The 225,373-nt window shown below is 67.2% G+C and carries 204 protein-coding genes, 2 tRNA genes, 1 other RNA gene and 1 pseudogene (2 of these 208 running past the window's edge); 79 read left to right on the plus strand and 129 right to left on the minus strand.

Going from position 1 to position 225,373, the window contains the following annotated elements; genetic code table 11:
- Positions 1-300, minus strand: partial view of an ATP-dependent RNA helicase HrpA gene (hrpA, locus tag AC3IPM_RS14720; RefSeq protein WP_489300729.1) — the 5' end (the start) only. 3,801 nt of this gene lie to the left of the window's left edge; only the first 300 of its 4,101 coding nucleotides appear in the window; it begins with the start codon at positions 298-300; its stop codon lies beyond the left edge, outside the window.
- An 89-nt stretch (positions 301-389) separates the two neighbouring features.
- On the opposite strand from hrpA, the gene AC3IPM_RS14725 reads away from it, so the two are divergent.
- The 6 genes from AC3IPM_RS14725 (at position 390) to AC3IPM_RS14750 (ending at position 7,441) form a co-directional block, all read left to right on the plus strand.
- Positions 390-938: a Dps family protein gene (locus AC3IPM_RS14725; protein ID WP_489300730.1), complete on the plus strand. Its 549-nt coding sequence runs from the start codon at positions 390-392 to the stop codon at positions 936-938.
- 484 nt (positions 939-1,422) lie between these two features.
- Positions 1,423-3,225 carry a DNA helicase RecQ gene (gene recQ / locus AC3IPM_RS14730; RefSeq protein ID WP_489300731.1) on the plus strand — a complete coding sequence of 601 codons (1,803 nt, stop codon included), beginning with the start codon at positions 1,423-1,425 and terminating at the stop codon, positions 3,223-3,225.
- A 94-nt stretch (positions 3,226-3,319) separates the two neighbouring features.
- Positions 3,320-3,718 (plus strand): CopL family metal-binding regulatory protein, encoded by a 399-nt coding sequence (locus tag AC3IPM_RS14735; protein ID WP_489300732.1) that lies wholly within the window; start codon positions 3,320-3,322, stop codon positions 3,716-3,718.
- A 105-nt stretch (positions 3,719-3,823) separates the two neighbouring features.
- Positions 3,824-5,611, plus strand: coding sequence for a copper resistance system multicopper oxidase (locus AC3IPM_RS14740; RefSeq protein WP_489300733.1), 1,788 nt, complete (start codon positions 3,824-3,826; stop codon positions 5,609-5,611).
- The gene (locus AC3IPM_RS14745; protein WP_489300734.1) at positions 5,608-6,651 is read left to right on the plus strand and encodes a copper resistance protein B; all 1,044 of its coding nucleotides are present in this window, start codon (positions 5,608-5,610) and stop codon (positions 6,649-6,651) included. The genes AC3IPM_RS14740 and AC3IPM_RS14745 overlap by 4 nt, the downstream gene beginning before the upstream one ends.
- A gap of 277 nt (positions 6,652-6,928) precedes the next feature.
- Complete coding sequence (locus AC3IPM_RS14750) at positions 6,929-7,441, plus strand: GNAT family N-acetyltransferase (RefSeq protein WP_489300735.1); 513 nt, start codon at positions 6,929-6,931, stop codon at positions 7,439-7,441.
- Positions 7,442-7,487: 46 nt separating this feature from the next.
- Here the strand turns inward: AC3IPM_RS14750 and AC3IPM_RS14755 are convergent, their stop codons facing one another.
- The gene (locus tag AC3IPM_RS14755) at positions 7,488-7,781 is read right to left on the minus strand and encodes a TFIIB-type zinc ribbon-containing protein (protein WP_489300737.1); all 294 of its coding nucleotides are present in this window, start codon (positions 7,779-7,781) and stop codon (positions 7,488-7,490) included.
- A gap of 185 nt (positions 7,782-7,966) precedes the next feature.
- Between AC3IPM_RS14755 and AC3IPM_RS14760 the strand changes: the two genes are divergently transcribed.
- Both AC3IPM_RS14760 and AC3IPM_RS14765 read left to right on the plus strand, forming a co-directional pair.
- On the plus strand, positions 7,967-8,368 hold the full coding sequence (locus AC3IPM_RS14760; RefSeq protein WP_489300739.1) for a response regulator: 402 nt from the start codon (positions 7,967-7,969) through the stop codon (positions 8,366-8,368).
- A gap of 109 nt (positions 8,369-8,477) precedes the next feature.
- Positions 8,478-9,146 carry a DUF3011 domain-containing protein gene (locus tag AC3IPM_RS14765; protein ID WP_489300740.1) on the plus strand — a complete coding sequence of 223 codons (669 nt, stop codon included), beginning with the start codon at positions 8,478-8,480 and terminating at the stop codon, positions 9,144-9,146.
- A gap of 12 nt (positions 9,147-9,158) precedes the next feature.
- Here the strand turns inward: AC3IPM_RS14765 and AC3IPM_RS14770 are convergent, their stop codons facing one another.
- From AC3IPM_RS14770 to AC3IPM_RS14780, 3 genes are all read right to left on the minus strand, one after another.
- On the minus strand, positions 9,159-9,824 hold the full coding sequence (locus AC3IPM_RS14770; protein WP_489300741.1) for an MliC family protein: 666 nt from the start codon (positions 9,822-9,824) through the stop codon (positions 9,159-9,161).
- Positions 9,825-9,904: 80 nt separating this feature from the next.
- Complete coding sequence (locus AC3IPM_RS14775) at positions 9,905-10,705, minus strand: alpha/beta hydrolase (protein WP_489304164.1); 801 nt, start codon at positions 10,703-10,705, stop codon at positions 9,905-9,907.
- A 229-nt stretch (positions 10,706-10,934) separates the two neighbouring features.
- Positions 10,935-11,825, minus strand: a complete 891-nt coding sequence (locus tag AC3IPM_RS14780) for an NAD-dependent epimerase/dehydratase family protein (protein ID WP_489300743.1) — start codon at positions 11,823-11,825, stop codon at positions 10,935-10,937.
- A gap of 160 nt (positions 11,826-11,985) precedes the next feature.
- Between AC3IPM_RS14780 and AC3IPM_RS14785 the strand changes: the two genes are divergently transcribed.
- Complete coding sequence (locus AC3IPM_RS14785; RefSeq protein ID WP_489300744.1) at positions 11,986-12,849, plus strand: hypothetical protein; 864 nt, start codon at positions 11,986-11,988, stop codon at positions 12,847-12,849.
- A 59-nt stretch (positions 12,850-12,908) separates the two neighbouring features.
- Complete coding sequence (locus tag AC3IPM_RS14790) at positions 12,909-13,736, plus strand: DUF8616 domain-containing protein (protein ID WP_489300745.1); 828 nt, start codon at positions 12,909-12,911, stop codon at positions 13,734-13,736.
- 13 nt (positions 13,737-13,749) lie between these two features.
- Here AC3IPM_RS14790 and AC3IPM_RS14795 read toward each other — a convergent pair whose 3' ends face one another.
- The 20 genes from AC3IPM_RS14795 to aspS all read right to left on the minus strand — a co-directional run bounded on the left by AC3IPM_RS14795 (position 13,750) and on the right by aspS (position 30,379).
- The gene (locus AC3IPM_RS14795) at positions 13,750-14,235 is read right to left on the minus strand and encodes a GFA family protein (protein ID WP_489300747.1); all 486 of its coding nucleotides are present in this window, start codon (positions 14,233-14,235) and stop codon (positions 13,750-13,752) included.
- 84 nt (positions 14,236-14,319) lie between these two features.
- Positions 14,320-14,395: transfer RNA gene (locus tag AC3IPM_RS14800), tRNA-Lys, on the minus strand.
- A gap of 82 nt (positions 14,396-14,477) precedes the next feature.
- Positions 14,478-15,143 carry a 7-cyano-7-deazaguanine synthase QueC gene (queC, locus tag AC3IPM_RS14805; RefSeq protein ID WP_489300748.1) on the minus strand — a complete coding sequence of 222 codons (666 nt, stop codon included), beginning with the start codon at positions 15,141-15,143 and terminating at the stop codon, positions 14,478-14,480.
- A 101-nt stretch (positions 15,144-15,244) separates the two neighbouring features.
- Positions 15,245-15,943 (minus strand): 7-carboxy-7-deazaguanine synthase QueE, encoded by a 699-nt coding sequence (gene queE / locus AC3IPM_RS14810; protein WP_489300749.1) that lies wholly within the window; start codon positions 15,941-15,943, stop codon positions 15,245-15,247.
- A 134-nt stretch (positions 15,944-16,077) separates the two neighbouring features.
- Positions 16,078-16,884, minus strand: coding sequence for a tol-pal system protein YbgF (gene ybgF / locus AC3IPM_RS14815; RefSeq protein WP_489300750.1), 807 nt, complete (start codon positions 16,882-16,884; stop codon positions 16,078-16,080).
- Positions 16,885-16,887: 3 nt separating this feature from the next.
- Positions 16,888-17,406 carry a peptidoglycan-associated lipoprotein Pal gene (gene pal / locus AC3IPM_RS14820; RefSeq protein WP_489300751.1) on the minus strand — a complete coding sequence of 173 codons (519 nt, stop codon included), beginning with the start codon at positions 17,404-17,406 and terminating at the stop codon, positions 16,888-16,890.
- 65 nt (positions 17,407-17,471) lie between these two features.
- A complete protein-coding gene (tolB, locus tag AC3IPM_RS14825; protein ID WP_489300753.1) occupies positions 17,472-18,791 on the minus strand; it encodes a Tol-Pal system beta propeller repeat protein TolB in 1,320 nt (439 codons plus the stop codon).
- Positions 18,792-18,954: 163 nt separating this feature from the next.
- A complete protein-coding gene (gene tolA / locus AC3IPM_RS14830; protein WP_489300754.1) occupies positions 18,955-20,019 on the minus strand; it encodes a cell envelope integrity protein TolA in 1,065 nt (354 codons plus the stop codon).
- Positions 20,009-20,437 carry a protein TolR gene (tolR, locus tag AC3IPM_RS14835; protein WP_489300755.1) on the minus strand — a complete coding sequence of 143 codons (429 nt, stop codon included), beginning with the start codon at positions 20,435-20,437 and terminating at the stop codon, positions 20,009-20,011. The genes tolA and tolR overlap by 11 nt, the downstream gene beginning before the upstream one ends.
- Positions 20,438-20,461: 24 nt before the next feature.
- Entirely contained in the window at positions 20,462-21,244 is a 783-nt protein-coding gene (gene tolQ / locus AC3IPM_RS14840; RefSeq protein WP_489300756.1) for a protein TolQ, read from the minus strand.
- A gap of 10 nt (positions 21,245-21,254) precedes the next feature.
- Positions 21,255-21,686, minus strand: coding sequence for a tol-pal system-associated acyl-CoA thioesterase (gene ybgC / locus AC3IPM_RS14845; protein WP_489300757.1), 432 nt, complete (start codon positions 21,684-21,686; stop codon positions 21,255-21,257).
- Complete coding sequence (ruvB, locus tag AC3IPM_RS14850) at positions 21,676-22,716, minus strand: Holliday junction branch migration DNA helicase RuvB (RefSeq protein ID WP_489300758.1); 1,041 nt, start codon at positions 22,714-22,716, stop codon at positions 21,676-21,678. Before ruvB ends, ybgC begins: the two co-directional genes overlap by 11 nt.
- 259 nt (positions 22,717-22,975) lie before the next feature.
- Positions 22,976-24,895 (minus strand): potassium transporter Kup, encoded by a 1,920-nt coding sequence (locus AC3IPM_RS14855; protein ID WP_489300759.1) that lies wholly within the window; start codon positions 24,893-24,895, stop codon positions 22,976-22,978.
- 50 nt (positions 24,896-24,945) lie between these two features.
- Entirely contained in the window at positions 24,946-25,536 is a 591-nt protein-coding gene (gene ruvA, locus AC3IPM_RS14860) for a Holliday junction branch migration protein RuvA (RefSeq protein ID WP_489300760.1), read from the minus strand.
- Between the two features lie 10 nt (positions 25,537-25,546).
- Positions 25,547-26,068 (minus strand): crossover junction endodeoxyribonuclease RuvC, encoded by a 522-nt coding sequence (gene ruvC, locus AC3IPM_RS14865; RefSeq protein ID WP_489300761.1) that lies wholly within the window; start codon positions 26,066-26,068, stop codon positions 25,547-25,549.
- 88 nt (positions 26,069-26,156) lie between these two features.
- Positions 26,157-26,888, minus strand: a complete 732-nt coding sequence (locus AC3IPM_RS14870; RefSeq protein WP_489300762.1) for a YebC/PmpR family DNA-binding transcriptional regulator — start codon at positions 26,886-26,888, stop codon at positions 26,157-26,159.
- Between the two features lie 95 nt (positions 26,889-26,983).
- Entirely contained in the window at positions 26,984-27,616 is a 633-nt protein-coding gene (locus AC3IPM_RS14875) for an esterase/lipase family protein (protein WP_489300763.1), read from the minus strand.
- An 88-nt stretch (positions 27,617-27,704) separates the two neighbouring features.
- On the minus strand, positions 27,705-28,229 hold the full coding sequence (locus AC3IPM_RS14880) for a GNAT family N-acetyltransferase (RefSeq protein ID WP_489300764.1): 525 nt from the start codon (positions 28,227-28,229) through the stop codon (positions 27,705-27,707).
- Between the two features lie 20 nt (positions 28,230-28,249).
- Complete coding sequence (locus AC3IPM_RS14885; protein ID WP_489300766.1) at positions 28,250-28,597, minus strand: DNA primase; 348 nt, start codon at positions 28,595-28,597, stop codon at positions 28,250-28,252.
- Between the two features lie 30 nt (positions 28,598-28,627).
- Positions 28,628-30,379 carry an aspartate--tRNA ligase gene (gene aspS / locus AC3IPM_RS14890; protein WP_489300767.1) on the minus strand — a complete coding sequence of 584 codons (1,752 nt, stop codon included), beginning with the start codon at positions 30,377-30,379 and terminating at the stop codon, positions 28,628-28,630.
- 202 nt (positions 30,380-30,581) lie between these two features.
- Here aspS and AC3IPM_RS14895 point away from each other — a divergent pair, with 202 nt between their 5' ends.
- Complete coding sequence (locus tag AC3IPM_RS14895) at positions 30,582-31,508, plus strand: DUF3011 domain-containing protein (RefSeq protein WP_489300768.1); 927 nt, start codon at positions 30,582-30,584, stop codon at positions 31,506-31,508.
- A 23-nt stretch (positions 31,509-31,531) separates the two neighbouring features.
- Here the strand turns inward: AC3IPM_RS14895 and AC3IPM_RS14900 are convergent, their stop codons facing one another.
- Together AC3IPM_RS14900 and AC3IPM_RS14905 are read right to left on the minus strand one after the other, a co-directional pair.
- A complete protein-coding gene (locus tag AC3IPM_RS14900; RefSeq protein ID WP_489300770.1) occupies positions 31,532-32,176 on the minus strand; it encodes a hypothetical protein in 645 nt (214 codons plus the stop codon).
- A gap of 49 nt (positions 32,177-32,225) precedes the next feature.
- Complete coding sequence (locus tag AC3IPM_RS14905) at positions 32,226-33,455, minus strand: cation:proton antiporter (RefSeq protein ID WP_489300771.1); 1,230 nt, start codon at positions 33,453-33,455, stop codon at positions 32,226-32,228.
- Between the two features lie 156 nt (positions 33,456-33,611).
- Between AC3IPM_RS14905 and AC3IPM_RS14910 the strand changes: the two genes are divergently transcribed.
- Together AC3IPM_RS14910 and ggpS are read left to right on the plus strand one after the other, a co-directional pair.
- Positions 33,612-34,895 carry an MFS transporter gene (locus AC3IPM_RS14910; RefSeq protein WP_489300772.1) on the plus strand — a complete coding sequence of 428 codons (1,284 nt, stop codon included), beginning with the start codon at positions 33,612-33,614 and terminating at the stop codon, positions 34,893-34,895.
- 62 nt (positions 34,896-34,957) lie between these two features.
- Positions 34,958-37,201 (plus strand): glucosylglycerol-phosphate synthase, encoded by a 2,244-nt coding sequence (ggpS, locus tag AC3IPM_RS14915; protein WP_489304166.1) that lies wholly within the window; start codon positions 34,958-34,960, stop codon positions 37,199-37,201.
- Between the two features lie 111 nt (positions 37,202-37,312).
- Here the strand turns inward: ggpS and blaL2 are convergent, their stop codons facing one another.
- A complete protein-coding gene (gene blaL2 / locus AC3IPM_RS14920) occupies positions 37,313-38,203 on the minus strand; it encodes a L2 family extended-spectrum class A beta-lactamase (RefSeq protein WP_489300773.1) in 891 nt (296 codons plus the stop codon).
- 187 nt (positions 38,204-38,390) lie between these two features.
- Here blaL2 and AC3IPM_RS14925 point away from each other — a divergent pair, with 187 nt between their 5' ends.
- Positions 38,391-39,269: a LysR family transcriptional regulator gene (locus tag AC3IPM_RS14925; protein ID WP_489300774.1), complete on the plus strand. Its 879-nt coding sequence runs from the start codon at positions 38,391-38,393 to the stop codon at positions 39,267-39,269.
- A gap of 167 nt (positions 39,270-39,436) precedes the next feature.
- Here the strand turns inward: AC3IPM_RS14925 and AC3IPM_RS14930 are convergent, their stop codons facing one another.
- The gene (locus AC3IPM_RS14930) at positions 39,437-41,293 is read right to left on the minus strand and encodes an ABC-F family ATP-binding cassette domain-containing protein (protein ID WP_489300775.1); all 1,857 of its coding nucleotides are present in this window, start codon (positions 41,291-41,293) and stop codon (positions 39,437-39,439) included.
- 345 nt (positions 41,294-41,638) lie between these two features.
- On the opposite strand from AC3IPM_RS14930, the gene AC3IPM_RS14935 reads away from it, so the two are divergent.
- Both AC3IPM_RS14935 and ybaL read left to right on the plus strand, forming a co-directional pair.
- Positions 41,639-44,038, plus strand: a complete 2,400-nt coding sequence (locus tag AC3IPM_RS14935; RefSeq protein WP_489300777.1) for a TonB-dependent receptor plug domain-containing protein — start codon at positions 41,639-41,641, stop codon at positions 44,036-44,038.
- Positions 44,039-44,323: 285 nt separating this feature from the next.
- Positions 44,324-46,024: a YbaL family putative K(+) efflux transporter gene (gene ybaL / locus AC3IPM_RS14940; protein WP_489300778.1), complete on the plus strand. Its 1,701-nt coding sequence runs from the start codon at positions 44,324-44,326 to the stop codon at positions 46,022-46,024.
- A gap of 85 nt (positions 46,025-46,109) precedes the next feature.
- Here ybaL and AC3IPM_RS14945 read toward each other — a convergent pair whose 3' ends face one another.
- Together AC3IPM_RS14945 and AC3IPM_RS14950 are read right to left on the minus strand one after the other, a co-directional pair.
- A complete protein-coding gene (locus tag AC3IPM_RS14945; RefSeq protein WP_489300780.1) occupies positions 46,110-46,991 on the minus strand; it encodes an AraC family transcriptional regulator in 882 nt (293 codons plus the stop codon).
- Positions 46,992-47,177: 186 nt separating this feature from the next.
- Positions 47,178-48,479 (minus strand): O-acetylhomoserine aminocarboxypropyltransferase/cysteine synthase family protein, encoded by a 1,302-nt coding sequence (locus AC3IPM_RS14950; RefSeq protein ID WP_489300782.1) that lies wholly within the window; start codon positions 48,477-48,479, stop codon positions 47,178-47,180.
- A gap of 220 nt (positions 48,480-48,699) precedes the next feature.
- Between AC3IPM_RS14950 and AC3IPM_RS14955 the strand changes: the two genes are divergently transcribed.
- From AC3IPM_RS14955 to AC3IPM_RS14965, 3 genes are all read left to right on the plus strand, one after another.
- Positions 48,700-49,428, plus strand: coding sequence for a response regulator (locus tag AC3IPM_RS14955; protein ID WP_489300783.1), 729 nt, complete (start codon positions 48,700-48,702; stop codon positions 49,426-49,428).
- Positions 49,429-49,430: 2 nt separating this feature from the next.
- Positions 49,431-50,720, plus strand: a complete 1,290-nt coding sequence (locus AC3IPM_RS14960; protein WP_489300785.1) for an ATP-binding protein — start codon at positions 49,431-49,433, stop codon at positions 50,718-50,720.
- Positions 50,721-50,885: 165 nt separating this feature from the next.
- Entirely contained in the window at positions 50,886-51,686 is an 801-nt protein-coding gene (locus AC3IPM_RS14965) for a MipA/OmpV family protein (protein WP_489300786.1), read from the plus strand.
- A 284-nt stretch (positions 51,687-51,970) separates the two neighbouring features.
- Here the strand turns inward: AC3IPM_RS14965 and clpB are convergent, their stop codons facing one another.
- Both clpB and AC3IPM_RS14975 read right to left on the minus strand, forming a co-directional pair.
- The gene (gene clpB, locus AC3IPM_RS14970) at positions 51,971-54,556 is read right to left on the minus strand and encodes an ATP-dependent chaperone ClpB (protein ID WP_489300787.1); all 2,586 of its coding nucleotides are present in this window, start codon (positions 54,554-54,556) and stop codon (positions 51,971-51,973) included.
- A 228-nt stretch (positions 54,557-54,784) separates the two neighbouring features.
- Complete coding sequence (locus AC3IPM_RS14975; protein WP_489300788.1) at positions 54,785-55,609, minus strand: DUF3014 domain-containing protein; 825 nt, start codon at positions 55,607-55,609, stop codon at positions 54,785-54,787.
- A 228-nt stretch (positions 55,610-55,837) separates the two neighbouring features.
- Between AC3IPM_RS14975 and AC3IPM_RS14980 the strand changes: the two genes are divergently transcribed.
- Positions 55,838-56,548: a glutathione S-transferase gene (locus tag AC3IPM_RS14980; RefSeq protein ID WP_489300789.1), complete on the plus strand. Its 711-nt coding sequence runs from the start codon at positions 55,838-55,840 to the stop codon at positions 56,546-56,548.
- Between the two features lie 155 nt (positions 56,549-56,703).
- Here AC3IPM_RS14980 and AC3IPM_RS14985 read toward each other — a convergent pair whose 3' ends face one another.
- The 3 genes from AC3IPM_RS14985 to AC3IPM_RS14995 all read right to left on the minus strand — a co-directional run bounded on the left by AC3IPM_RS14985 (position 56,704) and on the right by AC3IPM_RS14995 (position 60,741).
- Positions 56,704-58,314: a SulP family inorganic anion transporter gene (locus AC3IPM_RS14985; RefSeq protein ID WP_489300790.1), complete on the minus strand. Its 1,611-nt coding sequence runs from the start codon at positions 58,312-58,314 to the stop codon at positions 56,704-56,706.
- 123 nt (positions 58,315-58,437) lie between these two features.
- The gene (locus AC3IPM_RS14990; protein ID WP_489300791.1) at positions 58,438-60,159 is read right to left on the minus strand and encodes a thiamine pyrophosphate-dependent enzyme; all 1,722 of its coding nucleotides are present in this window, start codon (positions 60,157-60,159) and stop codon (positions 58,438-58,440) included.
- A gap of 99 nt (positions 60,160-60,258) precedes the next feature.
- Positions 60,259-60,741 (minus strand): DUF3574 domain-containing protein, encoded by a 483-nt coding sequence (locus AC3IPM_RS14995; protein WP_489300793.1) that lies wholly within the window; start codon positions 60,739-60,741, stop codon positions 60,259-60,261.
- 230 nt (positions 60,742-60,971) lie between these two features.
- Between AC3IPM_RS14995 and AC3IPM_RS15000 the strand changes: the two genes are divergently transcribed.
- Positions 60,972-63,422 (plus strand): TonB-dependent receptor plug domain-containing protein, encoded by a 2,451-nt coding sequence (locus tag AC3IPM_RS15000; RefSeq protein ID WP_489300794.1) that lies wholly within the window; start codon positions 60,972-60,974, stop codon positions 63,420-63,422.
- A gap of 48 nt (positions 63,423-63,470) precedes the next feature.
- Here the strand turns inward: AC3IPM_RS15000 and AC3IPM_RS15005 are convergent, their stop codons facing one another.
- The 4 genes from AC3IPM_RS15005 to AC3IPM_RS15020 form a co-directional block, all read right to left on the minus strand.
- Entirely contained in the window at positions 63,471-63,968 is a 498-nt protein-coding gene (locus AC3IPM_RS15005) for an Ohr family peroxiredoxin (protein WP_489300795.1), read from the minus strand.
- Positions 63,965-64,720 carry an SDR family oxidoreductase gene (locus AC3IPM_RS15010; protein ID WP_489300797.1) on the minus strand — a complete coding sequence of 252 codons (756 nt, stop codon included), beginning with the start codon at positions 64,718-64,720 and terminating at the stop codon, positions 63,965-63,967. Before AC3IPM_RS15010 ends, AC3IPM_RS15005 begins: the two co-directional genes overlap by 4 nt.
- 133 nt (positions 64,721-64,853) lie before the next feature.
- The gene (locus AC3IPM_RS15015) at positions 64,854-65,891 is read right to left on the minus strand and encodes a LysR family transcriptional regulator (RefSeq protein ID WP_489300798.1); all 1,038 of its coding nucleotides are present in this window, start codon (positions 65,889-65,891) and stop codon (positions 64,854-64,856) included.
- Positions 65,888-66,142, minus strand: coding sequence for a sigma factor-like helix-turn-helix DNA-binding protein (locus AC3IPM_RS15020; protein ID WP_489300799.1), 255 nt, complete (start codon positions 66,140-66,142; stop codon positions 65,888-65,890). The genes AC3IPM_RS15015 and AC3IPM_RS15020 overlap by 4 nt, the downstream gene beginning before the upstream one ends.
- A gap of 149 nt (positions 66,143-66,291) precedes the next feature.
- Between AC3IPM_RS15020 and AC3IPM_RS15025 the strand changes: the two genes are divergently transcribed.
- The 4 genes from AC3IPM_RS15025 (at position 66,292) to AC3IPM_RS15040 (ending at position 68,250) form a co-directional block, all read left to right on the plus strand.
- Positions 66,292-66,771 (plus strand): carboxymuconolactone decarboxylase family protein, encoded by a 480-nt coding sequence (locus AC3IPM_RS15025; protein WP_489300800.1) that lies wholly within the window; start codon positions 66,292-66,294, stop codon positions 66,769-66,771.
- An 86-nt stretch (positions 66,772-66,857) separates the two neighbouring features.
- Positions 66,858-67,274 (plus strand): cupin domain-containing protein, encoded by a 417-nt coding sequence (locus AC3IPM_RS15030; RefSeq protein ID WP_489300801.1) that lies wholly within the window; start codon positions 66,858-66,860, stop codon positions 67,272-67,274.
- Positions 67,275-67,363: 89 nt separating this feature from the next.
- Positions 67,364-67,888, plus strand: coding sequence for a sigma-70 family RNA polymerase sigma factor (locus tag AC3IPM_RS15035; protein WP_489300802.1), 525 nt, complete (start codon positions 67,364-67,366; stop codon positions 67,886-67,888).
- The gene (locus tag AC3IPM_RS15040; protein WP_489300804.1) at positions 67,888-68,250 is read left to right on the plus strand and encodes a sigma-70 family RNA polymerase sigma factor family protein; all 363 of its coding nucleotides are present in this window, start codon (positions 67,888-67,890) and stop codon (positions 68,248-68,250) included. The genes AC3IPM_RS15035 and AC3IPM_RS15040 overlap by 1 nt, the downstream gene beginning before the upstream one ends.
- Before the next feature lie 41 nt (positions 68,251-68,291).
- Here AC3IPM_RS15040 and AC3IPM_RS15045 read toward each other — a convergent pair whose 3' ends face one another.
- Positions 68,292-69,212 carry an MBL fold metallo-hydrolase gene (locus AC3IPM_RS15045; protein WP_489300805.1) on the minus strand — a complete coding sequence of 307 codons (921 nt, stop codon included), beginning with the start codon at positions 69,210-69,212 and terminating at the stop codon, positions 68,292-68,294.
- 167 nt (positions 69,213-69,379) lie between these two features.
- Here AC3IPM_RS15045 and otsB point away from each other — a divergent pair, with 167 nt between their 5' ends.
- From otsB to AC3IPM_RS15065, 4 genes are all read left to right on the plus strand, one after another.
- A complete protein-coding gene (gene otsB, locus AC3IPM_RS15050; protein ID WP_489300807.1) occupies positions 69,380-70,138 on the plus strand; it encodes a trehalose-phosphatase in 759 nt (252 codons plus the stop codon).
- Positions 70,139-70,153: 15 nt separating this feature from the next.
- Positions 70,154-71,935 carry a glycoside hydrolase family 15 protein gene (locus tag AC3IPM_RS15055; RefSeq protein ID WP_489300808.1) on the plus strand — a complete coding sequence of 594 codons (1,782 nt, stop codon included), beginning with the start codon at positions 70,154-70,156 and terminating at the stop codon, positions 71,933-71,935.
- Entirely contained in the window at positions 71,932-73,299 is a 1,368-nt protein-coding gene (gene otsA / locus AC3IPM_RS15060; protein ID WP_489300809.1) for an alpha,alpha-trehalose-phosphate synthase (UDP-forming), read from the plus strand. Before AC3IPM_RS15055 ends, otsA begins: the two co-directional genes overlap by 4 nt.
- Before the next feature lie 390 nt (positions 73,300-73,689).
- Complete coding sequence (locus AC3IPM_RS15065; RefSeq protein WP_489300811.1) at positions 73,690-74,997, plus strand: OmpA family protein; 1,308 nt, start codon at positions 73,690-73,692, stop codon at positions 74,995-74,997.
- Positions 74,998-75,043: 46 nt separating this feature from the next.
- Here the strand turns inward: AC3IPM_RS15065 and AC3IPM_RS15070 are convergent, their stop codons facing one another.
- The 3 genes from AC3IPM_RS15070 to rluD are packed head-to-tail and all read right to left on the minus strand — an operon-like array spanning position 75,044 to position 77,234.
- Complete coding sequence (locus AC3IPM_RS15070; RefSeq protein ID WP_489300812.1) at positions 75,044-75,475, minus strand: thiol-disulfide oxidoreductase DCC family protein; 432 nt, start codon at positions 75,473-75,475, stop codon at positions 75,044-75,046.
- A complete protein-coding gene (gene pgeF / locus AC3IPM_RS15075; RefSeq protein WP_489300814.1) occupies positions 75,460-76,239 on the minus strand; it encodes a peptidoglycan editing factor PgeF in 780 nt (259 codons plus the stop codon). Before pgeF ends, AC3IPM_RS15070 begins: the two co-directional genes overlap by 16 nt.
- Positions 76,239-77,234, minus strand: coding sequence for a 23S rRNA pseudouridine(1911/1915/1917) synthase RluD (gene rluD, locus AC3IPM_RS15080; protein WP_489300815.1), 996 nt, complete (start codon positions 77,232-77,234; stop codon positions 76,239-76,241). Before rluD ends, pgeF begins: the two co-directional genes overlap by 1 nt.
- 116 nt (positions 77,235-77,350) lie before the next feature.
- On the opposite strand from rluD, the gene AC3IPM_RS15085 reads away from it, so the two are divergent.
- Together AC3IPM_RS15085 and AC3IPM_RS15090 are read left to right on the plus strand one after the other, a co-directional pair.
- Positions 77,351-78,235, plus strand: a complete 885-nt coding sequence (locus AC3IPM_RS15085; protein WP_489300816.1) for an outer membrane protein assembly factor BamD — start codon at positions 77,351-77,353, stop codon at positions 78,233-78,235.
- A gap of 250 nt (positions 78,236-78,485) precedes the next feature.
- A complete protein-coding gene (locus tag AC3IPM_RS15090) occupies positions 78,486-79,721 on the plus strand; it encodes a lipase family protein (protein ID WP_489300817.1) in 1,236 nt (411 codons plus the stop codon).
- Positions 79,722-79,762: 41 nt separating this feature from the next.
- Here the strand turns inward: AC3IPM_RS15090 and AC3IPM_RS15095 are convergent, their stop codons facing one another.
- The 3 genes from AC3IPM_RS15095 to sucC form a co-directional block, all read right to left on the minus strand.
- Complete coding sequence (locus tag AC3IPM_RS15095) at positions 79,763-81,397, minus strand: NAD+ synthase (RefSeq protein WP_489300818.1); 1,635 nt, start codon at positions 81,395-81,397, stop codon at positions 79,763-79,765.
- Between the two features lie 169 nt (positions 81,398-81,566).
- Positions 81,567-82,442: a succinate--CoA ligase subunit alpha gene (gene sucD, locus AC3IPM_RS15100; protein WP_489300820.1), complete on the minus strand. Its 876-nt coding sequence runs from the start codon at positions 82,440-82,442 to the stop codon at positions 81,567-81,569.
- A 21-nt stretch (positions 82,443-82,463) separates the two neighbouring features.
- Positions 82,464-83,633, minus strand: coding sequence for an ADP-forming succinate--CoA ligase subunit beta (sucC, locus tag AC3IPM_RS15105; protein WP_489300821.1), 1,170 nt, complete (start codon positions 83,631-83,633; stop codon positions 82,464-82,466).
- Positions 83,634-83,931: 298 nt separating this feature from the next.
- Between sucC and AC3IPM_RS15110 the strand changes: the two genes are divergently transcribed.
- Together AC3IPM_RS15110 and AC3IPM_RS15115 are read left to right on the plus strand one after the other, a co-directional pair.
- The gene (locus AC3IPM_RS15110; RefSeq protein ID WP_489300822.1) at positions 83,932-85,545 is read left to right on the plus strand and encodes a sensor histidine kinase; all 1,614 of its coding nucleotides are present in this window, start codon (positions 83,932-83,934) and stop codon (positions 85,543-85,545) included.
- Positions 85,546-85,609: 64 nt separating this feature from the next.
- Complete coding sequence (locus AC3IPM_RS15115; protein ID WP_489300824.1) at positions 85,610-86,989, plus strand: sigma-54-dependent transcriptional regulator; 1,380 nt, start codon at positions 85,610-85,612, stop codon at positions 86,987-86,989.
- Positions 86,990-87,172: 183 nt separating this feature from the next.
- Here the strand turns inward: AC3IPM_RS15115 and AC3IPM_RS15120 are convergent, their stop codons facing one another.
- From AC3IPM_RS15120 to AC3IPM_RS15135, 4 genes are all read right to left on the minus strand, one after another.
- Positions 87,173-87,601, minus strand: a complete 429-nt coding sequence (locus tag AC3IPM_RS15120; protein ID WP_489300825.1) for a hypothetical protein — start codon at positions 87,599-87,601, stop codon at positions 87,173-87,175.
- Between the two features lie 259 nt (positions 87,602-87,860).
- Positions 87,861-89,588 (minus strand): type IV-A pilus assembly ATPase PilB, encoded by a 1,728-nt coding sequence (pilB, locus tag AC3IPM_RS15125; RefSeq protein WP_489300826.1) that lies wholly within the window; start codon positions 89,586-89,588, stop codon positions 87,861-87,863.
- A 53-nt stretch (positions 89,589-89,641) separates the two neighbouring features.
- Positions 89,642-90,049: a pilin gene (locus AC3IPM_RS15130; protein WP_489304168.1), complete on the minus strand. Its 408-nt coding sequence runs from the start codon at positions 90,047-90,049 to the stop codon at positions 89,642-89,644.
- A gap of 100 nt (positions 90,050-90,149) precedes the next feature.
- Positions 90,150-90,566 (minus strand): pilin, encoded by a 417-nt coding sequence (locus tag AC3IPM_RS15135; RefSeq protein WP_489300828.1) that lies wholly within the window; start codon positions 90,564-90,566, stop codon positions 90,150-90,152.
- A gap of 357 nt (positions 90,567-90,923) precedes the next feature.
- On the opposite strand from AC3IPM_RS15135, the gene AC3IPM_RS15140 reads away from it, so the two are divergent.
- From AC3IPM_RS15140 to coaE, 3 genes are read left to right on the plus strand one after another with little or no spacing between them, the layout of a single operon-like run.
- Positions 90,924-92,183: a type II secretion system F family protein gene (locus AC3IPM_RS15140; RefSeq protein WP_489300829.1), complete on the plus strand. Its 1,260-nt coding sequence runs from the start codon at positions 90,924-90,926 to the stop codon at positions 92,181-92,183.
- A 7-nt stretch (positions 92,184-92,190) separates the two neighbouring features.
- A complete protein-coding gene (locus tag AC3IPM_RS15145; protein ID WP_489300831.1) occupies positions 92,191-93,054 on the plus strand; it encodes a prepilin peptidase in 864 nt (287 codons plus the stop codon).
- A gap of 10 nt (positions 93,055-93,064) precedes the next feature.
- Positions 93,065-93,691 carry a dephospho-CoA kinase gene (gene coaE, locus AC3IPM_RS15150; RefSeq protein ID WP_489300832.1) on the plus strand — a complete coding sequence of 209 codons (627 nt, stop codon included), beginning with the start codon at positions 93,065-93,067 and terminating at the stop codon, positions 93,689-93,691.
- On the opposite strand, the gene AC3IPM_RS15155 is transcribed toward coaE, so the two are convergent.
- The 10 genes from AC3IPM_RS15155 to AC3IPM_RS15200 all read right to left on the minus strand — a co-directional run bounded on the left by AC3IPM_RS15155 (position 93,688) and on the right by AC3IPM_RS15200 (position 101,989).
- Positions 93,688-95,061 (minus strand): sensor histidine kinase, encoded by a 1,374-nt coding sequence (locus tag AC3IPM_RS15155; protein WP_489300833.1) that lies wholly within the window; start codon positions 95,059-95,061, stop codon positions 93,688-93,690. The two genes, coaE and AC3IPM_RS15155, sit on opposite strands and share 4 nt — an antisense overlap.
- On the minus strand, positions 95,024-95,701 hold the full coding sequence (locus tag AC3IPM_RS15160; protein ID WP_017356179.1) for a response regulator transcription factor: 678 nt from the start codon (positions 95,699-95,701) through the stop codon (positions 95,024-95,026). The genes AC3IPM_RS15155 and AC3IPM_RS15160 overlap by 38 nt, the downstream gene beginning before the upstream one ends.
- A gap of 145 nt (positions 95,702-95,846) precedes the next feature.
- On the minus strand, positions 95,847-96,317 hold the full coding sequence (locus AC3IPM_RS15165; protein ID WP_489304170.1) for a hypothetical protein: 471 nt from the start codon (positions 96,315-96,317) through the stop codon (positions 95,847-95,849).
- 250 nt (positions 96,318-96,567) lie between these two features.
- Complete coding sequence (gene rimK / locus AC3IPM_RS15170; RefSeq protein ID WP_489300834.1) at positions 96,568-97,461, minus strand: 30S ribosomal protein S6--L-glutamate ligase; 894 nt, start codon at positions 97,459-97,461, stop codon at positions 96,568-96,570.
- Positions 97,462-97,546: 85 nt separating this feature from the next.
- Positions 97,547-98,290: a hypothetical protein gene (locus tag AC3IPM_RS15175; protein WP_489300835.1), complete on the minus strand. Its 744-nt coding sequence runs from the start codon at positions 98,288-98,290 to the stop codon at positions 97,547-97,549.
- Between the two features lie 50 nt (positions 98,291-98,340).
- Positions 98,341-98,952, minus strand: a complete 612-nt coding sequence (locus AC3IPM_RS15180; RefSeq protein ID WP_489300836.1) for a DUF3299 domain-containing protein — start codon at positions 98,950-98,952, stop codon at positions 98,341-98,343.
- Positions 98,942-99,487, minus strand: a complete 546-nt coding sequence (locus AC3IPM_RS15185) for a DUF3299 domain-containing protein (protein ID WP_489300837.1) — start codon at positions 99,485-99,487, stop codon at positions 98,942-98,944. Before AC3IPM_RS15185 ends, AC3IPM_RS15180 begins: the two co-directional genes overlap by 11 nt.
- 8 nt (positions 99,488-99,495) lie before the next feature.
- Positions 99,496-100,749, minus strand: coding sequence for an ABC transporter permease (locus AC3IPM_RS15190; RefSeq protein ID WP_489300838.1), 1,254 nt, complete (start codon positions 100,747-100,749; stop codon positions 99,496-99,498).
- Positions 100,746-101,456 (minus strand): ABC transporter ATP-binding protein, encoded by a 711-nt coding sequence (locus tag AC3IPM_RS15195; protein ID WP_489300839.1) that lies wholly within the window; start codon positions 101,454-101,456, stop codon positions 100,746-100,748. Before AC3IPM_RS15195 ends, AC3IPM_RS15190 begins: the two co-directional genes overlap by 4 nt.
- A complete protein-coding gene (locus tag AC3IPM_RS15200) occupies positions 101,453-101,989 on the minus strand; it encodes a ZrgA family zinc uptake protein (protein WP_489300840.1) in 537 nt (178 codons plus the stop codon). Before AC3IPM_RS15200 ends, AC3IPM_RS15195 begins: the two co-directional genes overlap by 4 nt.
- A gap of 106 nt (positions 101,990-102,095) precedes the next feature.
- Between AC3IPM_RS15200 and AC3IPM_RS15205 the strand changes: the two genes are divergently transcribed.
- From AC3IPM_RS15205 to AC3IPM_RS15215, 3 genes are all read left to right on the plus strand, one after another.
- The gene (locus tag AC3IPM_RS15205; RefSeq protein ID WP_489304172.1) at positions 102,096-102,506 is read left to right on the plus strand and encodes a MerC domain-containing protein; all 411 of its coding nucleotides are present in this window, start codon (positions 102,096-102,098) and stop codon (positions 102,504-102,506) included.
- A gap of 93 nt (positions 102,507-102,599) precedes the next feature.
- Complete coding sequence (locus AC3IPM_RS15210; protein ID WP_489300841.1) at positions 102,600-102,980, plus strand: hypothetical protein; 381 nt, start codon at positions 102,600-102,602, stop codon at positions 102,978-102,980.
- 28 nt (positions 102,981-103,008) lie between these two features.
- Positions 103,009-103,383 carry an EF-hand domain-containing protein gene (locus tag AC3IPM_RS15215; protein ID WP_489300842.1) on the plus strand — a complete coding sequence of 125 codons (375 nt, stop codon included), beginning with the start codon at positions 103,009-103,011 and terminating at the stop codon, positions 103,381-103,383.
- A gap of 42 nt (positions 103,384-103,425) precedes the next feature.
- Here the strand turns inward: AC3IPM_RS15215 and AC3IPM_RS15220 are convergent.
- A tRNA-Gly gene (locus AC3IPM_RS15220) sits at positions 103,426-103,499 on the minus strand.
- 124 nt (positions 103,500-103,623) lie between these two features.
- Positions 103,624-105,453 carry an autotransporter outer membrane beta-barrel domain-containing protein gene (locus AC3IPM_RS15225; RefSeq protein ID WP_489300843.1) on the minus strand — a complete coding sequence of 610 codons (1,830 nt, stop codon included), beginning with the start codon at positions 105,451-105,453 and terminating at the stop codon, positions 103,624-103,626.
- 205 nt (positions 105,454-105,658) lie between these two features.
- Between AC3IPM_RS15225 and thiS the strand changes: the two genes are divergently transcribed.
- The 4 genes and pseudogenes from thiS (at position 105,659) to AC3IPM_RS15245 (ending at position 109,307) form a co-directional block, all read left to right on the plus strand.
- Positions 105,659-105,859, plus strand: a complete 201-nt coding sequence (gene thiS / locus AC3IPM_RS15230; protein ID WP_489300845.1) for a sulfur carrier protein ThiS — start codon at positions 105,659-105,661, stop codon at positions 105,857-105,859.
- A 43-nt stretch (positions 105,860-105,902) separates the two neighbouring features.
- Positions 105,903-106,697, plus strand: coding sequence for a thiazole synthase (locus AC3IPM_RS15235; protein WP_489300846.1), 795 nt, complete (start codon positions 105,903-105,905; stop codon positions 106,695-106,697).
- A pseudogene (gene trmB, locus AC3IPM_RS15240) lies at positions 106,697-107,432 on the plus strand (tRNA (guanosine(46)-N7)-methyltransferase TrmB). The gene AC3IPM_RS15235 and the pseudogene trmB overlap by 1 nt, the downstream one beginning before the upstream one ends.
- Positions 107,433-107,459: 27 nt before the next feature.
- Complete coding sequence (locus AC3IPM_RS15245) at positions 107,460-109,307, plus strand: SLC13 family permease (RefSeq protein ID WP_489300847.1); 1,848 nt, start codon at positions 107,460-107,462, stop codon at positions 109,305-109,307.
- On the opposite strand, the gene AC3IPM_RS15250 is transcribed toward AC3IPM_RS15245, so the two are convergent.
- Positions 109,304-109,651: a Rieske (2Fe-2S) protein gene (locus AC3IPM_RS15250; RefSeq protein ID WP_489300848.1), complete on the minus strand. Its 348-nt coding sequence runs from the start codon at positions 109,649-109,651 to the stop codon at positions 109,304-109,306. The genes AC3IPM_RS15245 and AC3IPM_RS15250 overlap by 4 nt on opposite strands.
- Before the next feature lie 176 nt (positions 109,652-109,827).
- On the opposite strand from AC3IPM_RS15250, the gene AC3IPM_RS15255 reads away from it, so the two are divergent.
- The 4 genes from AC3IPM_RS15255 to AC3IPM_RS15270 all read left to right on the plus strand — a co-directional run bounded on the left by AC3IPM_RS15255 (position 109,828) and on the right by AC3IPM_RS15270 (position 112,906).
- Positions 109,828-110,106, plus strand: coding sequence for a hypothetical protein (locus AC3IPM_RS15255; protein ID WP_489300849.1), 279 nt, complete (start codon positions 109,828-109,830; stop codon positions 110,104-110,106).
- A 59-nt stretch (positions 110,107-110,165) separates the two neighbouring features.
- Positions 110,166-110,873 (plus strand): fumarylacetoacetate hydrolase family protein, encoded by a 708-nt coding sequence (locus AC3IPM_RS15260; RefSeq protein ID WP_489300851.1) that lies wholly within the window; start codon positions 110,166-110,168, stop codon positions 110,871-110,873.
- Between the two features lie 56 nt (positions 110,874-110,929).
- A complete protein-coding gene (gene mscL / locus AC3IPM_RS15265) occupies positions 110,930-111,334 on the plus strand; it encodes a large-conductance mechanosensitive channel protein MscL (RefSeq protein WP_489300852.1) in 405 nt (134 codons plus the stop codon).
- 150 nt (positions 111,335-111,484) lie between these two features.
- Complete coding sequence (locus tag AC3IPM_RS15270; RefSeq protein WP_489300854.1) at positions 111,485-112,906, plus strand: M28 family peptidase; 1,422 nt, start codon at positions 111,485-111,487, stop codon at positions 112,904-112,906.
- Positions 112,907-112,950: 44 nt separating this feature from the next.
- Here the strand turns inward: AC3IPM_RS15270 and AC3IPM_RS15275 are convergent, their stop codons facing one another.
- From AC3IPM_RS15275 to AC3IPM_RS15320, 10 genes are all read right to left on the minus strand, one after another.
- Complete coding sequence (locus AC3IPM_RS15275) at positions 112,951-114,420, minus strand: alanine/glycine:cation symporter family protein (protein WP_489300855.1); 1,470 nt, start codon at positions 114,418-114,420, stop codon at positions 112,951-112,953.
- Between the two features lie 67 nt (positions 114,421-114,487).
- On the minus strand, positions 114,488-115,498 hold the full coding sequence (locus AC3IPM_RS15280) for a hypothetical protein (protein ID WP_489300856.1): 1,011 nt from the start codon (positions 115,496-115,498) through the stop codon (positions 114,488-114,490).
- Between the two features lie 736 nt (positions 115,499-116,234).
- Positions 116,235-117,074 carry a TrmH family RNA methyltransferase gene (locus AC3IPM_RS15285; protein ID WP_489300857.1) on the minus strand — a complete coding sequence of 280 codons (840 nt, stop codon included), beginning with the start codon at positions 117,072-117,074 and terminating at the stop codon, positions 116,235-116,237.
- Positions 117,067-118,584, minus strand: a complete 1,518-nt coding sequence (locus tag AC3IPM_RS15290; RefSeq protein ID WP_489300858.1) for an alanine/glycine:cation symporter family protein — start codon at positions 118,582-118,584, stop codon at positions 117,067-117,069. The genes AC3IPM_RS15285 and AC3IPM_RS15290 overlap by 8 nt, the downstream gene beginning before the upstream one ends.
- A 129-nt stretch (positions 118,585-118,713) precedes the next feature.
- Positions 118,714-119,250, minus strand: coding sequence for a GNAT family N-acetyltransferase (locus AC3IPM_RS15295; protein WP_489300859.1), 537 nt, complete (start codon positions 119,248-119,250; stop codon positions 118,714-118,716).
- Positions 119,243-122,368: an efflux RND transporter permease subunit gene (locus tag AC3IPM_RS15300; protein ID WP_489300861.1), complete on the minus strand. Its 3,126-nt coding sequence runs from the start codon at positions 122,366-122,368 to the stop codon at positions 119,243-119,245. Before AC3IPM_RS15300 ends, AC3IPM_RS15295 begins: the two co-directional genes overlap by 8 nt.
- Positions 122,365-123,441 carry an efflux RND transporter periplasmic adaptor subunit gene (locus AC3IPM_RS15305; protein ID WP_489300862.1) on the minus strand — a complete coding sequence of 359 codons (1,077 nt, stop codon included), beginning with the start codon at positions 123,439-123,441 and terminating at the stop codon, positions 122,365-122,367. The genes AC3IPM_RS15300 and AC3IPM_RS15305 overlap by 4 nt, the downstream gene beginning before the upstream one ends.
- Positions 123,442-123,649: 208 nt before the next feature.
- Positions 123,650-125,710, minus strand: coding sequence for a TonB-dependent copper receptor (locus AC3IPM_RS15310; protein ID WP_489300863.1), 2,061 nt, complete (start codon positions 125,708-125,710; stop codon positions 123,650-123,652).
- A gap of 74 nt (positions 125,711-125,784) precedes the next feature.
- Positions 125,785-126,237 carry a DUF2946 family protein gene (locus AC3IPM_RS15315; protein ID WP_489300865.1) on the minus strand — a complete coding sequence of 151 codons (453 nt, stop codon included), beginning with the start codon at positions 126,235-126,237 and terminating at the stop codon, positions 125,785-125,787.
- 183 nt (positions 126,238-126,420) lie between these two features.
- Positions 126,421-127,404 carry a LysR family transcriptional regulator gene (locus AC3IPM_RS15320; RefSeq protein WP_489300866.1) on the minus strand — a complete coding sequence of 328 codons (984 nt, stop codon included), beginning with the start codon at positions 127,402-127,404 and terminating at the stop codon, positions 126,421-126,423.
- Between the two features lie 193 nt (positions 127,405-127,597).
- On the opposite strand from AC3IPM_RS15320, the gene cysK reads away from it, so the two are divergent.
- Positions 127,598-128,557 carry a cysteine synthase A gene (gene cysK, locus AC3IPM_RS15325; protein WP_489300868.1) on the plus strand — a complete coding sequence of 320 codons (960 nt, stop codon included), beginning with the start codon at positions 127,598-127,600 and terminating at the stop codon, positions 128,555-128,557.
- Positions 128,558-128,782: 225 nt separating this feature from the next.
- Positions 128,783-129,382 (plus strand): O-acetyl-ADP-ribose deacetylase, encoded by a 600-nt coding sequence (locus AC3IPM_RS15330; RefSeq protein ID WP_489300869.1) that lies wholly within the window; start codon positions 128,783-128,785, stop codon positions 129,380-129,382.
- Position 129,383: 1 nt separating this feature from the next.
- On the opposite strand, the gene AC3IPM_RS15335 is transcribed toward AC3IPM_RS15330, so the two are convergent.
- Complete coding sequence (locus AC3IPM_RS15335; protein ID WP_489300870.1) at positions 129,384-130,730, minus strand: M1 family metallopeptidase; 1,347 nt, start codon at positions 130,728-130,730, stop codon at positions 129,384-129,386.
- Between the two features lie 257 nt (positions 130,731-130,987).
- Between AC3IPM_RS15335 and AC3IPM_RS15340 the strand changes: the two genes are divergently transcribed.
- Entirely contained in the window at positions 130,988-132,766 is a 1,779-nt protein-coding gene (locus AC3IPM_RS15340; RefSeq protein ID WP_489300871.1) for a S8 family serine peptidase, read from the plus strand.
- Complete coding sequence (locus AC3IPM_RS15345) at positions 132,766-133,344, plus strand: DNA breaking-rejoining protein (RefSeq protein WP_489304174.1); 579 nt, start codon at positions 132,766-132,768, stop codon at positions 133,342-133,344. Before AC3IPM_RS15340 ends, AC3IPM_RS15345 begins: the two co-directional genes overlap by 1 nt.
- 64 nt (positions 133,345-133,408) lie before the next feature.
- Here the strand turns inward: AC3IPM_RS15345 and AC3IPM_RS15350 are convergent, their stop codons facing one another.
- The 7 genes from AC3IPM_RS15350 to gap form a co-directional block, all read right to left on the minus strand.
- Positions 133,409-134,413, minus strand: a complete 1,005-nt coding sequence (locus AC3IPM_RS15350) for a class I fructose-bisphosphate aldolase (RefSeq protein WP_489300872.1) — start codon at positions 134,411-134,413, stop codon at positions 133,409-133,411.
- 166 nt (positions 134,414-134,579) lie between these two features.
- The gene (gene pyk / locus AC3IPM_RS15355) at positions 134,580-136,046 is read right to left on the minus strand and encodes a pyruvate kinase (RefSeq protein ID WP_489300874.1); all 1,467 of its coding nucleotides are present in this window, start codon (positions 136,044-136,046) and stop codon (positions 134,580-134,582) included.
- 213 nt (positions 136,047-136,259) lie between these two features.
- Positions 136,260-136,919 (minus strand): HAD hydrolase-like protein, encoded by a 660-nt coding sequence (locus tag AC3IPM_RS15360; protein WP_489300875.1) that lies wholly within the window; start codon positions 136,917-136,919, stop codon positions 136,260-136,262.
- A gap of 26 nt (positions 136,920-136,945) precedes the next feature.
- Positions 136,946-138,121, minus strand: a complete 1,176-nt coding sequence (locus AC3IPM_RS15365) for a phosphoglycerate kinase (protein ID WP_489300876.1) — start codon at positions 138,119-138,121, stop codon at positions 136,946-136,948.
- A gap of 103 nt (positions 138,122-138,224) precedes the next feature.
- The gene (locus tag AC3IPM_RS15370) at positions 138,225-139,583 is read right to left on the minus strand and encodes a DUF3999 domain-containing protein (RefSeq protein WP_489300877.1); all 1,359 of its coding nucleotides are present in this window, start codon (positions 139,581-139,583) and stop codon (positions 138,225-138,227) included.
- An 11-nt stretch (positions 139,584-139,594) separates the two neighbouring features.
- Positions 139,595-142,261: a DUF2339 domain-containing protein gene (locus AC3IPM_RS15375; protein WP_489300878.1), complete on the minus strand. Its 2,667-nt coding sequence runs from the start codon at positions 142,259-142,261 to the stop codon at positions 139,595-139,597.
- 135 nt (positions 142,262-142,396) lie between these two features.
- Positions 142,397-143,401 carry a type I glyceraldehyde-3-phosphate dehydrogenase gene (gene gap, locus AC3IPM_RS15380; protein ID WP_489300880.1) on the minus strand — a complete coding sequence of 335 codons (1,005 nt, stop codon included), beginning with the start codon at positions 143,399-143,401 and terminating at the stop codon, positions 142,397-142,399.
- 199 nt (positions 143,402-143,600) lie between these two features.
- Between gap and AC3IPM_RS15385 the strand changes: the two genes are divergently transcribed.
- Complete coding sequence (locus tag AC3IPM_RS15385; protein ID WP_489300882.1) at positions 143,601-144,230, plus strand: OmpW/AlkL family protein; 630 nt, start codon at positions 143,601-143,603, stop codon at positions 144,228-144,230.
- A 503-nt stretch (positions 144,231-144,733) separates the two neighbouring features.
- Here AC3IPM_RS15385 and AC3IPM_RS15390 read toward each other — a convergent pair.
- Positions 144,734-145,435 carry an aspartate/glutamate racemase family protein gene (locus tag AC3IPM_RS15390; protein WP_489304176.1) on the minus strand — a complete coding sequence of 234 codons (702 nt, stop codon included), beginning with the start codon at positions 145,433-145,435 and terminating at the stop codon, positions 144,734-144,736.
- 105 nt (positions 145,436-145,540) lie between these two features.
- Here AC3IPM_RS15390 and AC3IPM_RS15395 point away from each other — a divergent pair, with 105 nt between their 5' ends.
- Entirely contained in the window at positions 145,541-146,356 is an 816-nt protein-coding gene (locus AC3IPM_RS15395; protein WP_489300884.1) for a S1/P1 nuclease, read from the plus strand.
- A gap of 10 nt (positions 146,357-146,366) precedes the next feature.
- A complete protein-coding gene (locus AC3IPM_RS15400; RefSeq protein WP_489300886.1) occupies positions 146,367-147,173 on the plus strand; it encodes an MBL fold metallo-hydrolase in 807 nt (268 codons plus the stop codon).
- Positions 147,174-147,225: 52 nt separating this feature from the next.
- Here AC3IPM_RS15400 and AC3IPM_RS15405 read toward each other — a convergent pair whose 3' ends face one another.
- From AC3IPM_RS15405 to AC3IPM_RS15415, 3 genes are read right to left on the minus strand one after another with little or no spacing between them, the layout of a single operon-like run.
- Complete coding sequence (locus tag AC3IPM_RS15405; protein WP_489300887.1) at positions 147,226-147,774, minus strand: hypothetical protein; 549 nt, start codon at positions 147,772-147,774, stop codon at positions 147,226-147,228.
- A 14-nt stretch (positions 147,775-147,788) separates the two neighbouring features.
- The gene (locus tag AC3IPM_RS15410) at positions 147,789-149,000 is read right to left on the minus strand and encodes a M56 family metallopeptidase (protein WP_489300888.1); all 1,212 of its coding nucleotides are present in this window, start codon (positions 148,998-149,000) and stop codon (positions 147,789-147,791) included.
- Entirely contained in the window at positions 148,993-149,358 is a 366-nt protein-coding gene (locus tag AC3IPM_RS15415; RefSeq protein ID WP_489300889.1) for a BlaI/MecI/CopY family transcriptional regulator, read from the minus strand. The genes AC3IPM_RS15410 and AC3IPM_RS15415 overlap by 8 nt, the downstream gene beginning before the upstream one ends.
- 214 nt (positions 149,359-149,572) lie before the next feature.
- Here AC3IPM_RS15415 and AC3IPM_RS15420 point away from each other — a divergent pair, with 214 nt between their 5' ends.
- Positions 149,573-151,522: an acetyl-CoA hydrolase/transferase C-terminal domain-containing protein gene (locus AC3IPM_RS15420; RefSeq protein WP_489300890.1), complete on the plus strand. Its 1,950-nt coding sequence runs from the start codon at positions 149,573-149,575 to the stop codon at positions 151,520-151,522.
- A gap of 116 nt (positions 151,523-151,638) precedes the next feature.
- Here AC3IPM_RS15420 and tkt read toward each other — a convergent pair whose 3' ends face one another.
- The 13 genes from tkt to AC3IPM_RS15485 all read right to left on the minus strand — a co-directional run bounded on the left by tkt (position 151,639) and on the right by AC3IPM_RS15485 (position 167,291).
- Positions 151,639-153,648: a transketolase gene (tkt, locus tag AC3IPM_RS15425; protein WP_489300891.1), complete on the minus strand. Its 2,010-nt coding sequence runs from the start codon at positions 153,646-153,648 to the stop codon at positions 151,639-151,641.
- 163 nt (positions 153,649-153,811) lie between these two features.
- Positions 153,812-155,134 carry a dicarboxylate/amino acid:cation symporter gene (locus tag AC3IPM_RS15430; RefSeq protein ID WP_489300893.1) on the minus strand — a complete coding sequence of 441 codons (1,323 nt, stop codon included), beginning with the start codon at positions 155,132-155,134 and terminating at the stop codon, positions 153,812-153,814.
- 67 nt (positions 155,135-155,201) lie between these two features.
- Positions 155,202-156,893: a BatD family protein gene (locus AC3IPM_RS15435; RefSeq protein ID WP_489300894.1), complete on the minus strand. Its 1,692-nt coding sequence runs from the start codon at positions 156,891-156,893 to the stop codon at positions 155,202-155,204.
- A 2-nt stretch (positions 156,894-156,895) separates the two neighbouring features.
- Positions 156,896-158,632: a vWA domain-containing protein gene (locus AC3IPM_RS15440; RefSeq protein ID WP_489300895.1), complete on the minus strand. Its 1,737-nt coding sequence runs from the start codon at positions 158,630-158,632 to the stop codon at positions 156,896-156,898.
- Positions 158,629-159,639 carry a vWA domain-containing protein gene (locus AC3IPM_RS15445; protein WP_489300897.1) on the minus strand — a complete coding sequence of 337 codons (1,011 nt, stop codon included), beginning with the start codon at positions 159,637-159,639 and terminating at the stop codon, positions 158,629-158,631. The genes AC3IPM_RS15440 and AC3IPM_RS15445 overlap by 4 nt, the downstream gene beginning before the upstream one ends.
- A complete protein-coding gene (locus tag AC3IPM_RS15450; protein ID WP_489300899.1) occupies positions 159,636-160,097 on the minus strand; it encodes a DUF4381 domain-containing protein in 462 nt (153 codons plus the stop codon). Before AC3IPM_RS15450 ends, AC3IPM_RS15445 begins: the two co-directional genes overlap by 4 nt.
- Positions 160,094-161,020: a DUF58 domain-containing protein gene (locus AC3IPM_RS15455; RefSeq protein ID WP_489300900.1), complete on the minus strand. Its 927-nt coding sequence runs from the start codon at positions 161,018-161,020 to the stop codon at positions 160,094-160,096. Before AC3IPM_RS15455 ends, AC3IPM_RS15450 begins: the two co-directional genes overlap by 4 nt.
- A 7-nt stretch (positions 161,021-161,027) precedes the next feature.
- Positions 161,028-162,068: an AAA family ATPase gene (locus tag AC3IPM_RS15460; protein WP_489300902.1), complete on the minus strand. Its 1,041-nt coding sequence runs from the start codon at positions 162,066-162,068 to the stop codon at positions 161,028-161,030.
- Positions 162,069-162,207: 139 nt separating this feature from the next.
- The gene (locus AC3IPM_RS15465; RefSeq protein ID WP_489300904.1) at positions 162,208-164,193 is read right to left on the minus strand and encodes a type IV pilus secretin PilQ; all 1,986 of its coding nucleotides are present in this window, start codon (positions 164,191-164,193) and stop codon (positions 162,208-162,210) included.
- 20 nt (positions 164,194-164,213) lie between these two features.
- On the minus strand, positions 164,214-164,750 hold the full coding sequence (locus AC3IPM_RS15470; protein ID WP_489300905.1) for a pilus assembly protein PilP: 537 nt from the start codon (positions 164,748-164,750) through the stop codon (positions 164,214-164,216).
- Complete coding sequence (locus tag AC3IPM_RS15475; protein WP_489300907.1) at positions 164,747-165,418, minus strand: type IV pilus inner membrane component PilO; 672 nt, start codon at positions 165,416-165,418, stop codon at positions 164,747-164,749. The genes AC3IPM_RS15470 and AC3IPM_RS15475 overlap by 4 nt, the downstream gene beginning before the upstream one ends.
- On the minus strand, positions 165,415-166,233 hold the full coding sequence (locus AC3IPM_RS15480) for a PilN domain-containing protein (protein WP_489300908.1): 819 nt from the start codon (positions 166,231-166,233) through the stop codon (positions 165,415-165,417). Before AC3IPM_RS15480 ends, AC3IPM_RS15475 begins: the two co-directional genes overlap by 4 nt.
- A complete protein-coding gene (locus AC3IPM_RS15485; RefSeq protein ID WP_489300909.1) occupies positions 166,233-167,291 on the minus strand; it encodes a pilus assembly protein PilM in 1,059 nt (352 codons plus the stop codon). Before AC3IPM_RS15485 ends, AC3IPM_RS15480 begins: the two co-directional genes overlap by 1 nt.
- 224 nt (positions 167,292-167,515) lie before the next feature.
- On the opposite strand from AC3IPM_RS15485, the gene AC3IPM_RS15490 reads away from it, so the two are divergent.
- Positions 167,516-169,939 (plus strand): penicillin-binding protein 1A, encoded by a 2,424-nt coding sequence (locus tag AC3IPM_RS15490; protein ID WP_489300910.1) that lies wholly within the window; start codon positions 167,516-167,518, stop codon positions 169,937-169,939.
- Positions 169,940-170,082: 143 nt separating this feature from the next.
- Positions 170,083-170,727 (plus strand): hypothetical protein, encoded by a 645-nt coding sequence (locus tag AC3IPM_RS15495; RefSeq protein ID WP_489300912.1) that lies wholly within the window; start codon positions 170,083-170,085, stop codon positions 170,725-170,727.
- A gap of 10 nt (positions 170,728-170,737) precedes the next feature.
- On the opposite strand, the gene AC3IPM_RS15500 is transcribed toward AC3IPM_RS15495, so the two are convergent.
- From AC3IPM_RS15500 to AC3IPM_RS15575, 16 genes are all read right to left on the minus strand, one after another.
- Positions 170,738-171,565, minus strand: a complete 828-nt coding sequence (locus AC3IPM_RS15500; RefSeq protein ID WP_489300913.1) for a hypothetical protein — start codon at positions 171,563-171,565, stop codon at positions 170,738-170,740.
- Entirely contained in the window at positions 171,565-171,996 is a 432-nt protein-coding gene (locus tag AC3IPM_RS15505; protein WP_489300914.1) for a hypothetical protein, read from the minus strand. Before AC3IPM_RS15505 ends, AC3IPM_RS15500 begins: the two co-directional genes overlap by 1 nt.
- A gap of 58 nt (positions 171,997-172,054) precedes the next feature.
- The gene (locus AC3IPM_RS15510; RefSeq protein ID WP_489300915.1) at positions 172,055-177,670 is read right to left on the minus strand and encodes an ESPR-type extended signal peptide-containing protein; all 5,616 of its coding nucleotides are present in this window, start codon (positions 177,668-177,670) and stop codon (positions 172,055-172,057) included.
- 68 nt (positions 177,671-177,738) lie between these two features.
- Entirely contained in the window at positions 177,739-178,446 is a 708-nt protein-coding gene (locus AC3IPM_RS15515) for a pilus assembly protein (protein ID WP_489300916.1), read from the minus strand.
- Positions 178,447-178,463: 17 nt separating this feature from the next.
- Complete coding sequence (locus AC3IPM_RS15520) at positions 178,464-179,570, minus strand: CblD like pilus biogenesis initiator family protein (protein WP_489300917.1); 1,107 nt, start codon at positions 179,568-179,570, stop codon at positions 178,464-178,466.
- A 20-nt stretch (positions 179,571-179,590) separates the two neighbouring features.
- Positions 179,591-182,314: a TcfC E-set like domain-containing protein gene (locus AC3IPM_RS15525; protein WP_489300918.1), complete on the minus strand. Its 2,724-nt coding sequence runs from the start codon at positions 182,312-182,314 to the stop codon at positions 179,591-179,593.
- A gap of 54 nt (positions 182,315-182,368) precedes the next feature.
- On the minus strand, positions 182,369-182,872 hold the full coding sequence (locus tag AC3IPM_RS15530; protein ID WP_489300920.1) for a CS1 type fimbrial major subunit: 504 nt from the start codon (positions 182,870-182,872) through the stop codon (positions 182,369-182,371).
- A gap of 625 nt (positions 182,873-183,497) precedes the next feature.
- Positions 183,498-184,775, minus strand: a complete 1,278-nt coding sequence (locus tag AC3IPM_RS15535; protein WP_489300921.1) for a citrate synthase — start codon at positions 184,773-184,775, stop codon at positions 183,498-183,500.
- A 296-nt stretch (positions 184,776-185,071) separates the two neighbouring features.
- A complete protein-coding gene (locus AC3IPM_RS15540; protein WP_489300922.1) occupies positions 185,072-185,332 on the minus strand; it encodes a type B 50S ribosomal protein L31 in 261 nt (86 codons plus the stop codon).
- 111 nt (positions 185,333-185,443) lie between these two features.
- Positions 185,444-186,382, minus strand: coding sequence for a nucleoside hydrolase (locus AC3IPM_RS15545; protein WP_489300923.1), 939 nt, complete (start codon positions 186,380-186,382; stop codon positions 185,444-185,446).
- A 132-nt stretch (positions 186,383-186,514) separates the two neighbouring features.
- Positions 186,515-188,626, minus strand: coding sequence for an ATP-dependent DNA helicase RecG (recG, locus tag AC3IPM_RS15550; RefSeq protein WP_489300925.1), 2,112 nt, complete (start codon positions 188,624-188,626; stop codon positions 186,515-186,517).
- A 1-nt stretch (position 188,627) separates the two neighbouring features.
- Entirely contained in the window at positions 188,628-189,020 is a 393-nt protein-coding gene (locus AC3IPM_RS15555; protein WP_489300926.1) for a RidA family protein, read from the minus strand.
- A gap of 85 nt (positions 189,021-189,105) precedes the next feature.
- Complete coding sequence (locus tag AC3IPM_RS15560; RefSeq protein WP_489300927.1) at positions 189,106-191,265, minus strand: RelA/SpoT family protein; 2,160 nt, start codon at positions 191,263-191,265, stop codon at positions 189,106-189,108.
- A gap of 106 nt (positions 191,266-191,371) precedes the next feature.
- Positions 191,372-191,671: a DNA-directed RNA polymerase subunit omega gene (gene rpoZ / locus AC3IPM_RS15565; protein WP_005410877.1), complete on the minus strand. Its 300-nt coding sequence runs from the start codon at positions 191,669-191,671 to the stop codon at positions 191,372-191,374.
- Between the two features lie 112 nt (positions 191,672-191,783).
- On the minus strand, positions 191,784-192,449 hold the full coding sequence (gene gmk, locus AC3IPM_RS15570; protein ID WP_489300931.1) for a guanylate kinase: 666 nt from the start codon (positions 192,447-192,449) through the stop codon (positions 191,784-191,786).
- Positions 192,446-193,306 carry a YicC/YloC family endoribonuclease gene (locus tag AC3IPM_RS15575; RefSeq protein WP_489300933.1) on the minus strand — a complete coding sequence of 287 codons (861 nt, stop codon included), beginning with the start codon at positions 193,304-193,306 and terminating at the stop codon, positions 192,446-192,448. The genes gmk and AC3IPM_RS15575 overlap by 4 nt, the downstream gene beginning before the upstream one ends.
- Before the next feature lie 120 nt (positions 193,307-193,426).
- Between AC3IPM_RS15575 and rph the strand changes: the two genes are divergently transcribed.
- The 7 genes from rph (at position 193,427) to pepQ (ending at position 200,770) form a co-directional block, all read left to right on the plus strand.
- The gene (gene rph / locus AC3IPM_RS15580) at positions 193,427-194,155 is read left to right on the plus strand and encodes a ribonuclease PH (RefSeq protein ID WP_489300934.1); all 729 of its coding nucleotides are present in this window, start codon (positions 193,427-193,429) and stop codon (positions 194,153-194,155) included.
- A complete protein-coding gene (locus tag AC3IPM_RS15585; RefSeq protein ID WP_489300936.1) occupies positions 194,152-194,541 on the plus strand; it encodes a VOC family protein in 390 nt (129 codons plus the stop codon). Before rph ends, AC3IPM_RS15585 begins: the two co-directional genes overlap by 4 nt.
- Positions 194,538-195,131 (plus strand): RdgB/HAM1 family non-canonical purine NTP pyrophosphatase, encoded by a 594-nt coding sequence (rdgB, locus tag AC3IPM_RS15590; RefSeq protein ID WP_489300938.1) that lies wholly within the window; start codon positions 194,538-194,540, stop codon positions 195,129-195,131. Before AC3IPM_RS15585 ends, rdgB begins: the two co-directional genes overlap by 4 nt.
- Positions 195,132-195,189: 58 nt before the next feature.
- The gene (gene hemW / locus AC3IPM_RS15595; protein ID WP_489300940.1) at positions 195,190-196,407 is read left to right on the plus strand and encodes a radical SAM family heme chaperone HemW; all 1,218 of its coding nucleotides are present in this window, start codon (positions 195,190-195,192) and stop codon (positions 196,405-196,407) included.
- A 99-nt stretch (positions 196,408-196,506) separates the two neighbouring features.
- Complete coding sequence (locus AC3IPM_RS15600; protein WP_489300942.1) at positions 196,507-199,014, plus strand: DUF1631 domain-containing protein; 2,508 nt, start codon at positions 196,507-196,509, stop codon at positions 199,012-199,014.
- Entirely contained in the window at positions 199,011-199,358 is a 348-nt protein-coding gene (locus AC3IPM_RS15605) for a PilZ domain-containing protein (RefSeq protein WP_489300944.1), read from the plus strand. Before AC3IPM_RS15600 ends, AC3IPM_RS15605 begins: the two co-directional genes overlap by 4 nt.
- Before the next feature lie 83 nt (positions 199,359-199,441).
- Positions 199,442-200,770, plus strand: a complete 1,329-nt coding sequence (gene pepQ, locus AC3IPM_RS15610; RefSeq protein ID WP_489300946.1) for a Xaa-Pro dipeptidase — start codon at positions 199,442-199,444, stop codon at positions 200,768-200,770.
- 57 nt (positions 200,771-200,827) lie between these two features.
- On the opposite strand, the gene AC3IPM_RS15615 is transcribed toward pepQ, so the two are convergent.
- Complete coding sequence (locus tag AC3IPM_RS15615) at positions 200,828-202,153, minus strand: aminopeptidase P N-terminal domain-containing protein (RefSeq protein WP_489304177.1); 1,326 nt, start codon at positions 202,151-202,153, stop codon at positions 200,828-200,830.
- A 7-nt stretch (positions 202,154-202,160) separates the two neighbouring features.
- The gene (locus AC3IPM_RS15620; protein WP_489300948.1) at positions 202,161-202,709 is read right to left on the minus strand and encodes a UPF0149 family protein; all 549 of its coding nucleotides are present in this window, start codon (positions 202,707-202,709) and stop codon (positions 202,161-202,163) included.
- Positions 202,710-202,908: 199 nt separating this feature from the next.
- Between AC3IPM_RS15620 and AC3IPM_RS15625 the strand changes: the two genes are divergently transcribed.
- The 8 genes from AC3IPM_RS15625 to AC3IPM_RS15660 all read left to right on the plus strand — a co-directional run bounded on the left by AC3IPM_RS15625 (position 202,909) and on the right by AC3IPM_RS15660 (position 207,016).
- Complete coding sequence (locus AC3IPM_RS15625) at positions 202,909-203,130, plus strand: TIGR02449 family protein (protein ID WP_489300950.1); 222 nt, start codon at positions 202,909-202,911, stop codon at positions 203,128-203,130.
- On the plus strand, positions 203,127-203,426 hold the full coding sequence (locus AC3IPM_RS15630; RefSeq protein WP_489300952.1) for a cell division protein ZapA: 300 nt from the start codon (positions 203,127-203,129) through the stop codon (positions 203,424-203,426). Before AC3IPM_RS15625 ends, AC3IPM_RS15630 begins: the two co-directional genes overlap by 4 nt.
- Positions 203,427-203,528: 102 nt before the next feature.
- A non-coding RNA gene (ssrS, locus tag AC3IPM_RS15635) (6S RNA) lies at positions 203,529-203,713 on the plus strand.
- A gap of 82 nt (positions 203,714-203,795) precedes the next feature.
- Positions 203,796-204,398 carry a 5-formyltetrahydrofolate cyclo-ligase gene (locus AC3IPM_RS15640; RefSeq protein ID WP_489300954.1) on the plus strand — a complete coding sequence of 201 codons (603 nt, stop codon included), beginning with the start codon at positions 203,796-203,798 and terminating at the stop codon, positions 204,396-204,398.
- Positions 204,399-204,406: 8 nt separating this feature from the next.
- Entirely contained in the window at positions 204,407-204,883 is a 477-nt protein-coding gene (locus AC3IPM_RS15645) for an EVE domain-containing protein (protein ID WP_489300956.1), read from the plus strand.
- A 27-nt stretch (positions 204,884-204,910) separates the two neighbouring features.
- Positions 204,911-205,558, plus strand: coding sequence for a ribose-5-phosphate isomerase RpiA (gene rpiA, locus AC3IPM_RS15650; protein WP_489300958.1), 648 nt, complete (start codon positions 204,911-204,913; stop codon positions 205,556-205,558).
- Positions 205,559-205,607: 49 nt separating this feature from the next.
- Positions 205,608-206,060, plus strand: coding sequence for a DUF192 domain-containing protein (locus AC3IPM_RS15655; protein ID WP_489300960.1), 453 nt, complete (start codon positions 205,608-205,610; stop codon positions 206,058-206,060).
- 110 nt (positions 206,061-206,170) lie between these two features.
- Complete coding sequence (locus AC3IPM_RS15660; RefSeq protein WP_489300962.1) at positions 206,171-207,016, plus strand: SirB1 family protein; 846 nt, start codon at positions 206,171-206,173, stop codon at positions 207,014-207,016.
- Between the two features lie 48 nt (positions 207,017-207,064).
- Here the strand turns inward: AC3IPM_RS15660 and AC3IPM_RS15665 are convergent, their stop codons facing one another.
- Positions 207,065-207,256, minus strand: a complete 192-nt coding sequence (locus AC3IPM_RS15665; protein ID WP_256776021.1) for a rubredoxin — start codon at positions 207,254-207,256, stop codon at positions 207,065-207,067.
- Positions 207,257-207,327: 71 nt separating this feature from the next.
- Here AC3IPM_RS15665 and thiE point away from each other — a divergent pair, with 71 nt between their 5' ends.
- Positions 207,328-207,963: a thiamine phosphate synthase gene (gene thiE, locus AC3IPM_RS15670; RefSeq protein ID WP_489300964.1), complete on the plus strand. Its 636-nt coding sequence runs from the start codon at positions 207,328-207,330 to the stop codon at positions 207,961-207,963.
- A gap of 16 nt (positions 207,964-207,979) precedes the next feature.
- Complete coding sequence (gene hemL, locus AC3IPM_RS15675) at positions 207,980-209,269, plus strand: glutamate-1-semialdehyde 2,1-aminomutase (RefSeq protein ID WP_489300966.1); 1,290 nt, start codon at positions 207,980-207,982, stop codon at positions 209,267-209,269.
- 84 nt (positions 209,270-209,353) lie between these two features.
- On the opposite strand, the gene azu is transcribed toward hemL, so the two are convergent.
- On the minus strand, positions 209,354-209,815 hold the full coding sequence (gene azu, locus AC3IPM_RS15680) for an azurin (protein ID WP_489300968.1): 462 nt from the start codon (positions 209,813-209,815) through the stop codon (positions 209,354-209,356).
- A gap of 109 nt (positions 209,816-209,924) precedes the next feature.
- On the opposite strand from azu, the gene AC3IPM_RS15685 reads away from it, so the two are divergent.
- Positions 209,925-210,536, plus strand: coding sequence for an HAD-IA family hydrolase (locus tag AC3IPM_RS15685; RefSeq protein ID WP_489300970.1), 612 nt, complete (start codon positions 209,925-209,927; stop codon positions 210,534-210,536).
- Positions 210,537-210,584: 48 nt separating this feature from the next.
- Here the strand turns inward: AC3IPM_RS15685 and AC3IPM_RS15690 are convergent, their stop codons facing one another.
- Complete coding sequence (locus AC3IPM_RS15690) at positions 210,585-211,814, minus strand: acetylornithine transaminase (RefSeq protein ID WP_489300972.1); 1,230 nt, start codon at positions 211,812-211,814, stop codon at positions 210,585-210,587.
- A gap of 64 nt (positions 211,815-211,878) precedes the next feature.
- On the opposite strand from AC3IPM_RS15690, the gene AC3IPM_RS15695 reads away from it, so the two are divergent.
- Entirely contained in the window at positions 211,879-212,751 is an 873-nt protein-coding gene (locus AC3IPM_RS15695) for an ion transporter (RefSeq protein ID WP_489300974.1), read from the plus strand.
- Positions 212,752-212,779: 28 nt separating this feature from the next.
- Here AC3IPM_RS15695 and AC3IPM_RS15700 read toward each other — a convergent pair whose 3' ends face one another.
- Positions 212,780-213,595: an SDR family oxidoreductase gene (locus AC3IPM_RS15700; RefSeq protein ID WP_489300976.1), complete on the minus strand. Its 816-nt coding sequence runs from the start codon at positions 213,593-213,595 to the stop codon at positions 212,780-212,782.
- A gap of 78 nt (positions 213,596-213,673) precedes the next feature.
- Positions 213,674-214,336 (minus strand): phosphotransferase, encoded by a 663-nt coding sequence (locus AC3IPM_RS15705; RefSeq protein WP_489300978.1) that lies wholly within the window; start codon positions 214,334-214,336, stop codon positions 213,674-213,676.
- A gap of 103 nt (positions 214,337-214,439) precedes the next feature.
- Between AC3IPM_RS15705 and AC3IPM_RS15710 the strand changes: the two genes are divergently transcribed.
- The gene (locus tag AC3IPM_RS15710) at positions 214,440-216,452 is read left to right on the plus strand and encodes a bifunctional DedA family/phosphatase PAP2 family protein (protein WP_489300980.1); all 2,013 of its coding nucleotides are present in this window, start codon (positions 214,440-214,442) and stop codon (positions 216,450-216,452) included.
- Here AC3IPM_RS15710 and AC3IPM_RS15715 read toward each other — a convergent pair.
- The 3 genes from AC3IPM_RS15715 to AC3IPM_RS15725 form a co-directional block, all read right to left on the minus strand.
- Positions 216,429-217,010, minus strand: coding sequence for an LON peptidase substrate-binding domain-containing protein (locus AC3IPM_RS15715; RefSeq protein WP_489300982.1), 582 nt, complete (start codon positions 217,008-217,010; stop codon positions 216,429-216,431). The genes AC3IPM_RS15710 and AC3IPM_RS15715 overlap by 24 nt on opposite strands.
- A 13-nt stretch (positions 217,011-217,023) precedes the next feature.
- Positions 217,024-218,388: a UDP-N-acetylmuramate:L-alanyl-gamma-D-glutamyl-meso-diaminopimelate ligase gene (gene mpl / locus AC3IPM_RS15720; RefSeq protein ID WP_489300984.1), complete on the minus strand. Its 1,365-nt coding sequence runs from the start codon at positions 218,386-218,388 to the stop codon at positions 217,024-217,026.
- Between the two features lie 327 nt (positions 218,389-218,715).
- Positions 218,716-219,279, minus strand: coding sequence for an adenylate kinase (locus AC3IPM_RS15725; RefSeq protein WP_489300986.1), 564 nt, complete (start codon positions 219,277-219,279; stop codon positions 218,716-218,718).
- Between the two features lie 140 nt (positions 219,280-219,419).
- Between AC3IPM_RS15725 and AC3IPM_RS15730 the strand changes: the two genes are divergently transcribed.
- Positions 219,420-220,676, plus strand: a complete 1,257-nt coding sequence (locus tag AC3IPM_RS15730) for a 6-phosphofructokinase (protein WP_489300988.1) — start codon at positions 219,420-219,422, stop codon at positions 220,674-220,676.
- Positions 220,677-220,729: 53 nt separating this feature from the next.
- Here the strand turns inward: AC3IPM_RS15730 and AC3IPM_RS15735 are convergent, their stop codons facing one another.
- A complete protein-coding gene (locus AC3IPM_RS15735; protein WP_489300990.1) occupies positions 220,730-221,233 on the minus strand; it encodes a hypothetical protein in 504 nt (167 codons plus the stop codon).
- Between the two features lie 296 nt (positions 221,234-221,529).
- Here AC3IPM_RS15735 and AC3IPM_RS15740 point away from each other — a divergent pair, with 296 nt between their 5' ends.
- Positions 221,530-223,557, plus strand: coding sequence for a sodium-translocating pyrophosphatase (locus AC3IPM_RS15740; RefSeq protein WP_489300992.1), 2,028 nt, complete (start codon positions 221,530-221,532; stop codon positions 223,555-223,557).
- Between the two features lie 44 nt (positions 223,558-223,601).
- On the opposite strand, the gene AC3IPM_RS15745 is transcribed toward AC3IPM_RS15740, so the two are convergent.
- The 3 genes in view from AC3IPM_RS15745 to exbB are tightly spaced (at most 10 nt apart) and all read right to left on the minus strand, a layout consistent with a single transcriptional unit that may run on beyond the window.
- Positions 223,602-224,342, minus strand: coding sequence for an energy transducer TonB (locus tag AC3IPM_RS15745; protein WP_489300994.1), 741 nt, complete (start codon positions 224,340-224,342; stop codon positions 223,602-223,604).
- Entirely contained in the window at positions 224,339-224,764 is a 426-nt protein-coding gene (gene exbD / locus AC3IPM_RS15750) for a TonB system transport protein ExbD (RefSeq protein ID WP_489300996.1), read from the minus strand. Before exbD ends, AC3IPM_RS15745 begins: the two co-directional genes overlap by 4 nt.
- A 10-nt stretch (positions 224,765-224,774) precedes the next feature.
- Positions 224,775-225,373, minus strand: partial view of a tonB-system energizer ExbB gene (exbB, locus tag AC3IPM_RS15755; RefSeq protein ID WP_489300998.1) — the 3' portion only. 148 nt of this gene lie beyond the right edge of the window; only the last 599 of its 747 coding nucleotides appear in the window; the start codon falls outside the window, past its right edge; the stop codon is at positions 224,775-224,777.

Consider the following 225,373-nt stretch of genomic DNA (forward strand, 5'->3'; position numbering starts at 1 on the left):
ACCGGCGATCACGACGACCTGGTGGTCGCGGATCAGCGCGGTGATGCGCTCGGCTTCACGCGCAATCGGCAGGCTGTCGTCCAGACTGATTGTTGGCTGATGCTGCGCGCGTGCCTGACGGCGCTGCACGGATGCCTGCAGGGCCTGCTCGAACGCGGCCGCCACGCCGGCATCGTCCGGTTTGGACTGGTAGCGCGACAGCAGGCCGAGCAAGCGGCCACGATCACGGCTCATGCCACGATCAATGGCGGCACGGTGTTCGCGCAGGCGCGGAGAAGCGGGTTTGTCGATAGCACTCATCAATCGAATCGTTTAGAACTTTGATCACTACTGAAAGCGTAGTCTGATCTATTGTGAAGGCCATCCCATCCACAAGGAGGATTTCCCCCATGGCGAAGACCAAGACCCCGGTCAAGAAGCAGACCGGAAAGCAGAAGCTGGCAGCGGCGGCCCCGTCGGCCCCGAACATTGATATCGGGATCAAAGAGGGCGATCGCAAGAAGATCGCCGATGGGCTGTCGGCCTTCCAGGCGGACGCATTCACGCTCTACCTGAAGACCCACAACTTCCATTGGAACGTGACCGGGTCGATGTTCAACTCGCTGCACACCATGTTCGAGACCCAGTACACCGAGCAGTGGGCAGCCCTGGACGACGTTGCTGAACGTATCCGTGCGCTGGGCTTCAATGCCCCGGGCTCCTACCGCGAGTTCGCGGCCCTGACCTCGATTCCCGAGGAAGCCGGCCTGACCGACAGTGCGGACTGGCGTGAGATGGTACGCCAGTTGGTCACCGCCAACGAGGCCGTGTGCCGTACCGCCCGCAAGGTGCTGGACGTGGCCGACGACGCCGACGACGCCCCGACCGAAGACCTGATGACCCAGCGCCTGCAGACCCACGAAAAGTACGCCTGGATGCTGCGCTCGCTGCTTCAGTAACGCATCTCGCTCCACCCTGGATGGCCGCGAAAAGCGTTGGCGTTTCATCCTTCCGGAGTGGGCGAGGAAAGCCTGGCCCTTGCGAGACACGCCGTAAACCCGTCCCTGGGGGCTCGATCGCGGCATCCATGCCGCTCACGGTCCCGCAAGGGCCAGGCTTCCCTCGCCCCGACGCAGTCCCGTGAACGGTGGGGAAAACCAGGTTCAGAAGCCACAGGCGCCCACGGGCGCCTGTTTTGGTTTCAGGATTCTGCCACCTCTCCATGGCACGGGGTGAGTGAGTTTGCGGGGCCGTCCACAACATGGATGTTGTGGCCGAGCTTACAGGGACGTACTTGCAGCGTGCCCCGCAAACCCACCCACCCCGTGCCAGTTCCCCGAAAAGTGAAGCCATAGGCTTCGGCTCTGGCCCCGCAGATCCACCTACAGTCCGATCCGTCATCGGAGGACACGACCCGCCTGCCCGCCGGGGTAAACTAGCCCGATGTCTTCCCGCCCCGCGCACGAGCTCCTCAACCGCATTTTCGGCTACGACGATTTCCGCGGTCCGCAGCAGGCGATCGTTGAACATGTCGCCGCCGGCAATGACGCCCTGGTATTGATGCCCACCGGTGGCGGCAAATCGCTGTGCTACCAGGTCCCGTCCCTGCTCCGCGACGGCACCGGCATCGTCATCTCCCCGCTCATCGCCCTCATGCAGGACCAGGTCGAAGCCCTGCGCCAGCTGGGCGTCCGCGCCGAATTCCTCAATTCCACCCTCGATGGCGACACCGCCGCCCGGGTCGAGCGCGAACTGCTCGCCGGCGAACTGGACATGCTCTACGTCGCCCCCGAGCGCCTGCTCACCGGCCGCTTCCTGTCCCTGCTCGCGCGCAGCCGCATCGCCCTGTTCGCCATCGACGAAGCCCACTGCGTCTCCCAGTGGGGCCACGACTTCCGCCCCGAGTACCGCCAGCTCACCGTCCTGCACGAACGCTGGCCCGATGTACCGCGGATCGCCCTCACCGCCACCGCCGACCCGCCCACCCAGCGCGAAATCGCCGAGCGCCTGGACCTGACCGGCGCCCAGCACTTCGTCAGCTCCTTCGATCGCCCCAACATCCGCTACACCGTCGTCCAGAAAGACAACGCCAAGCGCCAGCTGCTGGACTTCCTCAAGGTCCATCGCGAGGAAGCCGGCATCGTCTACTGCATGTCGCGGCGCAAAGTCGAGGAAACCGCCGAGTTCCTGTGCAAGGAGGGCATGAACGCCCTGCCCTACCACGCCGGCCTGCCCGCCGAGGTGCGCGCCGCCAACCAGCGCCGCTTCCTGCGCGAGGACGGCATCGTCATGTGCGCCACCATCGCCTTCGGCATGGGCATCGACAAACCCGACGTCCGCTTCGTCGCGCATACCGACCTGCCCAAGTCGATGGAAGGCTACTACCAGGAAACCGGCCGCGCCGGCCGCGACGGCGAACCCGCTGAAGCCTGGCTCTGCTATGGCCTGGGCGATGTGGTGCTGCTCAAGCAGATGATCGAGCAGTCCGAAGCCGGCGAAGAACGCAAAACCCTGGAGCGCTCCAAGCTCGACCACCTGCTCGGCTACTGCGAATCCATGCAGTGCCGCCGCCAGGTGCTGCTGGCCGGCTTCGGCGAAACCTATCCCCAGCCCTGCGGCAACTGCGACAACTGCCTGCAGCCGCCCGATGCCTGGGATGCCAGCGTCGCCGCCCAGAAGGCCTTGAGCTGCGTCTACCGCAGCGGCCAGCGCTTCGGCGTCGGCCACCTGATCGACATCCTGCGCGGCGGCGAGAACGACAAGATCCGCCAGTTCGGGCATAGCGAACTGAGCACCTACGGCATCGGCAAGGACCTCGACGCGCGCACCTGGCGCAGCGTGTTCCGCCAGCTGGTTGCCGCCAGCCTGCTGGAAGTGGACAGCGAAGCCTACGGTGGCCTGCGTCTCACCGACGGCAGCCGCGAGGTGCTCAAGGGCCAGCGCAAGGTGATGATGCGCCGCGAAAGCCCCAAGGCCCGCGAGCGCGACCGCAGCGGCCAGCGCACCGGCCTGTCGGTGCTGCCGCAGGACCTGGTCCTGTTCAACGCGCTGCGCAGCCTGCGCGCCGAGCTGGCCAAGGAGCAGAACGTCCCCGCCTTCGTGATCTTCCACGACAGCACCCTGCGCAACATCGCCGAACAGCGCCCCACCAGCATCGACTCGCTGGGCCGGGTCGGCGGCATCGGTGGCACCAAGCTGTCGCGCTACGGCGAGCGGCTGGTCGATATTGTCCGCGAGCAGGGCTGATGCCAGCGCGCGCCGTGACGGACCGGGCTCCAGGGTTGAACGCCGCGTTCAGCCACAGGTGCCTGTTCGCCGGATTGGCGCTATGGTGACGCCCATGACCGCCGGTAGCCTGCTCCTGCGAGTGGTATTGATGCTCAGCCTGTTGCTCAACGGGCTGAACGTGGCCATGGCCGGCCCCATGACCCTGGCCATGGCGCAACCAACCGCGCCCCAGGCCGAAGCCCCGCCCTGCCACAACCCGCCCGGCGCCGTGGCGATGTCGCATGCGCACCACGCCATGCTGGCCGAAGGGCCCAGTACCCAGGCCCCGCACGACGGCGACCACTGCAAGATCAAGGATTGCCTGCGCAACTGCGCCCAGCAACCCAGCCTGACCGCGCAGATCGCCTGGATCCCCAGCGCACCGCCGCTGGCCAGCGCCCCGGCCAACACCCCGCGTCCCACGCCGCCCACGCTGCCGCTGGACCGCATCACCCGCCCTCCGATCGGCTGATCCGGCGCTCGCCGCGAGCGCCTGCCTGACGTCCTGGCCCCACGCCTGCGCGTGCGCGGCCCTGTCGGCACCCTGCGTGCCATTCGGATCTGTTTCGGAGTTGCAATGTCTTTCCCAACCAAACCCGGCCCGGGCGCCCTGCCCATGCCGTCGCGCCGCCTGTTCGTGCAGGGTGTCGCCGCCGGTGGCGTCGTCGCCAGCCTGGCCGCCACCGCGCTGCCCACCCGCGCCTTTGCCGCTGCCGGCCCCAGCGTCGCCACCGCCCCGCAGGTGCTCAGTGGCCATGACGTCCAGTTGAGCATCGGCGAATCGCTGGCCAACTTCACCGGCCGCACCCGCCCGGCGATCACCGTCAACGGCAGCCTGCCCGCGCCGATCCTGCGCTGGCGCGAAGGCGACACCGTCAACATCCGCGTGGCCAATACGCTGCAGGGCCACCCCACTTCGATCCACTGGCACGGCATCCTGCTGCCGGCCAACATGGACGGCGTACCGGGCCTGAGCTTCAACGGCATCGCCCCGGGGGAGGCCTACCAGTACCGCTTCACCCTCAAGCAGTCGGGCACGTACTGGTACCACAGCCATTCGATGTTCCAGGAACAGGCCGGTCTGTACGGCGCGCTGATCATCGACCCGCTGCAGCCGGCGCCGTACCGCTACGACCGCGAGCACGTGATCATGCTGTCCGACTGGACCGACATGGACCCGGGCGCGCTGTTCCGGCGCATGAAGAAGCTGGCCGAGTACGACAACTACTACAAGCGCACCCTGCCTGACTTCCTGCGCGATGTGCGCAAGGACGGCTGGGCGGCGGCCACTGCCGATCGCGGCATGTGGGGACGCATGCGGATGACGCCGACCGACATCTCCGACATCAACGCCCACACCTACACCTACCTGCTCAACGGCACCGCCCCGGCCGGCAACTGGACCGGCCTGTTCCGCAGCGGTGAAAAAGTACTGCTGCGCTTCATCAATGGCGGCTCGATGACGTATTTCGACGTGCGCATCCCCGGCCTGAAGATGACCGTGGTGGCCGCCGATGGCCAGTACATCCATCCGGTCAGCATCGACGAGTTCCGCATCGCCCCGGCCGAAACCTTCGATGTGATCGTTGAACCCACCGGCCAGGATGCCTTCACCATTTTCTGCCAGGACATGGGCCGCACCGGCTATGCCGCCGGCACCCTGGCGGTGCGCCACGGCCTGCAGGCCCCGATTCCCGCGCGCGACCCGCGCCCGCTACTGACGATGAGCGACATGGGCCACGACATGGGCGGCGCCGGGCACGACATGGCCGCGATGAAGGGCATGGAAGGCGGCTGCGGCGCCAGCATGGGCCACGCCGGCCATGGCGGCAGTGACAAGACCCCGCGCCACCCGGCCAGCGAAAAGGGCAACCCGCTGATCGACATGCAGAGCTCGGCCACCGAGCCCAAGCTGGACGATCCGGGTATCGGCCTGCGCGACAACGGCCGCCAGGTACTCACCTACGGCGCGATGCACAGCCTGTTCGCCGATCCCGATGGCCGCGAACCCAGCCGCGAGGTCGAACTGCATCTCACCGGGCATATGGAAAAGTTCAGCTGGTCCTTCGACGGCATCCCCTTCGCCAGCGCCGAACCGTTGCGCCTGAACTACGGCGAGCGCATGCGCATCGTGCTGGTCAACGACACGATGATGCAGCACCCGATTCACCTGCACGGCGTATGGAGCGACCTGGAAAATGCCGACGGCGCCTTCCAGGTACGCAAGCACACCATCGACATGCCACCCGGCACGCGCCGCACCTACCGCGTGCGCGCCGATGCGCTGGGCCGCTGGGCCTATCACTGCCACCTGCTGTACCACATGGAAGCAGGGATGATGCGCGAAGTGAGGATCGAAGAATGAGCACGACCACGCACCTCCTTCCGCGGCGCTTGGCCGGCGCCCTGCTGATCGCACTCAGCGCACCGGCCTGGGCACAGTCGCACGTCCATGCGCAGACGCCGCCGGTCGCGCAGAGCGAACCTGCGGCAACGGCACCGGTGGACCATTCGAAAATGGATCATTCGAAGATGGACCATGCGCAGACGGCCCCGTCGAAGATGGCGCCCGACACCGTGGACCATAGCCAGATGGACCACGCGGGGATGGACCCTGGCAGCATGGACCACGGCCAGATGGACCATTCGAACATGGACCACACGCCGCAGACATCCGCCGCGCCGACCGAACCGCTGGAGCCGATTCCGCTCGTGACCGCGGCCGATCGCATCGCCGCGTTCCCACCGATCGCACACGATGCGATGGAACACCCCCCCGAGATCCACAGCATGCTGCTGGTCAACCGGCTGGAGCAGTGGGATGGCCAGCATGGCAACGGCCAGGCCTGGGAAGCCAGCGGCTGGGTCGGCGGCAACATCAACCGCCTGTGGCTGCGCAGCGAAGGCGAGCGCAGCGGCGGCCGCACCGAATCGGCCGACCTGGAAGTGATGTACGGGCGTAGCGTGTCGCCGTGGTGGGATGTGCTGGTGGGCGTGAAGCAGGACTTCCGCCCGGCCGATTCACGCACCTGGGCCGCGATCGGCATCCAGGGGCTGGCCCCGTACAAGTTCGAGACCTCCGCCACCGCCTACGTCGGTGAAGGCGGCCAGGTGGCGGCCACGGTCGAGGTGGAATACGAGCTGCTGCTGACCAACCGCCTGATCCTGCAGCCGTTGGTCGAGGCGACCTTCTCGGCCAAGGACGAGCCCGAGTACGGCAATGGCAGCGGTCTCAACAAGGTCGAAGCCGGGCTGCGCCTGCGCTACGAGTTCAGCCGCCGCTTCGCGCCCTACATCGGCATCAGCCACGAACGTCTGTTCGGCGACACCGCCAACTACCACGAGGCTGCCGGGGAGCGCGCCCGCGACACCCGCTGGGTGGCCGGCGTCCGCGTCTGGTTCTGATCGAACGGTGAAAAAAGATCCCGGGCGCGCAGGGGCGCCCGGGACAACAGGGGTCGTGCATGCCGGATCCGACGGGCCGCGTGCGGGGCGTCACAGGCGGCCCGCGTTGCGCGGTTCCGGCCTGTCCGACACCCGGGCGTGCCTTGCTCGTTGGCAGACCCGGGTATTGATTGGATGCGCCCGGGCGGAAGTTCCGCCATTGCCGGGATCATCGCCGTCCCGGCCACCGGTGGCGTGATGCCGTAAGCTGCGGCCCCGCCCCGCTGACACGTGCCCCATGTCCCTGCAGATCCGCCGCGCCACCCCGGCCGACGCCGACACCCTGTCGGCGATCGCCATTGCGACCTATACCGAAACCTTCGGCGATTCCTATCCGGCGCAGGACCTGCAGGCATTCTTCGACAACCACTACGCACCGGCGCCGCAGCGGCGTGAGCTGGAAGACCCGCGCAGCGCGGTGTGGTTGCTGGAAGCCCACGGCCAGGCGGTCGGCTACCTGGCCGCCGGCCCGAATGGCCTGCCGCACAGCGACGCACGGCCGGGCGATATCGAACTCAAGCGCCTGTACGTCCTCGCCAGCCACCAGGGCGGCGGCCAGGGCGCGCGCCTGATGGAGACGTTCCTGCAGTGGCTGGATCAGCCACGGCGGCGCACGTTGTGGGTCGGCGTGTGGTCGGAGAATTTCGGCGCGCAGCGCTTCTACGCGCGCTACGGCTGCACCCAGGTGGGCAGCTACGACTTCATCGTCGGCGACAGCCACGACCTGGAATTCATCCTGCGCCGGCCCTGAGCGTGGCCGGCGCGAAGACACGTGCCCCGATCAGGGCATGCGCGGATCAGAAGTCGAAGATGTCCGACAGGAAGCTCTCTTTCTTCTTCTTGCGGTAGCCCTGCTGGTCAGCGTACGGCTGCTGGCCCAGGTGGCGGGTATCGCGATGCTGCACCGACGGCGACGGCGGCGGCGGCGTGGCCGCACGCACCGGCGCGGCAGCACCGGCCGAGCGCTCGATGATCTTGTCCAGCTCGCCACGATCCAGCCACACACCACGGCACTGCGGGCAGTAGTCGATTTCGATGCCCTGGCGCTCGGACATCACCAGCGCCTGGGTCTTGCATACGGGGCATTGCATCGGCATCGCTCCAACAGTCAAACCCCGACTCTACCCTGCCCCGGCTGAGCGCAGTGCAACGGACGGGGAGGTTGCGCGGTGCACGCACCGGCAACTGAACGGCCATCGCGCCTGCACGGCCCGCTCACCGGCGCCCCGTCCATACTTGCGCGCCGCTACCGGCCACGCCCCAGGAATATCACGTCATGTTGTTGTCCAAGCGCCACGTCGCACCACGCGTGCTGTTGATCGAAGACACCGAAGACACCCGCGAACTCAGCCGCATGGCGCTGGAAAGCCAGGCCTGCGATGTGGCGGCGGTCAGTTCCGCCGAAGCCGCGCTGGGCCTGCTGCAGGCCGGCGAACGCTTCGACCTGGTGTTCACCGATGTCTGCCTGGGCGGACTGGACGGGATTGCCGCCGCACTCCAGATCAAGCAGTACCAGCCCGGGTTGCCGGTGCTGGTCACCTCCGGCCTGGACCCGGCCCGGGTTACCGCGCAGCTGCGCGAGGGCATCCAGTTCCTGCCCAAGCCCTACACGATGAGCGAACTGTTGGACGCAATCCAGCGCTGTTTCGCAGAACAGGACGCCGCGCAGGCCGCCTGATTATCCGGCCCACCGGCAGGCCCCCGCTTTCATCCGGTTTTCATCAGCGCCCACCCATCGTCCGCGGTGCGGGCCGCGTGTGCCCGTCCCTCCTACCGGAATCCGGACCATGCAGACCCGCTTGCTGTTGGCCACCCCGCTGCTGCTGATCGCCTCGCTCACCGATGCGCGCGCCGACGATTTCGTCACCTGCGAAAGCCGCGACAACCGCTACCAGTCCTGTGCCTTGCCGCGCGCCGGCTATGTCACCCTGGAACGGCAGTTGTCCGGCGCCGAGTGCCGGCAGGGCCGCAGCTGGGATTACGACCGCCGCGAGGTCTGGGTCGATGATGGTTGCCGGGCCTCGTTCCGCGTGCGCGGCGGTGGTTCGCATGACCGCGATGACGATGACGACAACCACCACGATGCCAAGGTGGCCGCCGGCGTACTGATCGGCGCGGCTATCCTCGGCGCGCTGGTGCACAACGCCAACAAACAGGACGAGCGCTACGACGACAGCAACTATCAGGGGGCGCGCCACACGTCCTATGTGCCCGGCTGGATGGTGGGTGAGTTCGAAGGCTACAACCCGACTTACGACGCCGATATCCGCATGCGCATCGACAGCGACGGGCGCATGTCCGCGCAGGCACGCGGGCAGACCCTGTCCGGCTGGGTCAATGGAGGCCAGCTCAACGTGGGCAGCAACGTGTTCGACATCAGCCAGAGCCACGACGGCTTCGTCACCACCGAAGTGGGGGATCGCCAGAACGAAGTGCGTTACCGCCGCGTGCGCTGAGCGGCCCCGGGCTCAGCCTCCGACCTTGCAGCTCAGCGCAGTGCCGTAGAAGTCCAGCGTCGCCTCGCCCTGGTGTTCCCAGAATGCCACGCCTTCGCGGGTGTAGCGGCTGCCGCTGGCAGCCTCCGCCGGGAACACGATGGCCTGGTCGTTGCCCCAGTGGATGATCGCCGCCTGCGGCGCGATGTCGTTGTAGAAGGCCACCGTGACCGGCTTGCTGTTGCCTTCGCAGGTGTAACCCACCGGCTTGGGCGCTGGCACGCTGCCGCTGGCGATGTTCAATTCCACGATGCGGGTCTGGTAGGACTCCACCAGGCAGCGCTTGGCATCCACCGCCTGCCAGCAGGCATCGCGGCCCTTCACCCAGCCGCGCTGCTCGGCGGCGATATCCAGCTCGTCCGGGCTGGTCTGCACGCGCTTGTAGAGGGCGGCCAGCTGGAGGTCCAGCGCCGACAGTCCGGCATCGGCGCAGACCTGCTTCTCGGCCTCGGACTGCGCCTTGGCACAGTCGAATGAAGGCGCCTGAAGCGCCGGCGTGGCAGGTGCTGGCGTGGCTGATACCGGCGCAGTCGTCGCAGGCTTCTCAGCGGTGGCCGGTGCGGTCTGTTCGGACGGCGCGGGTTTGGAACAGGCCGCGAGCGCAAGCGCCCCCACACCCAGCAGGACGAAACGGTTCATGGCACCTCCAACGACGATCAGCACGAAGAGGGGCTATTGTGCGCCAACGCCTGCGTGCGCGATGTGCAGGCCCCGGCCGTTCAAGGGGCGGTCGGTTCCGGCGTCGGCTTGAACAGCGTGCGCAGCGCCTGCAGCGCGGCCGGGTGGTAGATCGTCTGGTGGGTCTCTTCGGGCAATGGCAGGTAGCTGATGGTCAGCTCCGGCACCTGCGTGCCCACCTGCGCGTGGAAGCGCGCACTGGCCGCAGCGATCTCCGCCTGGCTGCTGCTGGCCAGGAACAGGCGCTTGCCCTGCACGTTGCTCGCCTTCAGCAGGGCGACGGCGTCCTCCACCAGCGCGCCGTGATTCCACCACAGGCTGGGGTCCAGTGCGATATAGGTATCGAACAGATCCGGTTCGTGCAGCAGGGTGTCCACCGCGAACAGGCCGGCCAGCGATTCACCGATGATCGCCGTCTCGCCCGTGGTCGGGTAACGCTGGCGCACCTGCGGCATCAACGCCGTGCGCAGGAACATGCGAAAGGCTGCCGCGCCACCCACGCGTGGGGCGATCTTGCGGTCTTCCGGGTCGGTGGTGGGGCCGGTCAGGTCGCGCCGGCGCTCGGTGTTCTCGATGCCCACCAGCAGGAAGGGGCGCATGCTGCCGTTGCCGACCAGCACCTGCACCAGCCCCGCCACATGCAGGAAGTCCTCGCCAATGCCGCCGTCGGGCATATACAGCACCGGCAGCGGCGCATCGGCCGGCACGTTCCAGGCGCTGGGCCGGTACACGTTGATGCGGCGCGTTTCGCCCAACGCGGTTGAAGCCACGGTGAAAGTTTCACCGATCACCAGCGGCGCGGCGGCGGCAGGCGCGGGAGGCGTGGCTGGGGTCGCCGCCATTGCCGCGGGCGCGAGCAACGCCGCGCCACAGCACAGCGTGGCCAGCAGGCCGACCGTGGCCTTACCGGCCCGGCGGAAGATCAATGTGTGCTGCTGCCCCGCCGGTCCGAATGCCACGTGCGTTGTTTCCCTGGAGTAAGTAGCCAAGCGGCCGGGCAACATTATGTGCCGCGCGGTTGCCGCGCGGCCATCTGCAGCACGGCATGACCCTGCAGCATGCGCGAGTGCTTCATTCAACCGCGCAATCTTCCACCCGTGGCGCCTGTGGCAGCACTTCGATCGAACGCGCCTCCAGCTGCGCCAGCACTGCCTCCGGTCCACGCTGGCTGCGCCAACCCAAACCGATGCTGGCCGCGCGCGCGTCGTGGATACGGTCCACCACCGGCAACTGCCACCCACGCCGGTCGTACTCGGCCAGCCAGCGCGGGCAGCGCGTGGCCAGCACCCGGCGCGGCTGGTGCACCAAGGCCTCGCAGTCCTCGGGCAGGAACGGCGTCCAGCCACTGGCGATATAGCGCTGGAACGCCGGCCCGTCGTTGCCCAGCGCCGCCACATGCGCATCGGCCACGTCACGCACATCGATGCCACGGTGCAGCCGGTACAGCAGCAGCCGATCGGCGGTTTCCGGGAAGCAACGCGACATGCGGATCACCCGCACCTCGAAGCCCGGCCCCGCCGCCTCTTCCAGCCACTGTTCGGCGGCCAGCTTGGAGCGGTGATAAACGGTGCGTGGCTGCGGCACGGTGTGCTCATCGATCCAGGTGCACTGCCCGGGCACGATCGCGTGGCCATACAGCGCGGTGGTGCTGGTGAACACGAAGCGCGACACGCCGGCTTCGCGCGCCAGCATCGCCAGCACGCGGGTGCCTTCGACATTGATCCGATGGAACTCGGTGTCCGGCATCAGCCCGACATGCGGTGCGTGCAGTGCCGCAGCATGGATCACCGCATCCACACCGACCAGCGCACCGCGCAGTATCCGCGCATCGGTGAAGTCGGCCACATGGCGAGTGGTATTGAAGGGGTTGCGGTCGATCCCGACCACCTCGTGCCGTGCGGCGAGCGCGCCATAGATTGCGCGCCCGACCCGGCCTGAACTTCCTGTCAGGAGAATCTTCACTGTGTTGCACATGGTCAGCGCCCGGGAGCTACCGGGATGGACTGATTGTAGCCAGTGTCCATGCCAAACGCGCTGTCGGTAGTAAATCCCTTTCGCTTGCCGCATTGCCGGGGTTTCCCCTACGCTTTCTGCGGTAAAAATGGTTCAGGAACTGCTCCACGTGCAGGGTCACCCCTCTCCTTTCCCCGCCCAACCGCCGACATCGGCTCGCAGTGCGCGCATCTACCCGCGCGCACTCTGGGCGCTGGGCGTCCTGGTCACTCTGCTGGCCGCCGCGCCTCTCCGCGCCGACGACATCCCGCCACACCTGATGGCCCAGTACGAAGCCGCGCGGGACTATCAGAACCTGCTGGAGGAGGCCGATGCCGCCCGCGATCCTGCCCGCCTGGACAGCCAGCACGCACAAGATCTGCTGGCCGCCGTGACCAACCAGCGCGACGTGCTGGATCCGCCTTACCCGCCGCAGGACCTCGGCCTGTTGATCAACGCCTGCGAGTACGGCAAGACGCTCACCACGCAGCTGATGAACTTCAACGCGCCCACCCTGCCCGACGCGGGCCTGGCCGACCCTGAGGCCGCGGCCAGCCTGGAGCGCCAGGGCATCCAGAACGCCCGGCGTTTCCAGGCGCAGCTGACCGTGCTGCTGCCCTTCCAGCTGCACTGCGGCGCGCGCATGCAGCCGCTGCTGGAAGAATGGTGGGCCGTGGCAACACCGGAGGAGCTCGCCGGATTGGGGCCGGCGGGCACCGACATGCTGCGTCGGAATGTGCAGCGCCAGTATTTGGAGATATTGGCGGTGGCCGCGGCGCAGCCTGCGCGCAGTGAACTCAAGCAAGCACTGATGGTGGCGCTGGGTGAATCCGCCCGTGCGTATGCGCGCATGCTGCAACCGGCGCAGCGCGAGGAAGTGGTGGAGGCATTGGGCGAAGCACTTGAACTCGCCGACGCGGCGCATCACGGTTCGTTGCAGGGCGCGGCTGACGCGTTCCAGGGCACCCGCTGCGATGCGCTCTGCCAGCGGTGATGCTGCCTCGCCTTGTGTGATCAAATCGACGTCCAGCACCATCTGCCCCTGGCCACCTGATGAAATCCGCCCTGCTCGCGCTCTGCCTGCTCAGCCCTGTCGCGCTGGCCTGCGATGTCCCGGCCCTGCCCTTGTCGGGTTCGATCAGCGTGACGACCTGCTCCCCACAGCAGGGCGCAACGGATTGCATGTCCGCCGGCCAGGCGCTGTACGACTACATCGAGGCGATGCCGGACAGCGATGCGGTGTTCACGATCGCGCTGCAGGCAAGCCCCTGGCGCATGTATGACGGGGAGATGCGCATCCTCACCGTCGACGATGTGGCCGATGCGATCAGGCCTCACCTTGATGGGAAACCCGAGCGCGTCGAACTGGTCGGCTCCTGGACCGGGGTGTCTGCCCAGCCCGGTGTGCCCTCGCTTGCCACTCGCGTCTCAAAAGCGCTGGACGGCTTTCCAGTGACGGGGGAAGACGGCTTTCTCTGGTTGACCAAGACGGGAACGCGACGCACCACGCGCCAGGCATTCACGCTGCGCGAGGGCGCAGGCCGGTACTTCCTGCCCAAGGACGCCGACGTTCTCGTGCCTCTCGTCGCGGGCTGGCCTGCGGAAACACAGCAGCAGATTCCTGCGGACGACGCCGACATGCGAATGCGCGCCGCGGCCGGTTGGGATGTCTTCTTCCTCTGCCCGGACAAGGCCCTCGCCGGCTTCAAGGACGCGGCAGCCAAAGGCAGCGCCATTGCCGCCTACAACGCCGCGATCATGCTGTTGGAACGCGACGCCGCTGACGACCGTGCTGCCGCACTGGCGCTGCTCGAGCGCGGTGCGGCACTCGGCGATGCCCGGTCGCGTGAACGGCTGGACGCCGAACACGCACGCAGATGATCCCGATGACGTGTTACGGCGCGTACGTGGGGCCATCCCACCCATCGAGGTACTTCGGCAGATCATCCGACACGTCGACTACGCGCTGCCGATAGAACAGATGCAGGGTGGGCGCCAACGCCGCATCCAGCGCCCCGTCCGTTGCACGGGCGACCAGAGCATTGGGGACCACACGCATTCCCAGTCGATTGGTACCAAATACAACGTCTCCGCACACACCACAGAATGTCTTCGTCAATTGTTTTTCAGGATGGTTGAAGGTCAGCGCCGCGCCCGCTTCGACGCGGACGGCGTCAGCCTCCCACGCTGTCGCGGAAAACATGGAAGCCCCGTAGAAACCTCTGCATGTCGAACAGTGGCAGTTCGCACGCGCGACCGGTGCTCCATGTAGTTCAACGGAAACGTTACCGCACAGGCACGCAAGACGAAGCGACATGACTATCTCAACGGAGCAATGACAAGCACCTAGTGTAGTGCTCCATTGTTCAGCGACGGACATTGATCAAACCCGGCAAGCCGCTCCGGCAGTTTTCCCGGAGCCACAAAAAAGGCGCCCTGCGGGCGCCTAAGTTGTTGATGCAATTGGTGGGCCGTGATGGATTCGAACCATCGACCAAAAGATTAAAAGTCTTCTGCTCTACCGACTGAGCTAACGGCCCATTGCATGCCCCGGCATCGCGCCGGGGGTGCGCATTCTAACCCATCTTGATGCCCCGGCGCACGCACCGGGTGAGCGGCCGATCAGGCGTAACGGGTCGGGTCGGCCACGCCGGCATCGGTGAAGCCCTGCGCGCGCAGGCGGCAGGCGTCGCAATGGCCGCAGGCCGCGCCGCTGTCGTCGGCGTTGTAGCAGGACACGGTCAGGCCGAAATCCACGCCCAGGCGCACGCCTTCACGCACGATATCGGCCTTGCTCAGGAACTGCAGCGGGGCATGCACCTGGATGCCCGCACCCTCCACACCGGCCTTGGTGGCCAGGTTGGCCAGGGCCTGGAAGGCCTGGATGAACTCCGGGCGGCAGTCCGGGTAGCCGGAGTAGTCCACGGCGTTGACGCCGCAGAAGATGTCGCTGGCACCCAGCACTTCGGCCCAGCCCAGCGCCACCGATAGCATGATGGTGTTGCGCGCCGGCACGTAGGTGACCGGGATGCCCTCGCCGCCCGCCTCGGGCACGTCGATGTCATCGGTGAGCGCCGAGCCGCCGATGCTGCGCAGGTCGACGTTGACGGTCTTGTGCGCGACCGCGCCCAGCGCGGTGGCGACGAGCGCGGCGGCATCAAGTTCGGAGGTGTGGCGCTGGCCGTAGCGCACGCTCAGGGCATGCACGGCGAAGTCCTGTTCACGGGCAATGGCGACGACGGCGGCGGAGTCCATGCCGCCGGACAGGAGGACGACTGCTTTCTTCATGGGGGTGTTTCCGGTGGGTTGCAGGGAACCAGCACGCTGTCCCGCGCCGGGTACATCAATCAAAAAGTGGCCTATCGAGCGGCCGCCTGGCAGCCACAGGGCTAGCGGCCCGGGGCGTCGTCCCAGAGGATCTTGTGCAGCTGCATCTGGAAGCGCACGGGTAGCCTGTCCTCGACGATCCAGTCGGCCAGTTCACGCGGGGTGATCTGGCCCTTGCTGGGCGAGAACAGCACCATGCTGCGCGTGTTGAGCTGGTGCTCGCGGACCATCCCGCGTGCCCAGTCGTAATCCTCGCGGCTGCAGATGACGAACTTGATCTGGTCGCGACGGGTCAGCAGCGGCAGGTTCTCCAGCCGGTTGCGGGCCATCTCGCCGGAACCGGGCGTCTTCAGGTCGACCACGCGCGACACGCGGGCGTCCACGCCACTGACGTCCAGCGCGCCGGAGGTTTCCAGCGAGACGTCCATACCGGCATCGCACAGCTTCTCCAGCAGCACCAGGCAGCGCTTCTGCGCCAGCGGCTCACCGCCGGTCACGCAGACGTGCTGCACGCCCTGGGCCAGGACCTCGGCGACGATGTCATCGATGTCCCACCAGGTACCGCCATGGAAGGCGTAGGCGGTATCGCAGTAGGTGCAGCGCAGCGGGCAGCCGGTCAGGCGCACGAACACGGTCGGCCAGCCGGCGGTATCGGCTTCGCCCTGCAGGGAGGTGAAAATCTCGGTGATCTTCAGCCGGGGCAGCGGCGACTGCACGATCTCGCTGGGGAGCGCGGCGGCGGCGGACAGGGTGGCGGTCATGGCGGTGATTCTTGGAATACGGCGTCGGAAACGACAACAGCCGAGCATGGCTCGGCCCTACAGGACGCCCGGCAATGCGGGCGCGCAATCGAACATTATAGCGGCCGCTGCCGGTCAGGCGAGGCCAGGGCCGTTCAGCGGATCTGCTGACCCAGCCGGATCGACTGCAGACGGTCCTGCGCGGTGCGCGCGGCATCGGAGCCGGGATACGTGGACACAACCTGTTCCAGGGTCGCCTGGGCCTGGTCGACCTTGCCTTCGCCAAACTGCGACAGGCCGATCTTGAGCAGGCCACCGGACGCCTTGTCATGGGTCGGGTAGCGCGAGATGAGATCGCGGAACTGCGTCTCAGCCAGCGGGAAATTGCGGGTGGCGTAGTAGCTTTCACCCAGCCAGTACAGCGCGTTGGGGGTGTAGACGCCGTTGGGGTAGAGCTCCAGGAAGCTCATGAACAGCTGGGCCGAATCGTCGTACTTGCCGGCCTTGAGTGAATCAAACGCGACGTTGTAGGCGGTCCGCTCATCGCCAGTGGCGACCAGACTGCCGGCATCGCCGTGCACGGAGGGCGGCCGCTCGGACGCGGCCTGTGCCGGTTTCGGGGCTGCGGCCGGCGGGGGCGCGGTCGCGGCGGGGGTGGCAGGAAGCGCGGGGGCGCCACCTTCCAACCGGTTCAAGCGGCTGTCCAGATCCAGGTACTGATCCTTGCCGGTCTGCTTGAGCTGCTCGTTGTCGTGCTGAAGCTGCTCCACCTGCGACTGCAGCGCCTGCACCTGGGTGCGGAGCTGGTTCAGCTGGTTGAGCATGTCCATGTTGGACTGGTTGTTCTGCACCTGCTGCTCAAGCGAGCCGACGCGGTCGGCCAGGCTCTGGCGCTGCGCATTGGCCGGTGCGGCAGCCACCAGGGCTGCCGCAACGATCATCGATAGAAATCGAAAGCGCATCTATTACTGAGCCGTGTACACGATCTCGACGCGACGGTTCTGCGACCAGCAGGACTCGCCCGACTCGGTGCAGACCGGACGCTCTTCACCGTAGGACACGACGGTCAGCTGCGAAGCCGAGCCACCGTTGGCCTGCAGTGCCGAGGACACGCCGTTGCCACGACGCTCGCCCAGAGCCTGGTTGTACGCGCGCGAACCGCGCTCGTCGGTGTGGCCCTGCAGGGTCATGCGCGAGGACGGACGGTCACGCAGGTACTTGGCGTGGCACGCCATGATGGCCTGGAATTCCGGCTTCACTTCTTCCTTGTCCAGGTCGAAGTAGACAACGCGCTGGCGCAGGCAGGAATCGGTATCCAGGTCGCCCGGGCCGTACAGGCCGGAGGTCGACGGGCCGGTCGGGGTGGTGGTCGAGGTGCCGGTGTCAACCGGGGCTGCCGGCTGTTCCTTCACTTTCTTGGAGCAACCGGCCAGGGCGGCCACGGACAACAGGGAGACAAGCAGAACGCGGGTGGTCTTGTTCATGGCGATACCTTTGAGGCTCCTAAAGCCGGATGTGGGATGAATACGGTGGAAATCTTAACACTCTGTTAGCGCTTTGTACGGTAAGGCGACCAAGAAGGCTCGCGAACGTCACCGTCTGCCAAAACCAGCCGCTGGCGCACGCGCGCATCGGCCGAAACGGCATACAACACTCCTCGACCACCCTCACGGGCGGCATACAACACCATGCTTGCGTTGGGCGCAAAGCTCGGCGATTCGTCCAGCGAACCCGGCGACAGCGTGCTCCAGCGTGCCGAACCCAGGCTGCTGTCCATCATCGCGATCTTGTAGGTGTTGCCGCTGCCCTGGGCCACCACCAGCTTCTTGCCGTCGAAAGACAGGCTCGGGGTGGCGTTGTAGTTGCCCTGGAAGGTCACGCGCGAGGCGCTGCCACCACTGGAGGGCACCTGGTAGATCTGCGGGCGGCCGCCACGGTCGGAGGTGAAGTAGACGTTGGCGCCATCGGCACTCCAGGTCGGCTCGGTGTCGATGGCGAAGTGGTTGGTCAGCTGGGTCAGCTGCTTGCTGCCCAGGTCCATCACGTAGATTTCCGGGTTGCCGCTGCGCGACAGCGACAGGGCCAGGCGACGGCCGTCCGGGGAGAACGACGGGGCGCTGTTGATGCCGCGGAAGCTGGTGACCAGCTCACGCGCGCCGGTGCCGATGTTCTGGATGTAGATCGCCGAGTTGCCCCGCTCGAAGCTGACGTAGGCCAGGCGGTTGCCGTCCGGGCTCCACGACGGCGACAGCAGCGGCTCGGCCGAACGCACGATGGTCTGCGGGTTGAAGCCGTCCGAATCGGCCACCATCAGCGCATAGCGCATGGCATCGCCTTTGCCGCTGGCGGTGACGTAGGCGATACGGGTCCAGAAGGCGCCGCGCACGCCGGTGACCTTCTCGTAGATGGCGTCGGCCATCTGGTGGGCGACATCGCGCATGGCATTGCCACGGGCGGTCATGGCCAGGCCGAGCACGCGCTCGCCCTTGGGCACGTCATACATTTCGTATTCGACGCGGTAGGCACCGGCGCCGGCATCGAGCACGCGCCCGACCACGATGTAGTTCTGCTTCAGCGCGCGCCAGGTGGCGAACTGGATCTCGCTGCCACGGGTGGGACGCTCCACGATCTGCGCTTCGGGCAGGGTGCGGAACTGGCCCGAACGCTCCAGGTCGGCACGCACCACGGCGGCGACGTCGGTCTGCGGCGCACCGGCCGAGCCTTGGTACGGCATCGGGACCACGGTGATCGGCAGCGCGGACGCGTTGCCGCCGATGATGTCGATATCCAACCCCTTCTGCTGCGCCAGGGCAGCAAAGGGCAGCAACAGGGCCGCAAACACGGCAAGCCAGCGAGGCATCTTCTTCATGGATCGCTCAAATAGGGAAAAACAGCAACGAGGGATAACAGGACAGCGGTGAACGGTTTCGCAATCATGAACCAAAGGCACGTGAAAGCAGAGTCACTGCGCACGCCGAACTCACGTCGCGTTAACGAGCGGCGACCTGCAAGGCCCGCCGTCGTCCATCCGCTCAGTGATCCTGTGCGGTAAAGGTGAAGTTGATGGTGCGGCTGAACACCGTCTCGAAGCCCCGGTAAGGCAAGGGCTGCGCATTGAGCACCGCCGCTTCGATCGAACGCCGGCCGGCCTCGTCGAACGGGCAGTCGGGGCTGACCTTGGCGCTGTTGACCGTGCCACCCGGCAGCTGCTGGATGACGATCTTGCAGCGCTGGCCGAACGGCACGTTGTCCGGACGCGTCCACGCGCCCAGCACCTTCTGCTGGATCGCGGCGGCGTACTTGGCACTGAGGTCATCGCTGGTGCCACCGGCACCGGCAGCCGGCTTGGCCGCACCGGTGGCGCCGGCGGTCGAGGCGGTGGCGCTGGCGGCCCGCGCGGCGGTCACCTGGCGCAGCTTCTGTTCGGCCAGCTTGGCTTCGTTTTCAGCCTGCGCGCGCTTGCGACGGAGCTCGGCCAGTTTCTTGTCGCGCTCGGCGTCGGCCTTGGCGTCATTGGCCTTTTTTTCCTGCTCGGCGAGCTTCTTCTTCTGGTCAGCTTCTTCCTGCTGCTTGGCCAGGCGCAGCTTCTGCTCGGCCTGGTCCTGGCGCTGGCGCTCGGTCAGGTCGATCTGTTCCTGGCGGCGCTTGGCTTCCTGCTCCTGCTTGGCCTTTTCGGCCGAGATCGCCAGGGCGTTGACTGCCTCCTGGTCAACCTTGTCGGGCTGGGCGACGCGTTCCTGGGCCTGTTGCTGCTGCGGCGTGGGCGCATCCTGTGGACGCGGCTCGGCGATCGGCTGCGGCGGCGGCACGGTGTCTTCCGGGATCGGCTCGGGCTGGGCGACCGGCTCGGGCAAATCGGGCAGCTTTTCCGAGGCATTCAGGGCCTGGCGGGCGGCGGCGGCTTCGGAGGCCGACAGCTGCAGGCTGGCTTCGATGGCCGGGTCGCCGGCGGCGGCCTCGGTGCTGCGTTGCGGCGACCACAGCCACGCGGCGATGAACACCAGCGCGAGCAGCAGGTGCACGCCGAGCGCCAGCGCGATCGGCAGACCCCACTTTTCCTCGGACTGGCGCTGCGGTGGCAGGGCGTCAGCGTGCATCGGTCGCCAGACCCACCTTTTCCACGTTGGCGCGCTTGATCACGTCCATGGCCGCGACCACCTTTTCATAGGCCACGGCGCGGTCGGCGGCGACGATCACGCGCACATTCTTGTCCTGTGCGGCCAGAGCGCCGAGCTGCGCCTGCAGCTGGCCGGCATCCATCAGCGCCGGTTCCTTGGCCTCGGGCAGCTTCAGGCTGAGCTGGCCGTCCAAGCGGACCGAGACGATCACCGGGTCCTGCTTGCTCTCCAGGGCCTTGGCCTGGGAATTGGGCAGGTCGACATCAAAGCTCAGCGTGAGCAGCGGCGCGGTGACCATGAAGATGATCAGCAGCACCAGCATGACGTCGATGTACGGCACGACGTTGATTTCGGATTTGAGCTTGCGGCGCTTGCGGCGGCCGATGGCAGCAGTCATGGCAGGGTCCTTGTGCTGGGGCGCTTACTCGTCGCCCGCGCTCTGGCGCTGCAGGATCGAGCTGAACTCTTCTGCGAAGGTTTCGAAACGGACCGACATGCGCTCCACGCGGGTGGTGAAGCGGTTGTAGGCCCACACGGCCGGGATCGCCACGAACAGGCCGATGGCGGTGGCGAACAGGGCTTCGGAGATACCCGGGGCCACCGAGGCGATACCCGCCTGCTCACCGCTGTTGATCATGTCGTGCATGGTCACCATGATGCCGAACACGGTGCCGACCAGGCCCACGTAGGGCGCGGTGGAACCGATGTTGGCCAGCAGCTCCAGGCTGCGTTCCATCTGGTCCACTTCACGGGTGTAGGTGGTGCGCATGGCGCGCTGGGCACCTTCGAGCTGGGCACGACCGTCCAGCCGGCGCTTGTCGCGCAGGCGGGTGAACTCGCGGAAACCGGCTTCGAAGATCGCCTCCAGGCCGCCCACCTTGCGGTTGCGGTCGGTGGCGGCGCTGTACAGCTTGCCCAGGTCGGCGCCGGACCAGAAGCGGCTTTCGAACTCGTCGGCCTCCCGGTTGGCGGCGTTGAACACCCGCGATTTGCGGAAGATGATCACCCAGCTGATGAACGAACCGGCCAGCAGCAGCAGCACGATGATCTTCACCGGCAGGCTGGCCTTGATCATCAGGTCCAGGTAATTGATGCCGCCACCGCCATGCGCGGCCTGCGCAACCGTGTGCGCCGCGGCACTGGTCACTTCCTGCGGCAGCGCTTCGGTCACCGTGGCCTGCAGGGCCAGGAGCATTGCGATCATCCGTTGTTCCTCACTGTGCGGATACTTGAAGTTCGTAGGGTTTCAACGCGGCGAGCAGTGCATCGCCCATACCGCGTGGTTTGAAAGTGGAGGCATCCAATGCCGCGATCCTGACCTGGGCGGTCAGCAGCGTTTCATCGCCGCGACACACGGTCTGGTCAAACACCATGCTGGCGCGCTTGCACTGCACCAGCGTGGCGGTCACGTCCAGCGCATCGTCCAGCCGCGCCGGCTTGAGGAAATCCAGGGTCATCGCGCGGACCGCGAAGACCAGGCCATGGTCGGTGCGCGTGCGCTCCTGACCATAGCCCAATGCCCGCATCCATTCGGTCCGCGCCCGTTCCATGAAGGCCACGTAGCGGGCGTGGTAAACCACGCCACCTGCGTCGGTATCTTCCCAATAGATGCGTGTCGGCCAACTGAACCGGGGTTCAACTGCCATCGATGGCCTCCGCGAACAGGTCCGCCGGCGGGTTCTTCGGCTTCAGCCCCAGGTGCCGGTAGGCCTTGTGCGTGCACATGCGGCCGCGCGCGGTCCGGATCAGGTAGCCCTGCTGGATCAGGTACGGCTCGACCACGTCTTCCAGCGTGCCGCGCTCTTCAGACAGTGCCGCCGCCAGCGATTCGACGCCGACCGGGCCACCGTCGAAGTAGTCGACCATGGTCCGCAGCAGGCGCCGGTCCAGCTCGTCGAAGCCTTCCGGGTCCACCTTGAGCATCTGCATGGCCGCCTGCGCCACGTCCTGGTCGATATGGCCGGCGGCCTTGACCTGGGCGTAGTCGCGCACGCGCCGCAGCAGCCGGTTGGCGATACGCGGGGTGCCGCGGGAGCGCCGCGCGATCTCGGCGGCGCCTTCGGCGGTACAGTCGATGTTGAGGATGGCGGCCGAGCGGCGCACGATCTTCGTCAGTTCTTCCGGGGTGTAGAACTCCAGCCGGTGCACGATGCCGAAGCGGTCGCGCAGCGGCGCGGTCAGCAGCCCGGCGCGGGTGGTGGCCCCGATCAGGGTGAACGGCGGCAGGTCGATCTTGATCGAGCGCGCCGCGGGGCCCTCGCCGATCATGATGTCGATCTGGAAATCTTCCATCGCCGGGTACAGCACTTCCTCGACCACGGGCGAGAGGCGGTGGATCTCATCGATGAACAGCACATCGTGCGGCTGCAGGTTGGTCAGCAGCGCGGCCAGGTCGCCGGCCTTTTCGATCACCGGGCCGGAGGTGACCCGCAGGGCCACGCCCAGCTCATTGGCGATCACGTGGCTCAAGGTGGTCTTGCCCAGCCCGGGCGGGCCGAAGATCAGCACGTGGTCGAGGGCATCGCCACGGGCCTTGGTTGCCTCGATATAGATCGACAGCTGCTCGCGCACGGGCGCCTGGCCAAGGTAATCGGCCATGCGCTTGGGGCGGATGCTGGCGTCGGTGCCCTCGTCTTCGCGGGTGGCACCGGCACCGATGATGCGGTCGTCGGTCATGCGGCAATTATGCGGCAAAAGCGTGACGACCAACGGTCGTCACCCACCGAAACCCCGCCCGTCCCGGGCCAAAACCGCCGGTGGCAGCACAAGAACAGGTCGTGCCGGCCGCTGGCCGGCTCCGGGCGATGCAGGCGCTACGGGGAGCCGGCCAGCGGCCGGCACTACCGGAAACCCATCGGAGGAGAGGTGGCATGCCGCGGGGCCCACGGTTTGCGAAGCGAACCGTGGGGCGCAGCGCAGGTCGAGATCTGACGCGTCAGATCTCGACCTGCGCACCGAGTTCGACCAGGCGGTTGCCCGGAATCCGGAAGAACACCGTTGCCGGCGCGGCATTGCGGTGCATCAGCGCGAACAGCTTGTCGCGCCAGATCGGCATGCCGCGGTTGGCGGTCGCCACGATGGTCTCGCGGCTGGCGAAGAAGGTGGTGTCCATCGGGTCGAAGTAGATCCCACCGTGGTCGCACGAGCGCATCAGCGCCAACGGCACGTCCGGGGTCTCCATGAAGCCGAAGCGCACGTAGATCCGGTAGAACTCATCGCCCACCGATTCGATCTTCAGACGCTGCCCTTCCGACGCATACGGCACCGGCAGGGTCACCACGTGCAGGAACACGTTGCGCTCATGCAGCACCTTGTTGTGCTTGAGGTTGTGCATCAGCGCATGCGGGGCCACGGTCGGGTCGGCGGTGAGGAACACCGCCGTACCCGGCACGCGTACCGGCGGCGCCAGCATCAGCCCAGGCAGGAAGGTGTCGATGCGGATGCCGTCCTTGCGGATCTCATCGCGCAGCAGCTCGCGGCCACGCCGCCAGGTGCGCATCATGGTGAACAGCACGATGCCCAGCACCACCGGGAACCAGGCGCCCTGCAGCAGCTTGGCGCCGTTGGCGATCACGAAGCCCAGGTCGATGATGAAGAAGACCACGCACAGCGGAATGATCCAGTAGCGCGACTTCGGCCACAGCGCGCGGGCCACCAGCGCCAGCAGCAGGGTATCGATGAGCATGGTCGCCGACACCGAGATGCCGTAGGCCACGGCCAGGTTGGACGAGCTGCGGAAGGCCAGCACCAGCCCGATCACCATCACCGCGATGCCCCAGTTGATGCCCGGGATGTAGATCTGGCCGATGGTGTCATGCGAGGTGTGGGTGATCCGCATGCGCGGGATGTAGCCCAGCTGCATGGCCTGGCGCGAGACCGAGAACGCACCGGTGATCACCGACTGCGAGGCGATCACCGCCGCCATGGTGGCCAGGATGATCATCGGGTACAGCGCCCATTCCGGCACCGCCTCGAAGAACGGGTTCTTGACCGCTTCGGGGTTGTTGAGCACCAGCGCGCCCTGCCCCAGGTAGTTCAGCACCAGGCACGGCAGCACGAAGAAGTACCAGGCATGGCGGATGGGCTTGGCCCCGAAGTGGCCCATGTCGGCATACAGCGCCTCGCCACCGGTCACCGCCAGCACCACCGCGCCGAGGATGAAGATGCCGTGCCAGCCGTGCTCCATGAAGAAGCGCAGCGCCCACATCGGGTTGAAGGCCTTGAGCACTTCCGGGGCGTCGACGATGTTCCAGATGCCGATCGCGGCGAGCGAAATGAACCAGATCGAGGTGATCGGCCCGAACAGCTTGCCGATCTTCTCGGTGCCGAAGCGCTGCACGGCGAACACCGCCAGCAGCACCACCACGGTGATCGGCACGATGAAGGCATGTAGACCCGGTGCGGCCACTTCCAGGCCCTCGACCGCGCCGAGCACGGAGATGGCCGGGGTAATCACGCCATCGCCGAAGAACAGCGAGGCGCCGAAGATGCCCAGGATGCCCACCACATAGGCCGAGCGCGAGCCATGCCGCAGCGTGCGCTGGGTCAGCGCCATCAGCGCCATGATGCCGCCCTCGCCCTCGTTGTCGGCGCGCATGATGATGGTGACGTACTTGAGCGTCACCACGATGTTCAGCGCCCAGAACGCCAGCGACAGCACGCCCAGCACGGTGTCATGGTCGCTGGTGAGGCCGTAGTGCGGGGAGAACGCTTCCTTCAGCGTGTACAGCGGGCTGGTACCGATGTCGCCGAACACCACGCCGATGGCGCCGATGATCAGCGCCATGCCGCCGGCGGCCGGGGCGTGCCCGTGCGCGGTGTGGCTGCTGTCGTGCTGGGTGGGAGAGGTGGACATGGGGCTCCGGGCGGGACGCGTTCGGTATCAGGAAGAAGGCAGCGCGCGGGTCAGCGCAGCGCGGCCTGCAGGGCCTTGCGGATGACGGTGGCGACATCGTCGCCCTCGGCGTTGGCGTCACGCGCCATGCGCGCCGCTTCGGCGGGCTTGTAGCCCAGCTGCTGCAGCGCCACGGTGGCCTCGGAAACCGGGTCGGTGGCCGGTGCGGCACCGGCGATCGGCGACCCGCCGCCGCCGAAGTTGGCCGCACGGTCGCGCAGTTCCAGCACCATGCGCTCGGCGGTCTTCTTGCCGATGCCCGGGATGCGGGTCAGCGCGGTGATGTCACCGGCCTGCAGCATCCGCGCGAACTCGTCCACGCTCACCCCGGACAGTACCGCCAGCGCGATCTTGGCGCCGATCCCGCTGACCTTCTGCACGTCGCGGAACAGGCGGCGCTCGCCCTCGCGCAGGAAGCCGTACAGCGACACGCTGTCTTCCTTCTGCGCGTAGTGGGTGAACAAGGTGACCTCGCGGCCCAGCTCGGGCAGGTCGTAGAAGGTGCTCATCGGCGCCTCCAGCTCGTAACCGACGCCATTGACGTCGATCAGCAGCCACGGCGGCGCCTTGTAAGCCACGATCCCGCGCAGACGACCAATCATGCAGTGTTCCTCATTTCCGGCTCCAGGCCATGCGGGCATTGACGCCCAGGCGTAGCGCCGTGGCCCGAACATGGGCGTGGGTGATGGCCACGGCCAACGCATCGGCGGCGTCGGCCTGCAGCTTGGTTTTCAGGTTGAGCATAAGCCCGACCATGTGTTGGACCTGTTGCTTTTCCGCGCCACCGCGGCCGACCACGGCCAGCTTGATCTCGGTGGCGGCGTACTCGCTGACCGGCAGGTCGCGCATCACCACCGCCGAGATGGCCGCGCCGCGCGCCTGGCCCAGCTTGAGCGCCGAATCAGGGTTGCGTGCCATGAACACCTTCTCGATGGCGACTTCGTCGGGGCGGTATTCCTCGACCAGGGCGTTCAGGCCCAGCACCAGCAGCTTCATCCGCTGCGGGAAGTCGTCCGCGCCGAGCAGCACCAGCGGCAGGTGGTGGACATGCACCACCTTGCCGGCGGCGTCCACATCAATGATGCCCACCCCGGTGCGCTGTGAACCGGGGTCGATGCCGAGGATGCGGGTCATGCGCTGGGGGGAACAGGGAACGACAGGAGTCATCATGGTCCGCATTGTCCGCTCACCGGTCGCGCAAAGCGACCGGTGCCGCGCACGCTCAGGCGTAGGCGTCCGCGCCGAGATCGGCGTTGGAGAACACGTCCTGCACGTCGTCGATGTCTTCGAGCATGTCCAGCAGCTTCTTGACCTGCAGGACGGTGTCGCCCTCGACCTTGATGTCGTTGTCGGCGCGGAAGGTCAGTTCGGCGTGGTCCGGGGTCAGCTTGGCCGCTTCCATGGCGTCCTTGACCGCGTGGTAGCTGTCCGCGGCGGTCAACACGTCGATCGCGCCGTCTTCCGGGTACACCACGATGTCGTCCGCGCCGGCCTCGATGGCCGCCTCGGTGATGGCCTCTTCATTGGCGCCGGCGGCGAAATGCAGCACGCCCACGCGCTTGAACATGAAGGACACCGAGCCTTCGGTACCCATGTTGCCGCCACACTTGCTGAACGCGTGGCGGACATCGGCCACGGTGCGCACACGGTTGTCGGTCAGGCAGTCCACGATCACGGCCACGCCACCGGGGGCATAGCCCTCGTAGCGGATCTCTTCGTATTCCACGCCTTCCAGTTCACCGGTGGCCTTCTTGATGGCGCGTTCGATCACGTCCTTGGACATGTTCGAGGCCAGGCCCTTGTCCATCGCCACGCGCAGCCGCGGGTTGTTGTTGGGGTCGCCTCCACCGCCGCGCGCGGCGACGCCGATCTCACGGATGATCTTGGTGAAAATCTTGCCGCGCTTCGCGTCAGACGCGTTTTTGCGGTTCTCGATGGAGGGGCCTCTACCCATGGGTGTTTCCGTTGCTTGCGTCAGGAACAGGGCGCGAATTCTACCTGATCCCCCGCCCGCACCGTGTTAGCCCTGCCCTGCCCCGGCGGCCCGGCTCAGGCGGCGTGGGCGGCGCGGTCTTGGCGGAAGCGCCCATCGCGCAGGAACGCGGCGGTCTGGCGCGCCGCATCCGGGGAAAACACCAGCCCGCTGTGGCTGGCCGGGACCACGCAATGGTCGGCCAGCCCTGGCAGGCGGGTCTCGTCCAGCGCCACGGTGCCGTCCGAGCGCTCGCCCATGGCCCCCAGCAGGCTGCCCAGCCCGTGCGGGACGGACCCTGCGATCAGCCCGACCTCGGCCGCGCCCTCCCAGGCCGGCAGCCCATCGAGCAGCAGCTCGCTGCTGCGGCCCAGCGCCAGCGACCAGCCGTGCTCGGCCAGCGAACGCGCCGTGCTGCTGCCGCGCAGCGGCGAGCCCAGGCAGACCACCCGCGACACCGGCAACCCGGGTTGCTGGCGCAGCGCCTCCAGCGCGACCAGCCCGCCCAGGCTGTGCCCGACCAGCGAGACCGGGCCGCTGCCCTGCAGGCGTTCAAGCAGTTGCGGCACGGCCACGTCGGGGCCGCCAAACACGCTGGAATAGCCGAAGGTATCCACGCTGAAACCGCGTGCGCGCAGGCGCCAGGCCAGCGGGCCCACCCAGGCGCGCGCATTCCAGATGCCGTGAAGCAGTAAAACCGGGGGAGTCATGCAACGAGCCTAATGGGTGTCATGCAGGTCAGGGTGAAGAAAGCCGGGGCAGACCACCATTGAACGAATGGACCGGAAGGCAAAGCACTCAGCGTGCCGGGGTCGGCGGCCGCCGCAGGATGAACTCCAGGTCGCGCACGCTGCCGACCGGGAACTCATAGGTGCCCACTTTGCTGAACCCATAGCGGGCATAGAAACGCTGGGCGCCGAAATTCTCCGACCACACCCCCAGCCACAGCGGGCGCGGGCCGTCGCGTTCGAGCCAGTCCAGCGCAGTTTCGAACATGCGGCTGCCCCAGCCACAGCTCTGCTGGTCCTTGATCAGGTACAGCCGCTTGAGCTCGCCATCGCCAGGCTGCACGTCGGCGTGCGGCAGCCCGCAGGGGCCGGCGGCGGCGTGGCCGACCGCGACCCCATCCACCTCCAGCAGCCAGACCGCGTAGTCGGGGTGGGACAGGATGGTGCGCTGGCGGTCGACGGCGTAGGCCTCGGCGATGAAAGCGCCCAGGTCCTGCGCCGGGTAGAGGTGGCCGAAGGTTTCAACGAAGGTGCGCGTGGCCAACGCCGACAAGGTGTCGGCATCGTCCGGGGTGGCGCGTCGGATGGCGTACATGGCGGCGGCGGGCGCAGGCGTTACGCCCGGGCTCCGTCGGTGGCCTCGTCTTCGACGTCCTCTTCCTCGTCGTCTTCCTCCTCTTCCTCGTCCTCTTCCTCGTACTCCTCGTCGTCCTCTTCCTCGCCCTCTTCGCCGTCCTCGTCTTCGAGCTCTTCTTCGTCGTCCTCGTAATCTTCGACGCCGAAGTCCTCGCCGTCCCAACGGCCTTCGCCGTCGGTGACGAAGGTCAGGGCCATCGCGGCGGGGTGGGTGCCCACGCGCACCAGCCAGCCACCGAACACGCGGGCGCGCTCGGTCACCAGGCCGGCATCCGCCCCTTCATTGCCCAACCGCTCCCACTCCAGCGAAAACGCAAACTCGGTCATTGCCTGGATCTCCTGGTCAATCGGTGTGGATCAGTTCTTGCGCGGGCGGACCTGGACGTGCACTTCGGCCAGCTGTTCGTCCGGGATCGGCGACGGCGCGCCGGTCATCAGGCACTGCGCGCCGGTGGTCTTCGGGAACGGGATGACGTCGCGGATCGACTCGGTACCGGCCATCAGCGCGGCGATACGGTCGATACCAAAGGCGATGCCACCGTGCGGCGGCGCGCCGAAGCGCAGCGCGTCGAGCAGGAAGCCGAACTTGCCTTCGGCCTCTTCAGCACCGATGCCGAGCAGTTCAAACACCGCGCTCTGCATGTCCGAGCGGTGGATACGGATCGAACCGCCGCCGATCTCGTTGCCGTTGAGCACCATGTCGTAGCCGCGCGAGACGGCGGTCCTGGCATTGGCGCGCAGGTCGGCGATGTCGTCCACTGCCGGGGCGGTGAAGGGGTGATGCAGGGCGACGTAGCGCTGGGCTTCGTCGTCGTATTCGAACATCGGGAAGTCGGTGACCCACAGCGGCGCCCAGCTGGCGGCCACCAGGTTGAAGTCCTTGCCGGCCTTCAGGCGCAGCGCACCCATGAAGTCGGAGACCTTGTTGTAGCCACCGGCGCCGAAGAACACGATGTCGCCATTGCCCGCACCGACGTGCGCGACCAGGGCGGCGAAGGCCTCTTCGCTGAAGAACTTGGCGATCGGCGAGCTGACTTCGCCGTTGTCGGCGATCTTGATGTAGGCCAGGCCCTTGGCGCCGTACTTGGCGGCGTGCGCGGCGTACTCGTCGATCTGCTTGCGCGACAGCGCGGCACCGCCGGGAATGCACAGCGCGGCGACACGGCCCTCGGCATCGTTGGCCGCAGCGGTGAACACCGGGAACTCGCTGGTCTTCACCAGCTCGGCCACATCCACCAGCTCCAGCGCGATGCGCAGGTCCGGCTTGTCCGACCCGTAGCGACGCATCGCCTCGGCCCAGGTCATGCGCGGGAAGCTGGCGGCCAGCTCCACGTCCACCACTTCCTTGAAAATGGCGCGGATCATGTCTTCGACGAAGTTCTGCACGTCGGCCTCGCCAACGAAGGCGAACTCCATGTCCAGCTGGGTGAATTCCAGCTGGCGGTCCGCACGCAGGGCCTCATCGCGGAAGCAGCGCGCGATCTGGTAGTAGCGGTCGAAGCCGGCCACCATCAGGATCTGCTTGAACAGCTGCGGGCTCTGCGGCAGGGCGTAGAACTCGCCCGGGTGCATGCGCGCGGGCACCAGGAAGTCGCGGGCGCCTTCCGGGGTGGCCTTGGTCAGGATCGGGGTTTCGATGTCCTGGAAGCCGGTGGCATCCAGGTGGCGGCGCAGCGCCTGCACCAGCTTGATGCGGGTGCGCTGCATGCGCTGCATTTCCGGGCGGCGCAGGTCCAGGTAACGGTACTTCAGGCGGGTTTCCTCGCCCGGATTCTCGTGTGCGTGGAACGGCAGCGGCTCGGCCTTGTTGAGGATGGTGATGGCCGTGGCGATCACTTCCACCGTACCGGTGCGGAGCTTGTCGTTGGCCGCATGGCGCGCGCGCACCACGCCTTCCACCTGCAGCACGTCCTCGTAGCCCAGGCTGGCGGCCACGGCGAACACGGCGGCGTTGTCGACTTCCACCGTCACCTGCACGATGCCTTCATGATCGCGAAGATCGATGAAGCACACGCCGCCCTGGTTGCGGGCAACGTCGGTCCAGCCGGCGAGGGTAACGGTTTGGCCAATCAAGGTCTCATCGACCAGGCCGCAGAAGTGGGTACGCATGGGGGTAAAGCTCCGCAGGAGAATGCCGGCACCAGGTTGCACCGGACAGCCCTTTATTCTGCGGCGTAGCCCCGGCTGGGGCAAATCGGCCATCGTCAGCCCTGCCCCTGCGGGGCCCTTGCCCCGCCCGGCGGGCATCACATCGTGTGAACCCCGCCCCTTCCTATAGTCCGCGCACCAACGACCGCAAGGGGATGTCGCCATGAACCGCCGCCTTACCGTTGCCTGCCTCGCGCTCGCGCTGGGCTGTACCGCCCCGGCCGTACAGGCGCAGATCAGCGCCCGTGCCTACGCCCCGGAGAACCTGTCGCAGCTGTCCAGCAGCGACCGCAGCCGGGTGATCACCCAGGAATATGCCGACCAGTCCAACGGCCGCCGCATTCCCGACGACCAGCTGCGCTTCTACCTGGCCCAGGTCAACTCCGGCTGGGGTTTCTCACGGATCAAGCAGGACATGGCGACCTCGCTGGGCGGCGGAGGCGGCTGGAACGGCGGCGGCGGTAGCGGCGGCAACAACGGCACCGTGCGCTGCGAGAGCCAGAACAACCGCGAACGGGTCTGCAACACCGGCTGGCGCAGTGCCCAGCTGACCCGGCAGATTTCCGGCACCAAGTGCGAAGAGGGCCGCAACTGGGGCACGCGCAATGGCACGGTGTGGGTGACCGGCGGCTGCCGGGCCGAGTTCGTGGAAGGCCGCGGCAACTGGGGCGGTGGCGGTGGCGGTGGCGGCGGCACCGTGCGCTGCGAAAGCCAGGACAACCGCGAGCGCAGCTGCCCCACCAACTGGCGCAACGCCACCCTGGTCCGGCAGATCTCCGGCTCGGCGTGCGTGGAAGGCCAGACCTGGGGCGTGCGCAACGGTGCGATCTGGGTCAACCGCGGCTGCCGGGGCGAATTCGCCGAGGCCCGTGGCGGCTGGGGTGGCGGCGGTGGCAACAGCAACTACAGCGTGACCTGCAGCAGCAACAGCAACCGCCAGCAGAGCTGTGCCTGGGATGCCCGCCAGGGCCGCCCGGTACTGCTCCAGCAGCTGTCCGGCAGCGCCTGCGTGGAAGGCCGCAGCTGGGGTTACAGCAACAACGCGGTGTGGGTCAACAACGGCTGCCGCGCCCGCTTCGGGGTGCGCTGAGCCCCGCCGAGCCGGGCTTGATGCTACCGGGGTGCTGCCTCGCTGCCCTCGCTGCCCCACGGCGGCGGCGGCAGTGCCACCGGCTTGCTGAGGTCGAACACCACCTGGAAGTGGCGCCCCCCCGGCCGGGTCAGTTCGTAGACGAAGCGCTGGTCCGGCTGGACCTCCATCGCCCAGGTGTTCTCCACCGAGGCCGCCATGTCCGCCTTGCGGAACATCGCCACCGATTCGGCATCCACCGGGAAGGCCTGGCGCTCGGCGGTGCCCGGCGGGGTGCTGTCGCCGCCATACATCGTCACCGCATCCGGACTGCCATCGCGATGGCGATGGTCGTGCTTCAGGCGCAGGCCGGTGTCGGTGCGGCTGAGCACCCAGGTCCGCGAATGGTCATCGCCCACATGGAACGGGATGCGCAGCACGTGCGCCGGGTCCTCGCAGCCGCGCACATGCATCACCAGCCGCTTGCCGTCGAACGGGTCCGGGGTTGCGCTGCGCGGTTCGTTGACGACGACGCGGCCCTCGAAAGCCTTGCCGCAATGCGCGGCCACCGCGGCCAGGAAGGCATCGGCGGGCGCCATCGACACATCGTGGGCAACCGTATCGGGCTGGCCACCGCAAGCGGCCAGCAGCAGGACGGCGGAGAGGGGTGCGGCATGGAGTGGATTCATGGCCCCACCCTAGCCCGCACCGCCGGACAGCGCAAACGCGGTTACCGACTCAGCTACGCGCAGACGGTTCGATTGCCGGTACCGTCGCGGCCTCGGCACCCGGCAGCGTTTCGGTCACGGCCACCGCATCGCCAGCAGCCTCCTGCTCGACCGGGTCCACGTCGAACGGCGTGCGGAACACCAGCGACGGCAGCAGCGTGGTCAACGCCGCATACAACAGCAGCGCGCCGAACAGCACCGGGGCGATATCGAAGCGCTCGCGCATGATCGCGGCCAGCACCAGGGTGAAGATCAGCGTCGGCGCCAATGCCAGCGACACCCGCAGGCTGGTGCGGAAGCTCTCACCGAACAGCACCCGGCGCTGCAGCCACACCACGGCAATCCGCAATGGCAGCACCACCAGGGTGATCAGCAACCCCAGCCCCAGCGCCTCGAAGCTCAATGCCTCCGGCGGCACCTTGGTACCGGCGTTGAAGAAGTAGAACGGCACGAAGAACGAGGCGAACAGGCGCAGCGCATGCAGGTTGTCGTGCGAGGCCAGCAGCGGCATGCGCTGGTGCAGCAGGCGCGCCACCAACCCGGCAATGAACGCCCCCACCAGGTAGTACACCCCCAGCGAATAGGTGATGTAGGCGGCCACCATGCCCACCATCACCAGCAGCGAAAACTCCGAGCCCGGTGCGTGCGGGGCGACCCAGCGCCCGAGGGCTACGAACACCAGCGGCAAGCCGACCAGCATTGCCAGCAGCGCCAGGCTGGACAACGCCATATGCCCCGGGTCGCCGGCCTGCAATACCACGAACAGCGCCGCCAGTGCCAACAACTCACCGGCGATGGCCTTGCTGGTCACCCAGAAACGCTCATCCTCGCTCAGGCCCAGCCGCGACAGCGAATCCATGATGAAACCGGTGGACGGTGTCAGCAGCGCCAGCGCCAGCAGCCCGGCGGCCTGCCACTGCAGGCCGGCGTAATGCCAGGCCAGCCAGCCCACCCCGAACAGGGTGGCGGTGCGGATCACCAGATGCGCCAGCAGCGGCCACAGCCCGCGCCGCAGTGCGGCCAGCTCCACTTCCAATCCGGCGAACAGGAACAGCGAGGAAATTCCCAGCGTGGCCAGCAGGGTGATCACCGGATCATGCGAACGGTCGCCCAGCCACAGCATCGCGATGATGCCGAACAACAGGCAGGTCAGCGGTGCCGGCAGGTTGAATCGCTGCAGCGCGCGCGGGATGACCAGCAGCGCGAAGATCAGCAGCAGGTAGACCAGTTCATTGCTCATGGGGACAACCGCAGGGAAGACGCGCGGATGGTGCCGCGCGCCTGCGCGCATCGCAACCATGGCATGGGCGCAGCGCAGCGGGAAACGGAACCGTCATGGGGGCTGTGCTACGGTGGCACAGGTGTTTGTACTACCTCTTCCACCACGGCCGCACGCATGTTGCGGCTGACCGCCCTGCTCACGGGCGTTGCGCTGCTGCTGACCGGCAGCGGGCTGCTGGGCACCCTGCTGGCGGTGCGCGGCGGCCAGGCCGGCTTCGGTGCCGGCACGCTGGGGCTGGTGATGTCCGGGTATTTCGCCGGCTTCTTCATCGGCACCTTCTTCGCCCCCTCGCTGATCGGCCGCATCGGCCATATCCGTGCCTTCGCGTTCTTTGCCGCGCTCGCCGCAATCGCCGTGCTGCTGCATCCGTTGTGGCTGCATCCGGTGGGCTGGGGCGTGCTGCGCATCGTCACCGGCATCGCGCTGGTCGGGCTGTACACGGTGATCGAAAGCTGGCTCAACGCCGAGCCCGATCCGCGCCTGCGCAGCCGTGCGTTCTCGCTGTACATGGTAGTCAACCTGTCGGCGCTGGCACTGGGCCAGGTGCTGCTGATGCTGGGCGATGCCAGTGCCGTGGGCATGTTCATGCTCACCGCGATCCTGGTCTGCGCCGCCGTGCTGCCGGTCACGGCCACCAAGCTGCGCCAGCCGGAGATTCCCGTGGTGACGCGCCTGACACTGTCGCGGCTGTATGCCATGGCGCCAGTCGCCACCGTGGCCGCCGGCCTGTCCGGGCTGGCGATGGGTGCGTTCTGGGGCCTGCTGCCGGTGTACGCCGGTGAGGTCGGGCTCAGCGGTGATGGCGTGGCCTTGTTCATGCTCACCGCCATTGCCGGTGGCGCGCTGCTGCAGTGGCCGCTGGGGCATATCAGCGATGGCCACGACCGCCGCGGTGGGCTGGTCTGGCTCAGCGTGGTGGCCGCTGCGATCGCGGTGGTGGCCTCGCTGCCGATGATCCAGCTGCAGACCCATCTGTTGTTCGGCCTGTTCTTCTTCTATGGCGGGCTGGCGTTCTCGCTGTATCCGTTCGCGGTGGCGCACATGCTGGACTACCTGCCGCGCAAGGACCTGCTGTCCGGCTGTTCCAGCCTGCTGCTGGTGCATGGGGTCGGTGCGGCGCTGGGGCCGGCGCTGGCCGGCGCGGCGATGCAGCGTTTCGGCCCGGCCGCGCTGCCACTGTATTTCGCCGTGGTGCTGATGCTGCTGGCGCTGTTCACCACCGCGCGCCTGCTCAGTTTCCAGCGCCTGCGCACGCACCCGGTCGGGTTCCGGCTGATGCTGCGCACCACGCCATCGGCACTGGAGCTGATGCCCGAAACCGATGCCGTCGTCGCCGAGCCCGACCGTGTCGCGCCCCCGAATTCCCCCTCCTTCGACTCCGATAAGGAAGTGCATTGACTGTAGCCACACCCACCACCCTCACCCCGACCCGTACACCGCCGGCGCCGCCGGCCCCGCAACTGATCCTGGCCACCGATCTGGATGGCACCTTCCTCGCCGGCGACGCCGCCGCGCGCCACCGGCTGTACCGCCTGGTCGACCAGCACCCCGGCATCCGCCTGATCTTCATCACCGGCCGTGGCCTGGAAGCGGTGATGCCGCTGCTCTCCGATCCGGCCATTCCGCGCCCCGATTACGTGGTCTGCGATGTCGGCGCCACCGTGGTCGATGGCCACACCCTGCAACCCCTGCAGCCGCTGCAATCGATGATCGATGCGCACTGGCCCGGCGAGCACGTGGTGGCAGCGGCGATGCGTCCGTTCACCGCGCTGCAGCGCCAGGACGTGCCGCAGGAACGCCGTTGCTCATATTTCTGCGATCCCACTACGCTGGCGCCGCTGCGCGCGCAGATCCAGGCGGCCGCGCAGGCGCTGGGTTGCGACGTGCTGTATTCGGCCGACCGCTACCTGGACATCCTGCCGCCCGATACCGACAAGGGCCGTACCCTGGCCGCACTGGCACGCCTGCTGGACCTGCCGCGCGAGCGCATCCTGGTGGCCGGTGACACCCTCAATGATCTGTCGATGTACGCCGCCGGTTTCCGCGGCGTGTGCGTCGGCGATTCGGAGCCGGCGCTGACCGCGGCCACCGCCACGCTGGCGCACACCTACCACGCACAGGCGCCGGGCTGCGGTGGCATCCTCGAAGCGATCGAGCACTTCGGCCTGCTCGCCGACGATGATCCCTTCCTGCGCCCGCACGTGCAGGCGCGCGCCGACGGGGCCGCGCTGGTGATGGTGTACCACCGGCTGCCCTTCGATGAGGTGATGGAAGACGGCGTGCTGGTGCAGCGCCCGCCACGCTCGCCGAACGGCATCATTCCTTCGCTGCTGAGCTTCTTCGAAGGCGGCCAGAAGGGCTCATGGGTGGCCTGGGGCATCGACGAGCCCAAGCGCGGCCCGTTCCAGACCCACCTGGCCGTGGATGCCGAGCGCTACCCCACCCTCACCGCCGCCCGCGTGCCGTTGAGCAAGCAGGAAGTGGATATCTTCTACAAGCGCTTCTCCAAGGAAGCGTTCTGGCCGATGCTGCATGTGTTCTGGGAACGCGCGCGGTTCCGCGAGGATGACTGGCAGGTGTTCCTGAAGGTCAACCGGAAATTCGCTGAAGCCACCGCTGCCGAGGCGGCACATGGCGCCACCGTGTGGATCCACGACTACAACCTGTGGATGGTGCCGGCGACGCTGCGCGAGCTGCGTCCGGATCTGAAAATCGCCTTCTTCCACCACACCTACTTCCCGTCCGCCGATGTGTTCAACGTGGTGCCCTGGCGCCGCGAGATCATCGGCAGCCTGCTGTCGTGCGACTACATCGGCTTCCACATTCCGCGCCAGGTGGAAAACTTCGTGGACGTGGTGCGCGGGGCGATGCCGGCCGAGCGCCTGGCCTGGGAAAGCTGCGCGCCGCGCTTCCTGACCTACGGCTGTGCGGTGGGGCTGGACACCATGACCACCCGCCTGCGCGTGGGTGATCGCGAAGTGGCGCTGGGCGCGCACCCGGTGGGCACCGACCTGCGCCGCATCCACAACGTGCTGGCGCGCGGCGATGTACGCAACGACATCTTCAAGCTGCGCCGTGAGATCGGTGCACGCAAGCTGGTGCTGTCGGTGGAGCGGCTGGATTACACCAAGGGCACGCTGGCCAAACTGGAGGCGTTCGAGCGCCTGCTGGAACAGCACCCGGACCGCCAGGGCAAGGTGACCCTGTTGATGATCTGCGTGCCGGCGGCCAGCGAAATGACCGTTTACCGCACCCTGCAGAACCAGATCGAACAGGCGGTGGGCCGCATCAACGGGCGCTTCTCGCGCCTGGACTGGACCCCGGTACGGTTCTTCGCACAGGCGCTGCCCTTCGAGGAAGTGGTGGCGCACTACGCCGCGGCGCAGGTGATGTGGATCACCCCGCTGCGCGATGGCTTGAACCTGGTGTCCAAGGAGTTCGTGGCGGTGCACGGCATCGAGGGCAGCAGCGGCGTGCTGGTGCTGAGCGAGTTCGCCGGCGCGGCGGCGGAGCTGAAAGGCGCGGTGCTGACCAACCCGCACGACCCGGCCGACCTCACCGCCGGGCTGCTGCAGGCCCTGTCAATGCCCGAGGACGAGGCGACCGGGCGCATGCGCCAGCTGTTCGGCAGCGTGGAGTACTACGACGTGGACCGCTGGGGCCGCGATTTCCTCGATGCCGTGCGCGACAGCCACGCGCGGTAGTGCCGGCCGCTGGCCGGCTCCAGGCAATGATTGAATTCATCCGGTAGTGCCGGCCGCTGGCCGGCTCCACGCGATGATCGAGTTCAACGGGGTGCCGGCCAGCGGCCGGCACTACATCATGCGTTCGGCGATCACCGCCACCTGGCGCAGCACATCGTTGCGGCCAGCATCATCGACCGTGGCGCCCTGCAGGTAGCTGGTCAGCACCCACGGTGCGCCGCCGGCAAGCGGCCAGAGGATGGCGATATCGTTGGTGGTGTCCTCGCCATTGCTGCCGGTCTTGTCGCCCACCCGCCACGCCTTGGACAGGCCTGCCCGCAAGCGTGCATCACCGGTTTCGTTGTCGATCAGCCAGTCGGCCAGTTGCTGCCGCGAGACCGGCGTGAGCACCTCGCCGAACACGAAGCGCTGCAGGCTGGCGGCCATCGCGGCGGGGCTGGTGGTGTCGCGCGGGTCGCCCGGCGCGAAGCGGTTCATGTCCGGCTCCGTGCGGTCGTTGCGGGTCACCGCATCGCCGTTGTCACGCAGGAACCGGGTCACGGCGGGCGGCCCACCGATCGCCCCGAGCAGCAGGTTGGCGGCGGGGTTGTCGCTGGTGACCATGGTGGCCCGGCACAGGTCGCGCACGGTCAGGTCCTTGCCGATATGGCGGCTGGTGACCGGCGCGTGGCTCAGCAGGTCCTGCGCCCGCATCGGCACCCGGCGATCCAATGACAGCCGGCCGTGGTCGGCCTGGTGCAGCACCGCCGCGCACAGCACGAACTTGAAGGTGCTGCACATCGGGAAGTGCTCGTCCTGGCGATGGCCGATGCGCGCGCCGGTAGCGGTGTTGAGCAGGGTCACGCCCAGGCGACCGCCACTGGCGGCCTCCAGCGCGGCGAAGTCCTTGCTCTGTCGTACCGGGGCGGGAGACGGCAGGGGCGTCTTGGCGAAGGCGGTTGCGGCCAGTGCCGAGGCCGCAGCGGCACCGGTCCATTGCAGGAACTGTCGTCGAGCGAGCATGCAGGTTCTCCTTGGCGAAGGCTGGAGTATTCACGGCTGACCGATGTGACACCAGCGAGCATTTTCAGCAAAAGACATTATTTTTACTCATGCCTTTCCCGCTACCAATGCCGTTATTTCCCCGTTTTTTGCAGCAACCCGCGCCAGGCGATAGGATCATCCATCAACCCGCCTCACGACTCCGCCCATGCTCCGCCCCCAACTGCCGCTCAATGCACTGCGCGCCTTCGAGGCCGCTGCGCGCCACCAGAACTTCACCCGTGCCGCGTTGGAGCTGTGCGTCAGCCAGGCCGCGTTGAGCCATCAGATCCGGGCACTGGAAGACCGTCTCGGGGTCGCGCTGTTCCACCGCCTGCCGCGCGGGGTGGCGCTGACCGACGAAGGCGCGCGCCTGTACCCGGTGCTCAACGAGGCCTTCGACCGCATCGCGGTGAGCCTGGACCGCTTCGTCGGCGGGCACTTCCGCGAGGTGCTCAGTGTCGGAGTGGTCGGCACGTTCGCGACCGGCTGGCTGCTGCCGCGGCTGGGCGCGTTCTCCGCGGCGCACCCGGATATCGAACTGCGCGTGCAGACCCACAACAACCGCATCGACCTGGCCGGCGAAGGCCTGGACCTGGCGATCCGTTTCGGCGATGGCGACTGGCAGGGCCAGGTGTCCACGCCGGTGCTGGAAGCGCCGTTCGCGCCGCTATGTGCACCGGCGTTGGCGCGCACGCTGCGGCAGCCGCGCGATCTGGCCAACGTGGCCCTGCTGCGCTCGTACCGCAGCGATGAATGGCCGCGCTGGCTGCAGGCGGCGGGTGCACCGGAGCTGGAAGCGCGCGGGCCGGTGTTCGATTCCTCGTTGACGCTGGCCAGTGCCGCGGCAGGTGGCGCTGGCGTGGCGCTGTTGCCGTTGAAGATGTTCGAACAGGACCTGGCACAGGGGCGCTTGATCCAGCCGTTTGCGCAGACCCTGGATCTGGGCCGGTATTGGCTGACGAGGCTGCGCTCGCGCAGCGAAAGCGATCCGGCGCGACGGTTCCGCGAATGGATGGAAAACCAGGATGCAGCGGCGCACCGGTAGAGCCATGCCATGCATGGCTGCTCTCCATTCCGGCATCACGCGGGGCGAGGCATCTGCGCGGCTGGCACCGCGATAGCCACGCGTGGCGTGGCTCTACCTGTGGGACGGAGATGCATCTGGTAGCGCCATGCCATGCATGGCTGCTCTCCATTCCGCTACCGACGCCCTCAGGCGTCGAGTAGTTCCATCCAGGTCTGCTCGGCCTTGCTGAGCAGGTTGGCGGTGGCTTCGCGGTCGCGGCCGAGCACGGCCATGCGGGTGGCATCGGCGTAGTTGCCCGGGTCGGCCAGCTGGCGATCCAGATCCGCCAGCAACGCTTCCAGCTCGCCCACTTTGGCTTCGGCAGCGGCCAGTTTGTGCGGGTTGGCCGGCTTGCGCGGCGGCAGCGGCGGGGTCGGGGCGATCGGCTCCGGGGCCGCGGCGGCCATCTTCTGCTTGGTGCCCTGTGCGGCCGGACGCGAACGCAGCCACGCCGCGTAGGCATCCAGATCGCCGTCGAACGGCTCCACCACACCATCGGCCACACGCCAGAAGGTATCGCAGACCAGGCCGATCAGATGGCGGTCATGCGAGACCATCACGATCGCGCCTTCGAAGTCGGCCAGGGCTTCGGCCAGCGCTTCGCGCATTTCCAGGTCCAAGTGGTTGGTCGGTTCGTCGAGCAGCAGCACGTTCGGCTGCTGGTAGGCGATCAGCGCCAGGGCCAGGCGCGCGCGTTCACCACCGGAGAACCCATCCACCGGTTCGAAGGCACGGTCACCGGCGAAGTTCCACTTGCCGAGGAAATCGCGGAAGGACTGGTTCGGTGCATCCGGAGCCAGGTCGCGGAAGTGCTCCATCGGCGACTGCCCTTCGTGCAACGACTCCACCGTGTGCTGGGCGAAGTAGCCGATGCGCAGGTCCGGGTGCGCGGCGCGCTCGCCACTGATCGGGTCCAGTTCGCCCACCAGGGTCTTCACCAGGGTGGTCTTACCGGCACCGTTCGGGCCGAGCAGGCCGATGCGCTGGCCGGCTTCCAGGCCGAAGCCCACGTTGTGCAGGATCACCGAATCGGCGCCGTAACCGGCCTCGACGTGGTTGAGCCGGATCAGCGAGAACGGCAGTTTGGCCGGCGGCGAGAATTCGATGCGGAACTCGCGCTCGGCGCGCACCGCCTCGGTGCCGGCCAGCTTGGCCAGGCGCTTCATCCGGCTCTGCGCCTGGGCCGCCTTGCTGGCCTGGGCCTTGAAGCGGTCGATGAAGCTCTGCAGGTGGGCGCGCTCGGTCTGTTCCTTGTCGTGCGCGATCTGCTGCTGGCGCAGCTGTTCGGCGCGCTGGCGCTCGAAATCGGTGTAGCCACCCGGGTACAGCTTGGCGCCGCCACCGTGCAGGTGCAGGGTGTGGGTGGCCACGTTGTCGAGGAACTCGCGGTCATGCGAGATCAGCAGCAGGGTGCCCGGGTACTTGAGCAGCCACTGTTCCAACCAGAACACCGCGTCCAGATCCAAGTGGTTGGTCGGTTCGTCGAGCAGCAGCAGGTCGCTGGGCATCATCAGCGCGCGGGCCAGGTTCAGGCGCACGCGCCAGCCGCCGGAGAACGAGGACACCGCCCGCGAATGCGTCTCGGCCGGGAAGCCCAGGCCGTGCAGCAGCTTGCCGGCGCGCGCTTCGGCGTCGTAGGCGCCGATTTCGGCCATCTTCTGGTGCGCGGTAGCCACCGCTTCCCAGTCTTCACGGGCGGCGGCGGCGGCCTCCTCGCGCATGACCGCGGCGACCTCGGTGTCGCCTTCCAGCACGAACTGCAGCGCCGGGTCGGGCAGCGACGGGGTTTCCTGGGCCACGCTGGCGATACGGACCTTGCCGGGCAGGTCGACGTCGCCCTTGTCCGCCTCCAGTTCGCCCTTCACGGCAGCGAAGAGGCTGGACTTGCCGGCACCATTGCGGCCGACCACGCCGACGCGGTACCCCGCATGCAAGGTCAGGTCGACGTTGGACAACAGCAGCCGTTCGCCACGGCGCAAGGCGAAATTACGAAGAGAAATCATGGGGTTCGATCCAGAGAACGGTTTGGAATGTGCTGATGAGCACCCTTCCTGCGACGTAATTCTAACGTTAACGAATACTTGACGGGCCCCGGGATGCGCGGCAGGCCTCGTCTCTCTCTCCCACGATCCTGCCTGCGCGTCCCCGGGACCCTTCCGTCGGACCCCTCGATTGGCGCAAATGGTTGCTGCTGCAACGTTTTTTGCCGATATGACCGGGATTTGACAGCCGATGAATATTCCGTTAATCCGTCTATTGCGCACCGCAGCAACCGCCTTCGCAGACCCGCTACCCGCAGTCGTGATGTCGCTTCGGTGCCGCACCGTCCCTACCGGAGCCACATCCTGATGAACCGCAAGACCAGTACGCTCGCCGCCGCCGTAGCTGTCGCCCTCGGTATCTCCAGCCTGTCCGCTGCGGCCCAGGACGCGCCGGCACCGGCCCGCGCCACCGCCAATACCCTGGACACAGTGATCGTCACCGGCACCCGGGTGGCCGACCGCACGGTGGCCGAATCGCAGTCGCCGATCGACATCATCACCCCCGAAGCCCTGCAGTCCACCGGCACCACCGAGCTGGCCACCGCGCTGTCACGCGCCCTGCCCTCGCTGAACTTCCCGCGCCCGGCCCTGACCGACGGCACCAGCGGCATCCGCCCGGCGCAGCTGCGCGGGCTTTCGCCGGACCAGGTGCTGGTGCTGGTCAACGGCAAGCGTCGGCATACCTCGGCGCAGATCAACGTCAATGGCAGCATCGGCCGCGGTTCCTCGGCGGTGGACATCAATGCGATCCCGATCGCGGCGATCGAGCGGGTCGAGGTGCTGCGTGACGGCGCCTCGGCGCAGTACGGCTCGGACGCGATCGCCGGTGTGGTCAACATCGTGCTGAAGGGCTCGGCCTCCGGTGGCAGCCTGGCGGTGGATGGTGGCCAGTACTCGGCCGGCGACGGCACCAAGTACCAGCTCTCCGGCGACACCGGCGTGGGCTTCGCCGATGGCCGTGGCAGCCTGCATGTGGCCGGCCAGATCAGCCAGCAGGACGAAAGCAACCGCGCCGGTCCCTACCAGGGCACCGCGCCGAACACCGGCAACTTCCCCAGCATCGGCCAGACCACCTTCGTGGTCGGCGACCCCAAGGTGGATGCCACGGCGGCCTCGGCCAACGCCAGCTTCCAGTTCACCGACCACATCGGTGCCTACGCCACGGCGATGGTCAGCAACCGCGACATCACCTCGTTCGCGTTCTACCGCTCGCGCACCAACAGCAACCAGGGCCCGCTGCTGGCGCAGACCTACCCGAATGGCTTCGTGCCGGAGATCAACCAGTATTCCAAGGACCGCTCGCTGGTGGCCGGGGTCAAGGGCAGCACCGACAGCGGCTGGAACTGGGATGTCAGCTACAACTACGGCTACAACAAGATCGACTTCCACACCCGCAACAGCATCAACTACGCGCTCGGCGTGACCAGCCCGCGCTCGTTCTACGACGGTGCGCTGGAGTACAACCAGAACATCGTCAATGCCGATGTCACCAAGACCCTGGACTGGGGCCTGGCCTACCCGGTGACGCTGTCCTTTGGCGGCGAGTACCGCAAGGAGAAGTGGGAGCAGTCGGCTGGCGAGCTGAACTCCTACACCGGCAGCGGTGCGCAGGGCTTCGGCGGCTTCACCCCGCTCAATGCAGTGGATGCCGATCGCAACAACTACGCGGTGTATGCGGGGCTGGAAGCGGACTTCACCGACAAGTTCTCGGCGGGCGTGACCGGCCGCTATGAAGACTACTCGGACTTCGGCGACAAGTTCTCCGGCAAGCTGTCGGCGCGCTATGCGTTCACCGACAAAATCGCGCTGCGCGCCACCGCCTCCAGTGGTTTCCGTGCGCCGTCGCTGGCCCAGCAGAGCTACCAGGCAGTGACCAGCACCATCATCAACGGCGTGTTCGTCGACCGTGGCACCTTCCCCACCACCAGTGCCGCCGCCCAGGCGCTGGGTGCCAGCCCGCTGAAGGCCGAAAGCTCCACCTCCTACAGCGTGGGCCTGGTGCTGCAGCCGATCGACCGCCTGTACCTGACGGTGGATGCGTACCAGATCGACATCGACGACCGCATCGCGCTGTCCACCAACATCACCACCAATGCGGCCACCACGTCGCTGCTGACCGGGCTGGGGCTGCCCAATGTCACCGCGTTCTCCTACTTCACCAATGGCCTGGACACCCGCACGCGCGGTGTGGATGCCGTGTCCAGCTACAGCATTCCCTTCAGCGCCAGCACGCTGGAGCTGACCGCGGCCTACAGCTACAACGACACCGAGGTGAAGAAGTTCATCGCCTCACCGCCGGTGTTCGGCACGCTGGGCATCACCCAGTCGCTGATCGGCCGCGACGAAGTGGGTCGCATCGAGGACAGCTTCCCGCACAACAAGACCATCCTCAGCGGCACCTGGCGCAGTGACCATTGGGACCTGAACCTGGCGGCGACCCGCTACGGCAGCTTCACGGTGCGCAACTCGGCCACCGCACTGCGCGACCAGACCTATGACGCCTCCTGGGTGCTGGATGCCTCGGTGAGCTACAAGCCGAGCGAGAACTGGGCACTGACCCTGGGCGCGGACAACCTGCTGGACGAGTACCCGGACCGCACCGTGGACCTGCAGAACTCCACCTTCGGCATGCTGCCCTACAGCAACTATTCGCCGTACGGCTTCAACGGCGCCTACGTCTACGGCCGCGTCACCTACAAGTGGTAACCAGAGGGTAGTGCCGGCCGCTGGCCGGCATTGACCCGCAACCTGACATCGCGTGGGTGCCGGCCAGCGGCCGGCACTACCGATATCCACCTGCCCCGGTCCGCCGGGGCAGCTTCGTTTTCGGCGTGCCAACGCGGGTTTCGCGCATTCATCGCTGCCGCCCCCGGATGCCCCGAACAGCACATCACCTGACGACGGGGACCTAGCAGCATTGCGGCACGCGGTGTTTGCCCGATCCTGCCGCATCAGTGAAAATCGGGACATCCCCTATTTTTGCGAGCCCCGATGCACCATGACACCGACCTGATCAACATCGTTGCCGTTGGCCTGGGGCTCGCCTTCATCTTCGGCGCGCTGGCCAACAAGCTGCGTTTGTCTCCCTTGGTCGGTTATCTGGTTGCAGGCATCTGCGTAGGCCCGTTCACCCCCGGCTTCGTCGCCGACCAGGCGCTGGCCAACCAGCTGGCTGAAATCGGCGTGATGCTGCTGATGTTCGGCGTCGGCCTGCATTTCTCGCTGAAAGACCTGATGGCAGTCAAGGCGATCGCCATTCCCGGTGCGATCGGGCAGATCCTGGTAGCCACCCTGCTCGGCTGGGGCCTGGCCGCGTTGATGGGTTGGCCGGTCATCCACGGCATCGTGTTCGGCTTCGCGCTGGCCACCGCCAGTACCGTGGTACTGCTGCGCGCGATGGAAGAGCGCCGCCTGCTGGAAACCCAGCGCGGCAAGATCGCCGTGGGCTGGTTGATCGTGGAAGACCTGGCCTGCGTACTGGCACTGGTGATGATGCCGGTGCTGGCCGGGGTGTTCGGCCCGGATGCAGCCAAGGAAAGCCATACCGTCGGCAGCGTGCTGGCCAGCATCGGCTGGACCTTCGTGCAGCTGGGTCTGTTCGTGGCGGTGATGCTGGTGGTCGGGCGGCGGGTGATTCCGTGGATCCTGGAACGCATCGCCGGCACCGGTTCGCGCGAGTTGTTCACCCTGGCGGTGCTGGCGATTGCGCTGGGTGTGGCGTTCGGCTCGGCGATGCTGTTCGGGGTGTCCTTCGCCCTCGGCGCGTTCTTCGCCGGCATGCTGCTCAACGAATCGGAACTCAGCCACAAGGCCGCCAACGATTCGCTGCCGCTGCGCGATGCCTTCGCGGTGCTGTTCTTCGTTTCGGTGGGCATGTTGTTCAACCCCGCCATCCTGATCGAGCACCCGTGGCAGGTATTGGCCACGGCGGCGATCATCATGTTCGGCAAGTCGGCGGCGGCGTTCGTGATCGTGCGCGCGTTCGGCCACCCCACCGGCACCGCGCTGACCATTTCGGCCAGCCTGGCGCAGATCGGTGAGTTCGCCTTCATCATCGCCGGGCTTGGCGTGACCCTAAAGATCCTGCCGCCCACCGGGCAGGCGCTGGTGCTGGCCGGTGCGCTGATCTCGATCATGCTCAACCCGCTGGTGTTCGGCCTGCTCGACCGCTGGCTGCTCAAGCACCAGGAGACCACCCCGGCCGCGGTGGAGATTGAACTGCCGCCGGGCCCGTCGCTGGACCTGCACGACCACGCCATCGTGATCGGCTACGGCCGGGTTGGCAGTGCGCTGGCGCAGGTGCTGCGTGACCGTGGCGTGCCAGTGCTGGTGATCGACGACAACAAGGAACACGTGGCCGAAGCCCATGCTGCCGGGTTGCCCGGTATCCGCGGCAGCGCCGCTTCGGACAAGGTGCTGGCCGAGGCCCATCCCGAGCGTGCCAAGATCGCCGTGCTGGCGATCCCGCAGCCACTGGAAGCCGGTGAAACGCTGGCCAAGCTGCGCGCGCTCAACCCCGGCCTGACCCTGCTTGCCCGTGCGCACAGCGATGCCGAGGTGAAGCACCTGCTTGAACACGGCGCCGATGGCACGGTGATGGCCGAGCGCGAGCTGGCGTATTCGCTGGCCGAGATGGTGATGGCCACCCCGCCCTACCGCAGCCTGGGCAAGCACGGCATTCCGGTGGTGTAGCGCGGTCCAAGCGCGCTGCGACGGCTTCGATCAAGGGTCCTGTGCAGCCACCCATGGGGTGGCTCTACCCTTGTTTTGCGTGGGATCACCCCAGCGGTACGCAGATGTCCGCGCGCAGGATCGCCTCGGGCGTTTCTTCCGGATCGTCCAGGTAGTGGTAGTACAGCGGCGCATCGCGCAGCGTGTGGCCGCTGTCGGGCAACCACTGCCGCAGCAGCACATCGGTGGCCGCTTCCAACCCGGCGAAGCTGCCGACATGCCGCAGCACTGCGTAGTTGCCACCGCCCAGTGTCATCTGGCGCAGCGGTGCGGGCACCGGCATGGACAGCGCACCGAAGCCCATCGCGCAATCGAACGCGCATTCACGCGCGGGCACATCGCGGTGATCGTTGAGCGCGATCCCCACCAGTTGCTGCAACTGCTCAACCAGCCCCTGCTCGGCCGCCCAGCCGAAGATCTGGCCGAAGGCCTGGTCGAGGTCATCGAAGGCACCGTGCTTGCGCAGCACCACCACATCGAACGGCTGCAGCGTGGTGACGCGCACCTGCAGCGGTGCGTCTGCCTCGTCGGTGTCGCCGGCGGGCAACGACAAGCGCTGCTGCCACTGCGCGCGTAGCACCGGGTCCTCGCGTAGTGTGCTGGGAGTAGTGTCCAACGCCTGCCGGCAGGCCCGCGCCAACGCCTGCGGGCTTTCGTAGCCGACGCTGAGGGCCACTTCGGTCACCCGGCTGTCGGCCTGCGCCAGCAACTGCAATGCATGCAGCAGGCGCAGCCGGGCCACGGTGCGCCCGGGCGTTTCACCGGTCAGCGCACGGTACAGGCGGTGGAAATGGAACGGCGACTGGTGCGCAACGGCCGCCAGCGCTTCCAGGTCAGGCAAGGGGTGCCCCTGGCGCAGGCAGTCCTGCAGGTGGGCGATGACGCGGTCGATACCGTGGCGCTGGCGGACCTGGGCGATGCGGCTCATGGCGGGCTCCTTGTCGGGGTGGCGTCCAGTGTGTGGTGCGCCTGCCGCGCGGGGCGTAGCCGATCTTGCGCAGTTGGGAGCCTGTCAGCCGATCCTAGCGCGACGGGTAGCGCCACGCCATGCGTGGCGGCCGCCTCAAAAAACCCCACCCCAGCCAGCCCGCACCGGCCGGGGTGGGCCCTACCTCTACGCCTTGGCCAACGCCTGCTGCAGATCCGCCAGCAGGTCGTCGATGTGTTCGATGCCGATCGACAGCCGCACCGTGTCTTCGCTGACACCGGCCTTTTCCAGCTCGGCGGCATCCAGCTGGCGGTGCGTGGTGGAGGCCGGATGCGTGGCCAGCGATTTTGCATCGCCCAAGTTGACCAGCCGGGTGAACAGCTGCAGCGCATCCAGGAAACGTGCACCGGCGGCGCGGCCACCGGGCAGGCCGAAGGTCAACACGCCCGAGCCATGCCCACGCAGGTATTTGCGCACCAGGGCATGCTCGGGATGGTCGGGCAGCGCGGCGTAGTTCACCCAGGCCACCTTGGCGTGGTCACGCAGGAACCCGGCCACCGCCAGCGCGTTCGCGTTGATGCGGTCCAGGCGCAGCGCCAGGGTTTCGATGCCCTGCAGGATCAGGAAGGAATTGAACGGCGAGATCGCCGCCCCGGTGTTGCGCAGCGGCACCACCCGCGCACGGCCGATATAGGCTGCCGGGCCCAGCGCTTCGGTATAGACCACGCCGTGGTAGCTGACGTCCGGCTCGTTCAAGCGCGCGAAACGCTGCTTGTGCTCGGCCCAGGGGAAGCGGCCGGAATCCACGATCGCCCCGCCCAGGCTGGTGCCGTGCCCGCCCAGGTACTTGGTCAACGAGTGGACCACGATGTCCGCGCCGAAATCGAACGAGCGTTGCAGGTACGGCGTGGCCACGGTGTTGTCCACGATCAGCGGCACGCCATGCGCGTGGGCGATGTCCGCCACGGCCTGGATGTCGGTGATGTTGCCGCGCGGGTTGCCGATCGACTCGACGAACACCGCCTTGGTGCGTTCGTCGATCAGCGCGGCGAACGCCTGCGGATCGCGGTAGTCGGCGAAGCGCGTATGGATGCCGAACTGCGGCAGGGTATGCGCGAACAGGTTGTAGGTGCCGCCATACAGGGCACTGGAGGAGACGATGTTGTCGCCGGCCTCGGCAATGGTCTGGATGGCATAGGTGATCGCGGCCTGCCCCGAGGCCAGCGCCAACGCCCCGATCCCGCCTTCGAGCGCGGCGATGCGCTGCTCGAGCACGTCGGTGGTGGGGTTCATGATGCGGGTATAGATGTTGCCCGGCACCTTCAGGTCGAACAGGTCGGCGCCATGCTGGGTGTCATCGAATGCGTAGGCCACGGTCTGGTAGATCGGCACGGCCACCGCGCGGGTGGTCGGATCGGGGCGGTAGCCGCCGTGGACGGCGATGGTTTCCGCTTTCCAATGTGCTTCAGGACTGCCGTGCTCAGACATCGCGCCTCCTCCGGTTGAAGCCCGACGATACCGAAGCGGCGCATGCGTGCACGGGCGCGCTCATGCCTATTGGCGATGGCCTTAGAGGCGACGGTGATCTGCACCGCACGCCAGCGCATGGTGGCCGTTGCTCAGGGTTCAGCGATTTCGACCCGGGCCATTGCTAGGCTGCGCCGCCAGGGCCACACGCGCCCTCCACCGGCAAGGAGAGCCCCGGAGCATGTCCGCCGCGCAATGGATGACCGACCGCCTGCCGGCGGCACTGCCGCAGGTGCTGCTGGTTGAGGACGACCGCCGCCTGTCCGAGCTGATGCAACGCTACCTGGGCGAGCACGGCTTTGCCGTGGAGCCGGTGTATCGCGGCGACCAGGCCATCGAGGCCTGCAAGCGCCTGGCGCCGCAGCTGGTGGTGCTGGACCTGATGCTGCCCGGGCTCAGCGGAATCGAGGTGTGCCGGCAGATCCGTGCCTTCTCCGAAGTGCCGATCCTGATGCTGACCGCCTGCGAGGACGATGTGGAACAGGTGCTCGGGCTGGAGTCCGGTGCCGATGACTACGTGATCAAGCCGGTCGAGCCGCGCCTGCTGCTGGCCCGCCTGCGCGCGTTGCTGCGCCGCCAGCAGCCGGCCGGCGGCAATCGCAGCAAGGCCAGTTTTGGCGCGCTGCGCATCGACCGCGCCGAACGCGAGGTCACCCACGAACAACTGCGCATCGAACTGAGCACCACCGAATTCGAGATCCTGTGGGTGCTGGCCAGCCAGCCCGGGCAGATCCTGTCGCGCGACCAGATCCTGCTGTCGGTACGCGGTATCGGCTTCGATGGCCTGGACCGCAGCGTGGATGTGTGTATCGGCAAGCTGCGCCGCAAGCTCGGCGACGACCCGCGCGAGCCGCGCCGGATCAAGACCATCTGGGGCCGCGGCTACCAGTTCAACCCGGCCGGCTGGTAAGCATGATCCGTCTGTTCCTGCGGCTGTGGCTGATCACCGGTGCCTGCTTCGTCCTCTCCGTGCTGTGCTTGAATCTGATCCTGGACAGCATCTATCTGCCGCGGCTGGATGCGGTCTACATCGAACAGGTGCGTGGCCAGGTGTTTGCCCTGCGCAGCGGCCTGGCCGGGCGCAGCCTGCCCGAGCAACGCGCGCAGCTGGCCAGCTGGCAACCGCACTACGGCATCGGGCTGACCCTGCTGGAGACGCCGCCGGTGCTGAAGCCCACGGAGCAGGAGGCCCTGGATGCGCACGGCTTCGTGGTGCGCGACGACTTCCAGTGGGTGCTGCTGCCGATCGATGCCGACAACGGCCGCTGGCTCAGCCTGCAACTGCCGGGCGAGGTCACGCTGACCCTGCATATGACGATCCTGGGCTACCTGGCCATCCTGACCATGCTCGGCGGCTGCATCTACCTGTGGGTGCGCTTGTTGTGGCGTGACCTGGACGTGCTGCGCGGGCATGCCGACCGCATCGGTGCCGGCGAGCTGCACGCCCGCGCGCAGGTGTCGCCGCGTTCGCAGATCCGCGTCATCGTCGAGCATTCCAACCGCATGGCTGCGCGCGTGGCCGACCTGGTGCAGGGCCAACGCGATCTCACCCATGCGCTGTCGCACGAACTGCGCACCCCCATTGCACGGCTGGCGTTCGGGTTGGATCTGGTCGAAAACGCCGATCCCGCGCAGCGCGCACCGCTGCTGGCCGGCATGCGCGGTGACCTGACCGAACTCAACCGGCTGGTCAGCGAACTGCTGGCCTACGAGCGTCTGGAGCAGCGCGACGACGAGGGTGCCTGGCCCGAGCTGGATGCGTTGGAATGGCTGCAGCAGGCACTGCGCGATCCGCTTCGCGAAGCCGCCGCCACCGGCATCGGGCTGGTGCTGCGCCATTGCGAGCCGATCCGCATGCGCGCCGAGCCACGGCAGCTGCAACTGGCCCTGAGCAACCTGGTCTGCAACGCACTGCGGCACACCCGCAGCCAGGTGCAGGTGAGCCTGTTCGACAGCGGCGATGGCCACTGGTGCCTGCGCGTGGACGACGACGGCCCGGGCATCGACGTGGCCGACTGCAGCCGCGTGTTCGAGCCCTTCACCCGGCTCGATGACAGCCGCAGCCGCGACACGGGCGGTTTCGGGCTGGGCCTTGCCATCGTGCGCCGCGTGGCCGAACGCCATGGCGGCAGCGCGCAGGCCACACGCGCCCCGCTGGGCGGCGCCCGGCTGGAACTGCGCTGGCCGATGCTGCCCGGCTGAACCGCCGTTGTCCCCCGCTACATCTGCTTACAACTCTCCTACAAATGCGGAAAGAACGCCGCCGCCGGCCTCGCCAAGATGCCAGCCCTGCAGTCGTTCTTCGTTCCGCGCGTGATCGCGGCCCGGGCTGGCCCTGCAGCGTCCTTCACTTTGCAGAGAGTCCGTATGAATTCGATTTGCCTGATCCTGGTCCTGGCGCCGCTGAGCCTGCTGTCCATCGCCCCCGCCGAAGCCGCTTCACCCGGCAAGGACCGCTGGGGCTTCGAGCTGATGGTGGGTGGGGGTGTCGCGCCGCGCTACAGCGGCAGCGAGGACTACACTGCGGTGCCGCAACTGGGCTTCGAGGTGAGCGCACCCGGTGGCTGGTTTCTCGGTAGCAGTGGGATTGGCTGGGGTGCCACGCTGGGCGAGCACAGTACGATCCGCACCTACGTCGGCGGCAGCGGCAGCCGCCGCGACAAGGACTCGCTGCTGGGTGGCTCGGACCATCTTCGCGGCATGGGTGAAATCCGCACGCGGCTGCTGGTGGGTGTGGATGGCAGCTTCGCGATCGGCCCGACCGTGCTGAATGTCAGCGTGCAGCACGCCCCCAAGGACAAGGACCGCGGCGACAACGGGCTGGAAACCCGCAATGCGGTGTTGTCGCTGGAAGTGCCGCTGTTCGATGTTGCCGGCGGCAGCCTCAGCGCCAGTGTGTCCACCGAGTACGGTGATTCGGGTTACATGCAGACCTGGTACGGCGTCAGCGCCGCGCAGTCCGCACGCAGTGGCTTTGCCCGCCACACGCCCTCGGCCGGCTTCACCAGTGCCGGGGTCGGGCTGAAGTGGGTGCGCCCGATCAATGCCAGCTCCAGCTGGTTCATCGGCATGGAAGGCACGCGCCTGCTCGGCGACGCCGCCGACAGCCCGATCGTGCAGAAGCCGACCCAGCTGGGCGCGATGAGTGGTTACCAGTACCGCTGGTAAGCGCGCAGGGCAAGATCAAGAGCGGGGGTCGTTCCTGCGGGGTTGGGCTGGCGTGGGTGGGTAGGCGGGACACGCCGTAAATCCGTCCATGGAGGCTTGTCCACGACATCCATGTCGTGGACAGTCCCGCCTACCCACCCACGCCAGCCCTTCGACAGGGAACGGCCCCTCATTGAGAAGCGGTAGTGCCACGCCATGCGTGGCTAATTCTCGACGTCGAGCACCAACAAAAAAGGGCCCGGTGGATACATCCACCGGGCCCTGCCTGTTTCACCGCAATGGGCTCACCCCTTGTCGAACACCAACCGGCCTTCGCCGGCATCGACGCGGATCAGATCGCCGCTGACGAACCCGCCGGACAGGATCTTCTGCGCCAGCGGATTTTCCAGCTGCGCCTGGATCGCCCGCTTCAACGGTCGCGCACCGTAGATCGGATCGAAGCCGACGTTGCCCAGCAGCTGGAACGCCGCATCGCTGACCTCGATACGCAGGCCACGCTCGGCCAGGCGCTTCTCCAGCCCCTGCATCTGGATGCGGGCGATCTGCTTGATCTGCACCTTGTCCAGCGGGTGGAACACCACGATGTCGTCCAGCCGGTTGATGAACTCCGGGCGGAAGTGCGCCTGCACCACGCCCATCACCGCCGCCTTCATCTGCGTATAGGCCTCCGGGCTGTCATCGCCGCTCATGTCCTGGATCTGGTGCGAGCCCAGATTGGAGGTCATCACGATCACCGTATTGCGGAAGTCCACCGTGCGGCCCTGGCCATCGGTCAGGCGTCCATCGTCGAGCACCTGCAGCAGGATGTTGAACACATCGGTATGCGCCTTCTCGACCTCATCGAGCAGGATCAGCGAATACGGACGACGGCGCACCGCCTCGGTCAGGTAGCCACCCTCTTCGTAACCCACATACCCCGGCGGCGCACCGATCAGGCGCGCCACGCTGTGCTTCTCCATGAACTCGCTCATGTCGATGCGGATCATCGCGTCGCGGCTGTCGAACAGGAATTCGGCCAGTGCCTTGCACAGCTCGGTCTTGCCCACGCCGGTCGGGCCCAGGAACAGGAACGAGCCGCCCGGCCGGTCCGGATCGGACAGCCCGGCGCGCGAACGCCGCACCGCATCGGACACGACCTTGATCGCTTCCTCCTGGCCGACCACGCGCTCGTGCAGCACGTCTTCCATGCGCAGCAGCTTGTCGCGCTCGCCTTCGAGCATGCGGTTGACCGGAATCCCGGTCCAGCGCGATACCACCTCGGCGATTTCCTCGGCGGTGACCCGGTCCTGGACCAGCTTGAACTCGGTGTTCTCCACTTCGTGGGCGGCCGCCAGCTGCTTCTCCAGCTGCGGCAGCTGGCCATACTGGATTTCGCTCATGCGGCCGAAATCCTGGCGACGTTGTGCGGCCTCCAGTTCCAGCTTGGCGTGCTCGATCTGTTCCTTGATCTTGGTCGCACCCTGCAGCGCGGCCTTCTCCGATTTCCAGATTTCATTGAGATCGGAGAACTCCCGCTCCAGCCCATCGATATCGGCTTCCAGGTCGGCCAGGCGCTGCCGCGAGGCCTCGTCCTTTTCCTTCTTGAGCATTTCGCGCTGGATCTTCAGCTGGATCAGCCGGCGCTCCAGGCGGTCGAGTTCTTCGGGCTTGGAATCGATCTCCATGCGGATCCGCGAGGCGGCCTCGTCCATCAGGTCGATGGCCTTGTCGGGCAGCTGACGGTCGGCGATGTAGCGGTGCGAGAGCGTAGCGGCGGCAACGATGGCCGGGTCGGTGATCTCCACCCCGTGGTGCACCGCGTACTTTTCCTTCAACCCGCGCAGGATCGCGATGGTGTCTTCCACACTGGGCTCGCCCACGAACACCTTCTGGAAGCGGCGCTCCAGCGCGGCATCCTTCTCGATGTACTTGCGGTACTCATCCAGCGTCGTGGCGCCCACGCAATGCAGCTCACCGCGCGCCAGCGCCGGCTTGAGCATGTTGCCGGCATCCATCGCGCCATCGGCCTTGCCCGCGCCGACCATGGTGTGCAGCTCATCGATGAACAGGATCACCTGGCCTGCGCTCTTGGACAGGTCATTGAGCACGCCCTTCAGGCGCTCTTCGAACTCGCCGCGGAACTTGGCCCCGGCGATCAACGCGCCCATGTCGAGCGACAGCACGCGCTTGCCGCGCAGGCCCTCGGGCACTTCGTCGTTGATGATGCGTTGGGCCAGGCCCTCGACAATGGCAGTCTTGCCCACGCCGGGTGCACCGATCAGCACCGGGTTGTTCTTGGTCCGGCGCTGCAGCACCTGGATGGTGCGGCGGATTTCCTCATCGCGGCCGATCACCGGGTCCAGCTTGCCGCTCTCGGCCCGTGCGGTGAGGTCGATGGTGTATTTCTCCAGCGCCTGGCGCTGGTCTTCGGCGTTTTCCGACTGCACGCTCTCGCCGCCGCGGATCTTGTCGATGGCCGCGTCGATCTTGTTCTTGTCGGCACCGGCGGCGCGCAGCGCCATGCCCAGCGTGCCGCTGTCATCCAGCGCGGCCAGCACGAACCACTCGCTGGCGATGAAGGCATCACCATGCTGCTGGGCCAGCTTGTCGGTAGTGTTGAGCAGCCGGTTCAGATCGTTGCCGATCGACAGGTTGCCTTCCTGCCCGGATACCTTGGGCAGTGCTTCGAGGGCTTCATTGAGGCGCTCGCGCAGCACCGGCACGTTGACGCCGGCCTGGGCCAGCAGCGGGCGCGTGCTGCCGCCCTGCTGGTCGAGCAGCGCGCTGAACACGTGCACCGGTTCAATGATGTTGTGGTCGCGGCCCACGGCCAACGACTGCGCGTCGGCCAGCGCCTGCTGGAAACGCGAGGTGAGCTTGTCCATCCGCATGGGAAATTCCTCTTTCGTGTAGTGGCCAGCGTGGCTGGCAGATGTAATCGATATGCGGTTGCTGTGCAGTGATTCAAGACATGGCAACACTGCTGGGACAGGGCCCATACTGCGATGGAAGCAAATGCGTCTCATTACGATAACGCGCGCCGCCGCCACAACGGCGTGATTCCACGCACGTGCGACGTACTGGCGTTCTACACCGTTGGCGGGGCGTGCCCGCGCGGATCAGCCGCGGGTGATCGCCGCACGCAGCGCACGCAACTGCTGTTTCACCGCCTGCGCCTGCCCTGCATCCATGCGCAGCAGCAGCTTCTGCCCCACCGAACGTGCCTGCAACGACGTATCCACGAAGCGATAGCGGCCGCGCTCATCGCGTTGCACGGCCAACGGGCGCGTCGGCTCGGGCGTCTGCAACAGATGATCGATCACCGCCACCAGCCGGTCGTTGAAATAGGCATCCGGGCGACCCAGCTGCGCATACGCCTGCTGCAGCAACGGATACATGCGCACATAGGCCCGGCCCGCCGCCTCGGCATCCAGCGCGGTGAATGCCTTCACATAGGGGGCGTAGCGCGCAGCGTTGGACGCGGCGATATGCGCGGAGCCGTCGGCATCCTCCACCTGCAGGGTGCCGGGCACCGCGCGCACCGCCATCGCCGGCGTCGGTACGCTGGGCTTGTCGAGGTTGTCGACGTGGGTCACCACGCGCTGGATCAGATGGTCGCGCAGCAGCAGTGCAAGCACGCTGTCGTCGCTGAACAAGGTGGTCAATGCCTCCCATGCCGGGCCATCACTGTCGGCCAGCAAAGGAAGTGCCGGATCCGCCGCGTCGCCGGGTTGCACCGGATGCGCGATGGGAGGAGGTGATGCGATGGGTGCAACCGTGGCGGGCGTGTGCGCGTCACGGGGCGGCGCTGTCGTTGTCTGCTGTGCAATGTGAACGCCATCGGCCAGGCCGCGCAAGGTGTCGCTGAACAACCACGCGCCCGCACCGCCGATCACCACCACACCCAGTACCCAGGGCCAGATCGCCTTTCCAGTCTTCTGCATGCTGCCGTACCTCGCTTTTCACCTGCATGGACATCGTGAGACCCCGGCATCTGCCTGGGGTTCCCCGCGCACGTCGGTAAAGCACGGTGCGCGCTGACACGACATCATCCCGCACGCGCGATGAACCGCTGCTCCGCCTGCCTGCGTCGCGCAGGATGAACACGACCCGCTCACATCCGCTTTGCACCCACGCGCCGATGCTGTGGCCTGGTCTGCCGGAGCATCGCGATGCACTACGAGCTTTACTACTGGACCGGTATCCAGGGCCGTGGCGAATTCATCCGCCTGGCCCTGGAAGATGCCGGCGCGGACTACACCGATATGGCACGCGTGCACGGCGATGCGGTGATGCAGCCGTTTCTGGACGGCAAAGCAGACGGCCTGCGCCCGTTCGCGCCACCGTTCCTGAAAGCCGGCCGGCAGGTAATCGCGCAGGTCGGTGCGATCCTGGATCACCTCGGCCCGGAACTCGGGCTGGTGCCCGGTGCCGCTTCGCGCAGGCACCAGGCGCTGCAACTGCAGCTGACCATCGCCGACCTGGTCGCCGAGGTACATGACACCCACCACCCCATTTCGGCATCGCAGTATTACGAAGACCAGAAACGGGAAGCCAAGGCGCGTGCCGAGGCGATGCGTGCCGAGCGCCTGCCGAAGTTCCTGGGCTATTTCGAAGACGTGCTCAAGGCCAACGGCGAGCGTCACCCGCTGCGCGAGCATTCCTACGTGGATCTGTCGTTGTTCCAGGTATTGAGCGGGCTGGACTACATGTTTCCGCACCGCATGCAGGCACTGTGGCCGACAGTGCCGCTGCTGCGCGCGCTGAAGGACCGCGTGGAGCGGCGGCCCCATGTGGCCGCCTACCTGTCTTCCGAACGCCGGCTGGCGTTCAACACCCACGGCATCTTCCGCCATTACCCGGAGCTGGATGCCGCTACATAAGCAGACCCGCAGCACCTGACGGTAGTGCCGGCCGCTGGCCGGCACCCCATGTACCCATCATCGCCTGGTTGCCGGCCAGCGGCCGGCACTACCGGGGATCGTCGGATTGCCCGCATCGGCCACGCGTCGATGCGTACCGCTCCCCCGCTGGCAGATCACGACTGTGCGTCGTGATCCACGCGTGGCTGCTTCTGCAGCGACAACAGCGCCAGCAATCCGGCCAGCGCCACGTACGCCCCGGCAAACTGCCAGCTGATGATCTTCGGCAGGCCTTCCAGCTGCCACGGCAGGTAGATGCCACCACGCGGGTCCACCGAATGGATCAGCCCGAACAGGGTCAGCGCCGCGGCCACCAGCAGGAAGCCCGAGGCGCGCAGCAGCTTGCCGTCGATCATCGCCACCACCGCGGCGATCCACAGCATCGAGGTGATGATGAAGCCGTTGCCCAAGGTGAAGATCACCGCCAGCTCCGGCAGGCCGTGGCCGTCGAGCGTGCTGGTCATCGCCGCCAGCTGCTCCGGTGCGATCCAGCCCGGTGCCTTGATCGCCAACAGGTAGGCCACCGACGGCAGGAAGCCCAGCACCATCGCCCCGGCGTGTTCACGCGGCGTGGCCTGGAAGGCCTGGGTGGTGATGTCGATGGCCACGTACACGATGATCGGGGCCAGCACCGCCAACGGCAGCCACTGCACCAGCCCGGAGATCACCCCGAGCATGCCGCCGACGCCCACGAACAGGCCGGTCAGCAGCGTGTAACCGCTGCGCGCGCCCATGTGCTTGTACGCCGGCTGGCCGATGTACGGGGTGGTCTGCGCGACACCGCCGCACAGCCCGGCCACCAGCGTGGCCACCGCTTCCACCAGCAGGATGTCGCGGGTGCGGTAGTCATCGCCGGCCGCGCGCGCGCTCTCGGAGACGTTGATGCCACCCACCACCATCAGCAGGCCGAACGGCAGCAGCAGCGGCAGGTAGCTCATGGCAGTGGGCAGGCCCTCGATGAAGCCCAGCGTCGGCCACGGCAGCACCACCTGCGGCGGCACCCACTCCGGCACCTTGAAGCCCGGTGCACCCAGCCCGGCCAGGCCGAGGCCGTAGTACAGCAGCGTGCCGAACACGAAGGCCACCAGCACGCCCGGCGCACGGATCGGCAGCTTGCGCTTGGCGATCAGCACGTACAGCAGCAGACCCAGGGTGACGAAGCCGACGATCGGCGAACGCAGGGTTTCCAGCAGTGGCAGGAAGCCCATCAGCACGATCGCGATGCCGGCGATGGAGCCCAGCAGCGAGGCACGCGGCAGCGCGCGGGTGACTGCTTCGCCGAAGAACGACAGCACGACCTTGAGCACGCCCATGATCACCAGCGAGGCCATGCCCAGCTGCCAGGTGGCAATGGCCGCATCGTGCGGAGCCAGCCCCTGCGCCTTGAAGGCCAGAAACGCGGGGCCGAGCACCAGCAACGCCATGCCGATGCTGGTGGGCGCGTCCAGGCCCAGCGGCATCGCCGTGACATCGTCGCGGCCGGTACGCGCGGCCAACCGCCGTGCCATCCAGGTGTAGAGCACGTTGCCGACCAGCACGCCGAAGGCGGTGCCCGGGAACATCCGCCCGAACACCACGTCGGCCGGGAACTGGAAGATGCCGACCAGCGCCATCGCGATGAAGCCGAGGATCGACAGGTTGTCGACGACCAGGCCAAAGAAGCCGTTGAAATCGCCGGCGACGAACCAGCGGGGGCGTCCGGACGGGACAGGAGCGGAGGCGGACATGCGCGGGCACTGCTGTGGGGAGGGGGTAGCCGATGGTAGGGCCACAGCGCCCCCAGTAACAGGCACATGAATGGAACGCCGGGGGACGCACATCGACAGCAACCGGTAGTGCCGGCCGCTGGCTCAGGGCTTGTTGAGGAAATTGTTCGCCAGCAGGTCGCGCACATCCCCTACCCGCCCATGCAGCAGCGCCTTGGCCGCATACAGCGCGGTACCGGCCACCTGCTTGGCCTCGATCTGCGGCGGCATCACCAGTTCGGTCGGGCTGGTGTGCACATCCAGCAGCGCCGGGCCGGGGTGGGCCAGGAAGTCCTTGACCGCCTGCTCCAGGTCTTCGGAGCGGGTCACGGTGCGCCCGTAGAACCCGATCACCTCGGCCAGGCGGCCGAAATCGGGGTTCTTCAGGTCGGTGTAGTTGTCCAGCAAGCCTTCGACCTTCTGCTCGAGCTCGACGAAATTCAGCGAGCTGTTGTTGTAGACCACCACCTTGATTGGCAGTTCTTCCTGGATCGCGGTGAGCAGGTCGCCCAGCAGCATGGCGATGCCGCCATCGCCGGACAGCGAAATCACCTGTCGGCCCGGGTACGCCTTCTGCAGGCCCAGCGCCTGTGGCATCGCATTGGCCATCGTGCCGTGCAGCAGGCTGGTCAGGGTGCGGCGCCGCCCGTTGGCGCGGATATGCCGCAGGATCCACACCATCGGCGAGCCGCCGTCGGCGGTGAACAACGCATCGTCGCTGGCATGGCGGTCGATCAGCGCGGTCAGGTGCTGCGGGTGGATCAGCGCGCCCTCACCCGGTTTTTCCTCCTCGGCGCGCTTGGCCAGTGCCTTGTCGCGGTGGCCGATGCACTCGTCCAGGAAGCTGCGGTCCTCGCGCTCGGGCAGCAGGGGCAGCAAGGCCTGCAACGTCGGGCCGATGTCGCCGACCACACCCAGATTGACCGGGTGGCGGCGGCCGAGGTGGCTGCCATCGTGGTCGACCTGGATGATCGTGGCCTTGTCCGGGTAGTACTGGCCCCAGGCGAAATCGGCCCCGAGCAGCAGCAGCGTGTCGCAGGCCATCAGCGTGTGGTAGCCCGATTCGATGCCGAAAATGCCGGTCATGCCCATGTTGTACGGGTTGTCGTACTCGACAAAATCCTTGGCCCGCGAGGTGTGCGCGATCGGCGCCTTGAGCCGGGCCCCGAGCGCCACCAATGCGTCGTGCGCATGCTCGCAACCGGCACCGGCGTAGATGCCGATGCGCTTGCCCTCGCCGAGCAGCGCGGCGATGCGCTGCAGCTCCGCATCGCTGGGGCGCAGCACCGGCTGGGTGTAGTGCACCGAGAACGGCGGATCGTGCTTGACCTCGGCCTCGCTGATGTCGGCCGGCAGGATCACCACTGCCACCCCGCGCCGGCTGATCGCTGCCTGGCAGGCCAGGGTCACCACGCGGCGTGCCTGCTCGGGACTGTGCACCTGCTCGCAGAACACGCTGCAGCTGGCGTACACGGCTTTGAAATCGACTTCCTGCGGGAACTCCATGCCCAGTTCCGCGGTGACCACCTGGCTGGCGATCAGCACCATGGGCGCGCGGTTGCGGTTGGTCTCGAACACGCCGTTGATGAAGTGCAGCCCACCCGGCCCGCACGATCCGGCGCAGGCGGTCAGCCGCCCGCTGACCAGCGATTCGGCGCCGGCAGCGAACGCGGCCACTTCCTCATGGCGCATGTGCACCCACGCGATCTCGCTGCGGTGAATGGCGTCGGTGACGTAGTTGAGGGTGTCGCCGACGATGCCATAACAATGGCGCACGCCAGCAGCCTGCAGGGTTTCAACCACGATCTCGGCAACGCGCTTGCTCATGACGGACCTTCCAGAACGGGGGAAGGCCCAGCCTAGCCATGTGCAGGTGACACCGATGTGCGAATCCGGTGATCACCGGATCCGCGGGTCAGCAGCGGCTCAGAACGAGACTTCAACCGCCTGCTGCGCCCACAGCACCGACTGGTGGCCGGTGGCCTGCTTCCACGCCAGGCGGATCGCTTCGATGTCGGCGCGGCGCTGCGGGGTGTTTTCGTGCAGCACCACCAGCACCTTGGTGCGCAGGCGGTTGGGCTCGGCCGCGCCGCGGAACAGCCACTGGCCGTAGGCATCGAACACGGTCAGACCGTCGGGGAAGCGCGGGGTGACGTTCTTGTCCAGGAAGGCGCGCCATTGGTCTTCGCTGATCGCATCGGTCTGCTTGCGCTCGGAGGCGCCGCTCTCCTCGCCTACGCCGAAATACAGCTCGCTGCGCACCCAGCCCGCCGCGGCATCCGGGCGTGCAGCGTCGCCCTGCAGGGTCGCGGTGGCGGCGGCCGTGGGAACCGGCTGGGTGGCGGGGGCGGCAGTCGCGCAACCGCTGGCGGCCAGCACCAGGGCGAACAGAACGGCGTAGGACTTCATCGAATACTCCAGAAAACAGGCATGCAGGGGGAAGGAAGGGTGCAGGACATCCGGTTCCTGCGCAGATCACCAGCGGTTATCTGCTGATGCCCACGCGCGATGGGACTTGCATCGCGGGGACCATCACGCCAAGATAATATATCGCTTCATCCGGATGGATTGGTAGCTCTAATTCATGCCCGGCAATCCCCAGAGCCCCCCCCTCCCCCTCGTCGTCTGCTGGAGTCCGCATGTCCCGTCCGTCCGCGTCGCGCCTTGGCCTTGCCATCGCGCTCGTCCTCGCTTCCCCCCTGCTCACCCAGGACGTACTTGCGCAGGACGCGCCCGGCTCGGCCACCACGCTGGACACGGTGATCGTCACCGGCACCCGGGCAGTAGACCGCACCGTGCTGGAATCGACCTCGCCGGTGGACGTGCTCACCGCCGAGGATATCCGCAAGGCCGGCGTGGTCAATGGCGAACTGGGCAGCGCGCTGCAGGCGCTGCTGCCGTCGTTCAACTTCCCGCGCCAGTCCAACTCCGGTGGCGCCGACCACATCCGCGCCGCGCAGCTGCGCGGGCTGTCGCCGGACCAGGTGCTGGTGCTGGTGAACGGCAAGCGCCGGCACAGCAGCGCGCTGGTCAACACCGACAGCAAGATCGGCAAGGGCACCACCCCGGTCGACTTCAACGCGATCCCGGTCAGCGCGATCAAGCGCATCGAAGTGCTGCGCGACGGTGCCGGCGCGCTGTACGGTTCGGACGCCGTGGCCGGTGTGATCAACGTGATCCTGGATGACGCCCCGGAAGGCGGCGCGATCGAGGCCAGCTTCGGTGCCAACCACACCAACCTCAAGCCGATCGACCGCACCCTTACCGATGGCCAGACCAGCTACGTCAGCGCCAAGGTCGGCACCCGCCTGGGCGAGGACGGCGGCTTCCTGCGCGTGGGCCTGGAGCTGAAGAACCACGAAGGCACCAACCGCGCCGGCTTCGACCAGATTCCGCCGTGGGACCAGAGCGCCACCAACCTGGCGCTGCAGGGCAAGCGCAACTATGTGCTGGGCGATGGCAAGACCAAGGACCTCAACGCCTGGATCAACACCGAGCTGCCGCTCGGTGAGACCTCGAAGTTCTACTTCTTCAGCACCTTCAACCAGCGCGACAGCGAAGGCGCCAACTACTTCCGCTACCCCGACAGCGACGCCAACTGGGCGCAGATCTATCCGAACGGCTACCGCCCGATTTCCGAAGGCGAAAACCGCGACGTCCAGGCCGTGGCCGGCGCGAAGGGCCAATGGGGCGAGTGGAACTACGACGCCAGCCTGGACTACGGCAGCAACAGCTTCACCTACCGTCTGCGCAACTCGTTGAACGCCTCGCTGGGCCCGACCAGCCCGACCCGCTTCAAGACCGGCGACTACCGCAACGAACTGACCGTGGCCAACCTCGATCTCGGCCGCGTGTTCCAGCAGGGCGAGAACACCACGCACAGCCTCGGCCTGGGCGCAGAAGCCCGCCGTGACCATTACCAGACCCGTCCGGGCGACCCCAACAGCTACGCCGCCGGCCCGTTCACCGACCGCCCGACCGGCTCGCAGGCCGGGGGTGGGTTGACCCCGCAGGACGCCACGTCGCTGTCGCGCGATGTCGCCAGCGTCTACGCCAGCCTGTCCAGCCAGTTCGGTGAGCACTTCTCCAGCGACCTGGCCGCGCGCTACGAACACAGCGATGACTTCGGTGGCGAACTCACCGGGAAGCTCGGCCTGCGCTATGAGTTCACCCCGGCCTTCGCGCTGCGTGGCGCGATCTCCAACAATTTCCGTGCGCCCTCGCTGGCACAGATCGGCTACGAGTCCACCTCCACCGGCTACAACGCCGCCGGCCAGCTGGTGCAGGGCCGCGTGCTGTCGGTCAACAACCCCATCGCCCGTGGGCTGGGCGCGCGTGACCTGAAGCCGGAGAAGTCGCTCAACACCAGCCTGGGCTTCACCAGCCGCATCGGCGAGCACTTCGATCTCTCGCTGGACTTCTTCCAGATCGATATCGACGACCGCATCGCGCTGTCGGAGAGCATCACCGGCGATGCACTGACGAACTACGTGCAGCAGCAGTTCGGCGTGACCGGCCTGCAGAGCGCCAGCTTCTTCGTCAACGCCGCCGACACCCGCACCCGCGGTGCCGAACTGGTGAGCAACTGGCGCCACGCGCTGGGCGATGGCGAGCTGCTGCTGACCGGCACCTACGCCTATACCAAGACCACGTTGAAGAATGTGCTAGCCACGCCGCCCGGCCTGCTCGCACTGGACCCGGACTACGTGCTGTTCGGCGTGGAGGAAACCAACACCCTCACCGACGCCACCCCGCGTACCCGTGGCTCGGTGGCGGCCAGCTGGAGCAACGACCACTGGTCGCTGAGCAGCCGGGTCAACCGCTACGGCAGCGTCACCCGCGTGTTCAACTTCGGCGATGGCTACATCCCGCGCCAGACCTACGGCGCGGAATGGCAGCTGGATGCCGAAGTGGAATTCAAGATCACCCCGCAGTGGGCCGTCGCGGTGGGCGGGCAGAACCTGACCGACAACTACTCCGATCGCTCCAACGAGGACATCCACTACTTCGGCAACCTGCCGTATGACGTGCTGTCGCCGGTGGGCAGCAATGGTGCGTATTACTACGGACGTGTGCGGTATACGTTCTGATCAATGGTGCAGCCGGGCATGGCCCGGCGCTACCGGGCGTGTGCGGGATCAGTCCACGGCCACCTTCACCACGTGGCTGATCCCGTGATGGAACATCTTCGCGTAGGGACACACCCGCTCGGTGTTGCGTACCAGCTCGGCGGCAAGCGTGGGATCCATGCCAGGCAGGTAGGCGATGATCTCCGCGGACAGCAGATACAGGCCATCCACCGGGTCGCGCGCAAAGGTTACTGCCACCTCGATGCCGGGATTGTCCAGCACCAGCCCGGCGCGGGCGGCCACCAGCACCAGAGCGCCGTGGAAGCAGCCTGCATAGCCGGCGGCCAGCAGCTGTTCCGGGTTGGTACCCCCGCCCGGACCACCGAGTTCGGGCGGCAGGCGCAGGTCCACGGCAAGGGCACCATCATCCGAGCGCACTTCGCCGGACGCACGCCCGTGCCGGGCCTGCCCACCACTCACCCGTACCCGGCCGGTATACAACGGCCGGACCGCGTCACCGTGGTACTTGTCGAGCACGCTGGGCGGCGGCGGCTGCAGCCCGGTCATTGCGCCAGGCCGGCCTGCCGCAGCCACTGTGCGAACCCGACCGCACCGGTCCACGCCGGCCCGCCCGGTACCAGCGTGTCATCCTGCAGCTGCGCACCAAAGTAGGCCGCCTGCGGATCACCCACCACCGTGCGTGCATCGCCGGTGGCCTCCAGATAGCGCTGTGCCCATGCCGCCATCGAGGCCCGCTCCGGCCCTGCGATCTCAACCACACCGTTGACCGGTGGCCGCAACGCTACGCGGACCACCGCGTCGGCCACGTCTTCGGCAGCGATCGGCTGCACCAGTGCGGTGGGCAGGCGCAGGCTGCCGCTGCCGCCGGCGGACTGGAGGATGCCCGGGAGGAATTCGAAGAACTGGGTCGAATGGATGATCGTGTAGCCCAGGCCGGATTCGCGGATCAACCGCTCCTGCGCGATCTTGCCGCGGAAGTAGCCGCTCGCGGCCAGCTTGTCGGTCCCCACCACCGACAGCGCCACGTGGTGGCTCACGCCGGCGCTGTTCGCAGCAGCCAGCAGGGTGCGGCCGGCGGTCTCGAAGAACGACCACACCGCCGTATCCTCGAACGAGGGCGAATTGGCCAGGTCGACCACGACCTCGGTGTCACGCATGGCCGCGTCCAGCCCTTCACCGGTCAACACATCGATACCGGTGGAGGGGGCGGCCACCACCACCGCATGGCCGGCCGCGCGCAGGCGATCCACCACCTTGCTGCCGATCCGGCCGGTACCGCCGACGACGAGAAGCTTCATGACATTTCTCCAGGAGTAAACGAAGGGGCGCACGTGGGGTGTCGCGGGCACGGCAACAGCGTAGAAACGCGTGGCCTGCCGCGGTAGGTCCGCACCGGGACGCACGTTGTTGCCCTGCACGCACCAATGTCGGTCATGCCCACGCCGGCTGCGTCCGCGGATCTTCCTGGGCGGCGCTCTGCTGGCGCATCTCCCAGTGCGACATCACGTCCAGATCCAGCGCGCGCACCCGCTGGGTGCTGAAATCGATGAACGCGCGAATGCGTTTGGGCAACTGACGTCGGCTGAGGTAGCACAGGTAGTGGCCGCGATCCTGCGGGGCGTAGCGATCCAGGCAGGTCACCACGGCCCCGGCGCGCAGCGCTTCGCGCATCTGGTAGCTGGGCAGCTGGGCGATCCCCTGGCCATCCACGACGGCCTGCAGGGCCAGGTCCGCATCGTTGAACACCAGCGCGGCGGCCGGTTGTGGCGTCACCGCGGCGCCGTCCACGCGGAACTCCCAACGCTGCAGCCGGCCGCCGGGCAGGCGGCGGCCGATGCAGGCATGGGTGGCCAGCGCCTCCACCGAGGCCGGCAGCCCATGGGCCCGCGCATAGGCTGGCGACGCGCAGACCACCAGCTGCATCGGTACCAGCTGCTTGGCGATCACCTGGCTGTCTTCCAGCAGGCCATCGCGGAATGCGATGTCGATCCGGTCGGCGGCGAGGTCCGGGGGCTGTTCGTCCAACAGCAGTTCCACCGAAATCCCGGGGTACTCGCTGCGGAAGGCCGCCAGCAGTGGCGCGATCACACAGCGGCCGAATCCGTAGGTTGCACTGATGCGCAGGTGTCCCTTCGGCGGGCCGTCGCGTAGATCGCGCATCTCGTCCAGCGCCTGGCGGATGCTGTCCACACCCGGGCTGCATCCTTCCAGGAACTGCTCGCCTTCGCTGGTGAGTGAGGTCGAGCGTGTGGTGCGCAGGAACAGCCGCACGCCCAGCTGGCTTTCCAGCTTCTGCACGCTGCGGCTCACCGCCGAGCGGCCTATGCCCAGGCGGTCCCCGGCACGCGCGAAACTGCCTTCGGCGGCCACGGCGATGAAGGCGAGCACGCCCGCATAGCTGGTGGAGAACGATGCATTGAGGGAATCGTGGCCGCCGGTGGGCGTGGGCGGTTGCGAAGTCGTTGTCATGGCGTTCCAGGCTCCAAGGGGACACGGTGTGCGGACAGGCAGGCGCGCGCCTGCTGCAGGCGGTGCTCGCAGACCCGCAGATCCAGACCGAGCAGGGCGACGATCTCCTCGATCCCGGCACCCAGCACGTCGTGCAGCAGCAACACGGCACGGGCATCGGCGGGCAGCTCGTCGAGTGCGGCCAGGAATTCATGCCAGACCCGCTCGCTGGCAGGTAACGGGGTGCGGCGATGGGCGGAATCTGGGGTCATGCCCGGCAGACGGATCAGCAACCGGTGCTGTGACAGCACATTGGTGTTTTTTCCACACCACCGTGCGTCCCTGTCCCTACCTACCCCCTGCAGCGCACCGGTTCTAGCCTCATGGCGTTCATTCCACTCCACTGAAGGCCACTACCGTCATGACCGCACGTCTGGACTACACACAGCAGTCACCCGAGCTGTTGAAGAAGCTCGTCAGCTTTTCGCAGGCCACCCACGCCAGCACGATCGAAGCCCCGACCCACGACCTCATCAACATCCGCGCTTCGCAGCTCAATGGCTGCGGGTTCTGCCTGGACATGCACATCAAGGAGGCCACCCTCAGGGGCGAGCGCCCACTGCGCCTGCACCACATCGCCGCATGGCGCGAATCCGCCCTGTTCAGCCCGCGCGAGCGCGCCTGTCTGGCGTGGACCGAGGTGCTGACCCAGCTGCCCGCACACGGAGTACCCGATGAACTGTACGAGCGCGTGCGCAGCCAGTTGTCCGAGCAGGAGATCGTCGATCTGACCTATGCGGTGATGGCCATCAATGCCTGGAACCGCGCCAACGTCGCCTTCCGCACCCCGCCGGGTGTGCTCGACAAAGCCTACGGCCTGGACAAAGCCGGCCTGGCCTGAATCCGATGCGCCGGCGCCCTGCGCGTTGGCGCTCTTTATCCGGCCCCCACGTTGCGGCGTGGCAGGCCATTGGCAGGAGACCCGCCATGCGTTCCCTTCCCTCCCTGGCCTTACTGGCCCTGCTGCCGCTGGGCAGCGCCACCGCCGCGCCTGCCGCACCGCCGCATGCGGCGCCGGCACCGATCGTGCACGACGTGATGACCGAGCCGCTGCCCGAGCATCCCGGCAAGGAAGTACTGATCCTCACCGTTGAATACCCGCCCGGCGGTGCCGACCCCGTGCATCGCCATGATGCCCACGGATTCGTCTATGTGCTCCAAGGCCACATCGTGATGGGCGTGGCCGGCGGACGTGAGGTCACCCTGGGCCCCGGCGAGGCCTTCCACGAAGGCCCTCGGGATGTGCATACGGTGGGCCGCAACGCGAGTGGGACCGAACCGGCGAAATTCGTCGTGTTTCTGCTCAAGGACATCGGCACGCCTGCGGTACTGCCAGCGCACTGACATCGCCACAGGGGGATCCCGGCTGCTGCCGGCGCGTCGGGGCGGTCGCCGGATGTCACAATCCGGGGACCTGCCCCGTCTTTCCCTGCATGGACGATCCCACCGAACTGTTCACCCGCCTGCGTCCCCGCCTGTTCGGCGTGGCGTACCGCATGCTCGGCACCGCCGCTGAAGCCGAAGATGTCGTGCAGGATGTCTGGCTGCGTTGGCATGGTGCCGCGCAGGACACCATCGAGAACCCCGAGGCCTGGCTGGTTGCCACCACCACCCGGCGCGCGATCGATGGCCTGCGCCTGGCGCGGCACACACGTGAGCATTACGTCGGCATGTGGCTGCCCGAGCCCCTGCTCACCGATGACACGGCCACCCCGGAGCATGTGCTGGAAGCGGCCAGTGACCTGTCCGTCGCCTTCCTCAACGTACTGGAGCGCCTGGCGCCGGACGCACGCGCCGCCTTCCTGCTGCACGATGTGTTCGACCAGGACTACGCCGTGGTCGCGCGCACGCTCGGCAAGACCGAGGCAGCGTGCCGGCAGATCGTGCACCGTGCGCGCACGCAGCTGCGCCAGCAACGGCCACCTACGCCGTGCCGCACGAGGTACACCAGCGATTGATGCGACGCTTTACCGAGGCGGTATCCACCGGTGACTTCAGGACGATGAAGGCCTTGATGGCCGAATCGGCGGTCCTGATCGGTGACGGGGGCGGCATCGTCACCAGTTTCCCCAAGCCGATGGTGGGCGGTGCGCGCATCGCCCAACTGTTGTATGCCCCGCACCTGCGCCGCAAGGCCCAGCTGCGCATCGAGCCTGCAATGCTCAACGGACGGCTTGGATTCCTGCGCTACTTCGACGGCGTGCTGGAATCGGCAATGGCCCTGGATTCCGACGGCGAGCAGATCGTGGAGATCCTGGTCCAGCGCAATCCGCACAAGCTGCAGCGGCTGGTCGCGCAGCGCACGACCAGCATCCAGTAGCGGCTGCGCCTACCGGCGCCGCAGCGCCTTCGTGGGTGCGCTCAGAAGTCCCAGAACACCGGCACCCAGCGGAAGGCCTCGCCTTCCACCGACACCCGGCCCACCGACGGGAACGGAAGGTGGGTGGCGACCAGCATCTCGCCGGTGCCGGCCAGGTCCTTCAGCAGCTTCAGCCGCACACGCGCCGATGCCTCCGGATCATGCTCGAAACCGTTGTGCCAGTTCGGCTGTTCGAAGCCCACCGCGAACACCGCATCCCCGGCAAAGGTCAGTGCCTGACCCGCGGAGGACAGGCGCACCACGCTGTGCCCCGGCGTATGCCCACCGGTACGGTGGACCGTGACACCCGGCGCCACCTCGTGCACGTCCTCGAAGGTCCGCACATAGCCGCTGTACTCGGCCCAGAAGTGCGTGGCGGTAGCACGCAGCGCATCGGGAAAACCCTGCGGCATGTTGGTGCGGGTGAAGTCGGGCGCCTTCCAGAATTCGACTTCGGCGGCCGCGATGTGGATCCGCAGGTCCGCACGAAGCCGTGCCTTCACCCCATCCACCAGCAGCCCGCCGATGTGGTCCATGTGCATGTGGGTGATCACCACATCGGTGATCTCGGCCAGGTCGATACCGGCGGCACCCAGGCGGCGGATCAACTGGCCGGCACGCGGCAGCTGCAGGTCCGGGTCCATGCCCAGACCGGCGTCGATCAGGATGGTGTGCTCGCCGCTGTGCACCACCATCACGTTCAACGCCCAGTCGAAGGCGTCCTTGGGCAGGTACATCTCATCGAACCACACCGCGCGTTCGGACGCCTCGACGTTGTGGCCGAGCATCTGGGTGGGCAGCGGCAACACGCCATCGCTGACCACCAGCACATCGATATCCCCCACCTTCAACGCATAGCGTGAGGGCACCAGCTCGTCGAGCGCTGGCGCGGCGGGGATTGCAGTAGTTTCCAAACTGAACATGAGGGATCTCCAGACCACGACAGGTTGCCGGGTGGGATCAGCCTAGGTAACGCGCAAGCAGCCCAGTAGACCCGTAGAGGTGCTCACGGTGTTGCCCGTTGCGCAGCAATGGCGGCAACGTTCACCCATGACCTGACGATCACGCCCACGCTGGCATGTTGTCGGGCATGGCCAACGACTTCCCCCCACGTCCGCCGCCGCCACTGCTTGACGACGCCTGCGCGTTGTTCCTCGACGTGGATGGCACCCTGATCGAGTTCGCCGAGGATCCCGCCGCGGTACAGCTGCTGCCGGAAATCCGCGAAGCCATCGGCCGCATCAGCGACCGCCTCGAAGGCGCGGTCGCGCTGGTCAGCGGGCGTCCGCTGGAGCAGCTCGACCAGCTGTTCGCCCCGCTCACCCTGCCTGCCGCCGGGCTGCATGGCCACCAGTTGCGCCACGATCTCGGCCGCGTGCGTGATCCCGGCCCGGACGGCGATACCGGCGAATGGCTGCATGCGCTGCATCAGCAGGCGATGCGCTTCGCGCATGGCTATCCGGGTGTGCGGGTGGAAGACAAGGGCCGCAGCCTCGCCCTGCACTGGCGCGGCGCACCGCATGCGGCCAGCGATGTACGCGCCTTTGCCGAACGGCATATCCGCGGCCACGCCGGCTACCGCCTGCAACCCGGCGACCATGTCGTGGAGTTCGTGCCGGAAGGCAGCGACAAAGGCCACGCCATCCGCCAGCTGATGCAACGCCCCCCGTTCCGCGACCGCCTGCCGGTGTTCCTCGGCGATGACCTCACCGACGAATTCGGCTTCGAGGCGGCCAATGGCCTGCATGGCTGGAGCGTGCTGGTTGGCGCACGCACCGACAGCGCCGCCGTGTTCGCCCTGCCGGACATCCGCAGCGTGCACGCCTGGCTGCGCGAAAACGCTTACTGACGAGGTACCCCCCACATGAGTGAACCCACCCTGGACCTGGGCGTGGTCGGCAATGGCAGTTTCGGCGCACTGATCGACAAACAGGCGCGCGTGGTCTGGAGCTGCCTGCCCACCTTCGACGGCGACCCGACCTTCTGTGCCCTGCTCGGCCCCAATCAACAGGAAGGCGGCGATTTCGCCATCGAACTGGAAGACCTCGTCCACAGCGAGCAGAGCTATCTCACCAACACCGCCATCCTGCGCACGGTGCTGCACGACAAGCACGGTGGCGCGCTTGAGATCCTCGATTTCGCCCCGCGCTGGCGCCAGAACGATCGCTTCTACCGTCCGGTCAGCCTGATCCGCCAGGTGCGTCCGCTTGCCGGCAACCCGCGCATCATCGTGCGTGCACGCCCGCTGGCCGACTGGGGTGCACGCGTGCCCGCCGCCACCTGGGGCAGCAACCACATCCGCTGGACGCTGCCCGAGCTGGTGTTGCGCCTGACCACCGATGTGCCGCTGCGCTTCGTGCGCGATGCCCTGCCGTTCGTGCTCAGCCATCCGGTGCACCTGGTGCTGGGCGTGGACGAATCGCTCAACCGTTCGCTCAGTGGCTATGTGCAGGAGGCCTTCCAGCGCACCCGCGACTACTGGCGCGAATGGGTGCGCTACCTGTCCATCCCGCTGGAATGGCAGGACGCGGTGATCCGCAGCGCGATCACCCTGAAGCTGTGCCAGTACGAAGACAGCGGCGCGATCATCGCCGCGATGACCACCTCCATTCCCGAGGCCCCGGGCAGCATCCGCAATTGGGATTACCGCTACTGCTGGCTGCGCGATGCCGCCTTCGTGGTGCGCACGCTGAACCGGCTGGGCGCCACCCGCACCATGGAACAGTTCCTGGGCTACATCTTCAACCTGGCCACCGCCGATGGCAGCCTGCAGCCGCTGTACGGCATCGGCTTTGAAGCCAAGCTGGAAGAAACCGAAGTCGCCTCGCTGTCCGGCTACCGCGGCATGGGCCCGGTGCGCCGCGGCAACCTGGCCTGGGTGCAGCGCCAGCACGATGTGTACGGCAGCGTGGTGCTGGCTTCCACCCAGCTGTTCTTCGACCAGCGCCTGCAGGACCCCGGCGATGCCCACACCTTCGCGCGGCTGGAACCGCTCGGCGAGCAGGCCTTCGCGCTGCACGACGTGCCTGATGCCGGCCTGTGGGAATTCCGCGGACGCACCGAAGTGCACACCTACACCAGCGCGATGTGCTGGGCCGCCTGCGATCGCCTGTGCAAGATCGCAGTGCGCTTGAAGCTGGATGATCGCGCCGACTACTGGCGCGGACGCGCCGATACCATCCACGCGCGCATCCTGCATGAAGCGTGGAGCGAGGCGCTGGGCCACTTCACCGATACCTTCGGCGGCCACCGGCTCGATGCCTCGCTGCTTTTGCTGGCCGACATCGGCTTCATCGACGCCCACGACGCGCGCTTCGTCGCCACCGTCGAAGCCATCGGCCGCGACCTCAAGCACGGCGATGCGCTGTACCGCTATGTCGCGCCGGATGATTTCGGCGAACCGGAAACCAGCTTCACCATCTGCACGTTCTGGTACATCGATGCACTGGCGGCCATCGGCCGGTTGGACGAAGCCCGCGACATGTTCGAGACCCTGCTGGAGCGGCGCAACCACCTGGGCCTGCTGTCCGAAGACCTCGCTTTCGACAACGGCGAAGCCTGGGGCAACTTCCCGCAGACGTACTCGCACGTGGGCCTGATCACCGCCGCGATGCGCCTGTCGCGCAGCTGGCAGGAAGCCTCGTGAGCCGCCTGGTGGTAGTTTCCAACCGGGTTGCGGTACCCGGCGAGAACCGCGCTGGCGGGCTGGCGGTGGGCCTGCAGGCCGCGCTCAAGGAACGTGGCGGGCTGTGGTTCGGCTGGAGCGGAAAATCGGTGCGCGAGCCCAGCGGCAGCGTGCACGAACAGGTCGACGGCGATATCCGCTACGTCACCCTGGACCTCAACAAGCGCGATGTCGATGGCTACTACAACGGCTTCGCCAACCGCACCCTGTGGCCGCTGCTGCACTTCCGCCTGGACCTGGTCGACTACGACCGCGCCACCCGCGAAACCTACCGCCGGGTCAACGCGCTGTTCGCCGAGAAGCTGGCCCCGTTGCTGCGCGACGACGACATCGTGTGGATCCACGACTACCACCTGATTCCGCTGGCCTCGCTGCTGCGCGAACGCGGGCTGGGCTGCCGGATCGGCTTCTTCCTGCACGTGCCGATGCCCTCGGCCGACCTGCTGCAGGCCATGCCCGACCACCTGCGGCTGTTCTCCAGCCTGTACGCCTACGACCTGGTCGGTTTCCAGACCCAGCGCGATGCCGACCGCTTCCAATCCTATGTGCGCCTGTTCGGCGGCGGCCGGGTGCTGGCCGATGGCGAACTGGAGGCCCCCGGGGGCCGGCGCTTCCGTGCCGCCGCGTTCCCGATCGGCATCGATACGGCGCACATCGAGCGCCAGGCCAAGGCCGGCGCCAACAAGCCGGCCGTGCGCGACCTGCGCAACAGCCTGCGCAACCGCCAGCTCGCCATCGGCGTGGACCGGCTGGATTATTCCAAGGGCCTGCCCGAACGCTTCCAGGGCTTCGAACGCTATCTGGAGCGCCATCCCGACCAGCGCGGCAGCCTGACCTACCTGCAGATCGCGCCGGTCTCGCGCGGCGACGTCACCGAGTACCGCCAGCTGCGCAGCCAGCTCGAACAGATCGCCGGGCACATCAACGGTGGCCATGCCGAGCCCGACTGGACCCCGCTGCGCTACGTCAACCAGAACTTCACCCACGCCACCCTGACCGGCTTCTACCGCGCCGCAGCGGTGGGCCTGGTCACCCCGCTGCGTGATGGCATGAACCTGGTGGCCAAGGAATACGTGGCCTCGCAGGACCCGGAGAATCCCGGCGTGCTGGTGCTGTCGCTGCTGGCCGGCGCCGCCGATGAGATGAAGCAGGCGCTGCTGGTCAATCCGCACGACCTGGACGGTGTCGCCGATGCCATCGCCACCGCCGCCACCATGCCGCTGCGCAAACGGCTGGAGCGCTGGCAGGCCATGATGGAACACCTGCGCACCTACGACATCAACCACTGGCGACAGACCTACCTGGACGCGCTCGAACACGGTTGAACCGTCGCCGTGGGCGGGTGTGAATGCGCCATGTCCCTGTCCGTACAGCATGCGCAATGGTGCTGAAAACCGGTCTTGCGCCGCGCGCGACCGACGTTTTCAGCCCGAATTGATTACGGATGAAACAACCTCCTCCGCGCCGCGCAATCCACCCGTCGCCACGTCGCATTCGACACCGTGAAAGCCGCCATCGTCGGCCGTACAAGCCTCTGCGGCGATAGATGCCGGCAATCGCAGCCACTGGCCCGAAAACGAAAGCACTGCCGCCCCTGAAATTTCATTTCGCATTGACAGCCCCTGACCAAAGTGACGCCCCCAAGAGCCCATCCATATCGCATGGGCCACGCCGTGCACCCCGCCGTGCACCGTATTTCCAAGGGGATAGATTGCATGTCAGCGCTCGACCGTTTCATCGAAGAGGCCGCCGTACGGCTGGACCTGGGCTACCGCGCGCGCAGCGTGGTCGGCGTGCTGGTGGGCTGGATCGCCTCGCATCCACTCGGCCTGGACGGACTGGAGCAGCAGTTCGAGCAGGCCGGGCTGGGTGCGCGCTTCCGTTCCTGGCAGCGCCACGCCGAGCCCTCGCAGCCGATCGTCGCCAGCGAACTGGAGCGCGCCATCGGCGCCCATGCGCTGGCCACCCTGGCGCGCAGGTCGGTGTTGCCGCCGGGCATGTTCCGGGTGATCGCCTGCGATCTGCTGCCCGGCCTGGTCAACGTGATGACCCCGCCCGGCGGGCATGCCCTGGCCGTGGCGGCTGCAACCCGTCGCCACCCGCAGCTGAAGCGGCTGAGCGTGCGCGGCGCGATCCCCTCGCGGGCCATGCACGGCCTGGCGCTGCGCAGCCTGCTGTGGACCCTGGTCGCAGTGACGCTGATCGGCATCACCACCTGGCTGCAGCTGAAAATGCGCGCGCCGCTCTGGATGACTGCCGAGGTGACCGAACAGCGCAGCGCGCAGCTCGTGCTGCAGCAACGCGGGCACCACGTCGAAGTGCAGGGCCGCCTGCCCACGGAAGCCGATCGGCGCAGGCTGTGGAACGCGCTGGTCGCGCTGCACGGCAAGGCCAACGTGCATGGCGATATCGCGCTGGACCACCGCGTGCGCACGCCCCGCTGGCTGCACCGGCTGCCCTCCCGGCTGGCGCAGCTGCAGGGCGACGGGCTGATGCTGGCCTTCGACGGCGATCAGTTGCAGGTCGACACCGCGGCCATGGACGAGCCGCAGCGCCTGGCGGTGTCACGCCTGCTGCGCCGGGACTTCGCCGACCTGCACAGCAGCGGCCTGTGGGGACCGGGCCTGGCCGCCCTGGCCCAGCTCCGCCCGGGCGCCGAGACGCCTGCGCTGCTGGAGGCACTCAATCGCACCCGGCTGAAGTTCCATCCCGGTTCGGCCGACCTGACCGGCGACTGCAACGACACCGTGCATGCCGTCGCCGTCGCACTGCAGGCGGCAACGCCCGGCACACGCTTGCAGATCGATGCGCATACCGACAGCCGCGGTGATGCGGCCGGCAACCGGCAGCTGAGCCAGCAGCGTGCCGAGGCGGTGGTGCAGGCATTGCAGGCGCAGGGCGTACCCGCGCAGATGCTCACCGCGGTCGGCCATGGCCCCGACCATCCCGTGGCCGACAACCGCAGCGAGGAAGGCCGCGCACGCAATCGGCGGATCGTCTACACCTTGATCGAAGCCGGTTGATCGATGCGGGCGCCGAGGCTCCCGTAGACGCGCGGGGCGCGCCGCGTCAGTCCAGGAAGCGTGCCGCCTGCGCCGGGTCCGGCAGATAGCACTGGTCGTGGCGACCGAACCAGCGGTAGCGGTTGCGCGCCAGCACCCGGTAGCCGCGATCGCGCAGCCCGGCCGGCAGCAGGCGCAACACGCCGGTCAAACGCCAGGCCCCACCCAGGCTGGACAGCACGCGCAGGATCGCCGCGGTGTCGGTCCAGGCACGGCCCTGTTCCAGCAACAGGAACGAGCTCGGGTCCTCCGGGTCCAGCCCATGCTGCTGCAGCAGGGCACGACCGTGCGTGCCCTGCATCGCCGCGAACCGGTATCGGCCGCGGCGGTCGAAACGCAGCAGCAGACGCACCCAGCCATTGCACAGCGTGCAGACGCCGTCGAAGACGATCACCGCCTGCTCATGCTCAGCCACCGGCGGGCTCAGCGCGCGAGCCATGCCAGCGTGGCCATGCGACCACTGCGACGGTCGCGACGGTGCGAGTAGAACGACTGCGGCTCGCCGATGCTGCAGCGATCACCGCCGTGGATATGCGCGGCCTGCATCCCGGCCGCAAGCAGGCGGCGGCGTGCCAATGCATACAGATCCACCCTCCAATGCCCCGGGCGGGTCGTCTGGAAAGCCGCCTGCGCGCCGGGATCGGTAGCGACGAACGCGCTGAACACGTCCTCACCCACCTCGTAGTGCGCCGGCCCGGCCGCCGGCCCCAGCCACGCCTGCAGCTGCGCCGGTGCGGTGTGCATCGCCGCCACGGTCGCCTCCAGCATGCCGTCGGCCAGGCCACGCCAGCCCGCATGCGCAGCGGCAACTTCGCTGCCCTCGCGCGCGGCGAACACCACCGGCAGGCAATCGGCGGTGAGAATCGCCAGTACCACCCCGGGCACCGACGTTACCGCGGCATCCGCGGTGGGCTCGGCATCGATGCCGACCGCCGTGGGTGCCGCATCGAAGCGCAGCACCGTGGTGCCGTGCACCTGGCGCAGCCAATGCGGCGCCGACGGCAGCATCAGGCCGGCCTGCAGCAGGTCGCGGTTGCGCTGCACCTGCTGCGGGTCATCGCCGTCGGCCGCATAGCGGTTGCCCATGTTGAACTGGTCGAACGGCGGCTGCGAACCGCCTGCGCCGAAGCGCAGCGTGGTCAACGCGTGCACGCCGGGCAGGGACGGCCACGCGGCCGCCAGGACGGGCAGCGCGGCAGCCATCAGCGGCGACCGCGTTCCAGCTCGGCGAAGCGCTTGCTGTCGTCGCGCAGTGCCTGCATCAGCGCCAGCATGTCCGCCGGCGGCGGTGCGCTGTTGCTGATGGTCTCACCGGTGATCGGGTGCACGAACTCCAGCGTCTCGGCATGCAGGGCCTGGCGCTTGAAGCCGCGCAGCGCGGCAACCAGTTCATCGGTGGCGCCCTTGGGCAGCTTCAACGCACCGCCGTACAGCTGGTCGCCGATGATCGCGTGGCGCAGGTGCGCCATGTGCACGCGGATCTGGTGGGTACGCCCGGTTTCCAGGCGGCATTCCAGCGCGGTGTGCGCACGGAAGCGTTCGCGCAGGCGGTAGTGGGTGATCGCATCCTTGCCGTCTTCGCGCACGGCCATGCGCACGCGGTCGCGCGGATGGCGGTCGATCGCCGCATCGGCGGTGCCGCCGGAGACCAGCGCGCCCACCACGATGGCCAGGTACTGGCGATGCACTTCGCGTGCCGACAGCTGCTCGACCAGCGCGGTCTGTGCCTGGATGGTGCGTGCGATCACCATGACGCCGCTGGTGTCCTTGTCCAGGCGGTGCACGATGCCTGCGCGCGGCAGCACCGACAGCGACGGGTCGCGGAACAGCAGCGCGTTGACCAGGGTGCCGGTCGGGTTGCCCGCGCCGGGGTGGACCACCAGGCCGACCGGCTTGTTGATCACGAACACGTGCTCGTCTTCGTAGAGCACCTCCAGCGGGATGTCTTCCGGCTCGGCGTGGGTCTGGGTGTCGAGCACGACATGCAGGCTGGCGACCTCGCCGCCGCGCACCGGGTCGCGCCCGCGCACCGTCACGCCGTCCAGCAGGACGTCGCCGGACTTGATCCACTCGGTCAGCTTGGAGCGGGAGAATTCAGGGAACAGCTCGGCCAGAACGGCGTCGAAGCGCCGTCCAGCGGCGGTATCGGGCACGACGGCCTGGCGGGGGGATTCGGATTCAGAAGCGTTATCGGACATGGGGAGAGCACCGCAAGGAGACAATTTTGGGGTCCGGGCGACCACTTTCAGTCGCAGGACAGGCCACTAGGCTATCATCGACCCTTCGTATTCCAGCCGCGTCCCGCCCTGACCCCATGATCCGACGCTCTTCTTTGCTGTCTGCGCCCGTCCGCACCGCCGCCCTGTTGCTGGTCCTGGCCCTCGTCGCCACCGGCTGCCATCGCGGCGCCAAAGGCGATAATCCGGATGAAGGCCAGCCGGTCGAACAGATCTACGAGAAGAGCCACCGCCTGATGGAAGGCGGCAACTGGAGCGGCGCTGAAGCCGGCTTCCGGCGCCTGATCGCCCAGTATCCGTACGGCCCGTACACCGAGCAGGCGATGATCGAAACCGCCTACGCCCAGTACAAGGCCGGCAAGCACGATGACGCGGTGTCGAGCATCGACCGCTTCATCCGTACCTACCCGACCCACCGCAACATCGCCTACCTGTACTACCTGCGCGGCCTGGCCAACGGCAACCGCAATACGGTATTCCTGCGTCGCGTGTGGTCGCTGGACTCCAGCCGTCGTGACCTGTCCACCCCGCGCCAGGCCTACGCCGACTTCAACATCGTCACCGACCGCTACCCCAACAGCCGCTACGCCGCCGATGCGCGCCAGCGGATGATTGAACTGCGCGACGTGTTCGCCCAGCACGAACTGGACAACGCCCTGTACTACCTGCGCCGCCAGGCCTGGGTGTCCGCGGCCGGCCGCGCCAACTACCTGCTGGAAACCTACCCGCAGAGCGCCTTCCAGTACGACGCCGTGGCGGCCCTGGGCGAGGCTTACACCCACCTGGGCAACAAGACCCTGGCCGATGACGCCCGCCGCGTGCTCGAGCTGAACCAGCCTGAACACCCGTGGCTGCAAGGCAAGTGGCCGAAGTACCCGTGGATGGTGCGCAAGCTGAACCCGTTCGCCGGCGAAAAGTCGGCCAGCACCGGCCAGCGCAACGCCAAGATGGAACGCAAGTAAGCAAGACCGCACGGTCTTGACGCGAAAAGGGCCCCGATCGGGGCCCTTTTTCGTTGGGGCGGCGTGGGCTGGCCGCCGCAACCGGCCCGGAACCGACATAGGAACTGCTGCAAATCGGCCCAAGTGGGCCGCTTGCGACAGGCGCTGCGGCCAAGCTGCGATCGCCGTCCCGGTCTGGCCCAGGCCAGGCTTGCAGACTGCGGCCGCGCAACGGACCACGTCGTGGCCGGCGCAGACATGGACATCCAGGATGCATGACACCCCCACGCGCGCCCGTCGCGCCGCGCTGACCCTGCTCGCCACCGCCGGGCTGACCCTCACCGCCCCCCTGCTGGCCCAGGCCCGCACGCCGGGCCAAGTGGTCCACGCCGAGCCCTATCAGGCCAGCTGGGTACCCTCCCGGGCCGCCCAGGCCTACAAGCTCACCTACGTCACCAGCGACCTGCAGCAGCGCCCGGCGCTGAGCACCGGCCTGATCTACCTGCCGGCCGGCCCGGCCCCCGCTGGCGGCTGGCCGGTGGTGTCCTGGGCGCACGGCACCCAGGGCGTGGCCGACGCCTGCGCGCCCTCCGTGTCCGGGCCCTACCAGCCCGAGCGCGATGGCCGTTACCTGGACCAGTACCTGGCCCAGGGCTATGCGGTGGTGGCCTCGGACTACCAGGGCCTGGGTTCGGTCGGCGAGCATGCCTACCTGCACGGCCCCACCGCGGCGCGCAACATCATCGACATGGTCAAGGCCAGCCGCACCTACACCGCGGGCCTGCCGGCGGCGCAGCAGCTTTCCCATCGCTGGGTGTCGGTCGGCCATTCACAGGGCGCGGGCGCGGCGGTCATGGCCGGGCACCTGGCCACCGATCTGGGCGGCCCTACGCTGGATTTCCGCGGCACCTTCGGCACCGGCACCCCGGTCGCGGTCGACCTGACCGCGCTGGTGATGCAGCCGGGCAACCTGAGCGCCAACACCGGCGCGGTCAACGCCTACCACGCCTACCTGCTGCTGGGCCTGCTGCAGGTCGAGCCGGGCATCGACCGCGTGCTCTCCGACGCCGGACGCCAGCGCCTGGCCCAGGCCCGCCAGTTGTGCCTGGGCGAGCTGAGTGCCGCGCTGGATGGTGCCAATACCGGTGTGATGTTCCGTGCCCCGCTGCTCTCGGTGCCGGGGCTGGCGCCGAAGCTGCGCAGCTACTTCGGCATGCCCTTGCGCGGCTTCGACCGCCCGCTGCTGATGGCCCATGGCGTGCATGACCGCGACGTGGTGTATCTCAACACCCTGCTGTATGCCGCCGGGCTGGCGCTCAACCGCCAGCCGGTGGCCTTCCGCAGCTATGGCACCGACCACTGGGGCATCCTCGATGCGGCCAGCAGCGACGGCCTGCAGTTCGTCAATGCACGCTTCGCCGCACCGCGCGCGGCCAGCTTCGATGCCTCCACCCAGGCCAGCGAGGCCCTGCGCCTGCAGCGCCAGCTGGACCAGGCCGGTCGCTGAGTGATCCATGGGGCCGCAGGCGCTGCCTGCGGCCCGCGGGCTCAGCCCTTGTAGCCGTTGCTGATCGGATAGCGCCGCTCGCGGCCGAACGCGCGCCGCGACACCTTCGGGCCCGGCGCGGCCTGGTGGCGCTTCCACTCGCTGGTACGCACCAGCCGCAGCACGCGGTCCACCACCTCGGCGGCGTAGCCGGCGCCCACGATCTCCTCGCGCGACTGCTCCTGGTCCACGTAGCGGTACAGGATGCCGTCCAGCACGTCATAGGCCGGCAACGAATCCTGGTCGGTCTGGTTGTCGCGCAGCTCGGCCGACGGCGGTCGGCTGATCACCGCCGGCGGAATCACCGGTGCGCCGCCCACGGTGTTGCGCCACTTGGACAGGCCGAACACCTCGGTCTTGTACAGGTCCTTCAGCGGCGCGTAGCCACCGCACATGTCGCCGTAGATGGTGGCGTAACCCACCGCGTATTCGCTCTTGTTGCCGGTGGTCAGCAGCAACCCGCCGAACTTGTTCGACAGCGCCATCAGGATCACCCCGCGGCTGCGCGACTGCAGGTTCTCCTCGGTGACATCGGCCGCCTGGCCTTCGAACATCGGCCCCAGTGCCTGCATCAAGCCCTCGAACACCGGCTCGATCGACACCGCCTCCAGCTTCACCCCCAGCGCGCGGCACTGCTCGGCGGCCAGATCGTTGGACATATCGGCGGTGTAGCGCGACGGCAGCCGCACCGCGGTGACGTTGTCCGCGCCCAGCGCATCAACCGCCATCGCCAGCACCAGCGCCGAGTCGATGCCGCCGGACAGGCCCAGCCACACCTTTTTGAAGCCATTCTTGCGGCAGTAGTCCTGGATCCCGCGGGTGACCGCGCGCCAGGCCAGTGCGTCCATGCTTTCATCGCCGTCATCGATCCACTCGCGCGGCAGGAAGCGGCGCGTGTCGGCGGCATAGTCCACCACCAGCCACTGGTCGGTGAACGCGGCCGCGGCCGGGTGCACGGTGCCATCGCCGTCGGCAACCACCGAGGCGCCATCGAACACCAGCGCGTCCTGGCCGCCGACCACGTTGAGGTAGGCGATCGCCGCCCCGCTCTCACGGGTGCGTTCGGCCAGCAGCGCATCGCGCTGGGCGTGCTTGCCGCGCTCGTACGGCGAGGCGTTGGGCACCACCACCAGCTGCGCGCCCAGCCGCACCGTATCGGCCAGCGGCTCGGCGAACCACAGGTCCTCACAGATCAGCAACCCGACCGGCACGCCGTCGAGATCGAACACGCAGCTGCCGCCATCGGGATCGACGTCGAAGTAGCGACGCTCGTCGAACACCGCATAGTTGGGCAGCTCGCGCTTGCGATAGGTCTGCAGCACCGCGCCATCGCGCAGCACGCTGGCCGCGTTGTAGACCACCGCACCGGCGGCCTGTGGCCAGCCGACCACGGCGGTGATGCCGGTGGCCGCCAGCGCGATGCGCTCCAGTGCCTGCTGGCAGTCGTACAGGAAGCGCGGACGCAGCAGCAGGTCTTCCGGCGGATAGCCGCTGATCGCCAGTTCCGGGAATACCACCAGCGCGGCGCCGTACTCGTCACGCGCCTCGGCGATCATCGCGATGATATTGTCGGCGTTCTGCGCGACGGCACCCACCGGAAAATCAAACTGCGCCATCGCGATGCGGATCGAAGCCATGAACATTCAGCCTGTGGTTGCAATACGCCCATTGTAGTGCCGGCCGCTGGCCGGCAACCACGCGCACGCGGGTAGCTTCATGACGCAGAAAGGCCGCCCGAAGGCGGCCTTTCTCAGCCGACCAACGGTCGGCGCTACAGACACGTCAGCCGCTTCGCGGCTGGCGGTCTTATTTCACCAGCTTGGCGATGGCAGCACCCAGGTCGCCCGGCGAACGCACGGTGACGACGCCAGCGGCTTCCATGGCGGCGAACTTGCCTTCCGCCGTGCCCTTGCCGCCCGAGGCGATCGCACCGGCATGACCCATGCGCTTGCCGGCCGGAGCCGACGCACCGGCGATGAAGCCGACAACCGGCTTCTTCACGAACTGCTTGATGTACTCGGCACCGGCTTCTTCAGCGTCGCCGCCGATTTCGCCGACCATGATGATGCCCAGGGTCTGCGGATCTTCGTTGAACAGCTTCAGGCAGTCGACGAAGTTCAGGCCGTTGATCGGGTCGCCGCCGATGCCGATGCAGGTCGACTGACCCAGGCCGACTTCGGTGGTCTGCTTGACGGCTTCATAGGTCAGCGTGCCCGAGCGCGACACGATGCCGATCTTGCCCGGCATGTGGATGTGGCCCGGCATGATGCCGATCTTGCACTCGCCCGGGGTGATCACGCCGGGGCAGTTCGGGCCCACCAGCACGGTGTCCGGATGGGCACGGGTCAGCACGTTCTTGACGCGCAGCATGTCCAGCACCGGGATGCCCTCGGTGATGCACACGATGACCTTGATGCCGGCAGCGGCGGCTTCCAGGATCGCATCGGCCGCGTACGGCGGCGGCACGTAGATGACCGATGCATTGGCACCGGTGCTCTGCACGGCATCGGCCACGGTGTTGAACACCGGCAGGTCGATGTGGGTGGTGCCGCCCTTGCCGGGGGTCACGCCGCCGACGACCTGGGTGCCGTACTCGATCATCTGAGTGGCGTGGAAGGTACCCTGCTGGCCGGTGAAGCCCTGCACGATCACCTTGGTGTTCTTGTTAATCAGTACTGACATTGGATTTCCTTCGGTGTCGGATCAGGCGGCGGCTTTGACAGCAGCGACGACCTTCTTGGCACCGTCGTTGATGTTGTCGGCCGGGATGATGGCCATGCCGCTGTCACGCAGCAGCTGCTTGCCTTCTTCCACATTGGTGCCTTCCAGGCGCACCACGACCGGAACCTTGACGCCCACTTCCTTGACCGCGGCGATGATGCCTTCAGCGATCATGTCGCAGCGGACGATGCCGCCGAAGATGTTGACGAAGATGCCTTCGACCTTGTCCGAGGACAGGATCAGCTTGAACGCTTCGATGACGCGCTGCTTGTTGGCACCGCCGCCCACGTCCAGGAAGTTCGCCGGCTCGCCGCCGTTGAGCTTGATGACGTCCATGGTGGCCATGGCCAGACCGGCGCCGTTGACCATGCAGCCGATGTTGCCGTCCATGGTGACGTAGTTGATGTCCAGCTCCGAAGCGGTCACTTCGGTCTCGTCTTCCTGGGTCTTGTCGCGCATGGCGACCAGGGCCTTCTGACGGAACGCGGCGTTGTCGTCGCTGTCGAACTTGCCGTCCAGCGCGTACAGGTTGCCGTCGTCCAGGATCGCCAGCGGGTTGATTTCAACCAGCGCCAGGTCCTTTTCGTTGAACAGGCGGTACAGGTTCACCATGATGCTGGCGAACTGGCCGGCCTGCTTGGCGGTCAGGCCCAGCTTGAAGCCGAAATCACGGCCGTGGTAACCCTGCACGCCTTCGACGAAGTCGACGTTCAGCGAGTGGATCAGCTCCGGGGTTTCAGCAGCAACCTGCTCGATCTCCACGCCGCCTTCCGAAGAAGCGATGTAGGTGATGGTCTTGGTGCCACGGTCGACCAGCACCGACAGGTACAGCTCCTTGACGATCTCGCCGGCGGTGGTCACCAGCACCAGGTTGACCGGCAGCTCGACGCCGGCGGTCTGGTAGGTGGCCATCTTGGTGCCGAGCATCTTGGCCGCAGCGGCCTTCACATCGTCGACGGTCTTGCAGAACTTGACGCCGCCAGCCTTGCCGCGGCCGCCCGCGTGGATCTGCGCCTTGACCATCCAGGGGCCCTGGCCCAAGGAAGTGGCCGCTGCAACTGCTTCATCCGGGGTCGCCGCGACCTTGCCGGCCGGGACGGGGATGCCGTACTCGGCAAGCAGTTGTTTTGACTGGTATTCGTGGAAATTCATGCGTCACCGTGGGAATAGGAACGACCGCACGCATCTCCAAGGCTCCCTCACGGGGCGCCGGTACGGACCGCGGCGGGCCCACTATTGTGGACGAGCCGGCGCGCAGGCGCAAAGAAGTCAGTACCAAGACACCGGGGCGGCGCCTTTTCCGGCTATTTTTCAGTCAGTTGCGGCGCCCCGACGGGGAGGGCCCGGCGATGGGCGCGCAAGGCCCGCGCAAACCTGCCAGCCGCCAGGACCGCCCCGTCCCGGCCCGCAACCTCTACACTTCCCGCAATGCCTGAAGGGGAGTTCCGGCGTGTCACCCAGCGTTTCATTGATCGACCGCATCGAGTCCATTCCGAGGCGGGAACTGTATTTCTTTGCCCTGTACCGCCTGCTGATCGCCACGGTGATCGCGGCCCTGTTGTTCAGCCCCCTCATCGGCATGGCCGGCGATGCCGACCACCCGCGCCTGGCCAAGGTGGTCAGCGTGGCCTACCTGGCGCTGTCGCTGCTGCTGCTGGCCGTCAGCCGCAACGACCGCTGGCTGCGCCAGATCGTGACCGGCGGCGTGGTGGTGGACATCATCGCCGCCACCCTGCTGGCGCATGCCCTGCCCGGTGCCAGTGCCGGCCTGTCGATGTCGCTGCTGTTCAACATCGCCGCCGCCGCCACCCTGCTGCCGTTGTCGATGGGCATGGGCATCGCCCTGGCCGCCAGCGCCGCCACCGCCGGCGAATATGTGTGGAAACTGCTGGAGGGCGACGCCCCCACCCGCACCCTGGCCGAACTGGCGATGTTCATCACCAGCTACCTCGCGCTGGCCTTCGTCAGCTACCAGGTCGGCAACCGTGCGCGGCGCAACCAGCAGCTGGCCAACCAGCGCGGCGACGAAGTGGCCAACCTGTTTGAAGTCAACGAACTGATCATCCGGCGCATGCGCACCGGCGTGCTGGTGGTGGATGGCAACAACCGCATCACCCTGGCCAACGAGGCCGCATCCACCCTGATCGGCGATGCCGACGGCAACAGCGGCAGCGGCCAGCTGGAGCTGGGCAGCGCCTCGCCGGACCTCAGCCGCCGCCTGCAGCGCTGGCGCAATGGCTGGACCAACGAAGAAACGCCGCTGCAGCTCTCGCCCGACCAGCCCGAAGTGCAGCCGCGCTTTGCCCGCCTGCTCGCCGGCAGCGACCTGACCCTGGTGTTCCTGGATGACTCCAGCGTGGTGTCGCGGCGTGCCGAATCGTTGACGCTGTCGGCGATGGGGCGCTTCTCGGCCAGCCTGGCACATGAGATCCGCAACCCGCTGGCCGCGATCAACTACGCCGCCCAGCTGCTGGAGGAATCCACCGCGATCGGCGACACCGACCGGCGCCTGCTGCAGATCATCAACCAGCAGTGCCAGCGCACCAACGGCATCGTCGAAAGCGTGCTCGGCCTGGCCCGGCGCGAGCGTGCCAATCCGGAGAACCTGGACCTGGCCGCGTTCGTGCGTCGTTTCGTGCTGGAGTACAAGCAAGGTCTGACTCTGGAAACCGACAGCGTCGAGCCGATCATCAGCGAGACCTCGGTGCATGCCCTGGTCGACCCCCGCCACCTGCACCAGATCCTGACCGTGCTGGTCCACAACGCACTCAAGTACGGCCGCGTGGGCCAGGAGCCGGCGCGCGTACGCCTGCGTGTGGCGCGCCAGGAACGCGCGGCGATCATCGATGTCATGGACCGTGGTCCGGGCATCCCCGAGACGGTGGCCAACCAGCTGTTCCGCCCGTTCTTCACCACCTCCGAACATGGCACCGGGCTGGGCCTGTACATCGCCCGCGAGCTGTGTCGGGCCAACCAGGCGCGGCTGGACTACGTCTCGGTGCCGGCCGGTGGCGCCTGCTTCCGCCTGGTCCTGCCCGGCCCGCACACGATGCTGCCGCAATGACCCGGCAGCACTCCAGCGTCAAACATTTGTCGGTATCGACCGCCCTCGGCTATCTTCCCCCCATATGAACGACAATCGCAGCGCCCTCGTCGTCGACGACGAACGTGACATCCGCGAACTGCTGGTACTGACCCTGGGCCGGATGGGCCTGCGCATCAGTACCGCGGCCAATCTCGCCGAGGCCCGTGAACTGCTGGCCAGCAACCCCTACGACCTGTGCATCACCGACATGCGCCTGCCCGACGGCAACGGCATCGAGCTGGTCACCGAGATCGCCCAGCACTATCCGCGCACCCCGGTGGCGATGATCACCGCCTTCGGCAGCATGGACCTGGCGGTGGAAGCACTGAAGGCCGGTGCGTTCGACTTCGTCAGCAAGCCGGTGGACATTTCGGTACTGCGCGGGCTGGTCAAGCACGCGCTGGAACTCAACAACACCGAGCGGGCCGCACCGGCCGCCCTGGCCAATGACCAGACCGCACGCCTGCTCGGCGAGTCGCCGGCGATGGACGTGCTGCGCACCACCATCACCAAGGTCGCGCGCAGCCAGGCCCCGGTCTACATCCTGGGCGAGTCCGGGGTGGGCAAGGAACTGGTGGCCCGCACCATCCACACGCAGAGCGCACGCTCGGTCGGCCCGTTCGTACCGGTCAACTGCGGCGCGATTCCCTCCGAGCTGATGGAAAGCGAGTTCTTCGGGCACAAGAAGGGCAGCTTCAGCGGCGCGCATGCGGACAAGCCCGGCCTGTTCCAGGCCGCGCACGGCGGCACCCTGTTCCTGGATGAAGTCGCCGAGCTGCCACTGCAGATGCAGGTCAAACTGCTGCGTGCGATCCAGGAAAAATCGATCCGTCCGGTCGGCGCCGCCACCGAGGTGCCGGTCGACGTACGCATCCTCTCGGCTACCCACAAGGACCTCGGGGAACTGGTCGAGGATGGCCGCTTCCGCCACGACCTGTACTACCGCATCAACGTGATCGAACTGCGCGTGCCGCCCCTGCGCGAGCGCCGCACCGACCTGCCGCAGCTGGCCGCCTCGATCCTGGCGCGGCTGGCGCGCACCCACGAACGCCCCACCCCACTGCTGGCACCGTCCGCACTGGATGCACTGGGCCAGTACCACTTCCCGGGCAACGTGCGCGAACTGGAGAACATCCTGGAGCGCGCGCTGGCACTGGCCGAAACGGACAGCATCGGCGCCAGTGACCTGCGCCTGCCGCAGCATGGCGGCCTCCGCGCCGGCAGCAACGCCGCGGTGGAAGAGGCGGTCGTTGACCTGCCCGCCGGCAATGGCGCGCTGCCCTCCTACATCGAACAGATGGAGCGCACCGCGATCCAGAAGGCGCTGGAAGAGAACCGCTGGAACAAGACCCGGACGGCCGCGCAGCTGGGGATCACGTTCCGGGCGCTGCGGTACAAGCTGAAGAAGTTGGGGATGGATTGAGGCGAGCTGAGGGATGCCACGCATGGCGTGGCACTACCTCACCGCCGCACTGCCGGGGTAGAGCCACGCCGTGCGTGGCTGACACACCGGTCCAATGATTCACCAGCCAAGTTACTCGGATCGCGCCCGCAATACGTGGTCCACGTGTCACGGCATCCGGTGCTCCGGGGCTGCCCAGATGCTCTAAAGCCCGTTGATCACGCTTTCCAGCCGCCCCGACTCATCGAAGCTGTAGAACTTTTCGAAGCCAAAACCGCTCACGCAACGTCCATCGTACGGCATCACCCGCGTCACTTTGACCGTCCGCCCTGCTTTGGTTTTGTAGACCGAGAAATCACATCCGCCATCTTTCTGACGACATAGACCCGCAGCTTGATCTCTCGCAATGCTGACGAGCTGCAACTCAGCGTCGGTGGCGTTCTTTGGACTTATTTCGTCGCCACAAATGATGGGTGGCTTGGAACAGGCTGCAACTGCCATTGACGCCGCCACTGCCATCACCCAAACCTTACTCTGCACCATAGTTGCCATTCGGATACGTCCCGTTGAATACGTGAAGCCAGCCGCCATAGCGGCAGGCACCAGGATTTGATTTTGTGGCATCTGCCACATGCGCCGTCTCATGAGTCGCCAAACAATCGCCTATGCAGTCCCGTTGATAGGTGGCAAGGCGAGCCCGGCTGATGATTGGCTTCACGACTCCATCCTCGCAGTAGACGGTGCCGTCCGGCATCTGTTCTCCCGGACCAATTGGTGAACCCCGAATTGTGATCAACCCTTTCGGATCATAAGCACACGCCATGCGTGGCTGCGCTTCGCAGCATCCCCCCGCGCTGGCGGCTGCCGGCAACATCGGGATACGTCAGGACGCTTAGTCCTTCGTTACGCGATTGATCTCAGCCAGGCTGGTAGTACCCGCCGCAGCCTTCACCAGCGCCGACTGGCGCAGGTCATTGACCCCCGCCCGCTGCGCCGCCTCGGCGATCTGGATGGCATTGCCACCGGCCAGCACGATCACCGAGATCTCCTCGCTCATCGGCATCACCTGGTAGATACCGGTACGGCCCTTGTAGCCCTCGGTGCACTCCTCGCAACCCACCGGCTCGTAAAGCTTGATGCCGTCGTCGATCTGCTGCTGGGTGTAACCCTCGGCCAGCAGCGCGTGCGCGGGCAGCTCGATAGGCCGTTTGCAGTTGCTGCACAGCCGCCGCGCCAGGCGCTGGGCAATCACCAGCGTCACCGAGCTGGTGATATTGAACGGTGCGATACCCATGTTCATCAGGCGCGCGATGGTCTGCGGCGCATCGTTGGTATGCAGGGTCGACAGCACCATGTGGCCGGTCTGGGCGGCCTTGATCGCGATCTCGGCGGTTTCCAGGTCGCGGATTTCGCCGACCATGATGATGTCCGGATCCTGGCGCAGGAACGAGCGCAGCGCCGCGGCGAAGGTCATGCCGCGCTTGTTGTTCTGCTGCACCTGGTTGACGCCGGGCAGGCGGATTTCCACCGGGTCTTCGGCGGTGGAGATGTTGCGGGTTTCATCGTTGAGGATGCCCAGCGCGGTGTACAGCGACACCGTCTTGCCCGAGCCGGTCGGACCGGTCACCAGCACCATGCCGTAGGGCTTGTGAATGGCTTCCAGGAACAGCTGCTGCTGCTTGGGCTCATAGCCGAGCTTGTCGATACCCAGCTTGGCCGCGCTGCCATCCAGGATACGCAGCACGATCTTCTCGCCGAACAGGGTCGGCAGGGTGCTGACGCGGAAGTCGATCTGCCGCGACTTGGACAGGTTCAACTTGATGCGGCCGTCCTGCGGCACCCGCTTCTCGGCGATGTCCAGCTGCGACATCACCTTCAGGCGCGCGGCGATGCGCTGGTTGAGCTTGACCGGGGCCTTGGCCACGTTCTTGAGCAGGCCATCGATGCGGAAGCGCACCCGATAGTCGTCCTCGTAGGGCTCGAAGTGGATGTCCGAGGCGCCCTTGCGGATCGCATCGACCAGCACCTTGTTGACGAACTTCACCACCGGGGTGTCATCGCCCTTGGCATCGACGCCGGAGTCGGTCGAACCGCCCTCTTCGTCGCCGCCTGACACGTCCAGATCGCCCATGCCCTCGTCGTCGCCGCCGAGTGCCGAACCGAGCGTGTCGTGCTTGGACTGCCACTGCTCCAGCGTCCGCCGGATCTGTTCCTCGTCGACCAGGATCGGCTCGACCACCAGGTTGGTGTGGAACTTGATCTCATCCAGCGAATGGGTCGGGTCGCTGGTACCGATGAACAGCTTGCCGCCGCGCTTGAACAGCGGCAGCACGTGGTGCTTGCGCAGCAGTTCCTCACTGACCAGGCCGATGGCGTTCTGGCTGCCGTCGAAGACCGACACATCCAGCAACGGCATGCCGAATTCCAGCGCATTGGCCGCGGCCAGCTGCGCCGGGGTGACCAGCTTCTTGTCGGCGAACCACTGCGGCAGCGGCTGCTTGGCCGCCGTCGCGGCGGCCATGGCATTGCGCGCGCCGGCCTCGTCCAACGCGCCATCCTGGACCAGGCGCCGGGCGATGCCGGTGATGCCGACGAGATTGGCGGTGACGACAGCGTTCATGGGCCGGATCCTTTAGTACAAGGCTGCATTATGGCCAGAGGTGCCCGGTGACACTAGCACCCTGTGGGGCGATAGCGCGCATCGAATGCACTGCCGTCGCAGGTCCACGTGCCATCGGCCCCTCTGCGAAGGACGAGATCCTTGCCATTGACCGGCCCGCCCCCCTTCACGGTGCATGAAATGCTGCCCGTCCCGTTTGCAGCCAATTCAGCGACCACAGTGGGGCAACGCTCTGATGCCTTGATGCCGATGTAGTCGGCGTTGACCAGGCTCGCGTCACGACTGTCCTGAACAACAGTTTCTACCGTTGTCTTGCCGGGCCGTAGCTCGGCAAATGCCGCAGCAAGTTGAGATTTGGCAACGTATCCCTGATAAATCGGGAATGCAATTGCTGCCAGAATTGCAATGATCGCGATAACGATCATCAGCTCAATAAGCGTAAAACCACGGACGCTGCGCATGCCTTCCCCCTCAAGGATGAACACCATTGCATAGCAGAACGTATGCCAAAAAAAAGAGGCCCCGAACTGCAGGGCCTCTCCATCCAGCTACCCTAGGGCATTAGCCCGTGGTGCAGCCACTCGGGATGTACTTGGCATCAGCCGCAGCGATGTCGGTCTTGCACAGCCAGGTGCCGTCATCAGCGCGCTGAACGCGGATCTTCTTGCCCACGATCTTGGTATTGCCCTTCAGCGTGCATTCGATGCTGCCAGAAGCCGTGAGAGCGGTGATCGGGGTGATCTTGCAGCGATCGGAATCCTTCAGGCCAATGTCGGCAATGCTGGCAACGGCAGTCTTGCCTTCATTGAGCGCCACTTCGTACTGGGTCTTGCCGGGGGTGATTTCGGCCAGACCGGCAGTGACCTGCGACTTGGCCACGTAGTCCTGGTACATCGGCAGTGCGATGGCGGCCAGGATGGCGATGATCGCCACGACGATCATCAGTTCGATAAGGGTAAAGCCCTGCTGCTTCTTCATGAGTACATCCCCAAGAGGTAGGAAATAAATGAACACTGGGCGGAAGCCTCACCGGTAGGCCGGTTGAGCAAGGCGGGCGCCCGTGCGGGTGGATCAAAGCAGGTTGCGTGCCAACTTCTCGACAATGCTCCCCAGCATTCCCCGGCGCAATGATGGCAGCAATCTTCAGGATTGGAACCCCCCTCACGGAATTCTGCGACCGATCCGGCACTGTGACGCGTTGCGTCACCTTCTGACGGCCCAGGTCCTGGATGCCGGTCACGGATCCGAATCCGGGAGGGATGCCACAGCCGCCCGGAACCAGCTACCATCTCGCGCAGATAGCCCGCCTGGGGATGGCGTGGCTGGGGAGCCTGTATGTCTGTCAGCCGTAGTGCAATCAAGAAAGAGCCCGTGGCGCGCAGTACCACGGAGTTGCAGCCGTTTGTCTGGGAGGGGACCGACAAGCGGGGTGTGAAGATGAAGGGCGAACAGCCCGCCAAGAATGCCAACCTGCTCCGCGCCGAGCTGCGCCGCCAGGGCATCACGCCCAATGTGGTCAAGCCCAAGCCCAAGCCGCTGTTCGGGGCCGCCGGCAGTGCGGTCAGCGCCAAGGACATCGCCTTCTTCAGCCGCCAGATGGCGACCATGATGAAGTCGGGCGTGCCGATCGTGGGTGCGCTGGACATCATCGGCAGCGGGCATAAGAACCCGCGCATGAAGAAGATGGTCGACACCATCCGCATCGACATCGAGGGCGGCTCCTCGTTATACGAGGCAATCAGCCGGCACCCGGTGCAGTTCGACGAGCTCTACCGCAACCTGGTCAAGGCCGGCGAAGGCGCCGGCGTGTTGGAAACCGTGCTGGACACGGTGGCCAACTACAAAGAGAACATCGAAGCCCTCAAGGGCAAGATAAAGAAGGCCCTGTTCTACCCGATCATGGTCCTGGCCGTGGCCCTGCTGGTCAGTGGCATCCTGCTGGTCTGGGTGGTGCCGCAGTTCGAGGACGTGTTCAAGGGCTTCGGTGCGGACCTGCCGGCCTTCACCCAGATGATCGTGAACCTGTCCCGGTTCATGGTGTCATGGTGGTGGCTGATCCTGATCGCACTGGTCGGCGCCATCGTCGGTTTCATCGCCGCCTACAAGCGCTCGCCCAAGATGCAGCACACCATGGATCGCCTGATCCTGAAGGTGCCGGTCATCGGCCAGTTGATGCACAACAGCGCCATCGCCCGCTTCGCCCGCACCACGGCGGTGACCTTCAAGGCCGGCGTGCCGCTGGTGGAGGCACTGGGCATCGTTGCCGGCGCCACCGGCAACAAGGTCTACGAGGAAGCCGTGCTGCGCATGCGTGACGACGTCTCGGTCGGCTACCCGGTCAATATGGCCATGAAGCAGACCAACCTGTTCCCGCACATGGTGATCCAGATGACCGCCATCGGCGAAGAGGCCGGCGCGCTGGATGCCATGCTGTTCAAGGTGGCCGAGTACTTCGAACAGGAAGTCAACAACGCCGTGGATGCCCTGAGCAGCCTGCTGGAGCCGATTGTGATGGTGGTTATTGGTACCATCGTCGGCGGCATGGTGATCGGCATGTACCTGCCCATCTTCAAGCTCGCCTCCGTGGTTGGATAATTAATCGATGGCATTTCTCGACCAGCATGTCGGTCTCGGCTACCCCGCCGCGGCCGGCCTGGGGTTGCTGCTGGGCAGCTTCCTCAATGTAGTGATCCTGCGCCTGCCCAAGCGGCTGGAGTGGCAGTGGAAGCGTGACGCCCGCGAGGTGCTCGAAGAGCCGGACATCTACGAGCCGCCGCCACCGGGGATCGTGGTTGAGCCCTCGCACTGCCCGCACTGCAAGCACAAGCTGTCCTGGTACGAGAACATCCCGCTGTTCAGCTGGCTGGCGCTGCGCGGCAAATGCCGCCATTGCCATGCGCCGATCTCGATCCAGTACCCCTTGGTGGAGTTGGTCACCGCCCTGCTGGTGGTAGCCAGCGTCTGGCAGTTCGGCTTCGGCTGGCAGGGCTTCGGCGCGATCGTGCTGAGCTGCTTCCTGGTGGCCCTGTCCGGGATCGACCTGCGCACCCAGCTGCTGCCCGACCAATTGACCCTGCCCCTGATGTGGCTGGGCCTGATCGCCGCCAGCGACAATCTCTACATGCCGGTCAAACCGGCCCTGCTCGGCGCCCTGGCCGGCTACCTGTCGCTGTGGTCGGTGTGGTGGCTGTTCAAGCAGATCACCGGCAAGGAAGGCATGGGCCATGGCGATTTCAAGCTACTGGCCGCGCTCGGCGCCTGGTGCGGGCTGAAAGGCATCCTGCCGATCATCCTGCTGTCCTCGGTCATCGGCGCCGTTCTGGGCTCGATCTGGCTGTATTCGCGCGGCCGCGACCGCGCCACCCCGATCCCGTTCGGCCCCTACCTGGCGATCGCCGGCTGGATCGTGTTCATGTGGGGCGAACAGCTGATCAGCGCCTATCTGGGCTTCGCCGGCCTGCGCTGAGGGCCGGCCAATGAGCGATTACATCGTGGGACTCACCGGGGGCATCGCCGCCGGCAAGAGCGCGCTCAGTCATCGTTTCGAGGCCTTGGGCATTACCGTGGCCGATGCCGACGTGGCCGCCCGCGAGGTGGTCGCGCCCGGCAGCGACGGCCTGGCCCGGATCGTCGTGCATTTCGGCACCGAAATCCTGCAGGCCGATGGGCAGCTGGACCGCGCCGCGCTGCGCGAACGCATCTTCGCCTCGGCCGAGCAACGTCAAGCCTTGGAGGCCATCACCCACCCCGCGATCCGGCAGCGGCTGCGGCAGGCCTGTGCACAGGCCGACGGCCCCTACGCGATCGCGGCGATTCCCCTGTTGACCGAGGCCGGCGGCCGCCAGCAGTACCCCTGGCTGGACCGGGTGCTGGTGGTGGACGTTCCGGTTGAGGTCCAGCATGCACGGCTGATGCTGCGCGACGGCATCACCGCCGAGCTGGCCGACCGCATGATCGCCGCCCAGGCCAGCCGCGCAGCCCGGTTGGCGTTGGCTGATGACGTGGTGGCCAATGACGGGCCGCCCGAACAGCTGCAGGCGGAAGTGGAGCGGTTGGATCGGCTGTATCGCGAATTGGCGCGGCGCGGGCCGGCGACGGCTTAGTTCAACGCCGCTGGCGAGAACGTGAGTGTGGCCACCACGCCGCGGTTCTCGCCCGGGCGCACGCTGACCTGCCAGCCATACAGATCACACAGGCGGCTGACGATGGACAGGCCAATGCCCCCGCCCTGCGAGTGCCCGGCATGGGTGCCACGGTAACCGCGCTGGAACAGTTTGGCTGCATCCTCCGCGCTCAGCCCGGGGCCGCTATCGGTGACATCAACCCGGTTGCCGGTCACGCGCACCCGCACCGAGCCTTCCTGCGAGTACTTCACCGCATTGCCGATCAGGTTGCCCAAGGCCACCGACAGCGCCGACTCCGGCGCGTCGATCACCAGGTCGCGCTCGCCTTCCAGGATCAGTTCCAGCGGCTTGCCGCCGAGCTGGGCGCGATGCGCGTCGAGCAGCTGCTCGGCCACCCGTGCCACGTTGCTGCTGCCCTGCCCGCGCTCGTTGCGCGAGAGCAGCAACAGGGAACCGATCAGATCGGTGCACTGCTGCTCGGCACGCTGGATGCGCTGCAGGCGCTGGAGCACCTTCTCATCCAGGCCCGGCCGCGCCAGCAGCAGCTCGGTCGCCCCGCGGATCACCGCCAGCGGGGTGCGCAGTTCGTGGCTGACGTCGGCGTTGAACTCACGGTCACGCTGCACCACTTCGGTCAGCCGCGAGGAATAGTCATCGAGGGCCTGCGCCAACTGCCCCACTTCATCGTCGGGGAAGCGCGGGGCCAGCGGCTCGGGCTCACTGGTGCCGCCACGGTAGGCGCGCAGGCGCGCCGCCAGGTCCGACACCGGTTTCATCACCTTGGACGCCGACCACCAGCCCAGCACCAGCGAGAGCAGGCTGAACACCAGGACCGAGAACAGCAGCGCCCGGGTGAGCTGGGACTCACCGCGGATGCTCTCGGTCATGTCGTAGGCGAGGAAGAACCAGGCCTCGGGCGTCTTGCGCACAGCGAGCTTGTAGGAGAACGGATTGCCGCGTTCATCCACGCCGCCCAGGCTGTGGATGCCATCGCCGAACTCGTACCAGTCCGGCTCCTCGAAGCGCAGCGAATCGAATTTGTCCGGCCGCACGATCCGCGCGCGCATCTGCTGCACGGGCAGGTCGGGGTTCCGCGTGGGGTCGGCGGAGTAGCGCCGCGCATACTCGTTGATGTTGCGGTTCATCACATCTTCGACCAGCTGGTTCTCCACGCGTGCGCGCGCCCAGTTGGTGGCGAACGCGAACAACGTGGTCAGGCAGAAGCCCAACAGCACGAACGAGACGATGATGCGGCTGCGCAGCCGGCGCCGATATGGCGCGCGACGGCGCTCCCCCTTGGCCGTCACCGGATCAGGCTTCCGGCGCGGCGATGCGGTATCCGATGCCATGGCGGGTCTGGATCAGCGGCACTTCGAACGGTTTGTCGACCACCGCACGCAGCCCGTGGATATGCACGCGCAGCGAATCCGAATCCGGCAGTTCTTCGCCCCAGACGCGGGTTTCCAGTTCCTGCCGGGTGACCACGGCCGGGGCCGCTTCCATCAGCGCCTGCAGGATCTTCAGCGCGGTCGGGTTGAGCTGCAGCAGCTTGCCCTGGCGGCGTACTTCCAGAGTGTCCAGGTTGTATTCCAGGTCGCCGGTTTCCAGCACGCGGGTCTGCACACCCTTGCCGCGACGCGACAGGGCATTCAGACGCACCTCGACTTCCTGCAGCGCGAACGGCTTGATCAGGTAGTCATCGGCACCGGAATCGAAGCCGGCCAGCTTGTTGTCCAGCGAATCGCGCGCGGTCAGCATCAGCACCGGGGTCTGCTTGCGGGCCTCGTTGCGCAGCTTGCGGCAGACTTCGATGCCGTCCATACCGGGCAGGTTGAGGTCCAGCACGATCGCGTCGAACTCGTGGACCACGGCCAGGTGCAACCCGGTGACGCCGTCGGCGGCGAAGTCCACGGTATGCCCGCGGTCTTCAAGGTAATCGCCCAGGTTGGCGGCGATGTCGCTGTTGTCTTCAATTACAAGAATTCGCACTGTGACCTCTGTTTCATGAGGGATAGGCCCTGACTGCAGCGCTGCGACCACCGGCCGCAGCATCTGCTGCCTTGCGCTGCCTGCTGAACAATACAGGCTTCATTCTTAATAGTAGACACCGACAGGTGCTGTCACCGCGTCAACGTCAGCTGCCGGGGTTGAGATTGTTGAAGCTCTTGTGATCGTCCAGCAGCGCCCGGCCATTGGCTTCCGCCTTGCGCCGCTGGGCCACGGTCAAGCAGACGCTCTGCTGCATGTTGCTGCCCGTGGTGCGTTCGCGCCGGCAGACCATACGGCTGTCCTCGCGGGCACGCGTCAGCACGGTGTTGACCACTTCCTGATCATTGAACACCAGGGTCTGATCTTTCGGACTGAGCTCGGTGATCAGCTCGCGGCCTTCCATCTTCAGCCGGATACGCCCGAGCGCCTGCTGCACACGGCTCTTCTCCTCCAGGCTGATTTCCCGGTACTCATCGCTGCGCAAGGCGGCATCCACCCGCGCGATCTGCGCCGCCACCGGTTCATCCGCAGTCATCTTCACAGCCTCTGCCTTGGGCTTGGCCTGCGCAGCGCCAACAAGCACCAGGGCCAAAGCAAGTACGGTCACTCTACGCATTTCACCACTCCCATCCTTCCATGAACGAAGGCCAACTTTACGAGCCTGCCGGGGCGGGAACAAGAGAACTGATGGCATACGTCCGCCGGTCGGGGCCAGGAAGAAAAAGGCCCAGACGGTGAACCGCCTGGGCCTGAAGATATTCCCGATTACCGTTCCTGCTGAGGAGGGCAGAGCTGCGGTTTGTCGAAGCCTACGCCGGGGTCGATTAAACCCTCGTTAAAACCGCTCGGCTCCGCTGAATTATTTTTCAAGACTTTGAAATTGAAGGCTTTTTCAGGCCAGCCACATGGTCGATGATGCGCCCGGCCAGGTCTTCCCGGCAGATTGCCTCGATCCCTTCCAGCCCGGGGGTGGAGTTGACCTCCAGCACCAGCGGGCCCCGGCTGGAGCGGATCAGGTCGACCCCGGCCACGCTCAGCCCCAACGCCTTGGCCGAGCGCACCGCCACCTGCTGTTCAGCCCGGCTGGCCTTGGCCGCGCGGGCACTGCCGCCGGCATGCAGGTTGGAACGGAAGTCACCGTCCGGGGCTTGGCGCTGCATCGCGCCGACCACCTGGTCGCCCACCACCAGGCAGCGCAGGTCCGCGCCTTGGGCCTCGCCGATGAACTCCTGCATCAGGAAATTGGCGTACAACCCGCGCAGGGCCTCGACGATGCCGCGCGAAGCGCTGGCCTTCTCGGTCAGGATCACGCCCCGCCCCTGGGTGCCCTCGTTGAGCTTCACCACATGGGGAGGCGGCCCCAGCATCGACAGCAGATCGACGGTGTCGTCGGGGTTGTCGCCGAACACGGTCACCGGCATGTCGATGCCTTTGGAGGCCAGGATCTGGTGCGCCCGCAGCTTGTCGCGCGCGCGCAGGATCGCGTCGGAAGGATTGGGGGTTCGTGCACCCATCATTTCGAACTGGCGCAGCACCGCCGTGCCATAGCGGGTGACCGAGGCTCCGATGCGCGGGATCACCGCATCCACCCCGGTGATCGGCCGACCCTTGTAATGCATGCTGAAACCATCCGCCGCGATCCGCATGTAGCAGCGCAACGGATCGAGGATGCGCACGGTGTGGCCACGGGCGCGGGCCGCCTCGACCAGGCGACGCGTGGAGTACAGCTTGCTGTTGCGGGAGAGGATGACGAGTTTCATCGCGGCGTGCGCAGGGCGGGAAAGCGCGCAGCATAGCGTGCGGCTGCTACCTGCGAGTGACGCCTGCCGCGCCGCGCCGCGACCCTCAGCGACACCCTTCTGGCACGGTGCGGACAATGTCCAGCACGCCGGTCGCCAACTGCTCTCCGAACGCCGGCGACAGCTCACCAGTCAGGTCTTCGCCACGTGCCCTGCGCATCGCTTCACAATGCGCCAGGATCCGCCGCCGGGCACCGGCCCTGACGGCATCGCAGCGCCACTGCGGCGGTGCCAGGGGAAACACCGCATAGCCGATCGACTGGCAGGGCTGGTTGGCCCGCTGCGCCAACGCCTGGCCGCCATACTCCGAAGGCACGCTATCCGGCCGACCTGGCGTGAAGTAGGTATCGGGGAATCCCCGTGCATACCGCTCCAGTTCCAACCGCGGCGGCCCACCCAGCGTGAAGGCATGCCCGCAGCGCACCGCGTCCGCAGCTGCCTGCACATAGCGGTAGATCGGCCGGTCCAGCGCCGGTGCGGCGGCGGTCACCTCGCTGATGCCCCCCAGCACCGGCAACTGGGCACGGCTGGCCATGCGTGCCATATCGCCACGCTGCGCGGGCACGCAGCGATCACGGGCGCTGGCGATCACCAGGAACAGCACGTCGTTGCGGAAGGCGGGCGCCGCGGTCAGCAGGGTGTTGATGCGATCGATGTCCGCCGCCGCCAAAACCGCGCCGTCGCGTGGCGTTATATCGATCGGTGGCGAGACAACCATCGCCGGAGCCGCCGGCGTCGCAACAGGTGCAGGCTGCGGCAGGATCAGGGCCAGCACCAGGCCTGCAGCCACCAGCAATGCGCCCAGCAGCCACCCACGCGGCGATGTTCGCTGCGCGGCGTTCACCCGGGCACGGCCTGCAGCTGGCCGCCCACCACCTCGTAGGAGGCATTGGCGATATCGGCGTGGAAGCGCGCCACGTGCAACGTACCGGACAGGTGGAAGGCATCCCACAACGCGGGCAGCGGCATGGGCGTGGTCAGCACCACGTGGACAATCTGATTGGGCGGCGGCGGGGGCACATGGATGCAGGCACCGTAGAACGGGACGAACAGCACTTCCTTCACCCGCCCCTCGTCATCGCTGTCCAGCGGCACCACATAGCCATCCAGCGCGACCTCGCGCCCTTCCATGGCCGCCACCACGTCGGTGGAGCCGAACTGCTGCGCACGATCGGGGCTGCTGTGGTCGATGACCATGCCCGGCAGCGTGCCCGAGCCACTGTCGTCGATCAGGCCACCGGGAACGCGCTGTGCTGCCAGCCCGATGCCGCCGATGACCGGCGGTGGGCGAAGGTTACGGCCCGCCTCGGGCATGAGGGCTTCCCAGTCCGTCACCGCCGTGCTGGAGGCCGCAGCACCGGCCACCACCTCCGTTGCCTGCGTCCGCGGCTGGCAGCCGGACACGACCAGCGCCAACAACCACAGCAACGCGACCGATCGCTCAGGGTTCATAGGGCTTCAAACGCGCGTCGCGCATGCTGTACGCCGATCCCGCCAGCGCATCGTTGGAGGTTTCCCCGACCAGCGTTCCGGCCAGGAAGAAAGGGGCATACATGTCCGGCATCGGAATGGGCGCTGCCAGGCGCACGTGCACGATCTGGTTGGGGGGCGGCGGGGGCACGTGGATGCAGGCGCCGTAGTAGGGAACAAACAGGAACTCGCGCAGGCGGCCGTCGGTGTCATTTTCCAACGGCACCACGTAGCCAGGTAGCCGGACCGGGCGTGCCAGCACCCGCGCGACGGTACGGAACGTTCCCACCTGTGCCATCGCGCGGTCGCCGGCATGGTCCACCACCGGCGCATCGCCGTCCTGCAGGGCGTTGAGTTCGTCGGCGGGCAGCATGTCCAGCCAGTCCAGCTCCTGCTCGACCACGACGCGCGCAGGCGTGCCGTGCTGCGGTGGCGGCTGTGCCGGGGCCGCACCACCGGACGGCGCGCGGCACGCAGTGGCGAGCATCGTCGTGGCAGCCAGCAGCACGGGGAGCATGGGCAGCCTCATGTCCGCGGCGAGAGTCCGTCGGCGAGCGTGCGCCGGTAGGCCAGCAGCGCCGGCAGCAGGCCCGCCAGCGCGCCGCCCACGATGATCAGCGCCACCCACGCGCACTCCCGGGCATCGGGGCCGACCCGGTCGATCGCCAGGCCGTAGATTTCCAGCAGCCAGCCCCGTGCGAGCAGACTGCCGACACCCAGCATCGCGACTGCCAGTGCGCATGCCGCTGCCGTCACCAGGGTGGCCTCGAAGACCAGCAGTGTGGCCACAGAACGCGGGCGCGCACCCAGCGCGCGCAGCACGGCCATTTCCTGCCGTCGTTCCTGCAACGTGGCCACCAGCAACGCGACCAGCGAGGTCAAACCGAGCAGCACGACCAATGCGCTGATCAGGCGCAGCGCACTTTCCGCCGTCCCCAGCGTGGCCCAGAGCTGCTGCAGCGCGACGCCGGGCATCACCGCCAGCATCGGCTCTTCGGCGTAGGTGTTGATCTGCCGCTGTACCCCAAAGGTGGCGATACGCGAGCGCAGGCCCACCAGAAAGGCGGTGATCGACGTCGGCGTCAGGTCATGCTGACGCGCCGCCTGCGCACTCACTTCCGCGCCGCGCAGGTGCACGCCGGACTGCCAATCCAGATGGATCGCCTCGATCGCGGCAAGCGAGACCAGTACGCTGGTATCCACCGGTGTACCGGTCCGCTGCAGCACGCCGACCACCCGGAAAGGCTTGTCGGCGTGGTCGCTCAGGCTCACCCGGCCGGTGCCATGGGCAAGCACGATTTCATCGCCCACTTTGTGCTGCAGGCGCTTGGCCACTTCCGCGCCGATCACGGCATCGTAGAGATCATCGAAACGCGTCCCGTTGGCGACCACCACGGGATGCCCGGCCCCGAAACGATAGTGATCGAAGAAGGCCGACGTGGTGCCGACCACGCGGAAGCCGCGGTAGGAATCGCCCAGCGACAACGGCACCGTCCAGGCCACTTCCTTCAGCGTGGACAGCGCCTGATAGCTCTGCCAGGAGACGTTGTTGGTGGCATCGCCGATATGGAAGATCGCATAGAGCAGCAGGTTGACCGGCCCGGAGCGCGCCCCCACCACCAGATCCGTACCGGACACCGTACTGGCAAAGCCGGCATGCGCCTGGGTGCGGATCCGCTCGACACCCAGCAGCAGACACACGCTCAAGGTAATCACCAGCAGCGTCAGCAGCACGCTGAGCCGGCGGCTGCGCAGGCTGGCCAAGGCAAGCCGGATCATGCGCCCGCCTGCCGTTCCGGTCCTGCCCGGTTGATCTCGTCAAGCACGACGACGGTATCGAACAGCGGCGCCAGCGTGGGGGCATGGCTGATCACGATGCTGCTGATGCCGTCCTGACGGCAGGCCTGCCCGACCTGCTGGAGCAGCGAGGCTGCCGCGACGGGATCGAGTGCGGAGGTGGGCTCATCGGCCAGCAGCAGGCGCGGCCTTCCCACCAGCGCCCGGGCCGCGGCCACACGTTGCTGCTGGCCGACGCTCAAGCGACCTGCCGGCCGTGTCCACACCGCGCCCGGGTCCAGCGCGAGCCCCTGCAGCAGCCCTGCGATACGTTCGTCCAAGGCCTTTGCACTCCGTACCCGACGTTGGCGCGAGACGAAGTTCAGGCCCAGCGCGATGTTGTCGCGCACGCTCAGGAACGGCAGCAGATTGAACTGTTGGAACAGGACGCCGCAGTGATCCGCGCGAAACCGATCGCGCGCGGCGCCGCTCAACGTGGACAGGTCCTGCCCCGCCACCTCCACCCGCCCGTGCGCAGCGCGCAGCACCCCGGCGATCAGGCCAAGCAGAGTGCTCTTGCCACCGCCACTGGCACCGCGCAACAGCAGTTGCTGCCCGGCAGGCAGCGTGAAGTGCGGGATGTCGAGCACGGCGGCGTGACCCGGATAGGCGAAGCGGACTGCTTCCAGGCGGACGGCGGGCGCGCTCATTGCGGCAGCACCACGCGCTGTTCCGCGCCTCGCAGTACCACCCGGCCCTGGCCCTTGACGGTGGCGATTTCCACTACCGTTTCGTGCAGTGCCGGGAAGTACGCCGCCAACGTCACCTGCAGGTGCGCCAACTGAGACGGCGCGGTGCAGCGATAGCGCAGCTGTGCCTCGAAGCCGGCGTGATGGTGGGCATGACCTTCAGCGTCCGCGTGCCCCGCTTCGCCCGCCGAGAATCCATCGGCGCGCACCTGATGGTTGATCAGTGCGCACCCGGCGGCGGCGGGCAGCTGTATCCATCGTCCCCCTTCCAGCACCGCGATGGCCCGCGTGAGCTGGTCGCGTTCGGTGGGTGTGGCCGGCGCGCGCTCGAAACTGAGAATGCCCATGCCCGGCGCCTGCAGCGCGATGTCCATATCGCCGCCGTCGATCCCCACCTGGACGGTGGCCTGGCCATGTACATGCGGCGCCAGTTGCCGGGGTTGATGGGCAACGGCCGCCGTCGGCAGCACCAGAAGCAGAAGCAGGACTCTCATCGCGATTTCCATATTGTTATACTGTAACAATATGGAGCTTACTCCCACGCACAACGGAAGTCACACCGGCCCCGCCACCCGCCTCGGACTGCACCGCCACCTGGACATGGCCGCCGCCGGGCTTTCACTGGGCTGCGCGGTGCACTGCATGGCCCTGCCCCTCGCGCTGGCCTTCCTTCCCGGGGCGCTGATCGCGCTGCGCTCCTTCCAGCATCCCCTGCACGGCACGATGACGCTGCTGCTGCAGCTGTCACGCTGGGAATGGGCGATTGCGTTGCTGGCCGCCACGGTGTGCCTGGCCAGCGTCGGCTGGGGCTGGCGCCGCCACCGAAGGGCATTGCCGGTCGCGCTGGCACTGATCGGCAGCACCACGCTGATGCTCGCTTCGCTGCAGTTCCGCGACGTCGTGGTGCTGCATGGTCTGTGCTCGGCGATCGGCGGTGCCTTGATGGCCGCCGCGCATCTGCGCAATCGGGCGTCACTGTCGCGGCTGCGCCGGGGCAGCGCGACGCCGTAGCGGGCCACGTCGGCCGCGGCCGTGCCAGCCTGCCGCAATGTCCGGCGCGTCTACTGGCGCCCGCCAGCAGATTGGCGTAACGGAGAAAGGATCATGATGCTGAAAACAGGGCGCATCGCGCTGTGGCTGGGTGCGCTCGCCCCGCTGCTGATGCTGATGTCCCATGCCGGACCGGCCCATGCGCAGCGCTGGGATCAGCCGCGTCCGGAGTGGAACCAGAATCGCTGGGAGCGTGATCGCGAAGAGGCCGACCGGCGCGACCGGGAGCGCAGGCGCCGCGACGATGCCAAAGCTACCGGCGTGGTGGTGGGCGTAGTCGGTACGGCCATCGTGGCGAGCATCATCGCCGCCGCCGCGAGCAAAGAGAAGGAACAACGCGCGCGAGCGGACTACTGCGTGCGCCGCTACGGCAACTACGACCGCGCCACTGACACCTACCGCGCCACAGACGGCTACACCTACCGCTGCCAGTGAAGCGCTCAACCCAGGAAATCAGCACGACATGAAGAAGATCGCGATGGTGGCATTCCTCTCCGCCGTATCCAGCGTCGTCGGCGCGGCCCCCGCCGACACGAAGCAGGCTTACATCGACAGCAGTTTCGCCAGCATGGATACCAACGGCGATGGCCGGGTCGACAAGGCCGAGTACGCGCATTTCCAGCAGGCGCGCTTCAGCAAACAGGCGCAGGCCATCGATGACGCCTTCAAGGCGATGGACACGAACAAGGACGGCAGGATCAGCAAGGCCGAAGCGGCGGTAGTGGCGGAAATCGAGAAGTACTTCGACGGCCTGGATACCGACAAGGATGGCTTCCTGTCGCTGGCAGAGATGCAGCAGGCGATGGTGGCGGCGCAGACGGCGGATACGCCCAGGTAAGCGCACACCGGGAGATTCACACCCCTGCCATGAAGCAGGACGTGGAGCGGGTGAAGGGAATCGAACCCTCGTCAGTAGCTTGGGAAGCTACAGCTCTACCATTGAGCTACACCCGCGCGGTGCTGGACAAGTCTATGCGGCGGACCGGCAAAAACGCAACGGGCGGCACCTGGCCGCCCGTTGTATCAGGCTTTCGCCCGCCCTGCGCAGCGCCCTTGCCGGCACGCTGCGCACGGTGGATCAGAAGCTGCCGCTGAAGCTGGCGAACAGCGTCGCGTCGCGGGCACGCTTCTGCAGCGTGGTGGTGCTCAGGCCGACATTGCTGTTCAGGCCCCACAGGTTCAGGCGTGCACCCAGCACCGCGGTGGCGTAGTTCTTGTCGAACTCCAGGCCCGGCACCTTGTACATGCCCGCTTCCGGCATGGTCTGCAGCCAGGCGCCCGCCTGCTTGCCGTCTTCGAACTCGTGGTCGTATGTGACCTGCACGTACGGCTTGACGGTGCCGCCGTCGAAGCGCGCCTGCCAGCCGATGCGGCCGACGGTGGAGTCCAGGTCCTGGTCGGCATAGCCCAGCGCCGAGGCGCTCAGGTTGCTTTCGGTGTAGCCGTCCAGCTTGACCTTCTGCCAGATCACGGCGGCCACCGGACCGTGGCGGAAGCCACCCTCGGCGCCGAACTCATAACCCGCGTTCAGTGCGACGGTCAGGTTGCTGCCTTCCGGCGAACCGGTGTGCTCGCGGGTAGCCGGGCCCAGCTGCAGCTTGCGGGTCACGTCGTAATCCAGCCAGCTGTAGCTGACCTGGCCATTGACCCAGGCACGCTCGCCATACCAGCCGGCGAACAGACCCAGCGAGGTGTCGGACTGGGTGAAGTCACCCTTGCTGTTGCCGAAGTCGGCGTCCATGCGGCCGTAGCCGGCGAAGCCGCCGACGACCATGCCGTCGCGTGCCCAATCGACACCGAACAGGCCGGCCGGGGCCATGCCGTCGTACAGGTCGGCGTGTGCGTAGCGCTGCATGTCGCCACGCAGGTTGCCCCACCAGCTCAGGCCGTCGGCCGGACGGCCGTCAAGATGCCAGCTGACCTGGTCGGCGCGCGAGCGGCCCACGGTCTGTGCCGAATGGGTCAGGATCTGCTGCAGGCGCGGTGCCTCCAGGATCGACCGGGTGTACTGGCCCAGCATTTCGTGGGTGGCCAGGGTCGGGTGCACGCCGTCGGCGAACACGTAGCTGGTCGCCGCATCCGGGGCCGCATAGCTGGTCGGGTTGCAGGTCAGCGAGGAGGCGGTGGTGCAGGCCATGTTGGTGACGTTGCGGAAGCCGTAGGTGGCCGGGTTGGCAACGATTTCCTGCAGAATGTGGAAGGTGTCCACCGGAATCACCTGCAGGCCGGCCGCCTTCAAGCCACCAAACAGCGCATCGTTGTACGCCTTGGCCAGTGCGGTGCCGCCGGCCATCGCCGCCGGGCCACCGGCACGGGCGCCCGGGGTCAGGCCGATGTCGGGAATGGTCGGCACCACGATGTACTGGGCACCGGCCGACTTGAGGGTATTGACGATGCCGACCTGGTCGGCCACCGCTGCGCCCAGGGTCGCCTGTACCGGCGCACCGTTCTGGATCGCGAACAGATCATTAGCACCGCCCCACACCGTGTACAGGGCGTTGGCATCCGCCTTGCCGCCGTTGGCGGCCAGGTACTGCGCGGTCTGGGTCTTCAGCGAGTACACCGGCACGGCCGGGGTCCCCGGGGCCAGCACCTGGCTGGTGTCCACACCAACGCGCGCGCCGCCGATGGCGTAGTTGTCGCCGCCCTGGCCATTGCCGTGGGCCGTGCCATTGGTGCCGTAGTAGTTGGAGACGTACTGCGCGTAGGTCCAACCCGGGTTGGTGGTGAACTGGCCGGTGACCGGCTGAACCGCCGCCGGCAGCAGCGGCCGGAAGTAACCGGCGTCGGTCAGGCTGTCGCCGATGAACACCGTCCTGGAGTACGGCGACTGCGCCATTGCCGGCACGGCAGCCAGAGCGATGGCGACGGCCATCAATGAACGCAGCGGACGCTTGCTGAGCAGCATGGAAAATTCCTTCTTGGAGTGGGTAAACCGCCGACGTACGCCGGCGCACGGTGATATGGTTTCACTGCACTCCGGGGACATCACGCTGCGCTGCCGCATGAAATGCGCCGGGCGTGGCGAGGGCCCCTGCGCGGACTGCCTCCGCGCCGATTCGAGTGGGGCGGCAAGGGTACGCAGCCCAGTCGCATTGAGGGACAATGACGACATGAATATCGTGCTCAACGGCGGTCCCCGCCAGCTTCCGCAAAGTGCCACCGTCCAGGACCTGCTGCAGGCCGAACAGCTGCTCGAACGCCGCGTCGCGGTCGAGGTCAATGGCGAGATCATCACCCGCAGCCAGCACGCCCAGCACCCGCTGCAGGACGGCGACGTGGTCGAGATCGTGCATGCCCTGGGGGGCGGCTGAACCGACCGGACAGCGGGACGCGCGATAGGCGATAATTGAGGGCATGAATGCACATGCCCCCACTGATTCGCTGGTGATCGCCGGCAAGACCTACGCATCCCGGCTGCTGACCGGGACCGGCAAGTTCAAGGATCTGGACGAAACCCGCATCGCCACCGAGGCGGCCGGGGCCCGGATCGTCACCGTGGCGATCCGCCGCACCAATATCGGGCAGAACCCGGGCGAGCCGAACCTGCTCGACGTGCTGCCGCCTGACCGCTACACCATCCTGCCCAACACCGCCGGCTGCTACACCGCCGAAGACGCCGTACGTACCTGCCGGCTGGCCCGCGAGCTGCTGGACGGCCACAACCTGACCAAGCTCGAAGTGCTGGGCGACCAGAAGACCCTGTACCCGGACGTGATCCAGACCCTCAAGGCGGCCGAGCAGCTGGTCAAGGATGGCTTCGAGGTGATGGTCTACACCTCCGACGACCCGATCCTGGCCAAGCGCCTGGAAGAGATCGGCTGCGCTGCGGTGATGCCGCTGGCCGCGCCGATCGGCTCGGGCCTGGGCATCCAGAACAAGTACAACCTGTTGGAAATCATCGAGAACGCCAAGGTGCCGATCATTGTCGATGCCGGCGTCGGTACCGCCTCCGATGCGGCCATCGCGATGGAGCTGGGCTGCGATGGCGTGTTGATGAACACCGCCATCGCCGGAGCCCGCAACCCGGTGTTGATGGCCAGCGCGATGCGCAAGGCGGTCGAGGCCGGCCGCGAGGCCTTCCTGGCCGGGCGCATTCCGCGCAAGCGCTACGCCAGCGCCTCCTCGCCGGTGGACGGGTTGATCGGCTGATGACCAATCCCTTCGACAGCGCCGGCGCCAAGGCGCCCGCCAAACCCTTCACCGTCACCGAAGGCCGCCGCGAGGTGCGCAGCTTCGTGTTGCGCCAGGGCCGCTTCACCCCGGCCCAGCAGCGCGCGTTCGATGATCGCTGGCCGCGTTTCGGGCAGGACTTCAACGGGGAGCCGCGCGACCTGGCCGCCACCTTCGGGCGCCAGGCGCACACGGTGCTGGAAATCGGCTTCGGCAACGGCGCCGCGCTGCGCTTCGCCGCCCAGCACGACCCCAGCCGCAATTACATCGGCATCGAAGTGCACGCCCCCGGCGTGGGCCGCCTGCTCAATGCGCTGGCCGATGACAACGCCGAGCACGTGCGTCTGTACCACCACGATGCGGTGGAGGTGCTGGAGAAGGAAATCGCCGATGGCGCGCTCGACGAAGTGCGGATCTATTTCCCCGATCCGTGGCACAAGAAGCGCCACAACAAGCGTCGCCTGATCCAGCCGGCGTTCGCTGCCCTGCTGGTGCGCAAGCTGCGTGTTGGCGGCCGCCTGCATTGCGCGACCGACTGGGAAGACTACGCCGAGCAGATGTGGGAAGTGCTCGAACGCGACCCCCGGGCTGGTCAACCGCGCCGGTCCGCGTGGGCAGGTGGAACGGCCAGCATGGCGCCCACAGACGCATTTCGAAACCCGTGGCCAGAAGCTCGGCCATGGCGTGTGGGACCTGTTGTACGACCGCACCTGATCCCTTTCCAAGGAACCGCGCCACCCCATGGATACCGCGCTGACGCTGACCACCGATATGAAGCTCGTGCTTGGGCTGGTCGGCTTCACGATGGCGATGTTCCTGTTCGAGCGCATCCGCGCCGACGTGGTCGCGCTGGTGGTGCTGGTGGTACTCGGGGTGACCGGCCTGATCGCGCCGGAGGAAATCTTCGGCGGCTTCTCCGGCAACGCGGTGATGAGCATCATCGCCACCACCATCCTCGGCGCGGGCCTGGACCGCACCGGGGCCCTGAACAGGTTGGCGGCGTGGCTGCTGCGGCGTGGGCACGGGGTTGAAACCCGCCTGTTGATGATGACCACCGCCATCGCCGGCTTGAACTCCTCGTTCATGCAGAATCCTTCGGTGATGGCGCTGTACCTGCCCGTGGCCTCGCGGCTGGCCGCGCGCACCGGGCTCACCCTGCAGCGGTTGCTGCTGCCGATCGCCGCGGCGATCGTGATGGGGGGCGCGCTGACCATGGTCGGCAACTCGCCGCTGATCCTGCTCAACGATCTTCTGGCCTCGGCCAACAACAACCTGCCCTCGGGCCTGGCCACCATCGAACCGCTGCGGATGTTCGCGCCGCTGCCGATCGGTCTGGCGCTGCTGGTCGCCTCGCTGCTGTACTTCCGCTATTTCGGCGACCGCAAGCTGGTCGAGGAAGAAACCCTGGCCAACGACGGGGTCACTCCGGCGCGCACCGAAAGCTATTTCGCCAAGACCTACGGCATCGAGGGCGATGTGTTCGAGCTGGTGGTCAGCGCCGAGAGTCCGCTGGTCGGCATGACCCTGGGCGAGGCGGAGAACGTGCACGATGCGCCGCTGATGCTGGCCCTCAAAACCGGCAATGACACCCGCCTGGCACCGCCGGCGGAGATGCGCATCTGGGTGGGCAGCGTGCTCGGGGTGATGGGCGCGCGCCAGCAGGTCAGCGACTTCGCGCAGAACCAGTTCCTGCGCATGTCCTCGCGCCTGAAGCACCTGGGCGACCTGTTCAACCCCAGCCGCGCCGGCATCTCCGAGGCGGTGATCCCGCCGACCTCCGATGTGATCGGCAAGAGTGCCTCGGACCTGCGCCTGCGCAAGCAGCGCGGTATCAGCCTGCTGGCAATCAACCGCGACAAGCAGGTGATCCGCGAAGACGTGCGCAACGTGCCGCTGCGCGCCGGTGACATGCTGGTCTTCCACAGCATCTGGACCGACCTGGCGCAGGCCGCCAAGAGCCGCGACTTCGTAGTGGTCACCGACTATCCCAAGGGCGAGCAGCGCCCGCACAAGTTCAAGATCGCGATGAGCATCTTCGCCATCACCATCCTGATCGCGCTGACCTCCAAGCTGCCGGTCGCGCTGACCCTGATGACCGGCGTAGCCGGCATGCTGCTGACCGGCGTGCTGCGCATGGACGAGGCGTACGCGTCGATCAACTGGAAAACGGTGTTCATGATGGCCGGGCTGATTCCGCTCGGCTGGGCGATGGACAGCAGCGGCGCGGCGGCCTGGGTGGCCGGGCATACCATCGACCGCCTGCCGACCGGCATCCCGATATGGGTGCTGGAGATCGCCCTGGCGCTGCTGACCACGGTGTTCTCACTGGTCATCAGCCATGTCGGGGCGACCATCGTGATGGTGCCGATCGCGGTCAACCTGGCACTGGCGACGGGCGGCAATCCCACCGCGTTCGCGCTGATCGTGGCGTTGTCGGCCTCCAACAACCTGATGACCGCCTCCAACCCGGTGATCTCGATGATCACCGGCCCGGCCAACTACACCCCGCGCGAGCTGTGGCGCGTCGGCGCACCGCTGTCGTTGATCTACACCAGCGTGGTGGTGTTGATGATCAACCTGATGTTCTAGGCCAGAAACACCTGGCCATCGCGCACCTGCAGCGGCACCACGCGCAGGCGATCGCCCTTGCACGGGCCGGCCACACAGGCGCCATCGTCCAACGAGAACGACGCCCCGTGCGCGGCACAGACCAGATGTCCCTCGCGGCTCTTCAGGAACTGCCCCGGTGCCCAGTCCAGGCGGCGGCCGGCATGCGGACAGATGTTCAGCCAGCCGCGCACCTGCTCGCCGTTGCGGTACAGCACGACCGACTCGCTGTCCCCGTCGAAACTCGCCTCGACATCGGCAAAGCCCCCGTCGGCAATGGCATCCAGGGCAATCAGCGGGGCGGCGGCGGTGTCGGAAACGGGCATGGATGTTGGGCATTGCGAGGGAGCCGCATTGTCTCACGCCCTCATGTGGCTGGCTCCGCGATGAACACAAGTCATTGATTTGAAATGAACGGGCGACACAATTAACGAGTTTTTCACTCAATGACAGTAGCCACCCCGGATACTCATGGCTCGCTGACTTCAGCCAAAGAAACGCCATGTACAGCCGCTACTTCCAGTTCAACCAGTTCCGCACCCTGTTCGCGCCGCGCAAGCCGCGCCATCCGTTGGTGCGCGTTGCGGTGGGTCTGTTGGGCCTGGCGATCCTGGCCGCACTGGTGTTTGTCGGGGTGTTCGTGGGCGCGGCGATGATCATCGCCGGGCTGGCCTGGAAGCTGCTCGCGCAGCGTCGCCAGAATGCACGCCCGGCCGACCCGAACGTGGTCGATGCCGAGTACCGCGTGGTCCGCAAGCAGGCATTGCCGCTTTCGCGTTGATGGAACGCCGCGCGCACACGTTCTAGACTGCCGGTGACTTCAGGCAACAGGACGCGAGCATGACCGATGTAATCCCCACGCCCGTGCAGCCGCGCATTCCGGTGGCCGGCGGCGGCACGTTTCCGGTGCGCCGGATCTACTGCGTTGGCCGTAATTTCGCCGACCATGCGCGCGAGATGGGCGCGGCCGTGCCGGCCGCCGATGACCGTGGCCGCCCGATGTTCTTCAGCAAGCCGGCCGATGCGATCGTGGTCGGCCACGACGATGTGATCCCCTACCCGCCCTCCACCCACGACCTGCACCACGAAGTGGAACTGGTGGTGGCGATCGGCCGTGATGCCCCGGCCGGCGTACTGCCGGTGGACCAGGCCGAAGCGCTGGTGTTCGGCTACGGGGTTGGCCTGGACCTGACCCGCCGTGACCTGCAGGCCGCCGCCAAGGCCAAGGGCCACCCGTGGGATCCGGCCAAGGGCTTCGACGCATCCGCCCCGGTCAGTGAACTGGTGCCGGCCGGTGAAGTCGGCGATCTGGCCGCGCTCAACCTGTCGCTGGAGATCAATGGCGAAGTCCGCCAGCAATCGCTTCTGGACCAGATGATCTGGAACGTGCCGGAGATCCTGCACGAGCTGTCCAAGCTGTGGGCACTGAAGGCCGGCGACCTGGTCTTCATGGGCACCCCGGCCGGGGTCGCCGCGCTGCAGCCCGGCGACCGCTTCAGCGCGCGCCTGGAGAACGTCGCCGAACGCCACGGCATCATCGCCGGATGACGGCGACTGGGTTACGCTGCGCCGTCCTTTGATAACCCCCGCGACAGGAGACCCCGATGGGAATGCTTACTGAGTTCAAGGAATTCGCCATGCGTGGCAACGTCATCGACCTGGCGGTTGGTGTCGTCATCGGTGCCGCGTTCGGCAAGATCGTCACCGCCCTGGTCGACAAGATCATCATGCCGCCGCTGGGCTGGGCCATTGGCCGCGTGGATTTCTCGCAACTGGTCTGGACCCTGTCACCGGCCCGGCTGGCTGAGGACGGCAAGGAGATCCCGGCGGTGGTGATCGGCTACGGCGATTTCCTCAACACCCTGGTGCAGTTCGTCATCGTGGCCTTCGCCATTTTCCTGGTGGTCAAGGTGATCAACCGCCTGGCCCGCAAGCAGGAAGCCGCCCCGGCCGCACCGGCCGAAGAAGTGCTGCTGCTGCGCGAGATCCGCGACAACCTCAAGCGCTGAGGCCAGCCGCGGCAGAATTCCGAAAGCCCCGCTCCGGCGGGGCTTTCGCGTATGGAGAACAGCGTCCACGCAACCATGACCTCCCGCCCATGTGCGGTTCCGGCAGGCTGCTAAGCTCGGGGGCTTCCGCCCCGTTTCCCGGAGTTGTCCATGCGTCGCCGCCTCCTTGCCATCGCATCCTCCCTCGCCCTGCTGGCCGCCCCGGCGTTCGCGGCGACGGGCACCACCACCTTGCCGCCCAAGTCCCTGGCCACCGCGGCTGAACTGCGCGAGCAGGCGCTCAAGGACGACACCGGCTGGAAGGTGGTGGAATCGCTCACCACCGAAATCGGGCCGCGCATTGCCGGCGGCGAAGCCGATGCCCGCGCCGTGGCCTGGGCCGTGGCCAAGTTCAAGGCGCTGGGCTTTGACAAGGTCTGGACCGAGCCGGTCACCTTCCCCAAGTGGGAGCGCCGCAGTGAACACGCAGAAGTCACCGGCAAACACGCCCAGCCGCTGGCCATCACCGCGCTCGGCGGCAGCCCGGGCGGCACGGTCGAGGCCGAAGTGGTGCGTTTCGTCGACCTCGCCGCACTGCAGGCGGCGCCGGCCGGCGCGCTGAAGGGCAAGATCGCCTTCGTCGATTACCAGATGACCGCCTACCGCGATGGCCGTGACTACGGCAACGGTGGCGCGGTGCGCAGCAAGGGCCCGTCCGAGGCGATCCGCAAGGGTGCCATCGGCTTCGTGATGCGCTCGGCCGGTACCGATTCGCACCGCGTGCCGCATACCGGCATCACCCGTTTCGACGACGGCCTCACGCCGGTGCCGTCGGCCGCGTTGTCGGTGCCCGATGCCAACCAGTTGGCCCGCCTGATCGCGCTCGGCAGCACCACGCTGAAGCTGCGTCTGGACTGCGGTTGGGACGGCAAGGCAACGTCCTACAACGTGATCGGTGAGATCACCGGGCGCAGCCTGCCCAAGGAAGTGGTGGTCATCGGCGGCCACCTGGATTCGTGGGACCTGGGCACCGGCGCGGTCGACGATGGTGCGGGTGTGGGCATCACCATGGCGGCCGGCCACCTGATCGGCCAGCTCAAGCAGGCGCCCAAGCGCAGCATCCGGGTGATCGCCTTCGCCAATGAAGAACAGGGCCTCTACGGCGGCAAGGCCTACGCCGAGGCGCATGCCAAGGACGTGGCATTGCACCAGCTCGCCGCCGAAAGCGATTTTGGCGCCGGCCGCATCTATGCCTTCAACACCGGCTCGCCGAACCCGCAGGGCTCGCGCGAGGCAACCCGGCAGATCGCCGAAGTGCTCAAGCCGCTGGGCATCGAATACAGCGCCGACAAGGGCGGCCCGGGCCCGGATGTGGGCCCGCTGGCTGCCAAGGGCGGTGCCTGGGCGTGGCTGGCGCAGGATGGCAGCGACTACTTCCACCTGCACCACACCGCCGATGACACCCTGGACAAGATCGACCCGGCAGCGCTGGCGCAGAACGTGGCCGCCTACACCGTGTTCGCCTACCTGGCCGCCGAGGCCGATGGCAGCTTCGGCAGCGAAGCCAAGCCGACCACGCCGCCGAACGAGTGAGCCTGTGCGCCGACCGTGGCCACCTGCCACGGTCGGCACCCGCTTCAACGCGGCTCTGTTGCGGCTCCGCCGCGCTGCCACAAGGTGGCGTTGGCGACCCCGGCCTGCTCGGGGTCGAAGACCGGATCGATGCCCGCACGACGGCTCTTTTCATAATCGCGCAGGGCGGCCAACGCCGGCTTCTGCAACAGCAGCAGCGCGATGATGTTCAACCACGCCATCAGCCCCACGCCGATGTCGCCCAGCGACCACGCCACGGTCGCACTGTTGACCGCCGACCATGCCGCCGCGCCCAGGAACGCCAGCCGGAACAGCCGCAGCGTCCACGGTGAGCGCCGGTTGCGGCGCAGGTACACCACGTTGGTCTCGGCCGTGTAGTACAGCGCCAGCATCGTGGTGAACGCGAACGGCAGGATCGCCAACGCAATGAAGGCCGTACCGAAACCGGGCAATGCCGATTCGACCGCGTGCTGCACGAACTGCGGCCCCGCCTCCACGCCGGGCAGATGCGCCACGATCATGCGGGCACCCTCGGCCGCCAGCGGGTCGTGCACGTTGTAGGCGCCGGTGGACAGCACCAGGAACGCCGTGGCGCTGCACACCACCAGCGTGTCGATGTAGACCGAGAACGCCTGTACCAGCCCCTGCTTGACCGGGTGCGAGACCTCGGCGGCCGCGGCCGGATGCGCACCGGTCCCCATGCCGGCCTCGTTGGACATCACCCCACGCCGCACGCCCCACTGGATGGCGGTGCCGATCATCGCGCCGAACGCGGCGTCGGTGCCGAACGCGCTGTCGATGATCAGGGCGAACATGCCCGGCACCGACTCCAGGTTGAGCGCCATCACGATCGCCGCCACCAGCAGGTAGCCCAGCGCCATGAACGGCACGATCACCTGTGCGACCTGCGCGATGCGCCGCACCCCACCGAAGATCACCAGCCCGACCACCAGCACCACGCCAGTGGCTGAGTACGCCGCCGGTATGCCCCAGGCGCCGTCCAGCGCACTGACGATGGCATTGGACTGCGTGCCCGGCAGCAACAGCCCGCAGCCGATCACCGTGCTCCAGGCGAACAGCACCGCGTACCAGCGTTGGCCAAGCGCCTTTTCGATGTAGTACGCCGGGCCGCCGCGATACATGCCATCGGCATCGCGATCCTTGTAGATCTGCGCCAGCGTGGATTCGATGAAGGCGCTGGATGCTCCCAGGAAGGCCACGCACCACATCCAGAAGATCGCGCCCGGCCCACCGAAAGCGATCGCCATGGCCACGCCGGCAATGTTGCCCACACCGACGCGACTGGACAGCGACAGGCTCAGCGCCTGGAACGAGGACACACCGGCGGCGGAACTGTTGGACTTGAACAACAGCCGCAGCATGTCCGGCAGCGCGCGCAGCTGGATGAACCGCGTGCGCACGCTGAAGTACAGCCCGGCCAGCAGACACAACCCGACCAGCATCGGGCTCCAGACCAGGCCCAGCAACTGGGCGACTACATCTTCCACATTCATGACCGACTCCGTGTAGCAGGGAAACCGGCGGCGCGTGGCGGCGCCGGCAGGGATGGCGGCATGCGCCTCAGAAGAACATTCCCAACGCGATCTGCGGGCTGATGAAGTGGCCGCTGTTGCGCCCGCCCACGCTGAACTCCACGCCGGCGATCAAGCCGACCGTGGGACTGAAGTGGTACTCCACCGCCGGTGCCAGGCTCACGCTGCGGCTGGCGGGGCGACGCTGGTCGATGCGCTGCAGGCCGTCGGTGCCGGGCGCGTAGCCGGTCAGGTGTTGATCGCTTTCGCGACTGGCCGAGACCTCGAACACGCCAACCCAGCGCGAACTGAAGCTGTACTCGGCACCCACCGACAGCCCGAGCAGCGAGCCGCGCGCGATGCTGCCGCGGAAGCCCTCGTCGGTGCCATAGACGCTGGCGTCGTGCAGGGCGACGCGCGCGGGCGCCGGGCTGGCACTGAGTTGGCCGCGCCAGCGCAGTGGCCGCCCGTTGGGCAGCCAGAGCACCTGCTGCACACCCAGCGCGGCAGTGGTGCGCTGTACCCCATCGCCCTGCGCATTGAGCGGGTTGCCGCCGATGCGGTCATAGCTGCCGGTGGCAAAGCGCTGCACCAGCGCCACCGAGATGGCCGGGCGCGTGCCGTCGGCATTGGCGGCCTGCAGCAGGTACTGCAGGCGCGCGGTGGTGTCGCCGGCACGGAAACCACCACTACGCGTGCCACTGGATTCGGCACGCGCAGCACTGAGGTTGACCTGGGCGGTGACGCGTTCGCCCATGCCGTAGGCAATCGGCACCACGGTCAACCAGGCACCGCTGTCACCGTCGCTGCGCTGACGACGGCCATCACCGTCGTAGTAGCGATTGCTGTCAACGCGAACGAGGTAGGGTTCGACGTACCAGTTGCCGCGCGGCATGCCGGCAGGATTGGCGGTGATCAAGGGGCCGGTGAAGTTGACACCGTCCAGGCTGCGCGCCTGTTCCGCAGCTGAAACCGGCAGGCAGAAGCCAACGGAGGAGGCCAGCGCAAGCGCGGCGGCGATACGGGGAACACGGGAAAAACGGGGAATGGACAAGCGCATGGAACGACTCCCGAAAGGCGGACAGGGCAGCGGTGTCACACCACACCGCCGCGCCAATCTGCACATCGAGAACACGCACAACAACGTCATAAACCCGTATTTTTCCCGATCTGTGCGACACCGCACGCACGGCGTTTTGCACGAATCGCAATGGTGTTGAAACGCGCGATAGCGCGTGAATCGCGATGGGATTCGTCATCGATCGATGCGATGCGAACATCGCCCTTCATTTGAACGGCATGATCGAGATTCGATCAAAGGCGCAGATCAAGAGCGGTGCGTCGTTGCTGCGCGCTTGGGCAAGCGAAGGTTCTTCTCTCATTGCAGCGACTCACGCGCAGATCAACAGCGGCGGTTGCGTTCTGGGTGTGAGGCGAGCGTTGCGGCCCGCGCCCCAGCCATCTACCCCGCGGGCCTTACAAGGAAAAATGCGCCGTGGACTTCTCCGCAGAGGGGAGAAGAACCAAAAAAAAGCCCGGCCGCAAAGCGACCGGGCTACCGGGACTCGTCACACCCCACGCGGTGAGCGCCACAGACATACTGCGGTCCGGACAACGGCGCCGCGCTGGGTGGGTGTCTCTCCTCACCTACGCAGCACAGCGCCATCTATCACTGTGCGCAGGGACAATGCCCGGCACTATGCGAAAAATCCGAATCCACTGTAGTCACGACGAAATCGGAGCATCCGATCACACCGCGTTGGGCAAGCGCGCAGGCGCGCTACCCGAAAACTGCTTCAATCCGACGTATGACCGTACCAATGTGCCAGCAACACGGCCGTTGCCGACGCCACGTTGAGGCTTTCCACCGCGCCGCTGCCGGGGATGGAAACCTGCAGGTCGCAGTCCTGGGCCAGCTCGCGGTCCATGCCTTCGCCCTCGGCGCCCATCACGTAGACCAGACGCGCCGGCAGCGCGGTGGCGAACAGGTTGTCGCCGCCTTCCACCAGCGTGGCCGCCAGGCCGAACCCGGCCTCACGCAACTGCGCCATCGCCTCGGGCAGCGCCGGCAGGCGCACCAGTGGCACCGCTTCGGCGCCGCCTTCGGCCACGCGCGCGGCTGCACCGGACAACGCCAGCGTCGCACCGGGCGGCAGCAACAGGCCGGCCACGCCGAAATGCGCCGCCGAACGCAGGATCGCGCCGAAGTTGTGCGGGTTGCCCACGCCGTCCAGCCACAGCGCCAGTACCGGTTTGTCACCCGGCAGCGTCTGCAGCCAGTCGTCCAGCTCCAGCATCGGTGCACGCAGCACGTCGGCCACGATGCCTTCGTGGTGGGTGGTGGCAGCCAGCTTGTTGAGGTCGCCCTCCTCCACCACGCGGTAGCCGACCCGGTTGGCCACGCACCACTTCAGCAGCGGCTGCAGGCGCGGGATCAGCGCCTCGGTCAGGTACAGCTTGCGCAGCGCCTGCGGGCGCTTTTCGAACAATGCCTGCACTGCATTCCAGCCATACAGCCGCAACTCGTCGTTGCCACGACCGGGCGGCGGGGTCTGGCCCGGGTCGCGCGGCGGCAGCGGGGTGGCCCGCGGCGGTCGCGCCGACGGGCGGCGGGCATTTTTCCAGGGATCATTCACTACGGGACTGCTCCAGCTTGCGTTGACGCCAGAAATCGGCGTTCTTGATGCCCAATGCATCGGGGTCGAAGATCGGATCGAGGCCGAGCTTCTTCTGTCGTTCGTAATCGCGCAGCGCGATCAACGCCGGCTTCTGCACGATCAGGATGGCGATGATGTTCAACCAGGCCATCAGGCCCACGCCGATGTCGCCCAGCGCCCACGCCATTTTCGCATTGTGGAAGGCGCCGAACACGACCATGCCGATCAGGCCCAGGCGCAGCAGCAGCACGGTCAGCGGGCGATTGCGGTTGTTGTTGATGTAGCTGAGGTTGGTTTCGGCCATGTAGTAATAGGCCATGATCGTGGTGAACGCGAAGAAGAAGATCGCGATCGCCACGAACCCTGCGCCCCAGCCCGGCAGTGCGGTTTCCACCGCGGCCTGTGCGTAGCCGGCGCCTTCGCTGATCCCGGCCAGGCCGGCAAACAACGGCGCGGCACCTTCCACCGGCGAATACACGTTGTAGGTGCCTGCGGCCAGGATCAGGAACGCGGTGGCGGTGCACACCATCATGGTGTCGAAGTAGATTGCGAAAGCCTGCACGTAGCCCTGCTTGGCCGGGTGCGAAACCTCGGAGGCAGCGGCGGCGTGCGGCCCGGTACCCTGGCCGGCTTCATTGGCATAGATGCCGCGCTTGACGCCCCACTCCACCGCCAGGCCCATCATCGCGCCGAACGCGGCGTGCGCGCCGAAGGCACTGCTGAACACGGTGCGGAACATGTCCGGCACGCGGTCGGCGTTGAGGATCATGATCACGATGGCCATCAGGATGAAGGCGGCGGCCATGAACGGCACCACCACTTCGGCAAAGTTGGCGATGCGCTTGACGCCGCCGAAGATGATCACCGCCACCAGCAGGGCCACCGCACTGCCGATACCGAGCTTCAGCGCCTGGATCGTTTCCATGCCCATCCACTGGCCGTCCAGCTGGCCGCACAGCGCGGTGCCACGGCAGGCGTTGATGAAGCTGTCGGCGATGGCATTGGCCTGCACGCCGGGCATCAGGAAGCCGGTGGCGATGATGGTGGCCGTGGCGAAGGCCAGCGCGTACCACTTCAGGCCCATCGCCTTTTCGATGTAGTACGCCGGGCCACCGCGGTAGCGGCCTTCGGCGTCCTTGGTCTTGTAGATCTGCGCCAGGGTGCACTCGACAAAGGAGGTCGAGGCCCCGAGGAAGCCCATCACCCACATCCAGAAGATCGCGCCGGGGCCGCCGAAGGCGATCGCGGTGGCCACACCGGCGATGTTGCCGATGCCCATGCGCCCGGCCATCGACATCGCCAGCGCCTGGAACGAGGACACACCGGCTTCGGATTTCTCACCCTTGACGGTGAGCCGGCACATTTCCACGAAACCACGGACCTGCATGAAGCGGGTGCGGGCGCTGAAGTACAGGCCAGCGGCCAGACACAGGAAGATCAGGAATTTGCTCCAGATGATCCCGTTGATGAAATTGACTACTACTTCCACGCGCTCTCTCCAGTCGGCGGAAACAAAAGGAACGTCCCCGTCGGCTGGGACCCGGTCGATTCTCCACGATCCGCGCCGGGCTGCGTAGTGTCAATTTCCATGAATGGGCGGCTTTTGCCACCCCGTGGCTCAATCGAGCGTGCTGCGGGTCCGCGCGAAGCGGCGCAGGTCGTGCAATGCCCCCCGCTTGAATACGGCGTGGCGGGCCCGGCCTTCCTCGATGAAACCGTTCCCGAGCAGCACCCGTGCCGAGCCTTCGTTGAAGTCCAGCACCTCGGCCTGCAGCCGGTACAGGCGCAGGTGATCCATCGCCCAGGGCGCGAACAGGCCCACCACGCGGGTCATCCAGCCCTGCCCCCAGTAGTGGCGGCCGAGCCAGTAGCCCAGCTCGGCGCTGTGCACGCGCTCGCCCGCACCGGGACGCACGCCGATGCTGCCGCAGGCGGCACCCTCGATCTCGATGGCCAGGTTGAGCGTGCCCGGCGGCAACACCCGGCCGCCGAGGAAGGCTTCCCCATCGGCCTGGGTGTACGGATACGGGAAGCGGTCGGCCAGGCCGCGCGAAACCTGCGCGTCGTTGGCATGGGCCAGCAACGCCCCTAGGTCGTCGCTGCGCCAGGGGCGCAGCACGACGTTCTCACAGATCAGACGCAGTTGCTCAGGCATGGCCACCCACCGAAGGCGTCTGTGCTTCCTGGCGGGCCAGTTCACGGGCCACCGCTTCGGGTGAACGCGTGTACGGCGCCAGCCGTGCGTAGAACGCCGGCACCACGAACAGCGACAGGAAGGTGGAGACCGCGACGCCGAAGATCACCACGATGCCGATGGTGCCACGGCTGGCCGAGCCCGGGCCACCGGCCACCACCAGCGGGATCGCGCCGACCACCGTGGCAATGGAGGTCATCAGGATCGGGCGCAGCCGCACCACCGACGATTCGACGATGGCCTGGTGCACGTCGCGGCCCTCATCGCGCAGCTGGTTGGCGAATTCCACGATCAGGATGCCGTTCTTGGCCGCCAGGCCGACCAGCATGACGATGCCGATCTGGCTGAACAGGTTGATGCTGCCACCGCTGACGTACAACCCCAGCAGCGCGCCGAGCACGCCCAGCGGCACCGTGAGCATGATCACCAGCGGGTGGATGAAGCTCTCGAACTGCGCGGCCAGCACCAGGTACACCACCAGCAGTGCCATGGCGAAGGTCAGCAGCACGGCGCCACCGGCGTTCTGGTACTCGCGTGATTCGCCCTTCCAGTCGATCTGCGCGTGCTGCGGCAGCTCTTCGCTGGCGGTCTGCTGGGCCCAGGCGATGGCCTCGCCCAGCGGATAACCCGGGGCCAGGCCGGCACTGATGGTGATCGAGCGCAGCCGGTTGAAGCGGTTGAGATTGCCGGCCTCGGCGATTTCGCTGAGCGTGACCAGGTTCGACAGCGGCACCAGCTCACCGCTGCTGGCACGGACCCGGATCGCGGCCAGGTCGGTGGGCGTGGCACGCCCGTCGCGACCGGCCTGGACCAGCACGTCGTACTCCTCGCCGTTGTCGACGAAGGTGGTGACCCGGCGCGAGCCCATCATGGTTTCCAGCGCCGAGCCGATCGCAGTGACCGACACGCCCAGATCGGCGGCACGCTGGCGGTCGATGTTGACCCGCATCTGCGGCCGGGTTTCCTTGTAGTCCGAATCGGCGCCGACCAGGCCCGGATTGGCGGCCATGCGCACCAGCATGCGGTCACGCCACTGCGCGATCTCGGCATATTCCGGGCCCCCGAGCACGATCTGGAACGGCTGGCCCTGGCTGCGCACCAGGCCGCCGCCGACCTGGGTACGCACGCGCACACCGCGCATGCTGTCCAGTTCCTTCTGCAGTTCGTCGGCCACTTCCGGGGTGCCCTGGCTGCGCTGCCGCCACGGCTGCAGGAACACGCTGACGCGGCCGGTGTGCATTTCCTCGCTGGCACCGAAACCGCCGGGCACGCGCGGATTGGCGCGCACGATCGGCTTGTCCGGGCCGACGTGCGGTGCCAGCAGCGCCTCGACCTGCTGCACCTGGGCCACGGTGTAGTCGTAACCGGCGCCTTCCGGGCCGTCGATGATGATCTGGAACGAACCACGGTCTTCGGCCGGAGCCAGTTCGGACGGCAGCAGGTGCAGCAGCAGCGCGCTGGCCAGCAGCGACAGCACCATCACCACGATGTAGATCCAGGTGCGCCCCACGTGCCGTTCCAGCACGCGGCCGTAGGCAGCGGAGACACGCGCCAGGCCGCGGTCGATGAAACCATGCAGGCCGCGCGGTGCGCGCCCGGTGTGCGGCTTGAGCAGCTTGGAGGCCATCATCGGGGTCAGCGTGAGCGACACGAACGCGGACAGCGCCACGGCTGCGGCCAGGGCCACGGCCAGTTCGCGGAACAGCCGACCGGTGTTGCCTTCCAGGAAACCGACCGGCAGGAACACCGCCACCAGCACCGCGGTGGTGGCGATCACGGCGAAGGCGACCTGGCTGGTGCCGCGCTTGGACGCTACCAGCGGCGGTTCGCCCAGGTCGATGCGGCGCTGTACGTTTTCCACCACCACGATGGCGTCATCCACCACCAGGCCGATGCACAGCACCAACGCCAGCAAGGTGAGCAGGTTGATCGAGAAGCCGAACGCATACAGTGCGATGAACGCGGCGATCAGGCAGACCGGCACGGTCACCGCCGGAATCAAGGCGGCACGGAAACTGCCCAGGAACAGCCAGATCACCGCCAGCACCAGCAGCATCGCCTCCACCAGGGTGGCGTAGACGCGGTCCACCGCGGCTTCGATGAAGGTGGTGTTGTCGAAGGCGACGAAAATCTGCGTGCCCTGCGGCAGGGTCAAGCCGACCCGTTCGGCCTCGGCGCGCGCGGTGCGGGCGACATCCAGCGAATTGGCGGTGGAGGTCTTGACGATGCCCAGGCCGATGCCCGGCTCGCCATTGCTGCGGTAGTAGGCGCGACGTTCGGAAGAGGCCAGTTCGATCTTGGCCACATCGCCCATGCGCACCACGTAACCGTCCTTGCCCTTGCCCAGCGGGATGGTGGCGAAGTCCTCCGGCTTGACGTAGTTGCGCTCCACGCGCAGGGTGAAATCGCGGTCGGTCGATTCAATGCGACCGGCCGGCAGTTCCACGTTCTCGTTGCGCAGGGCGGTTTCGACATCACCCACGGTCAGGCCGCGCGCCGCGAGTTGATCACGGTCCAGCCAGATCCGCATCGCATAGCGCTGGCGGCCACCGATGCGCACCTGGGCGACGCCGTCCAGGCTGGAGAAACGGTCGACGACGTAGCGGTCGGCGTAGTCGCTCAGCTCCAGCGTGTCCATGCTGGAGGACACCATGTTGAACCAGATGATGGGATCGGCGTCGCTTTCGACCTTGGCGATTTCCGGCGGCCGCGCCTCTTCGGGCATGCGGTCGGCAACGCGGCTGACCGCGTCGCGAACGTCGTTGGCGGCCGCTTCGATGTCACGGTTGGAGGTGAACTCGATGCTGACCTGCGCGCGGCCGTTGGAGCTGCGCGCGTTGATGGTGTCGATGCCTTCGATACCCGCCAGCGCATCTTCCAGCACCTGGGTGATGCGGCTTTCGATGACGGCGGCGGAGGCGCCGGTGTAGTCGACCGAGACCGAGACGATCGGCGGGTCGATGGCGGGCAGTTCGCGCAGGGTCAGGCGGGTGAACGACATGATGCCGAGCACCACCAGCAGCAGGCTCATCACCACGGCGAATACCGGGCGCTGGATCGAGATGTCGGAGAGCTTCATCCGGCAGCGTCCGCCACCGGCTTGGCCGCAGGCGCGGGATCGGCACGGTCCTGGACCTTCAGACCGGGGCGCAGCTTGCCGGTGCCGTCCACCACGATGCGGTCACCGGCCACGAGGCCCTCGCGGATTTCCACCACGCCGGCGCGGCGCGCGCCACTACGCACGTCGACGCGTTCGACGCTGTGGTCGGCCTTGACGCGGTACACGAACGAGTCGCGACCCACCTGGACGACGGCGATCTCGGGAATCACCAGCGCCTGCCGCTCGGGGCGGAACATGCGCACGTCGAGCAGCATGCCCGGGCGCAGCGCGTGGTCGGCGTTGATGAAGTCAGCACGCACGGTGATCGCACGGGTGCCGGGATCGACACGGGTGTCGATGGTGGCGACGCTGCCTTCGAAGCTGCGGCCGGGATAGGCCACGCTGGTGGCGCTGACCTTGTCGCCCGGGGTGAGCGAGGCCAGTTCGGCTTCGGGCACCTGGAAATCGACGTGCATGCGCTCGATGTCGTCGAGCGTGGCAATGCTGGTGCTGGGGGTGACCAGCGAACCGGCGCTGACCTGGCGGATGCCGAGCACGCCGGCGAAGGGTGCGCGGACGCGGCGGTCGCCGATATCGGACTGCATTTCGCGCACGCGCGCTTCGGCCGCGTCGCGGATGGCGCGCTGGGTGTCCAGGGTAGCGCTGGCGACCAGCTGCTGGGCAGCCAGTTCGCGCTGGCGTTTGTACAGCTGGTCGGCCTCGGCGAAGGTGGCCTGGGCCTGCAGCAGGGCCGCTTCCTGGGCCTGTCCACGCAACGTCACCAAGGGGGTGCCGGCGCTGACCTGCTGGCCGCTCTGGAAGTGCACGGTCTCGATGATCTCGCTGACCTTGGCGGTGATCGTCACCGACTCGCGGGCCTTGGCGGTACCCAGCGCCTGCAGGGTGTCGCTCCATGCGGAGGGCTGCACCACCTGGGTGGTGACCGGCACCTGTTCGGCCTGCCGGCGCGCGGCTTCGTCCTTGCTGCCACACCCGGCCAGAATGGCCAGGGTCAGGCCAGCGGCGATGCGCGCTGTGATGCGTCCCAACATGAAGTACAACCCCTTCGATTCCACGACCGGGGAGTGTATCGGCCGCTGCCGCCCGGGCATATGTGCCAAGCGTTTACCGGCGCCGGGTGACGTACGCAACCCCTTTCGTGCTGGAGGGGTGCGGCGTGTGTCGCTGTGTATCAGTGCGTGTCCGAAACGGGTACCGACCCCTGGCCGGTACCCGCTGTATACAGGCGATGGATCCCGCTCAATAGCGGTAGTTCACCTTCATCCACGCCGTCCTTCCCGGCTCATTGATGCGCACCGGATCGGCCGGGAAGCCGAAGTCGGCGCTGCCGGCCAGGTTGAGGTGTTCGCTGTAGGCGCGGTCGAACAGGTTGTCGATGCCGGCGCTGAGCTGCAGGGCCTCGCTGATCCGGTAGCGGGCGTTGAGCGCCAGCGTGGCAAAGCCAGCACTCGGACCGAGGTCACGGGCGACCACGTTGCCCTGGCCATCGGCGATGCGGTGCTGCTGCGCGACCACCCGTGCCAGCGCGCCCATGCCCCAGCGCGCGCCGTCCCAGTTGGCGCTGAGGCGGGCTTCCAACGGTGGCATCTGCGGCAACGCGCCTCCATCGCTGCGGTTTTCACCCCATGCGTAGGCCAGCGTGCTGCCCAGCTTCCACCGCTCACCCAGCTGCAGCTCGGCCCCGGCTTCGGCACCGGCGATGCGCGCATCGACGTTGCTGGCTGCGGTCATGCTGCCCATCATGCCGCCGTCGTGATAGGTGAACAGGATGTAGTCCTGGAGGCGCCCGGCGTAGGCCGACACCCAGGCATTGAGGCGGTCGGTGCGGTACTGCAGGCCCAGGTCGAGCTGGGTGGTGCGTTCGGGCTGCACGCCACTGAAGGCGTTCACCGTCCCCATCGGGCCACGGTCGGCGGAGAACAGTTCCCAGTAGTCGGGCATGCGCTCGCTGTGGCCGATACCGGCATACCACGTCAGCGCGGGCGCGATATCGCGCTCGAAACGCACGAAGCCGCTGCCGAGCTGTTCGCGGCGCTGCGTGCCGAAGGTCGGATTGGGCATGCCCATCATGCCGGTGGTCGCGCGTTCGTCGCGGGCCGTGGCGCGGTCGATGCGCAGGCCACCGACCCAGCGCTGGGCGCTGCCTTCGCCCAGGGTGATCTCGGTGAACGCGCCGAGGTTCTCCAGCCGTGCGTCGGTCTGCCAGGGCTGCTGCCGATAGGTGTTGCGGCCCATGCCGCTGCGGCTGCGATGGCGGCTGTCCTGCGCATCCATGCCGGCGACGATGGCGATCTGCTGCCAGCGCCATTCCGAGGCGATGCGGCCGCCGGTGGTGCGGCGATCCACATTGGCCGCCATCGGCATCGGCATGGCGCTGTGCGGGTTGGGTGTGCGCAGGGTGTAGTTGTCCATCAGATGGTCGGCGTCGTTGTAGTAGACGTTGGCCAGCAGCTTGTCCCAGGCCCCGGGCAGGTTGTCCTTCTCGAAACGCGCGGCGTAGCTGGTGCGCTTGAACGCGGCGCCATCCATGCCGCGACCGGCGTAGCGGGCGATCGCATCGCCGGTCCCGGCCGACAGCTCCAGCACGGTATCGGCATCGGGCGTCCAGCCCACCGCCACGTCGCTGTTCCACTTGCGCCACTTGGATGGCACCACGTCGCCGTTGCCGTCCTTGTAGTCGTCCGCTTCGGAGCGGTTGCCGTTGACCCGCACATAGCCCTGCGCAGCACCGGCGGTGAGGTCGAGCACCTGGTCGTTGCGGTTGCGCGAGCCGACCAGCGCGCTGGCGTTGATGTCCACGCCGGGCGCATCGAAGCGCGGCGTATCGCGCTCGAAACGCACGGTGCCGGCCGAGGCACCGGCACCCCAGCGCACGCTCTGCGGGCCCTTGATGATGGTCAGGCGATCGAAGGTCTCCGGGGCGATGTAGGACAGCGGGTTGTCCATCCGCGACGGGCAGGCGCCGATCAGGTTGCCTTCGTTGCTGACGATGTTCAGCCGCGAACCGAACATGCCGCGCAGCACCGGGTCGCCGTTGGTGCCGCCGTTGCGGATCGCCGCGAAACCTGGAACGGTCTTGAGGTAGTCGGCGCCATCGCTGGCCGGTACCGGCTGGCGTGGCAGGCGTGGGTCGGTGACCCAGTGCAGCGGCGAGGAGGGGGCGGTGGCGGTGACCACCAGGGTATCGAGCGTGCGTGCGTCGTCACGCTCGGCGGCGTGCAGCGGGAGCGTCAGCAACGCCAGGGAAAGGGAAACCGACAGGCGCGTCATTGCGCCCGTACAGCGGGAAGAAACCATCATGTGGAACTCCAGAAAACGCACAGGCGCGCGCCGCCATCACGGCGTCGCGCAGCAGGAAAGGAAGATGCGTCGAATCAGGCGTTCAACGGCGGGCCGCGGGCACCATGGGCGGGCCAGTGCAGGCTGCGCGGCGTGGTCACGGCGCGCAGCACGCGCGGCGCGATCACCGGCAACGCCGGCAACAGCAGGATCAAAACCGCCAGCCACGGCATCAACCGCGAGGCCATCAGGCAGTACTCGCAGGCCTCGCCATGCCCGGCGTGTTCGTCCATCGGTGGCGAGGCGGAAGGCGCATGCGTGTGCAGGTCATGCCGCGATGTGTCAGCCATCGGCATAGCGTGGTGCGCATGCCCGGGCGACGCGGCGGCTGGCGGCATCGCGTGGACCATGCCCGTGGGCATCACCATCACCGGCGCTGCGGCATGCGCCTGTTGCCAGCGGCTGACCAGTGGCGCCAGCGCCATCAGCAGCGTCGCCACGAAGGCGAGCTGCAGCAGGACGGCATACGGGCGACGGCGGACATTCACCCGGGCATGGTAGCGCCCGACCGTCGGCCGGGCGGCCTGACGCCCTGCGACCAACCGTCGCAGCGGCCCTCTCGAAGCCTTACCGAACCCCTCAAGCCATCTGGAGAAAAGCCCCCTTCTGTTGAAGGGGGCGCGCCAACGGCGCGGGGTAGAGGGAGAATGCGCGAGCAGCCTTAACCGTCTTTAGACGGTGATGGTCTGCGTCAGCGATTCCCAGGTCGGCGGCAGCGGCCAGTTGGCCTCCTGGTTGCCGTCGATCACCCGGCGCAGGTCGCGCGTATCGATCTGCGGGGCCAGCACATGCACCAGTTCCAGTGCGTAGTCGCGCAGCACCCGGTCACGCGGCAGCACCGCCCAGGCGATGCACTCATCGATCGGCGCCGGTGCCGGCCACGCGCGCAGGTCTTCATCGCTGGCGTTGACCGCCATTTCCGCCAGCAGGCCCACGCCCAGGCCGGTGCGCACATAGGTCTTGATCAGGTCCGCGTCCAGCGCGGTCAGTGCGATGTCCGGGGTCAGCCCGGCGCTGGCGAAGGCCCGTTGCAGCGAGGACGTGCCGCGGGTGGAGGATTCGTAGCTGATCAGCGGCTGGGTCGCCAGCGCCTGCAGGTCCGGGGCCGGGCCGGGGCGGTCCAGCACATGCCCGCGCGGCACCAGCACCAGCCGCCGCCAACGGTACAGCGGGATGGCGATGCCGGCACTGGGTTCGGCCCCGGCGGTGGAGATGATCGCGATATCCGCGTCGCCCTGGCTGAGCAGGTCCAGCGCATCGCTTTCGGCAGCCTGCTGCAGGTGCACGCTGACCTGCGGGTAGGCCTGCTTGATCCGCGCCACCGCCGGCGGCAGCACGAAGCGCGCCTGGGTATGGGTGGTGGTGAGAATCAGCTGGCCTTGGCTTTCACGGCGCTGGTTGGCCGCATAGGTGCGGATGTTGTTGGCTTCGGACAGCACTGCGCGGGCGCGGCCGATCACTTCCACCCCGGCCGGGGTCACCGCTTCCAGGCTGCGGCCCTTGCGCACGAACAGCAGGAAACCCAGTTCATCTTCCAGCTGCTTGAGCTGCTTGGACAGGCCGGGTTGGGTGGCGTGCACACGCGAGGCGGCCAACGTGATGTTGAGCTCGGCGTCGGCGATGGCCACCAGATAACGGAGTTGGGTCAGCGTCATGGGCGTGTGGCACGGCAGGCGGAGGGAGGGCAATCCGACTGTAGGGCAATTGCCGTCACCAGCTTATAACCAAATGTTGTTTATGAAGGGTATCAGGTCATTTCCCGGGCGCATATGCCGGGGCTACGGTCAGCCGGCCTACCCTGTCCCCTGCCGCGCCGGTCGCGGTGACCGCACTCCCCCGGAGCATCCCATGGCCTTGTACAACTCGATCCTGGACACCATCGGCAACACCCCGGTGGTCCGCCTGAACCGCCTTGCCCCGCACGACGTCACCGTCTACGCCAAGGTCGAGTCCTTCAATCCTGGTGGCTCGGTCAAGGACCGTCTGGCTCTGGCGATCATCCTCGATGCCGAGGCGCGTGGCGCGCTCAAGCCCGGCGACACCATCGTGGAGGCCACGTCGGGCAATACCGGGGTGGCGCTGGCGATGGTGGCCGCGGCACGTGGCTACAAGTTCGTGGCCACCATGGTCGAGACCTTCTCCATCGAGCGCCGCAAGCTCATGCGCGCCTATGGCGCGAAGGTGATCCTGACCCCGGCCGCCGAGCGCGGGTCGGGCATGGTCCGCCGGGCCCGGGAGCTGGCCGAGGAACACGGCTGGTTCCTGGCCAGCCAGTTCGCCAACCCGGCCAACCCGGCCTACCACCGCAACACCACCGCACCGGAGATCCTGCGCGATTTCGCCGGCAAGCGGCTGGACTACTTCGTCACCGGCTGGGGCACCGGCGGGACCCTGACCGGGGTCGGCGAGGTGCTCAAGGTGGCCCGCCCGGAAACCCGTATCGTGGCCACCGAACCGGCTGGCGCCGCCCTGCTCAAGGGTGAGGAGTGGAAGCCGCACAAGATCCAGGGCTGGACCCCGGATTTCGTGCCGGAAGTGCTCAACCGCGGCGTCTACGATGAGCTGCTCACTATCGATGATGCCCGCGCGATCGAGACCTCACGGCGGCTGGCAGCCGAGGAAGGGATCTTCGTCGGCATCTCCGCCGGGGCCACCGTGGCCAGTGCGCTGGACATCGCCGCGCGCGCCGAAGCGGGCAGCGTGATCCTGGCCATGCTGCCGGACACCGGTGAGCGTTACTTCTCCACCCCGCTGTTTGCGGACATCAACGAAGGCTCCGACGACGACTGGTTGGCCGGTCTGCCCTGATCGCCTCGTTGTACTGGCTGAACACGACGCCCACCCGACCCGGTGGGCGTTGTCGTTTTCATCTCCCATGAAGCCAGCGCCCGGCATCGTGTGAAATGTCGGGCAGTGCTCACCGGGTCGCACTGCCTGAGACGATGATGACGCAGTCTGGATGTCGCCCGCGCTACGGTGCGAGGCAGCAGCGTCATCCGTTGTATGGACCCGGATCAAGAAGGAGTGGCACGCATGAAGATCGAAGTGTGGCAGGGCGACATCACGACCCTGGCGGTGGATGCGATCGTCAATGCGGCCAACGAATCCCTGCTCGGCGGGGGCGGCGTCGACGGCGCCATCCATCGGGCGGCCGGCCCGCGCCTGCTCGCCGAATGCGAGGCCCTGCCGCAGATCCGCCCGGGCATGCGCTGCCCGACCGGCGAAGTCCGCGCCACCGCCGCCTACGACCTGCCGGCGCGGCATGTGTTCCATACGGTCGGCCCGGTCTGGCAGGACGGCCAGCGCGACGAGCCGGCACTGCTGGCCAACTGCTATTGGAAATCACTGCAACTGGCAGAAAAGCTGGAGCTGGAATCCATCGCATTCCCGGCGATCAGCTGCGGCGTGTTCGGCTACCCGCTGCACCAGGCCGCGCACATCGCCGCCACCGAGACCCTGGTCTGGCAGCGCTCGCACCGGCAGCCGCGACGGATCATTCTGGTGGCCTACAACGCAGCGACGTTCAAGGCGTACCAGTCGGCGCTGGCGGCATTGGGTCAACCGATGGAACACACCCCGGCGGCGACCTTGCCCAGCCTGGCGCTGGACCTGCCACCAGCCGCGGCGCTCTGATTCAACCTGCCGGCGTCGCCTCGATGGGGGCGGCGTCCGCGGTGCCGTAAACCCAGCCCTGGAAGAAACCCTGCAACGAACGCCCGGCGGCATGCTCCATGGCACGCTGGAAATCATCGGTGACCACCGATTTCCCGTCATGGGCGCGCGTGTACTCCCGCAGCCCACGCCAGAACACCGCCTCCCCCAGTTCCTGGCGCAGCAGATGCAGCACATACGCCCCCTTCTGATAGACCACGGCGCGATCATCGGCCGAGGGCGCGGTCCAGTCCGAATACACCAGCGCGCGGTCGGCGCCCTTGGCACGCAACGCATCCAGCCGCGTACGCCAGCGCTGCACCTGGGCCTGGTAGGCCGCTTCGCCCTGCGCCTGCTGCAGGTAGGCGGCGGTCATGAAGTTGGCCATGCCCTCGTTGAGCCAGAAGTGCTCCCAACCGGCACAGGTCACCCGGTTACCCCACCACTGGTGCGCCGCCTCGTGCGCCATCAGCGCGGTCTGGCTCGGGTCGTCGAGCACGCTTTGTCCGTAGTCCTCGGACAGCAGTGAAACACCCGCCAGTTCCTGCCCGATCGTGCGCGCTACCAGAGCCTGCGCGTAGTCACCGCGATACGGCAGGCCGGCGCGCGCGGCGAAGAAGTCCAGCATGTCGCCGGTGTGGGCGAACAGCGTCTGCAGCTGGGCTGGCGAACGCGCCACTGACAGGAAGCGAAGCGCGACCTTGCCGTGCTGTTGCGTCGCCTGCTGATAGCGGCCGGCGGCGAAACCGTAGACGTAGGCGGGCATCGGCGTCTCCAGCCGCCAGCGATGCTCGATGCGGCCATCGGCCAGCGTGCGCGTCGGCAGGGCGCGACCGGTCCCGGTTGCCCGCAGGCCCGCCGGCAACGTCACCGCCATGTCCAGCGTCGCGCGCTCATCGGGGGCATCCACCGAGGGCATCCACTGGCTGGTGGAGAAAATCGTGTAGACCTCGTCGCGCTCGGGCGCGAATTCCAGCCCGAAGCTGGGCGCCCCTTGATAGGTGATCTCCAGCGTGGCCGTACGGCCTTCGCGCATCGGAGTGGGCAAATGGATATGCAGTTGACCGTCGCGCTGTTCAAACAGCAACGCACGGCCGGCCTGCTGCACCGAAGACACCTTCAGCGCGCCGCTCTCCAGCGCAATCGATGGCAATCCCGCCTGCACGGCCTTGAAGGTGATGCGCTGCTGCCCCTGCACCTGCCGCGCGGGAATGTCCGGTTCCAGCGCCACTGCGTAATGCAGCACATCGAAGCCGCGCGGCGATGCCGCCGTGGCCTGGCAAGCCAGCAGCAACAGGAGTGAGAGCAACAGCAGTAGGCGCGGACGCATCGTCGTCGAATCCTTTCAGGTGCGTTGGATCACAGAGTCGCAAACGATAGGCGATGCCGTCGCATCGTGTCGGCATATGCCGACAACCACAGTCGTTATTGCCACGAAACATATCCAGTTGTGACGCAATCGACACTTTCAGACATTGGTACCCGGGGGAGGTAGGGGGTTCTTCGTTGTGTCGCGTTTGGCCTGTTGCGGAGGGGCACCGTGCCCGCCGTCCTGCACCTGCCGATTCACAACAGAAGGATTCGTGTATGAAGCGACACATGCATCACCGCGCGCTCCCGCGCCCCCTGCAGTTGGCCCTGGCCACCGCATGGGTGCTGGGCAGCCTCGCCGCAACCGCCCAGGCCCAGCAGGCCGACCCGCTCGCAGGACTGCAGTGGCACCTGCTCAACACCGGCCAGACCGTACCGGCCGATACGCTGCCGTTGGCCGGCAACGATCTCAATGTCGATGGCCTGTTCCGCAATGGCATCCGCGGCCAGGGCGTGACCATCGGCATCGTCGATGACGGCCTGCAGATCGCCCATCCGGACCTGGCCGCCAATGTCGCGGCGGTAGCGGGCAAGAACTTCGCCAACCAGTCCAACGATCCCTCCCCCTCCAATCCGAACGCGGACAACCACGGCACGATGGTCGGCGGTATCGCCGGTGCGGTCGGGGCGAACAATGTCGGCGTGCGCGGCGTGGCCCCGGCGGCCACGCTGAAAGGCTTCAACGTGCTGGCCTCCGATGCGCAGGGCAGCCAGCTCAGCAACATCGAATATTCGTGGTGGGACGGCGCGGAATCGGCCGACGTACAGGTGTTCAACAACAGCTGGGGCGCGGGCCCGGGCAATCCGAACCTGCCACTGGCCTTCAGCCAGAACAACGTCAGCGCCTACGAGCAGGCGATGTCCGGTACGCGCGGTGGCCGCGGTGGCATCTACGTGAAGTCGGCCGGCAATAGCTTCAACAACGGTTCGATCAGCCAGACCCAGGACATCTGCACCGCCGATACCAAGAACCGCAACACCGGCTGCGTGCCGGCCGGGCGCGACCCGCGCAACAACCTGTTCAACGTGATCACCGTGGCGGCGGTACGTGCCGATGGCGTGCGCTCGTCGTACTCCTCCACCGGCTCGGCGCTGTGGGTTTCGGCTTTCGGTGGCGAGTACGGCCTGCAGCGCCAGTTCGCACCGAACCTGGTGGCCCGCGCCTACGACCCGGCCATCATCACCACCGATGTCACCGGCTGCGTGCAGGGCAGCAACAAAAACACCAGCCGGCAGAACACGTTGGACAGCAACCTCTCCAGCATCGACAGCAGCTGCAACTACACCGCCAAGATGAATGGCACCTCGGCCTCGGCGCCGATGGTGTCCGGCGTGGCCGCGCTGATCCTGGAAGCCAACCCGCGGCTGGGCTACCGCGACGTGAAATACATCCTGGCCACCACCGCCACCCGCACCCATGCCAACCAGCCGGCAGTGACACTCACCGACGGGCGCACGCTGGTGCCTGGCTGGACGGTGAACGCCGCCGGGCGCGCGTACAGCAACTGGTACGGCTTCGGCGTGGTCAATGCCGCACGTGCGGTGCAGGTGGCCGAAACCTTCCAGTCGCTGGGTGCCCTGGTGGACAGTGGCTGGCGTACCACCACGCGCCGGGTGGCGATCGGCAATACCTCCGCAGCGGCAGCACGTTTGACCATTCCGCTGGCAGGTGCGGCCGGAGCGCTGGAATCGGTGCAGCTGGGCTTCCGGGTCAACCACAGCAATACCCGCCAACTGCAGTTCGTGCTGGTTTCGCCTGCGGGCACGCGCAGCGTGGTGCAACCGGCGTTCACCGCCATCGGTTCGGGCCTGAGCGCCGGTTCGGTCGCGATCCAGAACAACTTCACCAACTGGGACCTGCTGTCCAGCAACGCCTTCCTGGATGAAGCCGGTACCGGCACCTGGACACTGGAAGTGACCGACATGGGGCAGGCCGCGAGTGCAGCGTCGCGCGGCAGCCTTGAATTCTTCAAGATCCGAACCCTGGGGCACTAATAATGAAGACGACCATTCTGTTGAGTACCCTCGCCCTGGCCGCGATGGCCTTCCCATGCTGGGCGCAGGACAGCGGCCAGACGCCGCCCGCCAGGAGCCTGTCGAACGTGGATGCGCAGCAACTCAAGCAGGCCGCCACCGGCCGTTCGTTCGATGTGGGCGGCACCCGCTTCCAGCTGGCGCCCTCGGCCAGCGTGCAGGCGGTGGGCAGCGGTCAGTTCAAGATCGCGCCCGCAGCGGCGGCATCCACCGGTGCGCGGGTCAAGCGTTCGCTGGATGGCAGCGACGCCGGCGGCGCGGATGCCGGCGCCGGCAAGTTCGCCGCGGCGGTGTCCACCGATGGCGCACCGGTGGTGGCCACCTCGCGGGTGACGGTGTTCTTCACCGATGCCACCGCCGCACAGCGCGCGGCCAAGGCCACCGGCGGCACCCTGGTGAAGCTGTCCAAGCCGTCCGGCCGGGCCATCGTGGAGTATCCGTCGGTGAATGCCGCGCTGGATGCCACCGCGCGCCTGCTCTCCACTGCGGGCATTCGTGCGGCCGAGCCGGACGTGGTGCAGTGGGAAGAGAAGAAGTAAGCCCCTGAAAAAGAAAAACGCCGGCACAGGGCCGGCGTTTTTTTGCTGCGTGGTCAGCCAGGCATCAGCCGTTCCACTTGCCCTGTGCTGCCAGGCCGTTTTCCTTGGCGCGGTCGTAGACCGTCTGCTGCGCCTTGGCCACGTTGCCCTTGATGTCCTTGGCCCACAGCTTCAGCGCGGCCTGCTGCATGGCGCGGCCGTAGGAGAAGCTCAGCGGCCACGGCAGGTTGCCCATCTGGTTCATGGCATCCAGGTGTGCGGTGGACTGTTCGTCGGTCTGGCCGCCGGACAGGAACACCACGCCCGGCAGGATCGCCGGCACGGTGCTCTTGAGGCACATCACGGTCGACTCGGCCACTTCCTCGACGTCGGCCTGCTCTTCGCAGCCCTTGCCGGAGATGACCATCGAGGCCTTCAGGATGGTGCCTTCCAGCAACACGTTCTGCTGGTACAACGCGTCGAACAGCGAACGCAGCGTGGCTTCGGTGACTTCGTAGCAGGTTTCAATGTCGTGGTCGCCGTCCATGATCACTTCCGGCTCGACCATCGGCACCAGGCCGCATTCCTGGCACAGCGCGGCGTAACGGGCCAGCGCGTGGGCATTGGACTCGATGCAGGTGCCCGACGGAATGCTCTCGCCGATGTTGATCACCGCACGCCACTTGGCAAAGCGCGCACCCAGCTTGTAGTACTCCTGCAGACGCTCACGCAGGCCGTCCAGGCCTTCGGTGACCATCTCGCCCGGGCAGCCGGCCAGCGCGTGGGCGCCCTTGTCGACCTTGATGCCCGGAATGATGCCCTGGGCAGCCATGTACTTGGCGAACGGCACGCCGTCCTTGGTCGACTGACGAATGGTTTCGTCGTAGAGGATCGCGCCGGAGATGTGCTCGTTCAGCTTCGGGGTGGTCAGCAGCATTTCGCGGTAGGCGCGACGGTTTTCCTCGGTGTTCTCCAGGCCCACGCTGGCGAAGCGCTTGCCAATGGTGCCGGTGGATTCGTCGATCGCGATGATGCCCTTGCCCGGGGCGACCATGGCCTGGGCGGTTTCGGCCAGCTGTTCGATGCTCATGTATTTCCTGTGGCGGGTGCGGGAAAACCGTAATTATAGCCCCCGCCCCCCGTGAACTGACCGTCCACGGAATCTGGAAACGCTTTCAGATGGCCAACGCATGACGGCGCGACGTTTCCGCCGCGCCGCCGTGTTCTGCACTGCCGGGCGTGGCCCGGCACTCCGCTTAGAGGTCGCCCAGACCGCTGGCGCGGCCGTCGTCACCCACTTCCAGCAGGCGCAGGGTGTTGGTGGCGCCATGGGTTTCCATGTGCTCGCCGCTGGTGAACACCACGCGGTCGCCGGCCTGCAGCTGGTTGGCTTCCACCAGCAGGCGGATGCTGCCGCGGGCGGCTTCACGCGGGGTGAAACCGCGGCTGTCGAAGTTGATCGGGAACACATCGCGCATCAGCGCCATCTGCCGGCGTGCGCCGTCATGGCGGGTCACCGCGAACACCGGGGCCGAGGCACGGAAACGCGACAGGTAGCGCGCGGTGCCGCCGGATTCGGTCATCGCCACGATCGCGCGCACGCCTACGTGCTGGGACAGAAACATGGTGGCCATGGCGATGGCCTGGTCGGCACGCTCCAGGTTGCGCGGCGAAGCGCCGAAGTCGGTCTCGGTCTGGAACTGGCGTTCGGCGCCCAGGCAGATGCGCGCCATCGCTTCGACCGCTTTGACCGGGTACATGCCGGCGGCGGTTTCGGCCGACAACATCACCGCATCGGTACCGTCGATGACCGAGTTGGCCACGTCCAGCACTTCGGCACGGGTCGGGATCGGGCTTTCCACCATCGACTGCAGCATCTGGGTGGCGGTGATCACCACCTTGTTCTGCGCCAGCGAGGCCTTGATGATCTTCTTCTGCAGGCCCGGCAGTTCGGCATCGCCGATTTCCACGCCCAGATCGCCACGCGCCACCATCACCACATCGCTGGCGTCGACGATTTCTTCCAGGTTTTCGATGGCTTCGGTGCGTTCGATCTTGGATACCAGCGCGGCATAGCAGCCGTGCGATTCGGCGATCGCGCGGGCATCGTTCATGTCCTGCGCGTTGCGGCAGAACGAGACGGCGATGAAGTCCACGCCGATCTTGGCCACGATGCCGATCAGCTCTTTGTCACGCTCGGTCAGCGCGCCCAGCGACAGGCCACCGCCCTGCTTGTTCAGGCCCTTGCGGTCGGACAGCACGCCATCGTTGAGCACGGTGTTGATGATGCGCTCGCCGGCCACTTCCACGACCTGCAGCTGCATCAGGCCGTCGTCGAGCAACAGCACGTCGCCGGCCACCACATCCTGCGGCAGGCCCAGGTAGCTCACGCCGACCTGGGTGGTGTCACCCGGCGGCGGGTTGGCCGAGGCGACCAGATCGAAGCGGTCACCCGCCTTGAGCTTGATCTTGCCTTCGGTGAAACGCTCGATGCGGATCTTCGGGCCCGGCAGATCGGCCAGGATGCCCACTTCCACGCCCACGCGCTGCGCGGCGGCACGCACATCGGCGGCGCGCTTGGCCTGGCCGGACGGATCGCCGTGGCTGAAGTTGAGGCGGACCACGTTCACGCCGGCGCGGAACAGATCCTCCAGCACGCCCGGCGGGTCGGTCGCCGGTCCGAGGGTGGCGAGGATCTTGGTGCGGCGCTGACGCTCAATCATGGTAAATGGGCTCCCGGGAAAGGATCGAAATTAGCACACCCTTCACGTCCCATGAATACGTTTACAGCCTTGCGGCAGCTGGGTTTGTACGATGTCCTGCAGACAGCGGCGGACCGCCGCGCGGACATCGGTTGACGCACAGAAGCCGGTAAGCCCCGACCCGGTTGGCTTTGCGCAGGACATGCGGCGGCGTACGGGACGCCGCCGCGGCCCTCAATCGATCAACGAAAGCAGTGCATCCGGCGTCGCTGCCAGATGCTGTGCACCCGCTTCCTGCAACTCTTCAGCGCCACCAAAGCCCCACAACACGCCGATATTGCGCATGTTGTGATGGCGTGCGCCGGCGATATCCATGCGCCGGTCACCGATCATCCAGCACTGCGCGGGCATCAACGACAGCCGCTGCAGCGCCTCGGCAACCAGCTGCGGCTTCTCGCTGCGGCTGCCATCGAGGGTGGCCCCGATCACGTCTTCGAAGCAGTCCCCGAACGGCAGGTGCTGGATGATCCGGCGGGCATGCGGCTCGTTCTTGGCGGTGACGATCGCCAGGCGGTGGCCGCGCGCATGCAGCGCCCGCACCACGTCGCCGATGTGCGGGTAGACCTCATGCTCATGCCAGCCGCTGACCTCGAAGCGCTCGCGGTAATGCGCCACCGCCTGCTCCACATCGGCCGGATCGTCGAACAGCGGCGCGAAACTGGTGCGCAGCGATGGCCCGATCCAGCGCCGCAGTTCGGCCTGTGGCGGCACGGGGCGGCCCATCTGCGTGAGCGCATAGGCCACGCACTGGGTGATGCCCAGCGCCGAATCGATCAGGGTGCCATCGAGGTCGAAGAACAGCGTATCGCGCTGTTCCATGGCGTGACGACCCATGGTCGCCGCCCGCCCATCCTGCGTCATCAGGCGCCCCGTGCTTCGAGCGCCGCCACGGCCGGCAGGGTCTTGCCTTCCAGGAATTCCAGGAACGCGCCACCGCCGGTGGAGATGTAGCTGATCTGATCGGCGATGTCGTACTTGTCCACCGCGGCCAGGGTGTCACCGCCACCAGCGATGGAGAACGCCGGCGAGCTGGCGATGGCGTGCGCCAAGGCCTGGGTGCCGTGGCTGAAGGCCTCGAACTCGAACACACCCACCGGGCCGTTCCAGACCACGGTGCCGGCCTTGGCGATCAGGCCAGCGTAGTGCTGCGCGGTGTCCGGGCCGATGTCCAGGATCAGGTCGTCTTCGGCCACGTCGGCCAGCGTCTTCACGGTCGCCTCGGCATCGGGCAGGAACTGCTTGGCCACCACCACGTCGGTGGGCAGCGGAATCTCGGCACCGCGTGCCTTGGCGTCGGCGACGATCTTGCGCGCGGTGTCCAGCAGGTCCGGCTCGCACAGCGACTTGCCGACCGGGTACCCGGCTGCGGCGATGAAGGTATTGGCGATGCCGCCGCCGACGATCAGCTGGTCGACCTTGCCGACCAGGTTGGCCAGCAGTTCCAGCTTGGTGCTGACCTTGCTGCCGGCCACGATGGCCAGCAGCGGCTGCGCCGGGGCATGCAGGGCCTTGGCCAGCGCGTCCAGTTCGGCCATCAGCAGCGGGCCACCGGCAGCGATCGGCGCGAAGCGGATCACGCCGTGGGTGGAGGCCTGCGCGCGGTGTGCGGTGCCGAAGGCATCCATCACGAACACATCGCACAGCGCGGCATACTTCTTCGCCAGCGCGTCATCGTCCTTGCCTTCGCCGGCGTTCATGCGGCAGTTTTCCAGCAGCACGATGCTGCCCGGCGCAACGTCCACGCCGTCGACCCAGTCGCGCACCAGCGGCACTTCGGTCCCGAGCAGCTGCGACAGGCGCAGCGCCACCGGGGCCAGCGAATCGGCCTCGCTCCACACGCCTTCGGTCGGCCGCCCCAGGTGCGACATCACCATCACTGCCGCACCCTTTTCCAGCGCCAGCTTCAGCGTGGGCAGCGAAGCGCTGATGCGCTGTTCGGAGGTGATGCGACCCGCATCGATCGGCACGTTGAGGTCCTGGCGGATCAGCACGCGCTTGCCGGAGAGATCGAGGTCGGTCATGCGAACGATGGACATGGGCAACTCTTTGGCTGAAAAAGGAAAGGGCGCCGCGTACGACGCGAGCGCCCATTGTCCCGGCTGCGCCGGTGCATCGCAAATTGTCGGGGGGTGCCCGGGCCTAGCCGTCGCTCGGCTTCTGGCGCAGCAGGCTCACCGCGAAGCCGCCGACAATCAGCACACCCAGCACCAGCAGGCCCCACAGCAGCCACTGCTTCCAGTCGCGCTGCGCGGTCAGCGCGGCGTCTCCGCCGAGTTCCTGCGCCGGGCCCTGCACGCGGGCCAGCGCCGGCTGCCACTGCGCGCCCTGCTGCTCGCGCAGCTGCGCGATCACCGTGTCCACCGGGGCATCACTGCGTGCCGCACGCACGCTGCCGGCGGCCACGCTGTAGGGCGGCTCGCCCTGGCTGAGAAATACCAGTGCTTCGGGCTGATAGCCCAGCTTCAGCGTCGGCGCGCCCTGGGCCTGGCCCTGGGTGGCCATCAGCTTCCAGTAGCGGTCACGGCTGGCCACGACCAAGGACTGCGTCTGCGACTGGCGACGTTGCGCGGCGTCCTGCAGCTGATACGCCACCCAGGGGCCGGCACGTACCTGCCAGGCCTGGTTGGCGTCATCACGGCTGAGCAGGGTCCACTGCACCACGCTGTTGTCGGCGGTGGCGATATCGGCCTGGGCAATCGGGAAGCGCCCCTGCAGTTCGTACTCGAATTCCCCGGGCTTGCCCGGCGTGCCCTGCAGCGACTGCCACTGCCAGTCGATCGACTGCGCGGCCGGCATCAGTTCGGCCTGCACCGCCACCAACACCGGCAGCGCGTCGGCGCCCAGCGGCAGAATGCGGAAGTACTTCGCCTCGCGTCCGATCTCAATACGGCGCTGCTGCAGGCGACGGCCATCATGTTGCAGGTCGACCAGCGCCACGTCATCGGCCACCCGCTGCCAGTCGCGCAGATCGTCGCTGGCCTCCACCCGCACCCGCGCCTGCACCGTGGTCGTGGTGTTCCAGTCCAGCCGCAGCGCGCGCACGCCGGTGCGCAAGGCGGCGGCATCCACCAGCCAGCCGGCTGGCTGCGCACTGGCACCGCTGCGGCCCAGGCGGGCCTCGACCCGGCGCACGCTGCCATCGGTATTGCGCTCGGTCAGCAGCTGCAGGTCGTCGCTGCCACCGGCGGCCTGCGCGGGCAGCGGGAACCACGGCAGGTCACGCCACTGCGCCGCCTGCGCCAGCGGCTGATCGGCCGCCAGCAAGGCCGACGGCAACGCCTGGCCCTGCGCGTTGAACACCTGCACGTCGGCCAGCTGCGGCGACACCGCGCTGCGGTAGATCGCTTCATCCAGCATCAGCCGGTAAGCACCGGCCTGCGGCTGCGCCAACTGCAGCGGCCATTGCTGGCGATAGTCCTGGCGTGCGTCGGCGGCCAGCAGCGGCGCACTGGTCAGCGCCAACACCAGGGCGGCCAGCGTGCCGCGCATCGTCTTCATGGCCAGGGTCGTCAAGGCTGCTGCTCCGCAATGGGGTCGGCGGCACTCGGCGGTGCCGGTGCCAGGTAACCCACGACCGTGCACAGCAGGCCGTAGGCGATGAAGGAGGAAATCCCGAGCAGGTTGCCCAGGTGTTGGCGGTCGATCAGTACCAGCTTGGCCAGCACCACGCCCATCAGCACCGCGCCCACCAGCCACAGCACGCGTTGGCCGCGGCGCGACCCCCACACCCAGCTGATCACGCCGAGCACGCTCCAGACCACGGTCAGGCTGGTCTGGGCCAGGGTCGAGGACCACAGCGCGTCGTTCCAGGCCACCGCCCCCCAGTGATGCACGGCATGCAGGGTGATGCTGGTCAGGGCGATGAAGCCGGTGATCGCCAGCAGCGGCGTACGCAACCGGCGCAGGTTCTTCGGCGCCTGCCCGGACCACAGCCAGCGCGCGGCCAACGCCAGCACGGCCAACTGGGCCAGTTCCAGCGGATTGAGCACCGGCACCCAGGCCAGCGGCGCCGCCGGGCCGGCCGCGAACAGTGTCTTCAGCCAGGCCAGGCCAAGCACGCCGAACAACACGCACTGCAACGCCGGGCGTGCCACATCGAAGCGCTCGCCCAGCGGCACTGCCAGCCAGCGCCAGCGCTGCAGCGACACCGCAGTGACCAGCAACCACGGCAGCACTGCGATGGCGACGGCCCAGCCTTCGGCCAGCGCGAAGTGTTCGGCCAGCCAGAACGCGGTCAGCGACAGCACCGTGGGCCACAACAGCCACCAGATGAACTGCGCCGCGATCGCCGCCTTGCCCTGGCCACCGCGCAGGCACCACAGGCTGCGCACGCCCAGCAGCGCAAACACCGCCCAGGCCACTGCGCCATAGCCGGCGAACGGCTGTGCATGTGCGCTGGCCTGCCACAGGGCCAGCGGGAAGGCCGACAGCAGCATCGCCAGCGTGGTCAGCACCAACGCGCGCGCCGGCATGCGGCGATGCACTTCGGCGCAGATCCAGGCGGTGACCGCAACCAGCACCAGCAGCGCATCGGGTTCGCTGGTGCGGGCGATGAAGCGCGCGATCTCGTGCCAGCCCACGCCCAGCCACCACATCAATCCCCACAGGTAGTAGACGATGGCCGGGGTGTCATGGCCGGCGCGGCGGTAGCTGTAGGCCGAGGCGAACCCGGCCAGTGCCAGCAGCAGGCCACTCATGAAGGTCGGGTTGGCGATGGCGGTGGCATCGAGGTGCCAGTAATCGGCGCCGACCACGAAACCGAACGCGGCACCCAGTTGCAGCAGGCCACCGGCAATCTGCGGCAACCAGCGGCGCTGGCGCAGCCCCAACCAGGCCAGCCCGGCCCCTTCCAGCGCGAACACGCTGGCGGTGGCACGCGCCGACAACGCCAGCGGTACCGCCAGGGTCGCAAAGCCCGCCGCCAGCACCGCATGCGACTGGCCCAGCGCGGCATAGCGCGCGCGCCGGATCAACAGCCAGCCCAGCCCGGCGTACAACGCGGCCAGCGCCAGCGCGCACAGCGCCAACGCCAGGCGGTCGTCATGCAGCATGCCGGCCTGCAGCGAGAAGGCGATCAGCGGGGTGCCGAACACCAGGCTGCCATCGACCAGGTCGCGCTTCTCCGCCGGCTGGCGGCGCGCGTACAGGATCGGGATCAGCAGGTAGAAGGCGAAGAACAGCAGCAGGAACGGCTCAGTGCTGCCGAACTTGTCGGCGTCGTACTGCAGCACGCCCCAGGCGGTGCCGATGCCGAAGGTGAAGGCAAACCCGAGCAGGTTCAGCACCCGCCACGGCCGCCACCAGGCAATCGCCAGGATCGCCGCATTGAGCACCGCGTAATAGGAGAACAGCGCCACGTGGTTGCCGCTGCCCGTGGACAACCAGATCGGCGCCATGAAGCCGGCCAGGATGCCGAGCACCGCCAACGTGCGCGAGTTCTGCACCACCGCCAGCACGCCCATGCCCGCGATCAACACCACGCTCAACGCGAAGGCGGGCGCGGCGGGGATCAGGTCATAGCGTTTGAAGGCGGCAAAGATGGTCAGCAGCAGGATGCCAACCGCCCCGCCCTGCAGGGCCAGCGCGAACAACCGGCGCCGATCGCGCTGCAGCCAGCCGAACACCAGCCCGGCCAATGCCCCCGCCGCGATGGCGGCCAGGCGCAGTTCGATCGGCGCATTGAGCCAGCCCTGGTCGCTGGCGTACTTGAGCAGCGCGGCCACACCGGCGAGCAGCACCAGCATGCCGATCTTGACCGGCACGTTGCCTTCGGTGAACCAGTGTTTGATGGTGCCCAGCACGCGATCGCCCAGGCTCGGGCCCGATGGCGGCGGCGGTACGGACGGTTGCACCGGGGCTGGTCGCGGCGGCAGCGGTGGCGGCGTGCTGGCCGGTTCGGCGACAGCGGGGGCCGCGGCGGCGGCGGCGGCCTGGGGCAGCGGCACGTTGGGGGCCGGTGCCCGCTCCGGCTCCGCCGGCTGATAGGGGCGTTCGGCCCACTGCGGGGACGGTGCGGCGCGCGTGGCGGCTGGCGCACCTATGGTGCCCGCCTCCGCCTGCTGCTGTTCCAGCGTGGACACGCGTCGGCGCAGCCCGGCGATCATCACCAGCGCCACGACCAGCAACACCGGGATGAGCAGCAGCACGATCACTGCCAGGACAATCAGAGCTTCCATTCCACGCCATCCTCAAAGGGGAGCCCCGGGGCGCTGGCATCGTGATGCCGCGCCTGGGCACGCGGCCATGCTAATGGAAACGACAGACCCCGGCACAAGGCCGGGGTCTGTGGGGGTCTCAACGACGGCGCGCGCTTATTTGGCGGCGACGACCTTGACCATTTCCAGGCACTTGTTGGAATAGCCCCATTCGTTGTCGTACCAGGCGACCAGCTTGACGAAGGTGCTGTCCAGCGCGATACCGGCATCGGCGTCGAACACCGAGGTGTGGGTTTCACCGCGGAAGTCGGTCGCCACGACCTTGTCTTCGGTGTAGCCCAGAATGCCCTTCAGCGCGCCTTCGCTCTGTGCCTTCACTTCGGCGCAGATCTCGGCGTAGGTGGCTTCCTTCTCCAGCTCGACGGTCAGGTCGACCACCGACACGTCCGAGGTCGGCACGCGGAAGCTCATGCCGGTCAGCTTCTTGTTCAGCTCCGGAATCACCACGCCCACGGCCTTGGCAGCGCCGGTGGAGGACGGAATGATGTTTTCCAGGATGCCACGACCACCGCGCCAGTCCTTGTTGGACGGGCCATCGACGGTCTTCTGGGTGGCGGTGGCCGCATGCACGGTGGTCATCAGGCCGCGCTTGATGCCCCACTTGTCATTGATCACCTTGGCCAGCGGGGCCAGGCAGTTGGTGGTGCACGAGGCGTTGGACACGATCGCCTGGCCGGCGTAGGTCTTGTCGTTCACGCCGAACACGAACATCGGGGTGTCGTCCTTGGACGGTGCCGACAGGATCACCTTCTTGGCGCCCGCATCGATGTGCTTCTGCGCGGTGTCCTTGCTCAGGAACAGGCCGGTCGACTCGATCACCACGTCCACGCCCACTTCGTCCCACTTCAGGTTGGACGGGTCGCGTTCCTGGGTCAGGCGGATCTTCTTGCCGTTGACCAGCAGGTCGTTGCCGGAGACCGACACGTCGGCCTTGAAACGGCCGTGCACGGAGTCGTACTTCAGCATGTACGCCAGGTAATCCGGCTCCAGCAGATCGTTGATGGCGACGATTTCGATGTCATTGCCGAAGTTCAGCACGGCCGAACGCAGTACGTTGCGCCCGATGCGACCGAAACCGTTGATGCCAACCTTGATTGCCATGTTCACAAGCTCCTGCAGCCGCGACGGTGCGGCGCCGATGGAAAGGGGTCCTCATTCTAGCAGGCCGGACCGGCCCCGTTTCCGGCCCAGCCGACGGTAAACGGTTACAGAACGGCCGGCATGGATTGATCAGAATCAAGGCGTTGGCGGCGGCCGAGGGCAAAACTGGCGCCATTCCACCCCGCAACGAGAATCCCTCATGCGCAAGACCGCCCCCCTCCTGCTGTCCAGCCTCGCCGTCGCCCTGGCCCTGGTCGCTACTCCCGCCATGGCCCAGTCCAAGGGCGACTGGACGATCGGTGCCGGCGTGCACCAGGTCGCCCCGAAGTCCAACAACGGCTCGCTGGCCGGCGGCACGCTGAAGGTCGACGTCGACAACGACATCAAGCCGACCATCACCGGCGAGTATTTCATCGCCGACAACCTGGGCATCGAGATCCTGGCGGCGCTGCCGTTCAAGCACGACATCAACATCGACGGCCTCGGCCGCGTCGGCAGCACCAAGCACCTGCCGCCGGTGGTGTCGCTGCAGTACCACTTCAACAGCAAGGGCAAGGTGTCCCCGTTCGTCGGTGCCGGCATCAACTACACCACGTTCTTCAGCGAAGAGACCGGCGGTGCGCTGGCCGGCAGCAAGCTGAAGATGGCCGATTCCTGGGGCCTGGCCGCGCATGCGGGCCTGGACTTCGCGATCAACGACAAGGGCTCGCTGCGCGTGGACGTGCGCTGGATCGACATCGACAGCAAGGTCAAGCTCAACGGCGAGAAGATCGGCACCGTCAACATCGACCCGCTCGCCTACGGCGTGTCCTACGTGTTCAAGTTCTGATCGGCGGATCAGAACCCAACAAGGCAACACCCCTCGCAGCAAAGCGTTTTCCCCGGCTTCGGCCGGGGATTTTTTTTGTTCTTCTACCAATTGGAGGAGCGTCCCGCTCCTAGATCAACAGCAGCGGTTTCGTACTGGGTGTTAGGCGAGCGTGGGGGCCCGCGCCCCAGCCATCTACACCGCGGGGCCTTACACGGGAAAAATGCGCCGATGGCATCTCCCGCAGATGGGAGAAGAACTTTTTGCGGCACCGCCAGGGAAAGCAGCCACGCATGGCGTGGCTCTACCCGCTTTTCAGTGAGGGGCCATTCCCTGTCGAAGGGCTGGTGTGTGTGGGTAGGCGGGACTGTTCACGACATGGATGTCGTGAACAAGCCTCCAGGGATGGATTCACGGCGTGTCCCGCCTACCCACACACGCCAGCCCAAACCCGCATGAAGGGAGCCCCGCATTTGACCTGCGCAGTTGACCTGCGCTTTCGAGCAGCCGACCAACGGTCGGCATTACCCGGGGTGCAACAGATGTTCCGCAGCCGCCTGCGCATGCAACGCCGCCGTATCGAACAACGGCACCGATGCATCTTCCGCGCCGACCAACAGCATGATTTCAGTGCAGCCCAGAATGATCGCCTGTGCGCCCTGGTCCACCAGCCGCTGCATCACCCCGCGATAGACCTCGCGCGAGGCGTCCAGCACCCGCCCCTGCACCAGCTCCTCGTAGATGATCCGATGCACCGCCGCGCGATCGTCCGCCTCCGGCACCAGCACCTCCAGCCCATAACGCTGCGCCAGACGCACCCGGTAGAAATCCTGCTCCATCGTGAAGGCCGTTCCCAGCAACCCCACCGTCGTCAGCCCCGAGGCCTGGATCAGCGCCCCCACCGGATCGGCGATATGCAGCAGCGGCACTTTGATCGCCGCCTGCACCTGATCGGCCATCAGATGCATCGTGTTGGTGCAGATCACCACCGCCGTCGCCCCGCCCGCCTCCAGCCGCTGCGCCACGTCCACCATCGCCTGCGTGGCCGCCGACCAGTCACCGGCCCGCTGCATCGCCTCGATGTCGGCGAAATCGAATGACCACATCAACAAGCGCGCCGAGTGCATCCCACCCAAGGCATCGCGCACCTGCTCGTTGATCATCCGGTAATAGTGCGCCGAACTCTCCCAGCTCATCCCACCGATCAGACCCAAGACCTTCTGCACCGCCGCCACTCCCGTTGTCGACCCGGCCGCCAGCGTACCGCTCCGCCCTCCGGCCAGCCAGATCCGGGCAAGCCGCGTGCCGGCACGCCCGTTAGAATGCAGCCGATGAAGATCGCCTCCCTGATTCCGGCCGCCGCCCTGGCAGTGGCACTCACCCTTGTCTCCACCGACGCCCTGGCCTGGGGCGCGCAAGGCCACCGCCTGGTCGCCCGCGTCGCCGAAGCCCGGCTGACCCCGCAGGCCCAGGCCGAAGTCGACCGCCTGCTGGCCGCCGAGCCCGACCCCACCCTGCACGGCGTCGCCCCCTGGGCCGACCAGCTGCGCGCCAAGGATCCCGGCCTGGGCAAGCGCTCGGCCGGCTGGCATTACGTCAACATTGGCGAAGACGACTGCCACTACGAAGTGCAGAAGCACTGCAAGGGCGGCAACTGCGTGGTCGAAGCGCTCAAGGCGCAGACCGCGATCCTCGGCGACCGCAGCCGCACCGACGCCGAACGTGCGCAGGCGCTGAAGTTCGTCGTGCATTTCACCGGTGACATCCACCAGCCCATGCATGCCGGCTACGGCCACGACAAGGGCGGCAACGACTTCCAGGTGCAGTTCAACAACCGCGGTACCAACCTGCACTCGCTGTGGGACAGCGGCATGCTCAACGAACTGAAGCTGGACGATGACCAGTACTTCAAGCGCCTGATGGCCCTGCCCGCGCCGAAGGTCGGCAAGCGCTCCAGCATCGGCACCGATGCCGTGCAGTGGGCCGAGGCCAGCTGCCGCGTTGCCATTGCACCTGGCGTTTACCCGACCAAGCGTACGCTGTCGGCCGAATACACCGCGACCTACCGCCCGATCGCGGAACAGGAGCTGCGCCTGGCCGGTGAACGCCTGGCGGTGCTGCTCAACGACACCCTGGGCAAGCGCTGAGGCCACCACCATGTCACTGCACGTTACCGGTTTCTTCCACCCCGACAGCCATACCTTCAGCTACGTGGTGCACGATCCGGCGACGTTGCAGGCGGCGGTGATCGACCCGGTGCTGGACTACGATCCGGACACCGATGCACTCGGGACCGGGCCGCTGCAGCCGTTGCTGGCACACGTGCACGACAATGCGCTGCAGGTGCGCTGGCTGCTGGAGACCCACGCCCATGCCGACCACATCAGCGGCGGGCGCTGGCTCAATCAACACTGGCCCGAGGCGACACTGGCCATGGGCAGCGGCATCGTGCAGGTGCAGCGCACCTTCGCCCCGCGCTATGCATTGGATGTGCCCACCGACGGCTCGCAGTTCGACCACCTGTTCGCCGACGGTGAGCGCTTCGCCCTCGGTGACATCGACGCTGAAGTCATCGCCGTCCCCGGCCACACCAGCGACAGCGTGGCCTACCGCATTGGCGATGCGCTGTTCACCGGCGACTCGCTGTTCATGCCCGACGGCGGCAGCGCCCGCTGCGACTTCCCCGGGGGCGATGCCGCGCAGCTGTACCGCTCGATCCAGCGCCTGTTCGCGTTACCCGAAGCCACCCGGGTGTTCATCTGCCACGACTACGGCCCCGGTGGCCGCGCGGTCGCCAATGAAACCACCATCGGCGAGCAGCGCGCGCGCAACATCCACCTGCACGACGGCATCAGCGAAGCCGACTTCGTCGCCACCCGCCAGGCCCGCGATGCGACCCTGGCCGAACCAAAGCTGATGCACCCTGCGGTGAAGGCGAACCTGCAGGGCGGCCCCGCCGTGTAATGCCGGCCGCTGGCCGGCAACCCCACAAGGCCAAGGCACCAGACAACCCCGATCAGCGTCCCTCGCGATGCACCACGTGCTGCCCCTTCACGATCTCGAACGTGAAGGCATACAACAGGCTCACCGGCACCGGTTCCACCCGCAGCGCAGTCCGGCAGTCACCGCGATCCTCCGGCACCTGGCCCTTGGCGAAGTGGCACACGGCCGCCGGTGCATAGCGCCACATCGCCACCGCTTCCTGCGCGGCCGCCAGCAAGGGCGCATTCTGCGCTTCGATACCGGCGCTGCATTCGCTGCGGTCGGTGAGTGGCAGGCTGCGTTCCACGCGACCTTCGGCGTCGATCACCACCTGCAGGCAGACCCGCGTCGGCGCCAGTTCGCGGCGCGGGTCGCGCGCGCCCACCACCGGGTCCGGTGCCGCATACAACTGCGGCATCCGGTAGCCCTCGGTCGCCTGCAGCGCATACTCGGCAACCTGGCCGTCGCCACCGGCAGGTTGCGCGCGCAGACGCTGGTGATCGACGTTCTCATCGCGACGCTCCACGGTCGTCAGCTGCTCAACGCTGGTGCACCCGGCCGCCCCCAGGATCAGCAAGGCCATCGGCCACCCGCGCCTCATCGTGTGTCGTCCGTTTCATTGAGGTCATCGGATTCATTGAATTCGAAGGTAAGCGGCACCCGCACCGCCGACACCACCGGCTTGCCTGCCTCGCGTGCCGGTTCGAAGGTCCATTGCCGTGCCGCCGCGATCGAAGCCTCATCGAACACGCCCGTCGGGGTGGAGCTGAGCACGCGGATGTCACCGGGATTGCCCTTCGTATCCACCACCACCCGCAGCACCACCTTGCCCGAGAGACCCAGCTCCATCGCGCTGGCCGGATACTTCGGCGGTCCCATCGACGTCGCCTTCGCCGGCACATCCATGCTGGCCTCAGATGTCCCCTCGACGCCCCCCTGGCTGGCCCACGCCACCGCCCCCAGGCCTGCGCACACTCCCACCACCAGCACCTGCCCGGCCAGCCACGGCAACGCCTTGCGCTTGTGTTCCTTCAACATGGCAATCCGCTCCTTCAACATCGGTTGGCTGCGCCAGTGGCAGGCCATCGGCGCAACCGGGTGGACCAACTGCGCCTTCAGCAGCGCGTTGGCATAGCGCCGGCGCAGGGCCGGATGCGGGTCGACCGTGCGCGCATCGCAGGCCAGTTCCTGATCGCGCAGGAACCGGCCCGCCGCCCACGGCAGCAACGGGTGAAACCAGAACACGCAGCGCAGCGCGGCGAGTGCGGCGTTGGCCCACGGATCCCCATGGCGGCGGTGGCTACGCTCGTGCTGCAGGATCAGATCCTGTTCGACCGGACTGAAATTCTGCTCAAAACGCGGGCCCACCACGATGCGTGGCCGCCACAGGCCTACCAGCGCGGGCAGGCCGGGATCGGCACTGGCCTGCCAGCTGCCATCGCTGCGGGGCTGCAACCGGCCCATTGCGCGTTCGAAGCGACGTTGTGCACGCCAGCTGGAGAGCGCCATGGCCGCGGCCCCGGCCATCCACAGCACCAGCAGCAGCACCGGCCACACCGATAGCGCCGTCGGCAATGCCGGGGGGCGCATCGCGGCACCGATCACCCGTATCGGTACGACATCGGCCAGTGGCAGGCTCCGCAGTGGTGCGCACAGGGCCACCAGCACCAGCGGCAACAGCCACCAACTGCGGTAGGCCAACGCGGCGCCGCCGAGGCGCAGCAGCAGCGGGCGCAGGGTTGCCAGCAACAGCACCGCAATGGCCAGCCACACGCTGGCCTGCATCAATCCGTTGAGCAGCTCAGTCATGGTCCAGGTCCTCGATCAGCTTCTTCAGTTCGGCGATGTCCTGCGCGCTGAGTTCGCCGCGCTGGCTGAAGTGCGCCACCAGCGGTGCCACGCGGCCCTCGAACAGCTTGTCGAGCAGGCCGCTGCTCTGTTCGGCCACCCAGGCCTGGCGCTGCAGCACCGGCGAGTACAGGTAGCGGCGACCCTCGCGGCTGGCGCTGATCGCGCCCTTGGTCAGCAGGCGGTTGAGCAGGGTCTTGATGGTGGGCTCGGCCCAGTCGCGTCCGGCCAGCGCGACCACGACCTCATCGGCACCCAAGGGGTGGCTGCGCCACAACACGTCCATCACCACGGCTTCGGCTTCGCTGATCTGGCTCATCATTTACATCCGTAATCGACGGATCGATTACGCGCGTAATCAAACCGGAAGTCAACCCCACCCAGCAGCCTCATCACTTGCACGGCCGATTCATGGCCAGGCTGCCAGGATCACTGCATCCCGTGCATAGGCCCGGCGCGATGAGGCCCGCGTCGACGCCCGTTCAAACCCGGAATGCTGTAATGGCCCGCATGACTTTGAAGGATGGCGCTGGATGACCGAACACCTCACCGACCTCGACGCGGCGATCGACTGGCTGCTGCAGCGGGTTGACGGCCCCCTGCGGATCGGCGCGCCGCTGGCGCTGGGCAAGCCCCACCGGCTGCTCAATGCGCTGTATGCGCGGATCGAGAACGACCCGTCGCGCCCGTTGCAGTTGTATACCGCGCTGTCGTTGAACCCGCCCAAGGCGGCCCCGGGGCTGGAGGCGCGCTTCCTGCGCCCGTTCGCCGAGCGTCATTTCGGCGCCGATTTCCCGCGTCTGGCCTATGCCGATGCGGTAGCTGCCGACCGCCTGCCCGCGCACGTGCAGGTGGAAGAGTTCTACATGCAGTCCGGCGCGCTGCTGCGCTCGACGCAGGCCCAGCGCGCCTACACCAGCCTCAACTACACCCACGCCGCCGATGCGGTGGCGCAGCGCGCGCCCCACGCGATCGTGCAGAAAGTGGCGATGCGCCCGGACGACCGCCGGTTGTCGTTGTCGTGCAACAACGACATCACCCAGGACACGCTCGATGCGATGGCCGCGCGTGGCCTGCCGCGTCCGCTGCTGATCGCCGAGATCGATCCGCAGCTGCCTTACCTGGCCGGTACCGCAACGGTGGACGTGTCGTTCTTCGACCTGGTGATCACCCCGCCCGGCCCCTACCCCGAACTGTTCGGTCTGCCGCGCCAGCCGGTCAGCGATGCCGACTATGCGATCGGCCTGTATGCCAGCGCGCTGGTCCGCGATGGCGGCACCCTGCAGATCGGCATCGGCACCCTGGCCGATGCGATCAGCCATGCCCTGGTGCTGCGACACACCGACAACGCGCGCTACCGGCAGATCCTGCATGCGCTGGACCCGCGCCTGGCCACGCATCCCAGCGTGCTTGAATGCGGTGGGCTGGAGCCGTTCGAGATCGGCCTGTACGGCTGCAGCGAAATGCTCAACGAAGGCTTCCGGCGTCTGGTCCAGACCGGCGTGATCCGGCGCAAGGTGCATGACGACCTGGCGCTGATGCAGCGCATCGAAAGCGGCAGCACCCTCACCATCGACCACGCCACACTCGAGGCCGAAGGCGAGTACCTGCATGGCGCGTTCTACCTGGGCTCGCCGGAGTTCTACCAGTGGCTGCGTGACCTGCCCGACGACGAGCGCAGCGCGATCGGCATGCGCCGGATCAGTGAGATCAACCAGCTCTACGGCGGCAATGAAACGCTGGAGCGGCTGCAGCGCCGGCACGCGCGCTTCTTCAACTCCTGCATGATGGCCACCGCGCTGGGTGCGGCAGTGTCCGATGCGCTGGAGGATGGCCGTGTAGTCTCCGGCGTGGGCGGCCAGTACAACTTCGTGGCGATGGCCCACGCCTTGCCCGAGGCACGCAGCGCGCTGCTGTTCCGCGCGGTGCGCGAGGAACGGGGCACGCTGCAGTCGAACGTGCGCTGGAACTACGGCCACACCACCATTCCGCGCCACCTGCGCGATATCTACATCAACGAGTACGGCATCGCCGACCTGCGCAACCTGACCGACGAAGACTGCGTGATCGGCATGGCCGGCATCACCGATGTCGCCTTCCAGGCCGCGCTGCTGCAGACCGCCAAGGCATCGAAGAAACTGGATGCGGCCTTTGTCGCCCCAGCACACTGGCAGCAACGCAACACCGGCGCGGCGGTCAGCGCGTCGCTGGCGCCATTCCGTCAGTCCGGGTTGTTGCCCGACTATCCGCTGGGCAGTGATTTCACCGAGGTCGAGCAGCACCTGGTCAAGGCGCTGGGCTGGCTGAAGCAGCACACCCAGACGCGCACGGCCAAGCTGCGCACGGTGCTGGCGGCGCTGGGCCAGCGCGAAGGCGACGGCGACGCGGTGTACCTGCAGCGGATGGGGCTGGAGGCACCGAAGGATGTCGCGGAGCGTATTGAAGCGCGGTTGTTGCGGTTGGGATTGGCGCGTACGGCGTAGAGACGAAAAAGGCCGGGGGAGTCCCCGGCCTTTTTGTTTACGGCAGCCGAGCATGGCTCGGCGCTACATTGGGGCGATCGCCGAGCGTGGCTCGGCGTTACCCCGGACAGCGACGATCAGTTCGCCAGCTGCGCCTTGGCCGCGGCCACCACCGCTTCGGTGGTGATGCCGAAGTGCTTGTACAGCGCCTCGGCCGGGGCCGAGGCACCGAAGGTGTCGATACCGATCACCGCACCGTCCAGGCCCACGTACTGGCGCCAGAAACCGGTGACACCGGCTTCCACGGCCACGCGGTGACGCACGGCGTTGGGCAGCACGGACTCGCGGTAAGCCGCATCCTGGCGCTCAAACACGTCGGTGGACGGAATGGACACCACACGGGTCTTGATCCCGGCTGCATCCAGCTCGGCCTTGGCCGCCACGGCCAGGCCCACTTCCGAACCGGTACCGATCAGGATCACGTCCGGCACGCCGCCTTCGGCGTCGGCCAGCACGTAACCACCGCGCGCGATCTGGGCGACCTGCGTGGTGCTGCGCGGCTGGTGCGGCAGGTTCTGGCGGCTGAACACCAGGCAGCTCGGGCCGTCGGTGCGAGTGATCGCCGACTTCCAGCTCACCGCCGATTCCACCGCATCACACGGGCGCCACACATCGTTGTTCGGGATGTAGCGCAGCGCGGCCAGGTGCTCCACCGGCTGGTGGGTCGGGCCGTCTTCGCCCAGGCCGATCGAGTCGTGGGTGTAGACGTGGATCGCATGCGCCGGGATCAGCGCGCTCATGCGCACGCCGTTGCGGGCGTAATCGCTGAACACCAGGAAGGTGGCATCGAAGGGAATGAAACCGCCGTGCAGGGCCAGCCCGTTGGCGATCGCGGTCATGCCGAACTCGCGCACGCCGTAGTACACGTAGTTGGCGTTCGGGTCATCGGTGGCCACCGACTTGCTCGCCTTCCACAGGGTCAGGTTGGAGTGGGCCAGATCGGCCGACCCACCCACCAGCTCCGGCAGCAGCGGCGCGAACGCTTCGATCGCCATCTGCGAGGCCTTGCGCGAGGCAATGCTCTGGCCGTCGGCCTGGACCTGGGCGATGTAGGCATCGGCCTTGGCGATGAAGTCGGCCGGCAGCTCGCCGTGCGAACGACGGGTCAGTTCTTCGGCTTCGGCCGGGAACTGCTTGGCGTACTTGTCGAACTGCTGTTCCCACTCGGCCTGGCGCAGGGTGCCAGTACCGCCGGCACGCCAGCCGGCGTAGATCTCTTCGGGAATCTCGAACGGGCCATACGGCCAGCCCAGCTGCTTGCGGGTGGCTTCCAGCTCGTCCTTGCCCAGCGGCGCGCCGTGGCTGGATTCCTTGCCGGCCTTGTTCGGCGAGCCGAAACCAATCGTGGTGCGGCAGCAGATCAGGGTCGGCTTGTCGAACTGTGCCAACGCGCCATCGATGGCGGCCTTGATGCTGTCCGGGTCGTGGCCATCGACGCCGCGCACCACGTTCCAGCCATAGGCTTCGAAACGCTCGGGGGTGTTGTCGGTGAACCAGCCTTCGGTGTTGCCGTCGATGGAGATGTGGTTGTCATCCCAGAAGCAGACCAGCTTGCCCAGGCCCCAGGTGCCGGCCAGCGACGCGACTTCGTGGGAAATGCCTTCCATCAGGCAGCCATCGCCCAGGAACACCCAGGTGCGGTGGTCGACGATCTCGTGCTCGGGGCGGTTGTAGCGCTGTGCCAGCAGCTTTTCCGCCAGCGCGAAGCCGACCGCATTGGCCAGGCCCTGGCCGAGCGGACCGGTGGTGGTCTCCACGCCGGGGGTTTCATGGCGTTCCGGGTGGCCGGCGGTCTTGCTGCCCAGCTGGCGGAACTGCTTGAGCTGCTCGATCGGCAGGTCGTAGCCGCTCAGGTGCAGCAGCGCGTACTGCAGCATCGAGCCATGGCCGTTGGACAACACGAAGCGATCGCGGTTGAACCACGTCGGATTCTTCGGGTTGTGACGGAGATAGTCGTTCCAGAGGACCTCGGCGATATCGGCCATGCCCATCGGCATGCCGGGATGCCCGGACTTGGCGGTTTCGACCGCATCAGCGGCAAGGAAGCGGATGGCGTTGGCCAACTGGCGGCGGGTAGGCTGCGTCATGATTCTGAGAGTCGGGAGGCTCCCGCGGAGCTGCGGGCAGCCAATTGTCCCACAGACGTCCGGCGGGGTCAGGCCGGGCGACGACTTTCTGAACGACAACGCCCCGCACGAGGCGGGGCGTTGTCCAGGCGATGGCGCGCGAAAACCGCGCCACGGCTACCGATCAGTCGCGGTTGACCGCTACCGGCACCGGGCTGTCAGCGGTTTCACCCTTGGCCACCAGCGTGGTCAGGGCCAGGTCGCCGGTGACGTTGAGCGCCGTACGGCACATGTCCAGGAAGTGGTTCACGCCCAGGATCAGGCCGATGCCCAGCGGGTTCACCCCGACCATGGCGCAGATCATCGCCACCACCGGCAGCGAGCCCGACGGCACGCCGGCGGTCCCGATGCCGCCGAGGATGCACACCGCCATCACCATGATCTGCTGGCCGATGCTCAGGTCCACGCCGAAGAACTGGGCCAGGAAGATCACCGTCACGCCCTCGAACAGCGCGGTGCCGTTCTGGTTGGCGGTGGCACCCACGGTCAGCACGAAGCGCGAGACTTTCGGCGGCAGGCCCATCTGGTCGGCCACGCGCAACGCGGTCGGCAGGGTGGCGTTGCTGGAGGCGGTGGAGAACGCCATCACCGTCGCTTCCTGGGTATCGCGGAAGAACGACAGCGGCGAGCGCCCGGACAGCCACACGGCTGTGCCGTAGGTCACCACCATGTGCAGGCCCAGCGCCAGCACCACCACGCCCACGTAGGCGCCCAGGCGGATGATCAGCTCGAAGCCGAACAATGCCGCCAGGTTGAACATGAAGCAGGCCACCGCGTACGGCGCCAGGCGGATGACCAGGTTGATCAGGGTCATCGACACTTCAAACACGCCTTCGATGACCTTGCGCAGCGGCGCGGTCTTTTCTTCCGGCGACAGCACCATGCCGATGCCGAACATCAGCGCGAAGAACATCAGCGACAGAATGGCGCCGTTGTCCGAGGCCGCCTGCAGCACGTTGCTCGGCACGATCGACAGCAGCATGTCCATGCCCTTGGGCGTGCCATGGATGCCCGCGACGATCTCCTTGCTGCGCTCGGCATTCTCCGACAGCATCTGCGCGGCCACGTGCGGGTCCACGCCGGCACCGGGCTTGAGCACGTTGACCAGCACCAGGCCGATGCCCACCGCGATGCCGGACAGCAGCACGGTGTAGGCCAGGGTCTTCCAGCCGATCCGGCCCAGCGCGCGGATGTCGCCCATCTCCGACACGCCCATGATCAGCGCCGAGAAGATCAGCGGCACGATCAGCATGAAGATCAGGTTGAGGAACAGGCCCGACAGCGGGGTGGTCACCCACGCCATCACGCCACGCGCGAAATCGGTCAGGCCCGGAATCCCCGGGCCGGCGGCGTGCACGATCAGCCCAAGGGTCAGGCCCAGCGCGAAGCCAATGCCCATTTTCCAGTGCAATGGCAGCTTCTGCCGGGTCTTTGCAGCCTCAGTCATGTAACGGCGTTCCTGTAAAGAATGGAATCAGCTTAGCAAAGCCGGCCCTGCAGGCCCGGCGGCACCCTCACGGTCCCGAAGGATATAGAGGTGCCAACCCATTGTTTTCCGCCACCGCGGCCGGCTGCCAGTGCGGTCCGTCATGGAAGGCCCGGCGCAACTGCTGCCGGGCCACGGCCACGTCGCCGCCCTGCCCGCCCCAACGCACCTGCTGCATGGCCAGCAATGCGTCGCGCTGGGTGGGGTCGGCCAGCTTCGCCAGTAGTTGGTCCTGGCCCTGCACCCGGCCCATCGCACACAGCAGTGCGACGATCTCGTCCAGGCCCTGGCTTTCCAGCGCACGGCGCAGCTCGGCCCGCGAGATGTTCGGGCCCGGCAGCGGCGCCGGGCGGGCGCTGTCGGCGGCCTGCGCCGGCAACCGCCGCTGGCGACGCCAGCCCCACAGCAGGGTGAGCAGCCACAGCAGCGCGAACCCACCCGCCGCGGCCATCCACCCCCACGGCCGCAACGTCGGGCCTGCCGGTGCGATCGGGACCGCTGTCGAGGGCGCGCCTACATCGCCCGGCAGCGCCGAGCGGGTGTCCACCGGCAACGGGGGGGGTGCCCCGCCTGCGGCCGCCGCGCCGACGTTCAGGCTCAGATCGGGCAAGGTGGCGGTGCGCGCCTGCCCCGCCTGCACGTCCCACCAGGACATGCGCGGGCCCGGAACGACCAGCGGGCCGGCCTGGCGCGGCACGATCGAATAGCGGCGGGTCAGCTTCAGCTGCGGTGTGTTGCCGGTAAAGGTCTCGTCGTATTGCGGTGGCTCGGCGAACACCTGCGCGCCCGGCCCCACATCCAGTTCGGGCAGTTCCGGGAACTGCGCCCGGGTAGCCCCCTGGGCGATGGCCTCGATCACCACGGTCGCCGCCTCGCCGGCGCGTGCGCTGTGCGGTGCGGCGGTGTAGCGCAGGCGCAGATCGTGCAGCGGCAGCCACGGCTGGGGCGCGTTGGCCGGCTGTGCCTGCACCTGCAACGTGCGTTCCGGTGCACTGGCACGCAGCCGCCCATCCCCACCGAACATGTCGTCGAAGAACCCGCCCGCACTGCGCCCGTTGAACTGCGCGGCGGGCAACTGCAGCGGACCGCTGCGTTCGGGGATCAGCAGGAAGCGCCGCTCGACCAGGTTGTAGCGCCGGCCATTGACCTCGCGCACCAGGCTGCGGTCTTCGCCCACCCGCTGCAGCGAAGCTCCTGGTGGCGTTTCCAGCAGCAGTTCACCGGACAGCAGTTGCGAGGCGTAGTACAGCCGCACCACCACCCCGACACTCTGCTGCACATAGGGGGTGGGGTCATCGATCTCGGTCTCGAGGAACACCGCGGCATTGCCGCGCGCCACCGCCGGCGCCGCGGTCGCGGCCACCTGCAGGGTCAACGGCGCGGTGCGGCTGTTGCCCACCTGCAGCGGCGGGATCTGCAGCAGGCCGGCGCGGCGTGGCGCCAGCGCCACGGCAAACACCGCACGGGAGGTCATCGCGCCATTGCTCACCTGCACCTGGCGGCTGCTGGTCTGGTCACTGAGGTCGAAGTCGGTACGCAACGGGGTGTAGTCCGGTACACCGCCACCGGCATCGGTCTCGATGTTGAGCGTGACCACTTCACCATCGCCGATCTGGTCACGGTCCAGCCAGGCACGGGTCTGCGCCTGCGCCACCGTACAGGCGACCAGCAGCAACAGCCCGGTGCCGGCGCGCAGCCAACGCTGCGTGATGGAATGCATGCTCATCGTCCTTCCCGTTTCCTGCGTTCGTTTTCCAGCTGGAACTTGGCGCGCAGCAGGCTGCCCGGATCATCCGGCACCCGCCGCATCCACGCCTCCACCGCCTGCCGCTGTTCGCGCTGCTGCGGGGTTTCAGTGGCCTGCCGCGCGGCGCTGGCGTCCTTGTCGGGCGCGCCCTGGCGCTGCAGGGCCTGCTGCATGCGTTGCCGCTGCGCCGCATCGGCGCGCGCCTGTTCGGCCGGGTCCGGCGTGCCGGCATCCTGCTTGGCCGTGCCGTCCTGCGGCTGTCCGCTGGGGTTGCCCGGCGTGGGCGGCGAGTCCTGCTTGTCTGGCGGAGAGGTGCCCGGATCAGGTTTGGGCTGGCCCTGTTGGCCCGGCGAAGGCTGGCCCGAGCCGGATTTGGGCGGGTCCTGCCTTTGCTTGGGGGACTGGCCCGGTGGCGGCTTGCGCTTGCGCGCTGCATCCACCGCGGCGCGGTTGGCCACCGCATCGGGCATGCCGGGGCGCTGCTGCAAGGCCTTGTCGTAGGCATCGATGGCCGCGTCGTACTGGCCCTGGCGGGCCAGCGCATTGCCCAGGTTGTACCAGCCGGCGTCGCTGTGGACACCTTCAAACTGCTGCTGGGCGGCTTTGAAATCGCCCCGACGGTAGGCCTCCACGCCGGTGGCCAGCCGGGTCTGGTCAACCTGGTCGGCACGCCGCCACGGCGTGCCCTCGGCCGCCTGTGCCGGTACGGGCATGGCCAGCGGCCACGCCACGCACAGCACCAGCAGCACGGCGGCACCCCGGCGACGGAACGCCCACAACGACAACAACAGCAGCGGCGGCAGCAGCCAGAAGCCTTCATCGCGCCAGGCCTTGCCTTGGCCCTGGCGGCTGTCATCGGTGCTGGCACGCGGGGTCAGCACGCCCAGCGCCTGGAGATCGGAATTGTCATTGGCGATCCGTGCATAGCGACCACCGCCGGCCGACGCCAGCGCCTGCAACGGCGCCTCTTCCAGCCGCGCCTGCGCGATCTGGCCATCGCCGCTGCGGTAGGCCGCGCCGGCCACGGTGCCCAGGCCCAGCACCGATACCGTGAAGCCCTGCACACGCGCCGATGCGGCGGCACGGGTATCGGCGGCATCGGCACGATCGCTGAGCAGCAGGATGTCGCCGCTGTGTGCGCCGGACTGCTGCAGCAGCTGCACCGCGGCCTGCAGCGCACGCTCGGCACGCTGGCCATCGCGTGGCATCACATCCGGAGCCAGCGCATCCAGGTACAGCGCCACGTTGGCGGTATCGGCGGTGAGCGGCGCCACGGTGTAGGCATCCTCGGCATAGGCCAGCAACGCCACTTCGCCGCCCTTGCGCTCACGCAGCAGACTGGCCAGCTTGGCGCGTGCCTGCAGCAGCCGCGAGGGCGGCAGGTCGGTCGCGGTGATCCGCGATGATAGGTCCAGTGCCACCACCAACGGGGACGGCGACTGCCACAACGGTTGCGCCACCTGCCGCCACGACGGTCCGGCCAGCGCCAGCACGGCCAACATCCAGCCTCCCAGCAACAGCACCAAGCCTCCCCAGTGGCGGCGGCCGCCGGCGACCAGCAGATGCGGCAGCAGATGCGCGTCCACGTTCTGCTGCCACACGCTGTGGCGACGCCGACGCCAGACCCACAGCAGCGCGATCAGCGGCAACGCCGACAGCAACCACAGCGCGTGAGGGCGGATGAAGTGCACGGCCGTCCAGTCGATGTTCATGCCCAGCGCCTCGGCAGCAGCCAGGCCAGGCCGGCCAGCAGCAGCGCCAGTGCCAGTGGCCACGCATAGCGTTCGATCCGCGGGCGTACCGCTGGACCACTCGATGCCACCGGCTCCAGGCGTTCCAGTTCGGCATAGATGCCGGCCAGTTCATCGGTGTTGCGCGCGCGGAACGAGCGGCCACCGGTCACCTCGGCGATGCGGCGCAACGTGGCCTCATCGACCGGATCCTCGCCGGGGGCGATCTGCACCCCGAACAGACTGAAGCCGCCATCGCCGCCGAACGCGACGGTGTACACGCGGACCCCTTCGGTGTGGGCCAGTTCGGCGGCGCGCAGTGGTTCCAGCACACCGGCGTTGCTGACCCCATCGGTGAGCAGGATCAGCACGCGCTGGCCCTCGGGCTGCTCGCGCAGGCGTTTGACCGCCAACGCGATCGCATCGCCGATCGCCGTTTCGCGACCGGCCAGACCGACCACGCTGTCATTCAACTGTTCGCGCACGCTGGTCAGGTCGTTGGTCAACGGGGTCAGCGTGTAGGCCCGTTCGCCGAAGATCAGCAGGCCCACGCGGTCGCCCACACGACGATCCAGGAAGTCGGCCAGCACCGCCTTGGCGGCGGTCAGCCGCTCCACCACCTGGTTGCCGAGCAGCATGTCGGCCTCGCTCATGCTGCCCGAGACATCCACGGCCAACATCATCTGCCTGCTCTGCTGCGGCGGCGTCACCGCCTCACCGAGCTGCTGCGGGCGGGCCGCCGCCACACACAGGCAGATCCAGGCCAGCCATAGCAGTATCCGCACCGGTGCGAAGCCGTGCCGGTGTCCGCGGCCGCCCAGCGACTGCAGTTGGTCGGCCGCATAGGGCACCCGCAACGCCGCGGCATTGCCGGCACACACCGGCCACCAGCGCATCAGCCAGGGCAGTGGCAGGGCCAGCAGCAGCCACGGCCAGGCCAGGGTATCCAGCCAGGACAGCCACGCGGGCAAGGCGATGGCGAGGTTCATCGGCGCCGCCCCGTCATCAGGCCGAGGAAGCGCGCACGTGCGAGATCACGCAGACGTTGCACCGCCGCCGGATCAACCTGCGCGCGGTACGCGCCGTCGAGCAGCAACGCCCCGTCGCCATCGGAGAACGCGCGGCTGCCGGGTTCGTCGAGGAATGCCAGCCAGGCCTGGCCGTGCAGCAGCTCCGCACCGGGCTGGCGCTGGCGCGCGGCCCGGCGCAGCAGTTCGGCGATGGCCGCTACCTGGTCCGGCGCGGTTGATGCCGCACCCACGCCGGTGTCGAACAGCTGCAGGCAACGTCGTCGTTGCCGTGCCTTGCGCGACTGCCAGGCCCACAGCCCAAGCCCGACCAGCAGCGCGGCAGCCAGCAGCCACCACCAACCCGGTGCCGGTGGAAACCAGGCGGGTGCGGGCGGCAACTGCACATCGCGCAGCGGCAGCGAGGTCGCCGCGCTCATGCCACCACCGCCGAAGGCAGCGGCGTGAGCCAGCAATCGCTGGCGTCGTCGGAGGCCACCACATGCACCTGGATGCGGCGCGCAGCCAACGTTCGCTGCAGGCCCTGCAACGGTTCAATGAAGCGCGCGCGCCAGTGGGCGCGCACGTCGGCGCTGTCCAGGTCGAGCACCACCCGCCGGCCCTGCGACAGGAACGGCAGGGTTGAGGAAGGCGGGGCCAGCTCCAGCGGGTCCACCAGCAGCATCACCACCACTTCGTGGTGCATCGCCAATGCGGTCCAGCGTGAGACAGCGATCGTGGCCGCACGCGCCGGATCGGCCAGCACCACCACCCGGGCGCCCGGGCGCAGCAGACGTGCCGCCTGTTCCAGCGCGTGGTCCAGGCCCGCATCCTCGTTCGGCGGCTGCGCGTACCAGCGGGTCAAGGCATCCAGCACGCGCAGCACGCCGCGGCTGCCGCCGGCCGGTGCAATCGGTGCTTCCTTGCCGCTACCGCGCAGCGCGGCAAGACGGTCGCCCTGCCGCTGCGCCAGCCATGCCGCGACGGCGCCGACGCGCGCGGCCTGCACCGACTTGAAGCGGACCCGGGTGCCGAAGTACAGCAGCGGTTCGGTGTCGGCCACCAGCAGCGTCATCCGCTCGCGTTCGGCCTGGAACAATTTGGTGTGTGCGCGTCCGGTGCGTGCGGTGACCCGCCAGTCGATGTGGCGCGCGTCATCGCCGGCCACATACTCGCGCGATTCGGCATATTCCATGCCGCGTCCGCGCATCGGCGACGGTGCCTGCCCGGCATGGCCAAGCCGGCCGCGCCGCGCCGGGGCCAGGCGATGCGCACTGCGGCGCAGGGCGACCAGTTCGGCCAACGTCGGCTGCAGGCCGTTGCCATCGGTGGCACCAGCCACATTGTCTTCAGGACGGAGCATGCGGGGCTCAGGGTGCCGGAACGCGGGCCAGCAATTCGGCAACCAGGCGGTCGCCATCCCAGCCTTCGGCCGTCGCCTCGTAGCTGGGCAGCACGCGGTGCCGCAGCACGTCCGGGGCCACGCTGCGCACATCCTCCGGCGTGACGAAGTCGCGGCCGGCCAGCCAGGCGCGCGCGCGCGCGCAGCGCTCCAGCGCGATCGAACCGCGCGGGCTTGCGCCCCAGGCAATCCGCCGCGCCAGTGCCGGGTCGTAACGCGCAGCATCGCGTGAGGCCAGCACCAGTTCGATCAGGTAGCGCTCCAGTGCCGGTGCCATGTGCAGCGACAACACGGCGCGACGCGCGGCGAACACGTCGGCCATCGGCATGCGCGTCGGCGTCGCGGCCGGCGCATCCAGCGCCTGCATCGCACGCGTGCGTGCCAGCCGCAGAATCTCGGCCTCGGCATCGGAATCGGGGTAGCCGATCCGGACATGCATCAGGAAGCGGTCCAGCTGCGCTTCGGGCAGCGGGAAGGTGCCCTCCTGCTCGATCGGGTTCTGCGTGGCCATCACCAGGAACAGCGGCGGCAGCGCATAGGTGTGCCGGCCCACGGTGACCTGGCGCTCGCCCATGGCCTCCAGCAGCGCCGACTGCACCTTGGCCGGCGCGCGGTTGATCTCGTCGGCCAGCAGGATCGGGTGGAAGATCGGCCCCGGCACGAACTCGAAGCGGCCCTCCTGCGGGCGCCAGATCTCGGTGCCGGTCAAGTCCGCCGGCAGCAGGTCCGGGGTGAACTGCACGCGTGAAAAGTCTGCTTCCAGCCGCGCCGCCAAGGCCCGGATCGCAGTGGTCTTGGCCAGGCCGGGTGCACCTTCGACCAACAGGTGGCCATCGGCCAACAGCGCGGTCAGCAGGCGCTCGACCAGCGCCCCCTGGCCGACGATCTCGGCGGACAAGCCCTCGCGCAACGCGCGGAAGGCATCGTGCAGGCGATCGTGCTCGGGCGTCGTCGGGGTGGCGGCGACAGGGGCGGCGTGGGTATCGGGCATCGGAGGGGGCAGTGTCATGGTGTCCATATGACCCACGCGACAGGCGGCAGGTTCCATCCACATGATGGCAGGCGCGGCGCGGTCGCGGGATCAAGATTGCCTGAACGCGAAAAGGGCCGCACCAGGCGGCCCTTTCGCAGTCCACGGATGGCCGACCTCAGTTGGTCTTGGCCACGCGCAGTACCTTGGGGGTGACGAAGACCAGCAGCTCGGCCTTGTCCTTGTTGCGGGTACGCTTCTTGAACAGATTGCCCAGGAACGGCACGTCGCCCAGGAACGGCACCTTGTTGATGCTGTTGCGGTCGGTGAACTCGTACACGCCACCGATCACCACGGTCTGGCCATCTTCCACCAGCACCGCGGTATTCACTTCGCGGCGGTTGATGGTCGGCACCTGGCCGTAGCCTTCCAGCACGATGTAGCTTTCGACTTCATCCTTCTTGACCGCCATGTTCAGGAACACGCGGTTGTCGTTGGTGATGGTCGGGGTGACCTTCAGCTCCAGCACCACTTCCTTGAACTGCACGTTGGCCTGGGCGGCGCCACCGGCCGCACCGCCACCACTGATGGTGACGTAGCCGATTTCCTTACCCTGCTTGATGATCGCTTCACGCTGGTTGGTGGTGACCACACGCGGGTTGGAGATCACTTCGCCGCGCGACTCGGCCTGCATGGCCGACAGTTCGACGTCCAGCAGGTAGCCGGCGTTGAGGATCGACAAGGCCAGCGAACCCGGGTTGCTGGTCGCCGCGACCGGGAGATTCCAGTTCAGGCCACGCATGATCGTCGAGCCCAGCGGTGCAGGCTGTGGGCCCACGCGTCCGCCGGCAACCCATTCGCGCTGCGCCTTTTCATTGGCAACACTGGTGTCCACCTGCGACTTGCGGGTAGCGGCATTGGAGGCGAGATCACCACTGAAGTACACGTTGTCGCGGCTGCCGCTGATGCCGAACTTGGCACCCAGCTCACGCGCGAACGTATCGGTGGCGATCACGATGCGGCTTTCGATCAGCACCTGGTCGACCGGACGGTCGATCACGTTGATCAGCTCACGCATGCGCGCGATTTTCTTCGGGATGTCGCTGATCATCAGGGTGTTGGTGCGCTCGTCGGCCACGATGCGGCCGCGCGAGGACAGGAAGCCACTGTCTTCCTGCGAGCTGCCACCACCGCCGCCACCGCCGCCGCCACCACCGCCACCGCCACCACCGATGCCCTTGGCTTCGGTCAGCGCTTTGAAGATCTGCGCAGCGTTGTGGTAATTGATCTGGATGTAGTCGGTGATCAGGTCTTCGCGGTTCTCGATCGCGATGCGCGCGTCTTCCTTGTCCTGCTCGAACTTGGCCAGCTCCGGCTGCGGTGCCACCCAGATCACGCCACCATCGCGACGCTTGTCCAGGCCCTTGGCGCGCAGCACGATGTCCAGCGCCTGGTCCCACGGCACGTTGACCAGGCGCAGGGTGACATTGCCTTCGACGCTGTCGGAGGCCACCACGTTCAGGTTGGATTCTTCGGCGATCAACTGCAGCACGGTGCGCACCGGCACGTCCTGGAAGTTGAAGGTCACTGGCTTGCCACTGTAGCCACGCTGGGCAACGGCAGCCGCCGCCTGGGTGACGGTGGTGGCGTTGATCGCGCCGGTGGCCGGGGCCGCCTTGCGCGGGCTGATCTCCACCACGTACTCGTTGCCGCTCTGATAGGCCAGCGACTCGAACGCGGTATTGGTGTTGAGCACCAGCTGGGTGCCGCCACCATAGGGCTTGGGATCGATGCGCTGCACCGGGGTCGCAAAGTCGACCACGTTGATCGACTTCTGCAGGTTCTCCGGCAGTCGCGCGTTGCCGACGTCGATCACCACGCTGTTGCCCTGGTTGCGCAGGTCCGGGCTGGCACCGTTGCCGTTGAACTGTAGGATCAGCCGGCCCGAGCCGTCATCGCCACGTTTGAAGTCGATCTTGGACACCGACAGCGATGCCGGTGCCGTGGCGGGCACAGCGGTCGCTGCCGGAGGTGCTGCCGTGGCGCCGGGCGTTGCCGCCAGCAGCGTGCCATTGGCCACCATGAGCGCGACTCCCAGCGCGCACAGGTGGATCAGCTTCGGGCGCCGGACGGGACGCAGCCGCATGGCATTGGAAAAGGTCATCGTGCTATCCCCATAATCATTCATTGATCTTCAAGCGCAAGCGATGCAGGCCGTTCCAGCCAGCCGCCCGCGCCATCCGGCACCAGTTCAATCAGTTCGATCCGGTCTTCGAAGACCCCGGTCACGCGACCGTCGCTCTGCCCCAGATAGACCCCCGGACGGACCCGATAGGTGACCTTGTCCGGTGCCATCACCAGCGCGACCAGCCCGCCCCCGTTGCCGATCGAACCCACCATGTCCAAGGCGTCCAGCGGGAAAGCTTCCAGCGGCTCCTTGCGGCGGTTCGGATCCGGGCGCAGCCCCGAGCCTCCGGCCTGCGGATTGGTCCAGGCATCGGTGAACGGATCGCGCATCCCCTGCGCGGAGTACTCGAAGGTCTCGAACTGCTGCATCACCGGCAGCGGCTCCAGCGGCGGCGCCGGACGCGCACGCTCGTCGGCCACCCACTTCTCCAGATTTGGCGCATCACCCGGCGTACTGCTGATGCCGCGCGCGCAGCCGGCCAGCAGCACCAGCAGGGCAAACCCACACAGTCGGGCCATCAGAGCGCGGCTCATGGCTTGCCTCCGTTCTGGGCTGCCTTTGCTTTGGCGGCCTTTTCCTGCGCTTCCATTTCCAGGTCATCCAGGTAACGGTAAGTCTTGACCGTACCGGACAGCTCCAGCGCGCCACTGCGTGCGGTGATGCCGGTCTTGGGATCCTTCGGCTTCAGGTTGATGTCGTGCATGGTCAGGATGACCACGCGCGGCAACGATGCCACGCCGCTCACAAAGGCACCGAACTGGTGGTAGCTGCCTACCATGCGCAGGGCGATCGGCTTCTCGGCGTAGAACTCCTTGGGCGCTTCTTCCCCGGGCTGGAACAGTTCATTGACCAGGCCGCTGGACAACGCGGTCTGCGAGATGTCGATGATCAGGTCCGGCATTTCGGTCTTGCTGGGCAGCTGACGCAGCATCTGCTGCAGCACCTGCTCCATCTGGGCCAACTGCTGCTTGAGCGGCTCCAGGTTGACCGCACGCCCCTGCTGCTTCTCGAACTCCAAGCGCAGCTCGGACTCGGTCCGCTCCAGGCCGGCCAGTTCTTCACGCTTTCCGCTGATCAGCAGGAACCAGGCACCGAGCATGATCAACAAGGCGAGCAGCGTGCAGAAGACCATCTTGGCCTGCTGCGGCCAGTTGCCGATGTTGTTGAAGTCCAGCTCTTTGTAATTGACTTTCTGGCTCATGCGGCCCCCTTCTGCGGCGTACTGGACGCAGCCGGTTGTGCGGTTGGGGCGGGCGGAACGATGCGGCTGCCGGACGGCTTGGCCGGTTCAGCGGCCGGGGTCGCCGGCGCTGCGGCCGGCGTCGCAGCCGGGGCCGGCGACAACGGCGCAACAGCAGGTGCTGCCGCCGCATTGGGGTCCACCGCAGCCGGAGCGGGCACGCTACCATCCATCGCGATGCCATCCACCGCTTCACTCTGGGCCGGCAAGGTCACCTTGACCACGAACATGTACGGCAACGCGGTGATATCCAGAACCGGCCCAATCGGCTTGTCCTTGTCATCTTCCGGCTTCTTGGCCTCGATCACCGACAGCTCCGGCTTGGTCATCCAGCCCGAATTCTCCAGGTTGCGCATGTAGGCGCTGATCCGGGCATTGGACTGGGTGCGGCCTTCCAGGGTCAGGATGTCGCCCTCCTGCTTCAGTGCGGTCAGCACCACCCCGTCAGGGATGGTCCGGACCAGCGCATCGAACAGGTGCACCATCTGCGAACGCTTGGCCTGCAGTTCCTCGATCACCTTCTTGCGCGCCAGCAGACGTTCTTTCTGGCGATCCAGACGGTCGATCTCGACGTTCTGTGCCTTGACCTTGTCGATCTCGGCCTGCAGGAAGCTGTTGCGCTCGTTCTGCCCGCTGACCTGACGGTCGTAGTAGAACCAGATCAGCAACGACAGCAGCACGCCAGCGAGGGCCGCAAAGCCGAGCATGCCGTAGAAGTCGCGCTGGCGTTGCTTGCGCCGCTCGGCGCGCCAGGGCAATAGATTGATTCTTGCCATCAGTCGAAGCTCCTCAGCGCCAGACCGGTGGCAATCATCAGCGCCGGGGCGTCCTGGGCCAGGGCATGTGCCTGGACCTTCGGACCCAGCGTCATCTGTGCCAGCGGGTTGGCCACCACGGTCGCCACGCCCAGCTGCTCTTCCACCATCTCCGGCAGACCGGCCAACGCCGCGCAACCGCCGGCCAGCACGATGTGGTCGACCCGGTTGAACTCGCTGCCGGCATAGAAGAACTGCAGCAGACGGCTGATCTGCTGGACCGTGGCCTCCTTGAACGGCTCCAGCACTTCCATCGCGTAGCTTTCCGGCAACCCGCCCTGACGCTTGGCCAGGCCGGCTTCCTCGTAGGTCAGCCCGTAGCGGCGCATGACCTCGTCGGTCAGCTGCTTGCCACCGAACACCTGTTCGCGGCTGTACAGGCTGCGCCCGCCGCGAAGCACGTTCAGGGTGGTCATGGTGGCACCGATGTCCACCAGCGCGACCACGCCATCACTGGCAATCGGCAGCTCACTGGCGACCAGGGCAAAGGCGTTTTCGACCGCGAAGGCCTCCACGTCCATCACCTTGGCGATCAGCCCACCGAGCTCCAGCGCCGACTGGCGCAGCTCCACGTTCTCCGAACGCGAGGCCGCCAACAGCACCTGGACCATCTCCGGGTTGTTGGGAATGGCGCCCAGCACCTCGAAGTCGAGGTTCACTTCCTCGATCGGGTACGGGATGTAGTTGACCGCTTCGAGCTCGACCTGGGCTTCCATGTCGTTCTCGTCCAGGTCGGCCGGCATCGGGATCAGCTTGGTGATCACCGCCGACCCGGCCACCGCGGCGGCGGCATGCCGTGCCTTGGTACCGGAACGGTTCACGGCGCGTCGGATAGCCTCACCCACGGCTTCCACTTCCACGATGTTCTTTTCCACCACCGCATTCGGCGGAAGTGGTTCCACGGCGTAATGTTCCACGCGAAAACGATTGCCACTGCGGGAAAGCTGCAAGAGCTTTACTGCAGTCGAGCTGATGTCGACGCCAATAAGCGGCGACTGGCTTTTTGGGATAAGCCCCACGGTTTCTCCCCTGCCGACGGGCACTTGGACGCATAACCTGCGCCCGCGCATTAATAACGTTTTTTTTGCAAACCGCAACCATCACGCTGCAAAACGCGCACTACGGCACGTTTCACGCTTCCCCAGACGGTCAACGATCTGCGCTCCCCGGGAACAACCCCAGCCGTTCCCTTGCGTAATCTATACTCTGCGGCCACGAAATTCGCAATCGGAATCTGTCACTGATGACTCGCTTTCGCCGCTGGCTGCGCTGGTTGCTGGTCGCCTTCCTGGTCCTCGCCCTGATCGGCGCCGCCGTTGCCGGTGGCCTCTATTACGCCGTTTCCTCCAAGCTCCCGGACGTGCAGAGCCTGCGCGACATCGAGATGCAGGAGCCCATGTACGTCTATGCCAGCGATGGCAAGCTGATGGCCGTGTTCGGCGAGTCCCGGCGCACCCCCATCACCATGAAGGAGGTCCCGGAGCGCCTGAAGCAGGCCTTCCTGGCCACCGAGGACGCCCGTTTCTATCAACACGGGGGGGTCGACTACAAAGGCATCGGCCGTGCGGTGTGGCTGCTGGCCACCACCAACGACAAGCGGGTGCCGGGTGGGTCCACCATCACCCAGCAGGTCGCCCGCCAGTTCTTCCTCAGCTCCGAGTACAGCTACACCCGCAAGCTGGCCGAGATCCTGCTGGCGCGGAAGATCGAGCAGGAACTGAGCAAGGACGAGATCTTCGAGCTCTACCTGAACAAGAGTTTCTTCGGCAACCGCGCCTATGGCGTGGCCGCTGCCGCCGAGTTCTATTACGGCAAGAAGCTGGGCGAGCTGGACCTGGACGAGATGGCTTCGCTGGCCGGCATCCCCAAGTTCCCCTCCTCGGGCAACCCGATCAGCAACCCCGAGCGTGCCCGCGAGCGCCGCGACTTCTACGTGCTGCAGCGCATGGCCAGCCTGGGCTTCATCAGCCAGGCCGAGGCCGACGCCGCCAAGGCGGTGCCGATGCACGCCAGCGCGCATGAGCCGCCGGTGCAGGTCGAGGCGCCCTACGTGGCCGAACTGGTCCGCCAGGAGATGATCGCGCGCTTCGGCGGCGATGTCGTCAACAAGGGCTACCACGTCACCACCACCATCAATGCCGAGCTGCAGACGGCCGCCAACATCGCCGTGCGCGATGGCCTGCTGGCCTATGACCACCGCCACGGCTGGCATGGCGTGGAGAAGCAGGTGGCACTGGGCGCCGGCGATGATGCAACCGCTTTGGCCGAGCAGCTGCGCGGGATCGTCTCGCAGTCCGGGCTGCTGCCGGCGATCGTCGCCAGCACCGGCGCCGACGGCAGCGCCACGGTGGTGCTGGCCAACCGCAGCGAGATCGTGCTGCCGGCCGGTGCCGCCAAGTGGACCAACAAGACCCCGGCCAAGCTGGTCCAGCGCGGCGACATCGTGCGCGTGCGGGCCGGGGCCAAGGAAGGGGAGTGGCTGCTCGACCAGATTCCGCGTGGACAGTCCGCGCTCGTCTCGGTGGATGCCGAAAGCGGTGCGCTGAAGGCCCTGGTCGGAGGTTTCAGCTTCTCCGGCAACAAGTTCAACCGCGCCACCCAGGCCCGTCGCCAGCCGGGTTCGAGCTTCAAGCCGTTCATCTACGCCGCCGCCTTCGACAAGGGCTTCAACCCGGCCTCGATCGTGCTCGATGCCCCGGTGGTGTTCCGCGACCGCCGTGGCAAGACATGGTCGCCGCAGAACGACGGCGGCGGCTTCCGCGGCCCGATGCGCCTGCGCGAAGCGCTGGTGCAGTCGCGCAACCTGGTCTCGGTACGCCTGCTCGACGGCATGGGCGTGGACTACGCGCGCAAGTACATCAGCGAATTCGGCTTCGCCGAGGCCGAACTGCCGCCGAACCTGTCGATGTCGCTGGGTACCGCCTCGCTGACGCCACTGTCGGTGGCGCGCGGCTACGCCGTGTTCGCCAACGGCGGCTCGCGCGTGGACACCTGGTTGATCGACCAGGTCAGCGACCGCGACGGCAACCTGGTGTTCAAGGAGAACCCGGCGATGGCCTGCCGCGACTGCGCCGGCACCAGTGGCGGCGCTCCGGTCAGCCAGGTGGTGGACGGCTTCAACTTCGGCGCCCCCCCTGCCCCCGCGCCGACCGGCCCGGCCAAGCCGCAGCAGGCCGTTGCCGAGGCGCCCAAGCCGGTGAACCCGGATGCCAAGGTGGCCCCGCGTGCGATCGATGCGCGCACCGCCTACCAGCTGGTGTCGATGATGCGCGACGTGGTCCAGCGCGGCACCGGCACCGCGGCCAAGGTGCTCGGCCGCGAGGACGTGGGCGGCAAGACCGGCTCCACCAACGACCACCGCGACGCCTGGTTCTCCGGTTTTGGCGGCCCGTACGCCACCACCGTGTGGGTGGGCCGCGACGACTTCCGCTCGCTCGGCTACCGCGAGTACGGCGGCCGCGCCGCCCTGCCGATCTGGATCGACTACATGCGCACGGCGCTCAAGGATGCCCCGATCGCGCAGAACGAGCCGCCATCCGGGATGGTCCAGGCCACCCTCAATGGCGCCACCGAGTGGGTCAAGGTGGAGGACATGGACAAGATCGAGGAATACAGCTTCGACACCCATGTGCAGCAGGCCGACGACGCCGCCTTCGATATCTTCTGATCCCGGCGGCTTGATCACGACGAAGGCCGGGCATTGCCCGGCCTTTTTCGTTGTCTCGGCGCGCCCTTTCGCGCGGCACACGCCTACACCAATGTCACATCGGCGGTGTACAGTCGCGTGCAGGTCGCACAGGAGTACCGGTCATGCATCGAGCCCGTCAGCATGCAGCCACCCAGACCCGCGAGCGCCGCCAACGGCTCGCCCATGAAGCCGCCCGGCTGATGGCCGAGGGCGGTATCCGCGACTACCACCAGGCCAAGTTGAAGGCCGCCGCGCGGCTGGACATCCACGACGATGCCTCGCTGCCGCGCAATGCCGAGATCGAAGATGCCCTACGCGAGTACCAGCGCCTGTTCGCCGGTGCGGACCACGGCAGCCAGCTGCGCCAGCGTCGCGATGCCGCGCTGCGCGCGATGGCGTTCCTGGATACCTTCGCCCCGCGCCTGGTAGGGCCGGTGCTGGAAGGTACCGCCGACGCCAACAGCCCCGTGCAGCTGCAGGTGCACAGCGATGACCCCGATGCAGTGCAGCGCCATCTCGACGAACACGGCATTCCGGCCGACTCCCGCACGCGGCGGCTGCGGCTGGACCGCGAGCGCACCCTCGACGTACCGGTATGGGTGTTCAGCGCGGAGGAACTGACCTTCGATATCGCGGTGCTGCCCTACGACGCACTGCGCCAACCGCCGTTGTCGGCGATCGATGAAAAGCCGATGCGGCGGGCCTCGGCGGCCCAACTGCGCGAACTGCTCGCCGAGGCGGAAATCGAGGGCTATCTGGCGGGCTGAGCGATACCGCTTACCCGGCGTTCTGCCAGCCCAGCAGATAGCGTTCGTGGTCGGTAAGCGGCAGCTTGCCATACAGATGGTCAAGGAACGGGGAATGCTCCTGCCAGCGCGCCGAGGTGGGCAGCCCGGTGTTGTCGCTGATCGCCCGCTGCAGCACCTTCCACTCCAGCGTGTGCGAGGACGCCGGTGCACGGAAACGCGCGATGCTGTCCTGCGTCCTGGCCAACGCCTTGCGTTGCGTGAACGCCTCCAGCGCGGGACGCGGACGCGGCCGGCGCGCCACCGTACGCGCGAACATCAGCTCGGAGAACACCCACGGTGAGCCGATGTAGTCGTGGCTGTCCACGTACTCCTCGATCCGCACCGCCGCGCTGTCCAGGTGCAGGAACAGCTCGCACCCATCGATCATCCGCTGCAGGGCCGCGTTGAGGATCATGTAGACGTTGGCGCTGGTGCGGGTGACCTTGTGATAGTGGTACAGGCGCGGCTGCCGTTCCTTGATGGAAAACTGCTCATCCACCTCCTCCAGCAGTTCGTAGACGTTGCCCCATACGCACGAATCCACGAACACCTTCAGCCCCAGGTTTTCCAGAAGCAAGGCCAACTGCATGACCTGCTGGCTGTCACCGGAGGCATGCGACAGGAACACATCTGCCTTCACCGTGGGGAAAAGCTGCTGCTGCACGGTCTCGGCGTCCAACAGGCTGTCCTTGCCCTTCAGATACGCACCGAGGTCCATCAGCGGCTTGAGGCTGCGTTGCCTGAACGCTGCGATGGCTGCGGCATCCACCGCCATCGGTGGCGTGGCGAAGTTTTTGATTTTCAGATCCAGCAACATCAGGGTGTTCCTTTTGCAAGCAGCCAGATCGCCACGAACCCGGCAACCAGCAGTAGATGGAAGGCCAGTACCGTGGGGCGGCACAGGACACGGAAAAACGGCTCACGCACACGGCGCAGCAGCACCGCATCGATGCGCAGGTCCACCGGCTCGGCCATCGGGCGGGCGGCGGCGTGGTTGTACAGGGCGATGAACGCCCGCTCCTGCTGCAGGAAATACGCGTGAAAGCCCATGAACAGCGCACCGGGCACCGCAAACAGCACCCCATGGAAACGCACGCCTTCGCCCAGCGAGCACGCCAGCAGCGCGGTCATCACCACCACGCTGGCGCCCTTCATCGAAGCAGCACTGTTGGCCAGCCGGGTGATCACGCCTTGAAGAATGTTGAGAAGACCCAGCCGCAGCGCGATCTGGTTGCCCGGGGTCTGCATGTACGACACTCCTGTCAGGTGCGGGCAGGGCACCATGGCGGCACCCTGCCCGCTGGGCTTACCAGCCGATACCCACACCCAGGCCCACGCTCTGCTCACCGCTGTTGGTGAATGCACCATTGAGGCTGAAGGTGGCCGAACCGCGCTCGTTGAGCACGCGCTGGTAACCCACTGCCATGGCCGATTCGCCATCGGCATAGCCCACGCCCGCGCCGAGGCGGTTGTAGGTGGCCAAGCCTGCGGTGTTCATGGCCATGGCGGTCTGCGCGCTGCTCATCGCGGCCATGCGGTTGAAGCGCTTGTCCATCTTGTCCAGACGGCGTTCGACGCCACTGACCGCGTTGTCGGTGTAGTCGTTGGCACGGGCCAGCATTTTCTCCAGCTCCGCGGTATCCACCTGCGGGGTGGGTGCAGGGGCATCGGCCTTGGCCGCGCCGCCACCACCGGCCGAGGCCGAGGCTACCTGCGGGGTGCCGTTGACGTCCTTGCCGGCCTCGCCCGCTGCGCCGGGGTCCACTGGCGCGCTGGCGGGCGTGTCGGCATTGCCTGCGCTGGCCAGTGCAGATGCGGCCGGCTGCGGCTGGCCATCGATGCGTTGTTCCAGCCCATCGATGCGTCCATCCAGGCGCTGTTGCAGGGCGTGCACCTGGCCGCCATTGACGGCCTCGCGGCTGCCGGCGGCAATCAGGCCGTTGCCCACATTGCCCAGCACCATGCCGTTGGCACCGGCGAACTGCAGGTGGGCCTGGCCATCGCTGCGCAGGCTGGCGCCCTCCTGGAACACCGCGCGCAACTGGCCTTCCACGCGGTCCACACGGGTGCCGTTGGCGACCACGGCAGTGTCGAGCGATTCCAGTGCCCCGCCGAGGGTGGACTGGGTGCCGCCCTGCACGTTGAAGCGCGGACCGACGACATCGCCGTTGCTGTCGATGTGGGCGCCGCCGCCGAGGGTGGCGAGGGTAGCGTTCGTCTGGGCGACGGTGGTGGCGTCGTTGGCACCGGTTCCTTGAGCGATGTTTACGAGGCGGCGCCGCAAAGTCCGGTTTCCAACCGACACCACACCTGCTTCGGTTGCAACCGACTCTGCACCCAACGCCACTGAACTCCCGGCCTCTTTTTCCACCTGACTGAAGCTGCCCAATGCAACGCCATTGTGCGCGTATACATTGGAACCGGTACCCAGCGCGAATCCACTGGTTGCAGATGCATCCACGAAGGACCCTCGGCCCAAGGCGACGGATCCTTGCCCCCTAGCCCTCGCGTATGCTCCGACTGCCGTTGCACCGTCCGAGCCAATTGCCGCTTCCGCGGAGTCGCCAATGGCGACCCCCATCATCCCCGCCAGGGCAGGGTTGCTCTCCGTGTCAAAGCCGATACTCACATACTCACTGGAGACCTTCATCTCCGCGATCCGTTGGTTCGTAGAAAAAAGTTGCCCCCCGCTCACCACGTCACTGCTATCGGCTGACAAACGCGCGTCCGCAACACCGGTGAGCCGAGCACCGCCGTAGTCGATCTCGCCACTGCCAGCGGCGTGCCAAGCATCACGCTGCGCAAGGCCACTATCGCTCTGCTCCACCTTCATCGCATCCAGCGCTTCGCGGTTTCGGGAAATATCCTGCTTTGCGGCGAACAGCTGGCTACCAGTGACTGCGTCACTGCTTCCTGCTGCGATATGACCGTCGGCGAGATTGGTCAGCACCATGCCATTGGCCCCGGACAACATCAACTGGCTCACACCATCAGAGCGCACTGAAGGGGCGGACTCAAACACGGAGCTTAGCTGTTGCTCCACCGCTCCCACACGCGAGCCCGTGGCCACCACGGCGCCATCCAACACGGCCAGCGCATCGCCTACCGAGTTTTGCAGGCCGCCCTGCATGGTGTAGCCAGACGCTACGACATTGCCAGCCGAATCCATGCCAGCACCTCCTCCGAGCGTGGCGAGGGTATCCTTGAGCTGGGCAACGGTAGTTGCATCGTCTGCGTCCGTGCCGCGCGCGACGTTCACGAGGCGCCGGCGCAGCAGGTCGTTGCCGAAAGACACGGTATCTCGTTCATCGGCTATCGACTGATACCCGACTGCCACACTGTTCGTTGCCGAGGCATGAACTTCGCTTCCGGCGCCAAGCGCCACGCCGCCGATCACTGCAACCTGCGATCTTCCTCCGAGTGCGAACCCATCCTCCGCATCGAGATGAACATGAGAGGCACGTCCCAAGGCAACCGAGTTCTTCCCTCGCGCGGTTGCATATGCACCTACCGCAGTAGCCCCCTCACTCGTCAGTGAAGCCTCCGCGCCGTCCCCCACTGCCAGACCAACGGGGCCCGCTTCTGCCGCCCGTTGGTATCCGCCGCCTCCCACGGAGAGGTACTTCGACTGATCTGCCATACCATTGATTTTCTCGTTGGTGGCAAACAACTGAGCACCGTTTACCACGTCACTGCTATCGGCCGACAAGCGTCCTTCTGCAACTCCCGTGAGCCGAGCACCGCCGTAGTCGATCTCGCCACTGCCAGCGGCGTGCCAAGCATCACGCTGCGCCAGGCCACTATCACTCTGCTCCACCTTCATCGCATCCAGCGCTTCCCGGTTGCGGGAAATATCCTGCTTTGCGGCGAACAGCTGGCTACCGGTCACTGCGTCACGGCTTCCTGCGGCGAGATGACCGTCGGCGAGATTGGTCAGCACCATGCCATTGGCCCCGGCCAACGCCCACTGGCTCAGGCCGTCGGAGCGCACAGAAGGGGCATCCTGGAAGATCGAGCGAAGCTCCATCTCCATGCTTCCCACGCGTTCGTCCGTCGCGACCACCGCGCCATCCAGTGCCGTCAGTGCATCCCCCACCGTGGCATGCGTGATGCCCTGGACCGCATAGCTCGGTGCAACGACGTTGCCGCTCGTATCAAGATTCGCGCCGCCGCCCAGAACCTGGAGGGACTCCCTGAGCTGGGAGAGGGCCACGGCATCCGCATCGCCACGGCCACGGGCAATATTGACCACGCGCCTGCGGAGCAGTGCATTGCCGAACGACACCGTTTCCGATTCCTCCGCAACGGAGCCGCTCCCAATCGCCGCACTCCGAAGTGCCGCTGCGCGAACGGTACTCTCGGCGCCCAACGCGAGCCCATTGGATGCCTCGACCAAGGATCGGGTCCCCAGCGCGAACGCATCATCGGCCAGCTCGCGAACGGCGGCGGCGCGCCCAAGTGCCACGGAATTCATGCCGCCAGCCGAGGCGAAACTACCGACGGCAACAGCGCCCTCGCTGTGGACAGATGCCGTTGCGGAATCACCGATCGCCACTGCCCCCAGACCGGCTGCAGCGCCAACGCCAGGGCCGCCCGCACCGACGGACACAAATTTGCTCTGCTCAGCCAGACTCAACACACGCTGGTTTGTATCAAACAGCTGACCCCCGTTCACCGCATCCGTACTGGAGGCGGAACTGATGCTCCCCTCCGCGAGACCAGTAATACGCGCACCATCCACGTCCACCACTGTGCGGTCTACATTGAACTTCACCACCCCTTCCAGATCCGGGTCGAAGTTGTCAACGTCCTCGCGCAACTGATCGATGTCACTACGGTTGGCACCGATGCGTCCATCGTGCGCCGTCAGCGACTGGGCATGCGCCACCAGCTGGTCTGCATTGGCGCTGACAGCCTGATGGGTGGCGTGCAGCTGATGGCCGGTAATGGCCTCATTGCTGCCATCGGCAATGGTGCCATCGGCAAGATTGACGATGCGGCGTTTGAGCGTGCTGCTGCCCACCGACACCTGATTGTTGGCCGTCGTCCGGGAGCCGTTGCCAAGCGCGACCGCGCCGGCATGCTGGGACTGGGCACGATCTCCCAATGCCAGCGCGCTGTCGGCCGTTGCCTTGGCGTTGTAGCCCATGGCCGTGGCGTAGGTACCATCGGCGCTTGAGTCATTGCCAAGGGCAACACTGCGATTGCCGATGGCGGAGGCACGCAAACCACCGGCAAACGCCCCGTTGCCACCACGTGCGGCCTTGCCAATGGCAACACCGCCGTTGGCGTCGTTCTTTTCCCCGGCCGCATCCACACCGGCGCGCGCATCGTCGCCGAGCGCGATGCTGCCGCCGTTGTAGGCCTTGGCCAGGCGGCCCAGCGCCTGGCTGTAGCCGACACTGCCCTGTTCGGCCACGGCGGCATTGCCCAGTGCCAGTGCATTGGCACTTAGTCGGGCATCCACTGCCACGACACCGAGGTTGGTCGCGTGCAGCTGTTTGCCGGTGATGGCGTCGGTGCTTCCGGCCGAGACGGCACCATCGGCCAGGTACTGGATCTTGCGCTGGGTAGTGGCGTTGCCCACCGAGATCGAGTTGTTCGACGCCGACACTGAACCGCTGCCCAGCACTACGCTGTTGCTATGGGTGGTGCTGGCCGCCACGATCCCACCGATGATGTTGACCTTGCCCAGTGCGGCATCGGCGGCGACCTTGGCCTCGTTGGCTGTAGTTACCGCACCCGCAATGGTCTGGTTGGTGCCGTGAAGCTGTTGCCCGGTTACCGCATCGGTACTGGTCGCACTCAGCACCGCATCTGCGATGTTCTGTATGCGGCGCTTGGCACCATTCTTGTTCGCCACATCCAGCACGGTACCGGTATTGTCAGGGCCGACACGTATGGTACTGCTCGCCGATGTCTGGGTTACCAGACGCGAATTCGCCAAGGCTTGATCTGCAACGGACTTGGCCGCGTTTGCGGTATTGGTGGCGGCGAGCACATTCTGATTCGTGGCGTAGAGCTGCTTTCCGGTGACAGCATCCGTGCTGCTGTTGGACAGACGCGCATCGGCCACATTGACGATACGACGCTTGGTGGAACTGCTTCCCACCGACACGGTATTGGCTTCCGTTGCCACCGAGCTAGTGCCCAGCGCGACCGCCCCATTTGAAGAGGCCCTTGCCCGGTAGCCGATCGCGATACCGTCATGCTCGGCGCGCGTCTCACCCCCCAGCGCAATCGCGCCCGTCCAACCGCTGGTGCCCGCATGGGCATTGCCACCAATTGCAATCTTGGAGATGCCGCCACCGCTGGCGGTCTGCGAACCACTGCCCACGGCAATGGAGTTTTCGGTGTACGCACGGGCGCTGTTTCCGAGCGCGGTGGTGCCTACTCCGTTTGCAACCGCCTTGGCGCCAATCCCGGTGGCGTGGCTGCCGCCGGTGATCTGCACATTGAAGCCGACGGCCGTATTGTCATCGCCACGGCTGGTGATGAGATTGCCATAGGCGACCGACTGACTGCCGCTCAGCGTTGAACGCGAACCGAGCACGAGCAGATGGTTGCCGCTGACAGTGGAGTCACGGTAAGCGGTATCGGTAGTAAGCGAAAGCTGCGTGTATACGTTGGCTATAACCGGTGTGGACATGAGTTCGCGTCGCCCCATGCTGGCAAGCGTCAGCGGTTGCATTCCCAGCGTCGGGTCAGCGGGCATCCACCACTGCCGCGCGTCTGCCCTGATGTCATCTTCCGGCGCGTCTGGTACCTCGCCCCATGCCATCGGTGAAGCCACCAGCAGCGCGACGGCAAGCACGCTGCCGACAGCCCCTTGGGCACGCTTGCCGCGTGATGCGCTGAGCTCGCTCGCGACGACCCAGCACTGCCGCGCGGTACTCCAGAGACGACGGTAGATCCGATTCATGTACTACTCCTTGACGACGAGAATGGGAAGAACCCCGCCGACGTCGCCGGCAGGGTTGGGGGATGCGATCAGTCGGTGGCAACCAGGTTCTGCACGTGTTCGCGATAGCCATCACGGCTCAAGCGATAGCGCAGCTGCAGGTTGTTGCCGGGTGCGGGCTGGAAAGGCAGCGTCAGCTCGGCGCCGGGGTAAAGGCTGCGCGAGACGTCGTGCGCGGTGCATGCACCGGCGGCGGTACAGTCGGCCACACTGGTGATGCCCAATCGCAGCGTGCCCGTGTTGTGCAGGGTGGTGCCGTGCAGGCGCATGTCGATAACCCCATCGGTCGGCAGCACGTTCACCAATGCCCCCCAGACCAGGCTGACCCCCACCTGCGCCTGCGCGCCTTCGGCAAGGCCTTCCACCGTGGTCTGTTCGGGACCGGGTACCCCTTCGAAGTAGACGCGGTAGGCGGTCTCCACCAGCACCGGCTGCAGGGGGATCAGGCGGATCAGACGATTGCCGCCGCCGGCCAGGGCAAACTTGCCCGGCGTGATGGCGATGGCCGCTGCGCTGGGCTCGACCTCGACCTCCTGCTCGCTGCCACTGGCCGGATCGACGATGCGCCGGATCGAGGCCTGCACGTACTGCGGCAACGTGGATTGTGAATAGACGCGGATCTGTGTGCCCTTCTTCGCATCGAGCGAGGCGCGCATGGGATGCACGGTCAAATTGGCGTGGGCCGGCAGGGCCAACAGCAACGACAGCGGCAACAGACAACAGGCAAGCGTTTTCATGGGGATCTCCGTGGGCGTCAGGGCGTGGCAGTGGGGACGCGCAGCTCAAGCTTCAGGTCGCCGATGTAGCCACCGGGCCGTTTGCTGGAGATGGGTACGCGTGGCGTTTCGAAGGTGAGCGGGGTCGGCACGCAGAACACCGGCTGGGACATGCCCGGCAGCAGCACCAGCCGCAATCGCGCGGTATCGATGCCCAGCAACTGCTCCTCCACGCCGTTGCGCAGAGGTACCCTGGCGCCGCTGTGATCGAGGGTGATCGTGTAATCCAGCCGCTGCGTGTCATCACTGCCGCCATCGTTGTGCCAGGCCGAGTAACCGGTGGCACCGGGCGGCCGCGTACCGGTATCGCGTACCGTCACGCCGAGGTACTGGCTCTGCGAGCCCAGGCCGTCGTACAGGCACATGTCCAGAACAGCCCGGCCACCGACGCTCTGCCCGATCGGGTCGTAGCGCAGGTTCAAGCCGAAATGCGGCGTGGCTTCTTCGAATTCCGGCAGGTAGATCGATACCGCATCGAAGTCGGTGATGGTGAAGTCGAACGTAAAGGTGTAGTTGGCAAGCGCCTGCGCTGTCGGGCGTTTCAGTGACAGTGCAAGCGTCGCGGTCCATCGTCCAGCAACCAGCTGGCTGAGTTCTCTTGTATGGATTCGCATGCCTGCACCTGTACCTGCAGGCTTCTGGAAACTGCACACCGCTCCTGCCGACGAAGAGATCGGCCTGATCTGTTTGGTCCAATAGTCGAAGTTGCATGCCTGCGTCGCGTCTGCCCGAAGGAGGTCGGCCGAGAAGGCAAGATCCATGACCATCCCGCTTCGCCGTTCGGTAAAACGAACAGGGATGAGACTGCCCACGCCAGCGGCGTCGTCCTGTGTATCCTCAACAGGACAGCGCCCTGTCGCCGAGTCTGAACTCGAGTTGCAAGTGAGAAACAACTGGCCATAGCCGAGCGTGTTTGCGCCTTCGTAGCCCAGGAGGGTCCTGGGCGCCCACAGCTCGATATCCCCCGGCATCGAAGAACGATCCCACCCCATCACGATGTCGCGCTGCTCACTCGCCGGGTGCGTCTCCGGCGGCTGCTGCGCCATCGCCCGCGGCACCATCGCCAGCAGGTACATCAGCACCATGGCCGCAACAGATCGCCACCTCATTGCCCACCTCCCAGCGCCGCCGTCTGCGGCGTGGCGGCGATCAACGCCTGCTCCTGCAGCAACCGGGTGACCCGTGCCTGCTGGCGGATGTCCGCCGGCAACTGGGCGACCGCCAACGGCTCACAGCGCACCGCACCCACCAGCAGCACCACACTGCGGCGTTCGCGCACCTGCAGCGGGCAGTGCAGCAGGCGTTCGCCCTGCAGCAGATAGAGCGTGGTCTCGCGGCGCGGGAAGTCGGCAACGAAGCCGCCGTTGGCGCCGGTACCCGGCACCGGTGCATTGAGGATGCGGGCGCCGCTCAGGGGCACGCCAGCGATGTCGTGTGCGTTGCCGATGAAGGTGTAGGTCACCTCGATCGGCACCGGCATGCGCACCAGCCGTCCTGGTGACAGGAACAGCGGCCGTGAACCACCCACGCCGGTCACCCGCACCGAGGCGATGCTGTCCAGCGCACTGGCGTCCTGCACTTCGGCGCGGTGCAGCTGGTAGGCCGGCAACGGCAGCAGGCGGCGCTCGCCCAGCCGCAGCCGCTGGCGACGCAGGCCGCCCACCTGCAGTTCGGCGGCCACCCCGGTCAGGTCCATATCGTCGGTATCGTCCACTTGCACGGCCAGGCCGGCATCGGCGCCCATGCCACCGCCCCAGTAGAAGCCGCGCGCACCCAGCGCCAGGCCGGAGCTGTGCGTGGCGCTGTAGGCCATTTCACTGCGGCCGCGCTGCTGGTACCGCGACACGCTGGCGCCGGTGTGGCCGATGCCGTTCTGCAGCTGCGCACTCAGTGACGCGCTGTAGCGATCGCTGTTGCTGGCGCGCAGTTCGGCCGACATCTCCCGGTACTGGTCTTCGTACTCCTGGCGCACGGTCTGGCCGACGCTGTAGTTGACCTCCGGGCGCTGGTGCTCGGGCTGACGGAAATCAAGTGCGTAGCGGCGCTGCGCATTGCCCTGATCCCCACGCTGCAGCCGGGTCACACTGAGATTGAAGTAGATGCCGCGATCGCGTGCGTTGCGCAGGCTGCCATCGGTGTGCTGCTGCCACACGCCCACCCGCGTGGACAGGCTGAACCCCTGCCAGCGCTGCTGGCGGCTGTAGCTGGCCTGCAGCGTGCGGCTGAGCTGCGGCTCGCGGGTGGGGGCTGGCAGCCACGGCGGCAACAGCGGCGCCAGGCCCTGCAGCGGGTCATCGCGATCCTCCGGCAGTGCACTGCCCGCGCGCCAGGTCTGGCGGCGCGTGTAGCCCAGGTAGGCACTGCCCCCGGCCAGCGGCAGCGCCATCGAGGCGCTGAGCGAATCCACACAGCCCAAACGGTCGCGCGTGTCGTCCTCGAACTGGCAGGCCTTGCCGCGCATGCGCTGCTGGTACAGGTTCCAGGCGGCGTGGCGGCGATAGGACAGCTGGTGTTGCTCGCCGCGGCTGCCATCGCTGCCGTGCAGGCTGCTGAAACTCGCGCGGATCTCCTGCGTGGCGAATACGCGGCGCAGGTCCATGCGCAGCTCGCCGTAGCTGAAACCGCCCAGGTCGGCGACACCGCCGGTCATCGTCACATTGCGGCCCATCGGCACACGCAGCCCGGCCATGGCCGCCATCTCGCCATCGAAGCGGTCGCTGCGGCGCTCGCTGCGGCGCCCTCCCTGCAGGAACCATTGCACGCTGCTGTCGGCCCAGTCGCCGCCCTTGTCGAAGGGCGCGTCCTCGCTGCGCACCAGCACGCCATCTTCATAGATGCGCAGGGAGACGGTGTAGTTGCCCATCGGGAAGCTGCGGCTGTCCAGCTGGTTGATGCCGGCCTGCAGGTAGAAGGTCTGCAGCAGGCGCTCGCCGTCGAACGCATCCACGCGCGCATCGCGCGCCAGCAGCACCGTCAGGGGCGTGGCCTGCACGGCTGCGTCGGTGTCCACGTAGGCCTGCGTGGTGCCCACACGCAGGCCTTGGAAGCGGTCCATCGGCAACATGCTGAAGCTGAAGGTGCCGCCCTGCGGGCTGGACAGATTGCGGCGGTCCATGCGCCCGGCCTGCAGGTAGTGCTGCTGGCCCAGGTCATGCCGGTAATAGGCGTTGTCGAGCTGGAAATCATTGCGGCTGCCGCCGCTGCGGTAGCGCTGGTGGGTGAAGTTCCAGCCGGCCGCGAGATGGCCGTGCTGGAAGGCGCCCAACGCGCCGGCGCCCTGTGCGGCCAGGGCCTGGTAGTGGCGTCCGCCACTGAGGTTGACGGTCTGCTGATGCAGGAAGGCGTTCTCGGCCGTGCTGCTGACCTTGCGGTAGCGCTCGGCGGCGGGCTCGCCGGGAATCCACTGGCGGGCGACGAACAGGCGCACCGCGCCCTCGCCTTCGTCATAGAGTGCGCGCACGGCGTTGGGATCCTCCGGGGGAGCAAGATAGCCGCAGCCGGCACTGGCATTGCCATAGCGGCAGGCCAGGTGGCTGTTGCGCGGCAGGGGTTGGGACAGCGCAGGCAGCAGCGCCGCCTGTGCTTCCGGCGAAAGCTGCAGGGCCTGCAAGGCTTCGGCAGGCGCTTCGACCTGCACGTACTCAAGCGTGACGCGCACGGGCAGCGGCCCGGCCGATCGGCCGAACAGGCGAACCTCGAGCTGCTCGGTCTGGCCTTCAACCAGGTCCTCGAAGCCGGGCGGTACGCCGCGCGCCGCGACCAGCGGTGTGGCCAACGACAAGGCAAGCGCGACCGCCAGCCGGGTGACGGCGGGTGCGGGAAAAGTCATGGGGATCTGCAACCAGAAGCGGCCGGCCCGGGGAACGGGCCGGCGCGGGAGGTATTACGGGCTGGCGGTCTTCTGCTGCATCACGATGTGCACGATGCCTTCATAGCGGCCGTTCGCAGCGATCGGGCTGGAACCGACCTGGGCGATGGTCAACGGCATGCTGATCGAGGCCCCCGGCAGTGCACCGTCAAACAGATCGGCAGCCAGGAAATCCGTGGTCGCCGTGGTCAGCGCACGCCGATTCAGACTGACCGACATCGGCACGGGGGTAGCCCCCGGGCTCTGGCTGATCAGCGTCGGCGCATGACCGAGACGCACTTCCACGTCCTTGTCGGTATCGTTGGAGAAGATGCGCACCATCTGAATCGAGGGCACAAGGCCACTGAGCGGGTTGTGGACCAGCTTGATCGCATCCGGCAGCGCACTGCCATCGTCGCGCAGCAGGGCCAGGGTCGGATCAACATCGGCCCAGACGGTGATCTGGGTTTCAGCAGCGTGCACGGACAGCGAAGCAGCGGCCAGCGCTGCAGCGAGCGCGGCCTTCTTGAAGATGGACATGGGACTCTCTCTCTTTTATTTGGAAGAATGCTTCCGCAGGAAGCACTGCCGATGCCGGCGTGGCGGTCATCGGCAGCCCAGTCAGGTTAGTCACGACGATGTGATTTACCCATTCAAGCATTCCTAAAAAACAGAGGCTTCGGTTGGATTTGCGATTGCGCTCGCACTAACCGATTGTCGCGAGAATTCCTAAAGCAGCATTCGCCTTCCGCCAGAAAAAAGATCTGCTCCGGTTGGAGCGGGCGCCTCAATCAGCCTGGTCGGGTGGTGTGGCCTTCAAGAGCACTGCTGTCTTCGTTCTAGGTGTGAGGCGAGCGTTGGGGCCCCCTTGGTGGGTGGCAAGGCTTCGGAACGCATTTGTAAAACCGAGCGCCAGCAAAGAGGCGCCCGTGTACTTGGTACGTGGGTCCCGATGCCCTTGCGGGCGAAGTAAAGGAGGGGGTGACGGCCACAGGCCGGCGCCGGGGGACATTCGCCCGCAAGGGCATCGGGGCCCGCGCCACAGCACTCTGCACCGCGAGGCCTGCCAAGGAAAAAATACGCAGTGGCGTACCCCAGATGGAGAAGAACCAAAAAAAAACGCCCCGCAATGCGGGGCGCTTTTTTCACACACGCGCCGAAGCGATCAGCCCTGGTAGTCGCGCACGTCGTGACCGGTGTAGACCTGGCGCGGACGGCCGATCTTCATTTCCGGATCCACCTGCTGCTCCAGCCAATGCGCAACCCAGCCGGAAGTACGGCCCAGCGCGAACATGACGGTGAACATCTCGGTCGGGATCTGCAGCGCCTTGTAGATGATGCCGCTGTAGAAATCGACGTTCGGGTACAGCTTGCGCGCGACGAAGTACTCGTCCTGCAGCGCGGCCTGTTCCAGCTTCACGGCCACGTCCAGCAGCGGATCCTGCACGCCCAGCTGCTTGAGCACCTTGCCGGTCATCTCACCGATGACCTTGGCGCGCGGATCGAAGTTCTTGTACACGCGGTGGCCGAAGCCCATCAGACGGAAACCGGAGGTCTTGTCCTTGGCCTTGAGCACGGCGGACTCGACGTTGTCGGCCGAACCGATCTCTTCCAGCATCTTCAGCACGGCTTCGTTGGCACCGCCGTGGGCCGGACCCCACAGCGCGGTGACGCCAGCGGCGACCGACGCATACGGGTTGGCACCGGTCGAACCGACCAGGCGCACGGTCGAGGTCGAGGCGTTCTGCTCGTGATCGGCGTGCAGGATGAACAGCAGATCCAGCGCCTTGACCACGTCCTGGTTCAGTTCGTACTGGCCATCGGCCGATTCGAAGGTCTGCTTCAGGAAGCGGCTGACGTAGTCCAGCGAGGTGTCCGGCGTGTTGGCCGGCAGGCCCTTGCCGTGGCGGTAGATCAGCGCCGACAGGGTCGGCACCTTGGCGATCAGGCGCACGGCGGCCTGGCGGCGCTGTTCGGCGTCGGACAGGTCCAGCGAAGCGTGGTAGATGCCCGACAGCTGCGCGATGGCGGCAGCGAGGATGGCCATCGGATGGGCATCGGCGGCGAAGCTGGCGATCAGGGTGTTGATCGACGCATCGACATTGGCTTCGGCAGCCAGCTCATCGGTGAAGGCCTTCAACTGCTCGGCGCTCGGACGCTCGCCGTTGATCAGCAGGTAAGCCACTTCGACGTAGCTGGACTTTTCCGACAGCTGCTCGATGGGGTAACCGCGATACAGCAGCACGCCCTTGTCACCGTCGATATAGGTGATGGCCGACTTGCAGCTGGCGGTGGCGGTGAAACCGGAGTCGTAGGTGAAGAGACCGGTTTCCTTGGTCAGCTTCGCGATATCGACGCAATCGTTGCCGAGCGTGGGTTTGATGACAGGCAGAACAACCGACGTGTCGCCGGCGTTGAGCGTGACCTGATCAAGATCGGACACTGTGTGCGCTCCTCAGGGGAAGGCGCCCGCCCAAGCGCATGGGTCAGGCACGTGAATGAAGTCCACGATCGTTATCGTGGATCCCGCCATTATCGCACAGCAACATTTCTGCCGCCCTAGGACGGAAGTCGTAGAACCCAGGCCCGGCCGGCATGAGAGGGCGGCTGTCCATGGCGGACACACACCGTTCCGCCGCCCTCATTCCGGCGGCAGGCGTTCGTTCAGACAGACAGGCAGACACAAAAAAACAACGGCCGCCTGGGCGACCGTTGTTTTCGTGCAACTGCATCGACGAATCAGGCTGCGGTCGGTGCCGGCTTGCCGAAACGCTTCTGGAACTTGTCGATACGGCCGCTGGTGTCGATCACCTTGTGCTTGCCCGTGTAGAACGGGTGCGAAGCCGAGGAGATTTCAACCTTCACGAGCGGGTACTCGTTGCCGTCTTCCCACTTGACCGTGTCCTTGGTGGACATGGTCGAACGGGTCAGGATCTTGAAATCAGAGGTAACGTCGTGGAAAACCACGTCGCGGTAAGCAGGATGAATATCGGCCTTCATGGGCGCGCACCGTAATAAGGGCTGGTGGTCAAGAGCGGCATTATAGCCCCGGATGCCGCCAAGGGCAAGCCGGGACCATCAGCCGTGCGAATGGGCCGCCGGGGGCGCCCCTCAGAGGACGCCAAGGGCGGCCCGGACCTGGGCTTCAAAGCGCCCTTGGTCGTAGGCCATCAGCAGCTGGGTGTTATCCGGCTGCCCGGTCTGGCGGTTCCAGTCGACAATGGTAGCACCCCGGCTGTGGACGCCGGAAAGTTCCACGTTCAGCGGACGCGATTCGACCCGCAGCGCGCCTTCCGGCTGCAGCGCCCAGGCCATGGCCAGGGCATCGGCGGCGAACCAGCGGTCACCGCGGCTGTCTTCGGACCACAGGCGGGTCTGGCGCGAGATCAGCTCGTAGAAGCGGGCCTTGTCGGTATCGGCGGCCAGCCACTGCTCGACATCCTTGTGCAGCAGGCCGTGGGCGACGGTGGCTTCCCAGTCGGCCACTTCGATCTGCGGGAAGCCGGTGAACACCACGTGCGCCGCTTCCGGGTCGAAGGCGATGTTGAACTCGGCCGCCGGGGTGATGTTGCCGTGGCAGGTCACTGCCCCGCCCATCACCAGGAAGCGCTTTACGCGCTGCGGCAGGGTCGGGTCCAGTTTCAGCGCCAGGGCCAGGTTGGTCAGCGGACCGAGCGCGACCAGGAACAGCTCGCCGGCGTATTCGTGTGACAGGCGCAGGATCGCCAAAGCAGCATGTTCGGCTTCGGCCTGGCGCTTGGCGGCCGGCAGGTTCACATCGCCAAAGCCATCGGCGCCATGCACATGCGCGGCATCGACCGAGGGGTGCAGCAGCGGATCGGCGGTGCCGGCGAACACCGGCACGTCTTCACGGCCAGCCACTTCACACAGCTTGAGTGCATTGCGGACCGTGTGGTCCAGGCCGACATTGCCGGCGGCGATGGTCAGCCCGACGATGTCGTGGCGTGCATCGGCGAAGGCCATCAACAGGGCCAGGGCGTCGTCGACACCCGGATCGGTGTCGATCAGCAGCGGAATCTTCTTGGTCATCTTTGCCGTCTTGATAATCGGCAAGGGACTTTCGCACCCTGACATGACAAATACAAGGCGGGGCGATGCGGGTGTCCGGGGCCCTGTGGAAGAGCGCTGCTTCGGCTGGTCCGACTGCGACCGGAGGGGCCGCTACGCCGCCGCGTAGCGCACGGCCGTACCGATCCAGCGCCGCACCACCTTGTCGGCCACCTCCGGTGCTTCGGCGAGCAGGCGCTCGGCCAGCGCGTGCACGCCGGGCAGCAGGTCGGCGTCGCGGGCCAGGTCGGCCATGCGGAAGGCGGCCAGGCCGGTCTGGCGGGTGCCCAGCAGTTCGCCGGGACCACGCAGCTCCAGGTCCTTCTCGGCGATCAGGAAACCGTCGTTGGTCTGTCGCATGGTTTCCAACCGCTCGCGCGCCATGTTCGACAGCGGTGCCTGATACAGCAGCACACAGCGCGAGACCGCCGAGCCGCGCCCTACCCGCCCGCGCAACTGGTGCAGCTGGGCCAGGCCGAGGCGCTCGGCGTTCTCGATGATCATCAACGATGCGTTGGGCACGTCCACGCCGACTTCGATCACCGTGGTGGCCACCAGCAGGTCGATCTGGCCCGCCTTGAACGCCACCATCGCGGCCAGCTTCTCGCTGGCCTTCAGCCGCCCATGCACCAGCCCCACGCGCACGCCCGGCAACAACGCCTGCAGCGATTCGAACGTGGCCTGTGCGGGTGTGGCATCGAGCTCTTCACTCTCCTCGATCAGCGTGCACACCCAGTACACCTGCCGCCCTTCGCGGCAGGCCAGCGCGATCCGCTCGATCAGTTCCGGGCGGCGGTCGTTGTTGAGCGCCACGGTCTGCACCGGGGTGCGTCCGGGCGGCAGCTCATCGATGGCCGAGACATCCAGGTCGGCGTATTCGGACATCGCCAGCGTGCGCGGAATCGGCGTGGCGGTCATCACCAGCTGGTGCGGCACGCTGCGCCCGGCCGCGCCCTTGTCGCGCAGCGCCAACCGCTGGTGCACGCCGAAGCGGTGCTGCTCATCGACGATGGCCAGGGCCAGGTCCTGGAACACCACGCTGTCCTGCATCAACGCGTGCGTGCCGACCACCACCTGCGCTTCGCCCGAGGCCACCTCGGCCAACACCTTGGTGCGCGCCTTGCCGGTGACCTTGCCCGCCAACCACGCGGTGCGCACGCCCAGCGGTTCCAGCCAGGCGCGCAGGTTGTTCAAATGCTGCTCGGCCAGCAGCTCGGTGGGGGCGGCCAGCGCGACCTGCTTGCCCCGCTCCACTGCCAGCATCGCCGCCAACGCGGCCACCACGGTCTTGCCCGACCCGACATCGCCCTGCACCAGCCGCAGCATCGGATGGGCTTTGACCAGGTCCTTGCGGATCTGCTCGAACACGCGTGCCTGCGCGCCGGTCAGACTGAACGGCAGGCTGTCGCGCAGCTGCTTGACCAGCACACCCGGGCCGCGCAACGACGGCGCGTGATGCGCCTGCAAGGCCATGCGCTGGCGGCGCAGGCTGAGGTGGTGGGCCAGCAGTTCTTCGATGGCCAGACGCCGTTGCGCGGGATGCCTGCCTGCTGCCAGCGCGCCCAGGTCGGCGTTCGGTGGCGGCCGGTGCACGGTCAGCAGCGCACTGCGCAGCGAGGGCAGGCCCAGCCCGGCCAACCAGTCCGGCGGCAGCAGTTCCAGCGTGGATTCTTCCGGCAGGCGGTCCAGCGCCAGACCGATGAACTTGCGCATCGTGGCCGGGCCAACACCTTCGACCGCCGGGTAGACCGGGTCGAGGCTGTCGCCGAGTTCGTCATCATCCTGGCCGCCCATCACCCGGTAGCTGGGGTGGACGATTTCCAGCCCGTTGTGGCCGGGCTTGGCCGTGCCATAGCAGCGGATGCGTGCGCCGACGGCGAACTGCGCGACCTGCTGCGAACGGAAATGGAAAAAGCGCAGCACCAACGTGCCGTAGGAATCGTCTTCGATCGCGACCTTGAGCACCGGCCGGTAGCGGAAACCGCGCTCGACCGCACTGACCCGCCCTTCCACCTGCGCGGCCACGCCGGGCTGCAGTTGGGCGATGGTGGTCAGCCGGGTGCGGTCTTCATAGCGCAGTGGCAGGTGCAGCCACAGGTCCTGCAGGCAGGTCAGGCCACGGGCGACCAGCTTGGCGGCCACCGCCGGGCCGATCCCGGGAAGCATCGACAGCGATGCTTCCCCGGCCGCGGCCAGCGCCGGTGCAGGAGCCCGTGACCGTGCCACGTCAGGCCTGGTCGAGCACCATCACCGCATCGACTTCGAAGTTGGCGCCCTTGGGCAGGCCGGATACTTCGATGGTGGAGCGGGCCGGGTACGGCGCCTTGAAGTAGTCCTGCATGACCGCGTTGACCTTGGCGAACTCGGCCAGGTCGGTCAGGTACAGGCCCAGGCGGACGATCTGGTCCAGCGAGCCACCGGCTTCTTCAGCCACGGCCTTGAGGTTGTCGAAGGCGCGACGGGCCTGGGCTTCCACGTCGCCGACACCGACGATGTCACCGGTGGCCGGGTCCAGCGGGATCTGGCCGGAGAAATACACGGTATTGCCGGCGCGCACGGCCTGCGAATACGGGCCGATGGCGGCCGGGGCCTTGGCGCTGGTGATGATCTGGCGGGACATGGGAGCTCCACGGGTTCAAAGGGGGAGCGTGATTGTAACGGGGGAGGCGCATCGCATGCGCGATGGCGCCAGCCCACGGACGGCGCTATTGCCGGCGGACCGACTGCACCACCGACAAACGCCGCAGCCGGCGCATCACTTCGGCCAGATGGTTGCGGTCGCGGACCTGGATATTGAAAGCCAGCACCGCCGCGTTGAAGTCGCGGTCGAGGTAGTCCACGCGCTCGATGTTGGAATGGCTCTGGGCGATCGCCGCGGCCAGCTGGGCCAGCACGCCGGTGCCGTTCTCCACTTCCACCACCAGCGCGGTGTCGTAGTCGCCGGAGACGGTGGTGTCCCAGCCGATCGGCACCCAGCGCTCGGGCGACTTGCGCAGCTCGGCCAGGTTCGGGCAGTCCAGGCGGTGCACCACGATGCCCTTGCCGGCGGTGTGGTAGCCCATGATGTCGTCGCCGGGAATCGGCTGGCAGCAGTTGGCGAAAGTGACCACGCCGCGTTCGCTGCCATTGATCAGGATCTTCTCCTGCGAATGCTTGGAATGCGCGCCTCCGCGCAGCTCGGCATAGGCCATCAGCGCCTGTGCGGCCTGGTTGGGCATCCAGTTGCCCAGCGCCACTTCGGCCAGCAAGGCCTCCAAGCGCGGGTAGCGGTGTTCGGCCAGGAAGGCATCCAGGCGACCCTTCGGCAGCCGCTCCAGCGAGCTGTCCATGGCTTCCAGCGCACGGTCGAGCATGCGGTGGCCCAGCTGCACGGCGTCTTCGTGTTCGAGCTGCTTGAGCTGGTGACGGATCGCGGTACGCGCCTTGGAGCTCACCACGAATTCCAGCCACTGCGGCTTGGGCGTGGCCGAACGCGCGGTGATCACTTCCACGGTCTGCCCGCTGACCAGCTTGGTGCGCAGCGGCACCAGCTTCTTGTCCACGCGCGAGGCCACCGCCATGTTGCCCACGTCGGTGTGCACGGCGTAGGCGAAATCCAGCGCGGTGGAATTGCGCGGCAGGGCCAGGATCTTGCCCTTCGGGGTGAACAGGTACACCTCGTCCGGGAACAGGTCGACCTTGACGTTGTCCAGGAACTCCAGCGAGGAGCCAGCGGCGCGCTGGGAATCGATCAGCTCCACGATCCAGGCATGCGCGCGGCTCTGCGCGCTGTTGGGCGTGTCGCCACCGAACTTGTAGGTCCAGTGCGCGGCCACGCCGCGTTCGGCGATCAGGTCCATCTCTTCGGTGCGGATCTGCACTTCGATCGGCGAGCCGTACGGGCCGAACAGCACGGTGTGCAGCGACTGGTAGCCGTTGGCCTTGGGGATCGCGATGAAATCGCGGAAGCGCCCGTCCAGCGGCTTGAACGTGGCATGCACCGCGCCGAGCGCGTGGTAGGCGCTGGGCACGTTGCGCACGACCAGGCGGAAGCCGAACACATCCATCACCTGGTCGAAGGATTTGTTCTCGTCGTGCATCTTGTTGTAGATGCTCCACGGGGTCTTGATGCGGCTGACCAGGCGGTGCTCCAGCCCTTCCTTGGCCAGGCGCTGGCTCAACTGCACTTCCACCTGCGCCATCGCCTCGCGGCGCACCACCGGCTGGCTGCGGATGTGTTTTTCCAGGATCGCGTGGCGCCACGGATACAGCGCCTTGAAGCCCAGGTTCTGCAGCTCGCTCTTGACCAGGCTCATGCCCAGCCGCTGCGCGATCGGGGCGTAGATCTCCAGCGTTTCGCGGGCGATGCGGCCGCGCGCTTCGCGGCTCTGTGCACCCAGCGTGCGCATGTTGTGCAGGCGGTCGGCCAGCTTGATCATGATCACGCGCAGGTCGCGCGACATCGCCAGCAGCATCTTGCGGAAGCTTTCGGCGGCCGCTTCCTGGCGGTCGCGGAACTTCAGCTTGTCCAGCTTGGTGACGCCATCGACCAGCTCGGCCACGGCTTCGCCGAACTCGGCCGCCAGTTCTTCGCGGGTCAGCGGGGTATCTTCGATGGTGTCGTGCAGGATCGCGGCGATCAGCGCCTCCACGTCCAGGCCCAGTTCGGCCAGCACCTGCGCCACCGCCACCGGGTGGGTGATGTAGGGCTCGCCCGACTTGCGGGTCTGCCCGGCATGCGCGGAGGCACCGACTTCCCAGGCACGGCGCAGCAACGGCAGCTGCTCGGGCGGCAGGTAATGCGCCGCGCGTTCGAGCTGGAGGACATAGTCGGGTACGGCCGCGCCGGGGGGCGAGGCGACCTTGGCAGTGGGGCCTGGGTTCATGGCTGGAAGACTATTCCAGCAGCGGGATAACGGCAAACCCCTGAATACGGAACAGCCCGCCAAGGGCGGGCTGTTCGCACAACAACAACCGGTTCGCGCGGGGCGATCAGTCGTCGTTCTTGGACATGTCTTCGTCGGCGACGACTTCGGCAGCGGCCCATTCCAGTGCTTCACGCTCGGCACGCTCGCGCTCGGCCTTCTCGACTTCATCGATCAGGGCGTTGTCGATCTTGCGGGCGGCAATTTCGCGCAGCGCCAGCACGGTCGGCTTGTCTTCGGTTTCGCTGTTGTCCAGGGTGGCCTGGACGCCATTGGCCAGCTGACGGGCGCGCTTGGACGCCATCATGACCAGTTCGAAACGGTTGTTCACGACTTCCAGACAATCTTCTACGGTGATGCGGGCCATGCGGGCTCCCGGCAACCAGTGACGGCTGCTCAATCGAATGAGGGAAAGGGGACGGATTGTACCGGCGGGGGCTGGACAAAATCAAGCCAACCGGTTAGCAGCCCTTTGAGAATCAGTCAGTTGTGGCCGTTTCCTGCGTCAGCAGGGCCTGGATCAGGCCCGCGTGGCGGACCTTCTGGGCCTCCCGGCGCAGGCGGCTGGCCGTGAAGATGGCGCACAGCTCGTCCACGGCGGTCTCGAACACTTCATTGACGATGACGTAGTCGAAGTCGTTGAAATGCAGCATTTCCTCGCGCGCGGCCGACAGCCGCTGGGTGATCACCGCCTCGCTGTCCTGCCCGCGCTTGCGCATGCGGTCCTGCAGCGCCTGCCTGGACGGCGGCAGGATGAACACGGTAACCGTGCCCGGCACCAGCTGGCGCACCTGCTGGGCGCCCTGCCAGTCGATCTCCAGCAGCACGTCCTGGCCGGCGGCCAGCTGCGGCTCCACCGACTGCCGGGCGGTGCCCTTCCAGTCGCCATGCACCCAGGCATGTTCGAAGAAGTCGCCGGCGGCGATCATGCGCTCGAATTCCTCGGCGCTGACGAAGTGGTAGTGCTCGCCGTTGACCTCACCCGGGCGCGTGGCGCGCGAGGTGAACGAGATCGACAGCGCAATCTGCGGGTCGCGTGCCAGGGTGGCATTGACGATGCTGCTTTTGCCGGCCCCGGACGGGGCGGCCACGATGTACAGGGTGCCGCGCGCAGGCGCACCGGTCGGCGTGGGCTGGCTGCTCATTCGATGTTCTGCACCTGTTCGCGGATCTGGTCGATCAGCACCTTCAGCTCGACGGCGGCATTGGAGGTGCGGCTGTCCACCGACTTGGAGCCCAGCGTGTTGGCCTCGCGGTTGAACTCCTGCAGCAGGAAGTCCAGGCGGCGGCCAACCGGCTCGCGCTGGGTGAACACCCGGCGGATCTCCACGATGTGGCTGCGCAGGCGGTCCAGTTCTTCATCCACGTCGAGCTTCTGCAGCCACATCACCAGTTCCTGCTCGGCACGGCCGGGATCGACCGGATGCGGCAGGTCGGCCAGGCGCGCGGACAGCTTGGTGCGCTGGCCTTCACGGATCTGCGGAATCAGCGTGGTGACCTCCGCGGCGATGCGCTCCACCCCGTCGACCCGTTCCTGGATTGCCGTGGCCAGCTTGTCGCCTTCGCGCTCGCGCGCCGCCACGAACCCGTCCAGGCTTTCATCCAGCAGCGCCAGCGCCTCGGCGTGCAGTGCGGCCGCGTCGACCGCCTCGCCCTGCATCACCCCGGGAATCTGCAGCAGGTCGGTGAAGCTGACCTGTAGCGCGGGGAAACCAGCCGACAGGCGCGTGGCCAGTTCGCCCAGCTGGCCCAGCAGCGCATCGTTGACCACCAGCGCACCGGTGACCTCCGGGGCGCGCAGACGCATGATCAGATCGATCTTGCCGCGGCTGCAGCGGCCAGCCACACGTTCGCGCAGCTGCGGCTCCAGCGCACGCAGTTCCTCGGGCAGGCGTACGCCGACCTCCAGGAACCGGTGGTTGACCGAGCGCAGCTCACAGGCCAGCGTGCCCCAGCGGGTGGCGCGCTCGCCGCCGGCATAGGCGGTCATGCTTCGAATCATGCGGGTTTCCGGTGCTCTCAAAGTGCAAATGGTACCCTAGAGGTTCCTTTGGAGCCTCCTCGCCTGCCGGTTACCGGTCCGGGCGCGGTCCTGCATCCCCCGCCTTACCGGAAGCCAAGCATGTCCGATCCCCGTCCCAGTGGCCGCCAGGCCGACCAGCTGCGCGAAGTGCGCATCGAGCGCGCCTTCACCCGCCATGCCGAGGGCTCGGTCCTGGTCAGCTTCGGTGAAACCCGCGTGCTGTGCACGGCCAGCGTGGAAAACCGCGTGCCGGGCTTCCTGCGTGGCAAGGGCGAAGGCTGGGTAACGGCCGAATACGGCATGCTGCCGCGCTCCACCCACACCCGCAACGACCGCGAAGCGGCCCGTGGCAAGCAGGGCGGCCGCACCCTGGAGATCCAGCGCCTGATCGGCCGCACCCTGCGCGCCTGCGTGGACCGCGGCGCGCTCGGCGAGCGCACCATCACCCTGGACTGCGACGTACTGCAGGCCGATGGCGGCACCCGCACCGCCGCCATCACCGGCGCCTACGTGGCCCTGGTGGACGCGGTGAACTTCCTGCTCAAGCGCGGCGACATCAAGCGCAACCCGATCTTCGGCGCCGTGGCCGCCGTCTCGGTCGGCATCTACCGTGGCACCCCGGTGCTGGACCTGGATTACGCCGAAGACAGCGACTGCGACACCGACATGAACGTGGTCATGAACGATGGCGGTGGCTTCATCGAACTGCAGGGCACCGCCGAAGGCCACGCGTTCCGTCGCGATGAGCTGGATGCGCTGCTAGCACTGGCCGAGAAGGGCATCCAGGACCTGTTCGCCGCGCAGCAGGCGGCACTGGCCTCGGCATGAACCGCCGCATCGCCCTGACCACCCTGGTGGTGGCCGAGTACGACGAGGCGATCGCCTGGTACACCGGCAAGCTCGGCTTCACCCTGATCGATGACATCGACCAGGGCAGCAAGCGCTGGGTGGTGGTTGGCCCGGCCGATGGCAGCGCAGCGGCGCTGCTGCTGGCGCGTGCCAGCAATGACGAACAGCGTGCGCGGATCGGCAACCAGACCGGTGGCCGGGTCGGGTTCTTCCTGCATACCGACGATTTCTGGCGCGACCATGCCGCGATGACCGCCCAAGGCGTGGAATTCCTCGAAACCCCGCGCGAAGAGGTCTATGCCACGGTGGCGGTGTTCCGCGACCTGTACGGCAACACGTGGGACCTGTTGGAGCCCAAGCCATGAAACTGGTACTGGCCAGCGGCAACGCCGGCAAGCTGAAAGAACTGCAGGCCATGCTCGGCGAGCTGCCGTTGCAGATCGTGGCGCAGGGCGAACTGGGCGTCAGCGACGTGCCGGAAACCGGCCTGACCTTCGTCGAAAACGCCTTGATCAAGGCCCGTCATGCCTGCGCCGTCACCGGCCTGCCAGCACTGGCCGACGATTCGGGCCTGATCGTGGACGCGCTTGACGGCGCGCCCGGCCTGTACAGCGCGCGCTATGCCGGCAGCCCGACCAACGATGCCGCCAACAATGCCAAGCTGCTCGAAGCACTGCGCGAGGTGCCGGCCGAACGCCGCAGCGCGCGCTTCTATGCGGTGATCGTGCTGCTGCGCCACGCCAACGACCCGCAGCCGCTGATCTGCGAAGGCAGCTGGGAAGGCGTGATCCTGGATGAGCTGCGTGGCAGCCATGGCTTCGGCTACAACCCGCTGTTCCTGGACCCGGCACGCGGCCTGACCGCGGCCGAGATGGAACCGGCGCAGAAGAACGCCATCAGCCACCGCGCCATCGCCCTGCAACTGCTCAAGCAAAAGCTCGCCGGCTGGCAGTGATGTGCCTTCTGAGCGTCCCAGGGAAGCCGGCCAGCGGCCGGCACTACCGATGAATACCATGGCCCAGACACACGACCACTGCTCCCACCTGCCCGGCGAGTCCTGCACGGATGACCACGCGCCCCGGTTGGTTCCACCGCCGCTGGCGCTGTACGTGCACCTGCCCTGGTGCGTGCGCAAATGCCCGTACTGCGATTTCAACTCGCATGCGGCCAAGGGCGAACTGCCGTTCGAGGCGTACATCGATGCCTTGATCCGCGACCTCGACCAGGACCTGCCGCTGGTCTGGGGCCGGGTGGTGAGCAGTGTGTTCTTCGGCGGCGGCACGCCCAGCCTGTTCCCGCCCGAGGCGATCGACCGCTTCCTGCAGGCGGCTGCGGCCCGGTTGCGCTTTGCGCCGAATCTGGAAGTGACCCTGGAAACCAACCCGGGTACCGCCGAGCACGGCCGCTTCGACCGTTACCGCGCCGCCGGGGTGAACCGGATCAGCTTCGGCATCCAGACCTTCAACGACGACGCGCTGAAGCGACTCGGCCGCATCCACGACAGCGGCGAAGCCGAACGTGCGGTGAAACTGGCGCAGGACGCCGGCTACGACAACTTCAACATCGACCTGATGTACGCGTTGCCGCAGCAGACCCTGGCCCAGGCTGAGCACGACCTGGAGCGGGCCTTCGCGCTGCAGCCCACGCACATGTCGCACTACCAGCTCACCCTGGAACCGAATACGGTGTTCTTCGCGCGGCCGCCGCAGGGCATTCCCGACGAAGACTCGGCCTGGGACATCCAGGAGCACTGCCAGCGCCTGCTCGCCGACGCCGGCTACGCGCAGTACGAGGTCAGCGCCTATGCAAAGCCCGGCCGGCAGAGCGCGCACAACCTCAACTACTGGCGCTTCGGCGACTACCTGGGCATCGGCGCCGGCGCGCACGGCAAGATCAGCAGCGGTGCCGAACAGCACGTGCTGCGGCGCTGGAAGCACAAGCACCCGCAGACCTTCATGGACACCGCCGGCACGCTGGCCTGCATCGGCGGCGATGATGTGATCAGTGCCGGGCGCCTGCCTTTCGAGTACATGCTCAACCTGCTGCGCCTGCACGAAGGCTTCAGCCTGAAGGACTTCGAATCGCGCACCGGGCTGGACCGGGCGCAGATCGCCGGCGCGATGGACGCGGCCATGGCCCGTGGCTGGATGACCCTGCGTGACGGCCATGCCCAACCCACCGAGCTGGGCCGACGCTTCACCAACGACGTGGTCGAGCTCTTCCTGGACTGATTCGCGCTGTCTGCCGGGCGTGTGCCGACGCTGCTCCTAGCGGTGGCAGGGGGAAAACGTTAGATTCTGTGCTCTCAGGGGAGCCGGAACCCACATCGGATGTCTGCGTCCGCACCTTCATCGTCCCAGCCCGATATGACCCGGTTCGCCAGCGTCAGCGCGCCGCCGCGCGTGCGCCGGCTGCTGGCCAGCCTGCATGCGCTGGCCGCACAGACCCTGGCCAATCCGCTCAAGCTGACCATCGTTGAACTGGAGCGCGAGCTGTTCCGCGATGCCGAGCGCGCGCGCAACAGCCAGATCCAGGCCGACATCTACGCCCAGACCCGGCGCCTGCACGAGGTCAACGCGCAGTTCGCACCGCGCTTCCTTGATGCACTCGCCACCGCACTGACCCAGCTGCGCGAACCGCGCGTGCGGCATGTACCGGCCGCGGCGACTGCGGTGGTGTCGGCCAGCACCCTCACCCTGGTTACCGATACCGATATCGACCGCGACATCGTGCTGGGCGACATCACCCGTCGCGAGGCGCTGCGCTCGGCCAGTGCCCTGCAGCTGCTCGGCCAGCGATTCGCGGTACTGGCGGCCGGCCCGGAGTTCGACGTCGAAGACCTGCCGTTCGGGCCCTACGTGCTGTGCCGGATCGCCCGGGACCTGGGCGAGCAGTTCGCGCTCGGCCTGGAAACCCAGCTGGCGCTGTACCGGGTGTTCGACCGCCAGCTGATCGAACGCCTCGGCGAACTGCTTGAACGCGCCAACATCCTGCTGGCCCACGAGGGCATCCTGCCCGGCCTGGTCTACACGCCCTACCTGGCACGATCGGCGACCACCCGCCGCATTGTCACCAGCGCCGACCGCGGCACGGGCCCCGCCCGCGAAGGCGGCACCGTCAATCGCCCGTTGACCGGCTGGAGCGGCTCGGCCAGCCCCGGCAACTGGGCGGCGATGACCAGCGAAGCGATGGCGGCCCTGCCCGCCTCGTTGCAGGTGCCTGGCCACAGCGCTGCCGGTGGCCCCGGCATGGGCAGCGAAGAAGGCACTACCAGCGGTGCCGCCTCGGGTGCCGATCTGACCGCCCCGGCGATGTCGGCGCTGCACCAGCTGCTGGGTGCAGCGCGCCAGGCCACTGCCGGGCAGACGGCCGGCAGCAGCGGTGGCGGACTGGCGTCTACTGGCGCGTCCGGCGCCTCCGATAGCGCAGGTCCCGGCTCAGCCACGGGCGCCGCTGACGCCCCTTCGGCCGCTCCGGCTTCCGCCGAGGCCAGCAAGGCGCCCGCCGCCGCCCCGGTCGCGGTGCCACACGAAGCCGTGCACGCCACCCTGGCCAAACTGCAGGCGCAGGCCGCCAGCGTCGGCGCCGCGCGCCGCAGCATGGCCGACCTGCACAACGCGCTGCTCGCGCAGATGCGCGCCGACCATGGCCCGCAGGCGGCGCTGACGGTCAAGGACAACGACACCTTCGACCTGCTCGACATGCTGTACGGGCAGATCCAGCGCGAAGTGCGCCCGGAAGCCGCCGCCGCCGACCTGCTGACCCGCCTGCAGGTGCCGGTGGCCCGCGCGGCCCTGTCCGACCCGGCCTTCTTCGTGCGTGACCAGCACCCGGCCCGCGAACTGCTCAATGCCGTGGCCGAAGCCGGCGCCAACTGGCTGGGCGAGGAGGACGTGGACCCGCAGCTGGTGCAGAAACTCGGCCGCGCGGTCGACCAGGTGGTCAACGACTACCAGGGCGATGACGCCGTCTTTGAAGCGGCCAACGAGGACATCCAGCAGCATTTCCGTGCGCTGGCCCACAAGGCCGAGCTGGCCGAGCGCCGGCACGTGGAAGCCGCGCGCGGCAAGGAACGGCTGGAATCGGCCAAGCAGCAGGCCGGCACCAGCATCGAACAGCTGTGCGACAGCGCCGCCCCCCCGCGCTTCGTGCAGTCACTGCTCAAGCAGTCCTGGTCGGACGTTCTCACCCTGACCCTGCTGCGCCACGGCGAGGGCTCCGAGCAGTGGCAGCAGCGCCAGCAGGAAACCGCACGGATCGCCGAGGTCACCTGCCAGCTGCCCGGCAGCAGCGGCAGCGATGCCGACCTGGGCAGCCAGGTCGAAGCGGCGTTGCTGCAGGTTGGCTACCACCAGGATGAAGCGGCGGCGATCGCGCGCCGGCTGTCCGCACCGGGCGGCGAGGACGACAGCAGTTCGCGCACCGAACTGACCGCGCGCATCCGCGCACGCACCCGTCTGGGCGAACAGGCCGAAGGCGGCGATGCACGCAAGGTCGCGCCGCTGGCGCGCAGCGGCGCCGAGGAAGACTGCTACCGGCAGCTGCGCACCCTGCCCTTCGGCACCTGGTTTGAATTCACCACCAACCAGCAGGGCGACCTGCGCCGGCAACGGCTGTCCTGGTACAGCCTGATCACCGACAACGCGCTGTTCGTCAATCCGCGCGGGCAGAAGGTCGGCGAGCATTCGCTGGACGCGCTGGCGCGGCTGATGGCACACGGTCAGGTGCGCATCGTCAGCGAGGACAAGAGCCGGCTGATCGACCGCGCCTGGCAGGCTACCCTGCGCACCCTGCGCTCACTGGCAGGCAGTACCCCGGCTGCGGAGACCGACGCATGAGCACCGATACCCGCCGCGCCCCGCGCCGCCAGGTGGCCGAACTGGTGCCGGTCACCGACATGATGGCCGAGAGCGTGATCGGCCGGCTCGGCAACGTGTCCGAAACCGGCATGCTGATGCTGGCCTCGGTACCGATGCACGACGATGCGCTGTACCAGTTGCAGTTCGCCATCCCCGGCGCTCAGGGTGAACGGCTGCATCTGGACGTCGGCGCCCACCTGCTGTGGAGCGAGCAGACCCACGCCCCCGGCCAGGCCTGGGTGGGTTTCCGCTTCCTCACCCTCAGCCGCGAACACCGCGAACAGCTGCGGGCCTGGATCGCACAGGAAACTTCGGCAGTCTGAGCGCCGGTTCCGGCACAGCAGTGCGGGCACGATTGCGGCAGAATCAAGGGCTGCACTCCGCACTGTCGAACGAGCCTTTCGCGATGAACCAGCCAGACCTCGGCGCCCTGTATTCCCACCACATCGGCGTGCTGCGCACGCGTGCCGATGAAGCGCTGGCGCGTGGCGGGTTCGACCATCTGGTGATTCCCAGCGGCACCCAGCACTACCAGGCCTTCGACGACCGCGACTACCCGTATGCGGTCAACCCGAACTTCAAGGCGTGGCTGCCGTTGACCAAGCTGCCCAACAGCTGGCTGGTCTACACCCCGGGGCAGCGCCCGAAGGTGATCTTCCACCAGCCGTTCGACTATTGGCACGTGGTGCCCGGTGCGCCCAATGGCTGGTGGGTGGAGCATGTCGACATCGAGATCATCCGCACGCCGGAGCAGGCACTCGCACTGCTGCCCAAGGATGTCGCGCGCTGCGCGATCCTGGGCGAGCCGCAGAGCGCGCTGGGTGCGTACGTGCCGAACAATCCCGAGCCGGTGCTGCACTACCTGGACTGGCAGCGCGCCTACAAGACCCCGTATGAAATCGCACTGATGCGTCAGGCGCAGCGCCTGGGCGTGCGTGGTCACCGTGCCGCCGAAGCCGCCTTCCGTGCCGGTGCCGATGAATTCAGCATCCACATGGCGTACTGCAGCGCCGTCGGCCAGGACGCCAATGAACTGCCTTACGGCAACATCATCGGCCTCAATGAACACGCCGCCGTGCTGCACTACACCGACCTGGCCCGCACCGCGCCGACGCCGCTGCGCAGTTTCCTGATCGATGCCGGTGCCAGCGCCTTCGGCTATGCCAGCGACATCACCCGCACCTACGCCGCGGCCGGGCACGACGAATTCCAGGCGATGATCGACGCGGTCGACGCGGCCCAGCAGCAGATGGCCGCCGGAGTGCGTGCCGGAGTCGATTACAAGCAGCTGCATGTGGATGCGCATCTGTCCCTGATGGGCATCCTGAAGGATTTCGGCGTGCTCAAGGTGTCGCCGGAAGCGGCGTTGGCCACCGGTGTCAGTGCCGCGTTCTTCCCGCATGGCCTGGGCCACCTGATCGGCCTGCAGGTGCACGACGTCGCCGGCTTCGCCGCCAGCGACCGCGGTGGCCGGATCGAACGCCCGCAGGGGCACCCCTACCTGCGCCTGACCCGCGTCCTGGATCCGGGCATGGTGGTCACCATCGAACCGGGCGTGTATTTCATCGACATGCTGCTGGACGAAGTGAAGCAGGCCGGCCACGCCGACAGCATCGACTGGGCACGCGTGGACTTCTTCCGCCCCTACGGCGGTATCCGCATCGAAGACGAGGTGCTGTGCACCGAAGGCGCCGCCGACAACCTCACCCGCCCGGCCTTCGCCGCCGCCGATTGAGGACGATACACGGGTAGAGCCACGCATGGCGTGGTTCTACCCGCTCCGCCAACGCGATCAGCGCTGGGCCATTTCCGCTTCAATCTCCTCGGCGCTGCGCGCCAAGGCCGCGGTCAACACCTGATGGCCATCATCGGTGATCACCACGTCGTCCTCGGTGCGGATGCCGATGCCGCGCCAGCGCGCGTCCACGCTGCGATCGTCCGGGGAAACGTACAGACCCGGTTCGATGGTGAACGCCATACCGGTCTCCAGCATCCGTGAATCACCGGCCAGGCGGTAGTCGCCGACATCGTGCACGTCCAGGCCCAGCCAATGCCCGGTCTTGTGCCGGTAGAAGCGCTGGTAGTGGCCCTCGGCAATGTTCTCCTCCAGGCTGCCCTTGAGCAGGCCCAGGCGCAGCAGGCCTTCGGTCAAGGTCTCCACCGCAGCCAGATGCCCAGCCTCATAGGCCACACCGGGCCGCGCCTGGGCCAATGCCGCCGCCTGCGCTGCACCGACCAGGTCGTGCAGCGCACGCTGTTCGGCGCTGAAGCGGCCATTCACCGGGAAGGTGCGGGTGATGTCGCTGGCATATCCGCGGTATTCCGCACCGGCATCGATCAGCACCAGTTCGCCATCGCGGCTGCGCGCATTGTTGGCGCGGTAGTGCAGGATGCAGCCGTTGGCACCGGTGCCGACGATGCTGCTGTACGCCGCGCAGGCATCATGGGCGCGGAATTCGCGTTCCAGGTCGGCCTGCAGTTCGTACTCGTGGATGCCCGGCCGCGCGACCCGCATCGCGATCCGGTGCGCCTGCACGCTGATGTCGGCCGCCTGCTGCATCAGTGCGATTTCGGCGCTGGACTTGAACAGCCGCTGCTCGTGCAGCAGGTGGCCCAGCTCCAGGAACTCATGCGGCGGCTGCGCCCCATGGCGAACCTGCGAGCGCACCCGGTTGACCCAGCCGATCAGCTTCAGGTCGAACTCGGCATCGCGACCGAAGTGGTAGTACACCCGCGAACGCCCTTCCAGCAGGCCCGGCAGGATGTCGTCGAGATCGTCGATCGGGTACGCATCGTCCATCCCGTACTGCGACACCGCGCCGTCCTGGCCGGCGCGCGCGCCATCCCAGGCTTCGCGGTCGGCATCGCGCTCGCGGCAGAACAGGATCACCTCGCCGTGGCGACGGCCCGGGATCAGCACCAGCACCGCTTCCGGTTCCGGGAAGCCGCTCAGGTACCAGAAATCCGAGTCCTGGCGGAACGGAAAATGCGTATCCAGGCTGCGCACCCGCTCCGAGGCGGCCGGCAGCACCAGGATCGCATCGTCACCGGCCATTTCCATCAACTGCTGGCGGCGATGGGTGTATTCCGCGGCGGAGATGCCGGTCAGCTGCCGGATATCCATCTCAGTTCAGGCGCTGCCGGTGGCGCGCCGCCATCACGCAGTCGCCGTGCAGCAACAGCACCGCTACGCGGATGAACTCTTCGATTTCGGCCAACGCGTCTTCATCGTCGTCGTTGCCACTCTCGAAATCCTCGCTGGAGGCCTGGGCCAGCTTGGCCAGGTCGTTGAGCGCTTCCTCGCCCTCTTCGGACAGGGTCGGCCGCTGGCCGCCGGCGCCCAGCCCGAAGCCGCCCAGGAACGAGCGCGCCCAGCTGAACATCGCATCGGCCTGCGCGGCGGTGTCGCTGGCATCGCTGAGCAGCAGTTCAAAGGCGAAGTCGCGGTCTTCCAGCTGCGCCACGCTGGCGTTGAGCAGGCGCGACAGGGCATCACCGTCGACCGGAGTCGGCAGGTTGTCGTCGGCCAGCACCCGCGCCGGCCATTCAGCTACCGGCGCACCGCCGGCGGACAGCCAGCCGCACAGGCCGCCGTGGAGTTCAGCGGCGCTGGCGCCCAGGCCCGCGGCCTGGCTGGCCTGGTTTACGTCGTCGACACTCGGAAGTTCGGTCATCTGGAAGGCTCGATCAGTAAAGGTGCCACCGCAGCCGATCACTACGGTTTATGAGGCCCACAGTGTAGCAATCCACCGCTACGCTCCGGCTCGGGATCGCCCCGCGCGACGGTCCTGGCCGGGCCGGGCCACCGATCGCCCGGGTGCCCCGTCATTATTCGCTTGACCGCCTCCACCGCCCTTGCCTATGGTGCCGAACATGGAACCTTCCGACGCCATCGCCCAGTTGCAGGCCTTCACCGCCCGCGTGGAGGCGTTGCTGGAGCGCAACCAGCGCCTGGCCGAGGAGAACCGCAGCCTGCGCCACCAGCAGGAACAGCTGGTCGCCGAGCGCTCCACGCTGCTGGCCAAGAACGAGCAGGCCCGTTCCCGGGTGGAAGCGATGATCACCCGGCTCAAATCCCTGGAGCAGCACACATGAGCCAGACCGAACCGGTCAGTGTCCGTATCCTGGATCGCGAATACACCGTGGGCGTGGGCGCCGAGGAACGCGAAAGCCTCACCGCGGCGGCCCGCCTGCTCGACGCCAAGATGCGCGAGATCCGTGGCAGCAACCGCATGGCCGCGGTGGACCGGGTGGCCGTGCTGGCCGCGTTGAACCTGGCCCACGAACTTCAGCAGCTGCGCGATGAGCACGCCCGGCAGGCGATCACCCTGCAGCAGACGCTGGGCGATCTGAACCGGCGGCTGGATCGGGCGATTGACGGCGCCAATTGAAGCCGCGTTGATCAACACGCGTTTTTCATCGATCTGAATTCAGGTGCAATCCGACCGACGAACGGCCTATCCCTTGGCGCGTGCTTGGCTATAATGGCCACGCGTTCTCTGCTGTGAACGACGGCGTGTGCAAACATTCGCCTTGTCCCTTAATTACGACCACGGGTGCGCGACGGCGCCGGGAGTGCAGGTCCGCCTTGTAGCGGGAAGCCCGAAGGAACCCCAGCGTACCCACTTGAACCCCGGGTTCAAGGTCGTTTCGCACGCATCGTCACCGCGGAGAATGCAGTATTCCTGCAAGAGCGACGTTCCACTGGAACGTCGCTCTTGTTTTATCCGCCGCCCCCGCAGGACGCCCCGGACCCAGGCATGACCGACCCGCGCTCCGCACTGCGCCAGCAGCTGCGCCAACGCCGCCGTGATATTCCCGCCGCGCAACGCCTGGCTGCCGCCGAGCACTTGGCCGATGCCCTGCTCGCGCTGCCCTTCGCCCCCACCCAGGGGTTCGTCGCCGGCTACTGGGCCGTGGAGGGTGAGATCGCCCTGCACCGCTGGCAGATGCGCTTGCCTGCCACGCTCTCCTACTGTCTGCCGGTGTTGTCCGGCGAGACCCTGCGCTTCGCGCCGTGGCGGCCGGGCCAGCCCCTCACCGCCAACCGTTTCGGCATTCCCGAACCCGATCTGGACCCCGCCGACACCCTCGCACCGGAGCAGATGGCGCTGGTGGCCACCCCGCTGGTCGGGTTCGACGCGCAGTGCCGTCGGCTGGGCATGGGAGGCGGCTGGTATGATCGCAGCTTCGCATTCCGCCACCAGCGCCCGGCCCCGCCGTGGCTGGTCGGGGTCGGCTTCTCGGTCCAGCAGGTCGATGACCTGCCCGTGCAACCGTGGGATGTCGGCGTCGATGCGATCTGCACCGAACTGACCACCCTTGTTCCCATCCCGGCCCCCGGTCGGCACCCACTCCGATAAATCGACGCATGACCGCACGCAAGCGCTACTGGCTGATGAAGTCCGAACCGGACGCCTTTTCCATTGATGATCTGCAGCGTGTCGGCCGCGAGCCCTGGAACGGTGTGCGCAACTACCAGGCGCGCAATTTCATGCGCGATGGCATGAAGGTTGGCGACGGGGTGCTGTTCTACCACTCCAACACCAAGGTGCCCGGCATCGTCGGGCTGGCCACGGTGGCCAGCGAGGCCTACCCGGACGAGACCCAGTTCGATGCGACATCGGACTACCACGACCCCAAGGCCACCCGCGAGGAACCGCGCTGGCTGCTGGTCGACGTCGCCTTCGAACGCAAGCTGCGCGACACCATTTCGCTGGACGAGATCAAGCTGCACGCCGATGCGCTGGGCGAAGGTTTTCCGCTGACCGCTCGCGGCAACCGCCTCTCGATCCTGCCGGTGACCGCAGCGCAGTGGAAGCTGCTGCTGTCGCTGGAAAAGCACTGACCCCCTTTCCCTCAAGAGTTTCCCGCGATGTCCGAAGCCAAGCGCCTGGCCGCTGAAAAAGCCCTGGAATACGTCGAAGACGGCATGATCGTCGGTGTCGGCACCGGGTCCACCGTTGCCTACTTCATCGATGGCCTGGCCCGCATCAAGCACCGCATCAAGGGCACCGTGTCCAGCTCCGAACAGAGCACCGCGCGCCTGCGCGAGCATGGCATCGAAGTGATGGAGCTCAACCACACCGGCAATCTGTCGCTGTACGTGGACGGCGCCGACGAGTGCGATGGCAACAAGTGCCTGATCAAGGGCGGCGGTGCCGCACTGACCCGCGAGAAGATCATCGCCGAGGCCAGCGAGCGCTTCGTGTGCATCATCGACCCGAGCAAGCAGGTGCCGGTGCTGGGCAAGTTCCCGCTGCCGGTGGAAGTGATCCCGATGGCGCGCAGCCTGATCGCCCGCCGCATCATGGAGATGACCGGCGGCCAGCCGGTCTGGCGCGAAGGCGTGGTCACCGACAACGGCAACGTGATCCTGGACATCCACCACCTGCAGATCATCGACCCGGTCAAGCTCGAGCGCGACCTCAACCAGCTGCCTGGCGTGGTCTGCGTGGGCCTGTTCGCGCGGCGTCCGGCCGACGTGGTGATCATCGGTGGCGAACCGCCGAAGGTAGTCTGATCCTGTGGCCGGCACCTGCGTGCCGGCCCTCTTTCCCGAGGTTCCGCGTATGTCCTTGATGCGTCTGCTGCCGCTGCTGCTGTTGCTTGCCCTGTCCGGTTGCGCCAGCACCGGTGCCCGTCATTGGGTGGAACTGGGCGGCGCCCGTTACCAGGTCGAACTGGCCACCACGGATGACACCCGCGCGCGCGGGCTGATGTTCCGCGACCAGATGCCGGCCGACCACGGCATGCTGTTCCTGCACGACCGCCAGGAACTGCAGGCGTACTGGATGAAGAACACCAAGATCGCGCTGGACATCCTGTACTTCGACGAACAGCGCCGGCTGGTCAGCCAGCAGCGCGACGTGCCGCCGTGCTCGGCCGGCGACCGCTGCCCGCCTTACCCCAGCAGCGGCCCGGCCCGCTACGTGCTGGAACTCAACGCCGGCCAGGCCGAAAAACTGGGCCTGCAGGATGGCGCCGAGATCACCTTCGGCCCCGGCATCGCCGACCGTCCGTGACCCCGCTGACGGCAGGCCGTTGATCGCGGATCGACGGCCTTGCCGACGGGGTGCGGATTTTCACGCAACACCGCTTGAAACGCGCCGCATTTGTCGCCAGTCTGTAGGCCATGCAGGGGCAGATCACATTGCCGACGTGGGATTCACTGGCCGAGCTGGACGACGAGGCCCTGCCCTTGTTGCCGACCGCGCTGCTGATCGCGCAGGACGAGTACCCGGACCTGGATCCGAAGGTGTATGACGCGCTGGTGCAGAGCCACGCCGACCACCTGCGTACGGAAGTGGACACCATCGAGCACTGGCCGCTGAAGATCGCCGCGGTCAACCGCCACCTGTTCGACGAGCTGGGCTACGGCGGCGACCACGGCGAGTACTACGACCCGCGCAACAGCTACCTCAACCAGGTGTTTGAACGCCGCCTGGGCAACCCGATTTCACTGGCGCTGGTGCAGATGGAAGTCTCGCGTCGGCTCGGCATCCCGCTGGACGGCGTGTCCTTCCCCGGCCACTTCCTGGTGCGGCTGCCGGTGGATGACGGCGTGCTGGTGATGGACCCCTACAACGGCGGGCGCCCGCTGGACGTGGAAGAACTGCGCGAGCGCGCGCGCTCGCACCTGGGTGGCGAAGTGCCCGACGACCAGGTGCTGGCGCAGATTCTGGATGCCGCCCCGGCCCGTGCGATCCTGATGCGGATGCTGCGCAACCTGCATGGCGTGTACGTCGAGCGCGGCGAATGGGACCGCGCCGCACGCAGCGCCGACCGCCTGCTGAAACTGGCGCCCGAACAGGACGATGCCCTGCGCGACCGCGGCATGGCCTACCTGCAACTGGACTACCAGGCCGGTGCGCACCGCGACCTGGGCCTGTACCTCAAGCGCAATGCGCAGGCCACCGATGCACAGTGGGTGCGCGAGAAGCTGGTGGAGATCGGCGGCTATACGCCGCGGCTGCACTGACGGCGGTGCGCGGTTGCCGAGCATGGCTCGGCACTACCGGTTCTACGGTCAATCGACCTCGACCATCTCGAAATCGTCCTTGGTCACGCCGCAGTCCGGGCAGGTCCAGGTGTCGGGAATGTCTTCCCAGCGCGTGCCCGGCGCGATGCCCTCTTCGGGCAGGCCCTCTTCTTCCCTGTACAGAAACCCGCAGACAACGCACATCCAGGTGCGGAAGGTGGTGGCGGTGGCATCGGTCATCGGATAATCACGGCTGGACAAGACTGGCAGCGGCCATTGTCCCACTCCCGTCGTGCTACCGGTAGCCACCGATGACTTCTGCTTCAACCGCTTCCCCGCGCCCCCGTGGCGTCTACCTGATCACCCCCGACACGGCCGACACCGCCGGTCTGCTGGCGCGCACCGCGCCGCTGCTGGCAGCCGGGGCGACCTGGCTGCAGTACCGCAACAAGACCGCCGATGCCGCCCTGCGACACGAACAGGCCACGGCGCTGCAGGCGCTGTGCGCGCAGCACGGGGTGCCGTTGATCATCAACGACGACCCGCAGCTGGCCCATACCGTGGGTGCGGCCGGCGTGCACCTGGGCGGCACCGATGGCGACATCGGCGCGGCCCGCGCCCTGCTCGGCCCGGCCGCCATCATCGGCGCGTCCTGCTACGACCAGCTGGCCAATGCCGAGCGCGCGGTCGCCGCCGGTGCCAGCTACGTGGCCTTCGGCGCGTTCTTCCCGACCACCACCAAGGTCACCAGCAGCCGCGCCACCCCCGAGCTGCTGCGGCAAAGCGCCGCACTGGGCGTGCCGCGGGTGGCGATCGGCGGGCTGAGCCCGGACAATGTGGGTCCCCTCATCGCTGCCGGCGCCGATCTGGTGGCCGTGGTCAGCGGCATCTTCGCCGCCGACGACCCGGTGGCCGCCCAGCGCGCCTACCTCGCCCAGTTCCCGTGATCCCCAGGAAAGCCCCATGAACCACGACCAGTCCCACGCCCTGTTCACCCGCGCCCAGAAGCTGCTGCCAGGCGGCGTCAACTCGCCGGTGCGCGCGTTCAAGTCGGTCGGCGGTGAGCCGTTCTTCGTGCAGCGTGCCGATGGCCCGTACCTGTATGACGTCGACGGCAACCGTTACATCGACTACGTCGGTTCGTGGGGCCCGATGATCGTCGGCCACAACCACACCGCGGTGCGCCAGGCGGTGAAACAGGCGATCGGCAATGGCCTGTCCTTCGGCGCCCCCTGCGAGGCCGAAGTGATCATGGCCGAGACCCTGACCCGCCTGATTCCGTCCTGCGAAATGGTGCGCATGGTCAACTCCGGCACCGAAGCCACGCTGTCGGCGATCCGGCTGGCGCGCGGTGCCACCGGACGCAACCGCATCGTCAAGTTCGAAGGCTGCTACCACGGCCACGGCGACTCGTTCCTGGTCAAGGCCGGCAGCGGCATGTTGACCCTGGGCGTGCCGACCTCGCCGGGCGTTCCGGCCGGCCTGAGCGAATTGACCCTGACCCTGCCCTACAACGATTTCGATGCCGCCACCGCACTCTTCGCCGAACAGGGCGCGGACATCGCCGGGCTCATCATCGAGCCGGTGGTCGGCAACGCCAACTGCATTCCGCCGCGCGAGGGCTACCTGCAGCACCTGCGGGCGCTGTGCACGCAGTACGGCACGCTGCTGATCTTCGACGAAGTGATGACCGGCTTCCGGGTCGCCCTCGGCGGTGCGCAGGCGTACTACGGCATCACCCCGGACCTGACCACCTTCGGCAAGATCATCGGTGGCGGTATGCCGGTGGGCGCCTACGGCGGTCGCGCCGACCTGCTCTCGCAGATCGCCCCGGCCGGCCCGATCTACCAGGCCGGCACGCTCAGCGGCAATCCGGTGGCCATGGCCGCCGGCCTGGCGATGCTGGAGCTGATCCAGGAACCGGGCTTCCACGTCCGCCTCAGCGCCGCCAGCGCGCGCCTGTGCGCCGGGCTGGAAGCGGCAGCTGCCGAAGCGGGCGTGGCGGTGACCACCAACCAGGTCGGCGCGATGTTCGGGCTGTTCTTCACCGATGAAAAGGTCGAGACCTACGCCCAGGCCACCGCCTGCGACATCGGCGCCTTCAACCGCTTCTTCCACGCGATGCTCGAGCGTGGCGTGTTCCTGGCGCCGTCGGCCTACGAGGCCGGCTTCATGTCCAGCGCGCACGACGACAGCGTCATCGACGCCACCATCGCCGCCGCCCGCGAAGCCTTCAAGGTCGTCAAAGGCTGATCGAACGCGGTGGGTGACGATCGTTGGCGGTGGGTGACGACTGTTGGTCGTCACACCGTCAACCGGCCGTTTCGCTTTCGGTCTTCAACCGAAAACGAAACGGCCTTTCATCATCGCGAAGTGGCCGGGGAACGAGCAGAAGAACGTGTAGTCCCCGCCCTTGCTGAGCTTGGCGGTGGAGAAGGTGATGGTGCTGCTCTGGCCACCACCGATCACCGGGGTGTGCGCCAACACGCGGGCATCGCCCTTGGGCAGATAGCTGTCGGCCAGCGTCTTGCGCATCCCGGCCATCGCCACCGGCTGGTAGTCGGCCGCACGGGTCAGTACCCAGTTATGCCCCATCGCCGTGGCGGCCAGCTTGCCGGTATGGCGCAGGGTCAGTTTGACCTGGGTGCAGTCAGCGCCCACCTTGATCTCCGTCTGGCTGAAACGCATCTGGTCGGTGCTGTCGATGCTGACCGCACAAACGCGGGCATGCGCAGCCGGGGCCAGCATCAGGCCGGCAAGCAACACGGGGGCAAGCAGTTTCACGGCACTCTCCAACATTCAGTCAGCTGAATTCTAGACAGCTGCCGCCGGTGCAGCGTGCGACGCGATGTCGCAGCAACGCGCCCGTCTGGGGTACGGTCAGCATTGGACCTGCTCGAGCGTTGCGATGCCCCTTGCCGTGGACTGCCTGCTACTGGACTTCGATGGCGTACTGGTGCGCTATGCGCGGCATCTGCGCGTGCAGCATCTGGCTTCCCGCACCGGCTGCACCGCCGCGCAGGTGCAGGCCGCACTGTTCGACAGTGGGCTGGAACAGGCGCATGACGCCGGGCTGGACAGCGCGGTCTATCTACAGCAGTTGGGAGAGGCCCTGCACACACCCGTCAGCATTGCGCTCTGGCAGGACGCACGGATTGCCGCGTCGCTGCCACAAACCGGCGTGATCGAGCGAGTGCAACGTGTAGCCCGTGACCACCCGATCGCGATCCTGACCAACAACGGCGCGTTGCTGGCCGACGTGGTGCCGCGCCTGCTGCCCAGCCTGGCCGATGCGCTGCACGGGCGCATCCTGTGCAGCGGTGCGCTGGGTGTACGCAAGCCGGACCCGGCGGTGTTCACCCGGGCGATGGCGCTGCTGGGCGCACGCCCGGAGCGCACGCTGTTCATCGATGATCTGTTCGTCAATGTGCGGGGCGCACGCAGCGCCGGACTGCTGGCCGAGACCGCCGATGACAGCCGCACGTTTGGCAAGGTGTTGAAGCGGTATGGGTTGGGGTGAGAGGCGTGCCGACCAACGGTCGGCACCCACCGCATCCACCGTATTGCGTCAGCGCGCGGCGATGAATGCCGCGATGGCCGCGCGCAGGCGCTTGAGGCCTTCGGCGATTTCTTCATCGGTGATGTTCAGCGACGGCACGAAGCGCAGCACGTCCGGGCCCGCCTGCAGGGTCAGCAGGCCCTGCTCGGCGGCGTGGTCGAGGATGGCACCGGCCTGGCCGGCGAAATCCTGGTCCAGCACTGCACCCAGCATCAGGCCACGGCCACGGACCTGGCTGAACACCTTGAACTCGTCGTTGAGCTTGCCCAGCCCATCGCGCAGCGCCTGCGACTGGCGGCCCACGTTGTGCCCGATCTCCGCCGAGGACAGCTTGCGCAGCGCCACACGCGCCACCGCCGCGGCCAGCGGATTGCCACCGAAGGTGGTGCCGTGCGCGCCGAACTGCATGACCTCGGCCACCTTGGGCCCGGCCAGCATGGCGCCGATCGGGAAGCCACCGCCCAGCGCCTTGGCCAGGGTCACGATGTCCGGCTTGATCCCGTCCTGCCAATGCGCGAACAGGGTGCCGGTGCGGCCCATGCCGACTTGGATTTCATCGAGCACCATCAGTGCGTTGTGCTGGTCGCACAGCTCGCGGATGCGCTGCATGAAGCCCGGCTTGGCCGGCATCACGCCGCCCTCGCCCTGGATCGGCTCCAGCATCACCGCAGCGACGTCACCGGCGGCCATCGCGGTTTCCAGCTGCACGTCATCGTTGAAATCGACATAGCGGAAGCCGGCGGGCAGCGGCTCGTAGCCTTCCTGGTACTTGGGCTGCGCGGTGGCGGTCACCGTGGCCAGGGTGCGGCCGTGGAAGCTGCCGCGGAAGGTCACGATCACCCGCTGGTGGGCCGGGCGGCCCTGCGCGGCGGCCCACTTGCGCACCAGCTTGATCGCCACTTCATTGGCTTCGGCGCCGGAATTGCACAGGAACACCCGTTCGGCGAAGCGCGAGGCGGTGACCAGTTCTTCGGCCAGGCGCAGCGGCGGTTCGCTGTAGAACACGTTGCTGGTGTGCCAGAGCTTGCCGGCCTGCTCGACCAGCGCCGCGGTCAGGTCCGGGTCGTTGTGGCCCAGCCCGCACACGGCGATGCCGGCGGACAGGTCGATGAATTCACGCCCCTGGGTATCCCAGACGCGCGCGCCCTGGCCGCGCTCGAGCACCACCTGGCGCGGTTTGTAGACCGGCAGGTAGTAATGCGACAGGGACAACAGCGGGTCGGTGGCAGCGGCAGTCATGGCAGTCAGGGTCCGGGAAAGACCCCATTCTCGCGCTTCCACCGGCTGGGGCACAATGCAGGCCATGCGACCCCTCAGTGCTCCCCAGCTCAACCCCGCGACCGAGACCGGCTGGCGCCGCCGCTGGTTCGACATCATCTACCGCCACGACACCCGGCGCTCGCGCAATTTCGACCTGCTGCTGGTCTACGCCATCATCGCCAGCGTGCTGGTGGTGATGTTCGACAGCGTGCAGCGCTTCCACACCGCCCACGCCGAGTGGCTGTATGTGCTGGAGTGGGGCTTCACCATCCTGTTCACCGCCGAGTACGTGCTGCGCCTGGCGGTGGTGAAGCGGCCGCTGCGCTACGCGTTCAGCATCTGGGGCATCATCGATGTGGCCTCGATCCTGCCCACCTACCTGTCCTTGTTCATCCCCGGCGCGCAGAGCCTGCTGGTGGTGCGTGCGCTGCGTATCCTGCGCGTGTTCCGCATCCTCAAGTTGACCCGCTACATCGAGGAAAGCGGCATCCTGATGGAGTCGCTGTGGCGCAGCCGGCGCAAGGTGCTGTTGTTCCTGTTCACGGTGGTCACCATCACGATCATCGCCGGCACCATGATGTACGTCATCGAAGGCCCCAATCACGGCTTCACCAGCATCCCCAGCAGCATGTACTGGGCGGTGGTGACCATGGCCACGGTGGGGTTCGGCGACATCGTGCCGCAGACCGTGCTGGGCCGCTTCGTCACCTCGGTGCTGATCCTGATCGGCTACAGCATCATCGCCGTGCCCACCGGCATCTACACCGCCGAGCTGGCCAGCACCATGCGTGATGCCGAACTGGCCGCGCGCCGGGATGCGCGCGGCTGCCCGCATTGCGGGCTGGAAGGGCACGAACCGGACGCACGCCATTGCCGCCGCTGCGGTGAAGCGCTGCCGGAAACGTTCAACCAGTGATACCGGCGCTGGCCTCGGCCAGCGGGGGTTACAGGAACAGATCCGGCAGCAGTTGACGCGTCGGATCCACCGCATAGCCGCTCAGGTCGGTGATACCGGCCTGCGCCAGCACCTCGTCATCGATCAGGAACTGGCCGCTGAAACCGGCCGCATCGCGGGTGAGCACCGCATGCGCGGCATCGGCCAGGATCGCCGGCGTGCGGCAGGCGGCGGCGTCGACGCCGGGAATCATGTTGATCGCGTCGGTGGCGATGATCGTGCGCGGCCACAGCGCATTGACCGCCACGCCCTGCGGGCCGAATTCGGCGGCCAGACCGAGGGTGACGAAGCTCATGCCCATCTTGGCCAACGTATAGCCGGTGTGCGGGCCCCACCACTTCGGGTCCAGGCTTGGCGGCGGGCACAGCGTGAGGATGTGCGGATTGGGCGCCTGCAGCAGGTGCGGCAGGCAGGCCTGCGCGCACAGGAAGCTGCCGCGCGAATTGACCTGCTGCATCAGGTCGAACCGCTTCATCGGCGTATCCAGAGCGCCGCGCAGCCAGATCGCGCTGGCATTGTTGACCAGGATGTCGATGCCGCCAAAGGTATCCACGGTTGCAGCGACGGCGGCGCGCACCTGGTCTTCTTCGCGGATATCGCACTGCAGGGCCAGGCCCTGGCCACCGGCCGCGGTCACCGCCTCGGCTGCCGTGTGGATGGTGCCCGGTAGTTTCGGATTGGGTACCGACGACTTGGCCGCGATCGCCACATTGGCACCGTCGCGTGCCGCGCGCAGGGCGATGGCCAAGCCGATGCCGCGCGAGGCGCCGGTGATGAAGAGGGTCTTGCCTTGCAGACTGGCCATGCGGATGTCCTCGTTGCGATCACGGTAGAGGGACATTATGCCGCGCACGCCGTTCTGCGATGGTGATCCGCGCGTCGCTCAGGGCTTCGGCCCCTGCCCTTCGTTGTCTTCCCAATGCAGGATCCTGCGGGTGACGAAGCGGTAGACCGGCTTGCCGGTGCGGAACCACAGATCGCGTACCCACGAGGTGCGCTTGAGCAGGCGCTTTTCCACCGGAGTGAGATGCTCGCGGCAGTACATGCGCTTGTGCTTGAGCAGGTGGCGCAGGTCTTCGCGGGCGAGCAGGCGCATCCAGCGCGAGCGCGGGTCGCCGATCACGGCCAGCTGGAAATCGATCAGCGCCGGCGAGCCGTCCTCGCGCACCAGCCAGTTGGCCTCCTTGGCCAGGTCGTTGTGCGCGATGCCATGCCGGTGCACCCGCTGCAGCAAGCGGCGCGCGGCGCGGAAGTAGGCCAGGTCGCCACGCGGCGGGCGCTGGTACATCGCGTCGCCGGCCATGAAGCTGCGGTCCAGCCAGCGCCCGTTCCAGGCCAACAGCGTCGGCGTATCGGCCATGCCGCCCAGGTGGGCCAGCGCGCGTGCTTCGCGCCGGGCCAGCCACCAGGCCGGCAGCCGCAGCCACCACGGCGTTGCCTCCAGGTCACGGCGGACGAACCGCTGGCCGTCCTGCTCGATCAGCAGGATGCGGCCGAAGCTGTCGGCTTTGAGCGCGTGCGGGGCAGGATCAACGGGCAGGTTCATGCCGCCATTCTAGGCGGGCGGTCACGTTGATGACGGAACGATGTCGCCGAAAGCGGCGTTCTGGCCGGGAGTCAGTCACTTTCACACCCCTATAATCGGCCGCATGGACTCATCATGGATCGATGCCACGCTTGCGTGGATCGCAACTAACCCCGTGCTTGCCGGTGCGGTCATCTTCCTCATCGCCTTCTGCGATGCGGTCATCGTGCTGGGCGCGATCGTGCCCGCGTTGCCGTTGCTGTTCGCCGTGGGTGTGTTCATCGGCCTGGGCCAGATCTCCGGGCCCTACGCGGTCGCCTGTGCGGCATTGGGCGCGTTTGCCGGTGATGGCATCAGTTACTGGATCGGGCGGCGCTGGGGCGACCGCCTGCGCGGGGTCTGGCCGTTCAGCAAATATCCGCAACTGCTCGACCGTGGCGAAACCATGTTCCGCCGCAACGCCTTCAAGAGCATCCTGGTGGCGCGCTACGTGGGCGCGATCCGCCCGTTCGTGCCGGCCATCGCCGGCATGATGAACATGCCGGCCAGCCGTTATATGCAGGCCAGCGCCATCGCCAGCCTGTCCTGGGCGGTGTTGTTCCTGGCCCCGGGCTGGGTGCTGGGCGAGGCCTACGATGCGGTGGCCGCCGTGGCCGGCCGCTTGGTGATGGTGCTGGGGCTGCTCGGCATCCTGATGGGGCTGGTCTGGGCGATCGTGCTGTACGGCTATCGCTGGTCGGCCGCGCGCATGGACAGCTGGTTGGCCGGGCTGCTGCGCTGGTCGCAGCGTCACCCGACCCTGGGCCGCTATTCGGTGGCGGTGTTCGACCCGCAACGACGTGAATCGGTGCCGCTGGCAATGCTGGCCTTGATGCTGCTGTTGCTGGGCTGGTGCTGGTTCGCCCTGCTGATGGCGGTGGTGGCCCACGGCGAGCCGCTGCGGCTGGACCTGGCCGTGCACCACGCGATGCTCGCCCTGCGCAACCCGCTGGCCGACTACCCGATGGCCGCGCTGGCCTCGTTGGGGGCGTGGCAGGTGCTGCTGCCCGCCACCGCGGTCGGCATGGGGTATCTGATCTGGCGCCGGCGCTGGATGGCCGCCGGCCACTGGCTGGCCGCCCTGGCCTTCGGCCTGGCCCTGTGCAAACTGCTGGGCGCCACCGTGCACGTGGTACGCCCGCCGGATGCGAGCAGTGGCTTCGGTTTCCCGTCGGTGTCGGTGACCATGGCCACCATCACCTTCGGTTTCTTCGCGGTGCTGATCGCCCGCGAGCTGCCCGGGCGCACGCGGGTGTGGCCGTACCTGCTCTCGGGCATCGTGGTCAGCCTGATCGGCTTCGCCCGGTTGTACCTGGGCGCGCACTGGCTCAGTGACGTCATCGGCGGCATGTTGTTCGGCATCTTCTGGCTGCTGGTGCTGGGCATCGCCTACCGCCGCCGCTTCAACCGCTCCTTCTGGGTCAAGCCGGTGGCGTGGCTGTTCTACGGCACCTTCGCGCTGGCCGCGCTGTGGTACGCGCCGCGCAATATCCCGCTGAAACTGGCCCGCTTCGAGCCGGCCCAGCCGGCCCTGGTCGAACTGGCCGCGCAGGCCTGGTGGCAGCAGGACTGGCAGCAGCTGCCGGCCCGCCGCAATGAATTCGACGACGACCAGCGCTGGCCGCTGGACGTGCAGGTCGCCGGGCCGCTGGCCCCGCTTCGCCAACGTCTGGAAAGCCAGGGTTGGCGCGTGCAGCCGCAGGCCGGTTGGCAGCAGGCCCTGCTGATGCTGGACAAGTCGGCCACGCCGGAACAGGTACCGGTGCTGCCGGCCACGCTGGACACCCAGGTCGAATCGCTGCTGATGCTGCGCGCCGGCAATGCGCCGAACGAGATCTTCGCACTGCGCCTGTGGCCGGCCCCGGCCCGCCTGCAACCGGGCAACCAGCCGCTATGGCTGGGCAGTGCGCAGACCCTGCACTACCAGCAGCATTTCCACCTGATCGGAATGTGGCGGCCGATGCGCGGCATCGATCCGTCGCTCAAAGCCGTGCGCGATGCACTGGACGGCCTGCCGCAGCAGGTGGACACGCATCCGGAAACGCAGATGCCGGTGTTGCGGGTGCGCACGTCGTTACCCGGGAATCCAGCCCAGTAAGTCCTGCAGGCGATCGTGCGGATCGTCCTGCTGCAGCAACTGCACCCGCTGCGATTCGTCCAGCGGCAGCAGTTCGGCGAGCCGCCAGCCCACCCACGCCGCCTGTTCCAGCTGCGCCGGGTGGACCGGCGCGAAGGCCGCGCCGGCCTGTTCGATGATGTGTTCCAGCAACGTGGCCAGCAGCGCGTGCTCGGGGCGCAGTTCGTCGTCGTGGTCGGGCGCGGCCCATTCCACATCGGCCAGGATCAGGCCGTTGTCGCGGATGCGGGTGCGCAACACGTGGAAGCGGCGTTGGCCACGCAGGCGCAGCACCAGCACGCCGTCGGCACCGACATCGAAATCTTCGACCCGCGCCTCCACCCCGTAGGCGGCCGGCACCGCCGGCGCACCCACTTCATCCCCTTCCAGGATCAGGCAGACGCCGAAGTTCGACTCCTGCTGGCCGCAGTCGCGCAGCATGTCCAGGTAGCGGCGTTCGAACACCCGCAGCCCCAACGCGGCGCCGGGCAGCAGCACCGCGTGCAGCGGGAACAGCGGCAGTGAAGCGGTATCGGTCATGACATGCCCCGGCTCACGGCTGCTGCAGCTGCGCCAGGAAGCGGCGCGGTGCACCGTCGAAACCGCCGTTGGACATGAACACCACATGGTCGCCGGGCTGCACCGTAGTGCCCAGCTGTGCCAACAGCGCGTCGGTATCGGGCACCGCGTGTGCCTGCCCGCGCACCGCGGCGATCACCGCAGCCGCGTCCCAAGCCAGTTCCGGACGGTGCAGGAACACCACCGCATCGGCCAGGTCCAGCGACGGTGCCAACGCCTGCGCATGGGCACCGAGCCGCATCGAATTGCTGCGCGGTTCCATCGCCACCACGATCCGGGCCGCGCCGACCTTGGCCCGCAGGCCTTCCAGCGTGGTGTGGATGGCGGTGGGATGGTGGGCGAAATCGTCGTAGATGGTGACGTCGCGGGCCTGCCCGATCACTTCCAGGCGGCGCTTGACGCTGCGGAAACGGGCCAGCGCGGGGATCACCGTGGCCAGCTCGACCCCGACCGCATGCGCGGCGGCGAGCGCAGCCAAGCCGTTGAGCACGTTGTGCCGGCCCAGCAGCGGCCACTGCACCTCGCCCACCGGCTGGCCGCGATGGTGCACCACGAACGCGCTGCCATCGGCATTGCGCAGTTCGGCGTGCCATTCCAGCGACGGGTCGAAACCAAAGCGTTCCACCGGCGTCCAGCAGCCCATCGCCAGCACGTCGGCCAGGAAGGCGTCTTCGCCGTTGACGATCAACCGCCCGCGCGCCGGTACCGTCCGGATCAGGTGATGGAACTGGCGCTGGATCGCGGCCACGTCCGGGAAGATGTCGGCGTGGTCGTATTCCAGGTTGTTGAGGATCGCCACCAGCGGCCGGTAGTGTACGAACTTGCTGCGCTTGTCGAAGAACGCGGTGTCGTACTCATCCGCTTCCACCACGAACGCGCGGCCCTGCCCGATGCGCGCCGAGACACCGAAGTCTTCGGCGACGCCGCCGATCAGGAAGCCCGGCTCACGCCCGGCGGCCTGCAGCAGCCAGGTCAGGATGGTGGTGGTGGTGGTCTTGCCGTGGGTGCCGGCCACGGCCAGCGTGTCGCGGCCCGGCAGCACCTGCTCGGACAGCCACTGCGCGCCGGAGATGTAGCGCTGGCCGGCATCGAGTACCGCTTCAACGGCCGGGTTACCGCGCGAAAGTGCGTTGCCGACGATCACCTCGTCGCAGTCACTTGCCACGCTGTCGGCCCGATAGCCGGGGTCCAGCGCGATGCCCAGCTGTTCCAGCTGGGTGGACATCGGCGGATAGATCGCCTGGTCGCTGCCATGGACCGTATGGCCCAGTTCCCGCGCCAGCGCGGCCACGCCGCCCATGAAGGTGCCGGCAATTCCAAGGATGTGAATCTTGCTCATGCGTTGGATTGTCACCGATCACCCGCACCGATGGGTATCGTCGTCAGACAATCCCTCAATCGACTATGGGAAAAATTCTCTGGGTGTCGGGGAATCCCCGATAGCGATGTACTGTGAAGACGGACACAATTCAGCTGGCCAGCCGCAGTACCCCATTGGTCCTACTCCCCAAGAGGCCATCCCCAGGGGAGCTCATGCTGCGGGGCCCTGAGCAAGCCCCTCCGCTGGCACCTTCAACCGCACGCCTGGTCCTTTCGAGGGCCGGGCGTGTGCGTTTCCAGGGGTAGCACGAGGCGGGCCGGCGCTGCCGGAGCAGCGCCAACGGGCTCAGCCGTGGATCGCCACGCGGATGCGCGCTTCCACGTCATCCAGCTCGCCCACGCCATCGACACGGGCCAAGGTGCCGCGACCGGCATAGAAGTCCACCACCGGGGCGGTCTGGTCATTGAAGACCTGCAGACGCTGACGCACCGATTCGGGGTTGTCGTCGGCACGGCCCTGTTCGGCCGCACGGCCGGCGATGCGCTCGACCAGCAGTTCGGTCGGCACGTCCAGCTGCACCACCGCATCGAGCGGCTGGCCGATCTTGGCCAGCAGGGTATCCAGCGCATTGGCCTGGGCCACGTTGCGCGGGTAACCGTCGAGGATGAAGCCGTTGGCCACATCGGCCTGGCCCAGGCGCGATTCGAGCATGCCAAGCAGGATGTCGTCGGACACCAGGTTGCCGGCGTCCATCACGGCCTTGGCCTGCTTGCCCAGCTCGGTGCCTGCAGCCACTTCGGCACGCAGCAGATCGCCGGTGGAAATGTGCGCAATCGCGAGATGTTCCTTCAGGCGCGTCGCCTGTGTCCCCTTGCCCGAACCGGGCGGTCCCAACAGAACCAATCGCATCAACCTGACTCCAACTTGGTAAAAAAAGAAAGGGCGCGCGCCCCGGGGTTGTCCACAATCACGCTGCACCGCAATACGCGCACTTTACCCCATACCGGTAATGTCTCTGCAATGTCCCTCCCCCGCCCCCAGGTGAAATGATGTCCAAAGGTACCTTGCTCTACGCCCAGTCAGGCGGCGTCACCGCCGTGATCAATGCCACCGCTTCGGCGGTCATCAGCACCGCCAGGGCCAAGGGAATCAAGGTCTTGGCCGCGCGCAACGGCATCCTCGGCGCGCTCCGCGAGGACCTGATCGATACCACCCGCGAGTCGGCGGCGGCGATCGCCGCGCTGGCCCATACCCCGGGCGGGGCGTTCGGCTCATGCCGCTACAAGCTCAAGTCACTGGAGGCCGACCGGGCCAAGTACGAGCGCCTGCTCGAGGTGCTGCGCGCGCACGACGTGCGCTGGTTCCTCTACAACGGCGGCAACGATTCGGCCGATACGGCCTGGAAGGTCTCCCAGCTCGCCAAGGCCTTCGACTACGACCTGACCTGCATCGGCGTGCCCAAGACCATCGACAACGACCTGGCGGTGACCGACACCTGCCCGGGCTTCGGCTCGGCGGCCAAGTACACCGCCGTCTCGGTGCGCGAAGCGGCGCTGGACGTGGCCGCGATGGCCGAGACCTCCACCAAGGTGTTCGTCTACGAGGCGATGGGCCGCCACGCGGGCTGGCTGGCCGCCGCCGCCGGGTTGGCCGGTGACGGCCCCGATGCCGCGCCGCACATCATCCTGCTGCCCGAACGCGCCTACGACGAAGCCGCGTTCCTGGCCAAGGTCAAGCAGGTGGTCGAGCGGGTGGGCTACTGCGTGGTGGTGGCCTCGGAAGGCATCCAGACCGCCGAGGGCCGTTTCGTCGCCGATGCCGGTGGCGGCAAGGATTCCTTCGGGCATACCCAGCTCGGCGGGGTGGCCTCGCAACTGGCGGCCCGGGTCAAGGACGCGCTGGGCTACAAGGTGCACTGGACCCTGCCCGACTACCTGCAGCGCTCGGCCCGCCACCTGGCTTCCAAGACCGATTGGGACCAGGCGCAGGCGGTCGGCAAGGCTGCGGTGCAGTTCGCATTGAAGGGCCAGAACGCGGTGATGCCGGTGATCGTGCGCACCAGCGACAAGCCCTACCGCTGGAAGATCGAGGCGGCGCCGCTGCACAAGGTGGCCAACCACGAGAAGAAGATGCCGGCCGGCTTCATCCGTCGCGATGGCTTCGGCATCACCGAGAAGGCGCGTGCGTACCTGTCGCCGTTGATCAAGGGTGAGGCGCCGCTGCCGTACGGCAATGACGGCCTGCCCAAGTACGTGACGCTGAAGAACGTCGCGGTGAAGAAGAAGCTGCCCGCGTTCGAGGCCTGACAAACCCCGCTGGTGTCGGCCAACGGCCGGCACCAGCGATGCAATTGCCCGGGTCAGTTGCAGGCCTTGCCTTCCACCGTCATCTGCGCGGCGAACATCGGAATCTGCGCGATCTTGCCGGCCGCGGCCTGCTTCTTGGCGTCCTCCAGATAGATCCGCGACTGGCCCTGCCCGTCCAGCTCGGCCTTCTGGTTGACCGGCATACGCCACACCCGCACCACCGCCTGCTGCGCCGGGCACGCCGCGCTGGGGACCCGGATCACATCGTTGAGTTTCCAGCCCTTGGCCTCACTCGGCTGCGCCTTGGCGTAGTCGACAAAGCGCGCGCGCGGCTGGCATTGCTCGCTGGTGCGCACCACGGCGAATTTGTACGGCTGCGCCGCCTCACCGGTGAACACCCCTTCCAGGCGTGCGCAGGCTTCGGGGATCTGCCGCAGCGTATGCGCGGCGCCGACCGCCTGCGCCGCACCGGTTGCGCGCTGCAGCTCGGGGGTTTCGGCGGCAAGCGCTGACACGCTGGGGAGCAGCGCCAGCAGGAGCAGGTAACGGGTGTGCATGGCGGGACTCCAAGGCAAGGGATGGAGCGAGGCTGCCAGTGGGTGGCTGAACGGCGTGGCAAAGGCTGGGTTCGCAGCCTTGGAGGTGCGTGGTTGCCGGCCAGCGGCCGGCACTACTACCCGTCCGCGGGGGAATGCCCGCATACTCGGGGCACCAGGGATTGCTGAACACCGCCACACGCTTGACGACCGGGTACGGTCTGAACGGGTAGTTGGTCCAGGATTGCAGCCCGTTGTGCCCCCGCGTGGTGACGTTCATCCGTTGACTGGATGCCATCCATCACCCGGGAGGGGACATGCTGGAACGTTATGGGCTTTCTCTGGCGCTGTTCTGCGCCATCCTCGCGATTCTCTACGGCATCGTATCGGCACGCTGGATTCTGCGGCAACCGGCCGGCAATGCCCGCATGCAGGAAATCGCCGCCGCCATCCAGGAAGGCGCGCGCGCCTACCTCAACCGCCAATACCTGACCATCGGCATCGCCGGTGTCGTCCTGTTCGTCCTGGTCGGCATCTTCCTCAGCTGGTACACCGCCGTCGGCTTTGCGATCGGTGCGGTGCTGTCCGGTGCGGCCGGCTACATCGGCATGAACGTGTCGGTGCGCGCCAATGTGCGTACCGCCGAAGCCGCCCGCCACGGGCTCAGCGCCGCCATGGACGTGGCATTCCGCGGTGGCGCGATCACCGGCATGCTGGTGGTCGGGCTGGGCCTGTTGGGCGTGGCCGGTTACTACGCGGTGCTGCTGCGGCTGGGGCTGGATACCGCGCAGGCGCTGCATGCACTGGTCGGGCTGGCGTTCGGTTCGTCGCTGATCTCGATCTTCGCCCGTCTGGGTGGTGGCATCTTCACCAAGGGTGCCGACGTCGGTGCCGACCTGGTCGGCAAGGTGGAGGCCGGCATTCCCGAAGACGATCCGCGCAACCCGGCGGTGATCGCCGACAACGTCGGTGACAACGTCGGCGACTGCGCCGGCATGGCAGCCGACCTGTTCGAGACGTACGCGGTGACGGTGATCGCCACCATGCTGCTCGGCAGCCTGATGATCGCCGAGGCCGGACGCAACGCGATCCTGTACCCGCTGGTGCTGGGCGGGGTGTCGATCATCGCCTCGATCATCGGCACACTGTTCGTCAAGGTGAAGCCGGGCGGCTCGATCATGGGCGCGCTGTACAAGGGCGTGATCGTGTCGGGCGTGCTGGCGGCGATCGCGTTCTATCCGATCACCCTGCAGCTGATGCCCGACAACAGCCATGGCGCGCTGAACCTGTACTTCTGCGCCTTGATCGGGCTGGTGCTGACCGGGTTGATCGTGTGGATCACCGAGTACTACACCGGCACCCAGTACAAGCCGGTGCAGCATGTGGCGCAGGCATCCACCACCGGCCACGGCACCAACATCATCGCCGGGCTCGGCGTGTCGATGAAGTCGACCGCGCTGCCAGTGATCGCGGTGTGCGCGGCGATCTGGCTGGCGCACTACTTCGGTGGCCTGTACGGCATTGCCATCGCCGCCACCGCGATGCTGTCGATGGCCGGCATGATCGTGGCGCTGGACGCCTACGGGCCGATCACCGACAACGCCGGCGGCATCGCCGAAATGGCCGAGCTGCCCTCGGACATCCGCGCCATCACCGACCCGCTCGATGCGGTGGGCAACACCACCAAGGCGGTGACCAAGGGCTATGCGATCGGCTCGGCGGCGCTGGCGGCACTGGTGCTGTTCGCCGATTACACCCACAACCTGCAGGCAGCCAATCCCGGCGAAGTGTTCGCCTTCGACCTGTCCGACCACACGGTGATCATCGGCCTGCTCATCGGCGGTTTGATTCCCTACCTGTTCGGCGCGATGGCGATGGAAGCGGTGGGCCGTGCCGCCGGTGCGGTAGTGGAGGAAGTGCGCCGTCAGTTCCGCGAGATCCCCGGGATCATGGAAGGCACCGGCAAGCCGCAGTACGACCGCGCGGTGGACATGCTGACCCGCTCGGCGATCCGCGAAATGATCGTGCCCTCGCTGCTGCCGGTGGCGGTACCGGTGGTGGTGGGCCTGCTGCTGGGGCCGCGCGCACTGGGCGGCCTGTTGATCGGCACCATCGTTACCGGCCTGTTCGTGGCGATCTCGATGACCACCGGTGGCGGTGCCTGGGACAACGCCAAGAAGTACATCGAGGATGGCCACTTCGGCGGCAAGGGCAGCGAGGCGCACAAGGCGGCGATTACCGGTGATACGGTCGGCGATCCCTACAAGGACACCGCCGGCCCGGCGATCAACCCGTTGATCAAGATCATCAACATCGTGGCATTGCTGCTGGTGCCGTTGCTGTAATCGGGCCAGGTGCCGACCCACGGTCGGCACCGCCCCTCCCGCAGTCAACGCCCGCGACGAATCTGGAACACCACCGGCACCATCACCTCGACTGGATCGCCAATCACATCCGCCGGCGGTGGCGGCACCGGGCTGCCACGACGCACGGTCTCCAGCGTTTCGGCATCCAGCAGCGGATGCCCGCTGCTCTGGCCCACGCGGATGTTGCTGGCATTGCCCTGCCGGTCCACCGCGAAGCGCACATAAGCCACGCCCTGCTGGCGCAGGCGCTCGGCGCTGTGCGGGTAGCGGCGATGCCGCTCCAGGTGGCCCAGCAACAGGCCCTGCCAGGTCACCACGGCGGCCTGTTGGGCACCTGCGAGGGTCTGGGCGGCGGCATAGCGGTCCGAGGGCGGGGCCTGCACATCCGGCGGCGCCAGGGTCTGCGCGACGTTGACTGCATCGGCCGGCTGTTCTTCCCGACGCGGCGTCGGCCGTTGCTGCGAGGCGCGCTCCTGCGCGCGCGGCGACGGCGGCAGCACCAACGGGGGCTCCGGCCGCGGCTCGGGTTCGGCGCGGTGCTGTTCGGTCTGCTTCGGACCTTCGGCGATGTCGCTGGCCGGTACCGGCGGCGCTTCCGGCATGGGGGCCAATTCCACCTGCAGGGCATCGGCGGGCAGCGTCGCCGTCAGCGGCGGCGAACGCCCACCCCACCACAGCATCGCGCAGATGCCGGCGGCGTAAACAGTCAGCACGATGCCGAGGCTGCCTGCCCAGCGCAGCCGCGCGCCTGCCCGCGGACTCATGGTGCCGGTTGTTCCAGCCCGACCAGCGCCACCTTCAGGTAACCGGCCGCGCGCAGTGCGTTCATGCTCTGCATCAGGTCGCCATAAGGCACCGACTGGTCGGCACGCAGGTAGATACGCTGCTCCAGGTCACCCCCGGTCGCGGCGGCCAGCGCCGCGGGCAGGCCCGATGCGCTGACGTCGGCATCGTTGAGACGCAGCGAGCGGTCCGCCCGCACGGTCAGGAACACCGGTGCCTGCTCGCGCGGCTGCGGTGTGGCATTGCTGGTCGGCAGTTCGACGGCGGTATCCACCGTGGCCAGCGGCGCGGCGACCATGAAGATGATCAGCAGTACCAGCATGACGTCGATGAACGGGGTGACGTTGATCGCGTGGCTTTCTTCCAGGGCGTCATCGTCATGGCGCGCAGTGCGGATCGGCATGGCGGATCCCTCAGCGCGCAACGCGCACAAGCGCCGGGCCAGCGTGCACGGCCGCGCGGTCGAGATCACGCGACACCAGCTGCTGCACGGCCGCGGACAGATCGCCCAGCAAGGCGCGCAGCCCCGCCAGTACGCGGGTGAAGTGGTTGTAGATAACCACGGCGGGAATCGCAGCGACCAACCCCAGCGCCGTCGCCAGCAATGCTTCGGCGATGCCCGGCGCGACCACGGCCAGGTTGGTGGTGTTGGACTGGGCGATGCCGACGAAGCTGTTCATGATGCCCCACACGGTGCCGAACAACCCCACGAACGGCGCGATCGCACCGATGCTGGCGAGCACGCCGATGCCGCGTCGCGCCTGCCGCGCGCAGTCCAGTTCGATGCGCTCCAGCCGCGAGCCGATCCGCGCCTTGATGCCGCCCGCATCGACACCGGCCGGCGACAACCGCAGCTCGGTGTGTGCGGCTTCGATCAGGCGCTGCGCGGCAGGTGCCTGCAGGGCCGCATCGTCGTGCAACGGCGGCAGGTGCGCGCTTTGCAGCAGCAACGTACGTGCCCGGCGCAACTGCCCGGCCTGACGCGACAGCTCCCAGCCCTTGGCAATCAATA

Source organism: Stenotrophomonas sp. GL_111, assembly GCF_057835245.1.

Bases quoted from the DNA above. Each gene is read 5' to 3' on its own strand.
- AC3IPM_RS14725 (WP_489300730.1), top strand. From the start codon at position 390: ATGGCGAAGACCAAGACCCCGGTCAAGAAGCAGACCGGAAAGCAGAAG.
- recQ (WP_489300731.1), top strand. From the start codon at position 1,423: ATGTCTTCCCGCCCCGCGCACGAGCTCCTCAACCGCATTTTCGGCTAC.
- AC3IPM_RS14735 (WP_489300732.1), top strand. From the start codon at position 3,320: ATGACCGCCGGTAGCCTGCTCCTGCGAGTGGTATTGATGCTCAGCCTG.
- AC3IPM_RS14740 (WP_489300733.1), top strand. From the start codon at position 3,824: ATGTCTTTCCCAACCAAACCCGGCCCGGGCGCCCTGCCCATGCCGTCG.
- AC3IPM_RS14745 (WP_489300734.1), top strand. From the start codon at position 5,608: ATGAGCACGACCACGCACCTCCTTCCGCGGCGCTTGGCCGGCGCCCTG.
- AC3IPM_RS14750 (WP_489300735.1), top strand. From the start codon at position 6,929: ATGTCCCTGCAGATCCGCCGCGCCACCCCGGCCGACGCCGACACCCTG.
- AC3IPM_RS14755 (WP_489300737.1), bottom strand. From the start codon at position 7,781: ATGCAATGCCCCGTATGCAAGACCCAGGCGCTGGTGATGTCCGAGCGC.
- AC3IPM_RS14760 (WP_489300739.1), top strand. From the start codon at position 7,967: ATGTTGTTGTCCAAGCGCCACGTCGCACCACGCGTGCTGTTGATCGAA.
- AC3IPM_RS14765 (WP_489300740.1), top strand. From the start codon at position 8,478: ATGCAGACCCGCTTGCTGTTGGCCACCCCGCTGCTGCTGATCGCCTCG.
- AC3IPM_RS14770 (WP_489300741.1), bottom strand. From the start codon at position 9,824: ATGAACCGTTTCGTCCTGCTGGGTGTGGGGGCGCTTGCGCTCGCGGCC.
- AC3IPM_RS14775 (WP_489304164.1), bottom strand. From the start codon at position 10,705: ATGGCGGCGACCCCAGCCACGCCTCCCGCGCCTGCCGCCGCCGCGCCG.
- AC3IPM_RS14790 (WP_489300745.1), top strand. From the start codon at position 12,909: ATGAAATCCGCCCTGCTCGCGCTCTGCCTGCTCAGCCCTGTCGCGCTG.
- AC3IPM_RS14795 (WP_489300747.1), bottom strand. From the start codon at position 14,235: ATGTCCGTCGCTGAACAATGGAGCACTACACTAGGTGCTTGTCATTGC.
- queC (WP_489300748.1), bottom strand. From the start codon at position 15,143: ATGAAGAAAGCAGTCGTCCTCCTGTCCGGCGGCATGGACTCCGCCGCC.
- queE (WP_489300749.1), bottom strand. From the start codon at position 15,943: ATGACCGCCACCCTGTCCGCCGCCGCCGCGCTCCCCAGCGAGATCGTG.
- ybgF (WP_489300750.1), bottom strand. From the start codon at position 16,884: ATGCGCTTTCGATTTCTATCGATGATCGTTGCGGCAGCCCTGGTGGCT.
- pal (WP_489300751.1), bottom strand. From the start codon at position 17,406: ATGAACAAGACCACCCGCGTTCTGCTTGTCTCCCTGTTGTCCGTGGCC.
- tolB (WP_489300753.1), bottom strand. From the start codon at position 18,791: ATGAAGAAGATGCCTCGCTGGCTTGCCGTGTTTGCGGCCCTGTTGCTG.
- tolA (WP_489300754.1), bottom strand. From the start codon at position 20,019: ATGCACGCTGACGCCCTGCCACCGCAGCGCCAGTCCGAGGAAAAGTGG.
- tolR (WP_489300755.1), bottom strand. From the start codon at position 20,437: ATGACTGCTGCCATCGGCCGCCGCAAGCGCCGCAAGCTCAAATCCGAA.
- tolQ (WP_489300756.1), bottom strand. From the start codon at position 21,244: ATGATCGCAATGCTCCTGGCCCTGCAGGCCACGGTGACCGAAGCGCTG.
- ybgC (WP_489300757.1), bottom strand. From the start codon at position 21,686: ATGGCAGTTGAACCCCGGTTCAGTTGGCCGACACGCATCTATTGGGAA.
- ruvB (WP_489300758.1), bottom strand. From the start codon at position 22,716: ATGACCGACGACCGCATCATCGGTGCCGGTGCCACCCGCGAAGACGAG.
- AC3IPM_RS14855 (WP_489300759.1), bottom strand. From the start codon at position 24,895: ATGTCCACCTCTCCCACCCAGCACGACAGCAGCCACACCGCGCACGGG.
- ruvA (WP_489300760.1), bottom strand. From the start codon at position 25,536: ATGATTGGTCGTCTGCGCGGGATCGTGGCTTACAAGGCGCCGCCGTGG.
- ruvC (WP_489300761.1), bottom strand. From the start codon at position 26,068: ATGACCCGCATCCTCGGCATCGACCCCGGTTCACAGCGCACCGGGGTG.
- AC3IPM_RS14870 (WP_489300762.1), bottom strand. From the start codon at position 26,888: ATGGGTAGAGGCCCCTCCATCGAGAACCGCAAAAACGCGTCTGACGCG.
- AC3IPM_RS14875 (WP_489300763.1), bottom strand. From the start codon at position 27,616: ATGACTCCCCCGGTTTTACTGCTTCACGGCATCTGGAATGCGCGCGCC.
- AC3IPM_RS14880 (WP_489300764.1), bottom strand. From the start codon at position 28,229: ATGTACGCCATCCGACGCGCCACCCCGGACGATGCCGACACCTTGTCG.
- AC3IPM_RS14885 (WP_489300766.1), bottom strand. From the start codon at position 28,597: ATGACCGAGTTTGCGTTTTCGCTGGAGTGGGAGCGGTTGGGCAATGAA.
- aspS (WP_489300767.1), bottom strand. From the start codon at position 30,379: ATGCGTACCCACTTCTGCGGCCTGGTCGATGAGACCTTGATTGGCCAA.
- AC3IPM_RS14895 (WP_489300768.1), top strand. From the start codon at position 30,582: ATGAACCGCCGCCTTACCGTTGCCTGCCTCGCGCTCGCGCTGGGCTGT.
- AC3IPM_RS14900 (WP_489300770.1), bottom strand. From the start codon at position 32,176: ATGAATCCACTCCATGCCGCACCCCTCTCCGCCGTCCTGCTGCTGGCC.
- AC3IPM_RS14905 (WP_489300771.1), bottom strand. From the start codon at position 33,455: ATGAGCAATGAACTGGTCTACCTGCTGCTGATCTTCGCGCTGCTGGTC.
- AC3IPM_RS14910 (WP_489300772.1), top strand. From the start codon at position 33,612: ATGTTGCGGCTGACCGCCCTGCTCACGGGCGTTGCGCTGCTGCTGACC.
- blaL2 (WP_489300773.1), bottom strand. From the start codon at position 38,203: ATGCTCGCTCGACGACAGTTCCTGCAATGGACCGGTGCCGCTGCGGCC.
- AC3IPM_RS14925 (WP_489300774.1), top strand. From the start codon at position 38,391: ATGCTCCGCCCCCAACTGCCGCTCAATGCACTGCGCGCCTTCGAGGCC.
- AC3IPM_RS14930 (WP_489300775.1), bottom strand. From the start codon at position 41,293: ATGATTTCTCTTCGTAATTTCGCCTTGCGCCGTGGCGAACGGCTGCTG.
- AC3IPM_RS14935 (WP_489300777.1), top strand. From the start codon at position 41,639: ATGAACCGCAAGACCAGTACGCTCGCCGCCGCCGTAGCTGTCGCCCTC.
- ybaL (WP_489300778.1), top strand. From the start codon at position 44,324: ATGCACCATGACACCGACCTGATCAACATCGTTGCCGTTGGCCTGGGG.
- AC3IPM_RS14945 (WP_489300780.1), bottom strand. From the start codon at position 46,991: ATGAGCCGCATCGCCCAGGTCCGCCAGCGCCACGGTATCGACCGCGTC.
- AC3IPM_RS14950 (WP_489300782.1), bottom strand. From the start codon at position 48,479: ATGTCTGAGCACGGCAGTCCTGAAGCACATTGGAAAGCGGAAACCATC.
- AC3IPM_RS14955 (WP_489300783.1), top strand. From the start codon at position 48,700: ATGTCCGCCGCGCAATGGATGACCGACCGCCTGCCGGCGGCACTGCCG.
- AC3IPM_RS14960 (WP_489300785.1), top strand. From the start codon at position 49,431: ATGATCCGTCTGTTCCTGCGGCTGTGGCTGATCACCGGTGCCTGCTTC.
- AC3IPM_RS14965 (WP_489300786.1), top strand. From the start codon at position 50,886: ATGAATTCGATTTGCCTGATCCTGGTCCTGGCGCCGCTGAGCCTGCTG.
- clpB (WP_489300787.1), bottom strand. From the start codon at position 54,556: ATGCGGATGGACAAGCTCACCTCGCGTTTCCAGCAGGCGCTGGCCGAC.
- AC3IPM_RS14975 (WP_489300788.1), bottom strand. From the start codon at position 55,609: ATGCAGAAGACTGGAAAGGCGATCTGGCCCTGGGTACTGGGTGTGGTG.
- AC3IPM_RS14980 (WP_489300789.1), top strand. From the start codon at position 55,838: ATGCACTACGAGCTTTACTACTGGACCGGTATCCAGGGCCGTGGCGAA.
- AC3IPM_RS14985 (WP_489300790.1), bottom strand. From the start codon at position 58,314: ATGTCCGCCTCCGCTCCTGTCCCGTCCGGACGCCCCCGCTGGTTCGTC.
- AC3IPM_RS14990 (WP_489300791.1), bottom strand. From the start codon at position 60,159: ATGAGCAAGCGCGTTGCCGAGATCGTGGTTGAAACCCTGCAGGCTGCT.
- AC3IPM_RS14995 (WP_489300793.1), bottom strand. From the start codon at position 60,741: ATGAAGTCCTACGCCGTTCTGTTCGCCCTGGTGCTGGCCGCCAGCGGT.
- AC3IPM_RS15000 (WP_489300794.1), top strand. From the start codon at position 60,972: ATGTCCCGTCCGTCCGCGTCGCGCCTTGGCCTTGCCATCGCGCTCGTC.
- AC3IPM_RS15005 (WP_489300795.1), bottom strand. From the start codon at position 63,968: ATGACCGGGCTGCAGCCGCCGCCGCCCAGCGTGCTCGACAAGTACCAC.
- AC3IPM_RS15010 (WP_489300797.1), bottom strand. From the start codon at position 64,720: ATGAAGCTTCTCGTCGTCGGCGGTACCGGCCGGATCGGCAGCAAGGTG.
- AC3IPM_RS15015 (WP_489300798.1), bottom strand. From the start codon at position 65,891: ATGACAACGACTTCGCAACCGCCCACGCCCACCGGCGGCCACGATTCC.
- AC3IPM_RS15020 (WP_489300799.1), bottom strand. From the start codon at position 66,142: ATGACCCCAGATTCCGCCCATCGCCGCACCCCGTTACCTGCCAGCGAG.
- AC3IPM_RS15025 (WP_489300800.1), top strand. From the start codon at position 66,292: ATGACCGCACGTCTGGACTACACACAGCAGTCACCCGAGCTGTTGAAG.
- AC3IPM_RS15030 (WP_489300801.1), top strand. From the start codon at position 66,858: ATGCGTTCCCTTCCCTCCCTGGCCTTACTGGCCCTGCTGCCGCTGGGC.
- AC3IPM_RS15035 (WP_489300802.1), top strand. From the start codon at position 67,364: ATGGACGATCCCACCGAACTGTTCACCCGCCTGCGTCCCCGCCTGTTC.
- AC3IPM_RS15040 (WP_489300804.1), top strand. From the start codon at position 67,888: ATGCGACGCTTTACCGAGGCGGTATCCACCGGTGACTTCAGGACGATG.
- AC3IPM_RS15045 (WP_489300805.1), bottom strand. From the start codon at position 69,212: ATGTTCAGTTTGGAAACTACTGCAATCCCCGCCGCGCCAGCGCTCGAC.
- otsB (WP_489300807.1), top strand. From the start codon at position 69,380: ATGGCCAACGACTTCCCCCCACGTCCGCCGCCGCCACTGCTTGACGAC.
- AC3IPM_RS15055 (WP_489300808.1), top strand. From the start codon at position 70,154: ATGAGTGAACCCACCCTGGACCTGGGCGTGGTCGGCAATGGCAGTTTC.
- AC3IPM_RS15065 (WP_489300811.1), top strand. From the start codon at position 73,690: ATGTCAGCGCTCGACCGTTTCATCGAAGAGGCCGCCGTACGGCTGGAC.
- AC3IPM_RS15070 (WP_489300812.1), bottom strand. From the start codon at position 75,475: ATGGCTCGCGCGCTGAGCCCGCCGGTGGCTGAGCATGAGCAGGCGGTG.
- pgeF (WP_489300814.1), bottom strand. From the start codon at position 76,239: ATGGCTGCCGCGCTGCCCGTCCTGGCGGCCGCGTGGCCGTCCCTGCCC.
- rluD (WP_489300815.1), bottom strand. From the start codon at position 77,234: ATGTCCGATAACGCTTCTGAATCCGAATCCCCCCGCCAGGCCGTCGTG.
- AC3IPM_RS15085 (WP_489300816.1), top strand. From the start codon at position 77,351: ATGATCCGACGCTCTTCTTTGCTGTCTGCGCCCGTCCGCACCGCCGCC.
- AC3IPM_RS15090 (WP_489300817.1), top strand. From the start codon at position 78,486: ATGCATGACACCCCCACGCGCGCCCGTCGCGCCGCGCTGACCCTGCTC.
- AC3IPM_RS15095 (WP_489300818.1), bottom strand. From the start codon at position 81,397: ATGGCTTCGATCCGCATCGCGATGGCGCAGTTTGATTTTCCGGTGGGT.
- sucD (WP_489300820.1), bottom strand. From the start codon at position 82,442: ATGTCAGTACTGATTAACAAGAACACCAAGGTGATCGTGCAGGGCTTC.
- sucC (WP_489300821.1), bottom strand. From the start codon at position 83,633: ATGAATTTCCACGAATACCAGTCAAAACAACTGCTTGCCGAGTACGGC.
- AC3IPM_RS15115 (WP_489300824.1), top strand. From the start codon at position 85,610: ATGAACGACAATCGCAGCGCCCTCGTCGTCGACGACGAACGTGACATC.
- AC3IPM_RS15120 (WP_489300825.1), bottom strand. From the start codon at position 87,601: ATGTGGCAGATGCCACAAAATCAAATCCTGGTGCCTGCCGCTATGGCG.
- pilB (WP_489300826.1), bottom strand. From the start codon at position 89,588: ATGAACGCTGTCGTCACCGCCAATCTCGTCGGCATCACCGGCATCGCC.
- AC3IPM_RS15130 (WP_489304168.1), bottom strand. From the start codon at position 90,049: ATGCGCAGCGTCCGTGGTTTTACGCTTATTGAGCTGATGATCGTTATC.
- AC3IPM_RS15135 (WP_489300828.1), bottom strand. From the start codon at position 90,566: ATGAAGAAGCAGCAGGGCTTTACCCTTATCGAACTGATGATCGTCGTG.
- AC3IPM_RS15140 (WP_489300829.1), top strand. From the start codon at position 90,924: ATGTCTGTCAGCCGTAGTGCAATCAAGAAAGAGCCCGTGGCGCGCAGT.
- AC3IPM_RS15145 (WP_489300831.1), top strand. From the start codon at position 92,191: ATGGCATTTCTCGACCAGCATGTCGGTCTCGGCTACCCCGCCGCGGCC.
- coaE (WP_489300832.1), top strand. From the start codon at position 93,065: ATGAGCGATTACATCGTGGGACTCACCGGGGGCATCGCCGCCGGCAAG.
- AC3IPM_RS15155 (WP_489300833.1), bottom strand. From the start codon at position 95,061: ATGGCATCGGATACCGCATCGCCGCGCCGGAAGCCTGATCCGGTGACG.
- AC3IPM_RS15165 (WP_489304170.1), bottom strand. From the start codon at position 96,317: ATGCGTAGAGTGACCGTACTTGCTTTGGCCCTGGTGCTTGTTGGCGCT.
- rimK (WP_489300834.1), bottom strand. From the start codon at position 97,461: ATGAAACTCGTCATCCTCTCCCGCAACAGCAAGCTGTACTCCACGCGT.
- AC3IPM_RS15180 (WP_489300836.1), bottom strand. From the start codon at position 98,952: ATGAACCCTGAGCGATCGGTCGCGTTGCTGTGGTTGTTGGCGCTGGTC.
- AC3IPM_RS15185 (WP_489300837.1), bottom strand. From the start codon at position 99,487: ATGCTCCCCGTGCTGCTGGCTGCCACGACGATGCTCGCCACTGCGTGC.
- AC3IPM_RS15190 (WP_489300838.1), bottom strand. From the start codon at position 100,749: ATGATCCGGCTTGCCTTGGCCAGCCTGCGCAGCCGCCGGCTCAGCGTG.
- AC3IPM_RS15195 (WP_489300839.1), bottom strand. From the start codon at position 101,456: ATGAGCGCGCCCGCCGTCCGCCTGGAAGCAGTCCGCTTCGCCTATCCG.
- AC3IPM_RS15200 (WP_489300840.1), bottom strand. From the start codon at position 101,989: ATGAGAGTCCTGCTTCTGCTTCTGGTGCTGCCGACGGCGGCCGTTGCC.
- AC3IPM_RS15205 (WP_489304172.1), top strand. From the start codon at position 102,096: ATGGCCGCCGCCGGGCTTTCACTGGGCTGCGCGGTGCACTGCATGGCC.
- AC3IPM_RS15210 (WP_489300841.1), top strand. From the start codon at position 102,600: ATGATGCTGAAAACAGGGCGCATCGCGCTGTGGCTGGGTGCGCTCGCC.
- AC3IPM_RS15215 (WP_489300842.1), top strand. From the start codon at position 103,009: ATGAAGAAGATCGCGATGGTGGCATTCCTCTCCGCCGTATCCAGCGTC.
- AC3IPM_RS15225 (WP_489300843.1), bottom strand. From the start codon at position 105,453: ATGCTGCTCAGCAAGCGTCCGCTGCGTTCATTGATGGCCGTCGCCATC.
- thiS (WP_489300845.1), top strand. From the start codon at position 105,659: ATGAATATCGTGCTCAACGGCGGTCCCCGCCAGCTTCCGCAAAGTGCC.
- AC3IPM_RS15235 (WP_489300846.1), top strand. From the start codon at position 105,903: ATGAATGCACATGCCCCCACTGATTCGCTGGTGATCGCCGGCAAGACC.
- AC3IPM_RS15245 (WP_489300847.1), top strand. From the start codon at position 107,460: ATGGATACCGCGCTGACGCTGACCACCGATATGAAGCTCGTGCTTGGG.
- AC3IPM_RS15250 (WP_489300848.1), bottom strand. From the start codon at position 109,651: ATGCCCGTTTCCGACACCGCCGCCGCCCCGCTGATTGCCCTGGATGCC.
- AC3IPM_RS15255 (WP_489300849.1), top strand. From the start codon at position 109,828: ATGTACAGCCGCTACTTCCAGTTCAACCAGTTCCGCACCCTGTTCGCG.
- AC3IPM_RS15260 (WP_489300851.1), top strand. From the start codon at position 110,166: ATGACCGATGTAATCCCCACGCCCGTGCAGCCGCGCATTCCGGTGGCC.
- mscL (WP_489300852.1), top strand. From the start codon at position 110,930: ATGGGAATGCTTACTGAGTTCAAGGAATTCGCCATGCGTGGCAACGTC.
- AC3IPM_RS15270 (WP_489300854.1), top strand. From the start codon at position 111,485: ATGCGTCGCCGCCTCCTTGCCATCGCATCCTCCCTCGCCCTGCTGGCC.
- AC3IPM_RS15275 (WP_489300855.1), bottom strand. From the start codon at position 114,420: ATGAATGTGGAAGATGTAGTCGCCCAGTTGCTGGGCCTGGTCTGGAGC.
- AC3IPM_RS15280 (WP_489300856.1), bottom strand. From the start codon at position 115,498: ATGCGCTTGTCCATTCCCCGTTTTTCCCGTGTTCCCCGTATCGCCGCC.
- AC3IPM_RS15295 (WP_489300859.1), bottom strand. From the start codon at position 119,250: ATGCCTGAGCAACTGCGTCTGATCTGTGAGAACGTCGTGCTGCGCCCC.
- AC3IPM_RS15300 (WP_489300861.1), bottom strand. From the start codon at position 122,368: ATGAAGCTCTCCGACATCTCGATCCAGCGCCCGGTATTCGCCGTGGTG.
- AC3IPM_RS15305 (WP_489300862.1), bottom strand. From the start codon at position 123,441: ATGTTGGGACGCATCACAGCGCGCATCGCCGCTGGCCTGACCCTGGCC.
- AC3IPM_RS15310 (WP_489300863.1), bottom strand. From the start codon at position 125,710: ATGATGGTTTCTTCCCGCTGTACGGGCGCAATGACGCGCCTGTCGGTT.
- AC3IPM_RS15320 (WP_489300866.1), bottom strand. From the start codon at position 127,404: ATGACGCTGACCCAACTCCGTTATCTGGTGGCCATCGCCGACGCCGAG.
- cysK (WP_489300868.1), top strand. From the start codon at position 127,598: ATGGCCTTGTACAACTCGATCCTGGACACCATCGGCAACACCCCGGTG.
- AC3IPM_RS15330 (WP_489300869.1), top strand. From the start codon at position 128,783: ATGAAGATCGAAGTGTGGCAGGGCGACATCACGACCCTGGCGGTGGAT.
- AC3IPM_RS15335 (WP_489300870.1), bottom strand. From the start codon at position 130,730: ATGCGTCCGCGCCTACTGCTGTTGCTCTCACTCCTGTTGCTGCTGGCT.
- AC3IPM_RS15340 (WP_489300871.1), top strand. From the start codon at position 130,988: ATGAAGCGACACATGCATCACCGCGCGCTCCCGCGCCCCCTGCAGTTG.
- AC3IPM_RS15350 (WP_489300872.1), bottom strand. From the start codon at position 134,413: ATGAGCATCGAACAGCTGGCCGAAACCGCCCAGGCCATGGTCGCCCCG.
- pyk (WP_489300874.1), bottom strand. From the start codon at position 136,046: ATGATTGAGCGTCAGCGCCGCACCAAGATCCTCGCCACCCTCGGACCG.
- AC3IPM_RS15360 (WP_489300875.1), bottom strand. From the start codon at position 136,919: ATGGGTCGTCACGCCATGGAACAGCGCGATACGCTGTTCTTCGACCTC.
- AC3IPM_RS15365 (WP_489300876.1), bottom strand. From the start codon at position 138,121: ATGTCCATCGTTCGCATGACCGACCTCGATCTCTCCGGCAAGCGCGTG.
- AC3IPM_RS15370 (WP_489300877.1), bottom strand. From the start codon at position 139,583: ATGAAGACGATGCGCGGCACGCTGGCCGCCCTGGTGTTGGCGCTGACC.
- AC3IPM_RS15375 (WP_489300878.1), bottom strand. From the start codon at position 142,261: ATGGAAGCTCTGATTGTCCTGGCAGTGATCGTGCTGCTGCTCATCCCG.
- gap (WP_489300880.1), bottom strand. From the start codon at position 143,401: ATGGCAATCAAGGTTGGCATCAACGGTTTCGGTCGCATCGGGCGCAAC.
- AC3IPM_RS15385 (WP_489300882.1), top strand. From the start codon at position 143,601: ATGCGCAAGACCGCCCCCCTCCTGCTGTCCAGCCTCGCCGTCGCCCTG.
- AC3IPM_RS15395 (WP_489300884.1), top strand. From the start codon at position 145,541: ATGAAGATCGCCTCCCTGATTCCGGCCGCCGCCCTGGCAGTGGCACTC.
- AC3IPM_RS15400 (WP_489300886.1), top strand. From the start codon at position 146,367: ATGTCACTGCACGTTACCGGTTTCTTCCACCCCGACAGCCATACCTTC.
- AC3IPM_RS15405 (WP_489300887.1), bottom strand. From the start codon at position 147,774: ATGGCCTTGCTGATCCTGGGGGCGGCCGGGTGCACCAGCGTTGAGCAG.
- AC3IPM_RS15410 (WP_489300888.1), bottom strand. From the start codon at position 149,000: ATGACTGAGCTGCTCAACGGATTGATGCAGGCCAGCGTGTGGCTGGCC.
- AC3IPM_RS15415 (WP_489300889.1), bottom strand. From the start codon at position 149,358: ATGAGCCAGATCAGCGAAGCCGAAGCCGTGGTGATGGACGTGTTGTGG.
- AC3IPM_RS15420 (WP_489300890.1), top strand. From the start codon at position 149,573: ATGACCGAACACCTCACCGACCTCGACGCGGCGATCGACTGGCTGCTG.
- tkt (WP_489300891.1), bottom strand. From the start codon at position 153,648: ATGACGCAGCCTACCCGCCGCCAGTTGGCCAACGCCATCCGCTTCCTT.
- AC3IPM_RS15430 (WP_489300893.1), bottom strand. From the start codon at position 155,134: ATGACTGAGGCTGCAAAGACCCGGCAGAAGCTGCCATTGCACTGGAAA.
- AC3IPM_RS15435 (WP_489300894.1), bottom strand. From the start codon at position 156,893: ATGCATTCCATCACGCAGCGTTGGCTGCGCGCCGGCACCGGGCTGTTG.
- AC3IPM_RS15440 (WP_489300895.1), bottom strand. From the start codon at position 158,632: ATGAACATCGACTGGACGGCCGTGCACTTCATCCGCCCTCACGCGCTG.
- AC3IPM_RS15445 (WP_489300897.1), bottom strand. From the start codon at position 159,639: ATGAACCTCGCCATCGCCTTGCCCGCGTGGCTGTCCTGGCTGGATACC.
- AC3IPM_RS15450 (WP_489300899.1), bottom strand. From the start codon at position 160,097: ATGAGCGCGGCGACCTCGCTGCCGCTGCGCGATGTGCAGTTGCCGCCC.
- AC3IPM_RS15455 (WP_489300900.1), bottom strand. From the start codon at position 161,020: ATGCTCCGTCCTGAAGACAATGTGGCTGGTGCCACCGATGGCAACGGC.
- AC3IPM_RS15460 (WP_489300902.1), bottom strand. From the start codon at position 162,068: ATGACACTGCCCCCTCCGATGCCCGATACCCACGCCGCCCCTGTCGCC.
- AC3IPM_RS15465 (WP_489300904.1), bottom strand. From the start codon at position 164,193: ATGACCTTTTCCAATGCCATGCGGCTGCGTCCCGTCCGGCGCCCGAAG.
- AC3IPM_RS15470 (WP_489300905.1), bottom strand. From the start codon at position 164,750: ATGAGCCGCGCTCTGATGGCCCGACTGTGTGGGTTTGCCCTGCTGGTG.
- AC3IPM_RS15475 (WP_489300907.1), bottom strand. From the start codon at position 165,418: ATGAGCCAGAAAGTCAATTACAAAGAGCTGGACTTCAACAACATCGGC.
- AC3IPM_RS15480 (WP_489300908.1), bottom strand. From the start codon at position 166,233: ATGGCAAGAATCAATCTATTGCCCTGGCGCGCCGAGCGGCGCAAGCAA.
- AC3IPM_RS15490 (WP_489300910.1), top strand. From the start codon at position 167,516: ATGACTCGCTTTCGCCGCTGGCTGCGCTGGTTGCTGGTCGCCTTCCTG.
- AC3IPM_RS15495 (WP_489300912.1), top strand. From the start codon at position 170,083: ATGCATCGAGCCCGTCAGCATGCAGCCACCCAGACCCGCGAGCGCCGC.
- AC3IPM_RS15500 (WP_489300913.1), bottom strand. From the start codon at position 171,565: ATGTTGCTGGATCTGAAAATCAAAAACTTCGCCACGCCACCGATGGCG.
- AC3IPM_RS15505 (WP_489300914.1), bottom strand. From the start codon at position 171,996: ATGCAGACCCCGGGCAACCAGATCGCGCTGCGGCTGGGTCTTCTCAAC.
- AC3IPM_RS15510 (WP_489300915.1), bottom strand. From the start codon at position 177,670: ATGAATCGGATCTACCGTCGTCTCTGGAGTACCGCGCGGCAGTGCTGG.
- AC3IPM_RS15515 (WP_489300916.1), bottom strand. From the start codon at position 178,446: ATGAAAACGCTTGCCTGTTGTCTGTTGCCGCTGTCGTTGCTGTTGGCC.
- AC3IPM_RS15520 (WP_489300917.1), bottom strand. From the start codon at position 179,570: ATGGTGCTGATGTACCTGCTGGCGATGGTGCCGCGGGCGATGGCGCAG.
- AC3IPM_RS15525 (WP_489300918.1), bottom strand. From the start codon at position 182,314: ATGACTTTTCCCGCACCCGCCGTCACCCGGCTGGCGGTCGCGCTTGCC.
- AC3IPM_RS15530 (WP_489300920.1), bottom strand. From the start codon at position 182,872: ATGTCCATCTTCAAGAAGGCCGCGCTCGCTGCAGCGCTGGCCGCTGCT.
- AC3IPM_RS15540 (WP_489300922.1), bottom strand. From the start codon at position 185,332: ATGAAGGCCGATATTCATCCTGCTTACCGCGACGTGGTTTTCCACGAC.
- AC3IPM_RS15545 (WP_489300923.1), bottom strand. From the start codon at position 186,382: ATGACCAAGAAGATTCCGCTGCTGATCGACACCGATCCGGGTGTCGAC.
- AC3IPM_RS15555 (WP_489300926.1), bottom strand. From the start codon at position 189,020: ATGTCCCGCCAGATCATCACCAGCGCCAAGGCCCCGGCCGCCATCGGC.
- AC3IPM_RS15560 (WP_489300927.1), bottom strand. From the start codon at position 191,265: ATGAACCCAGGCCCCACTGCCAAGGTCGCCTCGCCCCCCGGCGCGGCC.
- rpoZ (WP_005410877.1), bottom strand. From the start codon at position 191,671: ATGGCCCGCATCACCGTAGAAGATTGTCTGGAAGTCGTGAACAACCGT.
- gmk (WP_489300931.1), bottom strand. From the start codon at position 192,449: ATGAGCAGCCAGCCCACGCCGACCGGTGCGCCTGCGCGCGGCACCCTG.
- AC3IPM_RS15575 (WP_489300933.1), bottom strand. From the start codon at position 193,306: ATGATTCGAAGCATGACCGCCTATGCCGGCGGCGAGCGCGCCACCCGC.
- rph (WP_489300934.1), top strand. From the start codon at position 193,427: ATGTCCGATCCCCGTCCCAGTGGCCGCCAGGCCGACCAGCTGCGCGAA.
- AC3IPM_RS15585 (WP_489300936.1), top strand. From the start codon at position 194,152: ATGAACCGCCGCATCGCCCTGACCACCCTGGTGGTGGCCGAGTACGAC.
- rdgB (WP_489300938.1), top strand. From the start codon at position 194,538: ATGAAACTGGTACTGGCCAGCGGCAACGCCGGCAAGCTGAAAGAACTG.
- hemW (WP_489300940.1), top strand. From the start codon at position 195,190: ATGGCCCAGACACACGACCACTGCTCCCACCTGCCCGGCGAGTCCTGC.
- AC3IPM_RS15600 (WP_489300942.1), top strand. From the start codon at position 196,507: ATGTCTGCGTCCGCACCTTCATCGTCCCAGCCCGATATGACCCGGTTC.
- AC3IPM_RS15605 (WP_489300944.1), top strand. From the start codon at position 199,011: ATGAGCACCGATACCCGCCGCGCCCCGCGCCGCCAGGTGGCCGAACTG.
- pepQ (WP_489300946.1), top strand. From the start codon at position 199,442: ATGAACCAGCCAGACCTCGGCGCCCTGTATTCCCACCACATCGGCGTG.
- AC3IPM_RS15620 (WP_489300948.1), bottom strand. From the start codon at position 202,709: ATGACCGAACTTCCGAGTGTCGACGACGTAAACCAGGCCAGCCAGGCC.
- AC3IPM_RS15625 (WP_489300950.1), top strand. From the start codon at position 202,909: ATGGAACCTTCCGACGCCATCGCCCAGTTGCAGGCCTTCACCGCCCGC.
- AC3IPM_RS15630 (WP_489300952.1), top strand. From the start codon at position 203,127: ATGAGCCAGACCGAACCGGTCAGTGTCCGTATCCTGGATCGCGAATAC.
- AC3IPM_RS15640 (WP_489300954.1), top strand. From the start codon at position 203,796: ATGACCGACCCGCGCTCCGCACTGCGCCAGCAGCTGCGCCAACGCCGC.
- AC3IPM_RS15645 (WP_489300956.1), top strand. From the start codon at position 204,407: ATGACCGCACGCAAGCGCTACTGGCTGATGAAGTCCGAACCGGACGCC.
- rpiA (WP_489300958.1), top strand. From the start codon at position 204,911: ATGTCCGAAGCCAAGCGCCTGGCCGCTGAAAAAGCCCTGGAATACGTC.
- AC3IPM_RS15655 (WP_489300960.1), top strand. From the start codon at position 205,608: ATGTCCTTGATGCGTCTGCTGCCGCTGCTGCTGTTGCTTGCCCTGTCC.
- AC3IPM_RS15660 (WP_489300962.1), top strand. From the start codon at position 206,171: ATGCAGGGGCAGATCACATTGCCGACGTGGGATTCACTGGCCGAGCTG.
- AC3IPM_RS15665 (WP_256776021.1), bottom strand. From the start codon at position 207,256: ATGACCGATGCCACCGCCACCACCTTCCGCACCTGGATGTGCGTTGTC.
- thiE (WP_489300964.1), top strand. From the start codon at position 207,328: ATGACTTCTGCTTCAACCGCTTCCCCGCGCCCCCGTGGCGTCTACCTG.
- hemL (WP_489300966.1), top strand. From the start codon at position 207,980: ATGAACCACGACCAGTCCCACGCCCTGTTCACCCGCGCCCAGAAGCTG.
- azu (WP_489300968.1), bottom strand. From the start codon at position 209,815: ATGTTGGAGAGTGCCGTGAAACTGCTTGCCCCCGTGTTGCTTGCCGGC.
- AC3IPM_RS15685 (WP_489300970.1), top strand. From the start codon at position 209,925: ATGCCCCTTGCCGTGGACTGCCTGCTACTGGACTTCGATGGCGTACTG.
- AC3IPM_RS15690 (WP_489300972.1), bottom strand. From the start codon at position 211,814: ATGACTGCCGCTGCCACCGACCCGCTGTTGTCCCTGTCGCATTACTAC.
- AC3IPM_RS15695 (WP_489300974.1), top strand. From the start codon at position 211,879: ATGCGACCCCTCAGTGCTCCCCAGCTCAACCCCGCGACCGAGACCGGC.
- AC3IPM_RS15700 (WP_489300976.1), bottom strand. From the start codon at position 213,595: ATGGCCAGTCTGCAAGGCAAGACCCTCTTCATCACCGGCGCCTCGCGC.
- AC3IPM_RS15705 (WP_489300978.1), bottom strand. From the start codon at position 214,336: ATGAACCTGCCCGTTGATCCTGCCCCGCACGCGCTCAAAGCCGACAGC.
- AC3IPM_RS15710 (WP_489300980.1), top strand. From the start codon at position 214,440: ATGGACTCATCATGGATCGATGCCACGCTTGCGTGGATCGCAACTAAC.
- AC3IPM_RS15715 (WP_489300982.1), bottom strand. From the start codon at position 217,010: ATGACCGATACCGCTTCACTGCCGCTGTTCCCGCTGCACGCGGTGCTG.
- mpl (WP_489300984.1), bottom strand. From the start codon at position 218,388: ATGAGCAAGATTCACATCCTTGGAATTGCCGGCACCTTCATGGGCGGC.
- AC3IPM_RS15725 (WP_489300986.1), bottom strand. From the start codon at position 219,279: ATGCGATTGGTTCTGTTGGGACCGCCCGGTTCGGGCAAGGGGACACAG.
- AC3IPM_RS15730 (WP_489300988.1), top strand. From the start codon at position 219,420: ATGTCCAAAGGTACCTTGCTCTACGCCCAGTCAGGCGGCGTCACCGCC.
- AC3IPM_RS15735 (WP_489300990.1), bottom strand. From the start codon at position 221,233: ATGCACACCCGTTACCTGCTCCTGCTGGCGCTGCTCCCCAGCGTGTCA.
- AC3IPM_RS15740 (WP_489300992.1), top strand. From the start codon at position 221,530: ATGCTGGAACGTTATGGGCTTTCTCTGGCGCTGTTCTGCGCCATCCTC.
- AC3IPM_RS15745 (WP_489300994.1), bottom strand. From the start codon at position 224,342: ATGAGTCCGCGGGCAGGCGCGCGGCTGCGCTGGGCAGGCAGCCTCGGC.
- exbD (WP_489300996.1), bottom strand. From the start codon at position 224,764: ATGCCGATCCGCACTGCGCGCCATGACGATGACGCCCTGGAAGAAAGC.